The organism is Nodosilinea nodulosa PCC 7104 (genome assembly GCF_000309385.1).
Lineage (GTDB): Bacteria > Cyanobacteriota > Cyanobacteriia > Phormidesmidales > Phormidesmidaceae > Nodosilinea > Nodosilinea nodulosa.
On record NZ_JH976537.1, the window covers coordinates 1735408 to 1903928 of the forward strand.

Annotated in this window: 157 protein-coding genes, 1 tRNA gene and 1 riboswitch (1 of these 159 running past the window's edge); of the genes, 79 read left to right on the top strand and 79 right to left on the bottom strand. The window is 59.2% G+C overall.

From position 1 onward, the window contains the following. Positions 1–582: the 5' portion of an NAD(P)-dependent alcohol dehydrogenase gene (locus tag LEPTO7104_RS0107805; RefSeq protein WP_017297999.1), read on the bottom strand. Its footprint begins 414 nt before the window's first position; only the first 582 of its 996 coding nucleotides appear in the window; it begins with the start codon at positions 580–582; its stop codon lies off the left edge, out of view. A 135-nt stretch (positions 583–717) separates the two neighbouring features. Between LEPTO7104_RS0107805 and LEPTO7104_RS0107810 the strand changes: the two genes are divergently transcribed. From LEPTO7104_RS0107810 to LEPTO7104_RS0107835, 6 genes are all read left to right on the top strand, one after another. Further along, positions 718–1380 carry a TetR/AcrR family transcriptional regulator gene (locus LEPTO7104_RS0107810; RefSeq protein WP_026072476.1) on the top strand — a complete coding sequence of 221 codons (663 nt, stop codon included), beginning with the start codon at positions 718–720 and terminating at the stop codon, positions 1378–1380. Between the two features lie 196 nt (positions 1381–1576). After that, a complete protein-coding gene (locus LEPTO7104_RS0107815) occupies positions 1577–2416 on the top strand; it encodes a hypothetical protein (protein ID WP_155523554.1) in 840 nt (279 codons plus the stop codon). Positions 2417–2642: 226 nt separating this feature from the next. Next, a complete protein-coding gene (locus tag LEPTO7104_RS0107820) occupies positions 2643–3707 on the top strand; it encodes a hypothetical protein (RefSeq protein WP_155523555.1) in 1065 nt (354 codons plus the stop codon). A 359-nt stretch (positions 3708–4066) separates the two neighbouring features. Next, positions 4067–4558: a hypothetical protein gene (locus tag LEPTO7104_RS0107825; protein WP_155523556.1), complete on the top strand. Its 492-nt coding sequence runs from the start codon at positions 4067–4069 to the stop codon at positions 4556–4558. Between the two features lie 190 nt (positions 4559–4748). Then, a complete protein-coding gene (rpiA, locus tag LEPTO7104_RS0107830) occupies positions 4749–5456 on the top strand; it encodes a ribose-5-phosphate isomerase RpiA (RefSeq protein ID WP_017298004.1) in 708 nt (235 codons plus the stop codon). A 337-nt stretch (positions 5457–5793) separates the two neighbouring features. Then, on the top strand, positions 5794–7425 hold the full coding sequence (locus tag LEPTO7104_RS0107835) for an MFS transporter (protein WP_017298005.1): 1632 nt from the start codon (positions 5794–5796) through the stop codon (positions 7423–7425). Between the two features lie 231 nt (positions 7426–7656). On the opposite strand, the gene LEPTO7104_RS0107845 is transcribed toward LEPTO7104_RS0107835, so the two are convergent. After that, on the bottom strand, positions 7657–8535 hold the full coding sequence (locus LEPTO7104_RS0107845) for a hypothetical protein (RefSeq protein WP_155523557.1): 879 nt from the start codon (positions 8533–8535) through the stop codon (positions 7657–7659). 155 nt (positions 8536–8690) lie between these two features. Then, complete coding sequence (gene acsF / locus LEPTO7104_RS0107850; protein ID WP_017298008.1) at positions 8691–9767, bottom strand: magnesium-protoporphyrin IX monomethyl ester (oxidative) cyclase; 1077 nt, start codon at positions 9765–9767, stop codon at positions 8691–8693. 214 nt (positions 9768–9981) lie between these two features. Between acsF and LEPTO7104_RS0107855 the strand changes: the two genes are divergently transcribed. The 3 genes from LEPTO7104_RS0107855 (at position 9982) to LEPTO7104_RS0107865 (ending at position 14343) form a co-directional block, all read left to right on the top strand. Beyond that, on the top strand, positions 9982–10902 hold the full coding sequence (locus LEPTO7104_RS0107855) for an E3 ubiquitin ligase family protein (protein ID WP_155523558.1): 921 nt from the start codon (positions 9982–9984) through the stop codon (positions 10900–10902). A gap of 81 nt (positions 10903–10983) precedes the next feature. Further along, positions 10984–12624 carry a mechanosensitive ion channel family protein gene (locus LEPTO7104_RS0107860; protein WP_155523559.1) on the top strand — a complete coding sequence of 547 codons (1641 nt, stop codon included), beginning with the start codon at positions 10984–10986 and terminating at the stop codon, positions 12622–12624. Positions 12625–13131: 507 nt separating this feature from the next. Beyond that, the gene (locus LEPTO7104_RS0107865) at positions 13132–14343 is read left to right on the top strand and encodes a hypothetical protein (protein WP_017298011.1); all 1212 of its coding nucleotides are present in this window, start codon (positions 13132–13134) and stop codon (positions 14341–14343) included. A gap of 158 nt (positions 14344–14501) precedes the next feature. Here LEPTO7104_RS0107865 and thyX read toward each other — a convergent pair whose 3' ends face one another. The 4 genes from thyX to LEPTO7104_RS0107885 all read right to left on the bottom strand — a co-directional run bounded on the left by thyX (position 14502) and on the right by LEPTO7104_RS0107885 (position 18314). Then, positions 14502–15224 carry an FAD-dependent thymidylate synthase gene (gene thyX, locus LEPTO7104_RS0107870; RefSeq protein WP_017298012.1) on the bottom strand — a complete coding sequence of 241 codons (723 nt, stop codon included), beginning with the start codon at positions 15222–15224 and terminating at the stop codon, positions 14502–14504. 22 nt (positions 15225–15246) lie between these two features. After that, a complete protein-coding gene (locus LEPTO7104_RS39940; protein ID WP_155523560.1) occupies positions 15247–16311 on the bottom strand; it encodes a hypothetical protein in 1065 nt (354 codons plus the stop codon). A gap of 155 nt (positions 16312–16466) precedes the next feature. Continuing rightward, positions 16467–17528, bottom strand: a complete 1062-nt coding sequence (locus LEPTO7104_RS0107880; RefSeq protein WP_017298014.1) for a DUF6765 family protein — start codon at positions 17526–17528, stop codon at positions 16467–16469. Positions 17529–17705: 177 nt separating this feature from the next. Then, positions 17706–18314: a hypothetical protein gene (locus tag LEPTO7104_RS0107885; RefSeq protein ID WP_017298015.1), complete on the bottom strand. Its 609-nt coding sequence runs from the start codon at positions 18312–18314 to the stop codon at positions 17706–17708. A 137-nt stretch (positions 18315–18451) separates the two neighbouring features. On the opposite strand from LEPTO7104_RS0107885, the gene rsmI reads away from it, so the two are divergent. Then, on the top strand, positions 18452–19333 hold the full coding sequence (rsmI, locus tag LEPTO7104_RS0107890) for a 16S rRNA (cytidine(1402)-2'-O)-methyltransferase (protein ID WP_017298016.1): 882 nt from the start codon (positions 18452–18454) through the stop codon (positions 19331–19333). Between the two features lie 133 nt (positions 19334–19466). Here the strand turns inward: rsmI and LEPTO7104_RS0107895 are convergent, their stop codons facing one another. Further along, on the bottom strand, positions 19467–19808 hold the full coding sequence (locus LEPTO7104_RS0107895; protein WP_017298017.1) for a hypothetical protein: 342 nt from the start codon (positions 19806–19808) through the stop codon (positions 19467–19469). Positions 19809–20008: 200 nt separating this feature from the next. After that, entirely contained in the window at positions 20009–21130 is a 1122-nt protein-coding gene (locus tag LEPTO7104_RS0107900) for a hypothetical protein (RefSeq protein WP_017298018.1), read from the bottom strand. Positions 21131–21387: 257 nt separating this feature from the next. On the opposite strand from LEPTO7104_RS0107900, the gene LEPTO7104_RS0107905 reads away from it, so the two are divergent. Genes LEPTO7104_RS0107905 through LEPTO7104_RS0107915 form a run of 3 tightly spaced genes read left to right on the top strand, consistent with a single transcriptional unit; the run spans position 21388 to position 23495 of the window. Beyond that, positions 21388–21822, top strand: a complete 435-nt coding sequence (locus LEPTO7104_RS0107905) for an RrF2 family transcriptional regulator (RefSeq protein ID WP_017298019.1) — start codon at positions 21388–21390, stop codon at positions 21820–21822. Between the two features lie 23 nt (positions 21823–21845). Further along, complete coding sequence (cysK, locus tag LEPTO7104_RS0107910; protein WP_017298020.1) at positions 21846–22808, top strand: cysteine synthase A; 963 nt, start codon at positions 21846–21848, stop codon at positions 22806–22808. A 21-nt stretch (positions 22809–22829) separates the two neighbouring features. After that, positions 22830–23495: an endonuclease III domain-containing protein gene (locus LEPTO7104_RS0107915; RefSeq protein WP_017298021.1), complete on the top strand. Its 666-nt coding sequence runs from the start codon at positions 22830–22832 to the stop codon at positions 23493–23495. Positions 23496–23849: 354 nt separating this feature from the next. Here the strand turns inward: LEPTO7104_RS0107915 and LEPTO7104_RS0107920 are convergent, their stop codons facing one another. The 4 genes from LEPTO7104_RS0107920 to LEPTO7104_RS0107935 all read right to left on the bottom strand — a co-directional run bounded on the left by LEPTO7104_RS0107920 (position 23850) and on the right by LEPTO7104_RS0107935 (position 27012). After that, positions 23850–24275, bottom strand: coding sequence for a hypothetical protein (locus LEPTO7104_RS0107920; protein WP_017298022.1), 426 nt, complete (start codon positions 24273–24275; stop codon positions 23850–23852). 7 nt (positions 24276–24282) lie between these two features. Then, positions 24283–25308, bottom strand: a complete 1026-nt coding sequence (locus LEPTO7104_RS0107925; protein ID WP_026072479.1) for an MBL fold metallo-hydrolase — start codon at positions 25306–25308, stop codon at positions 24283–24285. A 114-nt stretch (positions 25309–25422) separates the two neighbouring features. Next, entirely contained in the window at positions 25423–25872 is a 450-nt protein-coding gene (locus LEPTO7104_RS0107930; protein ID WP_017298024.1) for a DUF29 domain-containing protein, read from the bottom strand. Positions 25873–26019: 147 nt separating this feature from the next. Beyond that, a complete protein-coding gene (locus LEPTO7104_RS0107935) occupies positions 26020–27012 on the bottom strand; it encodes an endonuclease/exonuclease/phosphatase family protein (RefSeq protein WP_017298025.1) in 993 nt (330 codons plus the stop codon). A 12-nt stretch (positions 27013–27024) separates the two neighbouring features. Here LEPTO7104_RS0107935 and LEPTO7104_RS0107940 point away from each other — a divergent pair, with 12 nt between their 5' ends. Both LEPTO7104_RS0107940 and LEPTO7104_RS0107945 read left to right on the top strand, forming a co-directional pair. After that, complete coding sequence (locus tag LEPTO7104_RS0107940; RefSeq protein ID WP_017298026.1) at positions 27025–28239, top strand: MFS transporter; 1215 nt, start codon at positions 27025–27027, stop codon at positions 28237–28239. Between the two features lie 747 nt (positions 28240–28986). Continuing rightward, positions 28987–29388 carry a fasciclin domain-containing protein gene (locus LEPTO7104_RS0107945; RefSeq protein ID WP_017298027.1) on the top strand — a complete coding sequence of 134 codons (402 nt, stop codon included), beginning with the start codon at positions 28987–28989 and terminating at the stop codon, positions 29386–29388. Between the two features lie 85 nt (positions 29389–29473). Here the strand turns inward: LEPTO7104_RS0107945 and LEPTO7104_RS0107950 are convergent, their stop codons facing one another. From LEPTO7104_RS0107950 to LEPTO7104_RS0107965, 4 genes are all read right to left on the bottom strand, one after another. Continuing rightward, positions 29474–32749 (bottom strand): glycoside hydrolase family 15 protein, encoded by a 3276-nt coding sequence (locus tag LEPTO7104_RS0107950; RefSeq protein WP_017298028.1) that lies wholly within the window; start codon positions 32747–32749, stop codon positions 29474–29476. Positions 32750–33002: 253 nt separating this feature from the next. Beyond that, positions 33003–33215 (bottom strand): hypothetical protein, encoded by a 213-nt coding sequence (locus LEPTO7104_RS0107955; RefSeq protein ID WP_017298029.1) that lies wholly within the window; start codon positions 33213–33215, stop codon positions 33003–33005. A 76-nt stretch (positions 33216–33291) separates the two neighbouring features. Then, positions 33292–34221 carry an alpha/beta fold hydrolase gene (locus LEPTO7104_RS0107960; protein ID WP_017298030.1) on the bottom strand — a complete coding sequence of 310 codons (930 nt, stop codon included), beginning with the start codon at positions 34219–34221 and terminating at the stop codon, positions 33292–33294. Positions 34222–34481: 260 nt separating this feature from the next. After that, positions 34482–35795, bottom strand: a complete 1314-nt coding sequence (locus tag LEPTO7104_RS0107965) for a mechanosensitive ion channel family protein (protein ID WP_017298031.1) — start codon at positions 35793–35795, stop codon at positions 34482–34484. A 160-nt stretch (positions 35796–35955) separates the two neighbouring features. Here LEPTO7104_RS0107965 and LEPTO7104_RS0107970 point away from each other — a divergent pair, with 160 nt between their 5' ends. The 4 genes from LEPTO7104_RS0107970 (at position 35956) to LEPTO7104_RS0107985 (ending at position 42583) form a co-directional block, all read left to right on the top strand. Beyond that, on the top strand, positions 35956–36870 hold the full coding sequence (locus LEPTO7104_RS0107970; protein WP_017298032.1) for an SDR family oxidoreductase: 915 nt from the start codon (positions 35956–35958) through the stop codon (positions 36868–36870). Between the two features lie 61 nt (positions 36871–36931). Beyond that, the gene (locus LEPTO7104_RS0107975) at positions 36932–38203 is read left to right on the top strand and encodes an efflux RND transporter periplasmic adaptor subunit (RefSeq protein ID WP_026072480.1); all 1272 of its coding nucleotides are present in this window, start codon (positions 36932–36934) and stop codon (positions 38201–38203) included. Between the two features lie 185 nt (positions 38204–38388). Continuing rightward, positions 38389–41625: an efflux RND transporter permease subunit gene (locus tag LEPTO7104_RS0107980; protein WP_017298034.1), complete on the top strand. Its 3237-nt coding sequence runs from the start codon at positions 38389–38391 to the stop codon at positions 41623–41625. Between the two features lie 181 nt (positions 41626–41806). Then, complete coding sequence (locus LEPTO7104_RS0107985) at positions 41807–42583, top strand: DUF4058 family protein (RefSeq protein WP_026072481.1); 777 nt, start codon at positions 41807–41809, stop codon at positions 42581–42583. A 42-nt stretch (positions 42584–42625) separates the two neighbouring features. Here the strand turns inward: LEPTO7104_RS0107985 and LEPTO7104_RS0107990 are convergent, their stop codons facing one another. Together LEPTO7104_RS0107990 and LEPTO7104_RS0107995 are read right to left on the bottom strand one after the other, a co-directional pair. Then, entirely contained in the window at positions 42626–43825 is a 1200-nt protein-coding gene (locus tag LEPTO7104_RS0107990) for a DHH family phosphoesterase (protein ID WP_017298036.1), read from the bottom strand. A 227-nt stretch (positions 43826–44052) separates the two neighbouring features. Further along, positions 44053–44553 carry an HNH endonuclease gene (locus LEPTO7104_RS0107995; RefSeq protein ID WP_017298037.1) on the bottom strand — a complete coding sequence of 167 codons (501 nt, stop codon included), beginning with the start codon at positions 44551–44553 and terminating at the stop codon, positions 44053–44055. 207 nt (positions 44554–44760) lie between these two features. Between LEPTO7104_RS0107995 and alr the strand changes: the two genes are divergently transcribed. Further along, positions 44761–45963: an alanine racemase gene (gene alr, locus LEPTO7104_RS0108000; protein WP_017298038.1), complete on the top strand. Its 1203-nt coding sequence runs from the start codon at positions 44761–44763 to the stop codon at positions 45961–45963. A 179-nt stretch (positions 45964–46142) separates the two neighbouring features. On the opposite strand, the gene LEPTO7104_RS0108005 is transcribed toward alr, so the two are convergent. The 7 genes from LEPTO7104_RS0108005 to rnhA form a co-directional block, all read right to left on the bottom strand. After that, positions 46143–46676 carry a peroxiredoxin family protein gene (locus LEPTO7104_RS0108005; protein ID WP_017298039.1) on the bottom strand — a complete coding sequence of 178 codons (534 nt, stop codon included), beginning with the start codon at positions 46674–46676 and terminating at the stop codon, positions 46143–46145. 52 nt (positions 46677–46728) lie between these two features. Then, the gene (locus LEPTO7104_RS0108010; RefSeq protein WP_017298040.1) at positions 46729–47334 is read right to left on the bottom strand and encodes a peroxiredoxin; all 606 of its coding nucleotides are present in this window, start codon (positions 47332–47334) and stop codon (positions 46729–46731) included. A 40-nt stretch (positions 47335–47374) separates the two neighbouring features. Then, positions 47375–47446: transfer RNA gene (locus LEPTO7104_RS0108015), tRNA-Met, on the bottom strand. Positions 47447–47760: 314 nt separating this feature from the next. Continuing rightward, on the bottom strand, positions 47761–49872 hold the full coding sequence (locus LEPTO7104_RS39315) for a peptidoglycan DD-metalloendopeptidase family protein (protein WP_155523562.1): 2112 nt from the start codon (positions 49870–49872) through the stop codon (positions 47761–47763). Between the two features lie 959 nt (positions 49873–50831). Further along, a complete protein-coding gene (locus tag LEPTO7104_RS0108025) occupies positions 50832–51296 on the bottom strand; it encodes a tRNA (cytidine(34)-2'-O)-methyltransferase (protein ID WP_017298042.1) in 465 nt (154 codons plus the stop codon). Positions 51297–51514: 218 nt separating this feature from the next. Next, complete coding sequence (gene gshA / locus LEPTO7104_RS0108030) at positions 51515–52666, bottom strand: glutamate--cysteine ligase (RefSeq protein ID WP_017298043.1); 1152 nt, start codon at positions 52664–52666, stop codon at positions 51515–51517. A 128-nt stretch (positions 52667–52794) separates the two neighbouring features. Then, positions 52795–53289 carry a ribonuclease HI gene (gene rnhA, locus LEPTO7104_RS0108035; RefSeq protein WP_017298044.1) on the bottom strand — a complete coding sequence of 165 codons (495 nt, stop codon included), beginning with the start codon at positions 53287–53289 and terminating at the stop codon, positions 52795–52797. 184 nt (positions 53290–53473) lie between these two features. Between rnhA and LEPTO7104_RS0108040 the strand changes: the two genes are divergently transcribed. Both LEPTO7104_RS0108040 and LEPTO7104_RS0108045 read left to right on the top strand, forming a co-directional pair. Then, positions 53474–53926 (top strand): hypothetical protein, encoded by a 453-nt coding sequence (locus LEPTO7104_RS0108040; RefSeq protein WP_017298045.1) that lies wholly within the window; start codon positions 53474–53476, stop codon positions 53924–53926. A gap of 54 nt (positions 53927–53980) precedes the next feature. Continuing rightward, positions 53981–56029, top strand: a complete 2049-nt coding sequence (locus LEPTO7104_RS0108045) for a DNA polymerase III subunit gamma/tau (RefSeq protein ID WP_017298046.1) — start codon at positions 53981–53983, stop codon at positions 56027–56029. A 139-nt stretch (positions 56030–56168) separates the two neighbouring features. Here LEPTO7104_RS0108045 and LEPTO7104_RS0108050 read toward each other — a convergent pair whose 3' ends face one another. The 4 genes from LEPTO7104_RS0108050 to LEPTO7104_RS0108070 form a co-directional block, all read right to left on the bottom strand. Continuing rightward, complete coding sequence (locus LEPTO7104_RS0108050; RefSeq protein ID WP_017298047.1) at positions 56169–56522, bottom strand: phenylpyruvate tautomerase MIF-related protein; 354 nt, start codon at positions 56520–56522, stop codon at positions 56169–56171. Between the two features lie 253 nt (positions 56523–56775). Further along, positions 56776–57258: a flavin reductase family protein gene (locus LEPTO7104_RS0108055; protein ID WP_017298048.1), complete on the bottom strand. Its 483-nt coding sequence runs from the start codon at positions 57256–57258 to the stop codon at positions 56776–56778. A gap of 123 nt (positions 57259–57381) precedes the next feature. Then, positions 57382–58017, bottom strand: a complete 636-nt coding sequence (locus LEPTO7104_RS0108060; protein WP_017298049.1) for a peroxiredoxin — start codon at positions 58015–58017, stop codon at positions 57382–57384. 307 nt (positions 58018–58324) lie between these two features. Further along, a complete protein-coding gene (locus tag LEPTO7104_RS0108070; protein ID WP_017298051.1) occupies positions 58325–58639 on the bottom strand; it encodes a DUF6464 family protein in 315 nt (104 codons plus the stop codon). Between the two features lie 722 nt (positions 58640–59361). On the opposite strand from LEPTO7104_RS0108070, the gene LEPTO7104_RS0108075 reads away from it, so the two are divergent. Further along, positions 59362–59973, top strand: a complete 612-nt coding sequence (locus tag LEPTO7104_RS0108075) for a DUF2127 domain-containing protein (protein ID WP_155523563.1) — start codon at positions 59362–59364, stop codon at positions 59971–59973. Positions 59974–60008: 35 nt separating this feature from the next. Here LEPTO7104_RS0108075 and LEPTO7104_RS0108080 read toward each other — a convergent pair whose 3' ends face one another. Together LEPTO7104_RS0108080 and LEPTO7104_RS0108085 are read right to left on the bottom strand one after the other, a co-directional pair. Further along, positions 60009–60539: a DUF3122 domain-containing protein gene (locus LEPTO7104_RS0108080; RefSeq protein ID WP_017298053.1), complete on the bottom strand. Its 531-nt coding sequence runs from the start codon at positions 60537–60539 to the stop codon at positions 60009–60011. 122 nt (positions 60540–60661) lie between these two features. Beyond that, complete coding sequence (locus LEPTO7104_RS0108085) at positions 60662–62158, bottom strand: tetratricopeptide repeat protein (RefSeq protein ID WP_017298054.1); 1497 nt, start codon at positions 62156–62158, stop codon at positions 60662–60664. Between the two features lie 225 nt (positions 62159–62383). Here LEPTO7104_RS0108085 and LEPTO7104_RS0108090 point away from each other — a divergent pair, with 225 nt between their 5' ends. From LEPTO7104_RS0108090 to LEPTO7104_RS0108125, 6 genes are all read left to right on the top strand, one after another. Further along, positions 62384–62743, top strand: a complete 360-nt coding sequence (locus tag LEPTO7104_RS0108090; protein ID WP_017298055.1) for a hypothetical protein — start codon at positions 62384–62386, stop codon at positions 62741–62743. A 133-nt stretch (positions 62744–62876) separates the two neighbouring features. Continuing rightward, positions 62877–64670 (top strand): sodium:solute symporter family protein, encoded by a 1794-nt coding sequence (locus LEPTO7104_RS0108095; RefSeq protein ID WP_017298056.1) that lies wholly within the window; start codon positions 62877–62879, stop codon positions 64668–64670. 262 nt (positions 64671–64932) lie between these two features. After that, positions 64933–65163: a hypothetical protein gene (locus LEPTO7104_RS33175; protein ID WP_017298058.1), complete on the top strand. Its 231-nt coding sequence runs from the start codon at positions 64933–64935 to the stop codon at positions 65161–65163. An 851-nt stretch (positions 65164–66014) separates the two neighbouring features. Beyond that, positions 66015–66602 (top strand): 3-isopropylmalate dehydratase small subunit, encoded by a 588-nt coding sequence (leuD, locus tag LEPTO7104_RS0108110; protein ID WP_017298059.1) that lies wholly within the window; start codon positions 66015–66017, stop codon positions 66600–66602. Positions 66603–66702: 100 nt separating this feature from the next. Beyond that, positions 66703–68343, top strand: coding sequence for a hypothetical protein (locus tag LEPTO7104_RS0108115; RefSeq protein WP_155523564.1), 1641 nt, complete (start codon positions 66703–66705; stop codon positions 68341–68343). Between the two features lie 287 nt (positions 68344–68630). Beyond that, entirely contained in the window at positions 68631–69323 is a 693-nt protein-coding gene (locus LEPTO7104_RS0108125) for a GvpL/GvpF family gas vesicle protein (RefSeq protein ID WP_196358094.1), read from the top strand. Positions 69324–69382: 59 nt separating this feature from the next. On the opposite strand, the gene LEPTO7104_RS0108130 is transcribed toward LEPTO7104_RS0108125, so the two are convergent. After that, a complete protein-coding gene (locus LEPTO7104_RS0108130; RefSeq protein WP_017298063.1) occupies positions 69383–70831 on the bottom strand; it encodes an ammonium transporter in 1449 nt (482 codons plus the stop codon). A gap of 97 nt (positions 70832–70928) precedes the next feature. Beyond that, positions 70929–72719 (bottom strand): aspartate--tRNA ligase, encoded by a 1791-nt coding sequence (gene aspS / locus LEPTO7104_RS0108135; protein WP_017298064.1) that lies wholly within the window; start codon positions 72717–72719, stop codon positions 70929–70931. 154 nt (positions 72720–72873) lie between these two features. On the opposite strand from aspS, the gene LEPTO7104_RS0108140 reads away from it, so the two are divergent. Together LEPTO7104_RS0108140 and LEPTO7104_RS33180 are read left to right on the top strand one after the other, a co-directional pair. Continuing rightward, on the top strand, positions 72874–73623 hold the full coding sequence (locus LEPTO7104_RS0108140) for an HAD family hydrolase (RefSeq protein ID WP_017298065.1): 750 nt from the start codon (positions 72874–72876) through the stop codon (positions 73621–73623). Positions 73624–73674: 51 nt separating this feature from the next. Next, the gene (locus LEPTO7104_RS33180; RefSeq protein WP_017298066.1) at positions 73675–74250 is read left to right on the top strand and encodes a DUF1802 family protein; all 576 of its coding nucleotides are present in this window, start codon (positions 73675–73677) and stop codon (positions 74248–74250) included. Between the two features lie 267 nt (positions 74251–74517). Here the strand turns inward: LEPTO7104_RS33180 and LEPTO7104_RS33185 are convergent, their stop codons facing one another. The 3 genes from LEPTO7104_RS33185 to LEPTO7104_RS0108160 all read right to left on the bottom strand — a co-directional run bounded on the left by LEPTO7104_RS33185 (position 74518) and on the right by LEPTO7104_RS0108160 (position 79087). Then, positions 74518–76245 (bottom strand): tetratricopeptide repeat protein, encoded by a 1728-nt coding sequence (locus LEPTO7104_RS33185; RefSeq protein WP_017298067.1) that lies wholly within the window; start codon positions 76243–76245, stop codon positions 74518–74520. 110 nt (positions 76246–76355) lie between these two features. Then, the gene (locus LEPTO7104_RS0108155; RefSeq protein ID WP_017298068.1) at positions 76356–77636 is read right to left on the bottom strand and encodes an ATP-binding protein; all 1281 of its coding nucleotides are present in this window, start codon (positions 77634–77636) and stop codon (positions 76356–76358) included. Positions 77637–77665: 29 nt separating this feature from the next. Then, the gene (locus LEPTO7104_RS0108160) at positions 77666–79087 is read right to left on the bottom strand and encodes a 1-acyl-sn-glycerol-3-phosphate acyltransferase (protein WP_026072484.1); all 1422 of its coding nucleotides are present in this window, start codon (positions 79085–79087) and stop codon (positions 77666–77668) included. A gap of 552 nt (positions 79088–79639) precedes the next feature. Here LEPTO7104_RS0108160 and LEPTO7104_RS41170 point away from each other — a divergent pair. Further along, positions 79640–80119: an FHA domain-containing protein gene (locus tag LEPTO7104_RS41170; RefSeq protein WP_196358095.1), complete on the top strand. Its 480-nt coding sequence runs from the start codon at positions 79640–79642 to the stop codon at positions 80117–80119. Here the strand turns inward: LEPTO7104_RS41170 and dprA are convergent. The 5 genes from dprA to LEPTO7104_RS0108190 form a co-directional block, all read right to left on the bottom strand. Then, a complete protein-coding gene (gene dprA / locus LEPTO7104_RS0108170) occupies positions 80116–81261 on the bottom strand; it encodes a DNA-processing protein DprA (RefSeq protein ID WP_017298071.1) in 1146 nt (381 codons plus the stop codon). The two genes, LEPTO7104_RS41170 and dprA, sit on opposite strands and share 4 nt — an antisense overlap. Before the next feature lie 53 nt (positions 81262–81314). Then, complete coding sequence (locus LEPTO7104_RS0108175) at positions 81315–81593, bottom strand: hypothetical protein (protein ID WP_017298072.1); 279 nt, start codon at positions 81591–81593, stop codon at positions 81315–81317. A 55-nt stretch (positions 81594–81648) separates the two neighbouring features. Continuing rightward, complete coding sequence (locus LEPTO7104_RS0108180; protein ID WP_017298073.1) at positions 81649–83184, bottom strand: bifunctional aminoglycoside phosphotransferase/ATP-binding protein; 1536 nt, start codon at positions 83182–83184, stop codon at positions 81649–81651. A 129-nt stretch (positions 83185–83313) separates the two neighbouring features. Further along, positions 83314–83919, bottom strand: a complete 606-nt coding sequence (locus tag LEPTO7104_RS0108185) for a 50S ribosomal protein L25/general stress protein Ctc (RefSeq protein WP_017298074.1) — start codon at positions 83917–83919, stop codon at positions 83314–83316. A 56-nt stretch (positions 83920–83975) separates the two neighbouring features. Beyond that, positions 83976–85310, bottom strand: a complete 1335-nt coding sequence (locus tag LEPTO7104_RS0108190) for an adenylosuccinate synthase (RefSeq protein ID WP_026072485.1) — start codon at positions 85308–85310, stop codon at positions 83976–83978. A gap of 311 nt (positions 85311–85621) precedes the next feature. Between LEPTO7104_RS0108190 and LEPTO7104_RS33190 the strand changes: the two genes are divergently transcribed. Next, positions 85622–86683 carry an adenosine deaminase gene (locus LEPTO7104_RS33190; protein ID WP_051158484.1) on the top strand — a complete coding sequence of 354 codons (1062 nt, stop codon included), beginning with the start codon at positions 85622–85624 and terminating at the stop codon, positions 86681–86683. A gap of 130 nt (positions 86684–86813) precedes the next feature. On the opposite strand, the gene LEPTO7104_RS0108200 is transcribed toward LEPTO7104_RS33190, so the two are convergent. Next, positions 86814–87137 (bottom strand): RNA recognition motif domain-containing protein, encoded by a 324-nt coding sequence (locus LEPTO7104_RS0108200; RefSeq protein WP_017298077.1) that lies wholly within the window; start codon positions 87135–87137, stop codon positions 86814–86816. 312 nt (positions 87138–87449) lie between these two features. Here LEPTO7104_RS0108200 and LEPTO7104_RS0108205 point away from each other — a divergent pair, with 312 nt between their 5' ends. From LEPTO7104_RS0108205 to LEPTO7104_RS0108230, 6 genes are all read left to right on the top strand, one after another. Further along, positions 87450–87773, top strand: a complete 324-nt coding sequence (locus LEPTO7104_RS0108205) for a thioredoxin family protein (protein WP_017298078.1) — start codon at positions 87450–87452, stop codon at positions 87771–87773. Between the two features lie 527 nt (positions 87774–88300). Continuing rightward, on the top strand, positions 88301–89779 hold the full coding sequence (glgA, locus tag LEPTO7104_RS0108210) for a glycogen synthase GlgA (protein ID WP_017298079.1): 1479 nt from the start codon (positions 88301–88303) through the stop codon (positions 89777–89779). A 145-nt stretch (positions 89780–89924) separates the two neighbouring features. Beyond that, positions 89925–91250 (top strand): GTP cyclohydrolase II, encoded by a 1326-nt coding sequence (locus LEPTO7104_RS0108215; RefSeq protein ID WP_017298080.1) that lies wholly within the window; start codon positions 89925–89927, stop codon positions 91248–91250. Between the two features lie 2 nt (positions 91251–91252). Further along, positions 91253–92518 (top strand): URC4/urg3 family protein, encoded by a 1266-nt coding sequence (locus tag LEPTO7104_RS0108220; RefSeq protein WP_017298081.1) that lies wholly within the window; start codon positions 91253–91255, stop codon positions 92516–92518. Between the two features lie 119 nt (positions 92519–92637). Then, on the top strand, positions 92638–93270 hold the full coding sequence (gene upp, locus LEPTO7104_RS0108225; RefSeq protein ID WP_017298082.1) for a uracil phosphoribosyltransferase: 633 nt from the start codon (positions 92638–92640) through the stop codon (positions 93268–93270). 876 nt (positions 93271–94146) lie between these two features. Beyond that, positions 94147–96675, top strand: a complete 2529-nt coding sequence (locus tag LEPTO7104_RS0108230) for a glycogen/starch/alpha-glucan phosphorylase (protein WP_017298083.1) — start codon at positions 94147–94149, stop codon at positions 96673–96675. Positions 96676–96749: 74 nt separating this feature from the next. Here LEPTO7104_RS0108230 and lspA read toward each other — a convergent pair whose 3' ends face one another. From lspA to LEPTO7104_RS0108250, 4 genes are all read right to left on the bottom strand, one after another. Further along, positions 96750–97220 (bottom strand): signal peptidase II, encoded by a 471-nt coding sequence (gene lspA / locus LEPTO7104_RS0108235; RefSeq protein ID WP_017298084.1) that lies wholly within the window; start codon positions 97218–97220, stop codon positions 96750–96752. A 4-nt stretch (positions 97221–97224) separates the two neighbouring features. Continuing rightward, entirely contained in the window at positions 97225–97785 is a 561-nt protein-coding gene (locus LEPTO7104_RS0108240; RefSeq protein WP_017298085.1) for a biotin transporter BioY, read from the bottom strand. A 203-nt stretch (positions 97786–97988) separates the two neighbouring features. Then, entirely contained in the window at positions 97989–98252 is a 264-nt protein-coding gene (locus tag LEPTO7104_RS33195; protein WP_017298086.1) for a hypothetical protein, read from the bottom strand. Positions 98253–98290: 38 nt separating this feature from the next. Next, positions 98291–98641, bottom strand: a complete 351-nt coding sequence (locus LEPTO7104_RS0108250; protein ID WP_017298087.1) for a hypothetical protein — start codon at positions 98639–98641, stop codon at positions 98291–98293. A gap of 194 nt (positions 98642–98835) precedes the next feature. On the opposite strand from LEPTO7104_RS0108250, the gene LEPTO7104_RS0108255 reads away from it, so the two are divergent. After that, positions 98836–99624: an SAM hydrolase/SAM-dependent halogenase family protein gene (locus LEPTO7104_RS0108255; protein WP_017298088.1), complete on the top strand. Its 789-nt coding sequence runs from the start codon at positions 98836–98838 to the stop codon at positions 99622–99624. A 39-nt stretch (positions 99625–99663) separates the two neighbouring features. On the opposite strand, the gene LEPTO7104_RS0108260 is transcribed toward LEPTO7104_RS0108255, so the two are convergent. Continuing rightward, positions 99664–100251 carry a DUF1997 domain-containing protein gene (locus LEPTO7104_RS0108260; protein ID WP_017298089.1) on the bottom strand — a complete coding sequence of 196 codons (588 nt, stop codon included), beginning with the start codon at positions 100249–100251 and terminating at the stop codon, positions 99664–99666. Between the two features lie 253 nt (positions 100252–100504). Between LEPTO7104_RS0108260 and LEPTO7104_RS0108265 the strand changes: the two genes are divergently transcribed. The 4 genes from LEPTO7104_RS0108265 (at position 100505) to LEPTO7104_RS43210 (ending at position 102168) form a co-directional block, all read left to right on the top strand. Next, positions 100505–100750 (top strand): hypothetical protein, encoded by a 246-nt coding sequence (locus tag LEPTO7104_RS0108265; RefSeq protein ID WP_017298090.1) that lies wholly within the window; start codon positions 100505–100507, stop codon positions 100748–100750. Positions 100751–101021: 271 nt separating this feature from the next. Beyond that, positions 101022–101444: a DUF4112 domain-containing protein gene (locus tag LEPTO7104_RS0108270; RefSeq protein ID WP_017298091.1), complete on the top strand. Its 423-nt coding sequence runs from the start codon at positions 101022–101024 to the stop codon at positions 101442–101444. A 148-nt stretch (positions 101445–101592) separates the two neighbouring features. Further along, complete coding sequence (locus tag LEPTO7104_RS43205) at positions 101593–101847, top strand: DsbA family protein (RefSeq protein WP_196358096.1); 255 nt, start codon at positions 101593–101595, stop codon at positions 101845–101847. A 168-nt stretch (positions 101848–102015) separates the two neighbouring features. Further along, positions 102016–102168 carry a DsbA family protein gene (locus tag LEPTO7104_RS43210; RefSeq protein WP_155523567.1) on the top strand — a complete coding sequence of 51 codons (153 nt, stop codon included), beginning with the start codon at positions 102016–102018 and terminating at the stop codon, positions 102166–102168. A 7-nt stretch (positions 102169–102175) separates the two neighbouring features. Here LEPTO7104_RS43210 and pyrC read toward each other — a convergent pair whose 3' ends face one another. Together pyrC and murG are read right to left on the bottom strand one after the other, a co-directional pair. Next, positions 102176–103204 carry a dihydroorotase gene (gene pyrC, locus LEPTO7104_RS0108280; RefSeq protein WP_017298093.1) on the bottom strand — a complete coding sequence of 343 codons (1029 nt, stop codon included), beginning with the start codon at positions 103202–103204 and terminating at the stop codon, positions 102176–102178. 212 nt (positions 103205–103416) lie between these two features. Next, positions 103417–104529, bottom strand: coding sequence for an undecaprenyldiphospho-muramoylpentapeptide beta-N-acetylglucosaminyltransferase (murG, locus tag LEPTO7104_RS0108285; protein ID WP_225886946.1), 1113 nt, complete (start codon positions 104527–104529; stop codon positions 103417–103419). A gap of 97 nt (positions 104530–104626) precedes the next feature. Between murG and LEPTO7104_RS0108290 the strand changes: the two genes are divergently transcribed. The 3 genes from LEPTO7104_RS0108290 (at position 104627) to LEPTO7104_RS0108300 (ending at position 107736) form a co-directional block, all read left to right on the top strand. Further along, a complete protein-coding gene (locus LEPTO7104_RS0108290) occupies positions 104627–105439 on the top strand; it encodes a nuclear transport factor 2 family protein (RefSeq protein ID WP_026072489.1) in 813 nt (270 codons plus the stop codon). Positions 105440–106005: 566 nt separating this feature from the next. Further along, complete coding sequence (locus LEPTO7104_RS41175; RefSeq protein ID WP_017298096.1) at positions 106006–107016, top strand: hypothetical protein; 1011 nt, start codon at positions 106006–106008, stop codon at positions 107014–107016. A 201-nt stretch (positions 107017–107217) separates the two neighbouring features. Then, positions 107218–107736: a hypothetical protein gene (locus tag LEPTO7104_RS0108300; RefSeq protein WP_017298097.1), complete on the top strand. Its 519-nt coding sequence runs from the start codon at positions 107218–107220 to the stop codon at positions 107734–107736. Positions 107737–107905: 169 nt separating this feature from the next. On the opposite strand, the gene LEPTO7104_RS0108305 is transcribed toward LEPTO7104_RS0108300, so the two are convergent. The 6 genes from LEPTO7104_RS0108305 to aroF form a co-directional block, all read right to left on the bottom strand. Continuing rightward, positions 107906–108247 (bottom strand): hypothetical protein, encoded by a 342-nt coding sequence (locus tag LEPTO7104_RS0108305; RefSeq protein WP_017298098.1) that lies wholly within the window; start codon positions 108245–108247, stop codon positions 107906–107908. Positions 108248–108287: 40 nt separating this feature from the next. Next, positions 108288–108887 (bottom strand): hypothetical protein, encoded by a 600-nt coding sequence (locus tag LEPTO7104_RS0108310; RefSeq protein WP_017298099.1) that lies wholly within the window; start codon positions 108885–108887, stop codon positions 108288–108290. Between the two features lie 174 nt (positions 108888–109061). After that, positions 109062–110336, bottom strand: coding sequence for a BaiN/RdsA family NAD(P)/FAD-dependent oxidoreductase (locus LEPTO7104_RS0108315; protein WP_017298100.1), 1275 nt, complete (start codon positions 110334–110336; stop codon positions 109062–109064). Then, positions 110333–110992 carry a MotA/TolQ/ExbB proton channel family protein gene (locus LEPTO7104_RS0108320; RefSeq protein WP_017298101.1) on the bottom strand — a complete coding sequence of 220 codons (660 nt, stop codon included), beginning with the start codon at positions 110990–110992 and terminating at the stop codon, positions 110333–110335. Before LEPTO7104_RS0108320 ends, LEPTO7104_RS0108315 begins: the two co-directional genes overlap by 4 nt. Before the next feature lie 184 nt (positions 110993–111176). Beyond that, entirely contained in the window at positions 111177–111971 is a 795-nt protein-coding gene (locus tag LEPTO7104_RS0108325; protein WP_017298102.1) for an LmeA family phospholipid-binding protein, read from the bottom strand. A gap of 103 nt (positions 111972–112074) precedes the next feature. Beyond that, a complete protein-coding gene (aroF, locus tag LEPTO7104_RS0108330; RefSeq protein ID WP_017298103.1) occupies positions 112075–112971 on the bottom strand; it encodes a 3-deoxy-7-phosphoheptulonate synthase in 897 nt (298 codons plus the stop codon). A gap of 576 nt (positions 112972–113547) precedes the next feature. On the opposite strand from aroF, the gene LEPTO7104_RS39960 reads away from it, so the two are divergent. After that, a complete protein-coding gene (locus LEPTO7104_RS39960; protein WP_155523568.1) occupies positions 113548–113706 on the top strand; it encodes a family 2 glycosyl transferase in 159 nt (52 codons plus the stop codon). A gap of 64 nt (positions 113707–113770) precedes the next feature. Here LEPTO7104_RS39960 and frr read toward each other — a convergent pair whose 3' ends face one another. Both frr and pyrH read right to left on the bottom strand, forming a co-directional pair. Next, on the bottom strand, positions 113771–114331 hold the full coding sequence (gene frr / locus LEPTO7104_RS0108340) for a ribosome recycling factor (protein WP_017298105.1): 561 nt from the start codon (positions 114329–114331) through the stop codon (positions 113771–113773). Beyond that, complete coding sequence (gene pyrH / locus LEPTO7104_RS0108345) at positions 114321–115049, bottom strand: UMP kinase (protein ID WP_017298106.1); 729 nt, start codon at positions 115047–115049, stop codon at positions 114321–114323. The genes frr and pyrH overlap by 11 nt, the downstream gene beginning before the upstream one ends. Before the next feature lie 73 nt (positions 115050–115122). Here pyrH and LEPTO7104_RS0108350 point away from each other — a divergent pair, with 73 nt between their 5' ends. Further along, the gene (locus LEPTO7104_RS0108350) at positions 115123–115800 is read left to right on the top strand and encodes a diacylglycerol/polyprenol kinase family protein (RefSeq protein ID WP_017298107.1); all 678 of its coding nucleotides are present in this window, start codon (positions 115123–115125) and stop codon (positions 115798–115800) included. 334 nt (positions 115801–116134) lie between these two features. On the opposite strand, the gene LEPTO7104_RS33200 is transcribed toward LEPTO7104_RS0108350, so the two are convergent. Then, entirely contained in the window at positions 116135–117235 is a 1101-nt protein-coding gene (locus LEPTO7104_RS33200; RefSeq protein ID WP_017298108.1) for a CHAD domain-containing protein, read from the bottom strand. Between the two features lie 221 nt (positions 117236–117456). On the opposite strand from LEPTO7104_RS33200, the gene LEPTO7104_RS0108360 reads away from it, so the two are divergent. Continuing rightward, complete coding sequence (locus LEPTO7104_RS0108360) at positions 117457–117939, top strand: hypothetical protein (protein ID WP_225886948.1); 483 nt, start codon at positions 117457–117459, stop codon at positions 117937–117939. Between the two features lie 46 nt (positions 117940–117985). On the opposite strand, the gene pip is transcribed toward LEPTO7104_RS0108360, so the two are convergent. Then, the gene (gene pip / locus LEPTO7104_RS0108365; RefSeq protein ID WP_017298110.1) at positions 117986–118933 is read right to left on the bottom strand and encodes a prolyl aminopeptidase; all 948 of its coding nucleotides are present in this window, start codon (positions 118931–118933) and stop codon (positions 117986–117988) included. Positions 118934–119508: 575 nt separating this feature from the next. On the opposite strand from pip, the gene LEPTO7104_RS36820 reads away from it, so the two are divergent. The 4 genes from LEPTO7104_RS36820 to LEPTO7104_RS0108385 all read left to right on the top strand — a co-directional run bounded on the left by LEPTO7104_RS36820 (position 119509) and on the right by LEPTO7104_RS0108385 (position 123201). Continuing rightward, complete coding sequence (locus tag LEPTO7104_RS36820) at positions 119509–120489, top strand: hypothetical protein (RefSeq protein WP_155523569.1); 981 nt, start codon at positions 119509–119511, stop codon at positions 120487–120489. Positions 120490–120604: 115 nt separating this feature from the next. Beyond that, positions 120605–122209 carry a bifunctional ADP-dependent NAD(P)H-hydrate dehydratase/NAD(P)H-hydrate epimerase gene (locus LEPTO7104_RS0108375; RefSeq protein ID WP_017298112.1) on the top strand — a complete coding sequence of 535 codons (1605 nt, stop codon included), beginning with the start codon at positions 120605–120607 and terminating at the stop codon, positions 122207–122209. Positions 122210–122233: 24 nt separating this feature from the next. Beyond that, positions 122234–122854, top strand: a complete 621-nt coding sequence (locus LEPTO7104_RS0108380) for a rhomboid family intramembrane serine protease (RefSeq protein ID WP_017298113.1) — start codon at positions 122234–122236, stop codon at positions 122852–122854. 143 nt (positions 122855–122997) lie between these two features. After that, complete coding sequence (locus LEPTO7104_RS0108385; protein ID WP_017298114.1) at positions 122998–123201, top strand: hypothetical protein; 204 nt, start codon at positions 122998–123000, stop codon at positions 123199–123201. 91 nt (positions 123202–123292) lie between these two features. On the opposite strand, the gene trpD is transcribed toward LEPTO7104_RS0108385, so the two are convergent. Further along, positions 123293–124351 (bottom strand): anthranilate phosphoribosyltransferase, encoded by a 1059-nt coding sequence (gene trpD / locus LEPTO7104_RS0108390; RefSeq protein WP_017298115.1) that lies wholly within the window; start codon positions 124349–124351, stop codon positions 123293–123295. 448 nt (positions 124352–124799) lie between these two features. Here trpD and LEPTO7104_RS0108400 point away from each other — a divergent pair, with 448 nt between their 5' ends. Beyond that, positions 124800–125237 (top strand): YybH family protein, encoded by a 438-nt coding sequence (locus LEPTO7104_RS0108400; protein WP_196358097.1) that lies wholly within the window; start codon positions 124800–124802, stop codon positions 125235–125237. 180 nt (positions 125238–125417) lie between these two features. Here the strand turns inward: LEPTO7104_RS0108400 and LEPTO7104_RS0108405 are convergent, their stop codons facing one another. From LEPTO7104_RS0108405 to LEPTO7104_RS0108425, 5 genes are all read right to left on the bottom strand, one after another. Further along, positions 125418–125864: a hypothetical protein gene (locus LEPTO7104_RS0108405; RefSeq protein WP_017298118.1), complete on the bottom strand. Its 447-nt coding sequence runs from the start codon at positions 125862–125864 to the stop codon at positions 125418–125420. 490 nt (positions 125865–126354) lie between these two features. Then, positions 126355–127692, bottom strand: coding sequence for an SLC13 family permease (locus tag LEPTO7104_RS0108410; RefSeq protein WP_017298119.1), 1338 nt, complete (start codon positions 127690–127692; stop codon positions 126355–126357). 112 nt (positions 127693–127804) lie between these two features. Further along, positions 127805–127958, bottom strand: a riboswitch (cyclic di-AMP (ydaO/yuaA leader). Positions 127959–128228: 270 nt separating this feature from the next. Beyond that, entirely contained in the window at positions 128229–129893 is a 1665-nt protein-coding gene (locus LEPTO7104_RS0108415; RefSeq protein ID WP_017298120.1) for a glycoside hydrolase family 3 N-terminal domain-containing protein, read from the bottom strand. Next, complete coding sequence (gene rbfA, locus LEPTO7104_RS0108420) at positions 129890–130351, bottom strand: 30S ribosome-binding factor RbfA (RefSeq protein ID WP_017298121.1); 462 nt, start codon at positions 130349–130351, stop codon at positions 129890–129892. Before rbfA ends, LEPTO7104_RS0108415 begins: the two co-directional genes overlap by 4 nt. Positions 130352–130378: 27 nt before the next feature. Beyond that, entirely contained in the window at positions 130379–130576 is a 198-nt protein-coding gene (locus tag LEPTO7104_RS0108425) for a DUF751 family protein (RefSeq protein ID WP_026072494.1), read from the bottom strand. A gap of 245 nt (positions 130577–130821) precedes the next feature. Here LEPTO7104_RS0108425 and LEPTO7104_RS0108430 point away from each other — a divergent pair, with 245 nt between their 5' ends. Both LEPTO7104_RS0108430 and LEPTO7104_RS33210 read left to right on the top strand, forming a co-directional pair. Then, positions 130822–131661, top strand: coding sequence for a DNA adenine methylase (locus LEPTO7104_RS0108430; protein ID WP_017298123.1), 840 nt, complete (start codon positions 130822–130824; stop codon positions 131659–131661). Between the two features lie 81 nt (positions 131662–131742). Continuing rightward, positions 131743–132474 carry an EcsC family protein gene (locus LEPTO7104_RS33210; RefSeq protein WP_196358098.1) on the top strand — a complete coding sequence of 244 codons (732 nt, stop codon included), beginning with the start codon at positions 131743–131745 and terminating at the stop codon, positions 132472–132474. Here the strand turns inward: LEPTO7104_RS33210 and LEPTO7104_RS0108440 are convergent. Then, the gene (locus LEPTO7104_RS0108440; RefSeq protein ID WP_017298125.1) at positions 132464–132943 is read right to left on the bottom strand and encodes a CRR6 family NdhI maturation factor; all 480 of its coding nucleotides are present in this window, start codon (positions 132941–132943) and stop codon (positions 132464–132466) included. The two genes, LEPTO7104_RS33210 and LEPTO7104_RS0108440, sit on opposite strands and share 11 nt — an antisense overlap. 528 nt (positions 132944–133471) lie before the next feature. Between LEPTO7104_RS0108440 and LEPTO7104_RS0108445 the strand changes: the two genes are divergently transcribed. Together LEPTO7104_RS0108445 and LEPTO7104_RS0108450 are read left to right on the top strand one after the other, a co-directional pair. Continuing rightward, complete coding sequence (locus tag LEPTO7104_RS0108445; protein ID WP_017298126.1) at positions 133472–134755, top strand: RNA polymerase sigma factor; 1284 nt, start codon at positions 133472–133474, stop codon at positions 134753–134755. Positions 134756–135228: 473 nt separating this feature from the next. After that, positions 135229–136104: an MBL fold metallo-hydrolase gene (locus LEPTO7104_RS0108450; protein ID WP_040696311.1), complete on the top strand. Its 876-nt coding sequence runs from the start codon at positions 135229–135231 to the stop codon at positions 136102–136104. Positions 136105–136306: 202 nt separating this feature from the next. Here the strand turns inward: LEPTO7104_RS0108450 and LEPTO7104_RS0108455 are convergent, their stop codons facing one another. The 5 genes from LEPTO7104_RS0108455 to LEPTO7104_RS33215 form a co-directional block, all read right to left on the bottom strand. After that, entirely contained in the window at positions 136307–136984 is a 678-nt protein-coding gene (locus LEPTO7104_RS0108455; protein ID WP_017298128.1) for an SH3 domain-containing protein, read from the bottom strand. 109 nt (positions 136985–137093) lie between these two features. Further along, positions 137094–138251, bottom strand: coding sequence for an ABC transporter ATP-binding protein (locus LEPTO7104_RS0108460; RefSeq protein WP_017298129.1), 1158 nt, complete (start codon positions 138249–138251; stop codon positions 137094–137096). Between the two features lie 361 nt (positions 138252–138612). After that, complete coding sequence (locus LEPTO7104_RS0108465) at positions 138613–139215, bottom strand: hypothetical protein (protein ID WP_017298130.1); 603 nt, start codon at positions 139213–139215, stop codon at positions 138613–138615. A 59-nt stretch (positions 139216–139274) separates the two neighbouring features. Continuing rightward, a complete protein-coding gene (locus LEPTO7104_RS0108470; protein WP_026072497.1) occupies positions 139275–139712 on the bottom strand; it encodes a DUF4079 domain-containing protein in 438 nt (145 codons plus the stop codon). A 129-nt stretch (positions 139713–139841) separates the two neighbouring features. Next, on the bottom strand, positions 139842–140207 hold the full coding sequence (locus LEPTO7104_RS33215) for a DUF1830 domain-containing protein (protein WP_017298132.1): 366 nt from the start codon (positions 140205–140207) through the stop codon (positions 139842–139844). 431 nt (positions 140208–140638) lie between these two features. Here LEPTO7104_RS33215 and LEPTO7104_RS0108480 point away from each other — a divergent pair, with 431 nt between their 5' ends. The 4 genes from LEPTO7104_RS0108480 (at position 140639) to LEPTO7104_RS0108500 (ending at position 145028) form a co-directional block, all read left to right on the top strand. Next, positions 140639–142234: a photosystem II high light acclimation radical SAM protein gene (locus LEPTO7104_RS0108480; protein ID WP_017298133.1), complete on the top strand. Its 1596-nt coding sequence runs from the start codon at positions 140639–140641 to the stop codon at positions 142232–142234. Between the two features lie 40 nt (positions 142235–142274). Further along, positions 142275–143666, top strand: coding sequence for a DICT sensory domain-containing protein (locus LEPTO7104_RS0108485; RefSeq protein ID WP_017298134.1), 1392 nt, complete (start codon positions 142275–142277; stop codon positions 143664–143666). 27 nt (positions 143667–143693) lie between these two features. Then, positions 143694–144350, top strand: a complete 657-nt coding sequence (locus LEPTO7104_RS0108490) for a pentapeptide repeat-containing protein (RefSeq protein ID WP_017298135.1) — start codon at positions 143694–143696, stop codon at positions 144348–144350. A 324-nt stretch (positions 144351–144674) separates the two neighbouring features. Beyond that, positions 144675–145028: a hypothetical protein gene (locus tag LEPTO7104_RS0108500; RefSeq protein WP_196358099.1), complete on the top strand. Its 354-nt coding sequence runs from the start codon at positions 144675–144677 to the stop codon at positions 145026–145028. A gap of 6 nt (positions 145029–145034) precedes the next feature. Here the strand turns inward: LEPTO7104_RS0108500 and LEPTO7104_RS0108505 are convergent, their stop codons facing one another. Further along, the gene (locus LEPTO7104_RS0108505; RefSeq protein WP_017298137.1) at positions 145035–145700 is read right to left on the bottom strand and encodes a Pr6Pr family membrane protein; all 666 of its coding nucleotides are present in this window, start codon (positions 145698–145700) and stop codon (positions 145035–145037) included. A 342-nt stretch (positions 145701–146042) separates the two neighbouring features. Here LEPTO7104_RS0108505 and LEPTO7104_RS0108510 point away from each other — a divergent pair, with 342 nt between their 5' ends. The 3 genes from LEPTO7104_RS0108510 (at position 146043) to LEPTO7104_RS0108520 (ending at position 149335) form a co-directional block, all read left to right on the top strand. Beyond that, positions 146043–147752, top strand: a complete 1710-nt coding sequence (locus LEPTO7104_RS0108510) for a DUF3352 domain-containing protein (RefSeq protein WP_017298138.1) — start codon at positions 146043–146045, stop codon at positions 147750–147752. A gap of 5 nt (positions 147753–147757) precedes the next feature. Next, entirely contained in the window at positions 147758–148873 is a 1116-nt protein-coding gene (locus LEPTO7104_RS0108515) for a glycerate kinase (RefSeq protein WP_225886950.1), read from the top strand. 135 nt (positions 148874–149008) lie between these two features. Continuing rightward, positions 149009–149335 (top strand): STAS domain-containing protein, encoded by a 327-nt coding sequence (locus LEPTO7104_RS0108520; RefSeq protein WP_017298140.1) that lies wholly within the window; start codon positions 149009–149011, stop codon positions 149333–149335. A 69-nt stretch (positions 149336–149404) separates the two neighbouring features. Here LEPTO7104_RS0108520 and LEPTO7104_RS0108525 read toward each other — a convergent pair whose 3' ends face one another. Continuing rightward, a complete protein-coding gene (locus LEPTO7104_RS0108525) occupies positions 149405–150538 on the bottom strand; it encodes a SpoIIE family protein phosphatase (RefSeq protein ID WP_017298141.1) in 1134 nt (377 codons plus the stop codon). A 418-nt stretch (positions 150539–150956) separates the two neighbouring features. On the opposite strand from LEPTO7104_RS0108525, the gene LEPTO7104_RS0108530 reads away from it, so the two are divergent. Next, positions 150957–151451, top strand: coding sequence for a cupin domain-containing protein (locus LEPTO7104_RS0108530; protein WP_264307994.1), 495 nt, complete (start codon positions 150957–150959; stop codon positions 151449–151451). Positions 151452–151534: 83 nt separating this feature from the next. Beyond that, positions 151535–153346 (top strand): CocE/NonD family hydrolase, encoded by a 1812-nt coding sequence (locus LEPTO7104_RS0108535; RefSeq protein WP_017298143.1) that lies wholly within the window; start codon positions 151535–151537, stop codon positions 153344–153346. A gap of 387 nt (positions 153347–153733) precedes the next feature. Here LEPTO7104_RS0108535 and LEPTO7104_RS0108540 read toward each other — a convergent pair whose 3' ends face one another. After that, positions 153734–155491, bottom strand: a complete 1758-nt coding sequence (locus tag LEPTO7104_RS0108540) for an Rqc2 family fibronectin-binding protein (RefSeq protein ID WP_040696324.1) — start codon at positions 155489–155491, stop codon at positions 153734–153736. A 340-nt stretch (positions 155492–155831) separates the two neighbouring features. On the opposite strand from LEPTO7104_RS0108540, the gene remA reads away from it, so the two are divergent. From remA to metK, 4 genes are all read left to right on the top strand, one after another. Further along, positions 155832–156095: an extracellular matrix/biofilm regulator RemA gene (gene remA / locus LEPTO7104_RS0108545; protein ID WP_017298145.1), complete on the top strand. Its 264-nt coding sequence runs from the start codon at positions 155832–155834 to the stop codon at positions 156093–156095. A gap of 36 nt (positions 156096–156131) precedes the next feature. Beyond that, positions 156132–156740, top strand: coding sequence for a Uma2 family endonuclease (locus LEPTO7104_RS0108550; protein ID WP_026072499.1), 609 nt, complete (start codon positions 156132–156134; stop codon positions 156738–156740). 99 nt (positions 156741–156839) lie between these two features. After that, a complete protein-coding gene (locus LEPTO7104_RS0108555; RefSeq protein WP_017298147.1) occupies positions 156840–157280 on the top strand; it encodes a SufE family protein in 441 nt (146 codons plus the stop codon). A gap of 141 nt (positions 157281–157421) precedes the next feature. Further along, complete coding sequence (gene metK, locus LEPTO7104_RS0108560) at positions 157422–158576, top strand: methionine adenosyltransferase (RefSeq protein WP_017298148.1); 1155 nt, start codon at positions 157422–157424, stop codon at positions 158574–158576. A gap of 75 nt (positions 158577–158651) precedes the next feature. Here the strand turns inward: metK and LEPTO7104_RS0108565 are convergent, their stop codons facing one another. Further along, entirely contained in the window at positions 158652–159101 is a 450-nt protein-coding gene (locus LEPTO7104_RS0108565; protein ID WP_017298149.1) for an FHA domain-containing protein, read from the bottom strand. A gap of 173 nt (positions 159102–159274) precedes the next feature. Beyond that, positions 159275–160030, bottom strand: coding sequence for a 6-phosphogluconolactonase (gene pgl, locus LEPTO7104_RS0108570; RefSeq protein WP_040696327.1), 756 nt, complete (start codon positions 160028–160030; stop codon positions 159275–159277). A 246-nt stretch (positions 160031–160276) separates the two neighbouring features. On the opposite strand from pgl, the gene ureA reads away from it, so the two are divergent. From ureA to LEPTO7104_RS0108600, 6 genes are all read left to right on the top strand, one after another. Continuing rightward, positions 160277–160579, top strand: a complete 303-nt coding sequence (ureA, locus tag LEPTO7104_RS0108575) for an urease subunit gamma (protein WP_017298151.1) — start codon at positions 160277–160279, stop codon at positions 160577–160579. An 8-nt stretch (positions 160580–160587) separates the two neighbouring features. After that, a complete protein-coding gene (locus tag LEPTO7104_RS0108580; protein WP_017298152.1) occupies positions 160588–161646 on the top strand; it encodes a S41 family peptidase in 1059 nt (352 codons plus the stop codon). After that, a complete protein-coding gene (locus tag LEPTO7104_RS0108585) occupies positions 161643–161948 on the top strand; it encodes an urease subunit beta (RefSeq protein ID WP_017298153.1) in 306 nt (101 codons plus the stop codon). The genes LEPTO7104_RS0108580 and LEPTO7104_RS0108585 overlap by 4 nt, the downstream gene beginning before the upstream one ends. A gap of 93 nt (positions 161949–162041) precedes the next feature. Next, entirely contained in the window at positions 162042–162341 is a 300-nt protein-coding gene (locus tag LEPTO7104_RS38055) for a DUF2281 domain-containing protein (protein ID WP_017298154.1), read from the top strand. Further along, on the top strand, positions 162328–162681 hold the full coding sequence (locus tag LEPTO7104_RS0108595) for a type II toxin-antitoxin system PemK/MazF family toxin (protein WP_017298155.1): 354 nt from the start codon (positions 162328–162330) through the stop codon (positions 162679–162681). Before LEPTO7104_RS38055 ends, LEPTO7104_RS0108595 begins: the two co-directional genes overlap by 14 nt. Before the next feature lie 74 nt (positions 162682–162755). Beyond that, a complete protein-coding gene (locus LEPTO7104_RS0108600; protein WP_017298156.1) occupies positions 162756–164144 on the top strand; it encodes an alkaline phosphatase family protein in 1389 nt (462 codons plus the stop codon). A 145-nt stretch (positions 164145–164289) separates the two neighbouring features. Here the strand turns inward: LEPTO7104_RS0108600 and LEPTO7104_RS0108605 are convergent, their stop codons facing one another. Then, positions 164290–165651, bottom strand: coding sequence for a HEPN domain-containing protein (locus LEPTO7104_RS0108605; protein WP_017298157.1), 1362 nt, complete (start codon positions 165649–165651; stop codon positions 164290–164292). Positions 165652–165799: 148 nt separating this feature from the next. On the opposite strand from LEPTO7104_RS0108605, the gene LEPTO7104_RS0108610 reads away from it, so the two are divergent. Then, positions 165800–166912, top strand: a complete 1113-nt coding sequence (locus LEPTO7104_RS0108610) for an IS630 family transposase (protein ID WP_017297916.1) — start codon at positions 165800–165802, stop codon at positions 166910–166912. A gap of 251 nt (positions 166913–167163) precedes the next feature. Here LEPTO7104_RS0108610 and LEPTO7104_RS33220 read toward each other — a convergent pair. Beyond that, the coding region (locus LEPTO7104_RS33220; RefSeq protein WP_017298158.1) for a cation-translocating P-type ATPase at positions 167164–168521 on the bottom strand (1358 nt) is incomplete at its 5' end.

Below are 168521 nucleotides of genomic sequence, written 5' to 3' on the forward strand. Positions count from 1 at the left end.
GCCGAGCGCCTTGATTCGATCTACTTTTGCGCGGCTGCATACAGCGGTCACCTTAGCGCCGAAAGCCTTCGCAATCTGCACGGCAAACGAGCCCACACCCCCCGAAGCGCCGTTGATAAGCACCCGCTGACCGGGCTGAACCCTGCCAATATCGCGGAGAGCCTGTAGGGCCGTCATCGCCGCACCCGGCACCGCTGCCGCCGCTGCAAAGGTGAGATTGTTGGGCTTTAGAGCTAGGGCCTCTTCTGTGGCGCTGGCATATTCAGCAAACGCCCCAAACCCACATTCCGACAGGTCGCCAAAGACCTCGTCGCCAATCTGAAAGCGAGTGACTTGGTTGCCGACAGCCTCAACCGTCCCCGCCACGTCGAATCCAAGGGTCTTAATCTTTGGCTTCAAAAGTCCTCCAAACATCAGCCGAACAAGATACGGACTGCCCCGCATTAAATGCCAGTCGCCTGCATTGACAGAGGCTGCCTGAACCCGCACCAGCACGGTGTCGGCTTGAACCCCTGGTTGCTCTACCTCCGCCAGCGTCAGCACGTCTGGCGAACCATATTCGCTCTGGGCGATCGCTTTCATGGCATAAATTTCCTACCAAACTTACGGCGTAAGCCTAGCACAGACTTACAGTGTATGTAAAAATGGAGCTGCGAGTAACAAAACGTTGTACTTGGGCTTATTCTTTGAATATCCCGGTCACCTCCAAACGCAAGGATGGCTAAGAAAACCAGCTCCAAAAAGCCAGAACGTCTTCCCCTGAGCAGAGAACGGATATTGCAGACTGCGCTCCGTTTAGCAGATGAAGGCGGGCTTGAGGCGCTCTCTATGCGAAAGCTAGCTGAGGCGCTCGGCGTTAAGGCCATGTCGCTGTACAACCACATTGCAAATAGAGATGATTTGATCGATGGCATTGTCGATGGCGTGGTGAGTGAAATAGATTTGCCCAAACTCGATGCCGATTGGAAGACCGCCATGCGGCGGCGGGCAATTTCTGCCCATGCGGTGCTGCTGCGGCATCCCTGGGCTACGATGCCGCTGGTGTCGCGGGTAAATGTGGGACCGGCGATGCTGCGCTACGTAGATTCAACCCTAGGATGCCTAAAAGAGGCGGGCTTTTCATTTGAAATGGCCGATCACGCGTGGAATGCCATCGATAGTCATGTCTATGGATTTACGCTTCAGGAGCTGAACTTTCCGGTCGAGGCATCAGACTACTCGGAGACAGCCGCCGACTACCTGCCGCAAATTCCTGCCGAGCAATATCCCTACATGAATCAGCTCGCGCAACGCGTCATACAAGGCGATTATGATGGCCTTCACGCTTTTGAGTTTGGGCTTGATCTCATTCTCGATGGACTAGACAGACTGCTGAAATAGCACAATCGAATTACTCTCCTTTCTTAATAGGTCCCATAGGGCAACCTGTGAAAAAAAAAGATTGCCATGGGATAGGTGACGATCGCTATCTACCATGCAATAACTCAACTTTCCGGAATATTGGCTTAAATTGGGGAAGATTAGTCAAGGTGCAATGGCAGCCTCAAAATTTAACGGCACGTTGGCTTTGATTTCTATGATGAGAATTTGGTCGCTTGGCCTGGTGTTGCCCGCGCTGACCCTAACAGCCCCGGCAGTACTGGCTCAATCCCCCACCCTGGTTAGCTTAGCGGTATCGTCAACCCCCGATGAGCAAGGCGTTTATAGCTTTGACGTTGAACCCGGAGATGTCGTCTCCACTACAGTCCAAACCAGCCCCGATGACCCGAGTCCATCCTGTTTTCCCGAGTTTATCGGCGGCCCGAGCCCCGATCTGACCATCGTTGGCTACATTACCCAAACTCCTTACAGCGACAGCGCCGTGATGCAGTTCACTGCGCAAAATGCCGGGCACTATCGCTACCAGGTGGTGCCAACGCGTCGGTTAGAGAGCGTATTTGGTGAAGAAGAGCCTGAGCCGGTGCTGCCCTCTGACGACCCAGCAGAGGGCCACTGGTGCCGGGTTACGGTGCAGCCTGCATCGTCTGCGGAGCAGCTTTGGGCGATCGCCAACCGTCTTTACGACCAGCGCGAAGATCTGGAGCAAGCCCTCGATCTGTACCGCCAGGTAATCGCCACCGAGCCGGGCTATCCCGAACCCTACGAGCGCTATTTTCATCTGCTAATCGGGTTGAATATCGGCGATCTATCGGCGACTTCAGCCGATGACCCTGCCGTGGCCGCATGGTTTATGGACCTACCCGATTCGGTGCAGCAGGCCATTCTAGAGACCTCAGAGCAATTGGCTCAGCTCTATGAAGCCAACCCCACCTGGCAGCTTAAACCCGAAGATGATCCCGACTTTTGGCGCGGCTACGCCACCTACCTCCAAACTGGGGTCGCCCCTGAGGTCGTCAGCGATGTGCTGTTTCCTTAGGTATTTGGGGCGCGATCGCCCATCCAACCCGCTTTTGACTCCACCTATAGCTAGCGCCAAACAGGTTAGGACACTGCACAGGTAGCTCCCGTGCGATAGCTACACGCCAATGCGCTGTCCCTGTCTCCGCATCGCCGACCCCCACTCTCCTAGGCGCATTGGCAACAGCTATACATCCACCGCCGTTGCCCTTAACCAGCACCGCCCATTCAACGAGATTTCGACCATGAAAAGACCTTTTAGATCGCTACCTACTCGCGTTTCAGCCGCTGCGCTGCTCGGGTTTGTTGGGTTCGTGGCGGGCTGTACCAACGCCACGGGTACCAGTAGTCAGGCCAACGCTGCCGCGCCTGTGTCTCAGACCGCGCCTGCTCAAGCTAGCTCAAAGGAGACCGCTCAGTCTTCAGACCAGCTTGGGCTTGAGGAAAACATGCCCTACGAAGACGCCCGTAACCGTTTACTTCACCAGGGCTGGGAACCGCGCACCGACGGCGATGCGCCCAACCTCAACGATTCCACTGTTAGGGAACTGGTTGATTTGGGCTACCCAGAAGTCAAAGACTGCGCGGGAACCGGGCTAGGTCCTTGTCTGTTTGAATTTGTAAATCAGGCCGGAGAAGTACTTGATGTATCGACCATTCAAAATGGCTCAGGCACCAATCGAGAACGCTTCGTTTGGCACTGGTCTTTTGAGGATGGTGCAGGTACTGGCCAGGCCCAAGCCGCCGCGAGTACAGGTGCAGCACTCCCATTTTTTGGCGAACGTTTTTTTAACTTCTACGGCGGCAACGGCACCGGGGAATCGATCATCATTGAGCTAGATGGCGCTACTACAGTTAGCGCTCACGGCACCGAAAGCAGTTCTGTTATCTATCGCGGACAGTTCTCTAATCCCATTGTTACTAGCGAAGGTGAACGATTACAAATAGAGGGCGACAGGATATCGATGGTGTCGGCAAATGGCCAGGTAATCCGAGGCTGTAGCGGCGAAAATAAACCCTGCGAGTCGGGTCTTTACGAAGCCACAACCTCTGCTTCTATCCCCGATGGGTACTATGTTCTGGGTGGCACCGATCAGGGGCTAGAAGTATCGGGTGATCGGTATCGCTACTACGACGAAATGGGCAGCTATGACTGGTATCCTCTTTCCAATCTAACCCTCATCCAAGACAACGTAGTCTTTGATGGGGAAAATTACTGGTGCATTCCTCCCAAAGGTGAAGCGGGCGTCTGCACCGAAAACGGCTGGCGATCGGTTCAAGAAAGCCTGTCTGAGCAGGGCAAGTCATAACCTACTAGATCTGAGCCAATACGCTGATTGACTGACAAAAGTTCTGATATAGGTTGGTGTTGAGATTTAGCGTAACCCACCTGAGGCAGCATAAGGGTTTCAAGGTTTTTTTCAGTCAACCGGGTCACTATATTGTTTTTTCAGCAATTCTCATAAAGGCCTGCCCAATAATGTGGAAGAATCGACTTTTTTCTAATCCTACCTGGATCGGACTTTTTGTTTTGGGTTTATCTGGATCACTCACGGTTGGCTGCACAAGTTCTACCGCATCCAGTGGCCAATCAATTCCTGCAGGTCAGCTCAGCCCAGCTAGCAGCACCTTTCCCCAAGCATCAACCAATTCACCCCAGGTAGAGCCAGTGGCCGCCTCAGAAAACATCACTACTCCATCCCAACAATCTGCTTCAACCAGCCCCGCTGTAGCCCAGCAAACGTCATCGCCCCGATCGCAACAATCGCTAGATTTACCTGAGCGGGAGCTCATGCTGGGAGGTCTTTCGCTCAATGAGGAGGGCAGAACGGTCATCCGTGAATTTGGCCAGCCGACTCAGACCAGCAGCGGCTACTATTCCTCCCTCGAATACCCCGGTTTCACCGTTTGGCTGGATGAAGGGGTGGTAACCGGCATGACCAGCACCAGTGACCAGTACTGCACTCCGGCGGGGGTGTGCCCAGGCATGGCCTTTGCCCAGGTGCGCGAGCTGTATGGATTGCCGGTGGTGAGCGATCGCGAGGATGGTCAGTTTATGGAGTACTACACCGCCGAGACCTCATGCTGGCTAAAAATTGCCCTGAATGGCCCCATGGGTCACGAACTTGTCGAGTCAGTCAGTGTCGTATGTCAGCCCTAAAGGCACAGGCAGTATTTGAGGCGTTGAAGCCACCTTTCCACAGGGAAATCGCCCCACCGCCCCACGATAGTTGCCGCTGCTCTGCTGATTGGTTAACCGCACCGCCCTATGCAGCCGTGCCGGTTTAGGTCATGCTAGATACCGAAAACCCAGTACGTTAACCGAAACACGTTGCAGAGGAATTAGAGCCATGGCTGAAATGGATCCTGTTAAGTTGATGAAGCAGGAAGTGGGTCGCCAGGCGGCGGCGCGGGTGCAGTCTAACACCGTGATTGGGTTGGGCACCGGGTCAACCACAGCCTTTGCCATTCAGTTCATTGGTGAGCGGCTGGCCAGCGGCGAAATCAGCAACATCAAAGGCGTGCCCACTTCCTTTCAGGCCTCGGTGCTGGCCAAGCAGTACGGCATTCCCCTCACCACCCTGGACGAAGGCGACGAGATCGCCCTGGCCATTGACGGAGCCGACGAAGTTGACCCTCAAATGAACCTGGTGAAGGGGGGCGGTGCCGCCCACACTCGCGAGAAAATTGTGGATTCTCTCGCCAAAGAATTTATTGTCGTGGTCGATAGCTCGAAGCTGGTCGATAAGCTGGGCACCACCTTTGCCCTGCCGGTGGAAGTCATGCCCCTGGCCGTTACTCCCGTCACTAAGGCTCTGGAAGCTCTGGGCGGCAAGCCTGACCTGCGCATGGGCATCAAAAAAGACGGCCCGGTGATTACCGACCAGGGCAACATGATTTTGGATGTGAAATTCGATGCGATCGACGACCCCGCCGGGCTAGAGAAAACCATCAACAACATCCCCGGCGTGCTCGACAATGGCCTGTTTGTGGGCGTTGCCACCGAAGTGCTGGTGGGCGAAGTGAAAGACGGCCAGGCCAGCGTTCGCAAGCTGTAGCCTCGTTAATCTGCGGATGTGGACAACGGGTAGTGGGCGATCGCCACAACCATTTCTCGCTCGCACTCGTCCGCAGGGGGGCATACCTACCACATCAACAGTGGCGCCTACCTTTAATGGGGAAACGCGTCATGGGGAAATGCGTCGTTGACTAATGCCGGGGCGGCAAAGGGAAACCCCATAGTGTCTTGCCAAAGTACCGGCCCATGGCCTGCTCCTCGGGGCCATAGGCGTCCACCGCAATTCTCATGGTGATGCGCTCTTCTCCCTCGGCGTCTCGCTCTAGGTTGGCCGTGGCAGAATTCTAATTGCGGCTTGGGATAGTCCAGAGTAAACCATGGCTGAGCAAGAGACCTGGGGGGAGACGTGGGGGCAGCCTTTGGGGCTGTGCCTGATTCTATTTATGCTGTCGTACACGATTGGGGTGGTGCAGCCGATTATGCCGCCCATGGTGCGGGAGTTTGATTCCAGCGTGGGCTTTGTGCAGTCGGCCCTGGTGCTGATGTCGCTGGTGACCGCTTCGTTTACCCCCACTGCCGAAAACTTGAGTCGGCGGCTGGGGCGGCGTCGAGTGCTGGCAACTGCCCTGGGAATATTTGCCCTGGGGATTGTTGTCGTTGTCGTTAGCCCCGGTATTGGCCTCTTTACCCTGGGGCTGGCGGGGATATTGGGCGTGGCGGGGGCGGTGCTGGTGAGCACTCCAGTGGCCCTAATAGAAGCCATGTACCCCGATGCTATGGGGCAAAAATATGCGCTGGTCGCCCTGGCGATCGCGGGCGTAGTTGGTTCTCTGATCGGTTCGCTAACCGGCGGCCTGATGGCCTTTGACTTTAGCTGGCGGTGGGCCTTTGCCTTTGAGCTGGGGTTAATTCCCATCATTTGGCTGCTGGTGCGCCCCATTGAAATGTCAACCCCCAGCGCTACGCAGCCGATTGACTGGCTGGGGGGGCTGCTGTCGGTGGCGGGGTTTGGGCTCAGCCTGGTGGGGCTGAGCCTGACCTCTGAGGTGGGCTGGTGGCAGCCCAAGGGCGAACCCCAGGCCCTGAATTTTTTGCTGGCACCCTTCGGCATTTCGGTTGCCCCAGTATTGATAGGGGCAGGGCTAATTTGCCTGGGGCTGCTGGTCTTTTGGGAACGAGAGCGATCGCGCCAGGGCCAGCCCTCACTGCTGCGGCTGGGGGTGTTTAACCGCCGCATTTACACCCTGGGGCTAACCATTGGCACCCTGCACACCATGATCACGGTCGGGGTGCAGTTCAATCTGTTTCAGTTTATTCCGGCGGTAATCGGGCTCAACTCGGTGCAAACTTCCATCGCGGTGAGCCCCTTCACCATTGCCCAGCTGGCGGTGCTGCTGCTGCTGGTCAAGCGGCGGCCCCAGTTTCCGCCCCGCTATTTGTTGCAGGCGGGGCTAGTGGTCAAAGCCGTCGGTATTGCCATGCTGGCAGCCGTCATCAATCCGCCGATCACCGCCCTGGGGCTGCTGCCCGCCCTGGTGGTCATGGGCAGCGGCACCGGAATTTTCGCGACCTACATCACCTCGCTGACCTTTGCCGATACCCACAAAAACCAAAAAGTCGAAGCGCGGGGAGTGTATCGTCCGTTTCAAAACCTGGGGGCCTCGCTGGGCCGAGGGATTTTAGGCACGCTGTTGATCGCTCTAGCCTCGATTCAGATCGTCGATGGCATTGTGGCTGAGCTGGGGAAATCTATCGACCCAGAGGTGCGGTGCGACGCAATTCGATCGCTCCAGGTGGCCATTCAAACCCTGCGGCGCAGCGATCGCCAGACGCTGTTTGACCAACTGCCCGACTCCATTCAGCCCGCCCTCAACGGCATTTTGCAAGCGGCGGCGGTAAACGCGATGCAGAGTACGCTGCTGATCAGTTTGGCCCTGTGCCTGCTGTGCCTGGGGCTGTCGTTTTTGCTGCCCAAGACGGTCAAGACTCTAGAAGCCCCCATCGAGTAAGGGCGAGGTAGTGGCAGCAGGCTCGCCAGCTCAGCCGACAAAAATGTGATTTACGATATGAGCGAGTTTCGGCGGCTGCCCTGCCATGCCACTGGAAGATTGCTTTGAGTTTCTCTCCAACGATGACATTTGCATTAAAGGGCATAGGCTGGGCATTGATACAGTGCTAGAACCTTTTTTGAATGGATATGCCCCTGAAAAAGAATGGCAGGATTCCTTTGGGTAGCCCCACTACAACAGCAGTTCCAGCGAAAGCCCAAAGCGGCTGTCTTGGCCAAAGCGGGAGTTTTGCAGCTGAAAATCGGTGCCCAGGCGCAGCTGTCGGGTTACGGCGTAGCCGATCTCAAGGCTGGTAATGCCCACTTCACGATCACTCCCCGGTGCCACCCAGCGCTGGCTCAGGGCCAGATCGCCGCCGCCGCCGCGCGAGGGCACCAGCAGCAGGCGCAGGCCTACATCCAGTCCATCGGTTTGGTAAGCGGGCGTGCTGAGGGCACGATAGCCCACCGTAGGGGCAATATTCACGTAGCCGCCCACGGGCAGCAGGTAGTAACGCAGCTCGCCCCCGTAGTCTTCGCGCTGACCATTGCTGCTGCGGCTATAGTCGACGCTGGCGGTAAGGCCCGTACCCGGCGCCAAAAACACATCTTCTAGCGCTGCCCCAAAGCCACTGATCTGCCCCGATGAGGGAAACTGGACATAGCCCGCCCGCAGCCGAGTGCGAAAGCTGGGCTGATAGCGAATTTCATCGGCCACGTCGGGCACCTTCTCTAGCCACCGCTGGAGAGTGGGGCTGCCTTCGATAACAGCGGGGTCGAGGTCGAGGGTGGGAGCCACCGTCTCAGGATCCAGGGCCAGGGCCTCTGGCAGGGCAGCCACCGGGGAAAGGCTTTGGGTTGGCAGGGTTTCTGCAAAGGAAACCCCGCAGGATTCGGCGGCGGCGGCCGCCGCCGGAGGACAGGGCGTGAGGTCAGCCGCTGTGGCATCGAAGGGAGGCTGAGCGCCAGCCGGAGACCAGGCTTCAAACGCCAGCGCGTTTGGCGCTAAGCCCAGACCGATCGCCCCCAGGCAGCCGCCAATGCGCAACCATTGGATCGTCGATGACACCACTCAGCGGCCCCCAGCTCACGCGATAATCCTATGCATCTTACCGCCTATACCCGATCGCGCTCCTTGGGGTAGGCCATCAAAAAAAGCGGCCCTACTCAAACAGTAAAGCCGCTGGGGGAAACGAGGATAGCGTTTCGGTAAATGGCTAAGGTCTCCTAGCGCACCTGGCCCCGCTCAACCGTGGTGTCGATGGGCTTGAGGAAGTAGAGCTGCACGAGCTGCCAGCCAATAGTGGCAATGTGGGGCAGCTTTTGCAGCAGCTGAAGGGGCTTGGGCTGGTTCGATTCAGCAACCTTGCTCAGCTTGGCATTGGCCGCTGCGGCAATATCCAGCCGCTTAAAGAAGCTGGGGTGATCGACATTGAGCGTGAGGGGAAACACGCGCCCGGCGGTTTCGTTGGTTTTCTCAATGACCTCGATGTCGTACTCCCGTGCATCTAGCCCCAGAGAAGCGTAGAAACCGCTGCGCTGGAGGTCGTTCAGATACATGGTGGCAAACACCGACAGCAGGAAGAAACGGCACCACAGCCGCGCCTTCCAGTCGTTGAGAATTTCGGGCTGGGCCTTCATCAGGGCCGAGAAGAAGTCGCCGTGGCGGTTTTCGTCCTGGCACCAGTTCTCGAAGAACCGGAAGATGGGGTAGATCTCGTTCTCGGGGTGGGCTTCGAGATGGCGGAAGATGGTGATATAGCGCCAGTAGCCAATCTTCTCGGACAGATAGGTGGCGTAGAAGATGAACTTGGGCTTAAAGAAGGTGTAGTCTTTGCTCTTGGTCAAAAAGCCCAGGTCTAACTGGAGGTTGAAGTCAGACATGGCCTTATTGAGAAAGCCCGCGTGGCGCGCTTCGTCGCGCGACATGAGGTTGAAGCACTCGGCCAGCACCGGGTTTTTGCCCTTGAGGCGACGGCCCAGCTCTTTGTAGAGCAAAAAGCCCGAAAACTCAGCTGTGCAGGAGCGCTCTAGAAACTCCACGAACAGCTGCCGGGTTTCGCCGCTAATGGAATCCCAAGACTGATCAAACGTGTCGTTGCGCACGAAGTGGTGGCGGTTGTAGTCAACCCGAAACTCTTCGAGAATGGCGAGCAGTTCGTCTTCGTTGACCGAGATGTCCATGGCGGCCATCTCGTCGAAGTCGGTAGTGTAAAACCGAGGGGTGAGAATGGTGTCCTTGGCCGGAGCCTTTACCCCTGGGCGAATTTCTTGCAATTCAGGCTTTTTAAGGGAATCTACCATGAGTCCTTGGATGGCGCGGTGAACGTGGGTCGGGCTGTCTCCCGGTAAAGCAATGGATAGAAGAGGCATCCCTCAGGTCTCGGACCAATTCATACCCTGAGCACAGGCGGAATGCAGCTCTCCAACCAAATCGCTAAATGTCAGTGTATCAGGGCTTTTGGGACAGTCGGCGGCGCTTTAAGTTTTGCAACAAAACCTGTCGATAGATAACGCTGTGGCCAGGGAAGCGTTCAAATTTCATGAAGTACCGAGCTTTCCTGGGGCCTGCCTGGGCACGCTGAGAGCCAGCACTGGCCAGGATTGGCAGGAGAAAAGCATGGCGATCGCAGGAATTGTGTTTATAGTCGCTGGGGCCGTGCTCTGGTGGGTTAAAACCCGACAGCAGCGGCGCTGCAACCAGCTTAAACTGGCGCGCCAGGCCCAGGCCGCTGACCTGGAAGCCACCGCTGCCGCCGTCGCTGGCGAAATTGGCGGCGGCGACTGGCGCGACTACGTGTGGCTGCGGGGCACCCCCAAAACTCCGGTCCCGCTCACCTCAGAACTCAAGCAGGTGTCCTGCGTCAGCTACACCACTACCGTCGTGCGCGAGTACGAAGAGACCGTGCACGAAAAAGACAGCAATGGCAATGTCACGACCCGCACCCAGCGGGGTTCCGAGACCGTCAGCGAGCACCATCAGCGAACTCCCTTTGACCTGGTAGACGCCTCTGGACAGGTGCGAGTGGATCCTGTAGAGGCCAATATAGAGCAGGTAGAGGTGCTCAACGACTTCCGCCCCGGTAGCCCTACCGGCGGCATGCTCTCCTATGGGTCATTCTCCCTGGTGCTGGGGGAAGGGGGCGGGGGACAGCGCCGCACCCTGGGCTACCGCTACCAGGAGTCGGTTCTGCCGCTCGATCGCCCGGTGCTGGTGGTGGGCACCGCCAGCGACAGCCAGAGGGCAGCCCTAGGGGGCGATCGAGCCGGCACGGTCACCATCGAAAAGCCCACCCAGCCCGACCAGCCCTATATCATTACGCTGAAGACCCACGAGGCGGTGACCAAAAGCGTGGACCAGAGCGCCCAGATGGCCTTTTGGTCGATGGTCGGCTGCTTTGGCCTGGGGGTGCTGCTGCTGCTGCTGGCTATCCTGTAGCGCCAAGACCTACCCTAGCTGAGCGTCTCTCCCACCCTTGCCAAGCGCTATGCTGGTTTCGATGTCTAGGCACAGAGGCCAATGCCCCCAGGATTGTCTCCCTATCGCTGGCTCGTCCGCATGGTCTGCGGGCTGGCCCTGGCGCTGGTGCTCCAGGGCCTGGGGGGAGGGCTAGCGCTGGCCCAGGCGGCCGAGACTGCCCCTGTGTCCGTCGACGGGTTGTTTTTGTTTGAGGTCCCCGCCGCCGGAGATCTGAAGGCGGCCGAACGGGCCTTGGCGATTGAGACCAACCTAGGACCGCTGATTGGCAACCGGGAGCCGGTGGCGGTGCGGGCCGAGGTGCGCAGCACAGAAACCAGCGGTGGGTCCTCCCAGAGCGGCAATCCGGTCATTTTTGCGGGCGATCGCTACATCATGACCGTCACCAACGCCGATGTGCAGGTCGGCGGGGCCAGTACCCTTCAGGCCCAGGCCGATCAGTGGGTCCACAGCATTTCCGACGCCCTCTCCCAGTCTCGCATCGAGCGCCAGAAGGGCTTTTTGGTCAAGGCTTTGGTCAAGGCCCTGGCGGCTCTGGCGGCGGCTCTGGCGGTGCACTGGCTGGCCGGGCGACTGTGGCACCGCTGGCTCAGACCCTTTCTAGATCGATTTGCCTTCTCCCCCATCGACCCCGACAACCACGAGCACGAGGCCACCGGGCTAAACCTGCTCTTTCGTTTGACTCTTTTTCTGGTGCGGGGCGGGGTGTGGTTTGCGGCCCTGGCCTACATCGCCAACCTCTTTCCGGTCACCCGCCGGATCAGCTACCGGGTGGCCCTGAGCCTGCAAGAGGGGTTGTTTGCCCGCAGTCTGCTGTTGGGCAGTCGGTCGTATTCGCTGCTGGGCCTGCTGACGCTGGTAGCTGTGCTGCTGGCCATGATTGTCGTGGCCAGCGCCGTCACTAACCTGATGCGATCGCGGGTGCTGCGGGCCACGGGCATTAGCCTGGCCGCCCAGGAGGCGATCGCGGTGCTCTCCAAGTACACCCTGATCTTGCTGGGCACCGTAGTCATTCTCCAGCTGTGGGGCATCGACCTCAGCTCCATTGCCCTCATCGCCAGCGGTCTGGGCATTGGGGTTGGCCTGGGCCTCCAGGGCCTGGTCAAAGATTTTGTCAGCGGTCTGGTGCTGGTCTTCGAGCGCCCGGTACAGGTGGGAGACTTTGTGGATTTCGGCGAGGTCAAGGGCACCGTCGCTCGCATTGGCTCCCGCAGCACCGAGATTCGCACCCTCGATCAGGTGGCGATCATCGTGCCCAACTCCCGCTTTTTAGAATCCGAGGTGATCAACTGGAGCCACGGCAACCCCGTATCGCGCATTCGTCTGCCCGTGGGCGTGTCCTACAGCGCTGATCCCCAGGCGGTCAAAGTTGCGCTGCTCGAAGCCTGCCACAAGAACCAGGAGATCCTCTCAGCCCCGTCCCCCCAGGTATTTTTCCTGGGTTTTGGCGACAGCGCGCTCAACTTTGAGCTGCTGGTGTGGATTGCCCAGCCCAGCCGCCAGCTGGTCATCAAAAGCGATCTGTACTTTGCCATCGAGGCCAGCCTGCGCCACTACAACATTGAGGTGCCTTTTCCCCAGCGCGATCTGCACATTCGCTCTGGGCACCTGCCCGTCAACCTTTCAGCCGAGGCCCAGCAGCTACTGCGGCGGCTGGATGGGGAGTCCGACGAACAGCAATAATTTCAGTCTTTTCAGGTCAGTCTTTTCGGGCTTGGTTTTGCGCTGGCCCATGCGGAACCCTCCCCGGCTGCCACCGATTGGGCTGGGCAAACGGTGTCTGCCCCTACGCCAGCCACCTGTCTCATGCGGTTTAGGTTTGGCTGTGGCCAGTCTGGTTCAGACCTGCCTCCTATGAATGTTCAAACGTTTGAATGTTCATATCAAGTCCGGCTAATGAACCCAAGAATTGTAGGCCACTAACCCTTGCTTCTTCTAAGGCCATAGTGCGGTCGATTAAGCGGACTTGATATCATAGGGTGTCTGGATGCCCTGACCAACGTGACTATGGCTATATCTGGGGCTGGCTCGGGCAAAACTTGACCAACTCTAAAAAAAAAGAGCGCTTCAGGGAAAATTAGCTAAAATTACAGCCGTATTTGCAGAGAAACCGGGCTTCTATGCCCGCAGACGTGCCCAGTTGGTGGCCTGACGGGTTTCTCGAGTGAGGAGTATAGGGAGCTAATTTCCATGAAACCAGTCTGGCCCACAATCCCCCTTAGCCGCTGGTCGAAGCGGCTGTTTAAGTCGCTTGCGCTGTTTATTACCTCGGTTTTTCTGGTCACTGGCCTAGCGGTGCCCGGCTACAGTGCGGCTCAGCCCCCAGCGCTGACGCCCAATACCGCTGCCGAGGTCGGATTGGATATGTTGATGGCCCAGGAACCCAACACCGCGGGCAACGCCACCCTTTACTTTGAAACCGCTACCTTTACCGTTAGCGTTCATCCTAGGAATGGTCAGTTCCTCAGTATGAATGTCTACAACAGAGACACTCGGCGGTCTGAACAACTCAATGCTCCCGTTACCCGCCGCGACGGAATTATCAGTAGCGACTGGATAAGCTATGACAGCTTCGGCTCGCGTGCAGGCCGCAGCGTCGTCTACCGGGCTAGTGGCAACCTAACTAACAACCAGGCCCGCCTCGAAATCGTTGATGCCTCCACCAGTTCCATATTGCTGAGTCAAAACAGCACCAGCGTTCGAGACTTTTTCCTTCCCGGAGCCAACCCCGGCCCTAACCCTGGACAGGGCGACCTGCTCAACCGCACATTTGTGGGCTTTGATACCCAAAACCACTCGGTTCGGGTGTTTAACGACGGCGGCATCACCAAGATGAATGTTTACAACAGAGTCACTAGTCAAACGCTGGTCAATGGTCTGACTGCCACCGCAGAAGCCACTAATGTCGCCCCCTACCGATGCTGGGTCAACTACTTTGGCGGGCAAAGTTTTGGCGGTGCTCCGGCCCGCTACTTCGTTCGAGTCAGCGGTGATGGACAGGCACTGCTGGAGGTGATTGCCGCCAACGGCGGAGTGCTACTGTCAGAACCTAGAATCAACTCTGCGCCTCTGGTGACTAATATTCCCCAGGCCGATCGCCCCGATTGTTTTGGCAGCGGTGGCACCGTGCCCGATGGGGCTGGCCTAGCGCCTTATGTGGCCGCCGTCTTTGGTGGTGACAATGAACTCCAGCAGGTGCGCCAGGTGCTACCCAGTGGCAGCAGCCAGGGTGTAGGGGGTTTGACCTGCGTCATCAACCCTCGCTTCGAGAATGCTCCCCAGGGTAGGTTTATCAATGCGGCTGAATGTACCGATCGCAACGATGCCAGCGCAGTGGTCAACTTCCTGCGGGCGCGCGGGCTCAACGCTCGCCTGGTCTACCGCAACTTTAGGTACCGCTAGGGCTAGAAACCGGGTTTCTGGGCCAGTCTGTCCCTAAGTCAGATGACCGATTCAGAAACCTGGGTGCTCATCCGGGGGATGAGCATTCCATCGCTCAAATTCCATAGGAAAAGGGGAGACAGAACTGTCTCCCCTTTTCTGCGTCTGCGGTCGTGACCCTACGGGGCCAAACGGGCTTTTTTGAGCCGGTTTTCTTCGTACCAGGCGGCGATCGCCGGTACCCAGGCAACAAAATGGGGCCAGATTTCCTCGCACATTTTTTGGGCTTCGAGCTGGGCATCGGCCTTCCAGCGCAGGTCGAGCAGGTGCATGAGCGATCGCACGTTGGCCGACATCACCCAGTGCTGGCGAATATCGAAGGGAATCAGCCCCCGCGCGTGCTCTTCGGCAAAGCCCTGGTCGATGCGTTCCTTGTAACGCTGGCTAGCCGACCGGCACCAGTCGAGGTCCTGCTGGCGGGCCTCGACGGTGTACTCGTACTTCTTGCCTTGGCGATCGGTGTAGTCGCCCAGGGGTCTCAGATAAAAGACCTCTTCCACGTCGCGCTTGCCGTCCACCACATCGAGAATGCGCTGACCTGTATAGCGAAATGACTGCACATCGAATGAAACGCCGACGCGATGAGTCCGAATCTGCTGCATGGTGCTGTGGGGAAACCAGCCCACGTTAAGCACAATCTGGGGATGTTCCAGGGGGCCGTAGTGGCCGCGCCCGCCCTTCAGCAGGCTGGTGACTAAGATTTCGCCGCAGCGCTCTTCGCTGGGCCAGGTGCTGCGATCGTGCGCCACAAAGCCCTCGGCGTAATCCTGGTGCATGGCGGCGTACATGGTCTGTTGAGGGTTTGGGGTCTGGGAAATGACCTCAACGGTGAAGCGATCCATAGCTCAGATTTTCTAGGGTTGATTAAATGTCCAGGTACTCGACGTACTCGACCGTGCGCCGCCCCCTGGGTATGGGTTCAGACGCGCGCGCCGGGGCTGTCGGTGTAGATACCTCTGTAGTAGATGTCTCTGAGGTAAACGTCTCTGGGGTAGATGTCTCTGGCGTTTCGTCTAGGGCAATCCCTGACGTCTGCCCCAGGGAGGCCTGTGCTAGAGGCGCTTCAACGCCGCTCAAAACCAAGTTTTTTGAGGCATCGGCAACGTCTTGGGCCGCGACAAATTGAGTTTCTGCGGGTGAATTGCTCACCTCAGTCGCACCAAATGCCGAGCCTGCAGTAAATGGCTGGGCCGAGCTGGGTGCTAACGGCCGGGTCGGGCGGAGCAGGTTTTGCCCATCTTCTAGGGCCGATCGCACGATCGCATCGCTTTCCTGGCTCAGCCGCAGCTGAAAGCAGTCGCTCAGGTGCGATCGCATCGACACCCCCGCCGAATAGTCGCCGTCCACCGCACCCTGCTCGATCAGCCGCACCAGCCGCCGCGCCGCCACCAGTCGTTTCAGCGGGTCGGGATGGCTCAGCAAACCCAGATTGTGCTCCATCTGAGCAACGGGCGCAGCAGCCCACAGGTCGTCGCTGCGCTCTGCCGAGTGAGACGATCGCACCAGCGCCCCCACCGCAAACAGCGCCAGCGCCCCCTGCCCCGTCAGCAGCAGCGCCATCAGCAGCGAGTGGGTGCTGTGCCACAGGGCCGTAAAGGTGTAGGTGCTCACCCCCGTCACCCCCGCCAACACCAGGGCCTGCTGCTGATATGACGTGGGCAGGGGCAAGCCCTGCTGAATACGCTGCACTAAGCCCTTGCGCTGGCGCGGGGAAAGCTGTAGAAGCTGCTGATAGGCGACCAACCCCACCCCAGCAGAGATGACTAAGCCACCGTTCAGCAGGCCCAGAGCCAGGCTACCCAGGCCCAGGCCCCACATCTGCGGATGCTGAAGGCGGGGCAGCGATCGCCGCCACCGCAGAATTGGCGACACAGAACGCGGCGGCGGTGAAATATCTAGAGCAGGACGGGGAACAACGGGAGAAACCACGGGAAATTGTTGCAGATGGGCAGAGTGAACCAAGGCCTAGCATAGCCCGCCACCCTGTCTTAGGCTCTCTTTTGCAGAAAAACTTTGGCAGAAAACCTTCGGGCTACCCACAGGAAACAAAAGCCCCACCCACTCACCCCCTCTATCCCCTCCCCCTACGCCACGCAAATCCCATACTCCGGCAGCAGGTCATGGATGACGTAAAAGTGATGAGCCCGCAGCGCGTCGTGAAAGCGCTTCCAGTTGCTGGTCAGAAACTTGGGTGAGTAGGCCAGGCCCGACTCCTTGCGCTCCCCTTCCCAGGCCACCCCCAGCGCCTTCTGTTTCCACGAGCCGTAGCCTTGGGCAATGTAGCTAACTTCGGCAGGGCCAAAGCTAAAACTGCCCTGGGCAATGTGGGCTACCCACTGGCGGTGGCGGCCTTCGGCTTCCCCTAGGGTAGTTTCCAGCAGCGCGGCGATCTTGCGCCGATCGGCCTCCGGCAGGCCGGGGACCGGGGCGTCGGGGTCGCCCAACCGATACCGCTGCATGGCTTTGCACATTTCGTCGGCGGCCTCTAAGTAGTCGCGGGGGTTGTCGCGGCTAATTTTTTCGCCCCGGCCATTGGTGTAGCCCCAGCGCAGGTAGGGTCTGTCGGGGTTGCTGAGCACTGTGCCGTGGCCCAGGGGTAGCGCCCCGCCAATAAAAAATCCCTTCAGCCGGTTCATCAGACTTTGGTCGGGTTTGTTGTCGCCATCAACCAGGTCGCGGGCGCTGTTGATTTCGTGGCTAACCCCCGCAAAGCCCTGATGAGCCCAGGTATCGGCAAACACGTGCAGGGTAATGCCCAAACGGTGCAGGCCGTAGCTGCGGTAGCGCTGCTCAATGCATTCGCGCACCATGGTCTGGGCCACTGGGCTATTGGGGCGGCAGATTAGCTTTTCGATAAAGGTGCCCGGCGGGTCTTGTCCGGCGGGCAGACCGCCGTTGCCCGGCAAAAAGTGAAACGGAATCCACACCTTGCAGTTGGCCAACTCCTTGAAGTTGCGGTAGTCGAGCATTTTGTGGGCCGAGCTAATGCGATCGAACATTGCCCCATTGTCAAAGCGAATTAGCCCTGCCTGGGTTGAGTCGTCGACGTACTGGGCACTGTGGGCCACGATGCTGGCATCCAAATGCTCAAACCCTGCCAGGCGAGCGCACACGTAGGTGACCCCGTGGTGAAAATCAATTTGCATGGAACGGTCTGACTAGCAGCACGGGGAGCCTCCCGACAGGGCGCAACCCTAGATTAGGGTAAGGGTTAGAATGCCCTATGCAGTGTTAAGCATTGTGATCTGCGCCTCAGGATCTAGAACCTAAGACCGACAACGCCCGCCGGTATCGATCGCCCCAGGGCTTGCCCCAGCTATCGATCAGTTTCCCGCTGGCGGCGCACCGTCTGGCCCGCCATCAGCGGATGCGGCAGTTTCGGTTCGCGCAAACGACTGATGAATCGCCATCAGCACCGGGTCGATGGCCGCAGTGGTGTCACCGTAGTAGCTGGTAATGGTGGCGGTGGCGGTGGGATAGCCGACGTAGGTGATAAAGGCGTTAGGCAGGTCGCCAGGAATTTCGCTCAGCCACAGACGAACGGCCGTAACCCCGTCGATGGTAACGGCATCGTAGCGGGTCACGGTATAGCCCTGCGATCGAATCTTCTCCAGGGACTCGCCCACCACGGCCTGGGGCGGCGCATCCTGCCAGGTGATTTCGGTGCGCATAGCGGGCAGGCTGTCTGTGGCCCCGGCGCTGTTGGCGACCACCTGGGGGGCGTTGGCCTGGGCGTTGACCTGCCACCCCACCGGCAGGTCAATGGAAAACAGATCTTCGTAGCTGGTGGTTTCTAGCGCTGGAATCGCTGGCGCGGCGGGGGCTGCTTCGGCGGCCACCAGGCGGTCTGGGGCCTGAGCCTGGGCGGCAGGAGCACCAGCGGTGAGCACCGCTGCCCCTAGCACTAATCCCCACATCGTTAGCTGTTTCATCATGGTTCTCCTTTGCGCTGACTCAACCACTGCTGTTTAGTATCGCCTACCCAAAGCCCAGGGCGTTTGCCGTGCGACCTTCGAAATGGGCGATCGGTACGCTAGCCTTTGAGAGACTACACCTTGGCCGATCGCCCATGCTCCCCGCCCCCGATGCTGACCCCAAACCCGGCCATCTCTACGTGGTGGGCACCCCCCTGGGCAACCTTGAAGATATGACCTTTCGCGCGGTGCGAATGTTGCAGGCCGTCGATCTAATTGCCGCTGAAGACACCCGCCACACCGGCAAGCTGCTGGCCCATTTTCAAATCACTACGCCTCAAATTAGCTACCACGAGCACAACCGCCAGAGCCGCACTGGCGAGGTGCTGCACCACCTGCAAGCCCGCCAGCACGCGGTGGCGCTGGTCAGCGATGCGGGCATGCCGGGCATCTCAGATCCGGGCTATGAGCTGATTGCCGCCTGCATTGAGGCCGAGATTCCGGTGATTCCCATTCCGGGGCCAACAGCAGCGATCACGGCGCTGTGCGTGGCGGGGTTGCCCAGCGATCGCTTTATCTTTGAAGGCTTTCTGCCCCTCAAGGGCAAAGAGCGGACCGTCCGCCTAGAGGCGATCGCCCAGGCAGATTGCACCGTGGTTCTCTACGAAGCCCCCCACAAGCTGGTGAAAACCCTGGAGGACCTGGTTGGCGTGCTGGGGCGCGATCGCCCCCTCTGCCTGGGCCGCGAGCTTACCAAGCGATTTGAAGAATTTTGGCGCGGCACCCTGGGCGATGCTTTAGAGCACTACCAGGCCACAGCCCCCAAGGGAGAATTTACCATTGTCATCCAGGGGGCGACCCGCGAACATCCGGTGCTGTCTGAGCAGGCCATCAAAGCTGAGCTAGAGCACCTCTTGCACCAGGGAATTTCCCGCACCGATGCCAGCCGCCAGTTGGCCAAAGCCACCGGCCAGCCCAAAAAGTTGATCTACCAGCTTTCCCTCAGCATCGATATCGATACGGACGAAGGAGCCTAGTTGGGATCTGCCACTGCCCTCTCTGTACCGCGAGTCTTACGGTTCAGCCAGTTCGCCCCACTTTGGCTTCTAGCTCCCCTGCTCTCCGACTTACAGAAATAGCCCCTAACCTTCCGCCTCAGAGTACTAGGCGTTAAAACCAAGCTTCATTGTCTAACCAGAGCATGACTTCATCTTGGGATGCGAGCCATTTTTGCTGGTGGGTCCGTGGATCGTAGACCTGCCACCAGGTATTGCCCGAGCGATCGGTGATCGGCGTGATTCTCGGCTCCAGGCGATGGGCGTACCAAGCGCTGATTTTCTGCCTCAGTTTGCTAAACCGACCACCGCCCGGGTCTGCCGGCTGATCGCCAGCCGAGCTATCTGAAGGAACTCCAGAGGATGAGAAGGTAGGGAAACTAGAGCCGAGCTGATAACGAATGGTGTGCGGCTGAGGCTGGCGATCGCGCTGCGCTGCGCGGTGGTTAAATTTCATGGGGGAGTACTCCTGAGGGGGCCTCTCACGGATACGCGAAAGGGAGTACTTTCACTATCCCTAACTAACGGAGAAGTGTGCTTACCATCAAACAAAAATTATTATTGTTCACAGCAAACTTTTTGCTTTCCCCGCCCTCGGCTTGATTGGGCATAGGGCCAGAAATGCCTGCGATCAAAATCCTATCTAGACTTACTTTCCTATTTAATAAAGGTCTGCAAAAGCCGAATCACGGCTGAAACCGAGGCCAGCGACGCCGTTTCGGTCGCCGTGTGGTACTCGGTGGTGGGAATTTGCAGGGTGGTGCCGGTGACAGAGCCGTCGGTGGCAGCGGTGAGGCGGCCCATCTCGGTGCGGCCCAGGGAGTAGGGTTTGGGCCGGGTCAGGTTTTGGGCGGCGATGTAGTCGTCTTTGTAGCTGTAGGAAATAGCCAGCTCGGTGCAGCGATCGGCCAATTCCTGGGTAATGCCGGGGGCAAAGTCGGCGCTGGCGTCTTTGCGGCGCAGGGTGACAAGCTGCTCGTCGGCAGCTTCGCGGCTGTGGTAGGGGCTGGTGTCGAGGGCCACCAGGCGCTGGGTGGAGATGCGCTGGCGCTGAAACCACGACAGGGCGTAGCGCCAGCTGCGGCCCGACTCTTCCTGGGCGGTGAACAGAGCGGTGCCCTCAAAGCCGCAGCGGAACAAAAAGATGATGATGGCGGCGCTGATGACGTTGTCGAGCTGGGCTGAGATATAGCCGTTGTTGAATTGCAGTCGGTCTAAAAAGGAAACGGGCGTGCCCGGTTGGAGATACTCCAGCCCTTCGACTTCAAAAATCAGGTTGTGGCGCTCGGGGCAGATGTAGGAGTTGGTGATGATTCCCTGGCCGATATAGGTGCCGGTGTAGGGCAGATGGGCCTGCACCCGCTGGCCCTGGAACCGGTTTTCGATGGTGTTGAGCATTTGCTCTGAGACCGAGTCACCGGTCAGCTCGCTCTGGTTGCCGGCAATAAAGGCGGCGTACTGAAACTCGTTGGGGCCAGTGCAGAGCAGTCCGTGGCGATCGATGTGGGCCGACAGCATCAGCTCGTGGGGACGGCGGCCCTGGGCGACGAGCACGCCGTGGTAGTGGGTAACTACGGCCCCGACTTCTTCTAGCTCGCGCCGCAGCACCCGAAAGAAGGAGTCTTCGCTGCCCACCACCGAGGGTTCGCGAATCAAAAATTGTAGAATCTCAAGGAAGTCTCCCAGTCCCTCCAGGGCGATGGGATCGGTGGCTACGGTGGACCGAGGCGCGGCTTCGGGAGCAATCAGTTGATCGACAACCAGGTTCAGTGGGCTCATGGGGTAGGGCCTGCCAGAGGTTTGCCTGCGGTGCTAAAAATATGCCGGGAAGGAGCAGCGATCGCGATCGCTATATCTATGTATCCCAGAACACTATTCGCACCCCAGAACAGTACCCCGAAGCCCTGTGACGTTTAGTGAACCCCAATACAAATTGCCCCTACAGATCGATAGTTTTTTGCTATCGCGCAATCCTGCAAACCCCAGTGGAGAACCGGAGTATACTGATAGGTATCGCTCTTTACCTCGCCTGCCCTGTGGATTTGTCTGCTAAAAGTGAATACGCCCTGCTGGCCCTGCTGGAGCTAAGCCCCCACTACCCCAGCGGCGAACCGCTGCAAATTCGCCAGATTGCCAGCCAGCAAAACATTCCCGATCGCTACCTAGAGCAGCTGCTGGCGACCCTGCGCCGGGGCGGGCTAGTCAAAAGCCAGCGGGGGGCGCGGGGGGGCTATCTGCTGGCCCGTGATCCGTGGAAGATTACCCTCTATGATGTGGTGAGCTGCATTGAAGGATTTGAGCCTCAGGCCGACCCGACCCAGGTGTCTGATACCCCCGAGGCGCAGGTGATTCAGGGCATGTGGGGGGAGGTGCGCCAGGCCGCCGAAGGGGTGCTGCAAAAGTACACTCTGCAAGACCTGGTTGAAAAGCGCAACGCCCAGCAGCAGGTTGACATTATGTATTACATCTAGGCCCATTACTACATTCAGGCCCCATGCGAATTGCCGAAAACGTAACCCAGCTGATTGGCCGCACCCCGCTGGTGCAGCTCAACCGCATTCCCCAAGAGGCGGGCTGCCTGGCCCGGCTAGTGGTCAAACTTGAGGGCATGAACCCCTCGGCCTCCGTCAAAGACCGCATCGGCATCAACATGATTGAGGCCGCTGAGGCCGAGGGGCTGATCACCCCCGGCAAAACTATCCTGGTCGAGCCGACGTCGGGGAACACCGGCATTGCCCTGGCCATGGCCGCTGCGGCCAAGGGCTACCGCCTGATTCTCACCATGCCCGAGACCATGAGTTCGGAGCGGCGGGCCATGCTGCGGGCCTACGGGGCCGAGCTGGAGCTTACCCCTGGGGTGGCGGGCATGTCGGGCTGCATTCAGCGGGCCCAGGAGATTCTCGACATGCTGCCCGATGCCTATATGCTCCAGCAGTTTCGCAACCCGGCCAACCCCGACATTCACCGCCGCACCACCGCCGAAGAAATCTGGGCCGACACCGATGGCCAGGTGGATATGGTGGTGGCTGGGGTGGGTACCGGCGGCACCATTACCGGCGTGGCCGACGTGCTGAAGCAGCGCAAGCCAGGGTTTAAGGCGATCGCGGTCGAACCCGTCAACAGCCCGGTGCTCTCGGGCGGCAGGCCCGGCTCCCACAAAATCCAGGGCATTGGCGCAGGGTTTATTCCTGAGGTGCTGAACGTCAGCCTGATTGACGAAGTGGTGCAGGTATCCGATGAGGACGCGATCGCCTACGGTCGTCGCCTGGCCCGCGAAGAAGGGCTGCTCTCGGGCATTTCCACCGGGGCTGCCGTCAAAGCTGCGATCGACGTGGGTCGTCGGCCCGAAAACGAGGGCAAGCTGATTGTGATCATTCAGCCCAGCTTTGGCGAGCGCTACCTGAGCACGCCGCTGTTCCAAGACCCCGAGCTAATGGCCCCGCTGGTGATGAGCTAGGTTCTGCAACCCTGTAGCACAGTGACTGCCAAGGACTTTGATATCGATCGGGCGATCGCGCTACTGCGTGAGGCGGTGGCCCCATTTCCTAAAGCCGCCATGTTTCAGCTGGCGGAGGAGGGCTTCGACTCGCTCTATGAGCAGCTGATTGCCTGCATCATCTCGATTCGCACCTACGACGAGGTGAGCGTGCCGGTGTCGCAGCGGTTGTTTGCTCGGGCGCGATCGCCTGAGCAAATGGTAGAGCTAGAGGTCAAAGACATTCTGACCCTGATTCAGGGAACTACCTTTGCAGAGAACAAAGCACCCCAGATCCGCCAGATTTCTGAGCAAATTTTGGATGAGTTTGGCGGCGACCTCCCAGCCGACCCCGAGGTGCTAATGCAGTTCAAAGGAGTGGGGCCAAAGTGCGCCCATCTAGCGCTGGGGGTGGCGCTGGGCTACCCCTGCATCAGCGTCGATGTGCATGTGCATCGAGTCACCAACCGCTGGGGCTATGTGCAAACCAAGTCTCCCGAAAAGACCATGACCGCCCTGGAAGCCAAACTGCCGCAGCCCTACTGGGTTGAGATCAATCGGCTGCTGGTGCCCTTTGGTAAGCACATCTGCACGGGCAATCGACCTAAGTGCAGGCGCTGCCCTCTGGCCGATATGTGCGATCGGGTTGGCGTAGTGAAGGCTACCTAACGAGCACATTCGGCGACAATCAACAGCTTCGTATCCGAAAGATCACTTGTGAATCGCCGCTGCGATAATTTTTTACGTTCCTTGGCTTAGCTGTTGATCAGCTCTAGTGTATCGTCCAAATTTCGCCTCGGTCTCAAGAACTGCTTGGAAAGCTTTGGTAAACTCCCTTCTACAAGAAGGGTCGGCACTGTTTCCGTCTTCTAACAAACTCATATCGCTCAGCTCATCGGCTATTGACCGTTCGGGCATATGCTTCCATCTACGCAGCAAGTACTCATATGCTGCCAGATAGGCGTGGTTAACCGCGCTTCCGTCAGAGTATTCAGTCATTTACCTTCAAGAATTTTTGACTTGTTACACATCATTCTTGCCGCGTTGCTCCCAGTCATCCCAATACTTTTTGCGCACCTCAGACAGAGTGGCGAAAGTAACCGGGACACCGTTGTCCAATTCACAAGTAGCATCTACGTAGCTTAGGCGCAGTATGCCCTCAGTGCAGCAGATTGAAATATGGCTGTCCTCGCCTTTTGCGCTCAAGATTTCGAGTTCACCATTACCCAAGGATTTGAAATCTACGACTAGGTTAGAATTCTCAAATGGGGTATACGCTACGTCGGTACAGCCAAGAAGGTGAACCCAGAGAAACTTAGACCCGGTTGCCAGCGCTTCACATAGATACCTTATTTCGACCTTAACAGAGAGGTTGCCAGGATGCTCACCCCTGAAGGCGACAATACTGCCATCATGTAAAACATTCCAGATCTCAACACAAAAACTCATCGTCGCCTCACAGCGCCTTCACTGCCCTAGGCTGTGTCGCCAGGTACTGCTGAATTGAGGCTGCATCGTCTTGCCCCAGGGTGATCTGGTTGTAGGCCACCTCCAGATTGCTAGGAAACAGCGCCTGGAACATAAAAGGCTGGTACGGGTCGGGCACGGGCGTGGCAAGGGCCTCCTCTTTGCTGGTGCCTGCTGTCTGCCAACCCAGGGCCAAGCCTTCTAGCGTATCCAGATAGCTCTTGAATATGGTTAAACCTTCGGTATCGGTCACAGGGCCATGTCCGGGTAGCACCGTGGTCAGGGGATAGTCAGCCATGAGCTGGATGAGGGTGGCTTGCAGCGTGCGAATATTGCCGTCTGCTAGGTAGGGAATGCGCTGATTAAACAGCAAATCGCCCGTGATCAGCACATCGGCGTCGGGGATATAGGCAATGAGATCAGTACCGCCGCTGTGGCCATCGAACTCGCGAATTTGCACCTGACGTTGGCCTTGGGCCAGTCCTGGACTATCGCCCAGCCACAGATTCCAGGTGCCGTTGATGATCACCTCGGGTGGGGTGACGTTGGGGTCGGTCTCGGTGTTGCGGGTGAGCATAAATTCGCGAATGGGACCGCGCCCCAGGATCGGCAGATTGCGGCTGGCGGCGGCGGGGTTCCCCCCCGTATGGTCGAAGTGGTAGTGGGTATTGACCACGTACTTCACCGGCTGGTCGGTCAGGGTGGCAACGGTGTCGAATAGCAGGTCGCCCAGGGCCTCGGTCTGGAACGGATCGACCACCAGTACGCCGTCGCTACCGATGACGATGCCGCCATTACAGATGGCCAAATTAGGATCGGTGGGCGGAAAGTCAACGCTGGCAACCAGGCCGTAAACGCCATTTGCCAGTTCTTCCAGGGTGAGCCCGGCAGAGTCTAACGTAGCCGGAGGTGCGCTCTCCTTGGCCTGCACTGCAAGACGGGGCTGAAGGGCAATTAGCCCCACCGCAGTTAACGCCACTAATAACCCCAGTACCCATCGCCGTAGCTGTCTCATTGCGATCGCTCCAGAAGTGCTTAAATGCTGGCAAGTCTGTGGTGACAGAGCATTGCCAATGCTTCTGATTATCTCACTATAAAAGGATGGCTCCCAGACCAAAATCAGATTCAATCAGGCATTGCTCATACCAGCAGGAAAGTCAGGATCGAAAATTTGCTGGGCCGTGTAAGGACAATCCGTTGGTAAATCGGGATAGTCTAGGGGCGTTTCGCGTACCACCAGATCTAACGCTGACTCGTAGGCAACGGCGATCGCCTCAGCTAGGTAGGGCTTGATGCTGGGGTTTTGCTGAAGCAGCCTTTGAGCGGTGCGCCGCTGTTCACGAATGGTTGCTCTCCAGCTTTTGCTGCGGTGACTGGGTTGAAAGTCCCATTTAAGTAGATAGCCCAGCAGAACAGCTAAGCGATTCTCTAGCTCCTGTCGCTGCTGCTTGCCCAAAGATGCGATTTCTTCTACCAAGTTAACTAAATCTAAATGCCTGAAATCACCTTCTTTTAAGAGCTTGCTCTGCTCTAAGGTCCAGGCGTAGAAGTCAGTTTCATAGAGGCTGGCATGGGTCATTAAACCGTCTCTCCAAGTGCCAATCAATTTGGACTAAATTACTCCTGGAGACATCCTTGCTCTCGTCGGAGTCGCCATATTCTGAATATTCTGATCACTATATTAGGCGGAATTACGGGGATCCTGGAGATAACGTCAGGACAGGTCTTAACGGAGGGTTACCCGGGCCTGTATAGGCAGATGATCTGAGGCCTGGGCGGCCTCGGCTACAACATCGGTGGCTACCACCTCCAGGGTGGCGGGGGTGTAGAAGATATAGTCGAGCAGGTACTGGGGCTGGTCGGACGGGAACGTAAACGACGATGGGGCCGTGGGCAGCGCCGAGGCCAGCACTGGGGAGTCAAGCAGAATGCCGATCGATCGCGGACCGTCGCCCTCGTCGCGATTGAGGCTGCTGTTGAAGTCGCCCAGCAGCAGCACGGGGTAGTCTTTGGCGTAGCCTTCCGCTAGCTCGCGCACCGCCTGGGTTTGGCGGCTGCGGGTGGGGGCATCAAAGGCTTCGAGGTGAACGTTGATGACGATCAGGGGTTGGCCCGAAACGTCGATTTCAGTCACCTGGGCAACGCGATCGAGGTACAGAGCGTTGTAGTAGAAGGGATTGGTGGGCACTTTCTCCAGCACCAGCCGTTCGTTGCGGCGAATGGGGTAGCGGCTGAGCACCGCCTGCCCTGAGACCACCTTTTTGTAGTGGGCCGCAGGCGGCCAGTAGGGAAAGGGCACGTAGCGTTTGTCCCAGTTGACGGCGATCGCGCCAAAGGCCATCTCCAGCGCTGCCGAAACCGCATACTGCTGGTTGCGGTTGAACGATCGGTAGGCGTCAAAGTCGATTTCTTGCAGGGCCAGAATGTCGGGTTTGACGGCTTCCAGAGCAGCGATCGCGGTAGCCTGATTCGCGTCAAACAGGGTTTTGTCGCGCTCGACGGCCTGCTGGTTGGTCAGCCCCGACAGGTAGCCAATGTTGTAGCTGACTACGTTAAGCTGCTCAGGGTTGGTTGTTCCAGGCGGATATTCTTCGTAGGTGACCAGGTTGTCGTAGTCGGCGGCTTGACCGTTAGGCGAGCTGATATAGACAAAGGTTCCTACCAGCGCTGCTGCCGGTATCCCCAGGGCGATCGCCGCCGCCAAAATAATGTTTTTCATGGATTCAATTCTATGGCCTCAGCTGACCCCTCGCGCCTGCCCCTGCGGTTTTGGATTGCCGCTCTGGTGGCGTTTATCAATGCGGTGGGGTTCACGCTAATTATTCCGCTGATTTACCCCTACGCAGTGGAGTTTGGCCTCAGCGACTTTCAGGCCAGCCTGCTGACGACGGCCTACGCGGCGGCGCAGTTTATCGCTACCCCTATTCTGGGACGACTGTCCGATCGCATAGGCCGCAAGCCTCTGCTCATTGTCAGCTTGCTGGGTACCGTGGCGGCAAATTTGATGGCGGGGCTGGCCCCAGCCGCCTGGATGCTGTTTGTCGCCCGCATTCTCGACGGGATCACGGGCGGCAATACGTCGATCGCCCAGGCGATCGTGGGTGACATCACTACCCCCGATCAGCGAGCGCGAGCCTACGGCATTTTTGGGGCGGTGTTTCGGCTGGGATTTGTGGTGGGGCCACCCCTGAGCTACGTGGCCCAGCTGGTGCCGCCCCTGCCGGGGTTTACCAGCCTGGGCATGGGGTTCTTGTTTTCGGCGGCGATCGCCTCATTCGCCACCCTACTGTGCCTGGTGCTGCTGCCCGAAACCCTGGAGAACTACGGCGACAGCTTTCGCATCTCCTGGCGCGATTTTGGCTTTGGACGGCTGGCGCGATCGGCCACCGACAGTCGGTTTGGCCGCATTTTCTGGCTGACGTTTTTTAGCGGCTTTACCTTTACAATCTTTACCTTTGCGTTTCAGCCCTTCTTTCTCAAGGTGCTGGGGCAGGATGCCCGCAACCTGGCGATCATGTTCGCGGCGGTGGGGATCATCGGCTTTGTCACCCAGGTGTTTGCCCTGGAGCCGCTGCGGCGACGGTTTCGGCTGGTGCAGATTTTGGCCGGGGCGCTGGCGGCGCGGGGCATTTTGTTTTTGCTGATGCCTGCGTTCCCCAACATTGTGGCGTTTGTGGCGATCGCAGTGGTCTTCAGCGCCGTCAACTCCTTCCCCATGCCGCTGATCGATGCGCTGCTGTCGCTCAATAGCGGCCCCCGCGAGCAGGGCGAGGTGATGGGCCTAAATGCGTCGTACCTGAGCATTTCCAATGCGATCGGCCCGGCCACGGCAGGGCTGCTGGTCAGCGTCAGCTATTCTTTCCCCTTTTGGATTGCCGGTGGGCTAACGTTGCTAACGGCCTGGTTTGCCCTGTCGCTCTCCGGGCGCGGAACCGCTAAAGTGTGACGGCATCTTGGCAGGTTGGTGGCACTGAACGGTCAATCGCTTCGGGTGAACCCTAGACACATTGAAATTGGGCCCTGCAAATGAGCGCAGGGTGTTTAATCCTGCCTAGTCAACCCCGATCCCTTTTGATAAATGGCATATGCTGCGAGCATAGTTGCGTCAGCGTCCCTACAGGCTGGCTTTTACGAAATCAAGGGTATGCGCTTCGGATCTGGTACAGCTGAGCTCTTAAAATTCCTGCTGAGCTTTGAGCTAACTGTTGAAAGAGGGGTTTCGCCACTTTAAAGCCGTGCTGTGCAGATAAAAAACTCGACCAATACCTATCTCTTTAAGTATACAAGCTCCAACTTGCGATCTGCGGATTTTCTATGGCATGAATCCCTCTTTAGGCTTAAATTTGATGACACAAAACACTAATTATTTTTGAGAATAAATTGAGCAAGCTTTATTGGAATCAATATAACGGATTCCACGACTCTGAAATCCGATTAAATCCCTGAAGGCCTTACTTGCAAAGGGATTGCTTGTTCCCTAGAGCATAAATAATGACTGCTTGCAGCATTAAATCGGGCCTTTGCCCCAAAGCTTAATTAAAGTGTGTTACGGCTTTCTTGTTTTATTTTCTAAGGAAGCTAGGCCGGAAGAGATGGGCGGCAGGTAACCGAATAGCCTGTTATACTTCAGGGGTTAGCCGCTCATTTGTGACAGATGACCTTAGTTAACTAGTAACAAATCTAGGTAAAATTCATGGCTAACATTGTAGATACTGCCGTAAGCGCAGGTTCATTTAATACTTTAGTGGCTGCTGTTAAAGCTGCTGGTTTAGTCGATACTCTCAAGGGCACAGGCCCATTCACCGTTTTTGCGCCCACAGATGACGCTTTTGCTAAGCTTCCAACAGGCACCGTGGACGCGCTTCTAAAGGATGTACCCAAACTCAAGAAAATCCTCACCTACCACGTTGTCTCCGGTAAGGTTATGGCGGCGGATGTGACCAAGATGACTTCGGCCACTACCGTCGAAGGTTCTGATGTCAAAATTGACGCCTCTGAAGGTGTTAAAATCAACGATTCCACGGTAACTACAGCTGATGTGGCTGCCGACAATGGCGTCATTCACATCATTGACACTGTGCTTATGCCTGCGTAGTAGGTGATTGGCTTAAGTTTAGGGGGGCGATCGCCCCCCTTATAACTCAGCTTTAGGGTATGACCCTGGGAGATGTGGCAGACATTTAAGCCACGTCTCCCAGGGTTTTTCTAAAAGAATCTCCCCCGGACTCGGCTTCACCCAGCACCGTGAGGAACTGAAGCGCCATGGCGATGTAGGTGGCGCACTGGGTGGGCGGCAGCTGGTAGAACGACTGCCAGGCGATCGCTTTATCAGACTCGTAGGCGGCGAGGCGATCGGGCTGCTGATCGAGCCAGCCCAGGCGCACGGCGTGGCCGATTAGCACGTCGAGATAGATGTAATCTTCAAAGTAGAGGTCGGGGTTGACCTTAAAGATTTCGCCCATTTCCCGCAGGGCTTCGAGGTTGACGTGGCGATACTCCGGAGCCTGGATTTTGTTCAGCAGGTGGGTGATGCGGCGCTCGAAATTTTGCTCGCCGGGGGTCATTTCGGAGAGAATGCGATCGCTATCGATCCGGTTTTTGCGATCGAACTTGTTGCCGATCACGATGCCCTTGGAATGCTTCAGCACCTCCCACACCTGGGTATAGAACCCCTCGGAGATGCGGGCGATTTCACCGTCAATAATCCGCTTGCGGAGCCAGTCTTGGCTCGGCTGCTCGGCTGCTTCAGAGGACACTGCTTCTTCAATATCGACGGGCACCACCTGCCAGTTAATCGGATTGTGGGGCTTAACGTGCAGCGACTCGCGCCGGAAGATCGCCTGATTGAGCCCGTCGAACCCGGCCAGCACCTGGCGCAGGCGAGTCTTGATTTCAAAGGGGCTGAGATCAATCAGCTGTCCGTAGGCTTCGTCCTGAGTGATGTCGCGCTCGCGGGCCAGCTCGCTGGTAATCAGCAGCAGCAGGTAGCCCACCCGCAGGGTCATCAGCCCCTTAAACAGGGTCGGTTCCGCTTTGATCAGAACGCTCAGGTCGATCAGAATTTCCTGGGTGAGCACGTGGTCGCGCACGTCGTCACCTCCAAAGCTGCGAATTTTCTCAACGATCTCGCTATGGCCCATGGGCTCAGTAATCAGCGACGCCTCGCTGTAGGATTTGCCGACCGAGATCTGCTTTTGGCGCACCAGCAGCTCGGTCACCGCATCCGACAGGGTGATGTCAGCCTTGCCCAGCAGACCGGCGGCGCGGCGCAAAATACCCCACTGCTCTAGCTGGCTAGCCTTGGCGTAGACCTCATCCAGCAGGTCTTCGACCGTAACGGCGTGGTTAGGGCCGCCAAAGCCCGTATTAAAGTCGTTGCCGTGCAGGTGTTTGAGGGTGGCCAGGAGCTCGATCTGCTCGTAGGTGTTGTTCGACTCGCGCAGCTGGGTCAGCAGGCGATCGAGATCGGTTTCATTCTCCAGGTCGAACTCTTCGAGCAGCGACAGGGGACCGTCGTGGCCCGGCTCAAAGCCCAGGTAGGCTGTCCACAAAGGAGTATAGCCCACGGAGGTGCTGCCCAGCTGATAGCTGTTGAGATTGTCAACTCGCTCCAGGCTGGTGGTCATCATCAGCTGGTGCAGGGGGCCTAGCTTAACTGGCACATGATCGCAGCGATCGCCCTGGAGTTCCCGCATCAGCGCCATCAGCGGCGACTCGTAAATGGGTTTGCGCCCCAGCTGAAACATGGCGTGGGTCAGCAGCAGCGTCACGGTGGGGCGGCCCGGCTCGCGCCAGTGGTCGTAGATGTAGGCCAGCTCGCTGCGCATCTGGGCCACCAAAAAGTGGTAGTCGAGGGTGAGGTAGAACCGCTGCTGGTCTAAAAACGACGGCAAAAACACCACCGACTCGCCCTTGATCCGAAACATGCGGGAGGTGGTCAGGCTGCGCAGTCGCCGCACCGGGCGACCGCTGAGGCCCAGCTTGTCGTTTTTGCCGATCTCAGCGTAGATCGACGACAGCTCATGGGCCGGGAATACCCGCACCGGGGCAATGTCTTCGAGGGTTTGGGTGGGCAGGCCATAGGTGGCCAACTCCTTTTGCAGCGCCCTATCTTCGGCCAGCAGCGACACCTGCACCACCGGGTAGCGGTGGTCACCCAGGGCGCGGTAGCGGCCCAGGGGGTCGATGTCGCTGGGCTTGAGCAGCCCATCTTGAATCAGCTGCCCCAGCAGGTACAGGCTCTGCGCCCACACCAGGGGCAGGTTGTCGTTGGGCAGGCGGGTCTGGCTGCCAGGCTTTTTGCGCTCCGCCTCCAGGCTGTCGGCGGGCACGTAGTACAGCTCGGGCAAGAGATTGAGGCCGTCGCGATCGACCGTCAGCGCCGCCAGCCGCTCCTCGTAGAAAAGAATCTGGTCGCGATCGCCCGTAAACAAGCTGTCTAACCACAGGTAGGTAAAGAACAGCGGCCACTCACACTCAATGTGCTCGAACTGCCTGAGCTCCTCCGGCTCGTAGTGCAGCCGGGTGGTGTCTTCAATCACCGTCTGGTGGCCGTCGCGCAAAAACCGCTTGCAGCCGTAGGAGCCCTGGAGCTTGTCGAGAATTTTTTGCCGCGTTTTGTGGGCCAGCTGTTCGTCATCAATGGCAAAGCCGGGATAGCCCACCACGCTCAGCAGAGCCGCATCCACTTCTTTAGAGCCCGACTCCCTGGGCAGCAGCGACTCCAGGGTGATGCGGGCGCGGGCGATCTCGTCGGTCAGCACGTGGATGGTCGAGGCCTGCCCGCCCCGCATGCCAAACAGGTTGAAGCCCCGCAAGGCCTCCAGAGCAGCCTTGGCCATGCCCACGGAGCTGGCGTTGAGTTCTGGCTTGCCGTGGTTAATTTTGTTGCCCCGTTCCCAAAGACCGTAGTCGGGGGTGCGGTAGGCCCGGCCAATGTAGTAGACCAGGTTTTGCACAAAGTTAACTTCATCCTGGGTAAAGACGATCTGCAACCCCGAGGCGGTCATCTGGGCCAGCATGAGCAAAAACACCGAGGTAGCGTCAATTTGCAGATGGCCCCACTCGTCGTCGCCCACCACCGGCAGCCCGGTGCCCGTGTCGTACTTGGCGTGCAGCGCCTGGAGCGGGTCCTGCCGCTCTTTGAACTGCTCGACCTTGCCCGCCTGGCGCAGCATCGCGGTCATCAGACCCCGCATCAGTTTGACAACGCTCTGCTCTAGCTCCACCGTGCGGCCCTGGTCGTCATCCAGATGGCGGTAGGCAATGGCCACCCCCCACACCGCCAGAATGCTATACACGTTGTCGCGCACCCAGGCGTCGGTGTAATTACCGTGCACATTCACCGCCGTACTGGCCGGCAATAGACCGCTAACGGGGTGCTGCCGCGACAAAATCACGGCCTTGACCTGTTGATAGTAGCGATCGAGCTGCTCCTGAAGGGAGGCTGAAGACATAGGTGATGGCGGTAAGAACGACGTCGAGTGATGGTTAACCGGGTTTTAACTCACTGTAGGGGGAATTGACCAGACAATGACCATGGAAATCACGGAATTCTGACGGTCTGGCTGGGCCTGGGCATGTCATCAATTCTCGCTGCAATCCTTACCCTATAGGCATTGCCACGCCCAACCCAAAAACCAGGCTAGGGTCTGTAACCGCTGGTTCTTAGGCCATTGGCGATTAACTGATGACAGCCCCTAGTGTTGCCTAGAGCGCATCCTGAATTGGTTCATCCTGGTCACTTCCCGACTGAGGAGGGGGAGCCTCTCCCTCAGTGTCTTCCCCAGGGGTGGGCAAATCAGCCAGTGTTAGCTCAAATTGGGCCAGTTCGGCTGGTTCTGAAACTGAGTCAAACAATTGATCGATTTCTCGCAGGGCTGCTTCAAACTCCTCAGCAGCCTTAACTGGGCGTGAGTGCATGGCTCAACCTCTATCTAGGAACACCAAGACCCTAGGATTCCCGCCGAACCATCTCTAGGCAGCGGCCAGTGGAGCGCTAGTTTTCACCTAAACTGTCTAGACTGTCTAGCCAGCCCACCAGCAGGGGATTGACCAGCTCAGGCCGCTCATCGTGGGGGCAGTGGCCAGTATTGGCAATGCTGTGGAAGGTGACTAGACCGGGGCGAGCCACATCTGCCGCCAGTTTTTGATACACCTCAGCTCCTTTAATCGGTGTCCAGGGGTCGTTTTCGCCCCAGAGCACCAGCAGCGGCTGGGCAATATTAGGCAGCAAATCCTCGGGCTTTGGCCCCGGCGGCGCGGTGACAATGGAGGCAAAAACCTTTTGGGCCGTAGGCTTGCAGGCCGGAGCGTAGATCATTTCGATCAGCTCGTCGGTGATGGCCGCTGGGTTGCGGTAAACCTGCTTCAGGGAGCTGCGAATGCGGCCCTTGCGGCGCACCTGATTAAATACCAGCGGCCCCACCGTGGGCGAGCTGACCAGCCAGGTAAAGGCTCCCATCACCCAGTTGAGGGGCGGGCGCAGTTCTTCGGGGCGGTGGTTGAGGCCCCCGGCGCAGTTGAGTACAGCCCCGGCCCGCGCTTTGTCGGGGTGGTTGGCGAGCATCATTAGAGTCAGCAGCCCGCCGATGGAGTTCCCCACATAGATCGTGGGGGCGTTGATGAATTCAGCCCAAAAGGCGGCCAGCTGGTCTTGCCAGAGCTCGAGGGTATAGGGAAGGTTGGGCTGATCGGAATCGCCGAAGCCGAGCAGATCGATCGCGTAGACCCGATGCCCCGCCGCCGCCAGGGCCGGGATATTCTTGCGCCAGTGACCCATAGAGGCCCCAAAGCCGTGGATAAGCACGATGGGGGCGCCTTCTCCAGTGACCTCCTCGGTAACGGTGTAGGCCATGGTGTGCCCCCGCCAAACCCAGGTGTGCTTTTCGATCGACGCTAGCGACAGGGAAACCAGTTCAGCAACCATAGTCAGAGATGTAACAAAGTGTGACTATAGTCCATGATACAGGGTTAGCCTGGGTCGATTGATCTACGCCGCAGCCCAAGGGGCGGCGCTCTTGCTGGTGGGGCTCCATGAACGTTCAAGCGTTTGAACGTTCATAGGAGACATGTCTTAACCAGACTGACTACAGCTGTAGCTTTTCGGTAAGCCGCGTCAGGGGATGGGTTCGTTGGCCGCTGGGCTCAGCAATGGCAAAGAACTCAATGCCCTAGGTCTTGGAAGTCTCAGCTCGACAGCTCCTGACTCTCTTCATCAGGGCTGGGCTCGCTGGGGGCAGGTTCGTTGGGGATGGGTTCTGTCGCCATGTCCTCTGGGGCGTTGGGTTCGGCAAACTGGGCCGCTTGCAGGGTGAGCTTAATCGCCGCCAGCACCTGGGAAGTGACCTGCAAAAATGATTGTTTTCGGGAGTTGACCCAAAACTGCGCCTCCAAATTCACCGTAGAGGGCGTCAGCTCGCGCACCAGCACAATTGGCTCGGGGTCCTGCTCAACTCCGTCGATTTGCTTCATCTGCTGCTGAATGCGGCCAAACAGGTCGGGCAGGTCGGCGTTGTGATCAATGCCAACGGTGACGCTGCTGAGGCGCACGGGCGAAGCGGTGTTGTTGGTAATGCTGCTCTGAAACACCTCCTGGTTTGGGATATACACTAGGCGGCCGTCGTAGGTTTGTACGGTAGTAGCCCGCAGCTGAATCTGGGTAACGGTGCCCTCGTAGCTGTTGATGACCACCTGATCGCCAATGCGAAAGGGCCGGGTGGCGAGCAAAATGACGCCGGAGATATAGTTGCTGAGCACGTCGCGCAGGCTAAAACCAATGGCCACGCTGGTCAGACCCAAAGTGCCCAGCAGAGCGGCAAAATTCAGACCCATGACCCCCAGGGCAACTACAGAGCCCAGGGTCCAGACGCCGCCGTAGCAGAGGCGGCTAATCAGCTCTTCGGTGGTGCGATCGCCCTCGGTCTTCTCGGCCCACACCAGCACGGCATGGCGCACCGCTGCCGCCAGCAGCCAAGTCAGCACTAGCGTCACCAGCGCCCCCACCAGGGCCGGCAGATTGTCGATGGTCTGATGCAGCATCTGCTGGGCCGTACCCCGAATCCGGTAGGTCACCGCTGCCGCCAGGTTGGTGCGGGCCATAGCCCGGTTGAGCAAATCGGCCCAGCGCTGGGCCAGGGTGGCGATGTCGGTGTCAAAGTCGAGGGCATCCTGGGCGGTGACGGTCATAATCAACCGCTGGTTGACCTGTAAATTGGCCAGGTTGCGATTGCGATCGATATTGACAACAACCGTCGCTGAGTCAGTATCCTGGTTGAGCAGGGCGGCAATGCGACGGTTGATTTGCCCCGCCCGATCAACTGCGCTAGCATCGGGCAGGCCCCCCACCTGAAACACTGGCTGCCCCCGCACCAAAACGTCAGCAAAAAAGACCTCCTCCCCGGCCGCTGTTGTCTGTGCAAAAGCCGCTCCGCCCCATTGGAGAACCGGGCTAACTGACCCCAGACTCAGGGCCAGCACAACTCCCAGAGCCAGCAGCCCCAAGTACGATTTCGGCCTCAATGCCCGCCCCCAACCGCTTCTCCAAAATTGACTGAACTGCCGGGGCCATCTACTCCGCTCAATTCCCCCAGACCACCTCAGATACCGGGTCATTCCATTTCAGCCAGTTAGAACGTCTCCATTCAAGCCCATATTTCGCTCCATGGAAAACCAACCCCGTGATGCTACGGCTGCTGTCCCCGCCAAACGACGGTTGCTGGTGACTGGTGCTAGCGGCTTTTTGGGCTGGCACCTGTGCCGCGCTGCCCAGGCCACCTGGCGGGTCGAGGGCACTTACCACCAAAACACCCCGCCTTTGCCAGGGGTCACGCTGCACACCGTCGATTTTACCGATCTCGATGCCCTGAAGCCCTGGCTGGAAGAGCTCGCTCCCGATGCCATCATTCACACCGCCGCCCTGTCTCAGCCCAACCGCTGCGAACAAGATCCCCACCTTTCCTACCAGCTAAATGTCGAGGCCACCCGATTGCTGGCCCAGTTCTGCGGCAGTCGCCACCTTCCCTTTGCCTTTACCTCCACCGATCAGGTGTTTGACGGCCAGGCGGCCCCCTACAGCGAAGACTCTGTCCCCAGTCCAATCAGCGTCTACGGTCGTCACAAGGTGGAGGCCGAGGCCCTGGTTCAAGCGCTGCACCCCGCCGCCGTCATCTGCCGTCTGCCGCTGCTCTACGGCCCTCCCAGCCCAACCGCCGAATGCTTCTTGCAGGGGTTTGTGCGCACCCTCAAGGCGGGGCAGCCCCTGCACCTGTTCACCGACGAGTTTCGCACCCCTGCCTACGTCGAAGATGTCGCCGCTGGCCTGCTGTTTGCCCTCGAAAATACCGCTGGCCTGCTGCACCTGGGCGGCCCCGATCGCCTCAGCCGCTACGATTTTGGCCTGCGCATGGCGGCGACCTTTGGCCTCGACCAAAACCTCATTCTGCCGGGTAAACAGGCCGATGTTGCCATGCCCGCTCCCCGCCCGGCGGATGTGTCGTCGAATAGCCAGCGGGCCTTTGGGCTGGGCTACCGACCCCGTAGCGTTTTAGCGGGGCTGTCGGCATCTGCTGAAAGGTAGAAGCCTAAAAACTGGCGTGTAAAGTAAAGTAAATCCTACCGACTTCAAGGAATTAGCTGAGATGGTCTTCGGTCGATTGTCGGGGGTGGGAACGGGGTCTGGCATGCTGCCCGGACTGCTGATAGCTGGCAGTATTGCGATCGCAGCCGGGGCCTGTAGCAAACCAGCAGAACCCACGGCCCAGGCCGAGCGGCCCCAGGATGGGCCTGCGGTAGTCGATGTGGCCGTGGCCGCCGCCGCCGCCGAAGATTTGGGCCGCGTTTACACTGGCACGACCCGCCCGGTGCGGCAGGTATCGCTGCGATCGCAGGCCGAAGGTCGCCTGCTTTCGCTCAGCCGCGACGTAGGCGACACCGTACAGCAGGGCCAAACGGTCGGCAGCCTCGATGACGCACTGCTGCAAACCGCCGTCGGCGAGGCCCAGGCCGAACTGGCCGCCCGCCAGTTTGAAGTCACCCAGGCCCAGGCCGAACTGGCCGATATTCGCACCTCCATTGAGGAGGCCCGGGTCAGGCTACAGCAGGCCGGCAACGATGCCCAGCGGCTTCAGACCCTGGCCAGCCAGGGGGCTATTTCCACCCAGGAATCTGAGCAGGCCCAGACTACTCTGGTCGCCGCCCAGCAAGCGCTGGCCTCATCCCAGGAGCAGGTGCGGACCCGGCAGCAGGCGGTTGCTGCCGCCCAGCAGCGGGTTAAGGCCCAGCAGTCGATTGTGCAAGAGGCCCAAAAGCGGCTTTCCTTCGCCAACCTGACGGCCACTCTCTCGGGAGTTGTGCTGGAACGGGTGGCCGAGCCCGGCGATCTGGTGCTACCCGGCGAAGCGGTGCTCACCTTGGGCGACCTGTCCCAGGTGCTGGTGGTGATCGAGGTGGCTGACAGCAACCTGAGCAACTTTAGTCTGGGGCAATCGATCGGCCTCACCATCGACGCCTTCCCCGGCGAAACCTTCTCCGGCAGGGTAACGCGGATCTCGCCCGTGGCCGACAGCACCTCGCGGCTGTTGCCCATCGAAATTACCGTCGATAACCCTGGCAGCCGCATTGGCAGCGGGCTGCTAGCCCGCGCCACGGGCACCGGCGGCCAGTCGAAGGCCGTGGTGGTGCCCGAAAGCGCCCTGGAAAATGCCGAGAACAGCGACAATCAGATTTTTGTCGTCACCAGGGCCAACGGTGCCCTAACCGTCGAAGCCCGCCCGGTACAAGTGGGCGATCGCGCCGATGGTCAAGTCACCCTCACCAGCGGCCTCGCCGCCGGGGAGCAGTACGTGGTGCGCAGCAGTCAGCCGTTGAAATCTGGGCAGACGGTAGAGCAGAGTCTGACCTCCCCAGGGTGATGGGGTGAGCAAGTGATGGGGTAATCGGGTGATGGAGGACAGCGCTATTGCTGCCCCAGAGTTGCCCCAGGGTTGCTCCAGCCCTCGGGCCTGACCAGGCTAAAATCCGCAATTTTCTATTCCCTCCCCATCTCCCCCACTCTCCCCATCTCCCTCACCCTCCCCATCCCCTCGCTCCTCCCGCCATGACTCCCTCCTCCTTTCCCAAAAATCGCTTTAGCGTCAGCGGTCTGGCCATTCGGCGGCACATCGGCACCCTGATGCTGACCCTGACTGTCTTTGTGATGGGGTTCTTCATCACCACAAAGCTGCCTGTAGATCTGCTGCCTTCGATTACCTACCCCCGCATTGGTCTGCGGGGCGATGCCCCTGGCCTGTCGCCGGAGGTGGCCATAGATCAAGTTACTCGCCCCCTGGAGGAAGCCCTGTCCGCCACTGAGGGAGTGGTGCAGGTGTTTTCGCAAACTCGGGAAGGGCGGATTAGCATCGACCTGTTCTTTGAGCCGGGGGGCGACATTGACCAGGCCCTCAACGATGCCACCGCCACCCTCAACCGCGCCCGCAGCACCCTGCCCGACACCGTCGAAACGCCCCGGCTGTTTAAGTTTGACCCGTCCCAACTGCCCGTCTACGAGATGGCGCTCACCTCCGATCGCCTCAGTCCCCAGGAGCTGCGCATCTTTGCCGACGAAGAGCTGGGGCGCGAGCTGCAGCAGGTGCCGGGGGTGGCCAGTACCGATGTCTCCGGCGGCGTCAACGAGCAGGTGCAGGTGAATGTTGACCTGCGCCGCCTCCAGGCGGCGGGCATCGATGTCGCCGACATCATCGACGCCCTGCAAAACCGCAACCAGGACATCTCTGGCGGACGCCTGCGCGGTGGCAGTCAGGAGACTCTGACCCGACTGGTGGGTCGGTTTGCCTCAGCAGATGAGATACGCAACCTGCCGATTACGATGTCCGACACCGACCCGCCCCAGCAGGTGTACCTGCGGGATGTGGCCACGGTAATTGACGGCACCGAGGAACAGCGCGTCTTTGTCAACCTCAACGGCCAGCCTGCGGTCAAGGTGAGCGTGCAGAAGCAGCCCGCCGCCAACACCATTGAGGTGGTAGAGGGGGTCAAGACCAAGCTGGAGGACATGCGCCAGGTGGGTCAGATCCCCGAGGGCATGGAGATGATCGCCACCCTCGACGAGTCGCGGTTTATTCGCAGCTCTATTCGCAATGTGGCCACGTCGGGGTTGATTGGGGCGACCCTGGCGGGGCTGGTGGTGCTGCTGTTTTTGGGCTCCCTGCGGCAGACCTTTATCATTGTGCTGGCGATTCCCCTGGCCACCCTGGTGGCGATGGTGCTGATGGGGCTGTTTGGCCTCTCGCTCAACGTGTTTAGCCTCGGGGGGCTGGCCCTGGGAGTGGGCATTGTGGTGGATAACTCCATTGTGATGCTGGAGAATATGGCCAACCGGGCCGAAGAAATGGAGCGATCGCGCCAGACCGGCGGACAGTACAGCCGCAGCGAAGCGATGTTTCAGGCCGAGGCCAGCAGTGCGGAGCTAGAGAGCGCGCTGCTGGCCTCGACCACCACCAACCTGGTGGCGGTGCTGCCCTTTTTGCTGATCGGCGGCTTTATTTCCCTGATCTTCAACGAACTGATTTTGACCATCAGCTTTTCGGTGGCGGCGTCGCTGGTGGTGGCGCTGACCGTGGTGCCCGCCCTGTCGGCGCGGATGCTGATGGGTCGCAGCACGCGATCGCTGCAAAACTGGGGCCTGTTTCGCTGGGTCAACGATCGCCTGGAAGGGGTGACCATGGCCTACGGTCGATTGCTCGGCGGGGTGCTGCGGCGACGGCTGCTGATCATTGCCCTGGCGCTGCTGGTATTTGGCGGCAGCAGCTACTGGATGCTGGGCCAGATTCCCCAGGAAATTTTGCCCCGCATCAGCACCGGCCAGGCCAGCGTCAGCGCCCGCTTCCCGGCGGGGACTACCGTGGAGGCCAACCGGCGGGTGATGGGGGCGATCGATCAGCTCCTGCTGAGCCAGCCCGAGGTGGAGTATGCGTTTACCACCGCCGGGGGCTCGCTGTTTGGCTCTAGCACCAGCGAAAACACCCTGAGCGGCAGCAGCACCGTCACCCTCAAGCCGGGCACCGACACCGCTGGCTTTGTGGAACGCATGAACGGCGTCCTGAAGCAGCTGCCCCTGGTTGACACCATGGTCAGCATTCGGCCCGAGTCAGTGCGGGGGCTGATTTTAAGCAATTCTCCGGTGCGATCGGATCTCGACATTGGCCTCCAGGGCGAAGACAGCGACGCGCTGATGAAGGCCGGGGGGCAGCTGCTAGCCGCCCTGGGTAAGCAGGCCACCCTGGCCCGCTACCGTCCCGACGGCGCAGAACCCCAAGAGGAGGTGCGTATTTTCCCCGACTGGGCCAGGGCCACGGATCTGGGGCTGTCTGCCGCCGACATTGGCGCTACGGTGCAAACCGCCCTCAATGGTTCAGTGCCCACCCAGCTCCAGCGCGGCAACCGCCTAGTCGACGTGAAGGTACAGCTCCAGCCGGGCAGCGTGCAGCAGTCGGCCCAACTGCTAGATATTCCGCTGTTTACGGACGGTGGCCAGCTGGTGCAGCTCGGCGATGTGGCCACTGTGGGGCGCGGGCCAGCCCCAGGCGAAATTCAGCGCATTAACCGGCGGCAGGTGTTTTTAATTGCCGGTGACCTGGCCGAGGGGGCCAGCCTGGGCAATGCCCTGGCCGAGGCTCAGGCGATCGTCGCCAAGCTGGAGCTGCCTAGCGGGGTGACGCTGATGCCTAGCTCCGCCGCCGCAACCAACCGTGAGTTGCAGGGGTCACTGGCGGTGCTGGGGGCGCTGGCGGCTTTCCTGGTGTTTGTGGTGATGGCGGTGCAGTACAACTCGCTGATCGACCCGCTGGTGATCATGCTGACGGTGCCCCTGGCGCTGGCGGGCGGCATTTTGGGCCTGTACGTGACCCAGACGGCGATCGGGGCCACGGTGGTGGTGGGTGCGGTGCTGCTGGTGGGGATCGTGGTCAACAACGCCATCATCATGGTGGAGCTGGCCAACCAGATCTACGAGGCCACCGGCTGCTCCCGCCAGGAGGCTATCCTGCGCGCCGCCCCCCGCCGCCTGCGGCCCATTTTGATGACCACCTCTACCACAGTGCTGGGCCTGTTTCCCTTGGCCCTGGGCATTGGCCAAGGGTCAGAGTTTTTGCAGCCCCTGGGGGTGGTAGTGTTCTCGGGGCTGTCGCTGGCGACGGTGCTGACGCTGTTTATCATCCCGTGTTTTTATACCCTGCTGCACGGCGGGCTGGGGCCAGGGGATCGGCAGCCTGCGATCGCCGCAGACGACAACGTTACGCCACCAGCGGACGCCTCAGAGATGCTTCAGCGGCCTTAGCCCCAGGGTTTTCTTTGCAGCCGCTACGTCAAATTAGAGGTCTGGCCAGAGATTGGGTCTCTCGATATTTTTTCGGCTGAATGCACTAGACCTGTAGTAGCCCTCAAGGAGGGAACCGATCGCATTTCTGGTTCCAGCCGCGCCCCTTACTATTGAATAAGCCACACTCAGCCTGTTGCTTATGCCATCGCCTTTTCCAGGGATGAACCCCTACCTTGAACACCCCGATCGCTGGTCTACGGTTCACAATCGATTGATCGTGGCCATAGCCGACGCGCTAGCACCTCAACTGTTGCCGAAGTACCAGGTTGACATCGAAAAGCGCGTTTACAACGTCGTGGGCTTCAATTCGCTACTGGTGGGTAGACCCGACGTCAGTGTTCAGCGACCCCGTCAGACCGACAGCACAGCTCAAGTCGTCGTAGCCGATATACCCAATCAGCCGATTCAGGTGTCTGTCCCTGTTACTGAAGAAGTGCGCGAGGCTTACTTGGAGATTAAAGAGGCCGCTACTCAGATTGTAGTTACGGCTATTGAGATTTTATCGCCCACCAATAAACGCGGAGAGGGCCGCCAAAAGTATGAGCAGAAACGTCAGCAAGTACTAAACAGCGCAACCCATCTGGTCGAAATCGATCTGCTGCGAGATGGGTCCCCGCTGCCGACGATTGGGCAGCAAGAGCAGAGCGACTACCGCCTTTTAGTGAGCCGTTCAGATACCCGACCCTTGGCCGATCTCTACCCCTTCAATTTGCCCGAACCAATTCCTAGCTTTCCTGTTCCCCTCCAGGCGGAGGATCAAGAACCAGTGTTGAAGCTGCAGGCTTTGCTCACGGATATTTACGATCGCGCTGGTTACGACTATTTCATCGACTACCATGCCGATCCCCTGCCGCCCCTTTCGGCAGAGATGAAAGATTGGGTCAATCAGGTGTTGGTGGATCAGCATCGGCGGTAAAGCCCCCCCGCAGAAAAGGCTCAGAAAAGGCACAGAAAAGACTCAGTCGGTGTTGATCATGCCCTCTTCAGGGTTGACCAGCCGCCAGAGCTTTTGCTTGATCTGGGTGTCAAACACCTCCCACTTGAGGCGGTTGTACTCTGAGTTTTCGTAGAAGCCCGACAAAAAGCCCACCGGAATTTCAAACCCGCCGGCCATCGATCGCCCGCCGCCAAAGAAGCGGCCCTCGCTGTCCTGGCCAAAGGCCTCTTTGATAAACTCGTCGGGGTCGAGGGTAATTTTGCTGGTGCGCAGGGAGCCAATCACCACTTCGCGCTCCTCATCTTCGTCGTGGACAATGCCGTAGACCACGGCGGTGTGCACGTTGTCTTCGGTGACCAGAAAGTCCGCCGCCTGGGGAATGGCGTCGCGATCGTCGTAGCGCAGGTAGCCCACCCCCGCGATCGACACGTTGTTTTGGGCCTTGCGGTTGCGCAGCGATCGCTCGATCACATCCATCACCCGCTTCGACCGGGAGGCCTGGAGCACCGCGCTCAGCAATTGGCCATCGTAAAACTGGCTCAGGTAGGCCGCCGCCATAAAGTCGCTGGCCCCAGCGTGCATGAGCTGGTTGGTGTCGGCCCGCAGCCCGTGCATGAGGGCGGTGGCGCACTTGGTGTGCTTGCTGTTGTTGCGATCGAGGTTGAGCAGCCCCCGCTGCAGATACTCGGTCAAGATCGTAGCCGTGGCTCGAATATGGGGCCGCAGGTCAATATACTCGGCGTCAAGCTTCGACTGGGGCGCATGGTGGTCGATCACCAGCACCAGGGGCAGCCCCGCCTCCCGCAAATGCTCGTAAAGCTGACTGGTGGTGCCCTGGTTGTCGACCAGCACCAGCCCCTGGTAGTCGGCCAGGTGGGCGTCGTCGGCGTTCAACCAGCGGCGGGCGGGCAGCCCCGTCAGGCGCACCAGGGCAATGTTTTCCTGGTGGCTGAGGGTGCCCGCATAGACAATGTCGCACTCAATTTTGTAGTTGGCCGCAATCAGCTTGTAGGCCCAGGCCGCCGACAGCGCGTCGGGGTCGGGAAAATCTTGCAGCAGCACCAAGTGTCGGTCATTGCGGTGGCCTTCCAGCAGCCGACGCACCGCCTGCACCGGATCTTCAGAGTCACTGTCGGGTTCGGGACGAGGGACCACAGAAATGGCGCTGTTGCCGTTGGGAAAAGCCGCCTCTGGAGCCTCGGAGTCTGAGTTAAACGTCATCATAGAGATCCCCTTCTGTGCCAGTGCACCTGTTATTCAACTAATCTAAGTCCTCCACCCTAGAGCCCACCGGCTACCGTGACGACTGGGGTGAACTGTCCGGCAGCGGCAATCCCTGGCTCGTCAACCGTGCTGTAGCTCTATGCTTATTATTACAAATTGCCACAGAACCGCCAGCAAAGCCCCATCCAGCCCTGACATTCAGCCCTAGGGTATAGCCTGAAACCCTAGGTAATGCCGATAACGTACTTTTTCCACTCCTGATGCACCCCGCTGTGGATCTGCCGGGTGACCTCAAAGTAGAGGCTGCTGTGGGGCTTGCGGGGCTGGCTAAAGAGCAGCATATTGGCCTCCCGAGGGGTGCGATTGCCCTTTTTGACATTGCACCGTACGCAGGCCGTCACCATGTTTTCCCAGCTGTCGCCGCCGCCGCGCGATCGCGGCATGACGTGGTCGAGGGTTAACCCATCGCCGCTATAGCCGCAGTACTGGCAGGTATGATTATCTCGCTGGAGCAGGTTGCGCCGGGTGAGGGGAATATCCTTGTAGGGCACCCGCACGTAGTGGCGCAGACGAATCACCGTCGGCAGCGGAAAATCGGCATAAATAAACTTGCCGTTGTGCTCAACCCGCTCAGCCTTACCCTTGATCATCAGAACAACAGCCCGGCGCCAGCTCGTTATGTTGAGCGGTTCATAGGAGGCATTTAGCACCAGAACCTTACTCATTCTTTTGCGTGATCAGTTGGCTAAAGAATATAAGCTCGATGGTAGCACAGAAGCTAAATTGAGGTGTTTAGCCCTGATAAGCTGCCCTGGACGGGCGACTGGGTTGGCAGTGCCGGATCTGACGCCATGGTCAAGGGTTATTATGGGGCGCTAGGCGCTAGCAAGCCTAGCGCGACCCACCAAGCCTACGGTGCAGGAGGAGTAACAATGCTGAGTTGGGATCAAACCCCAAGCCTGGCCCCCAGCCTGGAACCCATGCGCTGCTGCCGCGCCTGGGTCGAGATTAATCTGGCGGCGCTGCGGCACAATGTGCGCCAGTTTAGGGGCATACTGCCCACCGCCACCCAGCTAATGGCGGTGGTCAAAGCCGATGCCTACGGCCACGGGGCTGTGACCGTAGCTCAAACAGCGCTTCAGGCCGGGGCCGCCTGGCTGGGGGTGGCAACAGTGCCCGAAGGAATTGAACTGCGGGCGGCGGGCATTCAGGCCCCGGTCTTAGTCATGGGGGCCGTCAACAGTCCCGAAGAAATGCAGGCGATCGCCCACTGGCGGCTTCAGCCTACCCTGGTCAACCCCAAGCAGGCCCTCGTGTTTTCCGATACCCTGGGCGGCTTGGCGGCGGCCCGGCCGGTGGGAGTACACCTGAAAATCGACACCGGCATGACTCGGCTCGGGTTTCCCTGGGCCGAGGCTGTAGACTTCGCGCGGTTTGTGAGGCAGCTGCCCCACCTGAACATCGACAGCCTTTATTCTCACCTGGCCACCGCCGACGACCCCAACCCTGCCATTATGGAGCGGCAGCGCCAGCGGTTTAGGGCCGCCCTATGCCAGCTTCGGCAGCAGCATCTGCTTCCCCCCAGGCTGCATCTGGCCAATACAGCCGCCACCCTGGCCAATCCTGCCCTGCACTACGATCTGGTGCGCGTGGGGCTGGGCCTCTACGGTCTCTACCCGGCCCCCCATTTACAGGCCCTGGTCGATCTCCAGCCGGTAATGCAGGTCAAAGCCCGCATCACCCACCTGAAGGATGTCCCCGCCGGCACCGGCATTAGCTACGGCCACCAGTACGTATGCGATCGCCCCATGCGTTTGGCCGTGGTGGGCATTGGCTACGCCGATGGCGTGCCCCGCATACTCTCTAACCAGCTTCAGGTCATGGTCAGGGGCCAGCTGGTGCAGCAGGTGGGTGCGATCACCATGGATCAGCTCATGCTAGATGTCAGCCAGGTGCCCAACCTGCAAGAGGGCGACGTGGTTACCCTCCTGGGCCACGACGGCAGCCACGCCATCGGCCCTGACGATTGGGCCGCCCTGGCCAACACCATCAGCTGGGAAATACTCTGCGGCTTCAAGCACCGTCTGCCCCGCATTGCGGTCGAACAGCCCCTCCCCGCCGCCGTCCAAAGCTAGGCGCAGGGCCGACAACAAAAACTTTCTAAAAACCCCATGGCTCGGGCCAAAAAACTCACCGCCGGAAAACTATGACAATGGTCACTGCACCAATGTCCTGCCGATCGGGCGATGGCAATCGCTCCGTGCTCGGCTCGTCGGCAACCAGCAAAGCCTGGGTAGAGTGCTAAAACCCAGTGCTATAGCTGCTCTAGGGTCGCTAGCAGAGTCTCGGGCGCGGCGGCCTGGTGCAGTAGCGAAAACAAGTGACAATAGCGCAGCCGCCCCTGGGCATCGAGCATAAACTGAGCTGGCAGCGGTGCCCCCCAGGCCTGCCCCGTGTGATAAGCCTGAAAAACCGTCCCGGTGGGATCGCTCAGCAGCGGCAGGCTGAGGCCAAGGTCCTCTACCACTGCCTGAGTTTGGCGCTGGGGCTGAGAACTAATGGCCAGCACCTCTGCCCCGGCATTGCGAAATTGAGCATAGGCTTTATCCATGGCCATCAGATGGTCATGGGTCTGGGCACCGTAGGCGATCGCGGCTGTAATCCGGCAAAACACAAGCACTACGGGCTGCTTGCCCCGCCAGTTGGCCAGGCGCACGGTGCGTTGGTGGGTGACATCCCACAGGGCAAAGTCGGGGGGAATCTGCCCAAAAGGAAGCCCGAGCAGCGGTGGCAAAGGCACCCAATAGCGCCACCAGGCTGGCGTAGCCGCAGGTAGAGTAGTCAGCATATTTGGCCCCAGAAACCGCGCTGTAACCTTCTGGGGGGCAGCTTAGCCAAGTCTAGACCTCAGCAAAAAACTCTCGCGCCTTGACGGGGTCGGGGTTCATGGTTTTCCCGCCGGGCTGCCAGTCGACCGGGCAGACTTCATCGGGATTGGCCTGAACGTGCTGAATGGCCTGTAAAACGCGCAGCGTCTCGTCTATCTTGCGCCCAAAGGCCAGGTTGTTAATGGTGGCGTGCTGCAATACCCCATCGCGATCAACGACAAACAGACCTCGCAGGGCTACGCCGCTATCAGAATCAAGGACGTTATAGGCGGCGCTGATTTCCTTCTTGATGTCGGATACCAAAGGATAGTTCAGGTCGCCTACTCCACCTAGCTTACGCTCGGTCTGTATCCAGGCTAAGTGAGCAAATTCACTGTCCACCGAGATACCCAAAATTTCGGTATTGAGAGCCTTAAACTCGCTGTAGCGATCGCTAAAAGCAGCAATTTCGGTCGGACACACAAAGGTAAAGTCGAGGGGGTAAAAAAACAACACAACGTACTTTCCCCGATAGTCAGACAGCCTGACCAGCTTGAAACTTTGGTCAACTACAGCAGTGGCACTAAAGTCAGGCGCTACTTGGCCGACCCGCAAACAGCCGTCACTCGTATCGCTCATCGACTTACCCTCTCAAGGACTCTCAGGGAGTGCATAAAAATGGCTCAGGCGTGATTTGAACACGCGACCAAGGGCTTATGAGTCCCCTGCTCTACCACTGAGCTACTGAGCCGTGGCATAGAATCTTACTAACCAGAGCAGTGCTCTATTGGTCAGCCAACAGTTAATGAATCTACCACAGAATAGCCCACTTACCAAGTCACCAGCGGCAATTTTGATCGTGTCCGATCTGACCCCGCAGCCGTCGCCAGATCGGCATCGCCATTTGTGCCTTGAGCGACTGGCCAGCGCTGCGCCGGAGGTCGGCCCTGGGAAAAAATCCTCCTGAGTTTCTTAGAAGTACAGTGGCCGCAGCTGGGTTTGTCCCAATAAAAAGCGAGCCGAAACGCTGATCGGCTCGCCAAGGTATCACTTAACCATCACTATCTAGCGATCGGGCAGATAAGCCATGGGATTGACAGCGCCGCTATTCGGTGGGTGGATTTCAAAGTGGAGGTGAGGACCAGTACTATATCCGGTGCTTCCCATCTCAGAAATCTGCTGTCCCTGCCTGACCTGCTCACCCTGATGCACTAACAGACGGCTGTTGTGGGCATAGCGAGTCAAACTCCCGTCGGCGTGCTGGATATCCACCATATTGCCGTAGCCACCGGAGTTCCAGCCCGCCTGAACCACAACCCCAGGGGCAGCGGCCACAACAGGTGTACCAACCGGACCAGCAATGTCGATACCGCGGTGCATGCGGCCCCAGCGCCAGCCATAGCCGGAGGTAAGTGTGCCGTGGGTAGGCCAAATAAATCCGTTAGACAGCCGAGGTGCCTCAGGCAAAAACTCGTTAGCCCCCGGCATCATCGGCATACTTGGGGATACCGTCTGTCCCACCGGCAAGTTGGACTCAATCCGGTAGGCATCGGCGCCCAGGGGGGCTGCCGCCAGCAGTTGACTCGGCACAGGTTCGGTGGCGGACTGTGGGACATCCCCCAGCCCAGGCTGGACAGAGACTTCAGCGGCAGGTTCCGCAACGGAGCTAAGCGCCACAGCCTGCGGCTCATCCTTCGCAGCATCGGTTACCGTCCACTGTGCATCAGAGGGCTGAGCGCCTTCTCTGGCCGCTAGGGCCGTAGCGCTGGCAGGCTCAACGCCGCCACCCACTGCAACCGGGGTGGCCACAGCTTGGGAAGCATGATATTCCAGGGATACGGGAGCCTGAGAGGCCTCGCCAGTGCGGCTGCGCTCCAGCTCTTGGCGAGCTTCGCGGATACGAGCATTCAGCTCATCGCGATCGACCAGAGCACTGTTGGATTCACGAATGCGCGCCAGGTGGTCGCGAATCACTTGCTCACGGGTTCTTGGAGTAGGCGCAAGGGCGTTGGCCGATAACTCAGCGGATTGGCCAGCATCAGACTCCTCGACAGCGGCTGATGCCACCGGAATACTGATATTTTCACCTACTAGCAGAGCTTCGGAACTCTCTACACTGCGGTTGTGGCTGAGCAGGGCATCCAGCGTAATGCCGTTGCGGGAGGCAATCGACCACAGGGTATCCCCAGGCTTAACCTGGTAGGAGCGCAGGGCCGTGGAGTCAGCGGATGGACTCGCACCGGATGGGCGCAAAGGCAGTGCAGCAAAAGCCAAGTCTTTCTTGCTGTCCACGGCTTGCGCGCCACTTTGCTCTTGCGAGGGCTGGACAGGTTGACCGCCGACTGCGGGCACCTCTTCCTCAGTGTGGAGGGGAAGGCTAGCCTGAAGTGGAGCGGTTTGAGCGGCTTCGGCAGTTGGTTGGGACGCAACGGTTTGGGCAGCAGGAGCTGGCGGAGAGACCGCTGCATCGGACTCAGCAACTCGCTGGCCAGCGGGAACTGAGCCTTGGGCATCGGCTACTAGCTGGGAATCGTCAGCTTCAGAGGTAGTAGCTTTAGCGGCGGCCATAGCAACCGATTCGTTGGACTCGGGCTGCGCTGCGCTGGTGCTGCCGTCCAACGCCGACTGCTCGAGTTCTGAATCCGCTAGAGAATCTTCGGAAATCTTGTCCTCATCGTCCAGCGAGAGGGTGTTATCAAGCTGCCAAGCCTTCTCTAGCTCATCTACGGAAGGAATATTACTGTTGGGCAAGCCGTCAACCGCAGCCAGGTCGCCCCCTACGCCCCCAGCGACCTTTGATTTCAGCACTAGGCCGGGAGTATCGACAGTGGCAGTCAAATTATCTATGCCTACAGCTGGCACCCGAATAACTTGACCAACTCGCAAAACATCGTCGGTGGCAATGCCGTTGGCTGCTTTAATCGCCCGAACATCGGCCTTGTGCTCGGCCGCAATCTGCCAAAGACTTTCGCCAGGTTCAACCGTGTGGTAAGCAGCGGCTTCAAGGCCCGTCTCAGCTGCCGCCAGCTTAGGCGATTGGTCTCTGTCGCGATCGGCAGAGGGCAGCACGGTCAGATGAGATCCATCTGCGGCCAAGGCCAGCTCGGGTTCGGTGAGCAGCGGAGCGGATGCTCCAAAGGACAGGGCCAGGCCCAGCATGGCTGCTGAGGTTTGCACTCGACGACAACCTCCTGAAGTCTCCGATTGAGCGCCACTCAAACTAGAGGGTAGACAATCAACTTTAGACTCTTTGGGAACTACGCGTTTCAAGGAACGACCTCCTGTAAACCAGCGCTTAACAGCCCTTTAGAACCTCGATCAGTCAGCTGACGTGGATTGGCCTAAGAGGCGAAAATCCTGTTCCAGCAAGAACTGTAAGGCAAGCTGTTAGCAGAAGAACAACAACGGATCGACAGATTTACGCCTTGGCTAGGTAACAATACCCCGCTTTGGCAGCCTAAGCAAGTTTACATGACTTAACACGAAAATCAATACCCAGACCTTCTCTGTCACTTCCCTGAACCTGAGGCTCGTGACCGGGAACTTCACGTGCACAACATAAACGTTTAACCCCAAAAAAAAGTATTTGGCAAGCGTACTGCTATAACCCTGACCAAGAAAACATGGTGGGCACTAAAGCCCCTTGGCGGGAGAATAAATCCCTGTCAAATTGGTAGGACCAGAACCCAGATGTCTTGTGAATAGGCTCGATCGAGGTCATAGGGAAGGGCTTTGAGGCAGCTCTAAAACCAGGGGTAGCCCTCCAGGTGGGAGCAATTGAGGCAGGTTATATAAATTTCTTATCTGGACTACCCCAATTTTGTATCCTCAGCAACCGCTTATTTTTTGTGCAGTTTTTTGGGACAGGTTATGGCTGCTGAAGCCTAATTCTGAGGAGGAAAAGCCCTGAAGGGCAAGGGTTAAACCCAAAGTTAGATAAGGTCAGCAGGCGTGGCGAGTGCCTGTCTCTCCATTACTTTATGGCTATTGACCATTGCGACTCTAAGGCGGAGCGTTGGCTAGTATTTTGCCGCTGCGATCGCCCCAGGCAGCGGCCTGTGGGACAGGTGGCGATCGCCGCCTATAAATGCCGTAAATTCAGATGCTGGCCAATGGCGCCCTGGGCAGAGAGAAACCTAGGATTGGCTGGCTTGGAGCTGCCGCAGGGCCTCAAACAGACCAACAGCGGCACTAACCGACAGATTGAGGCTCCGGACGATGCTGCGATCCATGGGAATGTAGGCGGTTTCGTCGCAGCTCGCCAACACCTCTGGCGATAGTCCCTGGGTTTCGCTGCCAAACAGTAGCCAGTCACTAGGGCGATAGGCCAAATCTGTATAGCTACATCGCCCGGAGGTACTAAAGCCAATGGTTCTCCCGCCCTGTAGACGCTGCTGGGCGGAAAAAGTTTCCCAGTTAGGGTGCAGAGTGAGGTCGACCTGAGGCCAGTAATCGAGACCAGCTCGCTTGAGGGCGCGATCGCTGAGGTCAAATCCGAGGGGGCCAACCAGGTGCAGGGGCGTGGTTGTAGCGGCACAGGTGCGGGCTATATTGCCCGTGTTTGGCGGGATTTGAGGGTTGACTAGAACAATGACAGGCATAGAAACCAGCGCTAGGGCAGGGGACTTGACCGGGGAGGAGCAGGGCTAATCCATGGCAAGGGGGAAAATGTCCAGGGGATATAGATTTTATTAATACTTCCTTCGGTAGTTTTACCCTTTCTGAAAACTGATCGAAAGCAGGGGGATCGGAGTTTACCTAAAAAGTTTTCCTTATTTCACCTATAAGTAAACATTTACCCTTGGATAACAAGGCTCCCTCAGGCAGCACAGGGCTCACAGAGCTCCTGGGCCAACATGGCCTCGGTGGCGGCCACCTCTGCGATCGCCCCCTGCACCACCTGAGACACCGACTGACCGGCCCCATGCTGACGCAGCCAGCGCTGGGCTTCGTTGCCCTCCCGCAAAATTTTCTTCACCGGACTTAGGAAACAGCTAATGCCGTTGGCTTTGGCAACGGGCCACACCTCGTCGTAGAGCTGCTGCACCCAATGCCGAGCCAAAATGGGGCGGCCATTTTGCCAGTGACGCAGTTCGGCCTCTAGGCTGTGCCTGGCCACGGCGGCTTCGTTGGCGTCGGTGAGGGCGACGAGGTCACCATTGCGGCTGGTTTCAGGCAGCTCGCTCAGGGTCAGCGGATCCAGCTCAGGATTTTGGATGAGCTGAATCAGCCGGGCCTCGAGCAGGGCCGCAACGGCCAGCAGCGCGATCGGGTCGCTAATCAGATCGCAGATCCGCAGCTCAAGCCGGTTGAGATTGTAGGGACGGCGATCGCCGTTGGGCCGCACCGCCGACCACAGGTGGCGCACGTTTTGCATGGTGCCTGCGGCCAGCTGCGCCTCCATCCACTGGATGTGGTGGGCGTGGCTGGTGAACAGCGGCACCAGGGGCGGGGTTTTGGGGAACACCTGCCAGCGGCTGGAGTGGGAGCCCGTGGCCTGACCGCCCAGAAACGGGGATGAGGCGGTCAGGGCCAGATACAGGGGCGCTTCGACCCGCACCAGGCGGCAGGCACGCATGAGCATCTCTGGATCCGAGATGCCAATGTTAATGTGAACACTGGCGGTGACCACGGTGGTGCCGTAGGTCTGCTCGATATAGCTGTGGTAGGGGTTGCTGGGATCGGATCGATAAAAGCGATCGGTTGGCCCCAAAGCGAGGGTGCTGCCGGGTATCAGAGTGTAGTTGCCCAACCCCTTGAGATAGCGGCGCAGCTCGTGGCGAGGGCGGACTAGCTCGCACAGCAGTTTTTCGTACTGACACAGCGGGGGAGTCGTGTATTCGACGTTGCGGCTGTCGGGCTCGCGCACGAAACCATTGAGATCGGCCACGATGCGATCGGAAAGACCGACGATTTCTCCGGCGGGGGTGCCGGTGTACATCTCAATTTCAAACCCTTTAGACAGCAGCACGGCATTCCTCGCTGGAGACAGCACACTATATATAGATTCAATTGTCGAGTTTTACCTCATCCTATGGGCAGCCTGTAGCCCTTCATGGCAAATTGCTCAGGACCACAGGCTGCTAGGGCCACAGGCTGCTAGGGCAACGATGCCGTAGCCAGGGCGATCGCGCGGTTGGCCGCAAAGGCCCGGGCAATGGTGTCGCAGCGCTCGTTGCCCACATCGCCCGAATGGCCGCGCACGTAGACCCACTGGAGGGGGCGATCGAGGGTTTGATTGACCTCGGTGGTCAAGGCATCCAAAACCTCCCACAGGTCGCGGTTGAGGACCGGCTTTTTGGCCGAGTTCACCCAGCCCCGCCGCTTCCAGCCGGCAATCCACTGGGTGATGCCCTTGAGCACGTACTCGCTATCGGTATGCAGGGTGACAGGCTGGGTCTGGCCGCTATCGCGCAGCAGGGTCAGACCTGCGATCGCAGCCTGCATTTCCATCCGGTTGTTGGTGGTTTGGGCCTCGCCGCCGCCCAGCTCATGCACGCCGCCCTCGGCCAGGTACAGCACGGTTCCCCAGCCGCCGGGGCCAGGATTGCCGGAGCAGGCTCCGTCTGTATAGATTCGCTCAATAATTGCCATTTGAATTATAAAATCCTCAAAAATTGCGGATTAGCCCGTGACGGATTCTTTGACCGGGGGGGCATGCTAACCCTAAGACCAGATTTTCCCGCCTAGACACCATATATCCTAAACGCCATATATCCGGTCATGGGCAGGGTGCACCTACCTTCGTCACGGCTATCCTACCGGTGAAGTTGACCCCATGATGCTACGCGAACTTGAAGCCTTTGAAGCCTGCTGGCTAGATCTTAAAGATGTTTACCCCACCAGCGGTCAGGACAATATGCTGATTGCCCACGCCATGGGGCAACTGGTGGATTTAACGGCCAAACCGGCCCAGGTGGAGCAGGATCTGCCCGATCACCTGAAAATTTTGTTTCGGCGGCTGGCTCTGGCCTACTTTCAGGGCTACATTTCTATCCCTGGGAGACAGCTGGCCGCCAAACTAGGGCGCTTGCCTGGGGTTCCGCCCACGCCCCACGGCGAGCTTCGGCAGCGGCAGGATATTTCCACTGCCGTGGACCAGATCAAAGCCCTGGCCCGCAAAAAACAGGCTCGCCTCTGCCAGAAGCGGGGGTTGACCGCCTCTTGCGCCCTTTCTGAGCTAGAAACTCTGGTGATTGAGTTTCCAGAGCACTGGCAGCCAGCGACCTAGGGCGACTGGCCTGGCCCTGGCCCGGCGGGGCGGCGATCGAGGTATCGTAGTGCTATGGCCTACGAACCCTTGCACCACAAGTACCGCCCCCAGACCTTTGGCGCTCTGGTGGGGCAAGATGCGATCGCCACCACCCTGGCCAACGCCCTGCGTCAGCGGCGCATTGCCCCGGCCTATCTATTCTGTGGCCCGCGGGGCACGGGCAAAACCTCCAGCGCCCGCATTTTGGCAAAGTCGCTCAACTGCATCGCCCAGGATCACCCCACCCCAGAGCCCTGCGGCCTCTGTGAAACCTGCCGCTCTATCACCAACGGCTCGGCCCTCGACTTTATTGAGATCGACGCCGCCAGCAATACCGGCGTCGACAACATTCGCGAACTGATTGAGCGCGCCCAGTTTGCCCCGGTGCAGTGCCGCTACAAGGTCTACGTGATTGACGAGTGTCACATGCTCAGCACGGCGGCCTTTAATGCCCTGCTCAAAACCCTGGAAGAGCCGCCCAGCAGTGTGGTTTTCATCCTGGCCACGACGGATCCTCAGCGGGTGCTGCCCACCATCATTTCGCGCTGCCAGCGGTTTGACTATCGGCGCATACCCCTGGAGCCCATGATTGGCCACCTGCGCAAAATCGCCGACCTAGAAGATATCGCCATTGACGATGAAGCGCTGCGCCTGGTGGGCCAGGTTTCCCAGGGGGGCCTGCGCGATGCCCAAAGTCTGCTCGACCAGCTCAGTCTCCTAGAGCCGCCCATCGGTGCCGATGCGGTGTGGGATCTGGTTGGGGCCGTGCCCGAGCGCGATCTGCTGGCCCTGGTGCAGGCTATTCTCAGCGATGACGGCAGCGCCGTCCTCGACGGTGCCCGCAAGCTGATGGATAGAGGCCGAGAACCGCTGATTGTGCTGCAAAACCTGGCCGGGTTCTACCGCGATTTGCTGATTGCCAAAACGGCGGGCGATCGCCACGATCTGGTGGCAATCACCCCCCCCACCTGGGCCGATATGCAGGGGCTGGTGGAAACCCTAGATCCAGCGCTTTTTTTGCTGGGACAGCAGCATCTGCGCACCGCCGAAGTGCAGGTTAAAAACACCACCCAGCCTCGCCTCTGGCTAGAAGTGACGCTGCTGGGGCTGCTGCCGTCAGCAGTTGAGTCACAGCTATTGACCACGACAACAAAGAATACGACCAAGAAGAATTTCGGGGAAGATCAGAAAAATAATAAACCTTCCTTACTTATACCAACACGTGTTAATGCTCAAAACAGCAACTCACCTCAAGAATTGAGCACAGAGATTGAAAAGCAAGGCAACGAAACAAATTCTCAAAAAATTCAATCCAAAAATGATTCGAAGCATCTTCAGGCATCTAAAGAAGGCATAAAAGACCTGTCAAAAAATAATATTTTATGGGATCCTAATGACCTTGATCTTCAAAACCTATGGGCAAAGGTCCTAGATGCTATCGAATTCTATGGTGCCAAGACCTTGTTCTCGCAATACGGCTGCCTTTTAGGATTTGATGGGGAAACTGCTCGCGTAGGAATTCTTTCACAATGGTATCCAACCACGAAAGAACAAAGACTTAAGTTTATTGAAGAGGCCTTCAAAAAGGTTAATGAAAAAAGCATTAGAATTAGTTTAGAGGCTATTTCTGAACAACAGAGGCAGCTTTCTTCTCACCAAAATCAACTTAATAACGATCTGGAAAAGCCCTCTAATAGTCAAACAGGTCAGATTTCAGCTTTAAGAGAGCAAGCCCTTGACTCCTTAAATAATACTGCTGACACCCCTAGAACGTTAGGCAGTCTTAGAAAAGAAGATATAGCCAGTTCTGAAGCTGTAAAAAAGGGGCTTGAAGATGTAATAGAGTTAAACCCTCAGGGGCAGCCAGAGTCTTCTATCGGATCTCGCCCGCCATATTCTAATTCCTTACCTGAAATTGATGGTGAAATAGATCGGGTTGTCAAAAACTTTGCTCAGTTCTTCAACGGCCAAGTGGTTAATCTTGGCGATGATTTGAGTGCTGACCCAAACAAATCAACAATTCAGCTCTCCGATGCTGCTGCTAAGCAACCCTCTCACCCCGATGATGATGTACCTTTTTAGCTACTCGATAAACTAAAGAATGGGATCCGCAGGAAATCGAGCAAGCTAGTTAAGTCAGTAGACCTAGTAATCAGTACACCGATCATGGCGTAACAGGCTTTCCAGCAATTCAGGACTACGTTTAGTTCGGCTCACCTACTTAACCAAAGGTGCCGCCGTTCCAGCCCCACATGGCACCGGGGGCGTCGGCAAACTCAATATAGGTGCGGTTTTTGGGTACACCGAGGGCGGTTTCGAGCTGGGCACAAAACTCCTGACTCATGGCGCGGGTTTTGGCTCCGCCCATGGGGCCCACGCTTTTAATTTCGACATAGCACACCGGATCGGTGGTGCCGCCGAAGGTCATTGGCACTCCGGCCTCAAAGGCCGTCATGACGTAGGACTCGGGCTTGCCCAGGTGGGTGGCCAAACTGGCGGAAAGCTGCTTCAGTAGCCCTTCGACCTCGGCGCGATCGGGAGAAGCGATCGAGGTCTGAACTTTGATCAGAGGCATAGTACCGGAATGGGTAAAGGAATGTAGAAACAGCGGGGAGTTTCGTAGAGCAGCATTGGCGGTGTGCTATAGCTGTGGCCAGTCTGGTTAAGACAAGTCGCCTATGAACGTCTAAACGTTTGAACGTTCATAGGGTTTCTGGATGTCCTAACCAACGTGACTGTGGCTATAAAAGAGGGCAGCCCTGGGAGGGGATTGGCAAGCTTCAAATCCAAAACAAAACGGTTCATTCACCCATCTACCCCCCACGCATTTAGCCGCCGTAGTTCCAGCCGGTGCTCTCTAGCAGCAGGGGTTCGCCTTCGCGGTGGATGGCAGCACCCACGACCTCGCCAACGAATACGGTGTGGTCGCCGTGCTCTACCGTGCCAACCACCCGGCATTCCACATAGCCCAGGGTGTCTTTGATAATGGGGCAGCCGGTTTCGGGACCGGGGTAAAACTCGATGTCTTCAAACTTGTTGCCCATCCGGCGCAGGGGCTTGAAGAAATTTTGGGCCAGCTCTTTCTGACCTGCCTCTAGAAAGCTGAGGGCAAATACGCCGCTGGCTTTGACCATGGCGTGGGACGTGGAGTCGTTTTTGACGCAGTTCACGACCAGGGGAGGCTGAAAGGACGCCTGCATTACCCAGCTAGCGGTGAAGCCATTGAGATCGTCGCCATCCTTGACACCGCAGATGTAGAGACCGTGGGGAATCTTGCGCAAAAGCGTTTTCTTAGCTTGTTCGTCTAGCACACCATACCTGTAGAACGCATCGCTAGGGTAAGTGTAGTACAGCGATCGCCCCCTACCTCTACCCAATTAGATATAGAAAAGGCGCACCGCAGTGCGCCCTGGACTAATGCGATGCGCTTAGCGCTACTTGTTGGGCTGGGGGGTCATGCGCAGGTAGGGCTTGATTTCGGTGACGCCCTTGGGGAATCGCTGCTTGGCTTCTTCAGTGGGAATGGTGGGGGACACTACCACATCTTCACCATCTTTCCAGTCGACGGGGGTGGCGACGCTGTAGTTGTCGGTGAGCTGTAGCGAGTCCAGCACTCGCAGAATTTCGGCAAAGTTGCGTCCGGTGCTGGGCGGATAGGTGATGGTTAACCGCAGCTTTTTGCTGGGATCAATCACGAACACGCTGCGCACGGTCACCTTAGCGTTGGCATTGGGGTGAATCATGCCGTAGAGGTCAGAGACCTTTTTGTCGTCGTCGGCGATGATGGGATAGTTGACGGTCACACCCTGGGTTTCGTTAATGTCGCCAATCCAGCCCTGGTGGGAATCGGCGCTGTCTACGCTGAGGGCAATGACCTTAGCGCCACGCTTGTCAAACTCGGGCTTAAGCTTGGCTACGCTGCCCAGCTCGGTGGTGCAGACGGGGGTGTAGTCGGCGGGGTGAGAAAACAGCACCACCCAGCTATCGCCAGCCCAGCTGTAAAAATCAATTTCGCCCTCGCTCGTTTGCTGGGTGAAGTTAGGTACCTGATCGCCAAGTTGAAGCGCCATCTCAAATCTCCGTTTAATCTCGACAGGTTGAATAATTATTGCTCAGCGTTCACCTTGCTATTCTCCCATAAACCCCGGTATTCCGGTCGGAGTTTAGAGGATTATCTTAAGGATTGTATCGTATGTCTTCCTTGGCGGAACTCATCCACTAAGGGCCCTACAGATTCAGCATCTGCGGCCCAGAAAACCCCAAAAAGAAGACACCCAGAAAACCCAGGTGCCCGATTAAGCCCGATTTAAGGTGGCCGTCTAACATCGCTAAAGACAATCGCTGCCCGGCCCCTAGCCGGACGCTTACACCTGACGATTAAATCTGGCGGTCAAAGACTTTTGGCGCATAGCCACTGCACCCATCGCAAGGGCCCATTGGGTTGATGGCACAGCGCAGGTAGGGCGATCGCGCGTTGAGGTCGCAGGTAATGTCGCCAATCATATAGCCCATGCCGTCGACATAGTGCAGGTCGGCATTGCCATCGAGCAGTTTGAACATGCTCTGGCCTAATGCCGTTGGCGTGACCGCAGCGCTGCTGCATTTTTCGTCTTGGTCTGCCCGAATGCTCATCCACGCAGAGACGATGGCGGGGGTAAGACCAATGACAAAGATCAAAACGATAACGAGCATGAACCTGACGCAAGAAACTAGCAAAGTCATCTTAACCTGGCGGCCTGGCAGCACCGGCCCAGACCACAGAGGATTGGTACGTACCGTTGCGTTACTTAGTCTTTCGCAATATTGGCAATTCCGCTGCGCCACCACAGGAGTAGACTGCGGCACAAGTGTGATGACTATTGTCAATCGCGGGAAAGCAGGGGAGCTAGGGAGTCAAGCGAGCTGGAATAGTCGGCATAGTTCAGCCTTCGAGGACTAGCTGAACCAGATTGCTGAACCAGGGGTAGTGAGGCTAAATATTCTGACGATATTGACGAAAACATCTCGTTGACGAAACAGCAGTTAGAAAGTTCCCAGGCCTGGCGTCTTTTTGATAAATTTGCGGTTGAACCCCAAAAAAGAGCGGACTTTGGCCCAGTTCTCGACCAGAAGAGGGGTGTTTATTCATGACCTGAACAAGGTCCTGAACTTTTCAGAACTTTCATGTATTGGCGGAATCGGTTCTATGACCGATTATCAAAACATCCTGTAGACTCGCGTGTGCTCCAAAGCTAAGACCGGGTAGGGCCACAGGACATTGTGGAGGTTCGCTCCTCAGTGATAGCGCCTTACCCGGCTTTTTATTTTTAAACGCCCAGAGCTATCGACCGCACCCAGACCCGCTAATGCTCGAAGGCTGAACTATACCCGCCATTTCAGAGCGCTTGGCTCCCTAGCTTCCCTGCCCCCGGCTTTTGGAAACAGTACCTAAACTTCCGCCTCAGAGCATTAGTCCTAGCCCTGGAGCCAGTTGCGACCGTAGATCCTCATCAACTACCTGTATTCTGAAGCTGTCAGAGTTATCAGAATGGGTTGCAATGACTGCCAAGACTGCTAAGTCACCCTCTTTGCTCATTAAGCTGCTAGCGCTGAAAAAAATGCTGTTTGGCGGGCTGATGCTGCTCGTTTCAGTCATAACCAGTCTTGGCTGGGGCTACCACGATCAGATTGTCGCCTTTGCCAACGATTACCTGCTCAATGCCGAGTATGGTCTGGTGCGTTGGGTGATTGAACACTTAGCCCATGCGTCTCCCCAGGTGCTAGGTAAAATTGCTGCTCTTACAGGGGTTTATGGCCTGCTGATTGAGAGTGCAGCCATAGGACTATGGCTGGGGATGACCTGGGCAGAGCCCTTGTTTATTGCACTGGTAGCGGCACTGCTGCCGCTGGAGGGGTATGAGATTCTACATCACCTTTCCCTTAGCAAACTGCTGCTTTTTGTGATCAATCTGGCCATTGTGCTGGTTTTGATCAATCACTGGCTAGGGGGCAAAAGGCGCGATCGCCAGCAACTCTCAACCCCATAACCCTGCGCTACGCTCTTATCGTCGCCGCGACGCTCTCATACAGCGTCAGGCTCGGCCGCTAGGGCATAAATTTGCAGCCACTCCTCCACGACGTAGGGGGCCACGACTAGCGTAGCCGTGGTCTGCCTAGCCAGGGGCACGACCAGGGTGAGGGGGCCTGGTCGCTGAATGCGACTCAAAATTACGCCGACATCGTACTGCGCTACGTTTTCCGGCAGTTCCTGAGTCTGTGGATCCATCGACGGCGGCGCTGTCCACTGGGTGGCCGTGCCGGTCAGCACCAATAAATTGCCCTGGCGATCGACCAGTCCCTGGCCCGGAAACCCCACAAGCCGTAGATATACGCCCTGCAAATGCCCTTGCACATAGCGCTTGAAGACCGTTGCCTGCCAGGCGGTGTCGTTTTGGTCGCGCAGACTCTGGCGCGAGCGATGGGTGGTCTGCCCCGGCTGCTCGTGGTAGGTGTGCACCGAGGCGATCGCTGGCTCAGCCAGGGCCAGCAGCAGCAGACAGCCCAAAATTAGGGCCAAGATCGTGAGCCGCAGGGGGCGCCAGAGGTGAGACATGGGCAGGGCAAGGAGATGGAGAACTCGGGAGGGGATGGGGCAGGGGAGAACAGCCGGATTTGCCGATGGCTTCCTTAACCCCTGATCTCAATTATCCCGCGATCGCCCGATCTCTTCATCGTCTACAGCTGGCTCATCTGGTCCAGCGTCTGCCGGTATCCAGCGGCCTCTCCCTGCTGGAGGAAGAGCTGGGCTGCTTGCTCAAAGTCGCGGCGAGCGCCGGCATCGTCCCCCAGGCGAGCGCGCACGACGCCCCGGTTATAGAACATCTCCGGATCGGCGCTGTTGGGAGCACTGACAATGGCCTGGGTAAGGTCCTGGTAGGCATTTTGGGACTGGTTGACCTGGAGGTAGGCCGCCCCTCGGGCCGAGTAGGCCTCTAAGTAGTTGGGCTGCACCGCCAGGGCCTGGGTGTAGTCGTCGATCGCGCCAAAGACATCGCCCGTGGCCAGGCGAGCGTCGCCCCGAGCCTTAAAGGCGGTGGCATAGGCCGGATCGAGGAGCAGGGCCTCGCTGTAGTCGGCGATCGCAGCGGTCGCATCCCCCGATTGCAGCAGCGCATCAGCCCTTTGCTTGTAGGCCACTGAGGAGTCGGGGTTGAGCTGAAGCACGCGGGCAAAGTCTTGCTCGGCCCCAGGCAGGTTATCCTGGGCGGCGCGAATGGTGCCCCGGCTCATGTAGGCCTCTGTCAGGCTGGGGTCTAGCTCAATGGCGCGATCGAGGTCTTGCAGAGCCCGGCCCGGCCGCCCCTGGCGATAGAACACGTAGCTGCGGTTGAGGTAGGCCTTGGCCATGTCGGGAGCCAGTCGCACAGCCTGGTTGAGGTCGTCAAGGGCGGCGTCGTAGAGACCCAGGTGGTAGTAGGACACCCCGCGCCCCATGTGGGCCTTGGGCAGGTCGCCCTGGAGATCAAGGGCGTGGCTAAAGTCGGCCACCGCATCGCTGTAGTTTTTCACCTGGTCGAGGGAGAAGCCCCTCAGCACGTAGGCCGAAGGATTGTTGGGGTCTAGCTCAATGGCGGTGGAAAAGTCTTCTAGAGCCAGATCGTGGCGCCCCTGCTGGGCATCGATCAGACCTCGATAGAGGTAGGCGTTGACCGCGTCGGGGTTAGCTTCTAGCGTCGCATTAAAATCGTTCTCCGCCTCGCTGGGGTTGCCCTGGCGGTAGTAAACGCTGCCTCGGGCAAAGAGCATGCTGGCATTGCCTGGGTCCAACGTCAGCGCCTGGTTGAGGTCGGCCAGGGCCTGGTCGTAGTTATCCTGGTCGGCGTAGATCAGGCCCCGGTACAGGTAGGCATCGGCCAGGTCAGGATTTTTCTCCAGGGCCATGTTAAAGGCTTCGAGGGCCGCTTCGTAGTCGCCGCTGTTGTAGCGCTCAACCCCCAGGTTGTAGGAGGCGGTGGCCGTTGGGCCGGGGTCCGCTGCTGCCGCCGGGTCTGTGGCCGAGTCGGGGGTAGCCTCTGGCTCGGCGATCGCAGGCTCCATCGCATCTTCCCCGGCACCCTCTGCGGCGGGCATGGTCATGTCGGTCTCGGTGCTAGGGGTCTGGGCGTAGCCCCCCGGCGTCACTCCGGCTACCAATCCCAGGCCCAGCAGCACAGCTAAATAACGCAATTTCATGACTTCCCCTCCACCGACGATGTTTGCAGATTGAGTAGATTGGTGCCGCCCCTCGGCAGGGGCTACTGTCAGAATACCCACCTACGTTTCTAGCGCTAATGCCCTGGCGCTAATGATAGGTCAGCTTATTTAGGTTGGAAGACGGGTTTAGAGAGTTTTTTTTAGAATCGTAAGATACCCCGTTTGAGTCTGACCTTTAAACCTGACCACAGGAAGCCTGACCACATGAGAGGAGAGGAAATGGCGATCGCGCGCTGGGCGACTGGTATTCTGCTGGGGCTGCTGCTCTGGCTCGGGCTGGGACACTATGCCTCGGCCCAGAGCGAAGCCCGGCTAGAGTCGCGTTTGAACCGCGTAGAATCGGAGCTTAGCCGATTGAGAACTCAGTTTAGACAGGTAGAATCTCAGCTGGCCATACCCGATCGCCCCGCCCCAGACCCGCCTGCGATCGCCCCATCCCTGGGGGAGCCTTCCCTAGACGAGCAATTCGACAACCTGGCGACCCTGGCGATCGAACTCAAGCAGCGGGTCAGACAGCTCGAAACTCGGGTGACGCAGCTGGAGAGCGCGGCTGCCCAACCGTGAATCTGGCTCAATTGGCCGACTTGCGGCGATCGCGTCAGGGCTCCTGACGCGTCCTGATCATCTTGGCGATGGCGATCGCTGTCTGTCCAGATGATTGTGGCAAGATAGCATCGGTGTTTGACGGTACCCCGCTGTGATTTGGATTGACTGGGCGATTGTGGTCGCCTACATGGCATTTAGCCTGGGTTTGGGCCTGTATCTTTCCCGCCGGGCGACGGGCGGGCTGGTAGATTTTTTTGTCTCGGGGCGATCGCTGCCCTGGTGGCTGGCGGGTACCAGCATGGCCGCCACGACCTTTTCTATCGATACGCCGCTGTACATCGCTGGCGTGGTCGGCACCCGAGGCATTGCTGGCAACTGGGAATGGTGGAGCTTTGGCATCGCCCACGTGGTGATGATCTACGTTTTTGCGCGGCTGTGGCGGCGCGCTGAAATCATCACCGATGCCGAGCTTACAGAACTGCGCTACGGCGGCGCTACGGCGGCCTGGCTGCGGGGGAGTAAGGCCTTTTTGTTTGCGGTGCCGATCAACTGCATCGGCATTGGCTACGCCATGCTAGCCATGGTCAAAGTCATCGATGCCCTGCAAATTTGGCAGTCGGTGGGTATCGAGCCGGGGGAAAGCCTGAAGCTGCTCAGCGTGATTGGCGTCAGCGTTCTGGTCCTCCTCTACGCCGGGTTCTCGGGGCTGTGGGGAGTGGTGGCGACGGACTTTTTCCAGTTCTTTTTGGCGCTGCTGGGGGCAATCATTGTCGCGGTGGTGGCGGTGATTAACCTGGGCGGCATGGCCAGCCTGATTGACCAGGTAAGGGCCACAGGCGGCACCGACCTACTGGCGTTTGTGCCCCTAGAGCGGGGACCGGGCGGCTGGTACCGCTGGAGCGAAACCGCGGGCATCAGCGTCAGCACCTTTTTGGCCTACGTGACCCTACAGTGGTGGGCCTTTCGCCGCAGCGACGGCGGCGGCGAGTTCATTCAGCGCCTGGCCGCCTCCAAGGACGAGGCCGAGGCCGAAAAGGCGGCCTGGTTTTTCAACATTTTGCACTACGTGGTACGCACCTGGCCCTGGGTGATTGTGGCCCTGGCGGCGGTGGTCATTTACCCCACTCTGGAAGATCGGGAGCTGGGCTACCCGATGCTGATGCTCGATTTTTTGCCGCCGGTGCTGCTGGGGCTGGTGGTAGCCTCGCTGATTGCCGCGTTTATGAGCACGGTTTCAACGCTGATTAACTGGGGCGCGTCGTACCTCACCAATGACCTGTACGCCCGGTTTATGCGGCCTGAGGCGTCCCAGGCGGAGCTGTTGCTGGCGGGGCGACTGGCCTCGGTGGTGGTAACCGGCATGGGCGCGATCGCCGCCTTTTACTCCCAGGATGTAGCTACGGTGTTTCGGCTGGTCATTGCGATCGGCACTGGGCCAGGTCTGGTGCTAATTTTGCGCTGGTTTTGGTGGCGCATCAATGCTGCCGCCGAGCTGGCCTCCATGCTGGCGGGCTTTTTGGTTGGGCTGGTCACCAGCGTCGTCCCCATTCTCAAGATTGACGACTTTGGCCTGCGGCTGCTGACGACCACTGCTATTACCACCGCGATTTGGGTCACGACCATGCTGCTCACCGCCCCCGAAAGCGACGCCACGCTGGATGCCTTCTACAGTAAAGTGCGTCCCGGCGGCCCCGGCTGGGAACGACAGCGACAGCGCACCGGCCTCTGGCCTGCCCAGTCCCTGGGCCGCGACCTGCTCAGAGCAGGCTTTGCCCTGCTGCTGCTGCTGGGGGCCATGCTCGGAGTCGGTGGATTTTTGCTCTACCAACCGCTGACCGGATGGTTTTGGCTAGTGGTCGCAGTGGTGGGCTGGGCTGGCCTCCGCCGCATGGGCAAAACCGTGCTGCCTGCGCCGCGACCGGGGCTGGAGGATCCGCCGGGGTAGGGGGAGTGGGGGAGATGGGGGAGTGGGAGAGTGGGGGAGATGAGGAGTGGGGGAGATGAGGAGTGGGGTAAGGCCCTTAGTTTCTCGTTATTCGCAAAGCCGAGATTTACATAAAATTCTGACTACTCCCTATAGTTGGCTTCCCCACATTCTCCATCCTCCCCACCTTCCTCACCCTCCCCATCCTCACCACCTTCTCCACCCACACGCACTCCGTGTAAGATGAGAGCATTGGTTACATCCCTTTACACGCGATCGCCCTATGTCGTTTTTTCGGTCTTACATTGCGCCCCTGCTGATTGTGCTGATCTTCGCGGTGGCAATGCTGGCGGTGAGTGCCCGCATTTTTTTGCCCAGCGACATGATGGCCCCCGCGCCGATTGAAGAACCGATATCGTCGCTGCGTTCTCTGCCCACAGCCCACAGTGATGGGGTGATGCCAGAACTGTCGGAACTCATCCATGGACCCGAGGGCGATCGCGTTTCGGGATAGCCCGGCGGGGTCAGGATTTAAGCCAGTACTCTGAGGCGGAAGTTTAGGGACTATTTTTGCGAGCCAGGGAGCAGGGGGGCTAGGGAGCCAAGCGCGTCAAAGCGGTGGATATATTTTATCCTTCGATTATTTATTCAATCAATGCTCAAGCACCTACGGCAGAGCCCCTGAAAGAGCTTTCTTTCAGGGGTTCAAAATGTAACCTCAATTCAACTTTTTGCCTGTAACTCGACAAATTGCCAGAGGTAAATACAGTAGTAGGGCAAGATGTCTTTAAATCGATTCGGACACAGCAGCACTTTGACTGATTAACTTGAGATTTTTCCTCAAGAAAGTTCCGATGAAATAGAGATGTTTAAATGCCGTCGTAAAGAAACCATCGCGTGGGGTTTATAGCGTCTCTGGGCATTTCTTGCAGAGCTCTCTATCAGTTATAGCGAGGAAATATCAACAACCGAGTAAAGTGCTGCTGGTATTTGACGAAATAGATTCAGACGTTAAATCGATAACGTACCTCCCATTAAAAGGACTGAACTATTCGATCTGTCAGGGAGAAAATCACGGTTTTGTCTCAGGTGATTCACTTCCTTATCTATTAAGATACTCCTCTAGGTTTGGGATGGCTAGGGATGATAACAAAGTTTATGGTTTGGTTAATCATTGCTCTCCCAGCGGTGGAAAATTAGCTAAAAACCTGGGGTTTAGCCTGATCTGAATCGGCCAAAACGCCTGGAGCTAGGGCCGTGACGACGATATTACAGGGCCGCTCAGGCGCTACTATTGATAGGCGGCTGTCGCACCGGTGATGGCCCATCGATTTAAGACAGCGGCAAGGATAAGGAGCGATCGCAGTGGCGCAGATAAAACAGATCACAGGAGCCGGCATTTCCCTCAGCGGCAATGACATCGATACCGATCGCATTATTCCGGCTCGCTTTCTCAAGTGCGTAACCTTCGACGGGCTGGGTGAGCAGGTGTTTGCCGACGACCGGGCGGCCCTGAAAGGCCGCCATCCCTTCGATCAGCCCCAGTACCAGGGGGCGACGGTTTTGGTGGTAAACCGCAACTTTGGCTGCGGTTCGTCGCGGGAGCACGCCCCCCAGGCGATCGCCCGCTGGGGCATTCAGGCGGTCTTGGGCGAAAGCTTTGCGGAAATTTTCTTTGGCAACTGCGTCGCGATCGGCATTCCCTGCCTGACGGCCACCTCTGACGTTATTGCTCAGGTGCAGGGGCTGCTGGAGGCCGATCCATCTATTTCAATAACGCTCGATCTGACGACTCAGACAGTGGCGTTTGGGGGCCAAACCGCCGCCGTGTCGATGCCCGAAGGGGTGCGTCAGGCGTTTTTAGCGGGTACCTGGGATGCCTGCGGCCAGCTGGTGGCCAACGCTGAGGCCATTCGCGCCACGGCAGCAGCCCTCCCCTATGTGGCCTGGTAGGGCACAGCATTACCCCATAGATTTGCAACACCCTGTGGATTTTGCCGCAAAATTAGGCACTCTCTAGGGAGATCCCTCACTCCCAGCCTGGGCTGCTGCTATGGTTTCATCCGCTGTGCGATCGCTTACTCCCTGGTTGCAGTCAGACCTGGCTTCGCTGCCGGGCGCAACGGCGTCTACCCTGGGCAATACAGTGTGTCGCATGGCTCCCCTCGCCATTGAGCGACCGGCGCTGGGTCGAGTTCCCGTCGTGGCGGCGGCGCTGGAGCAGCTGGTGGTGCAGACTATGGCGCTGCGATCGCCCACCGGGGGCTGGCCCGCCGACCTACCCCAAACCCCAGAAAATCTCGCCCCCTACCTCAGCGAAGAGGCGTGGGAATTGCTGGATACACTAGAGACAGCCAGGGGGACCCTGCCCTCGCCCCCTTCACCAGCACTCGCGCCGATTGCAGCGCTGGTACCGCATCTGCTGTGGATGCTGGCCAGCGGCGGCTACGAAATCATGCGGCTGATCGAAGGAGTACAGGCCCGAGTCTCCGCCCCCAGAAACCAGGGGGACGTCCACATTGTGCGCCTGGTGCCGCTCCTTGTGCTCGTCGTAGACGACGTCAGCTATGCCCTCGACCTGGTCACCCAGGCCGACCCAGTCCCGCCGCTTTACCTGCCCGAAGCCACCGAAATTTGCCTCCTAGAGAATGATTTAGATGCACGGCCCTGGCGCTGCGGCGATCTGCTGGAAAAAGTGGCCAATTTGATTACCTACACCCAGCCCGGACTTGCCGAGCTGCTAGGCGCTGGCTGTGCGATCGAGGCGCTGCGACCGTTTCAACCCTGGCAGCCTGCCACCCTGCACCTGCACCTGCACTTGGCCGAAATGGAGACCCAGGTCTATCCCCAGCCGCCCTACGGCAGCAAAGGCAGCGCCAGCGCCGAGATGTTGTATTTGTCGCCCAAAGGGGAGAATGGTTCTGGGGTAGCCCCCTCTGGTTTCACCCTCGATGATTTTGCCAGCACCCTGGCCGAAAACCCCGGCGATGCCACTGCCGGGGTGTTAGGAGACTGGCTTACGTTTACCGACGAAAGCTGGATTCAGAGTTTGCTGAGTACCTACGCCCAGCAGGTAATCGCCCAAAATCTTCCAGCTTTGGCCGTTGGCAGCGGAGAGAGTAACCCACCCCCAGGAGGGCCGAACCAGGGCGAGGCGTTCTGTAGCCTTGTCACCTGCGCCGCCACCGATTTGGTCCAGGGCATCAACGGTCTGTTTAAGCACACCTTTGTGCACGAGCCAGTGCTGGTAGCCGATGCTTGGCCCCGGCTGCGGTGGTACCTCGCCCAAAGCTCAGAGCGAGTCATGCAGCTGATGGGCGGGGTTTCAGTCCAGGTGCTGCCCCCCGGCCTGAGCTGGCAACAGGGCAGCCTTTACCTGCGCCCGCTGATGCAGATCACCACCGCCCACCGCAGCTGGATTATTGATCTCAGCCGAGGACGCCTCTTGCCCACCAGCCCCCAGGCCCTGCCCGCTGATGCCGCCGTAGACATAGCCGACAATCCCTGGCGCACCCCGCTCACGGTAGCTGAGCTGACCGCCCTGATCGATCGCGACCTCAGTACCTATACTCCAGCCATGGCCAGTCTGCGCCAGGGCACCCCTATTAACCTGCACCGACTGGATGGCGAAGCAGGCTGTCAGCCGGGGCAGCTCACCCTGGACTGGTGCTTTACCCTCCAAACTACGCTGTAGAAAATCTCAGGCAGAACATCTATAGCCTTCGTCACGTTAGTTAGGACATTGAGAGACGTTGGAGACATCGAGAACGCTCAAACGCTCGAACGCTGGCTCTGAGAAATGTCCTAACCTACCCATCGGCTGCCATAGATAGGCAAGGCCGGGATAAGCACAGCCCTGTAGCGCTTGCGGCTTTTGGGGGCGTAAGTTTTGTGGCATTTTCTGGAAGGAAAGCGCCGCGTCCAGGGCCAGATCGCCTAGAGTGAGATCGACCATGGCGCATCCAAAAGGCGTTTGATACCGTGTCTCCAGAGTTGATTCCAGGGCCTATCTACCTGTACAGCATTTGCCCTCGCCCCCAGCAACCCCTGACATTACCCCTAGGGCTAGCGGAGCCTACCCAGCTGATTGCCGTAGACGACATTGCCGCCGTCGTTGAAACCAGCGTCGATCTAGAGTCTCTGCAAACCGATGAGCCTCGACTGCTGAATGCAGTGCTCAGCCACGATCGCGTCATCTGCGAGTTGTTTCAGCACACGCCATTGCTGCCGCTGCGGTTTGGCACCCAGATTGCCTCCCTCGACCATCTCAAGACTCACCTGGCTAACCAGGGGGCCGACTATGCCGCCAAGCTCAAGATCTTGGCCCCCAAAGCCGAGTACCAGCTTAAGCTAATCGCCAACGAGGTTGGGCTGCCCCCCCTGGCAGAAGGGCTTACCGGGCGCGACTATTTTTTGGCCAAAAAGCAGCGTTTACAGGACCAGGCCGCCGCCCAGGAACAGCAGCAGCAGGAACTTAACCGGGTGCTGGACCATCTCTATAGCGCCTATGGCGACTGCATTGAGGCCGATAGCCCCGATGGAGAGGCGCGGGTCTATATCCTGGTCGATCGCGAAGAGGAGCGTTTGCCCCAGCGGCTGGAGGAGTGGCGATCGCAGGCTCCCCACTGGACCCTCATCCTCAGCGAGGCGCTGCCCCCCTATCACTTTGTCTAGCGATTTTGGATTTTAGATTGGAGGTTTCCCTAGCCCCCCCAATCCAAAATCCAAAATCGTCAAGGCCCGATCTTGAACTCAGGGTAGGCCTCCATCGCGTGCTCGCCCAGATCCAGGCCCTGAATTTCTTCGGCTTCAGAAACCCGGATACCTATCGTAGCCCGCAGCAACAGCCAGCACAGCAGGCTGAAGGTTACTGTAAAGGCGCCTACGGCAGCAACGCCCAAAAGCTGTATCAGCAGTTGCTGAATGCCGCCTCCCATCAGGAGTCCTGCCCCAGGCCCGGCCCCCTGACCGTACCAGGAGAAAACGCCAGGGGTAACGCTAAACAGCCCCAGGGCGAGGGTGCCCCACACGCCACACACCAGGTGCACCGAAACCGCCCCCACCGGGTCATCAATTTTGAACGCATCGAGCAGGGTGACCGAGAAGACCACAATGACCCCGGCCACCAGACCAATCAGCGCGGCGCTGCCCAGATTGACAAACGCGCAGGGGGCCGTAATCGCCACCAGCCCGGCCAGCACGCCGTTGATAATCATCGACAGGTCGGGTTTGCTGAGATAGATCCAGGAGGTGACCGTGGCGGCCAGGCCCCCGAGGGCGGCGGCAGTATTGGTTGTCACCACAATGTGGCTGATGGCAAAGGGGTCAGCCGCCATGGTCGAACCGGGATTAAAGCCAAACCAGCCCAGCCATAGAATCAGACAGCCCAAAGCTGAGATGCTCAGGTTGTGCCCCGGCATGGCCACCGGGCGCGACTGAAAGCGCCCCCGCCGTGGACCCAGTAAAATAGCCCCAATAAGGGCGGCCCAGCCCCCGACGGAATGCACGACCGTAGACCCGGCAAAGTCGTAAAAGCCCAGGCTAGAGAGCATGCCGCCGCCCCAAATCCAGTGGCCGGTAATGGGATACGAAATCCCCACCAGCAGCAGGCTGAAGACAAAAAAGGCCAAAAACTTAATTCGCTCGGCCACGGCCCCAGAGACAATGGTGGCCGCCGTACCCGCAAAAGCCAGCTGAAAGAAAAACTTAGCGTTGAGCGGTATTCCCGTCCAGGCCAGGGCGCTAAAGGTGCCCCGATAGGCCTCGTTGGTGGCAGGGCTGTTGTCGGCCCCTTGCAGCAAAAACCCAGAGAAGCCGAACAGAAGGTTGCCGTCGCCAAACATGATGCCAAAGCCCACCACCCAAAAGGCCAGAGTTGACAGGCCAAACACAATCAGGTTTTTGGCCAGCAGGTTGACGGCATTTTTGCTGCGGCAAAACCCGGTTTCGAGCATGCAGAAGCCAGCGTTCATAAAGAAGACTAGAAACGCAGTCACCAGCACCCAGACCGTATCAATGGCCACCTTGAGATCGGCAGTGCTGGTTGCTTGGGCCAGGGCGGCAGGGCAGAGAATCAGCAAAATTCCCAGGGAAAGCCAGGGCACGTAGCGCCATTGTCCCGCCGACTTGCGAAGGGAATGGACAGGCTGCTTTGAGACCATTTCCTGCGGCTGCAACATCATTTTGGCGTGTCTCCCAACTAGCTTTCTCTTATAAGCCCATAGGTTGCCACGAATTACTGTTAATGGTGCAAGTTTTTATACCACCAAAAGATTAGGATTAGTCTTCCTCAGGCTCGTAGGTGGAGGCGATGGAGAGTTCCTCCAGCTGGGCTGCGTCGACCGGCGATGGGGCCTGGGTGAGCAGGCAGCGGGCCTGCTGGGTTTTGGGGAAGGCGATCGCATCTCGAATCGACTCCTCGCCCGCCATCAGCATGACGATGCGGTCGAGCCCGTAGGCGATGCCGCCGTGGGGCGGGGTGCCGTACTCAAACGCCTCCAGCAAAAAGCCAAACTTGTCGCGGGCCTCCTGCTCCGATAGACCAATGGTTTCAAACACCTGGCTCTGCACCTCGGGCTGGTAGATGCGGAGGCTGCCGCCGCCAATTTCGTAGCCGTTGAGCACGATGTCGTAGGCGATCGCGCGGGCAGTCTTGAGGTCGTCGATGTCGTCAGGATTGGGCGCAGTGAAGGGATGGTGCAGGGCTTCGAGGCGCTGCTGGTCGGCGTTCCACTCGAACATAGGGAAGTCGGTCACCCACAGCAGGTTGAGCGCGTCTGCGGGGATCAGGTCCATTTCGCGGGCGATCGCCTGGCGCAAGCGATCCAGCGTGGCATTCACCATGGCAGTTGGCCCCGCCCCAAACAGCAACAGCGTGCCGTCGGTAGCCCCAGTGCGGCGCAGCAGTTCCGCCATTTGCTCGGCATTCAGGTTGTCTTTGATTGCGCCAATGGTGTCTACCGCACCGTCGGCCCGTACCCGCACGTAGGCCAGGCCCTTGGCCCCAGCATCGGCAGCAATCTTAAACAGGTCGCCGCCGGGCTTAATCCGCACGTTGGAGATCTGGTCGTTACCGCTGGGAATCGGCAGCACCTTGACGATGCCGCCATCGGCTACCGCGCCGGAAAACACCTTAAAGCCGCAGTCGCGTACCAGGTCAGACACATCCACCAGCTCCAGGCCGTAGCGGGTGTCGGGCTTGTCGCAGCCGTAGCGATCCATCGCCTCGGCGTAGGTCAGGCGGGGGAAGGGGCGAGGGATATCAACGCCCTTGACTTCCTTAAAGATGTGGGCCACCAGGGCTTCATTTAGCGCCAGGATCTCGTCCTGGGTCATGAAGCTCATTTCCATGTCGAGCTGGGTGAACTCGGGCTGGCGATCGGCCCGCAAATCTTCGTCGCGGAAGCAGCGGGCAATTTGGTAGTAGCGATCGACCCCCGACACCATCAGCAGCTGCTTGAAAAGCTGGGGCGACTGGGGCAGGGCGTAAAATTCGCCAGGGTTGACCCGCGAGGGCACCAGATAGTCCCGCGCGCCCTCGGGAGTCGAGCGGGTAAGAATGGGAGTTTCGACTTCAAAGAAGCCCTCTTGATCTTCTAAAAAGCGACGAATGGCCTTGGTGACTTCGTGGCGAATGCGCAGGTTCTGGGCCATCCGCTCCCGCCGCAGGTCTAAATATCGATAGCGCAGGCGCAAGTCTTCGCGCACGGTTTCTGAGTCGGCGGTGGAGACCTGGAAGGGCAGCGGCTTGCGCACTGCGTTCAATAGCTCAATGGTGTCGGCGTAGATCTCAATCTCGCCGGTAGGCAGCTTGGGGTTCACAGAACCCTCCTGGCGCTGGCTGACCCGGCCCTCGATTTTGACCACGTACTCGTTGCGCAGCGGGTCGGCCTGGGGATAGGAGGCCGGAGTGCGTTCGGGATCGCTGACAATTTGCACGACGCCAGTGCGATCGCGCAGATCAATAAAAATAACGCCCCCATGGTCGCGGCGGCGGTCTACCCAGCCGAACAGAGTAACGGTGCTGCCAATGTCGCTGGCCCGCAGAGTGCCGCAGTAGTGGGTGCGCATAGTGAACTTAGCTTATTTTTCAAAACCTTCCCATTATCTAGGATAGTGGGTGAGCTTGAAAGCTATTTTTTTGAGCGAATTTCTAACCATATTTCCCGCTCGGCTCAGGCAGCCGAGCGAGCGGGAGAGCAACGGGATGAGGAGGCGTGAAACCATGGTTTGGGTGCGGTGCGGGCAGCAGTGGATTGCAGATATAGACGCGATCGTTTTCGACAAAGACGGCACCCTGGCCGATTCCCATCAGCTGTTGCAGCGCACGGCGCTGGCACGGGCCGAGGCCTGTGCAGCGGCGGCTGAAGCTGGAGATGCCATCGTTCAAGCTCTGTTGACCTGCTTTGGGGTTTCCTTCGACGGCATTGACCCCGACGGGCTGATGGCAGCAGGCACCCGCGAGGCCAATCGACAGGGCGCGATCGCGGTGCTGGTGAACGCAGGCTATCCCCTAGAAAAGGCTACAGCTTGGGTGGTTGACGGCTTTGCCGCCGTGAATGCCGCGCGCAGCGGTAAGGCCGCCTATACCCCTCCCTTTGACAGCACGGCGGCGATGCTTGAGCGGCTACACCACAGTCCGTTGAAAATGGGGGTGCTGTCGTCGGATAGCACGGCCTATGTGGAAGAGTTTTTGAGCCACTATGGTCTGCTGGACTGGGTCGATCAGTGGCGGGGCACAGAGCCAACCGATCCGCCTAAACCTGACCCAACCTTGCTGAGGGACATGTGCGATCGCCTCGGTGTTCCAGTTGCTCGCACTCTCGTTGTCGGGGATAGCTGGGCTGACCAGGCGTTGGCGGAGCAGGCCGAGGCCGCAGGCTTTGTCTCGGTGTCCAAATTCTGGGGGCGATCGCCCGTACCCGGCGCTACCCTGGTACTTAGCAACTGGGATGACCTGGAGGTCCAGGCCTGATCCCCCGTTGGGTGGTGCAGGACGGCTCCCACAACTACGGAGACTACAGCAATGGTGTCGTGGGTTCTGAAGGAATGGCAGGCGGCGATCGCGGCGCTGCTGCGGGGCGACACTATCCTGTTGCTGCGCAAGGGCGGCATTCGCGAGGCCAAGGGGCAGTTTGCGCTGGCGGCCCGCGAGGTCTTGCTGCTGCCCACCCTGGAGCACCAAAAGCTGGATCTATTGAAGGATGACTTTCGGTCTTTGGCCCATTTGGAATTGCCTGATCCGTCTGACCAGGTGCGATTTGAGGGATGGGCGACCATTACCCATGCTTTTCTGCTCCAGGCGGAAGCGGAGGTGGCCCCGCTGCTGCCCTACCTGGTGTGGAACGAGCAGTTTGTGGCGGAACGGTTGAGCTGGCAGCCCGATCGCCCCCTCTACGCGCTGCTGCTGCGGGCCTATCGGTTCGAGTCACCGCTGCTGCTGCCCCGCCACAAAGGCTACAGCGGCTGCCGATCGTGGGTTGAAATTGGTGAGGATGTTTCGGTGGAACGTAGCCTGCCTGCCTTGACGGATGGGGCCTACACCCGCCAGGTAAATGCCGTTTTGGCCTCGGTTCCCTCGGTTGCCGCGATCGTGCCGTAGGGTGCATTCGCGGCCTGCATAGGCTTAGGTACAGGCACACAACCTGCGCTGGGCCGCAAGGCACCGGCTAAAGAATAGGGAGTTTTGCAATGGGTGGGCCAGGCCGCGAGACCGAGAAACCGGGTTTCTGAGCCAAATGCCGGGATCTGAGCACCGCACAGCAGAAACCCGGTTTCTGGATGCCGGGATGTTTGCGATGGGTGGGCGGTGCATTGCGGCGCAAGGATTGGCGGGCTGGAGGCGTGAGTTTAGGGCCGCGAATGCACCCTACCGCAGGAGCCACCAAGCAAGGGCGGCAATACCGAGACCCACCAAAAACCACATGGCTACGGGCACCCGCTGGGAGCGCGTCGGTGAAGGGCTGGGGGTGGAGGTGGGCAGCGACTTGGCCAGCCAATCGGGTTCTGAGGGTTTGGGTTCGCCAATGGTGGGGGCTGCTTTTGGCTCTACCACAACCATTTGACTGAGGTTGTAGAGGGCTTGGTCGCAGTCTTCTACATCTTTGGTAAGCCCCATATCTTTATACAGCGCCTTTGCAGCTTCATAGGCCGAGCGAGCCTCCCATTTTTGGTCTACTCTGGCGAGCGCATTGCCAAGATTCAAGAGGGAAGCCGCCTCGCCACGGCGCTCGCCGATCTCCCGCGCGATCGCTAACGACTGCTGGTGGTACTCAATCGCCTGTTGGTATTGGCCCAGCGAATCGTACGCATTGCCCAAATTGCCGAGGGAATAGGCTTCGCCACGGCGATCGCCGATCTCCCGCTTGATAACTAGCGATTGCTGGTGGTACTCAATCGCCTGTTGGTATTGGCCCAGCGAATGGTACGCATTGCCCAAATTGCCGAGGGAATAGGCTTCCCCTTGGCGACTTTCCTGCGGAAACGCTTCGCGAACGCCGATCTCCCGCGTGATCGCTAAGTCCTGCTGATGGTACTCAATGGCCTGTTGGTATTGGCCCAGTGAATCGTACGCAAGACCCAAATTACCGAGCGAAGCCGCCTCGTCTCGGCGATCGCCGATCTCCCGCGCGATCGCTAACCACTGCTGGTAGTACTCAATGGCCTGTTGGTATTGGCCCAGTGAATAGTACGCAATGCCCAAACCGCCCAGGGAACTGGCTTCCCCTTGGCGATCGCCGATCTCCCGCGCGATCGCTAACGACTGCTCGTAATAGTCCAGCGCTTGAAACGGTCGCCCGCAGTAGTACAGCGCATCCCCCAAGTTTCGTAGCGATCTGGCCTGCCCGGCAGTGTCGGTTTTGGCCAGGGCCAGGGCTTTTTCGTAAAGTTCTAGCGCCTGCTTGTAGTCGTACTTGCCCGCGTAAGCTTCGCCCAGGTTGTTGTAGAGCGTAATCAGCAGCGGCGACTCTGGGGCAGTTTGCTCTAATTGGGCGATCTGCTGTTGCAAATCTTCAATGGCGACCGTGCTACTGGGTTCTTCTATTGCTCCAGTGCGGCTGGGCACCGGCACCAGCCTACTCTGCTCCGGCACCCGCACCTCGGCCACAAACTCAAACACGCCGCCGCGCCAGCTCCAAAAGTCGGGGGCCTGCTGGGCCAGGCGGGTCGCCACCGCATCCGGCAGCCACAGCACGATGGGGAAGGCAAAATTTCGCAGCGCTTCCCGCGTCCACTGCAACGAAAAGAAAAATTTCTCCTGCTCAGATTTTTCGTCGCTCAGGCGCACCCCCAGCAGTTCGCCCGCGTTCAGAACCGTCACCACGGCAGGTTCCCCATTTTGCAGGGCCGGGGTTTGGGTCACCAGGTCTTCCAGGGTGGCCCGCAGACTGGGGCGCTTGGGGTCAAGACGGGCGCGCAGGGGGGCAATGCCCTGGGCTTTCAGGTCGGCTTCGTAGGCGGTAATCAGCTGGTCTTGCAGGTTGCGATCGTCCGTAATGGCCACCAGCAAATCGAGCTGCTGGCTATTGAGGGTCAGCGTCAGCAGCAGCTTGCGGTACTCGCGATCGTTCAGGGGTGAGAGGTCAGCAGGGGGCATTGCCAAACCAGGGTTGTGGTTATCCCCTCCTGGGAGGGGCAGGGGTGGGTTAGCCCAGTCCCCGCAGCCCACCCCGCCCTGCGGGCACCCCTCCTAGGAGGGGAGGAGGGCTAGATCAGATCTTTGCGCTTCAGCAGGTCGGTCACCAGGGGGTGCAGGTCATACCAAAGGTCGTCATTCTCATATTCCAGCACATATAGCCCGTGGAGGAGTTCTAGAAACTTAGGGTCGCTTGTATCAGGCGGCGTAAACGACTCGTAGGTTTGCCGCAGCAGTTCGTAGAGGTTATTGCCCAGGGGACGGGCGTACTGCTTGCGCAACTCCCTCACAGCAGCGGTTAAAATCTCACCGTCAATTTTCACATCGCGGACTTCAGGCTCCAGCTCAAACCGCAGCATACATTCGCGGCAGCATTCTTGCCCCAGCCGCACCAGCTCTCGCAGCACACCGCCGCTGAGCAACACCATCTGCCGCAGCACATCAGGTTCGATCAGGTCGGCATCAATGCGCCGTTCGAGAATGCTTTGTAACCGAGCGACGTTGGCCTCTATGGGCTGGGCATCGGGCTGGTGAGAGGCCTCACGGGTAAAAAACTTGGTCACCGAGAGCAGTAGAATCGAGCTTTGGGTCTCTAGAATTTCGACCAACTCTGGCTCTCGCACTACCGCAATGGGAATGGTAAACAGAATCCGAATTTGAGGGGAAAAGAGGGCATTGATATTGTCGCGGAAGATGGGCTCCACCACCCCTAGATCGAGCTTGTCGAGGTCGTCGATGATTACCAGCACCTCTTTGCCCGTGGCGTTTTGAATAGCGGCAGCAATCTGATCAATGCGATCAGTCAAATCCGAGACCCGCCGCTCATAAGTCTCCCGAATCTCTTCCCGAAAGGAGTCTTCCTTTTGGAGCTTAGCAGTGAACACCTCGAAGAAATTGCCTCCTGCGCCCATTTCCTGCTTGAGCTGCTCGGTGTAGACGCTCGTCTTGGTCCGGGTAAACCAGCTCTTCAGCTCCTCCTGAAGGCTGGGAGAAATGGGTGCATCATTTTTGATCGCCCGTTCCAAAAGCCGTAACGCGATCGCGTAGAGAATGTTGATGTGGTTCACGTCCGACATCTCCACCATATTGGCGATGGAGAAAAATTCGACGAACAGCCCTCGCTTACGCACCTCTAGGGCCAGTTCGTTGAGTAGGGTGGTTTTGCCGCAGCCCCGGTGGCCCGTAAAGATCAGCTTGCCGTTGGCCTCGCTGGCGACGATAGCGCTACGCAGCCGGGCCAGGGTCTCTGGGCTGTGGGTAATGCGAAACCGCTCAATGTCCTCTGATTTGAGCAGCGGAAACAGATTGAGTTTGCGGTAGGTGTCGATATACCGCTGATAGAGGTCGTTCACCGCCCCAGCCTCGTAGAGAACCTAGCCCATCATACCGAAGGCGGCGGTGGAATCATGGCTTCCAGGGCCGCCTGCAGGTCGGCGGTGAGCTGGGCGACGGCCTGTTTGCGGTTGGCTTTGTAGTCGGGCCAGCGATCGCTGACCGAAATCGGCTCCCCCACCGTCAGCACCGCTCGCTGCGGCCCCAGCTTGGGCCGGGGAAAAGGACTTTTGCCCTGAATTAAACACACCGTGTCGCGCAAAATCATTACGGTTTCGGCAAAGCGTTCGGCTGAGGGGCGCTGGCGCACGTACTGCCCGGTGACGGCCACAAAGCTCTCGACCAGCCGCATGTGCCACATGCGCAGGCTGGCCTCTTCGGCCTCGCGATCGGCCAGCCCTCGCGCTACGTCAGACAGGGGCTGATCTGCGGCGAGGTCTTGGCGAAAGATGCGATCCCACCCGGCCTGCTCAATGCGACGACAGCGATCGATGGCGCTGCCCTTAGCGGGTAGCTGAAAGTAGGTTTCGGCTACTTGAAGGGCGGCATTCATCAAGGCTTCGAGGCGACTTGCGAAGCGATCTGTGCCGCCGTCGCTCAGGGTCTGGGCTGGCCGAGCAGCATCGGCAACGGCCAAGCCAGCGCCGTAGACCCGGTTGTAATAGCCTTCCATCAGGGTTAAGAGGTGTTCGCCCAGGGTGTAGAGACGGTGGTAGCGGTACTCCACAGCCGCTTCCGACGTGTTTCCTAAAGGGTAAATGGCATCGGAAGAAGTCAGTCCATTCTCTTGCTCTAGGCGATGGAGCCAGCGATCGAGTTCGGCCCAGGGCGGGGTGAGGTAGCGGTAGGAAATGCCCAGGGGTGCGATCGCCACCCGTTCAGCCCGACCCTGACTCTGCATATCTTCCACACACCAAAACCCCATCTGCGCCACCCCGGGCTCCAGGGGGCTGACAATTTCGGTGTGCCCGTTATTACCGCCTTCTGGGGCGGCGGCGAGGGGCAGCTGGCCGTTGGCAAATAAATCGCGGGCCGAGCGCAGCCCCTGGCGATCGACCTTGCCCCGCTGAATTGGGGTGCCCCCCAGGCGGCTGTAGACCCACCCGACCGAGGACCCGGCCCACAGGGGAATACCGCGATCGTAGATGAAGTGGCTGTGAACCGGGCGCTTGAGATCGATACCCAGTTCTCTCGCCCGTTGGGGCACCGCGTACCACATCAAATGGGCCAAACAAAAGGAGTCCAGCGGGCTGGGATGGCGGAAGGCCAGCAAAAAACGGGTCTCTCCGGCGTTAAAGGCCTTCAGCAAATGTACTAGCCCGTCGGCATTGACCACATCCACTTCCTGAATCTGCTCGCGCCAGCGCATCCAGTAGGGCAGCACCAGACGCACCAGGGCCAGTACCCAAGGGTTTAGGGCAGGGGGGACAAAGCTTAGGGGCGGCTGGGCGCGGGTGGAGGGGTTAACCACAGATTGATCCCAGGGGCAAAACGTTGAGAACACCCCGATGATATAGCAGAGCAGGGGCAAACTCCTTCGGCTGCGCCAGTCAGTTAAAGCCCCTCAGTACATTTGCGGATAAATCATAAAGCTTTTATAAGCGACTCTAGCCCTAGGATTGTGTAACCCGTACAAAGCCAGTTTAATGGCAGGAGCCAAACCCGACCGGGCCAGGCACCTGAGGAAAATCGTCGCGGGCAAGTTGCCCATTCCCTTTTCAAGTCCCTAAGGAGTTTCTAAACCGCTTCAGGCCACTGGCCTATGGCGTGGGTGCACGAGACCAGGTCCACCAGAACCACGACTCCCACGGGGAGGGCTTCGGCCCAAGCTGCTGCGGTGAGTGGGTGGCCCCTTCTAGAGACACAGTTAGTGGTAGATCGACGGTTCACTATGGTTTCCTCACAGTTTTTTTCTGCAGATGCGGGGCAGCGATTCGTGCAGCATTCGGGATCCGAATCGGAACGGGTATCCGTACAGGAATCGCCCGGCACTGTTCCAAAAAGCCCCGATAGCAGAAGCCCAGTGGCTTCTCCTCCCTGGATTTTAGACACTCTCTTTCGCAACCTGAGCTACGACCTAGAGCAAGTAGCCGATATTATTGACCCGATTCTGACGGCCCAAAACCACTGCTACCGCACCAGCTGGTACGTGCAGGGCATTGTGGCCGAAGATCGGGCTTTTCTCAGCACCAACATCAATCCCGATCGCGCCATTCAGGTGACGCTGTGCGGCACTCGCTGGCTGCTGGGCCAGAGCAGTCGCTGCACCGTCGCCATCGCTCAACCCGGCATTGCCGACTGCCATGCCGCCCTTACCTTCGACCCCCTGCGGGGTTTCTTTGTGGTAGATCTGGGTACCGACGGCGGCACCTGGGTCAATGGTCGTCGACTGGCCCCGGCCCAGCGCCACTACCTGCAAGATGGGGATTTGGTCAAGCTGGGCAGCCTGCGGTTTGAGTTTTTGCAGCAGCGCTGCGACCAACCCGTGTGGAACGACGACTAGCAGCGCTGGTAGCGCATGCCCGGCAGCTGCGTAACCAGACCCATAAGCTCTAGCTGGACCAGGGTAGCCAGGACCTCGCCGGTCGGCTGAGCGATCGCCTGAACCAGGTTGTCGAGAGAGGTGGGTTCGTCGGTAATGCTGGCCAGCACCTGGGCCATGGCCGGGGAGAGCGGCGGTGGCGTGGGGCTGGCGGTCGAGCAATCGCCGCTCTGATCGCCGCTCGCTTCCCGCTCTAGCCGCCCAGCGGGGTTAAGCTGGGGCAGCTGCCCCAGGGCTACAATCAGCGTCATGTCATTTAAGATCATCTGGGCTCCCTGATTAATTAGCTCCAGGCAGCCGTAGCTATTGAGATTATCGAGGGATCCAGGTACCGCAAACACATCGCGGCCATAGTCGTTGGCCAGCTGGGCTGTAATTAGCGCCCCCGATCGCGCCGGGGCCTCGGTTACGACCACGGCCCGGCTGAGTCCGGCAATAATGCGGTTGCGGCGCGGAAAGTGTGCCCGGTCGGGGGGAGTGCCGTTGGGGTGCTCGCTCAGCAACAGCCCGTGGCGGGCAATGCGATCGTGCAGGTCGCCGTTGATCGAGGGGTACACCTGGTCCACCCCCGTCCCCAGCACCGCAATGGTGAGGCCTTGACTATCGAGGGTTTGCTGGTGGGCGTAGCGATCGACGCCCTTGGCCAGGCCCGAGACCACAATCACATCGTGGGCCACCAGCTGCTGAGCGAGGCGGCGGGTCCAGCGCTGACCGTAGGCTGAAGGAGCGCGCGTACCGACTACGCCTACCGAGGGCATCAGCTGGAGGGCGCCAGCTAGCTCTAGCCGCCCTCGGTAGAAGAGAATGGGCGGCGGGTCAGCAATTTCGTAGAGCAGCGCGGGATACTCGGCATCGGCGGGAGTCCAAAAGTTGGGATGCTCCTGCTCATACTGGGCCAGCAAATCTAGCGGAGCAACCCTCTGCCGATACTGCACCAGGCTGCTTCCTAGCCCTAGCCCAATGCCTTCGACTTCTAGCAAATCGGCCCCGTCGGCGTGCCAGGCGCTAGCCAGGGTGCCAAAGTGGGCGCACAGACGCTTCAACAAAACTGGACCCAATCCCTTCGCCTGGGACCAGGCCAGCCAATACGCTCGTTCTGCCATGGCAGGCGGTAAAAAGACTGCCCTCAGTATGCCCGTTTCAGGTTTGCGTACGGCTATCGGCGCGGTCGCGGCACCCGCGGGCTACCACCGCGCCTCAGCAGGTTGCCCAGGGGCAGTCGCCTCGGGTTGAGCTGGCGGAGAGAAGCAGGCAGCTCCAGGGTTGTCGTGGGTTCACCGCCGGGGGTCATCCACCAGGCCTGAATCGTGCCGCCCGCAAACCCGGCCACAGCTCCCAGCAAAATGCTGGGCACCACCCCGTAGCCCAGCAGCAAAAACAAAAATAGAAAGACCAGCCAAATTTTAAACGCTGGTGGAATGATCTTATCGGCCACCGGTACGTCCCCTCTGGAGCGCTAGCGGGGCCGGGCAACAGGCCTAGCCCCCCAGTTATGCCCCTACTATAGCGGCTAATTGCGGCGGCACGGCCTGGGTGGTGTCGATCGCCTGTACCAGGGGCAGCTCTGCCGGGGTAAACGGCTCCATCTGCTGGCGCTGAAGCACCGCCACGGTGGCGTCGGCAATGTCTCCGGCGCGATCGCGCACCCGCTGCTCCAGCACCGCCACCGGAGCCTTACAGTGCAGAATAGTCAGGGGCAGTTTAGCGTTTTGGATCCGCTCAATCGCATTCTGGCGCAGGGCCTGGCGATCGTACTTGGCATCGAGAATCACCGGGTATCCAGCCTGGGCCAGGGCAATGCCCAGGGTGAGCAGGCGATCGTAGGTTTTCTCAGTCATCGCTGGGGTATAGAGGCTGTCGTCGCCCCGCTGTTCTAGCGGCACCCCGGCCAAATGCTTGCGCACGGCATCGCTGCGCAGGTGAATAGCATTGACCTGCGCAGCCAGAAGTCGGGCTGTTGTGGACTTGCCAGAACCCGACAGCCCGGCCATCATATAAACCGCACCGCTTCGGGGTTGGCATACCGACCAGGCCAGGCGGTAGTAGCCTGCCGCCGTCTCGGCGGCCCTGCGCCTGGTGCCCTCATCCACCGATGGATCGTCGAGCAGAAAGGAGGTCACTTTGGCCCGCACGTAGGCCTGACGACTAATGTACAGAGGCAACAGCTGCACGCCTTCCCAGTCGCCGGTACGCTCTACGTAGTGGTTCAAAAACACCGTGGCCAGGTCGGCACAGCCCTTCGACAGCAAATCCATCACCACAAAGCCCACGTCGTACATCACATCGACGTAGCGAAAGGGCTCATTGAACTCGATGCAGTCGAACAGGTAGAGCCGATCTTGCCAGCGGCACAGGTTGTTCAGGTGCAGGTCCCCGTGGCAGGCGCGAATCCAGCGTTGCTCCACCCGCCGCTCAAACAACTCTGGATGGGCCGCAAAGAAGGTGTCGCTGTAGGCCTTGGTCTCGTCAAACTGAGCCTGGGTCTGGGGTCCCCCAATGTAGCCTTCGGTTTGGGCATAGTTTTCGTCAAAGGCCTGGCGAATCTGGTCTACCGCGCCAAAGGTGCGAATGTAGTCGCTGGTTTCGGCCCCCAGGTGAAAGTCGGCCACGGCTATCGCCAGTTCCTCCATCAGCGCTGGGATGAGTTCGCCGCGATCGTACAGGGCGCTGAGCAGGGCCGACTGCGGAAACTGCACCATTTTGACGGCGTACTCCACCGTCGTGCCGTCGTTGATATGGTAGGTATCGCCGGTTTGGCCAAGGGCCACCACATCCAGGTACAAGTCTCCCGCCCCTCGCTGGTTCAGGCGCAGTTCTTCCTCGCAAAAGTGGTGCCGCTTCTCCAGGGTGGAATAGTCTAGGAAGCCAAAGTTCACCGGCTTTTTCACCTTGTAGGCGTAGTCGCCGGTCAGCAGCACGTAGGACACATGGGTTTGCAGGAGCTGAATTGGCTCCGCTACCGGATGGGGATAAAACCCCGGCTGACACATCTGCTGAATTAAAGCAGGGAGATTGGACTCGGCCATAGCTGCCTATGAAAGATTTGCTTAACAGGATGGTCTTTGGCCCTAAAAAGGGGTTAGGGAAACAATCCCCAACCCCACCAGTTAAACCGTCGGGCGACAATGAAGCACCGTTGAGAGGCTTTGGATCGCCTATTCTGCCGCTCCTGCTGCAGCTGTTACCGTCGATTCACCGTCGGGGGTGCGGCCCTGCAGCACCGTGGCAATGGTCTGGGTCTGGTCTCCAGCCACCACGGCTCCCTCCGGCAGCACCAGATCGGCTACGGTCAATGAATCGCCGATGCCCAGTTCAGAGACGTCGACATCGATCGTTTCAGGAATGTCAATGGCCTTGCACTTGACGGTGACTTCGTTAATTTCGGTGTTGAGCACGCCGCCGTCGTTTTTAACGCCGGTAGGCTCGCCGACGAAGTTGAGCGCAACGCCCACCTCCACAGCATCCTGAGCCTTGACCGCAAAAAAGCTGAGGTGATAGACCAGGCTTTTCCAGGGGTGGGCCTGCACTTCCCGCAGCAGCGCCTTGCCGTTCCAGGGCATGTCGGGAATTTGCAGGTCAATCATGGTGTTGTTGACCGCAGCCTTGCGGAGCAGCATATCGGCCGCATGGCGATCCACCGTTAGCGATACGGACTCGGTACCGTTGTGGCCGTACAGCACAACAGGCAGCAGCCCCTGGCGACGTAAAGCGTTGGGCTTAGCTTTAGGATCGCGCGATTTACATTCAATAGTCAGTTCCATGGAAAATCCCCCCGTTGATAACTCATTCAAAAGACAAACTTGACAACTCCTCAGCCCTAGGCCACCTGAGGCTCACCATTCTCGTAGAGCAGCGCCCGCTTCGGCCCATGGATGGGGTCTTCTACGATAATGGTCTGATCGCGGCTGGCCCCCAGCGACACAATCGCGATCGGCACCTCCATCAGCTCGGCCAAAAACTTGAGGTAGTCGAGGGCAGCCTTGGGCAGGTCGCTCAGGGAGCGACAGTGGTCGGTGGGCTGCTTCCAGCCGGGCATGGTCTTGTAGATCGGCTGGCAGCGGCTGAAGGCCTCGGCGCTAGCCGGTAGCTCTTCGCAGCGCTCCCCGTCGAGTTCGTAGGCCACGCACACCTCGATCTCATCGACATCGTCGAGCACATCTAGCTTGGTGATGGCCAGACAGTCGAGGCCGTTAATGCGCACGGCATAGCGGCCAATTACGGCGTCAAACCAGCCGCAGCGGCGGCGGCGGCCTGTGGTAGTGCCGAACTCAGCGCCGCGATCGCAGAGCAGCTCGCCCACGCCGTCGGTCAGCTCGGTGGGGAAGGGGCCTTCGCCCACCCGAGTGGTGTAGGCCTTGGCCACGCCGATGACGCGATCGATCACGGTCGGGCCTATGCCGGTGCCGATGCAGGCCCCGCCCGCCACCGGGTTAGAGGAGGTGACGTAGGGATAGGTGCCGTGGTCAAGGTCGAGCAAGGTGCCCTGGGCACCCTCAAACAGCACGTTTTTCCGCTGCCGAATCGCCTGGTAGACGTGTAGGGAGCTGTCGATGATGTGGGGCCGCAGCCGCTCGGCATACTCAATATATTCATCAATCACCGCAGCGGGGTCGAGGGGCTCTAGCTCGTAGAGCTTCTCGAGGATGCCGTTTTTGTACTGAATGGTCCACTCCAGCTGCTTGCGCAGGCGGGCGTAGTCCATTAAGTCGATAATGCGAATGCCGATGCGCTCAGACTTATCGGCGTAGGTGGGGCCAATACCGCGCTTGGTGGTGCCAATTTTGTGGTTACCCCGCCGCTCCTCCGCCGCCTGATCAATCAGGCGATGATAGGGCATGGTGACGTGGGCAGCGTTGGAAATAAATAGGTTCTTAGTGGAAATCCCTAGCTCGTCGAGCTTGTCGAGTTCGCCAATCAGCGCCTTGGGATCGATGACCGTGCCGCTGCCAATCACGCACTCGGTATCGGGGTAGAGAATGCCGGAGGGAATCAGGTGCAGCTTAAAGGTCTGATCCTTGACAACAACGGTGTGACCCGCATTCACACCCCCCTGGTAGCGCACAACTACGTCTGCTGAACGACTCAGCAAATCGGTAATTTTACCCTTACCTTCATCGCCCCACTGGGCCCCAATCACTACAACGTTTGCCAAGGGAATTCAGGCTCTAAAGTTCACACAAATTCCCATTATCACTAAGCAATTGTAATTGTGTCAACTCAAATATCGAGGTTCGAGCCGGGGTTAATTCTCCATGAAGCCCAAACCCGTAGCAAATTAAATGTATTTAACCTTATACCCAATTAGTGAAATATGCGATAGAACAGATGAATACTTAGTTTACATTTCTTTAGATTCTCTACAGATTTGCGATCGCTCACTCCATTCAAATCGGCCCAGTTGGCCCTAAACGGCCATTGCCGGCCCAAGCACACCCATAAACCCTAACCACGGCGGAGGTTACTGTGAGTCTATATGCTGAGCTACACCGCCACCTAGGCGGTTCGGTGGTCCCCAGAGTGCTGTGGCGCTACTTTGAACGCAACCGCCCCGATCTCTCCAGCCAGTTTGCCGATTACCCGGCCTTTGAGCAGTTTTATACTCGCCCCCGCAACACCCTGGTGGAGTACCTGGAGCTGCACACCCTGGTCGAGGGCGTACAAACCCACGAGGCGCTGCCCTACTTCATCTATCGTCTGATTCGCGGCGCCTATATTTTTGAAAATTTGGCCTACCTGGAGCTGCGCTACACCCCCTACTTGCGCACCCCCGAGCACCTGCCCCAGGAGCAGCGCATTGAGGCCATGGCCGAAATTGTTGAGATTGTAGGGCGGGCCAGCCAGCAGCCAGAGTATCCCATCGTCACCAAGCAGATTCTCTGCATGCACTCGCGGCTGCCCTACGCGGTGAACCAGGCGATTGTGGAGCTGGCGGGTCAATATCCCGAATACGTTTGCGCGGTGGATGTGGCGGGCGGTGATGCCAAGTACGGCGATCGCATCGACGAGTTTACCCAGCTTTACCAGCGAGCCCAGAACCTGGGCCTCAAGACCACCGGACACCTCTACGAAACCGTCGATGGCGACCACCCCAAGCTGCTCCCCTACCTGATGCGGATCGGCCACGGCATTCAAATTCCCCTGCGGCACCCCGAGCTGTTGCCCGAGGTGGCGGCGCGCGGCCAGTGCCTGGAGGTCTGTCCCACCACCTATCTCAAAACCGGCACCCTCGACGAAATCCATCAGCTCAAGGTGGTCTTCGATCGCTGCTTTGAGGCCGGGGTCGATATCGCCATCTGCACCGACAACGCCGGACTGCACAACGTGCGCCTGCCCTTCGAGTACGAAAACCTGCTCACCCACGACGTGATTGGCTTTGAGCAATTGCAGGCTTGCCAGGAAGCGGCCTTTCGCCACGCCTTTGCCTGGCCCCACAGTCTGCCGCCCACGGCCCTGCTGACGGACATGCTGCAGCTGCCCACCAAGGCGCACCCCGTCGATAGCGAAGGAGTGCTGGCGCTCTCCTAGCCCGTCGCCCTTGCCCCGAGCTAAAGCAATCAGAAGCAGCGCGTAAAAAAAGGGGGTTCAGACCAGCTGGTCTGAACCCCCTTTCACATCTAGCTAGGGCTGAGCCTCAGAGGCCCAGCGGAGCGGGAGCTTAGTAGCCGCCGCGGGAGAAGCTGTCGCCGCCGCCGCGACGACCGCCGCCACCGAAGTTGCCGCCGCCGCCGCCGCGATCTTCGCGGGGCTTGGCTTTGTTGACTTTGAGGTCGCGACCCATCCACTCAGCACCGTCTAGGGCTTCAATGGCGGCAGCTTCTTCAGCATCGGCCGCCATCTCTACAAATGCGAAACCGCGCATACGACCGGTTTCGCGATCGGTGGGTAGCTGGACCCGCTTGACAGACCCGTACTCGGCAAATACAGCCGTTAGGTCTTCGCTGGTAGCGTCATAGGACAGGTTGCCTACGTAGATTGACATGGTTGGTCTCCAAAAATTAAAGGACTTGTAGAGCAAAATTTTGGAGAGAAGTCTGTCAATGGAAAAACGGAAAAACGCGTTAGTACTAAAAACAAATACTGCTAACCAATCTCTATATCTCTTGGGACACCGTAGCATGTTTGAAAAGAGGATGGCGCACTGGAATGTGAAATATCTCAAAAAACTGGCCAAAGGCTATCTATACAGCCACGGCCATGGCGGGATTTCTTCGTAAAGATTTATGTTTTGGTTGGGGCCAGGGTCTTGGGGCGCTGCCGTGGGAGAATGGACATTTAGCTGAGATCTAAATTTATGCCCGCCGCCTATATTGAAAATGAAACCGAGTTTGATGCGCTACTGGGCGCAGAACCCCTCTTTGTGGTCGACTGTACGGCGGCCTGGTGCGGCCCCTGCAAGCTGGTTGCGCCTTTGATGGATCAGCTGGCTGACGAGTACGGCGATCGCGTCAAAGTTCTGAAGCTCGACCTTGACGCAAACCAGTCTGTGGCCAAGCGATACGGCATTCGCAGCATTCCTGCCGTCATGTTTTTCCAGCAGGGTGAGGTGGCCGAAACCCTAGTGGGCGCCAAAAAGTATGACGAGTACAGCGAAACCCTGGGTAAGTATCTGGGCTAGGGTGCTGCCCAAATCTAGCTACTGACTGGGCCTGGAAAAACAGCCGTTAGCCTGGCACTCCGCCAGCCTGGTGTAGAGCGGCTGGCGGCGATCGCGCTTCGAGCGCAGTTCAATTACAAAGTTGTGTTACGTCAGGCTGCTCTGCCCCGTTCGGTATGCAAAAGACCGCCGATGAGTCAAACACAACCCCCAGCTTGCTGCGGCGATTCCGAAGGGTAGTATCCGTGGTCAGGTCGCTGTGACGGCGGCCTGTGTTTCCCCCGGTAGGGGCATCAGCACCAGTTCTCCAGCAGCGGTCAGCTCTAGGCGCAGGTCGCGGTTAGTCCAGAGTCAATGGCTCAAACTACTGCTCAAACTGCCTGTGGGCGAGGCAAACAACCGGGCTGCGATCGAGCGTAAGGGCAGTCATGGGGAGGGCTGAGCGACTACTTCACTATGGGGTATCGCAATGGCTCAAGGATCTAGGCAGAACGCCCACACCCCCGTAGACTGAGGACAGCCGATTGATCCAACAGCAGGCGGGCGATATGGAAATTCTATTTGTGGCAGCGGAGGCAGCGCCCCTGGCCAAGGTTGGCGGCATGGGCGATGTGGTGGGTTCACTGCCCAAGGTGCTGCGCAAGATGGGGCACGACGTGCGCATCTTTATGCCCTACTACGGCTTTATGCCCGACAAGGTAGACATCCCGGAAGAGCCGGTGTGGAAGGGCACCGCCATGTTTAACGACTTTGCGGTCTATGAAACCACCCTGCCCGAGTCTGACGTGCCGGTGTACCTGTTTGGCCACCCCGCCTTTGACCCCCGCAAGGTCTACGGCGGCGATGACGAGGCCTGGCGATTTACCTTCTTCGCCAACGGCGCAGCAGAGTTTGCCTGGAACTACTGGAAGCCCCAAATCATTCACTGCCACGACTGGCACACGGGCATGATTCCGGTGTGGATGCAGCAGTCGCCCGACATTGGCACCGTATTTACGATCCACAACCTGGCCTACCAGGGGCCGTGGCGCTGGGAGCTAGAGCGCATTACCTGGTGCCCGTGGTACATGCAGGGGCACAACACCATGGCGGCGGCGGTGCAGTCTGCCGATCGCGTCAACACCGTGTCGCCCACCTATGCCCAGCAGATTCAAACCCCCGACTACGGCGAAGAGCTGGAGGGGCTGCTGTCGTTTATTAGCGGTAAGCTCAGCGGCATTCTCAACGGTATTGATGTGGAGTCCTACGACCCCGCCACCGATCGCTACATTGGCAAAACCTTTACCCCCGACAGCCTGCAAAATCGCCGCACCAACAAGGTGGCGATTCAGGAAGAGCTGGGGCTAGAGGTGAACTCCAAGGCTTTTTTGGTGGGCCTGGTGGGCCGTCTGGTGGAGCAGAAGGGGCTAGATCTAATTCTGCAAATTTTGGATCGCTTTTTGTCATACACCGACGCGCAGTTTATTTTGCTGGGCACGGGCGATCGCTACTACGAAACCCAGCTGTGGCAGATGGCCAGCCGCTACCGGGGCCGCATGGCCACCTACCTGCTCTACAGCGAGGGGCTGGGCCGCCGCATCTACGCCGGAGCCGATGCCTTTTTGATGCCGTCGCGGTTTGAGCCCTGCGGCATCAGCCAGATGATCGCCATGCGCTACGGCTGCATTCCAGTGGTGCGGCGCACGGGCGGCCTGGTGGATACGGTGCAGCACCACGACCCCGAGCACCAGGCGGGCACCGGCTACACCTTTGACCGCTACGAGCCGCTAGATCTGTTTACCTGCCTGATTCGCGCCTGGGAGGGCTACCGCTTTAAAGATGCCTGGCGGGCTCTGCAGCAGCGGGCCATGGCCCAAGACTTTAGCTGGGACAAATCGGCGGTCGATTACGTCAAGCTCTACAGCGACATGCTGGGGCTTGATTTTAAGGATCAGCTTTCCCCGCCGGAGCTAGCTCCGGTGATAGCAGCTCCAGATCCGGCCCCTCCGGCAGCGGCAGCAATAGATGCCCCATTGCCCAAGTCCTAGATACCCCAACAGGCCGAGGCAGCCCAGCTTGAGATCAAATAACTCGAACGGCCAATGGATGGAGAGCGCCGCTGTCTGTCACTTGTGAGCGGTTTGCGGAACGAAAAGTGTGGCAGATTAGTAGTTCCTGTTACACGAGGCACCTATGAGCGAGGGTAACGGTTCGGCAGCGGGAAATGTGGCTCCCTTGGGGGCTCCCTCGGACAAACCCCTGGACAGTGCAGGCACTCCCAAGCGTCGCCACATTGTGCTGACGTCTCACCCCAGTCGGTCGGGCCTGAAAGGGGCCCCGATTCGGTGGGGTAATGGCGATCCTCTCCAGCGCGGGGCGATCGTGGCCACGGTTACCGACCCCAACCACCGCAACGCCATTGGCACCCACTCGGGCTCTTACGCGGTGTATCGTGCCCTGGCGGTAGCCAGCGGTGTGCTCCAGGCCGACCACCGGCCCGACTTTACCAATACCTCCCCCGCGATCGCGATCGGGCCTCACCCCAGCTGGGCTGACCCAGAGAAAATTGTTTCTCTGGATCCGTTTGGGGCACTGGTAGGGGATGTGTACGAGTCTCTGCTGGCTAAAGGCATCGATATTCGCCCTACGATCGCCGTCACCCGCGCCCATATTCAAATGCCAGAGCTGTTGGAGGCCGTGCGACAGGGGCAGATCAAAGAAGACGGTGCGATCGTGAAGCCGGGCGGCGACCTGGTGGTGACCAAGGCCGCCGTAGAGCCGGTGTGGTACTTGCCGGGGGTGGCCCAGCGCCTGGGGGTAAGCGAAGAGGACCTGCGCTACGCCCTGTTTGAGCAGACTGGCGGCATGTTTCCGGAACTGGTAACGCGGTTTGATGTGAAGGTGTTTTTGCCCCCGATTGGCGGTATCACGGTGTATATTGTGGGCGACCCAGACGCGATCACCGATCCGGCCCGGCCCCTGGCGGTACGCGTCCACGACGAGTGCAACGGCTCTGATGTATTTGGATCCGACATTTGCACCTGTCGCCCGTATCTCGTACATGGCTTAGAGGAATGTATCGCTACAGCTCAGCAGGGTGGCGCGGGCATTATCGTCTACTTTCGTAAGGAGGGACGGGCCCTGGGTGAGGTGACTAAGTTTTTGGTGTACAACGCCCGCAAGCGGCAGGAGGGGGGCGATCGCGCCGATGCCTACTTTGCCCGCACCGAATGCGTTGCCGGGGTGCAGGACGTGCGCTTTCAGGAGCTGATGCCCGACGTGCTGCACTGGCTGGGTGTTACCCGCATTGATCGCTTTGTGTCGATGAGCGACATGAAGTACAACGCCATTGTGCGATCGGGGATTGAGATTGTGGAGCGGGTGCCGATCCCCGACGAGTTGGTGCCGCCCGATGCGAGGGTGGAGATCGAGGCGAAGAAGGCGGCGGGCTACTACAGCGATAAGGTCGCGCCGACAGAGGAAGATTTGGCTCAGATTAAGGGGCGGGGGTTGGAGTAGGGATGGTGTCTTTAGGCAGAGATGGAGTGGTGGGCAGTGCCCGCCCTACGGCGGAGGTGGCTTACCTGCAAAGTCCGCAGGCGGTTCGCGATCGCAGCCGTGTCCTCTTTACCCTGGCCGAGGCCGATCAGCTCCAGCACTTTCGCTACCATCCCGAAGCTATGCCTGCGACGGCCGCCTACGTCCTCGACGTGATGGGGCAGCAGTACCCCGACGGCAACGTGCCCTTTCACTCCCGCTGGCGGCATTTTGAGGTGGAGGGGCGATCGCGCCTCGATCTCCTGGAGCCAGAGTTATTATCACTGGAGCCGCTGGAGCAGGCCAGGCTCAAGGTGGATTTGGCGATCGCCAGCGTGCTTTTAGATGCGGGGGCCGGCAGCCAGTGGCGGTACGTGGAACCTCATACAGGGCTGGAGTTTCAGCGATCGGAGGGGCTGGCGATCGCCAGCTTCCACAGCTTTGCATCCGGTCTCTTCTCCAGCCAGTCCGAGCGTCCCTGGCAAGCAGACGCTCACGGACTTACGCAGCTCACCGCCAAACGCCTCGCCCACGCCTTCCAGGTCCAAAGCGACAACCCGCTGCTAGGACTCGAAGGGCGGGTGGCGCTGCTGCAAAAGCTCGGCCACACCCTGCACCAGCAGCCAAAATGCTTCGGCACAGAATGTCCCCGCCCAGGGCACCTGGTCGATTACTGGCTCTCTCAGGCGACAGATAACCGCCTCTCAGCCACCACCATTTTGCAAACAATCCTCCGAGGCCTGGGGCCAATCTGGCCCGGACGGGTAGAGCTGGTAGGCGTGAACCTGGGCGACGTATGGCCCCACCCTCAACTACCTGATGCTGACCCCGGTAGCAATCTGATCCCCTTCCACAAGCTCTCCCAGTGGCTTACCTACTCGCTGCTTGAACCGCTGCAAGACCTGGGCCTGACCATTATCGATTTAGATCAGCTCACCGGCCTGGCCGAATACCGCAACGGCGGCTTATTCCTCGATCTTGGCGTCCTCAGCCTGAAAGATCCAGCTGTTGCTGACATTGCCCACCCCCCCGGCTCCCCTCTAATCGTCGAATGGCGCGCCCTCACCCTGTGCCTATTAGATGATCTGGCGACTCACCTGCGCCAAACCCTCAACCTAGACACCGCATCTCTGCCGCTGGTCAAGATTCTCCAGGGCGGCACCTGGACAGCGGGGCGTCAAATTGCGGCGGAGAAGCGCCCCGGCGGTGGCCCACCGATTCAGCTAGCCAGCGATGGCACGGTGTTTTAAAGTTCAAAATTCAAAATGGAGAATTCAAAATTTTGAACGTTGCCTTTTGAATTCTCCCCCACCTCCCCCATCCCATCCACCCATCCACTCCTCTACCCTCCCACTCCTCCACCCTCCCCATGCCTGATCTCCACCTCATCGACCATCCCCTGATTCAGCACAAGCTCACCCTGATGCGGCGGGCCGAAACCAGCACGGCCAAATTTCGCACCCTGCTGCGGGAAATTAGCCTGCTGATGGCCTACGAGGTGACGCGGGATCTGCCGCTGAAGCTAGAGACTATTCAAACCCCGATGGCCACCATGGAGGCCCCAATTCTGGCGCCGGAGAAAAAGCTGGTGGTGGTCTCGATTATGCGGGCGGGGCAGGGCATTCTTGACGGCATTCTGGAGCTAATACCCTCGGCGCGGGTGGGGCACATTGGCCTTTACCGCGATCCCCAGACGTTGCGGGTAATTGAGTACTTCTTTAAGGTGCCAGAAGATTTGAGCGATCGCGACGTCCTGGTCGTTGACCCCATGATCGCCACGGGCAATACGGCGGTGGCGGCGCTGTACCCCCTCAAGCAGGCCCAGCCGCGATCGCTGCGGTTTCTCTGCCTGCTGGCCGCCCCCGAAGGCATCGCCTACTTTCACAGCGAGCACCCCGATGTGCCCCTCTACGCCGCCGCCGTAGATGAAAAGTTGGATGAGCGCGGCTATATTTTGCCGGGTCTGGGGGATGCGGGCGATCGCCTGTTTGGTACCAAGTAGGCCAGAGTTCCCACCGACGCTAGGCTGCTACCGACAGCCAGTTAAAAGCTTGGTTACCAGTGCATACTTCCGGCCTATAAAAAAGGGCTTTTTGCCGTAATTTTTAAACAGCCATTATCTTAAATTAATCCGCAGATGTTATTTAAGGCCGTCGTTCCAAGCCGCCAGAGTTTCTTAAACCTTAGAATCAACTTGACAATAAATTGTTTAAGATAGACAGAATGTGAAGCCCAGGGGCAAAGCGCCCAGATTGAGCAACGACGGCCGGTTTATGTAAAGCTCTTCTTAACCATATTGAGAATTCTTCACAAAGTTTTCGTTACATCTCAAACGCATTACTTTCAGTGGTTTCGAGAATTTGCCTCAACAAAACCTATTCTCTGACGCACTAATTCACGCAACTTAACAGTTCTAAATCACTCGATCATAATACTTCTCTTAACATTTTTTTAAGCCTTGCCAAGGCTCTGTGCAGCAACGATTTAGGCAATGGTGGAACTTTTTCTGGGCTATCCTTAGCAATCTTTTAAGGGTTTTCGGAGGTCGATTTGAGGCGGTTTCTACGGTGCGGTACTTCCTCGTGTTGTTTTGGTAACAGTGTTTTATTCGCGGCCAGTTAAAATGGGTCCATCGCACCAAGCGCTGCGCTCAGCGTTCTTGATACAGTCTTGTTCTGACACAATCTTGTCTGACACAGCTTTGGTCGATAAACAATCCGTGTTGGGGTTTGTTGGTGTAAAGGTCTTGAGTAATTGAGATCGCATTGTCAAAGTAAATGACCCAAGTTTGCCCCTAGCCGGGCGCTTGCGGCCTCTGCTTCGAGCCTACGGGCTGCCAGCGAATTCTTGTGTGACCATTAGAGTATTAAGGGTTCTTATGGCTAAGCAATCTGTTCATCTGCCCGAGTCCAGTTCGGCCACGGCGGTACCCCTATCCCTAGCCCAAACGGGAGATGCCGTCCTCGATTCTGAGACGCAGGTGAGTCAAATCCAGCAGGCACTGGTCAATAACCTGCGCTGGGTGCAGGGCAAGGACGAGCAATTTGCCACCGCCCACGACTACTACACGGCGCTGGCCCACAGCGTGCGCAACCAGCTGCTGCAAAAGCGCATTCGCACCGCCAAAACCTACGCCGACAAGCGCGCCAAAACCGTCTACTACCTGTCGGCGGAGTTTTTGATGGGGCGACAGCTGGGCAACGGGCTGATCAACCTGGGCCTCTACGACACCATGCGCCACGCCCTGGCCGACTGCGGCCTCGACCTCGACGAACTGCTGGAGCGCGAGGCCGAGCCGGGCCTGGGCAACGGCGGGTTGGGTCGCCTGGCCGCCTGCTTCATGGACTCGCTCACTACCCTCAATCTGCCAGCGGTGGGCTACGGCATTCGCTACGAGTTTGGTATTTTTACCCAGCTGATTCGCCAGGGGCACCAGGTAGAGGCCCCCGACAAATGGCTCAGCTACGGCAATCCCTGGGAAATTGCCCGCCCCGACTACCGGGTCGAAATTAAATTTGGCGGCCACACCGAAGTCTACAAAGACGGCGACGACGACTACCAGGTGCGGTGGATTCCGGGCCAGACGGTGATTGGTATCCCCCACGATGTGATGGTGCCCGGCTATGGCACCGAGAATGTCAATATTCTGCGGTTGTGGAAGGCTGAGGCGGGGGAGGCCTTTGACCTGGGAGCCTTTAACGCCGGAGATTACTTTGGGGCGGTGGCCAGCAAAATGATCTCGGAAAACATTACCAAGGTGCTTTACCCCAACGATGAAACCCGTCAGGGCAAAGAGCTACGTCTTCAGCAGCAGTACTTTTTTGTGGCCTGTTCCCTGCAAGACATTATTCGCCTCCACCTGCGCGACCACGGCGATCTGACCAAGCTGGCCGACTCCTCGGCCATTCAGCTCAACGACACCCACCCGGCGATTGGGGTGGCTGAGCTGATGCGCCTGCTGCTCGACGAGCACCACATGGAGTGGGAAACCGCCTGGCAAATTACCCAGCGCACCTTTGGCTACACCAACCACACGCTGATGCCTGAGGCGCTGGAGCGCTGGTCGGTCGATCTGTTCAGCAAGCTGCTGCCCCGCCACCTGGAGCTAATTTACGAAATCAATCAGCGCTTCTTAGACCAGGTAAAACTGCGCTACCCCAAAGATCCCGATCGCCTGGAGCGCCTGTCGCTGATTGAGGAAGGCCCCGAGCGCCGGGTGCGGATGGCCAATCTGGCCTGCGTGGGGAGCCACGCCATCAACGGCGTCGCCGCCCTGCACACCGAGCTGCTGAAGCAGGAGGTGCTGCAAGACTTCTATGAGCTATGGCCCGATAAGTTTACCAATAAAACCAACGGCATTACCCCCCGCCGCTGGCTGTTGCAGTGCAACCCCCGCCTGGCCCAGCTGATTTCTGAGACAATTGGCGATCGCTGGATTACCAACCTGGACCACCTCAAGGATTTGGAGGCCCACGTTGACAATGCCGAGTTTCGCCATGCCTGGCAGGCGATCAAGCAGGAAAACAAGTGGAGTCTGGCCCACTACATCCGCGAAACCCTCGGCCTTGAGATCAATCCCGACTCCATGTTTGACGTCCAGATCAAGCGCATCCACGAGTACAAGCGCCAGCTGATGAACGTGCTGCACGTGGTGACTCTGTACAACCGCATGGTGCAAAATCCTGGGGATCACGTCGTGCCTCGCACGGTGATCTTTGGCGGCAAGGCGGCCCCCGGCTACGCCATGGCCAAACTGGTGGTGAAGCTGATCAACGCCGTCGCCGATGTGGTCAACAATGACCCCGTTGTGGCCGGGCGGCTGAAGGTGGTGTTTTTGCCCAACTACAATGTGTCCCAGGCCCAGCGGCTGTTTCCGGCCTCTGATCTGTCTGAGCAAATTTCCACCGCCGGGATGGAGGCCTCGGGCACCGGCAACATGAAGTTTGCCCTCAACGGTGCGCTCACCATTGGTACCCTCGACGGCGCCAACGTGGAAATTCGCGAAGAGGTCGGGGCCGACAACTTCTTCCTGTTTGGCCTCACCACCGAGCAGGTGGCGGCCTGCAAGGCCGTGGGCCACAATCCCTGGTACTACTACGACACCAATCCCGAGCTAAAGCGGGTGCTGGATGTGATTGCCTCGGGGCTGTTTTCGCCTGAGAACCCCGACCTGTTCCTGCCGATTCTTGACTCGCTGCTGGTCGACGACCCCTACATGGTGATGGCCGACTACGCTGCCTACGTGCAGTGCCAGGAGCACGTTAGCCGCACCTATGAAGACCGCGATCGCTGGACCCGCATGGCCATTCTCAATACGGCCCGCATCGGCAAATTCTCCGCCGATCGCACCATCGCCGAATATGCCCGCGATATTTGGAAGGTGAAGGCAGTTACTGTCGGGGAGTAGGTGCGTGGATGCGTAGGCGCGTAGTGCATAGGTAATCTCTACGCACTACGCACCTGCGCATTACGCATCCCTCCCTATTTAGGTGGAGGGGTTTTGAGCGCCGCAATCAGCAGGCAGGCGATGCCAATGTTGATGCACACATCGGCCAGATTAAAGATAGGAAAGCGAATCAGCCGAAAATCTAGGAAGTCGATGACTTCTCCGGCCAGCAGGCGATCGATACCGTTGCCCAGCGCTCCGCTGAGAATAAACCCGTAGCCCACCTGCTCCCAGCGGTTGGGCAATCGCGCCGTCAGCCCCAGGGCAATCAGCCCCAGGCTAACGGCCATTGACAACCACTTGAGCCACTCGCCGTTGCTGCTAAACAGGCTAAAGGCAGCCCCGCTGTTGGTCACGTAGGTGACATAAAACACCCCCGACCAGATTGGCAAAGAGTCGGGGGGGTTGGTGAGCTCAAAGGTTTGAGCTACCCAGGCCTTAGTCAGCTGATCGAGAGCAAGCCCCACCCCAGCGGCTATCCAAAACCATCGATTGCGCACTCTCATGGGCCTAATAAAATAACAGCTGCCGCAGCACCAGCGACAGCACCGCCACAGCACACACTACCACCAGCTGCCCCGGTAGAGGTAACACAGAGTAGCTCAGCAGCAGCCCCCAGTAGGAGGTCGATACGGTCTGCAACCAGCCTAGCAGGGAGGCGAGAGTCAGGTAAACAATGCCGAGTCCGTGAATAATGCCCAGCCCGCTCAGACAGCTGAGGGCAAGGGTTTCGAGTTTGGGCGGATTTCGAAAGGCCAGGTAGCCGCACACCCAACCCGCCGGTACAAAGCCAATCAGATAGCCAAAACCCGGCTCGCGCACGTAGCTCAGCCCGCCCCCCTGGGTAAATACCGGAAACTCAAATACTCGAAATAGCGCTAGCCCCAGCACCAGATAGGCAATCTGCGACAGGGCGGCCGCATTTTTGCCGCCGACGCAGCCAGTCAGCAGCACGGCCCCCACTTGGAAACTCACCCCCAGCGACACAATGGCCATGCCAGACTGCCCCCAGGTCCAGGGGGCGTTGAGAATAAAAGCCTCCATCCAGGTGGCCACAATGGTAAGAACCAACCCGATTAAGGCCCACAGTAGTTCAAATGGTGCTAGCACCGACGATGTCTTCACCCAGTAGCGGCAGCGGAGAATTAGACATTCACATTAGCAGGGTTTGTCAGAGTGGGAACGGGTTGGCCAAAAGATTTTCGCTCCATTGCAAAGGGGATTTTTCAAAGGCTTCTAGGGCTTCTGGGTGCTGCAATGCGGCCAGAAAGCGGCTACTCACCGCGATCGCCCCAGATATCCCGCTTCATCCAAAGCCAGAGGTAGATTAGGCCGAGTACCAGGCTCAGCAGCAGCAAGGTTAAGGCCCAGGAAACCTCCCCTGGCCACAGCCGCTCCAGCAGCAGCCCGAGCAGGTAGCCGCCGAGGGGCAATGCCCCAATCGACAGCGCTATGCGGCCTAAAAACGTGCTCAGGTCACTGTTTCTGGCCTTGGCCGACAGGTTAGAAAGCTCAGGTTCGTCGGTTGAATGGTTCATGGATCGTTGGATGGTTCGTAGATCAAACAGTTGTAGACCTAGTTCCAGGTGCGCTCGCCCGATTCGTCAACGCGCGCCTGACGGATGACGTCGGAAATTTCTTCGGCGTCTTTGACGTGGTGCAGAGCCTTTTGGCCTTCTTCCGGGTCATCGACCACGAAATAGGTGGGCACCACAATGCGATCGCCCGTAATATCTCCGGTATCAACGGCCACCTGCTTGGACTTCTCCTCCAGGGACTTTTCTTCTTCTACCCGATCGCCCGGATTGAGCGCGGGGCTGCCCTCTTCCATAGCTTTTTTGTGGGCGGCCTTCTGCTCGGGAGACACTTCCTCGGGGGTGAGCGGCTGGCTAATGGGCTGCCGCTGTTCAGAATTTTGAGTACTCATAGGTCGTTCCAGGTTTACAACTGGCCTTACCTTAGCGATCGCGCCGGGGCGGCAACATCGCTCTAAGGTGACAAACCCTTCTGCCGGGAGCGGATCTCCTCCCAGGTCTGCCTGCCGCCCAAGCGCCTGGCAAAATCTGCCGCAATTCCGCCAAAATAGGGATTGCCAACGGTTCTCTGCCAGGCTGCGATTTCATGCTCATTGCCCTGATCACCGATTTTGGCCTCCAGGACAGCTACGCGGGCGTGATGAAGGGGGTGATCGCTACCCTGTGCCCCAGGGCACAGCTGATCGACCTCACCCACGACCTGCCGCCGCAGGACCTCTATGCGGCTCGCTTTACGCTGCTGAGCGCCTACCCCTACCTGCCACCGGGCACGGTTTATCTGGTCGTGGTCGATCCGGGGGTGGGCACCGGCCGCCGAGCGATCGCGGTGCAGACCGCCATGGGATACCTGGTGGGGCCAGACAACGGCGTGCTCAGCGGCCTTTACGACCGCGAACCCGTGGTTGCCGCCGTAGAATTGCTCAATGCTGACTACTGGCGAGTTCCCCAGCCCAGCGCCACCTTCCACGGACGCGACATTTTTGCCCCGGCGGCGGCCCATCTGGCCAACGGGGTGCCCATCACTCGCCTGGGGCCAGCGATCGCTCCCGAGTCTCTCTCAAAGCTGCCGCTGATGCCTGCCGTTGCCACCGCAACCGGCTGGGAGGGCGCAGTGCAGTACATCGATCGCTTCGGCAATGCCGCCACCACCATTCCCGCCAGCGCGGCGGAATGTGCCCGCTGGACCCTAACTGTCGGCAAAACAACCATGCCAGGCGGCAAAACCTACGGCGCAGTCTCCCCCGGCGACGGCTTGGCCCTGGCGGGCAGCCACGGGTTTATCGAAGTTGCGATCAACCAGGGCAGCGCCCAGCAGCGGTTTGGGCTAGCGGTAGGCGATCGCGTCATCGTCACCCCATCCCCGCATCAACCGTGATGGAGACAAGTGGCCTACCCCATCCACTCATCCACCCATCTACCCTTCCACAACCCGCCCGCGCAGCGCCCCACTGGTGCGAGGCTGCGCGTGGGTTGCCGCCACCCAGGCCCGGTAGTCCTCGACTAGCTGGCGCTCAATGCGGTGCTTAATGGTGCTCAAAATGCCGCTCAGGAAGGTTTTACCGGCGCGATCGAGCATCGGAGCTGGCATAAAGCTGATCGGCGGCGGCAGCTCGATGTGAATTTGCAGATCGGCCCGGCCCTGGAGTTCGGTGTAGTGATCCTGGCGCAGGGGAGTGAGGGTGCCCTGGAGGGTCATGCCAAAGGAATCGTTGACAAAACTGAGGTAGTCAGGCCCTTTGACCTGGCAGTCTATCGACTCCAGGTGCAGGGTGCCGTCGGGCTGCGATCGCACCCGCAGATCGGCCCTCGGTTCAATGCTAATGCCCAAAAATTGCAGCGGCCTCAGGCTCAGGCGATACACTCCATCGCCCAGCACCTCAATGCGGCGCGGGTCGGTAATCGCCTGCACCAGGCGCTGGGGCTGCCGCAGGTAGTGCTCGATAGGTATAGCCTCATTGGGCACCCGCAGGCGCAAATTTTGGCTGGCGAAAAATTCTTGCATAGAAAAACGCTACCTGAAAACGGCGTACGACCCTGGGTAGATGAAGTTTTGTAACCCGTGTTTAACAATTTAGTACGCTTTTCAGAGTTCGTGGGGTTCGCCAGGCACCGTTGGGCACCCGAATCAGCCCTGCGGTCTCAGAGATAGGGAGATCCTCCCCACGCAGATTCGGCTCCTACGATTTCAGCTTTTTCTGAGAAGCCGTTACATAGAGTTACTGCTTACTAAGGGGCTTGCACCCCAGGAGACTGCAATGACGTTTACCCCTACCCATGTATTAATTTCTCGCACCAAAGAAACCCCGGTGCAGCTGGTGGCTGGGCCAAAGGGCTACTGGCTCTACACCGAAACCGAGGCGCAGAAAGGCAATACCCCCGCCTTTGAAGTGCGCCCCAAACTGGGCTTCTACTGCCGAGGCCAGCAGGTGGTGGGCTTCAGTCTACAGCCGCTGACGGCTCAAACCACGGCCCCTGCCGAAGCCACCCAGCTAGCCAAATAGCTCCCTGCCGAGGTCTCTACGCCAAGCCTGATCCAGACCAGCCTTAGCCATCGGCTGGTCTTCACCTGCCGAAAAAGCCTCAGGCCAGTAATCGAAGGCTGAAACATGCCCGCTCCCCCGCTCCCCCGCAGACAATAGTCGCCACGCTTTGTGTCGCGGTCTACTAGGGCAGGGGCTGAGTCCTTAGACTGAGCTCAAACAAGCATCCACTGGGCTTTTTTCCCTCCTTCGAGGTAAGACAATGGCTAGCCATAGCTGGCACTATTGGCCTATGAATACCGCCAACACCGCTGCCCAACTCAGAAACCTAGACCGCATCCGTCGCATCAGCCGATTGATGGACACGGCCTTCAAAATCCCCGTTTTGGGGCTAAAGATCGGTTGGGACCCGGTGCTGGGGCTAGTGCCCGGACTGGGCGATTTGATCGCTACCGCTGTGTCGGCGTACGTCATCGTGCTAGCGGCCCGATTTCGTCTGCCCAGGGGCATCTTGGCGCAGATGGTCTTCAATATTGGCCTGGAGGCCGTGGTGGGGACCGTGCCGCTGCTGGGGGATGTGTTTGACGCCTTCTACAAGTCGAACGTGCGGAACCTGAAGCTGTTAGAAGCCCACCTGCAGTGCAAGTCAACTGCGCTTGAAGAGGCAGATGGCCTCAACCTGAACAGCGTTCAGAACGGCGAAGTCTACACGTGATTTTAAAAACGTAATTTGGAAGGGCGATCACAAGTTCACATCCGATCGCCCTTCGTTTTGTCTATCAATCTGCCCCGGGGAGGTAACAGCGCCCGTCATCCTTTCATAGACTGCTGTCAGACGCTGTTAAAACCGATGAATTATGTCAATGCCTATTCCGTCTCGCCCCAGCGGGTTTCGTTTGGGGTCCGGCGATGCCCCTGTGCAGATAGAGGTCTTTGTCGATCTGGAATGCCCTTTCTCTAAAAAAGCCTGGCCCACGGTGCTGGCGATCGCGAACCACTACGAAGGCAACGGCGTTGGCATAACCGCTCACCCCATTGTGCTCTGCGATCATCGCCAGAGCTGGGATTTGACTAAGGCCGTAGTGGCGATCGCCGCAGACGATCCCCTGCGGGCCTAGACGTTTATTGGCCTTCTGTACCAGCATCAGGCCGACTACGCCCAAGCCGCCTTCGACGACAAAACCCGTCACGACCTGCGCCAGCTGATCGCAGATCTGGCTGCCAAATTTGACCCGGCCCTGTCCAACGGCGATCTGGCCCCGCAACTCAGCGATGAGGAGAGTTCGGTGGCGAGTCGAGCTAAAGCCTCTGTGCGCTACGCGATCGCGCGCGGGGTCTGGTCCACGCCGACGGTTTTCATCAACGGCAGCCCGGTGCCAAAGCTGGAGTCAGGCTCTACAATCGGCGATTGGCAGGCGGTTATCGATCCATTGCTGTAGGGACGCGCTAGGTCATTTGCCAACTCATGTCTTCCCCGGCTCGCAACGGCACCAAGCCAGACTCGCCAAAGGGCAGTTCGTCGGGAATGCGCCAGGTAGTTTTGGTCAGCGTAACCTGCGTCGTGTTGCGGGGGAGTCGATAAAAATCAGGCCCGTGGAAGCTGGCAAAGGCTTCCAGTTTGTCCAGCGCGCCCGCGCTTTCAAAGGCTTCCGCATACAGCTCCAGGGCGTGCAGGGCCGAGAAGCAGCCCGCGCAGCCGCAGTCCGTTTCTTTGCCGCTGCGGGGGTGGGGCGCACTGTCGGTGCCCAAAAAGAATTTCGGGTTCCCGGAGGTGGCGGCCTGCAAAAGAGCCTGGCGGTGGGTTTCCCGCTTCAAAATGGGCAGGCAGTAGTAGTGGGGACGCAGCCCCCCTTGAAATAGAATATTTCGGCTAAACAGGAGATGCTGCGGCGTGATGGTAGCGGCGATGTTGTCGGTTGACTGCACAAAAGCCACCGCATCCAAGGTGGTAACGTGCTCCAGAACCATCCGCAGTTGGGGAAAGCGCCGCCTCAGCGGCATCAGGTGTTTTTCGATAAACACTTTTTCGCGGTCGAACATATCGACGTCGCCGTCGGTCACTTCGCCGTGCAGCAGAAGCGGCATATCGACCTGCTCCATAGCCGCAAAGACGCGATCGCACTGGCGAATATCGGTGACCCCCGAATCTGAGTTGGTGGTGGCCCCGGCGGGGTAATACTTGACGGCTTTGACAAACTCAGCCGCCTTGGCCGCCGCAATCTCGTCGGGGCTGGTGTTGTCGGTGAGGTAGAGGGTCATCAATGGCTCGAACCGCTGACCAGTCGGCACTGCGGCCAGAATGCGATCGCGGTAGGCCGCCGCATCGGCCACCGTGCGCACGGGAGGCTTCAGGTTTGGCATGACGATGGCGCGGGCAAACTGGCGCACCGTATGGGGCAAGACAGCCCTTAGCGCGGCGCCATCCCGCAGGTGCAGGTGCCAGTCGTCGGGTCGAGTGATGGTCAGCGTGTTCATAACGTTTGCCGCCCAAGACTACGGCGTTTTTAGAAGAGAATTCCAGGGAAGAAAAACCAGCAGAGCCGCAGGGTCTATGCCCCGGGAAAGTACTCATACGATAGAGAGGGCTTTGTTTCGAGCGATCGCCTTAAGTCGCCAATGATTTCTGGGTTTGCTTTAACCAACGGATCGCTTTTCCTGTGGGAGCCTATCGCCGCAGTGGGAACAGCCTAACGGTTCAGCACAACCTGCTGAATCAAATCGGCTAGTTTTGTGGCGCTGTCGGCGGTGGCCAGACTCCCCGCAGCGGCGGCCATCGCCTCTAAGCGCTGGGGTTCTGCCAGCAGCTCAAGCACCAGGGCCTGAAATTCTGAGGCAGCGATTTGGCTTTGGTTCAGCATCAGAGCGGCATGGGCATCCTCAAAGGCTCTGGCATTCACCGTCTGGTGATCTTCTGCCGCAAACGGATAGGGAATCAGAATTGAGGGGGTGCGCGAGATGGCCAGCTCCGTCAGGGTGCCCGCTCCGGAGCGACCGATGGCCAAAGTCGCCCGGTGCATCAACGCCGCCATGGAGCCAAAGAAGGGGCGGTGAATATAGTGGGGATGGCTGAAGCTATCGGCGTCGGGGTCGCTGCTGCCGGTTTGGTGAACGATCCAGGCTCCGGCTTCGATCCAGGCTGGGGCGGCGGCACGCACCATTTGGTTGACGGCTACCGCGCCCTGGCTGCCGCCCACGACCACGATCAGCGGCACTCCGTCGGGAATGGCGGGATCGGTTAAAACGGGTGGTTCTGGGGTCAAAAACTCGTCGCGAACCGGGGTGCCGACTACGACGGTGTTGGCCTTGGGCAAATACTGACGGGCGGCCTCAAACCCCAGCGCCACGACGGTGCAGCGGGGGCTGAGCCAGCGAGTAACTTTGCCCGGCAGGGCGTTTGACTCGTGCAGCACAGCGGGCAGACCCAGCGATCGCGCCGCCAGAATTGCCGGAGCCGCAATGTAGCCCCCGGTGGTAAACACGCCGTCAAAATTCCCCTGTTTGAGCAGTCGCCGCGCCTGCACCGTAGCCTGACCAAACTTCGCCAGGGTTTTGACTGTCCCCAGCCCTGGTCGGCCCTGGAACCCGGCCATGCGCACGGTATGCAGCGGAAAATGCTCGGGCACCAGGGTGGTTTCGAGGCGATCGGGCACCCCCAGCCACTCAATGGCGTAGCCGTCTGCCCGCAGCGCTTCGGCAGTGGCGATCGCCGGAAAGAGGTGTCCACCCGTACCGCTGGCGGCCACCAGCAGCCGGGGCGCTGTCGCCTGGGAATTGGCCACGGGGGTAGATGCTTGGGACAAGGGAACACCCTCGACGCTAAAAACGCCTCTAACTATACCAACTCCCTGCCAGTTGATATAAGGTAGACGGAGTATTCCTGGCATAGAGGCGGTTAGCGTGGCTAAATTTTCGGCAAGGCAGTGGGGTCTGGGGTTGATGTCGATGGCGGCCCTGGGGTTTGGCGCTGGAGCGATCGCACCCCCCGCCCGCTCCAGCCCGCCCGTGCTGGCCCAGGCTGCCCCCGCCGAGGTGCAGCAGATGCTGACCAGTCTGGAGGCGGCCGCCAGCGCCCACGACCTGGATGCCGTGATGGCCTTTTACAGCGAGTCCTTTTCGAGTGACACCGGCTTCGACTATGGCAAACTGCGCCAAACCCTCGAAACCCTGTGGCAGAAGTATCCCGACATCGCTTACAAAATCGAGCTGCTGAGCTGGCAGGCCGATGGCCCAGGCCGCTACACCCTTGAAACCCGCACTACCGTCACCGGTCAGCAGACCCTCCCCGATCGCGTGCTGGCCCTCAACGCCGACGTCACCTCGCGCCAGCAGCTGGAAGATGGCAAAATTGCCCACCAGGAAACCCTCACCGAAACCAGCCGATTGGCCTCGGGCAGCAACCCGCCCACGCTGCAAGTGCAGCTTCCCGAAACCCTCACCCCAGGACAGTCCTACAGCTTTGACACGATTGTTGTAGAGCCCCTAGATGGGCGATCGCTGATGGGAGCCGCCGTAGATGAAGGCGTTACCGCCGAAGACTTCTTTGAACCCCGCCCGGTCGTGTTTGACCTCCTGAGCTCTGGGGGGCTGTTCAAGGTGGGCACCGCCCCCACCGAGCCCGACAGCCGCTGGGTATCTAGCGTGGTCATTCGGGAAGACGGCATGGTCGTCGAAACTCGCCGGGTACGGGTGAGCAGTGATAGCCAACCATAGCTGGCTAATTACCGACGACGGCAGACACCGCCACCATGGCACCTGGGGTATTGTGGCCCTGGTGACGGCCAGGAGCCCAACCGCCTCTGGCAGCGCTTTCCCCCGCCCCCCAGCCCGGCCATCGGGAGTTGGTAGAGGATATTTCTCAACCCCGGTGACCCGGTGGCGCTAGCCGCCAACGCCATCCACAGCCTAGAGGCCCTGGGCAACGAGCCGACAGTATCGTTTAATCTTTACGGCCTATTGATCTGGACGCCCAAACCGCTCAGCTGTTCTAATCCCAGGTTGAGCGACATCAAACCGATCCCACCATCGCTCCAGAATGCGGAATTGGCCCACCCTGAGCAGGATTACCCGCACAGAATTCATTGATGGCATAGAAAATTGTTGGGGTTTTGGGCCTGAGAGATGAAAGATTCGGCAACTTGGGGTAAACTTCAGCAGACCATTGGGGAAATGCTCTTCAGAGGCCTATTCAGCCCTGAGCTAGCTTTGCTTTAGCGCGTTCTACAGGGCCACTCAGGCCAGCTTAAAATCTCCCTTTGCCAACGCCAGGATAATTACCCATGAGCCAGGAAGAAGCCTACAGCACCGCCACCTTGACGCCCGAGGAGCCTACCCCGGTCGATCCAGACGCTCTGGTTACCACCTACGCCGACAGCTTAATCACTGAGCTATTTGACGACGTAGACAAAATTTTAGACGGTGACGAAGCTGCCCTGGCGGCGGTAGAAGCCTCGCCTGAACCCGCATCCACGGCGATCGCACCGATTGTCGATATTCCGGCTGAAGCGGCGGCACCTGTGGCGCCCCCTGAACCCCTGGCCCCCCTGGGCAGCGCCCTTGACTTCTTCCACGACGGCGACAACAAGGGTGCCCCCGCTCCAGCTAAAACCCGGATGGGTAAGCTGCTTGACCGCATGCTGCTGGCTATTACGGCCCTATCGCTGCTGGGGATGGGCGGTCTGCTGTGGTTTAGCCAGCAGAGCAATCGTTTTCCCCTGGGGCGATCGCCCGTAACAGACGCGGCCGCACACCAGTCAGATCAAGAGTTTTTGGCCTATCTTCAGCGCTCCCTAGAGGTAATTTCCGGCAAGGTTGAACGCGGCGAGCTGGGCAGCAACGCAGCCACAAGCCAGACCACCGCCGGAGCCGCCGTGGCGGCCATGCCGATGCTGCCTCCCCTGGCAACGGGGGGGCCGCCGGGGGGCCTGGGGTCTGGCCCCGTCAACGTCATTGAGCGGGTTTACATTCCTTACCAAACGGCGGCGCAGCAACCTGCAGCGGGTGCCCCGGCCCTGGTGCCACAGCCCGCAGCCGGTGCTCCCTCGCCGGTAGCCCCCGCCACCCCACCCCAGAGCACCGCCGCCGCCGCTCCTATGCATTCCCTGGTCGGAATCCTGGAGCTGGGCGATCGCTCGGCCGCCCTGTTTGAAATTAGCGGCGTTTCCCAGCGGGTCTACATCGGTGAGCAGATTGGCAGCAGCGGTTGGAGCCTGGTTTCAGTCTCCAACGAAGAAGCCGTCATCCGCCGCAACGGGGAAGTGCGATCGATCTTCATTGGCCAGCGGTTTTAGGCCCCATAGCCTGGCTGAGCTGCCTCTGCCAAACCATATTTCCCCTGCCGCCAAAGCTTTACGGAGGGATCGTTGGCGCTGGGTCCCGGTGCATCTGTTGTGCTAGCCGCGATCGCGCTGTTGGTGAGGAGGAGTCAACCGATGTCGCCTACTTTACGCTCAACTAGATTTTTCCGCCCTCCCCTGCAACGGAGGGCAACCGTGACGCTGGCTTTTTTGCTGACGGCTGCCCTGGTCGCCTGTACGTCAGGAATCGATCAGCCTGCGCCGGAGGCGTCCAGCCCCTCGTCAGATGCGGGCGATTCGGCCCCTGCCGCCCCGCCCGAAGAACTCAGCGTTGAGACCTTTACCAGTGACGACCTGTTTGCCCAGGGCGGCGGCGGTTGCGGCATGACCCTCTGGGAGCAGGAGAATAGCCAGCGATCGCAGGGATATTTGTTTTTTAACGGTCTGCCTGAGTCTCCAGACCCAGGCTTCGCCCTGATGAAACTCAACGGTGAGTTTGTTCGCTTTCGTCGCACGGCGGCAGCGGGCGAAGAGTTCTATGGGCAGCGAACCTCCCAGACCTTTATCAGCCAGGACGAGGCGACTCAGCTCCAGGTCAACACCAGCCTCGGTCAGCCGGGAGAAATTGAATCAGTGGCCGTCGAAGGCACCCTGCAACTACAGCGCAGCGGAAATACGCTGAAGATTCCTGTGCAGGGCGACGCTGGCTGCTAGGTCAGCATCATGCTCAAAAATTTGGGTTCTTATATCTTTAGCCCTAGGGCGTGCCATCAATGCTGGCTAAAATCCTGATTCCACCAGCATTGCCACGCCCCATCCAACAAACAGACTGGGGCTGTCACCGTTGATTCTTGCGCCATCAGCCGCTAATTGATGACAGCCGCTAGTAAAAAGAACGGCCCCTGGCCGTCAGCATTTTGTAGCCAAATCCCATGGCCGTCAGTGAAACGAAGAACTGCCACAGGCTGGTGGGGTTCAAAATAGCGCGGCTGCTAGCAAACACGCAGACAATGCCGAAGGCTACCGCCACCCAGCCCACAGGCTTCATTGGGGCAGGCAAAAATACCAGGGAAAAGACGCCAATGCAGAGCGAAATAACCGACAGATCCGCCGCAATGCCCCGCCACCAAGGGTAGGCATGGGTGGTAAACACAATGTTCTTGCCCAAAAAATAGATCCCCAGCAAAATTAGCGCGATACCAAAGATATGAGAGAAAAATCGCATGATGCCTCGCAATGTTGATAGCTGTAGCTTTGCAGCCTGATTAACGGTCGGAAGAGTGAATCTGCCCGGCGGGGCGCATACTCCAGGCGATGAGCAACGGAACACCAAGGCCCAGGCCCAGGTTGACGAACAACCAGAGATAAGAGGCCCCTCCACTAAATCCTTTGATGTAGAATCCCCGTCGAGTCGAGGAGAGCAGCGCATCCCAAATTAGGTGAGCGCTGACGCCAACCGATAGCCCCATGGCCCCATCGCGCACCCAGCCCGCCAGGTCTTTTTGCCAAGCAGCCAGACGAGGGTGTTGCATAAACCACAGCCAGCCAGCCAGCGCCGCCATGGGCATGAGCACCGAGTGAAACAGCCAGCTGCGATGGAGTAAGAGCCTCAGCCCCGTCCCTTGGTAGAGAGGAATATCCCAGTCGGGAAAGGCCATGTAGAAAAATGTGTTGCTCAGGAGGGGAACATCTAGCTGGCGAAAGAAAAATAACCCGCTTGCGCCCCAAATCAGCATGATGAGGAAGCAAATCGGATTGATGGTTCTGGCCGCATCGCGGGTGTAGCGCTCTAGCACCCACCAGAAGGCCATGCCGACGGCGAGGCCAACGCCAAAGTGAAGCAGCTTGTCCCAAAGAGCAGGCATGACAAAAGGGGGCTGACGAAGGAATCCATTAACCGTTATACAAACCTCTGCCTAAAGATTCCCGAATGTCTCTCCTCTCTTGGCATAGATTTCACCAACGCCTAACCTTGCAAAAAATCGCTTCGCGTCTGCATCACCTGAGCGAAACTAACCTTCTTATCTAGAGCAATTCTTTCACGGCCTCAGGGCGGCGGCGATCGCGTTTCCGGCCAGCCAGCCCGTCGTCCAGGCATTTTGAAAGTTAAACCCGCCCGTCACCCCGTCGATATTGAGAATTTCGCCTGCCAGGTGCAGCCCTGGGCAGCGGCGGCTCTCCATCGTTTTGAAGTTGACCTCGGGCAGTGGAATGCCGCCGCAGGTGACAAATTCGTCCTTGAAGACGCCCTTGCCTGCGATCGCGTATTCCCCCCGCGTCAGCGCCGTCACCAGCGCTTGCAGCTGCGCCTTAGACAGGTCGGCCCAGTTCACCTTATTGCCCAACCCGGCCCGGTGCTGAGCCAGGTACTGCCAAAGCCGCCGCGACAGTTCTGGAAACGGCGAAAATGCTGCCACCTGTCGCCTGCCCTGGTCTTGCTTAAGGGCCAGCAGCTTTTGCCGCATGGAATCCTGGGATCGCTCCGGTAGCCAGTTCACCGTCAGCGTCGCCCGGTAGCGCTGGCGGTGCAGCCCCACCGCCCCGTAGGCCGAGAGCTTGAGCACCGCCGGGCCGCTCATGCCCCAGTGGGTAATTAGCAGCGGGCCGCGCTGGGTTAGCTCAGGCGCATGCTCCAGGGCGAGGTGCAGCTGAACGGTTTCGACCGAAACCCCCGCCAGCTCGCGCAGGGCCGGATCGGGGATATTGAAGGTGAATAGCGAGGGCACTGGCGGCACCAGGTCGTGGCCCAGCTTGAGGGCCATGCGATAGCCACCGGGGCTGCTGCCCGTGGCCAGCAGCAGGCGATCGCAGCGCCAATCAACTCCGGCGCGGGTGGTGAGCCAAAAGCCATTGTCGTCGGGCTGAACTTGGGCGATTGCCTGACTGGTGTGGATCTGAATGCCCAGCCGCCGGGCCTCCCCCAGCAGGCAGTCAACGATGGTGCCCGAGTCGTCGGTGGTGGGAAACATGCGGCCATCGGCCTCGGTTTTGAGCGGCACCCCCCGCTGCTCGAACCAGTTCACCGTGTCCTGGGGCTGAAAGCGACTGAAGGGGCCGCGCAGGGCATTGCTGCCGCGCGGGTAGTGGGTCACCAGCACGGCCGGGTCAAAGCAGTGGTGGGTAACGTTGCAGCGGCCGCCGCCGGAGATTCTCACCTTGGCCAGGGCCTCGCGCCCGGCCTCGAAGATGTGGATAGAAGCCTCGGGATTGGCTTCGGCGCAGGCGATCGCCCCAAACAGCCCCGCCGCCCCGGCCCCGGCGACAATCACCGAGGCGCGGTTGGGTAAGCCCTGACCTGGAGATCCATCCCTCACGAAATTTGCCCCGGCAAGAAGACCGAAGAGCTGATCGTGCCCTGACGTTGGGCGCGGCGGTAAAGAATCTCTAGCTTGCCCCCCGCCGCTAGAATGAAAGCCCGCTGGCGGCGATAAAGGCCCTGAAATAGGTTGGCCAGCAGCAGGGCCGCCAGCGCTACTACCAGCCCCGCCGCCGTGGAGATCAGCGCTTCGCTCACCCCCGCTGTAACCCCTGTGGCGGCGGGGCCACCCGTATCGCCCAGGCGCAGGGTCGAAAACGTCTGCATCAGCCCCAGCACAGTGCCCAACAGCCCCAGCAGCGGGGCGATCCCCACCACAGTTTCAAACAGGGTTTGGAACCGCTTGAGCACGGGTAGCTCGGCCTGGGCAGCGCTTTCCAGGGCCAGACGAAATTCTTCGGGGGTGGCGTCGCCCAGGGTGAGGGCAGCCAGAAAAATACGGGCAATGGGCAGCTCCTGGTACTGCTTGAGCTTTGCGATCGCCCGCTGGGGATTTTGGCTAAAGGTATTTAGCACCTGGGGCACTAGCCCCTGCTGCTGGCGGCCAATCTGTAGCCAGAACCAGCCTCGCTCCACGGCCAGGGTCAGGGTCATCAGCGAACACAGCAGCAGGGGCCACATGACAACGCCCCCCGCCGCAAACCAGTTACCCATAGCGCAGATGCCTAACCCAAGGACCCAATTATGATACTTGCCCAGCCCTAGGGCGCGTCATCAAGTTTCGCTGCAATCCTTATTCCATAGGAGTTGCCGCGCCCAACCCAAAACCCAGGCAAGGGGCTATAATCACTAACTCTTGGGCCATTGACGATTAATTGGCGACCGCCCCTAGAGCCGCTCACATGGTGCCGGGGAAATGCTCAATCTGAGCGTAGCCGCTAAATACCAGCTGGTTGCCCTTGGTTTCGAGGCGGTTGACCCGCAGCAGAACGCCGTCTAGGTTAAAGCGCTCTAAATCGACCATGCGATTGAGCACTTCGGCAAACCCCTTAGTCAGCGTGGCCGAGATCGATAACACATCATCGGGAATGCCCTCGGGCAGAAATTCGGCGTCAGCAAAAATAATCCGCCGCCGCTTCTCGACCGACACCCTGGCCGACAGCTGGATGGGCACATCTTCGCGATTGGGCAAGTCGGTTTTAGCCGAAATTTTTACCTTCTGGTCGGGCATCAGGGTGATGTGGATATCGCGAAAGGTGACCGGATCGCCCCCCGACAGGGTGGTGACCGCTTCATCGGTTACCCCCTCCAGGTGCTGACGCACTAGCTCGGCCTCGAAGGCGCGATTAATGGCGTCTTCGTTCAGGGTCACCTGGGCCACCGCCTGGGTGGGCTGGCGCAGACGAATTTTGCCGCTGATGGCTGAGCCGACGTCGATAGACACCGCATCGGTCTCAAACATCATCTCGGCGGCCTCGAACTCTTTGCGAATTACGAGGCCGCGTCCTTCCATCCGAAAACTGTCAATAGTGCCCTGAAGGAGCTTGCTGGAGGGAGAGCAGCGAACCGCTACTTCCACAGCATCGCTGCTGCTGAACAGGTGCCGCAGCGACTGGGTAGCTACAGAGTTGATCATCCGTTCACCAAAGTCATTGGACCCTTTGGATTGAAACCCGGTAAAGCCACCGAACATAGAGGTTAGTACCAAGCTAATTCCCCCTATGTTGTAACAAAATATGAAGCCCAATGACAGCGGACATGGCTAATGCCTCCCATTGGATATGCTGATGAGACTGTCAGGCAGCCAGGGCGATCGCCCCTAAAACCCTCTCTGGCTCTGGCCTATAGCCTTCACCGCTGGCCTCCGACCGGCCCAGGCGCCGCCCCAGTGCCGCCGCGATGGGATCGAGGCTGCGGGCCAAATTAGCCATCTCCTCCAGGGTAAGGGCCTGGCGCGCATCTGACACAGACTGCTCGGGAACGGGGTGACATTCGACCATTATCCCATCGGCCCCGGCGGCGATCGCGGCCCGAGCCAGGGCCGGTACCAGTTCGCGCTTGCCAGCGGCATGGCTGGGGTCCACCATCACCGGCAGGTGGGTAATTTGCTTCAGCGCCACCACCGCCCCCAGGTCGAGGACGTTGCGGGTGTAGGTATCAAAGCTGCGAATGCCTCGCTCGCAGAGAATCACGCTGGGGTTGCCGTGGCTGAGAATGTATTCCGCCGCCATCACAAACTCTTCGATGGTGGCGGCCAGCCCGCGCTTCAGCAGCACCGGCTTGTCGATGCGGCCCAGGGCCTTGAGCAGGTCGAAATTCTGCATGTTGCGGCTGCCCACCTGCAACACGTCCACATAGTCGGCCATCAGCTCAATCTGGTCAATGGCCATCACCTCAGAGATGACCGGCATCTGAAACCGCTGGCGCAGGTCGTCGAGGATGCGCAGTCCGGCCTCTCCCATGCCCTGGAAGGCGTAGGGGGATGTGCGGGGCTTGAACACCCCGCCCCGCAGCGCCTGAACGGGCGCCTGGAGCAGTTGGTGGCCCACCTGCTCCATTTGCTCGGCACTTTCCACGGCGCAGGGGCCGCCCACAACTAGCAGGGTGTCGCCGCCCACGGCGACGGCATCGGTGAGGGCAACCACCGAGCGGTGGGAGGGATCAGATTTACGGGTCAACGTAGCGTCTTTCATGGGTTGAGAACTCAGAGTAAAGAATGGTGGACAGGTAAGCCGGGGGCGATCGCGCCCAAAAACAACCAAAAACTAAAAAACCCGAAGCTGGTGGCTCCGGGTCAGGTAAGGGGCATAGGAAGACCTATCACCAAGCGCCTGACCCGGTGGGGTAAAAAAAGTCGTAGTACCAGTTAGACAAAGGGCAGGGGATGAAAAATTGCATGGCTAGACGCAGGGAAAGGGGTTTAAAGAAACAAAACCGCAGAGGGTAAGCTCTGCGGTTCACAAGGGTTTCAGCACAAAAGATGCTCACGACCTGTGAACCGACGGCTGCCACCAAAAATAAAATGCTTGGACTGATGCGATCATGGGTGCAAAATCGAAACAAAACGTATCTGCAATCTAGCAGGGCTTTTGGGGAGCGTCAACCGCGCCCGGACAAAGCACCCCCAAGAATCTACGGAAGGTCCAAGTTCATGGATTTCTCGGAGTACATCCCCGGCGGTTAAACCTAGGATGAAAGCATCTGGTCGGCCATAAAGCAGCCATGAAGTTAGGCCCTCCGTGTTTCGGGTGCAGCCCTAGGAGATCGCGATGGTTTGGGAACTTTGCGTGCGCTACGCCAACGGGACAGAGACCGTTTTAGATGTATTCCACAGCCTGGAAATGGCCCAAAATCGGGTGGACAAACTCTACGCCGAGGGCTACCCCATGCATTTCGCCTATTTTGTCAGGCCTGGGTGTGCGGCGTAGGGAGGAGGCTGCGAGCCAGCTTCTGGCCCCAAAGCCGCGATCGCCGCTGCTTTCCGGCGGGAGATCAGACGGTCATAATGTCCTTCTCTTTGGCGGCTAGAGCTTCGTCAAGCCTGGCGATGTATTTGTCGGTCAGCTTCTGAATCTCGTCCTGGGCATCCCGCGACTCGTCCTCGGAGATGTCGCTGGCTTTCTCTAGCTTTTTCACGGCATCAATGCCGTTGCGGCGCTGGTTGCGAATCGAAACGCGCCCTTCCTCAGCCACTTTGCCCGCCGTTTTAACGAACTCTTTGCGGCGCTCGCTGGTCAAAGGCGGAATATTGAGGCGAATCACGCGGCCATCGTTGTTGGGGGTGAGGCCCACATCTGACATCGAAATAGCCTTTTCAATGGTGGTCAGGCTGCTGGCATCGTAGGGCTGAATCATCAGCGTGGTGGAGTCGGGAATAGAGATGTTGGCCATCTGCTTGAGGGGTGTCTGGGCACCGTAGTAGTCGATCTCGATGCGATCGAGCAGAGAGGAATTGGCCCGCCCGGTGCGAATGGTGTTGAAGTTGCGCTGGGTGGCCTCAATGGACTTCTGCATCTGGTCTTCGGTTTCGAGCAAAATATCGTCAACTGACATCACAATCCTCTCCTACAATTGTGCCGATAGATTCACCCATCAGCGCCCGCTTGATGTTTCCAGGTACCGATAGGTCAAATACCATGATAGGGATCTTGTTGTCCTTACAGAGGGCGATCGCGGTACTGTCCATCACCTTTAAGTCGTTCTGAAGCACGTGGGTGTAGCTCAACGTGCGAAAGCGCCGGGCATTAGGATTGATTTTAGGATCAGAGTCGTAGACGCCGTCAACCTTAGTAGCCTTAAACACCACTTCGGCATTGATCTCAGCGGCCCGCAGGGCGGCGGTGGTATCGGTGGTAAAAAACGGATTGCCGGAGCCAGCCCCAAAAATAACCACCCGGTTTTTTTCCAGGTGGCGAATGGCGCGGCGGCGAATGTAGGGCTCGGCGACCTCCTGCATGGCGATCGCGGTTTGGACCCGGGTCGGCACCCCCATGCGCTCGAGGGAGTCTTGCAGGGTCATGGCGTTCATTACGGTGGCAATCATGCCGATGTAGTCGGCGGTGGCCCGATCCATGCCGGAGGCCGAGCCTTTAATGCCCCGAAAGATGTTCCCGGCACCGACCACAATCGCGATCTCAATCCCTTCCTTCAGCACCTCAGCGATCTCCGTAGTAATTGCTTCTACTACGTTTTGATCGATACCGTAGTCCATGTCGCCCATCAGGGCTTCACCGCTGAGTTTTAGCAATACTCGCTTATAAGGTTTATCCATATAGGGCGTATCCATAGGAGGCTGGTGTAGTAAGGTCTAAAAGTCCCACCCCACTATACTTGCTTCCCCCGCCATGATGGCCACTGCGCTTGTGCAAATTGGACTGGTTGCCGCCTGGCTGGCGGTGGTGGGGGGAGTGGCCGAGGGGCTGCGGCGCACCACCCCCATTGATAATGAAATTACCCGCAAAATCGTCCACATTGGGGCAGGACAGGTAATTTTGCTGGCCTGGTGGCTCCAGACCCCGGCCTGGATGGGGATTGCGGCGGCGATCGCGTTTAGCGGCGTGGCTCTGCTGTCCTATCGGCTGCCCATTCTGCCGGGGATTAACGGAGTTGGGCGACACAGTCTAGGTACCTTTTTTTACGCTGTAAGTATTGGCGTACTGACGGCGGCGTTTTGGCCCCCAGGGCTGCCCGAGTATGCCGTTTTAGGGATTTTGGTGATGACCTGGGGCGACGGCATGGCGGCCCTGATTGGGCAAAATTTTGGCCGCCACCCCTACAAAATTTTGGGCAACCAGAAAAGCTGGGAGGGCAGCTTAACCATGGCCCTGGCCAGCTTTTTAGTGTGCCTGCTGGTGCTGGTGCTAACGGTGGGGTTCACCACAGCGGTTTGGGGCACGGCGCTGGTAGTGGCGATCGCGGCCACCCTGCTGGAGACCCTATCGTTCTACGGCCTCGACAACCTGACCGTGCCGCTGGGCAGTGCGGTGCTGGCCTATGGGTTGATGGGGGTTGTGGGAGGGTGAGGGATGGGGGGGATGGGGGAGATGGGGGGGTGAGGAAATGAGGGGATGGGGAAGATGAGGGGAGGGGGAGAGGGGGATGCCCGTAGGGTGGGTTAGGCCCAAATTCACGTCCTAGGTTGGCACTAAATTTCGGGCTGGCCGTAACCCACCGCCCGAGCATGCTTGAAACAAGTGCTTAGGACAAGTCTGGTGGCAAAACACCCAAGAGTTTTGGTTCTTCTCCAGGGGAGAACGCCATAGGCGGCGAGCATGGCCGCGATAGCCTTCTGACAGATTGGCCTTTGTAGCCTGGGAAATCCGCGTTCGGATTTTGTGTGGCCGTTGCGGCAAATCGCTAACCTGCTTCGGGCGTTTCTGACGCTGGCTTGGCCTTCTGTGAGGTTTTGGATCTGGCAGGCTTCGCCTGGGTAGTGCTGCGACGCTGCGACTTGGGTGCTGCGGTTGCCGTTGTCGTTGTCGTATCCTCGACCTCTATTTGACCAGGATTGAGCAGCGCCAGGCGCAGCCGTTGCCGCTGGGCGTTGTCTAAATAATGCTGCTGCTGGCCCTGCCATTGCTTCCAGGCGCGGTGGCGGCGATCGGTTAGCAGGGCGAACAGAGTGGGCATTTGGGCCTTGGCATCGGGTAACACGTCACCAATAGAGGCTTCTAATACCGTGCTGTCCTGCAGGTCGCCCAGAATCTCTTGCAGGGTGCTGAGTCGCTGAATATCGTCATCTAGGGTGTCAGGGTACAGGTCGGCCACCAGTCGCAGCTGGTAGCGCACCCGCTTCACCTGTTTGCGCAGGCTGTGAAGGGTAGTTCCCTGCTCCAAAATCAATTCGGTGGCGGCGGACTGACTCAGCCGTGAGTTGACCGTCAGCCCGCTGCGGTTGACTTTGGTGCCCACCAGCCAGCCAGGGTGCAGCCACAGCTGGCTGATTAGAGGCATGACCAGATCGGGCATCACCTGCTGAGCGGGCAGGTCGGCCAGGGCATTGCAGGTCGGGTTAGCGACCCAGTCCGATAGGGATTGCTTGAGCTGCCGGTAAGGCTTGCCCTTGAGCAGTTTTTTGACTTGCTTAAAGCTTTTGTGGCGCTGGTTAGCTAGCTGAAGCAGCACCTGGTCTAAACCCTGCTGCTCACTGTCGGGCAGGTCTGGGGCATAGCGATCGCGCAGCGTGGCCCCCACCACATCGAGGTCGCGCAGCTGACCCAGTTTTTTGCCCAGGCGAGCGATCTTGGCTTCGCGTCCGGCCTTGGGCAGCTCCAGACCCGCGTCAAAGACCTGGACGGCGGTGCGCAGCCGCCGCAGCCCGACCCGCATTTGGTGCAGATTTTCGGGGTCGGTGTCGGCCAGCACGAGCGATTTGTAAGCGGTGGCGTGCTTGAGGTATTTTGCGATCGCTGCGTGGGCCAGCTTGCCTAAAGTTGCGTTTTGCTGTGCCGTTGCCATAGCCATCCTCAGCTAGCGTAGGGTGTGACGCAGGGTCTTACAGCCCATTCCTGAATCAAATTTTAATGAAGCAGCGGTAAAGACAGGGGTTGTCTTAGCCTCTGCTTAATCCGTATCACAATTCCTTGGGGATGCGTTGGGCGTTGGTTTTTCGTAATATCAGATAGTACAAAAATTCTGATTGCCCGGTGGACCAGGCTAACCCAGGAGCTGCTAAAGCTGTGAACATCCCCTCCTCCTCCCTTGAACTCACCGACCGCGTGCTGACCATGGCTAAAACTGGGGTTTACCGCCAGTCGGTGTTTGAAGCCCTGGGGCCGATCGCCACCCGGCGGCAAATTCGCGACGCGATCGCCCAGGCCAAGCAGTTTGGCCTCTACACCGTTTCGGCCCTGCGCGACGAAAACTTGGGCACCTACTACCAGGTCGAAGCTCCCAGCTACGAGTCGTTTCAGGCGGCGGCCAAAGCTCTGGCCGCCGTTTCACCGTCGGAGGATTTGGCCGTTCAAATCGTCGCCACCCACGCGGCCCTGCGCACTATGCTGACCACCGTCGCGGGCAGCACAATGGGGCTGGGCATTCTTGGCGGCTGGTGCCTGCTCGATGGTCAAACCCAGCTGGGAAGAGGGCTGTGGCTGGGGGCAACGGTGGCCGGTGGGCTGTGGGGAGTGCAGCGGTGGATTGCCCGGCGGGTGTTGGGGTAAGGGGGAGCGGGGGAGGGGCACCATTCTCCGGTCATCTGACCACCGTCTACAGCCCGACAAACTTATCAGTGGCCTCAATCAGCGCGTGGGTAATGCCGGGTTCCATGGCCGAATGACCGGCCTCCTGCACCATGACAAACTCGGCTTCGGGCCAGGCGCGATGCAGTTCCCAGGCGGTAGTGGCGGGGCACACCACGTCGTAGCGACCCTGGACAATCACGCCGGGAATGTGGCGCATGCGATCCACCTGGCGCAGCAGCTGATCGTCGGTGTCAAAGAAGCCGCGATGGGTGAAGTAGTGGCACTCAATGCGGGCAAAGGCCACCGCAAACTCGTCAGTGCTGAAGTGGTGCAGCAGACTGGGATCCTGCACCAGTTTGCTGGTGCTGGCCTCCCACACGGCCCAGGCCCGCGCCGCAACCAGGCGCTCTTCGGTATTGTCGCTGGTGAGGCGGCGGTAGTAGGCGGCGACTAAATCGTCCCGCTCGGCAACGGGAATAGGTGCCAGATAGTGCTCCCAGGCATCGGGGTAGAGATAGCTGGCCCCCTCCTGATAAAACCAGCGAATTTCGCGCTGGCGAAGCGTAAAAACGCCGCGCAAAATTAGGCCCCGGCAGCGATCGGGATGGGTTTGAGCGTAGGCCAGCGCCAGGGTGCTGCCCCAGCTGCCGCCAAACACCGTCCACTGCTCAATGCCCAGGTGAGCGCGAATTTTTTCGATGTCGCTGACCAGAGCCCAGGTGGTGTTGTCCTCTAGCTCGGCGTGGGGCAAGCTCTTGCCGCAGCCGCGCTGGTCAAACAGCACAATGCGCCAGCGCTGAGGATCAAAAAACTGGCGATAGTTAGGATTGAGGCCGCCCCCCGGACCACCGTGCAAAAACACCACGGGCCGCCCGTCGGGGTTGCCCGCCTGCTCTACATAGAGCTTATGCCGGTCTGAGACGGCTAGATATTCGCTGTGGAAGGGTTCAACGGGCGGATACAGTTGGCGCATGTCAGTAGTGTAATGCGTCCAGCCCTGGGCAGTGGGCCACACTATAGCCCACTTGGCTTGGCCCTAATATGACTCCCTCAGGGGCAGCCGATCTGCCCTCAACTCTTCCCTTAGCGGCAGTGGCGATCGCCCTGCCGTTCCGTGACCATCGGGGCACAATTCCTTAGATGTGGCATCCCCAGGAATTATCGCCGACTCCTGGGGAGAGTCTTTACCACCTGCCACTCCCCCGTATGCGGATCGCGCTGGGTGGTAAACGGGTTGCTTTTGAGGGGTTTGCTGCAGGGGTTAGCCATAGCACTTACTGTTGCAGAGCTGACCCTATGGTAAGAAATGACACATTATCTACGGGTGACTTACAGGTGGCTTTCCGGTGATGTCACAGGACGTAACCAGTGATTTAGATCACGAAGGTATCCGATGCCCCGGCCAGCCCTCAAGTTTTGGCCAGAACGATGCGGTTTTTGAAATCTGCGCTAATATCCTCAAGACATATAGAGAGGACGGGCAAATAAGGCGTTAATGCTTGACCGTCTGCCGGTTCACCCTACTAGACGTAATGGGCAGGAGTCGTGATGGCAATGCAGGATAATGCACCAGGATTGGGGCGATTAGAGCTTGGTCAAGGCATCAAAAGGCGCACCGCTGGGCCGCGCACCGTGCGAAGGCTATCGTCTGCCGCACTGCGCAAGGCGATTCCAGTGGGAATTGCGGCGGTTGTAGCGGTTGTAGCGATCGCGCCCCAGGGGTTAACTCAGGGCTACGAGGTGGTGCCACCCCTGCCCGCTGGAGCGGTGCCCGTGCCGGGGGCTATGCTGCCCCAGGTGCCCAGCAGCAGCGGTCAGCAGTATTTGATCTACGTGACCGACACCAGCGAGGCCACCCTGAGTCAGGTGCGCTTAGTGGAGCCAACGGCCTTTCGCACTACCTTTCAGGGGCAATCGGTGATTCAGGCCGGGCGATTTAATATGACCGGCAACGCCCAACAGCGGGTCACCGATTTGGGTGCCCTGGGAGTGAGGGCGGAGATGGCCCAGGTGGCGGCGGCAGTGCCCTACTACTCGCAAACGGCGGCCCTACCCAACAATGTCTATGCCTCCAATGGGACTTTGCCACCGCTGCCCGATGCGGCCCTGCCCCCAGTCTCAGGAGGGGCTGAAATGCCGGTACCTGTTCTGCCCCCCACGGTAGGTCAGGCACCACCCACCGCCGGGAACGTGGAGTTTGGCCAGGAGCTAAACTACGGTACACCTCCGGCCCCCAGCGGCGGCGTCTCTATCCCCCCGCCGAATGCGGCCCCGCCGTCGAATCAGCCGACCACGGTGTCCAACGCGCCTTACTATGTGGTGATTCCCACCGATGCCAGTAATTTGGGCAATCTGAGCAATCAGGTGATTCAGCTGGGTACACCGCCCGATCGCGTGCAGCAGCGCACCGCCCCCCGTGGCCCCCACGTAGCCGTCGGTCCCTTTGCCGACCGGGGCCTGGCCAACCGCTGGAATGACTTTTACCGGGAGGCGGGCATAGGCAACAGCCGGGTGTTCTACCAGCGATAGCGGGGCTGCGCTCAGAACATTTTGCCTGCGTGATAGGCCATCGGCCTGAGGGCTGTGGTTTCCCGCAGGCAGTGCTCTAGGTTTAGACTTGGAGTTGGTTTATTGGGCCAGACCTATGCAACCGGATAATTGGTCCGCCGCCCCTGCTGACAGAGCCTCTGGCGAGGGTTTTGAGCGCTTTCTCGATCGGGTGGTTACGGCTGAGCAGATGCGGGCCATTGAAGGGAGCCTGTTTGAGGCCGGTATGCCCGTGGCGGCGCTGATGGAAAAAGTGGCAGGACGCATTGCCGCCTGGGTGGTCGATCGGTTTCCCCGGCAGCACTACCCGCGGGTGGCCGTGGTGGGGGGGCCGGGGCACAACGGCGGCGACGGCCTGGTAGTCGCGCGTGAGCTGTTTGCCCTGGGCTATAGCGTGCAGGTGTGCAGCCCGGCCAGCCGCCCCAAGCCGTTGACCGCTGACCACCTGCGGTATGGCGAATACCTGGGCATTCAGACGTTTCAGCGGATTGGCGATCTTGCCCCCTGCGACCTGCTCATCGACGGGCTGTTTGGCTTTGGCCTGGAGCGCCCCGTGGAGGGGGCCATGGCCGATGTCGTAGCGGCGATCAATGCCCTGGATTGCCCGGTTGTCAGCATTGACCTGCCGTCGGGCCTGCACACCGATACGGGAGCGGCGCTGGGGGCGGCGGTGCGGGCGGCCCACACCCTCTGTTTGGGCCTGTGGAAGCAGGCTTTTTGTCAGGATGAAGCGCTGACCTACAGCGGACAATCCCATCTGATTGGCTTCGACATTCCGGCTCAGGCCGTGGCGGCGGTGCTGGAGTCTGCGCCTGCGGTGCGGCGGACCACCCCAGCGACGGTTCGAGCGAAGCTTCCCCTACCCCGGCAGCCCGATACCCACAAGTATCGAGTGGGGCAGCTGCTGCTGGTAGCCGGATCGCGGCCCTACGCCGGGGCAACTCTGCTGTCGGCGCTGGGAGCCAGAGCCAGCGGGGTCGGAATGCTGACTCTGGCGGTGCCTGAATCCCTGCGGTTAATGGTGCTGGCCCAGATGCCGGAGGCGCTGGTGGTGGGTTGCCCGGAGACAGACCAAGGCGCGATCGCCCGCTTTCCCGACGATCTAGACCTGGGCCGCTATGGCGCGATCGCCTGCGGACCGGGCCTCAGCCGCCACGCCATGGCCCCGGTTCAGGCCGTCCTGGACAGCTCTGCGCCCCTCCTGCTCGATGCCGATGGCCTCAACCTGCTGGCGGAGCTGGGCTGCGGCGATACGCTGCCCTCCAGAGCCGCGCCCACCGTTCTCACTCCCCATCGGGGTGAGTTTGAGCGCCTGTTTCCCGGTCAGCTAGCCGCGCAGGGCACCGCCGGGGCGGCGGCCCAGGCGGCGGCGGGGCAGACTGGTGCCGTAGTGCTGCTAAAGGGGGCCTGTACGGCGATCGCCCACCCCCAGGGCCATCTGTGGTACGTACCCGAAAGCACCCCGGCCCTGGCTCGCGGCGGCAGCGGCGATGTGCTCACCGGCCTGATTGGCGGCCTGCTGGCCCAAAAGATCGCAGGGGCAGAAAATCCTCTAGCCATGGCTCTAGACGCGGCTTTGGTTGGGGCTTGGTGGCACGGCCAGGCCGCCCGCGCCGCCGCCGCCGATCGCACCGAACTGGGGGTAGACGGTTTCCATCTGGCCCAGTACCTCAACCCGGTGCTGGCTCAGGTGCTAGCCTGAGGGGCGTAATTCTGCGTAGTTCTCGTGCTGTCCCTAGCCTTATTTTCCGCTGACCAAATTACGCTGCCCCCAGGCTTTCGCCAGGGCGTTGTGCTGCTAGCCTACCTGCTGGCGGTAATGTGGGCGCTCGCCATCGTCGATTTCATGACCGGCAGGCGGTTGCTCAACCAGCTCAGCATTCGGCCTCGCAGTCTGGCGGGGCTGCCGGGCATCGCGGTTGCGCCCCTACTGCACGGCGGGTTTGGGCATCTGGCCGCCAACTCCGGCCCGCTGGCCATTTTAGGCACCGTAATTTTGCTCCAGGGGCTAGAGGTGCTGGCTCTGGTGACGGTGTTTTGCTGGCTGTTTAGCGGCGTCGGCATTTGGCTCCTGGGCCGCCCCGGTACCCGCCACCTGGGCGCTAGCGGTGTGGTGTTTGGCTACCTGGGCTACATTTTGCTGCGGGGCTATTTTGAGCGGAGTCCGGCCGCGATCGCCGCTGCGGTTGTTGTAGGTCTGCTCTACGGCAGCGCCCTGTGGGGTCTGCTACCTCTTCAGCAGGGCAAGTCGTGGGTCGGCCACGGTATGGGGTTTGCGGGCGGCGTGATTGTAGCCCGCAAGCTGCCGATTATGCTGGAGTGGGTGAGGAATAATTCTGGCTGGTAAGTCTTTGGGAGTCCGGCGTTAGTTCCGCCGTTAAGGATAATTTTTGCCAGCGTTCCCGCGGTTGGGCCGCTCCTCTGAAGGCGCAGGTCTGCCCTGCCAAATCGCTCATCCAAAATCGCCTATCCAAAAGCCAAAATTGCCCTATGGCCGACCCTCCCTCCCACTTCACCCCCGAAGAGCTAGAGCGCTGGCGCTTCGGCCTGGCCCAGGCCAACCTGAACAACATTCTCTGCCACTGCCGCGACTGCGACGCCACCTGGATGGCCTCTGACGACGAAAATATTGCCTGCGCCTGCGGCAGCCGCCGGGTGGAGCATGTGGCCTGCTGGCAGTTTCCCGACGGGTGATGGGTTCTGCTGACAAGTCCATCACTGGCTGCGCCGCCGCCCAGTTTCTGTGAATCGGGGTTTCCCAAATCGGATTTCGTATCGGCCCCTTTTAGGCGAGAAATGCCACCAGGGCCTGAAGCTTCTGCCAGGCGGCCCCGCTGGCGAGAATATCTCTGGCTAAGGCAACCCCTTCAACCATGGCGCTTTCCAGCGATGCGCCCTGCACTCGTTCCCCCACCTTGAGGGCTAGGGCCGCATTGAGCGCCACCACATCCCGCTGGGCCTGGGTGCCCTTGCCCTGGAGTACGGCGGTCAAAATGGCGGTGTTTTCATGGACCTCGCCACCGCGCAGGGCGCTTAGGGGCGCCGCCGCCAGGCCTAGAGCCTGGGGATCGATGACGGCGCTGCTGACCTGGCCATTCTCGACTACCGACAGGTCGGTTTTGTCGCCCAGGCCCGCTTCATCAAGCCGCTCGCGCCCGTGCAGCACGATCGCCTGGGGAATGCCCAACTGATTCAGCGCCTCAGCCATGGCTGGCACAACTGCCCCATCGTAAACGCCAATCACCTGACCTGTGGGTTGCAGCGGATTGACCAATGGCCCCAGCAGGTTAAATACCGTACGCACTTTAAGGGCGCTGCGCAGGGGGGCTACCGCTTTCATGGCCGGGTGCCAGCCCCGGGCGAACAGGAAGGTGATACCCACGCCATCTAGCGCCGCTTTGACCTGCTCGGGGTCAGCCCCCAGGTTAACGCCCAAAGCTTCTAGGACATCGGCGGACCCGACTTTGCTGGAAGCCGAGCGGTTGCCGTGCTTGGCTACCCGCACCCCTGCCGCCGCTGCCACAAAGGCTACGGCAGTGGAAATATTAAAGGTGTGTGCCCCATCGCCGCCCGTGCCGCAGGTGTCGATGCAGGGGGTGGGGTGGTGAATTTTACCCTCGCCGCCCAGCGACTGGCCCTGGAGCACCCGCGCCATGCCTGCCAGCTCATCGGCGGAAACGCCCTTGGCCTGTAGTGCCGCCAGCAGCCCGCCCGAAACCACCTCGGGGATGTCTTCGCTGAGCCAGCCGCGCATTAGGGTTTCGGCCTGCTCCTGGCTGAGCGATTCCCCCAGAATGAGACGCTGCAAAAGGGCTGACCAGTCTTGGTCGAGGGCAGCAGGCATAGCTTGAGTCACAGCTTAGGCTCCTAGGTAAAGGGACAGATCGGGCAGAAACTTTCCTATTTTCCCGCAGAATGTCTCCCGGAGTGCGCCCGACCTGGGAAGCGCGATCGCCCCCCAGACACACGCCTGTGGCCCTGCCCTAAGGTTTGCTGTAGCCCTTTTTGCTGGTAGCCCTGGCCCCTTCCCCTGTGCGCACTAGAGAAAGGCCTGATCTGGTGAGCTGGGAATGGCAGCGGGGCAGAGAGTTGGCAATACGCTACGCCAAACTGCTCTGGATTAAAGGGCTAACGCGATATCAACCCGCTGCCAAAATCGGCGTTTGGGTGGATGACTTTTTCGACTATCTGCCGCTGGGCGGGAACCTGGTTTTTGTTTGTCCTGTCAAAGGGTAGAAGCTTTGACTGGGTTCACTCCGTATCTTTAAACTATCCACCTTGGGAGAATGATCATGCCTACACGTATGGCTGACGCAACCCTTGACCTGGCTGCAATTTCCGCCGCCGTCGATCGCTATTTCGCCAATTTTAACGGCGAAGACTACCGTGCCGTGGCGGCCCTGTTTGAGGACGATGGAGCGCTGCTAGCCCCCTTCGAGGAGCCGATTGTCGGGCCTGAGGCGATCTATGTTTACTTGCAGGCCGAGGCGATAAACATGCGCGCCACCCCGCTGGAGGTGGAGGTGAGCCCCGACTCCAGGGCATCTCTTCTGGCCTCTTCTGCGGAGCATTTCCACCGGCAGGTGGTGGTCAAGGGCTACGTTAAAACCCTGTTGTTTACCGTCAACGTGCGGTGGACCTTTGAGCTAACGACGGACGACACGATTCAGGCCGCCGAGATCAAGCTGCTGGCCTCGCTCCAAGATCTCATGCAGTTTGAGCGAAATTAACCCCTGCCGTGGCCGACGGCGGCGATCGCCAGGCATTGTCAGGGGGGCGGCCACGCTGGCAATGCCTTCACTAGCAGTCCTCACCAAAGGTAGCGGAGGGGCAGAGGCTAGCCGCGCTGAAACGGAGGTATTTGCGCGGCTGAGCAGTACTGCTACCAGCAAATACTGGGAACTGCGGCTCTAGGCGGCTTGGGGGGTGGGGGTCTTGCCCCAGGCGGCGGTCAGCAGCGATCGCCCCAGATTGAGGTGCTCGGGGGCACACCGCCAGCTGGGGTGGGCGGTCAGCAGCAGCGATTCTAGGGATTCGGCATCGAATAAATGCCAGACTTCGGGGCCAGTGGAGCGATCGGCGATCGCGTAGCAGCCCTTGGCCACACAGTACAGCGTCAGGCGATCGCTCATACCGGCAGAAAGCGTTAGCTCCTGGCCAATGGCAAGGCTTCTAAAGCTCGCCATGGCCTGCTCAAAGGCCTCCAGGCTGGGGGCCGCCAGCCCCGGCAGCACCCGCATGGCGCGCTGATCGCCGTTGACGCAAATCCAGTAGCGGCGCAGGGGATCGATGCCCTTTAGCCAGGGAGATACGTCATCGAGGCGGTAGCGGGGTGCCAGGCACAGTTCAGAGAACATGGCTTTACCGAAGTATCGTAAGCGACACTTCTAGCATCGTGTAACCACCCAGATTTCCTCAACGTGGTGAAATAAAAGTATAGGGAAACTGACAAAAGACTTTAACTTCTGTATCAAAAGCTTCAGTAAATTTGTACCGAATTCCGTTTGGCTAAGCCCGGTTTGTCAGGATCATCGCACCGCAATGCCGTTAGGAGCTCCCTGCTCAGCACAAGGATTTCCTAGCGACGGATCTCGTAACAGAAGACTCTTATACCAATCGCCCATGCCGCTGGCGCGGCACCCCCAACGATAAAAATCTATTTTTTAAGCAAATCCGAGTCCCATAACCCCGATTCAAAACCGATACCTCGTAGGGAGCATTGCACTGCAATGCCCCTACAAACCAGGGGTATACAGATAGGATTTGGTATTACAGGTCTTCAGCCCAGTTCACGTTGATCCCAATAGAACCGCCAAAATTCCCAGGTTCGGTACGTCTTTGGCCGTTCTAGAGCAAAAACCGGACCCCGACGTAGACGCTGATCACCACCAGCTGGAGCGCCATCAGCGGCAGCCCGTAGTTCAAAAACAGCCGAAAGGAAATCGGTTTGCCGTGCTGCTCGGCGATGCCCGCCGCCACAATATTCGACGATGCCCCCATCAGGGTGCCGTTGCCGCCCAGGGTAGCGCCAAACATCATGGCCGCAAACAGAGGCAAAATTTCCGGTGGCACCTGGCCCGCAAAGTCGGGGGACAGCAGCTCCGGCCCCACCAGGTTCACATTCACCAGATATTCCTTTAGCAGGGGCACCATGGCCACCACCAGGGGAATGTTGGGAATCAGGCTGGAGAGAATGCCGGTCACAAACAGCAGCAGCATCGATCCCAGGGCAATATTTTGGCCGATGACCACCCCGAGCAGCCCCGCGGTCTGGCTAATCACCCCGGTTTCTTGCAGCCCACCAATCAGGACAAACACGCTCATAAAAAAGACCAGAGTGCTCCAGTCCACGTCGCGCAGAATGTTTTGCACCGTGTCGATGCCGCTGTGGTGGGTGAGCAGCAGGCAGAGGGCCGCCCCGAGCAGGGCGATCGCCGCCGGGGAGATGGGCACTGGCAGGCTGTCACCGACCACAAATAACCCCAGCACCAGCACCACAATTACGCCGCCCAGGGCCAGCATGCGCGGATGGTTGACCTGGGGGCGGGGCAGATGGGCCAGATCGTCGAGTTTCTTGTGCCAGGTGTTGGGAAAGAGAATGGGCAGCATGACGACAATGGTGGCGATCGCGATCGCGCCCCCCAGGCTCAGCTTCAGCAGGTAGTCTAAAAAGCTCATGTTGATCGAGCTGCCAACAATAAAGGTGGCCGGGTCGCCCACCAGGGTCAGCAGCCCCGCACTGTTGGCCACAAACACCATCAAGATCAGCAGCGGCACAAAGTTGATATTGAGTTCTGCAGCCATGGGCGGAATCAGCGGGGCCAGCAGCATAACCGTCGTGGCGTTGGGCAGCATGGCGCAGATCGGAGTCGTAATCGCCACAATGCCCAGCAGCAGACGCTTGCCCTCACCCCGAGCCATAATCACCATCTGGGTGGCCAGATATTCAAAAATCTTGGTGGGCTCAAAGGCCCGCACCATCACCATCACCCCAAAAAAGAGGGACAGAGTGGCATAGCTTTTGCCGATGTAGCCAATGGCTTGATCGAGGGTCAGCACATGCAGAAAAATCAGCAGCATGGCGCCCAAAAAGGCCGCAATCATCAAATGCAGACGCTCGGTAGCGATCAGGGCCAAAACCCCTAAAAAGACCACCGACGCGGTGATCCCAGACCAGGTTTCCATCGCCTGTCTCCTTAAATGATGGTGCTATACAAAAACCCGACGACGAGGGGACCTCATCGCAGGGGTGACAAACGTAGGAGAACTACGGATAGCGCTAGAAAAAGCTTCCAGTACGTTCTCTCCCAAGGCCGACGGAGTTAGCTGACGGGCGAGGGGTGAGAGATCCCCTTCTCTGGCGATGCGTTTCGCCCTGAGATAAGCCCCAAAAGGTGGTTCCTCCGTTTCAGTCCGCTCTTGACGGAAGCTGAATTAGGCAAGCGTAACTATTTGATTAAACGGAAATTTAGCATATCCGCACAGGATCAACAATCGTTGTCCGGTAAAAGCGGGGCCAATCCCTAGGTTTTATAGACATCGCCAGATCGGTTAGGCCATTCTTCCTCACCGCTTCGGCGCGTTGGCCGTGCCATCTCCGTTGTCGCCAGTAGCCGTGACCAATGTCCCAAGCCCGTTGCCACTGCAAGATACCGATTTCGCGGCGGGGGTTGGGAATGAGATGCGGCCTTGACAAATCAGCGGAGCTTTTGCCTTCCTGGTCAATCGGTAAACTCGCGGCTAGCCGCTACCGACCAAGAACCAGGCAGCAGGGCGGTCAGGATCAGACCCTGGGCCAGGGGCATTTGCCCGTAGGTAAACCCCTGCGGTACCTGCTCCACCCAGAGCTGGAGCTGCTCTAAGGCGTAGGGGCTGCCGTAGACCACCACCCCGCGCAGCAAATCGGCCTGGCGCAGAGCTTCCAGCCAGCTGGCGGCCAGACGCATGAGGTCGGCTGACCCGCGAAAGGGGTTGCCCCGCACAAAGAGCTGCACCAGGCTGGGGCGCAGGTGATGCGCTAGGGGCTGCTGATCGCAGCCCCGGGTGTCCAGCAGCTTGAGTCGGTAGTGGTGACGGTGGGGAAAGGTCAGGGCTGCCGCTGAGCGCTGCAAAAAACCGCAGTCTACGGCATCGTCAACGATCACGATGTTGTCGCCGGGGGCCGCAGTGGTGCAGGGGGCGATCTGGCCCTGGACGGTCATCGAGGCGGTGAGAATATCGGCGGCCAGCTGGCGGGTGGCGGGCTGAGCCAAAGCCCCCAGCTGCACCGGGGGCGGCGGCAGATGCTCCCAGGCGTGGCCCGCCCCGTCGGGCAGCAGGGCCGGGGCGGCCTTTTGCTTGGCCCGCCAGAGGCGCTCGACGCTGGCCAAAATTCGCTCTGGGGCCAGGCGGCCCCGGTGGACGGCCTCTACCACGGCGCCGATCGCCCCCTCCGGGTCACCGGGCATGAGCAGCACATCGGCCCCGGCTTCCACCGCCAGCACCGCCGCCTCGTAGGGACCGTAGGCGGTGTCGATCGCCCCCATCACCAGGGCGTCAGTAACAATTAGCCCGTCAAACCCCATCTGCTGGCGCAGCAGCCCCGTCAGGGTAGGTCCAGACAGGGTGGCGGGATGCCGCTCATCCAGGGCGGGAATGCGCAGGTGGGCAGTCATCACCGCGTCTGTCCCGGCGGCGATCGCGGCTCTAAAGGGCACTAGCTCAACGGCGTCCAGGCGATCGCGATCGTGGCTCAGCATTGGCAGCGCCAGGTGCGAATCCACCGCCGTATCGCCGTGGCCGGGAAAATGCTTGGCGGCGGTGAGCACCGGCTGGGTCTGGGCACCGCGCAGAAAGGCCTGGGTCAGGGCGCAGACCCGCTCTGCGCGATCGCCAAAGGCCCGCACGTTGATCACCGGATTTTGCGGATTGTTGTTGATATCGACCACGGGGGCCAGCACCCAGTTCAGGCCGATGGCCAGGGCTTCGGCCGCCGTGGCGGCCCCAAAGGCTGCGGCGTAGCCCAGGGCGGTAGGGAGGTCGCGATCGGCCACCGCCGCCAGCGCCATCGGCGGCGGAAACCAGGTCGCCCCGCTGAACCGCTGACCCACCCCCTCTTCCACATCGGCGGCAATTAGCAGCGGAATGCGGGCCTGGGTCTGGAGCGCCTGGGTCTTGAGGCCCACCTCAGCGGCGCTGCCCCCCAGCAAAATTACGCCGCCGACCCCAAGCTCCTCAACGTAGCGGGTCAGGGTGGCCTGGTCTGCTTCCCAGGCCGGATAGCGAATTTCGTGGTCGAACAGGTGGCCCGAGGCGCGTACCACCACCATCTGGGCCACCTGCTCCGCCAGGGAAAGGCTTTCGGGAGCGGGCAGCCGGGCTGTGGCGATCGCCTTAGTGTGGCTCACACCTCATCCTCAAGCGCCACCGCCTCGGTCTCGGTCGGGCCGCCGCCCTCTAGGTCTGCTTCAGTTTCGGTTTCACCGAACTCGTCGGACAGCCCCTTTTCGGCCCGCTCCTGGCTGAGCTGGTTGATCAGCGACAGCACCCGCGTGCCCCGCTCCATGCCCAGATCTTCCCGAAAAATGATTTCGGGGGTGCGCCGCAGCCGCAGCCGCTGGCCCAGCTCGCTGCGCACAAAGCCCGTGGCCGCCTTCAGGCCTTCCATGGTTTCGGCCCTGGCCTCGTCGGTGCCGTAGATGCTGACAAACACCTTGGCGTGCTGGAGGTCGCCCGAAACATCCACATCGGTAACGCTGACCATACCGGCCCCCACCCGGTCGTCTTTGATGTCTAACATCACCATTTGGCTGATTTCTCGCTTGATTAGCGAAGCCACTCGCTCAACGCGGCGATTGTTGGCCATAGGTCTATTCTCCTGAACGTAATGGCATTAACCCAGGCCCAGCATCGCTCGCAGGGTAAAGGTAAGAAACAGGAACCCGGCCACCACAGCCCCCACCAGCGCGACCGCCGTGGTCGGCCGCTGCACCAGAGGGGTCAAGGGTTGCACAACGCTATACAAAATGCCCAGGGTAAACGAAATGAAGTAGCGGGGATAGCGAGAGACGTTGGTAAAAAACTCTTTCATGGCGACAGACCGGGGGTAGGGACCAGGGCGCATGAGGCCCTAACGCGCTGATCCTAGGTTGCATGTGTTTTCCATCCTAACCCACGATAAAACCCTAACCCCCGATTGCCCCCAAGGGAGAAACGCCTGTCTGGCAAGTCTGGGGAAAGGAGCGCCCAGAAGGCGTTCCCGCTGGGCTGAGCTTTGCTATAGTTGGGGCATTCTTCAAAGAGTACATTTGATCTTAGATAGTTTGGGGCAGTTTTGTGACAGCGGCACTCTCGGTTTCCACCTCGCTCTACCCCCGGCCCTTTCTCAAGTGGGCGGGGGGCAAGGGGCGTTTGCTCAAGCAGTACGAGCCGTTTTTGCCCTCGACCATTGACACCTACTACGAGCCGTTTCTGGGCGGCGGGGCCATGTTTTTTCACCTGGCGGGGCGGGCCAAACGGGCGGTACTGGGAGACATCAACCCAGAGCTGGTCAATGTCTACTGCTGCGTGCGCGACCAGGTTGAAACGCTGATTCGCCATCTATGGGATCACCAGCGTCGCCACAGCGCCGACTATTACTATGTCGTCCGCCAGCGTCAGGCCCTGCGATCGCCCGTCGAGCGCGCCGCCCGGCTCATTTACCTCAACAAAACCTGCTACAACGGCCTCTATAGGGAAAACGCCCAGGGCCATTTCAACGTGCCGGTGGGCAAATACAAAAACCCGGTCATCTGCGATCCATCCCTGCTGCGAGCGGCCTCGGCGGCGCTGCAAATCGCCGAGATCCAGACCTTTCCCTTTGAAAGGCTGAAGTCGCGATCGCTGGCCCCCCGCGACTTTGTCTATTTTGACCCGCCCTACCACCCAATTAGCGCCACCAGCAGCTTTACGGGCTACAGCCGCTACGGCTTTACCAAGGCCGACCAGGAGCGCCTGGCGGCGGTGTTTCGCGCCCTGGCCACCGAGGGGCGGCGGGTGGCGCTGTCCAACTCCGACTGCGAGTTCATCCGCGAGCTGTACCAGGGGTTGACGCTGCACCCAATTTTGGCGGCGCGGGCGATCAACTCCCGGGCCGGTTGCCGGGGCAAAATCGGCGAACTTTTGATTATCCCCTGACCTGACCTGGGGACGGATGCCCTGGGGCTGAGAATCGGGTATGACATGAATACCAACCCCCGCCACCTAGAGGCTAACGCTGTGACCACGACCCCGCCCCCCCAGCCAGACCCGACTGACCGCGCCCGCCATACCTTTGAGGCGGTCACCCAGGTAATGCAGGCCGTGGTGGCGGTGCTCGACAACGCCACCGCCACCACGGGCAACGCCGTCTTGTCCAGGTTTCAGCCCTTTTTGGAGCCGATCACGGCCACCGTTGGCAGCGTGGTTGGCCCGATCGCCAACCTGCCCTTTATTCAGTACGCCACGGCGCTGCCGGGGATGCGGGTGCTGCTGGCGGCCCTGGGGCAGGTGAATGTAGAGTCTGTGCGATCGCAGGTGGATGAGCTGCGATCGCAGTACCCCCAGGACGACAAGCGCGCGCTGGCCCAGCGAGTGATGGCCGAAACCGCCCTCAAGGCCGCTACGGTGGGTCTGGCCACCAACTTTGTGCCCCCGGTGGCCTTTATGCTCACCCTGGTGGATATCGGCGCGATCGCCGCCCTCCAGGCCAACATGATCTACCGCATCGCCACCATCTACGGCTATTCCCCCACCGACCACGATCGCCGAGGCGAAGTTCTGGCCATCTGGCTGCTGTCGTCCACCACGGCCGGTATGGTCAAGTCGGGGCTGAGCATTGCGGAACTCATTCCGGGGCTGGGCGCGGTGCTGGGCGTCGCCACCGATGCGTCGCTGATCTACAGCGTCGGCTACTTTGCCTGCCGGTATTACGAAACCAAGCGATCGGCCCCCACCGAAATTATGGTGTGAGCAGGTCAAACAGGCCGTCGTCAATTTCGTAACCCAACATCTGGGTCATAAACTTGAGCCGGGTGTACTGGGTAATGCCCTGGCTCTGCAACCAGGCAGCAATCACAAAAATCTTGGCCATCATAAAAATTTCCAGCGCCTCTGGGTTATAGCGAATGCCCTCGGTGGGACTGAACTGGTGGGGCACCAGCATGGCAGCGTAGCGGCCCAGTTCGCCCGCTTCCCAGTCCAGCACCAGGGGAAGCCAGGGGTAGCAGGTGTCGAGGCGAATAAACCACAGCCGCACCTCCGGCAGTTCTGAGAGTTCCCTGGGGTCGGTGGGGTCGCGGCTAATGTCTACCACAAAGCGCAGGCCGATCTCCCCGTGGGGCAGCTTGCCTTCGGCCAGCAGCGGCTCAATCACCGCCTGGGCTGGGGCCAGATCTAGGGTTTGCAAATGCGACTCGTGCAGGGTAATGGTGTGGGCCATGGGGCAATAACGTTCGATAACAGGCGCTATTGCCTATTGTCGCAGAGGGTGGCCTTGGGCTCATCGAATTCCTGCTGCCAGACTTTTTGCCTCCCGCCGAGCGGGCGCACCGAGGCCGCTGTATTGCCCAACTCGACATCCGATTTTGGCAACCCCGATTCAGCCTCAGGCACCTCGCCGGGGCGCAGCCTGCTATGCCCCTACCAACCGGGGTCATGCAGCCAGGATTGTGTTACAAGGCCCCCAGGGCTGGCATGTCATAAAAATTTGACACCAGGGCGGCAGATCCGATCGGATCGCCAAGGGAGGGGAAATTGCGTCAGTCGTGGAGATGCCATGAACCGCAGGCCCTCAGCCCGTTTGCGCTGACAATTAGCGGCCCTTAGCTAGGGGCCAAATTTTTGCGCTGTGACGAGCATCACAGGCCAGGTTTGGCAAAATCACGGGATTGCGTTAGAAAATCTCACACTTCACAAAAACTTGATACAGCTACATTAGAACTTAACCGCTGGTCATCTATCCAGAGATATGCCCTCTCACCCCCCGTCAGAAACGCAGGAGTTCAATCGCGATGTACAGTTTTTGCTCAAACCCAACAACCCCCACGCGCGATCGCTGCTGGCGTTTATTACGCGCACAATTCACCAGTTTGGGCTTCAGGTCTACATTACCGAAATCGATATTTTTGTCGAAGCCTACCTGCGGGGGGTGAAGTACACCCAGCAAAACCAGGAGCCCATTCGTCAGCCCAAGGCGTGGATGCGGCGCACCGCCTACAACATCATTCGGGAGTGCAAGCGCGATCGCCTGCGCTACTCGGCGGTCGCCTTTGACGAACTGATGGAGCAGCCGTCTGAGGAGTCCGCTGGCACCGCCCTGGAGGCGATCGATGACGGCGCCATTGCCAACTCCATCAATGCCGTGATGCAGGCCCTCGATGCCCTTTCGCCGGGCGATCGCAACCTGATTCAGTGGAAGGTGGTAGAAGGTCTCACCTGGCAGCAGGTGCAGGCTCGATGCGTAACCGAGGGGGAAGAGCGGGTTTCCCAGGCCACCCTGCGCAAGCGGGGCCAGCGCGCCCTGGAGCGTCTGCGGCGCGCCTATCACATTTTCAGCGGCGAACCTGGCGCCCCTGAACTGGACGATATTTTATCCGACCATCCCGACAGCGAGGTGTCTGAGCGCGATCGCGCGATCGCCGCCCCAGCGGTCCCATGGCTGGCCGGGGGCGAAGACAGCCCCTTCAGGGAGCGTCTGTCGTGGACCATTACCCTGGAGGGAGATCTCACCAGCACCTCGACCGACAGAGATCTCATCGCCGCCATCGTAGCCGAACTCAAACAGCATTCGGGGGATGGCTCTTTGATCCCCATCCGGGTTGAGTCGGGCAGCATTGTGATCGAACTCTACGGCACCGCCGAAGGCTACAGCGTTATCGAGGCCCTGATAAATTCCGGCCAGCTGACCAGCATTCTGGGGCTGCCAGTGAAATCGGTGAACCTGGTCAGCCAACCGCCCCAGGCCCTGCCCCCCGCTGCGGTGCCCCAGGACTGTGGTGAAACCTCCCCCCCTGGCCCCGGCATCGAGGTGCCCCCCGAACGTGCCGCCCTCTACAACTTGTTGATTAACCTCCCCGCCGCTCAGCTAAGGGCTGTGGTAGTTGAAGTCAACCTTCCCCGGGGCAACCTACCGCCCTTAGATGCCTCTGCCTGGGAACAGGTGGACTGCCTGTTTGATTGGGCAGAATGCTCTGTCGGCCCAGGGTTAGCATTTCTCAGAACCTGCGTTGCCAACGTCCTCAATCGCCTGTAGAGTTTCCTGCCTGCGGCGGGCGGCGGGCTTTGCCCCAGCGGTATAAGACAGTTCTGCGCCTGGGCGATCGCGCTTCTACCGCCGGACACTATAGCCCTAGTCAATCGGGTTAAGACACTCAAAAGTCTGAGGAACGTTAGAACGTTCTTAAAAAAACTGTCCTCACCCGACTGGCTACAGCTATAACTCGCCCGCCCACCCAAGGCCCCACCCCCGGCAATGGCCTGGCCTGCTGTTCTAACCCCCCAGTCGACGGCTCCAATTCTCCAGGTGGGCATACTAAACCAGCTATGGAAGGTAAACTTGACTGAGGCCCTAGGATGGATCCTCCATAGCCCGGATCGCTGATAACGTTTGAGTTTGGCCGCAGGGGTGCCCACGGCAAGTAACCGCCGTCTAAACACCGTCTAAACTTGGTGAAACGCTGAACTTTCATGGCCAATACCGCTAGCTCTTCTGATGCCCTATTTCCGATGCGCGCTGAGGACGTCGCCCAGCCCCAGCAAAGCACCCCAGGGCAAGCTTTTACGCTGACCTTCTGGGGAGTGCGCGGCAATATTCCGGCACCGGGGGCAGACACGGTGCGCTACGGCGGCAATACCGCCTGCGTGGAGGTGCTGGTGGGCGGTCAGCACCTCATTTTTGATGGGGGCACGGGGCTATGGATGCTGGGCCGTCATCTGGTGGCCCAGGGGCAGCCCGTCAATGCCCATCTGTTTTTTACCCATACCCACTGGGATCGCATTCAGGGCTTTCCGTTCTTTGCCCCCGCCTTTGCCCCCGCTACCCAGCTCAATATTTACGGGGCTCCCGCCCTCAACGGAGCTTCCATCAAGCAGCGCCTGACCGATCAAATGCTGCGGCCCAATTTTTTTAAGCCCCTGCAAACCATGGCCGCCACCATGGCCTTTCACAATATCGCCGCTGGGGAGACCCTCACCCTGGGTGAGGTCACGGTAGAGCCCTGGAGCCTCAACCGCCACACCAGCGCCCTCGGCTACCGGGTGATCTGGCGAGACCACGTGCTAGTCTACGCCACCGACACCGACCCAACCCAAACCAGCCTCGACCCCAATCTGCTGATGCTGGCCAGTGGAGCCGATGTGCTGATCTTTGACGGCACCTACGCCGATGCCGCCTACTCAGACCCCAACGGCTGTGGGCTAAAGCCTTGGCACCTGGGCATTGAGGTGGCCCAGGCTAGCCAGGTTAAGCAGCTGGTGCTGTTTCACCACAACCCCTGCCATAGTGACGATCACCTCGATCAGCTAGAACGCCAGGTCCGGGCCAGCTTTGCCAATGCCAGCCTGGCCCGCGAAGGCATGACCCTTGACCTGGCTAAGGGCTAGGCTGGTCGAAGATGTGTCTTGCTCGCGCGGTCCTAATCGGTACAGCCAGATTGAGGTGGCGGTTGCCACAACCTTGAACAGAAAAGCGGCACGCGATGGCGGAAACAGATCTACCGTTCTGTCCCCTTGCTCCCGATCTCCCCTGCTCCCGATTTCCCCTGCCCTCTAGCTAAAACCAGTAGGATCCCAACTCGCGCCGCAGCTAGGTGGGCTGGAGCAGATCGCCTCGCACCCAGCCGGTGGTGCCCCGGTAGGTGACCTGATACCAGATAAAGCCGTCCTTTGGGTTGCCCACCCGGTCTAGCACCTCCACGACGGCGCGGCGGGGGGCGCTGCCCACAATGGTGCTGCCCAGTCGTGGGGCCGATCGCAGCCGGGCGGCTTCGGCTGACAGCACCAGAGCCGGGGTGCCGGGGGCAAAATTGTTGCCGCGAAAGTCGCTGGCGCCAGAGGCTACCCCCACCACGGCGTTAGAGCCGGGTTCCTGGAGCACAACGCGGCCATTGGCGACAATTTTTAGCTCAGTTTCACCCTGAACCGTAATACTGGCCGAGCGCTCGGCCTCTCCCCGAGTAGTGACATAGACGGTTCGATCGCGGCTGCTAGCTGCCAGCTGAGCCGGGGCGCCGCGCACCTCTACCGCATTGGTGGCCCTGTTGTAGAGGTTCATAAATAAATCGCTACCGCTGCGATAAACCCGCACCGCCATCGAGCTGGTTTCAAAGTAGAGCACGGTTTCAACAATGCCTTCCTGGGCCAGCAGCGGAACTTGCTCCGGTGCGTTGGGCGCTGGGGCAAGGGAAACTGCGGCTAGAGCAGGGGCGACCAGCACGCTGAGGCCGGCAAGGGATAGGCAAACGCTTTGGTAAACCCGGTTCATAGTACAGCGACCTGAAATAACGAAGGGAAAAGGGGTGGGGGCAGAATCGCCATCTCAGCGCCCCACCGCAACCTTACTGCAAAACGCCAGACCTAAATCGGTCAAAGGGCTAACGCACCAGGGGCGCCGTTGGGTCAGCCGCCGCAGAGCCGGAGGTGTGTTTGCCTGGGGCCGGGTACAGGCGCACTCGCTGGGAGGGCACTGTGATGGCGACTCGACTGCCCACAGCGATCGCCTTGCCTACGGGCTGTCGGGCGTAGATGAGGGGGCCAGCGGGCGTTTGAAGGCAGTACCTGTATTCCCGGCCCAGGAACTGGCGATCGCGCACCACCGCTATCCCCGCTTCGTCTTCGCTGAGCGCAAGGTCTTCCTGTCGTATCATCAGATCCGCCTGGGATGGGCGAACTGCCTCGAACTGGCGATCGGCCCCAGGGGCAAAGCAGCCGACGTCGGTTTGCCATCCCTGGGGGCCAAGTCGGGCCGGTAAAAAGTTGGCCTGGGTGACAAACTCGGCCACAAAACGCGACGCAGGTCGGTCGTAAACCGCCTCGGGGGTGTCAATCTGCTCCAGGTGGCCCTGGTGCATAACGGCGACGCGATCGGCCAGGGCCAGGGCTTCCTCCTGGTCGTGGGTGACAAATACCGCCGACGTGCCCACCTGCCGCAAAATGTCGCGCACCTCCTGGCGCAGGTAGAGCCGCACCTGCACATCCAGGTTGCTGAAGGGCTCGTCCAGCAGAATAATGGCGGGACGCGGGGCCAGGGCGCGGGCCAGGGCCACCCGCTGCTGCTGCCCCCCAGACAGCTCGTGGGGGAAACGGTGCTTCAGCCCCTCTAGCCCCACCAGCGCGATCGCCGCTGCCGTTAGCTTCTCAACCTCAGGCCCGGTCGGCCTTTCCCGCTGCATTCCCTGCCGCCGCCTGGGCTTTGCCCCACGCCCCTGGAGACCAAAGGCCACATTCTTCTCCACGCTCAGGTGCGGAAACAGCGCGTAGTCCTGAAACACAATGCCCACATCGCGGTGCTCGGGAGGAAGCCAGGTGGCCCCGCTCACCGGCTGATGGCCCAAATAAACAGTGCCGCCATCGGGGCGCTCAAACCCAGCAATGAGCCGCAGCAGCGTCGTTTTGCCACATCCTGACGGTCCCAACAGCCCCAAAATTTCGCCCTGCCCCAGGCTCAGGCTCACCTGGTCTACCGCCGGGGGCAGCTGGGGGCTGTAGCGCTTGCTAACCGCATCTAGGCGAAGAATATCCGTTGGGGGCATAGTCTGACAAACAAAGGGGCGGCAGGGCAGCTGTAGCTATAGTCACGGCGGTTAGAACACCCAGAAACCTTTGGCCGTTCAAACGCTTGAACGGCCAAAGGAGGCATGTCTTAATCAGACTGACTACAGCTATAGCTGAAAGGGCAAAGCGCACAGGCAAGTGCGCAAGAAGAGATCGTTAATGAAAATTTTATTCATTAACTATACCCTCTGTTGCGCAGTTTTCCCGCCATAGATACCAGGGTCCGGGGCGATAAGGCCCCCAAAGAGCTGCAACCCTTTGGCCTCAACCCCCTCTGCCGCCTATCTAAGCTGACGTCTCTATTGATAGCAGCTCTCAACCGTCGCTGGCCAAGCCCGCCTAGGTCAGCTGCAATGCGGTGGCAATCGTCCAGGCGTCGACCAGCAGCAGCAGCAGGGTAAAGCCCAGCAGAATAAAGTACATCCAGGGCTGGGCCAGGGGCCTTATATCCTGGGTGTCGATGCCGGTGTAGGTTTCAACCAGCCCCACCAGCCGCGCAAACCCCGACACCCGCATGGGCAGCAAATAGGCCCGCTGGTCGGCTCCGACGAAGTAGTATACGAGGCCCCCCTGGCCCGTGGAGCGAGGCTTTAGCGCCTGAACATCCTCCCACCGCAGGCACCAGCCACTCCGAAACAACCAGCGAATCCAGCCTGGGTAAAGCACCTGAATGCCCTGGCTGTCGACTTCAACCCGCTGCCCCAGGGCGCCGTAGAGGCCAAGCCCGCCCAGCCCAATACCCACCGCCAGCAGTGCCGGAGAAACCGCTGCCTGGGTAGCCCTAGCCAGAAAGGGCAGTGGGCCCATCAGCGCCAGGTACAGCAGCAGCAGCGTTAGCCGTATCAAAGCAGCGATATGAAACACCTGAGGCCCCGGCGGCGGGTCACATGGCCCGCCGGGGATCGAGGTAGCCTGGGTCAGCGGTGAAGGCTCGGCCATCATACTTTCAGGGGTAGTCGTAAGCTAAAAAAGCAAGGGCACTCTAGCCGGAAGCGCCCCCTTTAAGGTAAATACTTTTGCACCACCTGCCAACCCGAGAGCCCCACCGCCGTGAGCGTTAGACCCAGCACACCGTTGAGGCTGAGGTGCAGCGATCGCGCCCAGGGCCGCTCTGGAGCAATGCGGCTAGCACTCCAGGCCGATGCCAGCGCCACCGATACCACCGCCAGGCCAAACACCAGATGGACGGAGTGGCCCAGGGTGCCGTACTCGCCCAGGGTCCCCACTATGCCAATGGCCAGCAGCCCCAGCACCAGGGTCACCATTGTCGCACCTAGGGCAATGTGCAGGGGCCGCAGCCAGGCCGACTGCTCCTGCCCCTTAGACCGGGTGTAAAACAACACGCTACCCGTTACAGCCAGCAGCCCGTAGCCCGTGAGCGTCAGCCCCATAGACCAGGCCGCAATGCGCCAAAGCCACAAAAACGAAGGTAGGTCCACAATTTTCCCCAAACGCCGCCACTAGCACTGTTCCAGTAGCTCAAGGGGTACGGGAGACCAACCCTCAATCCGCTTGCGTACCGGCAGGCGCATCCAAGGCAACAGAAGCTAGATCCCCAATGTAGCAGGCTAGCTAGCTGGAGACACAGCCACCGCCGCTGACGGACCCTGAACTGGCTCCCCCAGGCGACTCGCCTGAGGTTCAGCCCCCACGTCTGAGGGAAAAACCGTCGGTTCTGGATCGTCTACGGCCAGGCGATCGCAGGGGATGCTGTCGGACAAAATGGCGCTGGCCATCATGCCGGTGTGAATTTCTAAAATTGCCCTGGGAACAGTCTCAAACAGCAATCGCTGGCCGGGAAAAACAACGCGCTCAAAGTACCAATCAGACACATTTGTGATGCGGGCAACCTGAATTTTACTGGTTGCGTTGATGTAGCAGCAGAGAATCTGGCTCTGGCCATCGGAGGGAAGGGGATCAAGGATTTGTGCCATTGATGCTTTACGGCAATACTGCAAGAATCACTGCGCAAAGCCTAACACTTCGCGATCCCAGACTGTTGTAAAGGCGACTACCAACCCCTACAGCCCCGTCATCATTCAGAATATTTGGACACAATCCTTAAAGCTTTGCAATGCCCTAAAGCTGAGAACAGGGGCTGGCTGCCCCGCGATCCCCGGCCTTACCGCTCCGCTGAAATGGCCGTGCTCACCTCGAGAAAAAGACGAAAAGCTTAACAATATTTTTATACCATGGCTTTACTCTCCCGAGGCCATTCGTCTGCGGTGCTTTTGGGGCCAGGGGGAGGCGTCTACGCAAGACTTTTCGGCGCAGCCAATAGGCCCTTCGGGAGGGATTTTTGGGTTCCCCCTGCGGAGAGGAATGGACGGTGTTATCGTGAAGATATGTATCAAGTCTGATCAGCATGCCCTTTCCTACCACTGGCCATGCCCGTGTTCTCTATGTGCGGCTGCCCTGCAATCCCATCTTTCCGATCGGGGTGGTCTACCTGGCTGACCACGTGCACAAGCTGTTGCCCTCGGTAGAACAGCGCATTTTCGATCTGGGTGCCGTACCGCCCCTCGACTACGGCGCTGCCCTCGATCGCTGCATCGATAACTTTCAGCCCACTCTGCTGGTCTTCTCCTGGCGGGATATTCAAATTTTTGCGCCCGTGGGCGGTCGCGGCGGCAACCCGCTGCAAAACGCCTTTGAGTTTTTCTACGCCCGCAACCTCTGGCTCAAGGCGCGGGGCGCCTTCGGCGGGCTGCGCATGGCCACCACCTACCTGGCGGAGCTGTGGCGCAATCAGGGATTGATCAAGCGAGGCATCAGGCGAGCCCGGCGCTACTGCCAAGACGTCACCACTGTAGTGGGCGGCGGTGCGGTGAGCGTCTTCTACGAGCAGCTTCACAACCGCCTGCCCAAGGGGACGATCATCTCGGTTGGCGAGGGGGAAATGCTGCTGGAGCGGCTGCTGCGGGGCGAAGATTTTACCGACCAGCGCTGCTATATCGCGGGAGAGACTGCGCCGCGCGATCGCCTCATCCACGAAGAGCCCGCCCCCCTCGAAAAAACCGCCTGCAACTACGACTATATCGAGGCGATTTGGCCCGAGTTTGACTATTACTTGCAAGACCAGGATTTCTACATTGGCGTGCAGACCAAGCGGGGCTGCCCCCACAACTGCTGCTACTGCATTTACACCGTGGTCGAGGGCAAGCAGGTGCGCATCAACCCCGCCGAGGAGGTGGTGGCCGAAATGCAGCAGCTGTACAGGCGAGGCGTGCGCAACTTCTGGTTTACCGATGCCCAGTTCATTCCGGCCCGCCGCTTCATGGACGATGCCGAGGAGCTGCTGCAAAAAATCCTCGACGCCGGGATGACCGACATCCACTGGGCCGCCTACATTCGCGCCGACAATCTCACCCCCAAGCTCTGCCAGCTGATGGCCAAGACGGGCATGAACTATTTTGAGATCGGCATCACCAGCGGCTCTCAGGAGCTGGTCCGCAAGATGCGGATGGGCTACAACCTGCGCACGGTGCTGCAAAACTGCAAAGACCTCAAGGCCGCCGGATTCAACGACCTGGTATCGGTGAACTACTCCTTCAACGTGATCGATGAACGCCCCGAAACCATTCGCCAGACCCTGGCCTACCACCGGGCGCTGGAGGAGGTGTTTGGCCGCGACAAGGTGGAGCCCGCCATTTTCTTCATTGGCCTGCAGCCCCACACTCACCTGGAAGAGTACGCCTTCGACAAAAATATTCTCAGGCGCGACTACAACCCGCTGGATATTCACCTGCCCTGGGTGTCGAAGAAGCTGCTGTGGAACCCGGAGCCGCTGGGGTCATTCTTGGGCGACGTGTGTTTGGAGGCCTGGCAGCGCAACCCCGATGACTTCGGTCGCGAGGTGATGGATATTCTGGAAGAGCGTCTGGGGCGCGCGCCTTTGGAAGAAGCTTTGAGCGCCCCCATCCAGGCTGACCGCCGCCCTCTGGCTGCGTTATCATCCTGATTACAAGGGTTACAGTCAATTGAAACTATAGGGGATCGCAATGCTGGAGGGGTCGTTATTAAAGCAGCTGGTGGATGGTCGCGCTGAACCTGACACCACGCCGCTCAACTATGGTGTGTACTACAAAAACACCCTGGTTGCCCTCTGCCACGCCCTGGAAGACTGCATTTTGACCTCTGGCTCGGCGCCCCTGGTGATTACGGCCTTTCAGCGGGGCAAATGGTATTTAGAAGAGGCCGATCGCTACAGCGCGATCGCCGACAAGGCCCAGCAGATTGTGATCATGGCGGCCTCCGAAGCTGGCTTCCACGACCACCCCACCAGCCAGCGTCAGAATGTGGCCCTGGTGGATCTGGCCCCCAGCGATCCGGTGGCCGAGGAGTGGCACCTGATGATTCTCTCGCCCGACTACACGGCCATGGTGCTGTGTCAGGAGTTGTCGGTAGCCGACTACGGCCCAGGGGGCGTGCCCGAGCACGACCTGGAGCGCAAGTTCTACGGGTTTTGGACCTTTGACTCGGCCCTGGTGAGCCAAACCGTAGAACTGGCGATCGCCCACGTGGGCCGCTACAACTCCGACCTCCAAGCCCAGCTGGCCGATCAGCTGACTACCCTAAAGCAGGAAAACCCCGCGCTGCAGAGCGATGCCCCTGCCACCGTCAGCAACACCGTGACCCAGGTGGTACACTACCTGCAAAACAGCCGCAACGACCTCAGGGGCAACCTCGCCTTCAGCCTGGTAGAAGACCTGGAGCAGAACCTGGTGTCCAACGAGCTTCAGGCTTTTTTGCGCATGGCCCAGCTGGTCGACTTTAGCGACCCAATCAATCCCCTGGCGGCCAGCGAAGTGGTGTCTCTGCTGGAGATGATGGGCCAGCTGCTCGACCTGCCCGCCTGGCAGCTCCAGCGGCTGCGGCTGGCCGGTATGCTGCACCGGATTGCCCCGGCCCCCGATCTGGCCACCCTGGCCAACGACGGTCCCAGCTGTCCGCTGATTCCCGAGGTGCAGGCCCTGCGCCTGATGCCCCGCCTGCGGGCGGTGGCCGCCATTATTGCCCACCAGGGCGAGCGCTGGGATGGCAGCGGCTATCCGGCCGGGCTAACGGGCGACGCGGTACCGCTGGAGTCGCGCATGCTCAGCCTGGTGGCCGAATTTCAGCGGCGGGTAGCTGAAGCCCGCCATGGTCAGGATGTCGCCGATGGCAATATGGCCGTGCTGGGAGAGGTCTTGGGCACCTGCCAGGCTGAAGCCGGGGAGCAGTGGGATCCAAAACTGGTTGAAATCTTGGGGCTGATGGTGATGGGCCTCCAGCAGGGTATGAGCTTGCCCACAATACCCACTAAAATTACCCTGGGTTCGGGGCTGCTGAACCCCGATGTCGCCGATCAAACCTCGGTTTTTCCCGCTGCCTCTGAAATGCTGCCTCGATAGTTTTTTCGCCAAGTTTTTTTCGTAACCGTGACCCCTGTGCCCAGCGACTCTATAGATATTGCCGCCCTGCGATCGGGCAAGCTCCGCCACCTGTCCGGGGCCAATTTAGAAGACGAAGACCTCTCTGGTACCGATTTATCGGGGGTTTACCTGGCTGGGGCCAGCCTGGTAGGAGCCGATCTAAGCCGCGCCACTCTGGCTAAGGCCCACCTCGAAGGTGCCAACTTAATGGGGGCGCACCTGGTGGGTACCGACCTGCGGGCCAATCTGTGGGGGGCCAACCTGATGCAGTGCGACCTGACCGGGGCTGACCTGCGCGGCGCCAACCTGCGCGGCGCCAATCTGATGGGGGCGCGTCTGGCCGGGGTTAGCCTGGCTGGAGCGTTCCTGAACGGCTGCAACCTGATGGGGGTCAATCTGCAAGGGGTAGACCTGCGCGGGGCCGACCTGCGCGGGGCCAACCTCAGCGACACCAACTTGAAAGGGGCCGACCTCTCGCAGACTGACTTACAGGGGGGCCGCCTGGACAATGCCAACCTGGAAGAAGCCGACCTGCGGCAGGCCAACCTGTCGGGGGCATCCCTGGGGGGGGCCAACTTGCTCTGTGCCGACCTGACCGGCACCCAGCTCGACGGGGCCAGCCTGACCGGAGCCTGCCTGATTGGCACCCGTCTGGATCGCTGAGAGCGAGTGTTTGGGCCATTCTGTACCGTCAAGCCTGGCCGATTCGCCCCCTTGGGCATATCTATGGAAGGGCGAGCGGCTGGGCTGGCGGTCCCTGTTTGATCTGGGCCGCCAGCAGCATGGGCTGGCGGCGCGATAGAGTAGGCTCATGGTCCAGCGGCGCTGGACCATGAGCCTATCAGAACGCTATAGGCCTTTAGGGCGGCTCACTGCTCTACCAACGCCTTCCCTGGAACCTGCCTGAATACCTCCTCGAACGGCACGCCTATGCCCCTCGCTATCTGCATGCGGCGCGCGCTTACCCTTCCCCTAGGGGCAATGGTGATGGCCTGTTCTCTGGCCTGCCAAGCAATTCCCCCAGCGGATAACTCAAGCGCCCGAGATAAAATCGCCTTTGACCTGAGCCTGCTGGACGAGAACGGCCTCTACGGCCCCCCGGACGGAAAGCGATCGCTCGACTACGAGTTTTGCATCCCCACTGGCGATGCCTACGCCCAGGCGGTGGGGGCGATCGATCCTTCAGCGCAGTTTTTTCCTCAGAGCCAGGGGCGGATCGGCTGCGGTGAGGGGCAGGTGCTGGCGATCGGCAATACCCACCAGGCCGACCACGAGGATATTTTGATTGAGCTGGCCAACCTCGACTACATCGATCGCATCCAGCCGGTGGACTGGGAGTAGATTGCCCTAGCCGAAGCGAGAGAATTGGCGCTGGCGCCGGTCCAGTCGCCCCAGCTGAATCAAACCCAGGCAGAGGAGCGCAAAGACCGCCAAAATGCCTGCCGCATTGAGCAACACTCGGGGGTAGCCCAGGGCAGTTACATCGATAAACGGGTAGGGGTAGCGGCCCCGAATTGCCCCCAGCACCAGGGCGTAGACGGCGTAGCCCAGGGGATAGAGCATCCAGCGCAGGATGGCGGCGGGGCGCAGCCTGCCTTTGGGGACACCCCACCACCAGTAGATCCCAAAGAGCGGCGGCATCACGTAGTGCAGCAGCACATCGGCCAGCTTTTGCAGCCCCTGGGGTTCCCAGATATGGCGCAAGATCAGAAAGTAAACGCTGCCCACCACCAGGATGCTGGCCGTAATCGCCGTGATCACTCCCGGCCTGCGAAAGAACGCCAGCAAAGCCGGGGAGGTGCGATCGGGCAGGGCGGCAGCGGTGAGGGCGATCGCCGCTAGCCCGTTCGTCAAAATTGTGAAATAGCTGAAGTAGGCCACCACGCCGCCCAGGACGCCAGTGCCATTGGCAACCCCCAGCTGCACCGAGAGGTAAAACTGCGCGGCCAGGGCAAACCAGCCCACCAGGGCCGAGAGGGCAGCAAACCCTCTGAGGCCAGAGGAAAGTAGCATAGCTGCGTCGCAAGCGAGATGAAATACGGCCAGAGCAGACTATATCGCCCAAGGCGAGGTCCCAAGCCGCCAAACGGGTAAATCCCCAGAGCTAACTATAGCATTCGGCCCGGCGCCGCAGGGACAGGTAATGGCTTACGCTGGCCCGCAGAGCTGATTGGATCGGGTCACCGGGGCAAAATCCACCTTTTCCCTAGTCGTGGAAAAACCTACATTGTTTAATTTCTAAACAGCCCGCTGCCCTCGGAGATGTTACGGGTCGCGCGGAGCCATACACTGGGGGAGAACTGTTGGCGCAGGCCATCGCGCTGCGGGTGCTGTGGGGTTTTACATGTGAGGTCAATGAAGTTTCGCTCCTTTATTCGTCCCCTCGCCATTGCCGCCGGGCTAGTGCTGGTGCTGGGCCTGGGTCTGCTCGGCCGCCTGACCCTCAACACGCCGCTGTATCTGATTGAGCGGGGTGGTCAGGCGCAGCCGCTGGCGCTTCAGTTTGTGCCCAAGCAGTCCACCGCCGTGGCTTCGGTGCTGGTGCGCCCCGATCGCCTCGCCGACCTGTGGGAATATTTGGCGGCCCCCCGCCTGCGCCAGGACGCCCGCCGCGATCAGGAACTGATTGAACAAGCGCTGCTGGCCAATACCGGCCTCAGCTACAGCCGCGATATTCAGCCCTGGCTGGGGGAAGAGGTAACCGCCGCCCTCGTTACCTCCGACCTCGACCAGGACCCAACCAATGGCGCAACGCCTGGCTACCTGGTGGCCCTGGCCTGTAACGACAGTGCGGCGGCTCAGGCGGCCCTGGAGCTGTACTGGCAAAATCGGGCGATCGCGGGCGATGCCCTCACCTTTGAAGAGTTTTCCGGCAATCGTCTGATCTACGCCCGCCGTCCGGCCCAGCGCTTTGGCGGTGACGATTCGGCTCAGCTGGCAACGGCTCTGGTCGCCAACCGCTACCTGCTGGCGGCCAACCACCCCGACGTGCTGCGCCAGGCCCTGACCGCCGCCCAGTCAAACGACCTCAACCTGTGGGCCGATCGCCGCTACAAAACTGCCCTGCGAGAGCTGCCCAGCCAGCGGGTAGGGCTGCTGGCCCTGAATCTGCCAGCCGTGGGCCAGTGGCTCGACCCCGACCGCCGCCAGCCCCTGAACCTGAGCCAGCTGGGCGCCACCGACGATGCGGTGGGCTGGGGGCTGATGTCGTGGCAGCTCACCCGCCAGGGGCTGGTGGGCCACACCGCCCTGCTGGCGGCCCAGGGCCACCGGCTGCATCCCCAGCGACCTGGGGCGGAGGATTGGGGGGCGATCGCCCCCTACCTACCCCCGGCTTTGGCGGTGACGGCTGTGGGCACCGACCTGGCCGCCCTGAGCCAGCATCTACAGCCGCTGCTGACCCTGGCGGATCCGGCAGGTGATAAATTTGCTTCTCTGACCAGCCTCATCGACCGGGCGCTGGGATCGGGAGCGGCCCAACTGTTACAGAGCGGGGTGGATCGCGCCTATGGTGCGGGCCTGGCGGCCTTTGGGTCCAGTGCTCCCGACTGGCTGGTGGTTGCGCCCCAGAGCCAAACCCTCACCGAAACCCTTGAGGCGCTGGGCCAGCTGGCCCGAGCGCAGGGCTTGGGCGTTGGGGCTTTAGATGTGAGGGGTACGCCAGCGATCGCGTGGACCCGCCTGGCGCTGCCCCAACGTCCGAGCGCCCAGCCCTTACGGGTGGTGGCAGAGGTGGCTGGCCTGCACGCCCAGGTCGATCGGTACGACGTGCTGGCCACCTCTGCTGCTACCCTAGATGCCGTGTTGCACCCCAGCGGCGAACCCCGACCCCAGCCCGCCTGGTGGCCGTCCGCGGCCCAGCTGGCTGGCCCGAGCACTGGCTACATCCACATTGACTGGCCGCAGGTGCAGGCCGGTTTGGCGGCCCAACTGCCCCAGTGGCGGCTGTGGGCGGCGGCGGCCCAGCCCGCGCTCAGGCATCTCCAAGAGATTACGCTGATCAGCGGCGATCGCACTGAGGCCATGCAGACTGGCAGTATTTTGGTTAAGCTCAGCAATCAATGACGGCTATGGCAGACCCAGCAATGGATTTCGCGCCCGGCAGCTTTGAGATCGCGCCCCTGCTGGCGGCCCACCTGGCCGGCACGCCCCTCGACGACGCCCAGCTTCGGCAGCTGCTGGCGTGGGAGTTGGCCGACCCCCAGCGGGCGACCGCCTGGGGCATTACTGCCGACAGCGGCGCTGCCCAACTGCAAGAGCGCCTGGACTGGCTCCAGGCCCTGAGGCCCCACCACGCGGCTCTGCCCCTGCCACCCGCGCCGATGGAGCAATACCTGGAGCTGTACTGGCGGCTGTGGCTGCCCCTGGCCCTCTCAATTCGGCAGGCCCGAGCCCAGCTCAATGCCCCGCTAATTCAGGGGGTGTTGGGGGGGCAGGGCACAGGCAAAACTACCCTGACCCTGATTCTGCGCCACCTGCTGGCGGTGATGGGCTACAAGGCCGTGGGCCTCTCCATCGACGACCTCTACAAGACCTACCGCGATCGCCAGCGGCTGGTTCAAACCGATCCGCGCCTCCGGTGGCGCGGGCCGCCGGGCACCCACGACATTGACCTGGGGCTGGCCACGATCGCCAAAATTCGTTCAGCGGCGGCGGGGGAAGCCGTTGCTCTGCCCCGGTTCGACAAATCACTGCACGGCGGCGAAGGCGATCGCACCGACCCCGAATGGGTGCAGGATGTCGATATTTTGCTGTTTGAAGGCTGGTTTTTGGGGGCGCGGCCCATCGATGCGGGCTGCTTTGAGCAGGCTCCCCACCCCACCGCCGCCGAAATCGCCACCGAGGCTGACTGCCAGTTTGCCCGCGACATGAACGCCCAGCTGGCCACCTACCTGCCCCTGTGGGACTGCCTCGATCGCCTGATGGTGCTCTGCCCCGCCGACTACCGCATCAGCAAGCAGTGGCGCAAAGATGCCGAGCACCAGATGAAGGCCCAGGGCAAAGACGGCATGAGCGACGCCACCATCGATGAGTTTGTGGAATACTTCTGGTGTGCCCTGCACCCGGAGCTATTTATCGCTCCCCTCAAGCAGGACGGCGAACACGTTAACCTAGTGGTGGAAATTGACCGCGATCGCGTTCCCAGGGCCATTTACTCTCCGGCTTTGGCCATTGTTGAGCCGTAGTTAGTATCGTAAGGCTATACCCAATCCATCCAGGCGGCGGGAGATTTTCCGCCAGCAGAACTCTGCTGCTGAACTTGGGTAAAGTCTATATACCAAACGAGCCGTTAATTTGATGCGAGGATAGCGATTTTTACTATGGATTCTAACGTTCAAGTCGTCGAGCCTGCTGGTATTTTAGACAGCACTAAAGCCGAAGAGTTCCGCCAGTCAGTAGATGAGCTGTTGGAGAACGGAGCCGAAATTATTTTGGTCGATCTTAAAGATATTACCTTCATTGATAGCTCTGGCCTTGGCACCCTGGTGGTACTGCTCAAAAAAATTCGGGGCCTAAACCGCACATTCTGCCTCTGCTCCATCAACGACCAGGTGCGCATGCTGTTCGAACTCACCAGCATGGATCGCGTCTTTGAAATTTATGAAAACCGTCAGGCCTTTGAGGCAGCTAAGGTCAAAGTGTCCTAACGCCCACCGAGCCGCCGCCGATCGGCCATTGGCCCCGTTCTGCCGCATGCCCTACGCCACCGGCTAGAGCTAGTCCAGGCTCACCATCATCAGCGACATGTCGTCGCTGGCTACCTCGCCCGCCTGCCGCTGAATAATCGAATTTAAAATGTGGTCAACGCTTTTTTCGCGCTTGGCCACGGCCAGCAGATCGACAAAGGCGTCCAAACCGATGTACTGCTGGTTGTTTTGCAGCACCTCGTAGAGGCCGTCGCTAAATAGGTAAAGGCTGCTGTTGGGGGGCAGCTGACAGCGCTGCCACTGATATTTGGCGTCGGGCAGCATGCCCACGGGCATGCCGGGAGTGCGCAGCCGGGTGGTTGTTACCTGCTGGTCGGCGTCGATCGACACCAGCACCGCCGGGGGGTGACCGGCACTGGCGTAGAGCAGCTGGCGGTTGGCGCAGTTGAGCACGCCGTACCAGATGGTGAAATATTTTTGATTTTGGTCGCTCATCTGAAAGGTTTCGTTGAGCGCCCGCAGCACCTTCTCGGGGCGGTAGAAGCTGACGTCGGGCAGCGACTGCGATCGCAGCACGTTCAGCACCGAGGTGGACAGCAGCGCCGACCCCAGCCCGTGGCCCGATACGTCCAGCAGGTACATGACCAGGTAGTCGGGGTCGAGCCAGTAGTAGTCGTAGCAGTCGCCGCCCAGCTGTTGGGAGGGCAAAAACCGAGACTGAATCGGCACCCGACCCTGTTGATCCCCAGGCAGGAGCGATCGCACGTAGCCCTCGGCCTCGGCCATTTCGGCCTCCATGCGCTGCTTTTGCTGGCGCAGATCCTGGGTGAGCTGGTAGATGCGCAGTCCCGCCCGCACCCGCGCGTTGAGCTCGTTGATATCGACGGGTTTAGAGAGCAGGTCGTCGGCCCCCATCTCCAGCCCCTTGACCCGGTCGGCGGTGCTGTAGCGGGCGGTCAGCAGCAGCAGCGATGTAATTGACAGGACGGGATGGTGCTTCAGGGCCTGACAGATAGCCAGTCCGCCAATATCTCCCGGAATGTTCCAGTCGCAAATAATCACCCCCGGCAGCAGTTTCTCAGCCAGGGCCAGCCCTTCGGCCCCGCTGCGGGCAGTGGTTACGCCATAGCCCTGCTGCTTGAGGGCGCTGACCAAAAACTGCTCCGTAGCGGCATCGTGCTCAATGATGAGGATGTCAATCATGCTGCACTTGGCATCAAAGGATTACTGGTAAGGGGCAATAGTCAGGCCGTCGGAGGTTAGGCCATCGGCGCAAGCGGGACAGATGGCCAGAACCGGAACGATCGCGGCACCCTGTCGCTCAACCCGGCTACTGCTAATCAGCCGCCTACACTGGTTTAGCGTAACCCTAAACCAGATCGTCAAGGGGCTTCATGAAGAACCTACGCGATTGTTCTGAGGGGTTGGAGTTTCCCCTCAGGTGACCCGAGAGGATCGCCAGGGCAATAGGGGGCTAAAAACTAGAATGCCCCGCCGCCGCTCGAAAAAGCTAGGCAACTTTTTATGAAAGGTGCAGTGAGCTACTGTGATCTGCGTGGCAGTCTGTTTAGCATAGTGACGCCCATATAAATAGGTCGGCCCGGCTATGGACCCTCTGACTATGGATGCTCCGGTTATGGATACGGCGGCCTGCCCGTTGCCCACCAGCTGCGTGATGCCGGTGTACAAGTCGCCCAAAGACTACCAGGCCTACCGCATTAGCCCCGGCGACAGCAACCGCTTGGCGATCGTATTCGATCCGACCATTGCCGATATGTCGCTGACCTACTGCGTCGAAATTTTTGACGTGGGCGGCAAAACGCCCCCCAACCGTCACCAGGTCGCCGTCGAAATGTTTTTTGTGCTCAAGGGGGAGGGCCGCGCCACCTGCGACGGCAAAACGGTCGCCATCTGCGCCGGAGACAGTATTTTGGTGCCCCCCAATGGGGTTCACGTAGTGGAAAACACCGGCCCCTCTCGGCTCTATACCCTCTGCATTATGGTGCCCAACGAAGACTTTGCCGAGCTGATTCGCAGCGGTACCCCCGTCGAGCTGGACGCCGAAGATCTGGCGGTCCTGGGGCGCCACGATGCTCTCCATCCTGTCAGCTTGTAATCCTCTTGTAATCCTACAAATATTCCCTAGGGCAATGCCCACCGTTTCGTCTAGTCTTTTCCCCAACGCTACTGCACAGTTCCTTGCCTACGCCTTTTTCCCTCGGTTCCTACGCCGTTGCACCGAAGCAGACGCAGACGCTGGAGGTCCCTGCCTCAGGCTTTCCGGCCAGCCGCGAGGCTGAGGAGTTTCCCCCAGCCGCCGTAGCCCTTGATGCCGACCTGTATTATCCGGTGGGCGAGGGGCCATTTCCGGTGCTGCTGATGCGGCAGCCCTACGGACGCGCGATCGCCTCTACCGTGGTCTACGCCCACCCCACCTGGTACGCCAGCCACGGCTACATCGTGGTGATTCAGGACGTGCGGGGGCGGGGCTCCTCCGGGGGCGAGTTTGAGCTATTTCGCCACGAAGCCGACGACGGTGCTGCCACGGTGCAGTGGGCCGCCGCCCTGCCCCAGAGCAGCGGGGCGGTGGGCATGTACGGCTTTTCCTACCAGGGCATGACCCAGCTCTACGCGGCGGCGAAAAAACCGCCCGCGCTGAGGGCGATCGCCCCCGCCATGGTGGGCTACGACCTCTACGCCGACTGGGCCTACGAAAACGGTGCCCTGCCCCTGCAAATTGGCCTGGGCTGGGCGCTCCAGCTGGCCGCCGAAACGGCCCGCCTGAAGCGGGATAGCGCGGCCTACCAGGCCCTCCGCCAGGCGGCCCAGGCCCTACCGCTGGGCGATCCGGTGCCGGCCCGACCCCAGGTGCTGCGAACCCATGCCCCCGATTCGTTCTTTCATCAGTGGCTCGACCACCCCCTGCCCGACGATTACTGGCGAGAACTCCAGCCCGATCTAACCCAGGTCACGCTGCCCATGCTGCACATTGGCGGCTGGTATGACCCCTACCTCCGCGGCGATCTGCGCCTGTATCAGCAAATGGTGGCCCAGAGCGACGCCCCCCAAGCGCTGTGGATTGGTCCCTGGGGCCACCTGCCCTGGGGGCGCTGGGTGGGGGCCACAGACTTTGGCCCCGAGGCCGATAGCCCCATCGATCGCCTCCAGCTGCGCTGGTTCGATCGGGTTCTGAAAGGGCAACCTGCCGAGCCTTCCCTAGAGCCGCCGATTCAGCTGTTTGTAATGGGGGATAACCGGTGGCAGGGGCGCGATCGCTGGCCCGATGGCCCCGGCCAACCCTTCTACCTCAGCAGCACCGGCCTGGCGGGCATGCGCTGGGACGACGGCCTGCTCAGCCCTCAGCTGGCGTCCCCAATGCCTCTAGATGCGGCCGATTCTGGCTCAGAACCTGAGGCTGCACCCGCCTCTGAGGATGTGCCCGCCTCTGAGGATGTGATTGTCCATGACCCCTGGCGGCCGGTGCCATCCCTGGGCGGCCACTGCGGCCTGCCCTCTGGCCCCTTCAATCGGGCCTACCTCGACAGTCGCACCGACGTCCTCACCTACACTACCGGGGTTTTGGCGGTGGGATTGCGGCTGGTGGGCACTCCCACCGCCACCCTGTACTGCCGCGCCGATGCCCCCAGTTTTGACCTCAGCGTGGTGCTGTCTGAGGTCTATACCGACGGTCGGGTCATCAACCTGACCCAGGGCCACTGCCGAGTAGACTCCTACGACTTATCTGTTTCCCAGGCGCAGGCGGTTACGCTGCCGCTCCAGCCCACCGCCTGCGCCCTAGCCCCCGGCCATCGGCTGCGGCTAAGCGTAGCGGCGGCTTGCTTTCCGGCCTACGCGGTCAACAGCGGCAGCGGGGCTGGGCCGGGAGATTGCCCGCAGATTGACCACCGGGTGATTACCCTGGCGATCGCCCACGGGCCAGGGCATCCATCCTGCGTGAACCTGCCTGGGGCCTCACCAGGGGCGATTGCCAGCACAAAACGTAAAGAATAAAAAAAATCGGCCCCCTAGGGAAGCCGACTCAGGTGATACTGAATATCTAACGTTGTTCTCTCAATTTGGAAGAAACCACCAAAAAACCCGCGCCTTTGGCAGCGCTTGGGATTGGATAATTTTTCCGGTGGAGGGCTCTCATCTCCTCCGTTTCTCATTGTAACAACAAGTACAGATTTTCTTTAACACAATCTCTGCTAATTGTGTGTTGATTTCATAACTTAAACTGATGAGCAAATGTACTCAGCTGTTTTGCGGCAGCGCGCGTGGGTGCTATCGTCGGTCCTAAAGTTCTGTTGAACCCGCGCAGAATGGGCTGGGCGGGCACGCGTATCCGCTCTGCGGTACTGCGCCTGCGCGGGCAGCGTCATGCTACGGACCCTGCCCCTAGGCCATCTCCAAAGATGGCTGGGCGGTTTTTGCCTGCTCTATGCGGCGGGGCTGTCCCCAGAGCACCGTTTCTTGCTTGTAAATAACCATGCCGGGGCGCGCGCCCTTGGGTTTGTAGACATGCCGGGGCTGGGTGTAGACCACGGGCACCTGGTCGGCCTGGCGGGCGCGGCTAAAGTAGGCGGCCAGGTCGGCCACGTAGTGCAGATCGCGATCGCTGGGCACCTGCCCCGCTTCCAGGCGCAGCAGCACGTGGCTGCCCGGAATCTCCTGGGTGTGAAACCAGAGGTCGTAGTCGGTGGCAACGGTCGAAATCAGCAGGTCGTTTTGGCGGTTGTTGCGGCCCACCAGCACGGGCAGGCCGTCGGGGGTGTGCCAGTGCCGAAAGGCTTCGGTTTTGGCTGGTCTGGAGTCGCCGGGTCGATAGTCGGGCGAGGCCATGTAGCCCTGCTGAACCAGCTCGTTGCGAATGTCGATCAGCGCCTCCAGATCGGCGGGTTCATCGTAGGTGGGAATTTGGGTCAGCGCCGCCTCTACCTGCTCCAGGTAGGCCAGCTCTGCCTGGGCCGCCGCCAGCAGGGGGGCCACAGCATGCTTGGCTCGCTTCAGCTTTTGGTGCTGCTTGTAGAGGCGCTGAGCCTGCTGGATGGCGGTTTTGTCGGGGTCGATGGCCAGGGTAATCGGCTCGCCGGTCTCAAAGCTTTCCACGGTGATCTGGGTGAGGCCGGGCTGCCACCGATGGCTGTAGGCCATCAGCAGATCGGCCTGCTGGCGGTACTGGTCGGCCTGGGCCGACTGATCGAGGCGCTGGGAAAAGGTACTGGCCTTTTGCCGCAGTTTGTCGAGCACGCCCCTGAGCTTTTGCTGAATCTGGTTTTTGATGCGATCGAACTGCTGCAAGTTCAGCTCGCGGCCGTAGTACTGGTTCAGCAGGGCGTGAACATCGGCGGCGGGGGCCCCCCCATCCCAGTCGAGTACGGTGTAGCCCGGCTCGGCCCAGCCGGGGTAAAACTGGCCTTGGTCTAGAGCCGTGAGCCAGCGCTGCCACACCTCAAACAAACGATCCCAGTCGGCCTGAGTGAGGGTTTCGGCGGGCTGGTCAGGGGTGAGATGGGCGGCGGCCAGCAGCGATCGCACCAGCGACGAACTCAGCCCGCCGTAGCTCTGCATCAGCATTTTTTTGAGCGTGCTGGGCACCAGCGTTACCCGCTCCTGCCAGGCCGCTTGGGATTCTTGCAAACTCGGCAGCGTATTCAGGATGGCCGGGGGCAGCACGTAGGGGTCGCCGGTTTGAATGGGCCGCACCCGCGACTGCTGGTCGCTCACCTGGTGGGCAGCGGTGACGATCTGGTTTTGGGCATTGGCCAGAATCACGTTGCTGTATTTCCCCATCACCTCAACGTACAGGTGCCACTGGGGCGGGTCGCCGGGGCGGGGGCCAAATTGCAAATCGATCGCGCGCTCCCAGGGGGCCACGGGCGCGATCGCCACCAGGGCCAGCTGGTTGAGCTGGTGCTTGAGCTGCTGGCTAAAGGTAAATGTGTCTTGTCCCTTGGGGGGCGCATCTCCCAGGTGCAGCCTCGCCGCCTGGGGATGCCACGAAATCGTCAGCCAGCCGCGCCGTTCAAGGGTTCTGAGGCCCAGGGCCAGGGTGGTCGTGTCTATCTGCACCACGCTCTCGCAGCGGGCGGGCACCCAGTCGGCCTGGAGACTGTGGCACAGAGCCATCAAAGTAGTAAAGTCAACGGGCTGCACAGCGATATTCTCCAGGCGAGACAAATTAGGCAGGCAGACACCACAATCTCCGCCTGCGGACGTAGGTAGCTTGGGGGTTTAAGGCGATAAGAACTTCTGATCTAGGGTTTCTAGGGCCGAAAGATGTAGCCCAGGGAACGAAAACGCCGAAAATCTGAAATTTTGCCTGAAATTAACCCTCAGCGCTAGATGGATTCGTTAGTATGGCAGATAATACGACTTGGGCCTGATCTGGGTTCAAATGTAGAGCCTTCTGCCAAAAAAGCCTTAGTTTTTCTGGCCAGTCGGGGATAGTCCTCGCATCAATACCGGAATCTCCCGTTATCGCTCCTCTTATATTATGGACATCAAGCTCATCAATATTGGCTTTGGCAATATCGTATCGGCCAATCGGGTGATTGCCATTGTAAGCCCCGAGTCTGCGCCGATTAAGCGCATCATTTCCGATGCCCGCGAGCGCGGCCAGCTGGTCGATGCTACCTACGGTCGTCGCACCCGCGCCGTGATTATCACCGACTCAGGCCACACTATTCTGTCGGCTATTCAGCCCGAAACCGTCGCCCACCGCTTTGTCAGCGGCAAAGACAGCGACGGTAAGGCGTAGAGGCAGTAGAGAAGGTGAGGGGATGAGGAGGGTGAGGTGATTGCCGTACTGGATAAAGCCCCTATAACGTTTGACGAATTCATGGAGTGGTATCCAGAGAATTCGGAGTATCGCTACGAACTGCGGCGGGGGGTAGTGCTCGAGATGCCCAAACCAAGGGGAAAGCACTCCAAGCTGGCAGGCGATCTAGCCTTTGAACTGGGTGCGGCCATTCGCGGCGCTAACCGGCCCTATTTCATTCCTAAAGAATGTGTCATCAAGCTCTCGAACGACATGGGCTACGAGCCAGATATTGTCGTTTTAGATGAAGCGGCGATCGCCGACGAACCCCGATGGGAGCGAGAGTCGGTGATTACCAGAGGTCGGTCGATCAAACTGGTCGTGGAGGTTGTGTCTACTAACTGGCGAGACGACTATCTACTTAAGCTGGCCGACTACGAAGCCTTTGGCATTCAGGAATACTGGATTGTCGATTACCTGGGGTTGGGCGGACGGCGCTACATTGGCTCACCCAAGCAACCCACCTTTACCCTTTGCCACCTGGTGGATGGGGAGTTTGAGCTACAGCAGTTTCGCGGCAGCCAACTCATCGTTTCTCCCACGTTTCCGGAGCTGTCGCTAACCGTAGAGCAAGTATTCGGCTAGCGCTGCTGGGGATAATTGAGAACACCTCCCCATCCCCTCATCTCCCGTTCCCCTCGCCCAGGTTGATAGACTACTAGGAAATAACCCTTCTAGCTGCCCATGCCCGCCGATCGCCCCGAGTCTATCGAGAAAATTGTCGCCCGCTTTCAAAAGGCCGCCGACCCTAAGCGCCGCTACGAGCAGCTGCTGTGGTTTGCCAAAAAGCTCGACCCCCTGCCCGAGGAGTGCAAAACCCCTGAAAACAAGGTGCCGGGCTGCGTATCCCAGGTGTTTGTGGTGGCTGATCTGATAGATGGCAAGGTGGTCTACCAAGCCGACTCTGACGCCCAAATTACCAAGGGGCTGGTGGCGCTGCTGATCAAAGCTCTCAATGGCCTCAGCCCCGACGAAATCGTCACCCTCAGCCCCGACTTCATTCAAGACACCCAGCTCGATGTCAGCCTCACCCCGTCGCGGGCCAACGGGTTCTACAACATTTTTAAGACCATGCAGCAAAAGGCCCAGGCCCTGCTCGACAGCGCGGCGGAGGCCCGAGCTTAGCCTGGGTGGTTGAGGGCTACAGGGCTGCGATCGCGTTACCCCCTGACCAATTCCGGTGCTCTCGCTAAATTTTGATAAACTTTGGAATGCGAATCAGCCCCGGCTGGCTCCATTCCTATTGCTACTGGTTGGGCCTATTTCATGAGCGAGTACAGCATTTTCACATCTGAGTCGGTGTCTGAGGGCCATCCCGACAAAATGGCCGACCAGATCTCCGACGCCGTATTGGACGCCATTCTTAAAGAAGATCTGCACGCCCGAGTGGCGGTGGAAACCCTAGTCAAAACCGGCATGGCCGTGATTGCCGGAGAAGTGCGCACCAATACCTATGTCGATCTAGAGGATATTGTCCGCAACGTCATTTTGGGGATTGGCTACGACAGCTCCGATGTGGGGTTTGACGGCGCCTCCTGCGCGGTGCTCAATGCGATCGGGAAGCAGTCGTCAGATATTGCCATTGGCGTCGATGTCGCCGTCGACAAAGACCTGGGCGCGGGCGATCAGGGGCTGATGTTTGGCTACGCCACCAGCGAAACCGAGACCCTGATGCCCGCCCCCATCTACTACGCCCACCGGCTTGTAGAGCGGCAGGCCCACCTGCGCAAGCACGGCGTACTGCCCTGGCTGCGCCCCGATGCCAAAAGCCAGGTGACCCTGCGCTACGAGCACCTAAAGCCCGTAGCGGTGGAAGCGGTGGTGCTCTCAACCCAGCACGACCCCGACATTTCCCAGGCCGATATTCGCGAAGCGGTGATGGAGGAAATTATCAAGCCGGTGCTGCCCAGCGGGTGGCTGCACGCCAATACCCAGTACCACATCAACCCCACCGGGCAGTTTATTATTGGCGGCCCCGTGGGCGACTGCGGGCTGACGGGGCGCAAAATCATTGTCGATACCTACGGCGGTATGGCCCGCCACGGCGGCGGGGCGTTTTCGGGCAAAGACCCCACCAAGGTCGATCGTTCGGCGGCCTACGCCGGGCGCTACGTGGCCAAAAATATTGTGGCGGCGGGTCTGGCCGATCGCTGCGAAATTCAGGTGTCCTACGCGATCGGGGTGGCCAAGCCAACCTCGATTTCAATCAACACCTTTGGCACGGGCAAGATTGCCGATGGCGCGATCGCAGACCTGGTCAGCAAACACTTTGACCTGCGGCCCCAGGGGCTGATCGACATGCTCGATCTGCGGCGGCCCATCTACCAGCAGACCGCCGCCTACGGCCACTTTGGCCGCGAGCTGCCCGATTTCACCTGGGAGAACACCGACAAAGCCGATCTGCTCAAGGGTGCCCTCTAGACTGAGCCCAGGTCCCAGGCACCGCGATCGCAGGGCTGGGGACCTGGCCCTAGCGCCGGTATAGCCCTGCGACAATCACTCGTCGTCGGGATTGATGATGGTGGTTTGGTGCGGCAAGGCTTCTAGGTCATCGTGGGCTTCGCTCTGGGTGCCGTGGTCGGCCTCCTTCGCCTCCTCGGTGCGACGACGACTCATCAGCAGTTCCTGGAGCGGGTCGCGTTTTTCTTCGGACACGTGAATTTGAATATTCGGCCCCGATCGCGCCAGGCGAATGACAATGCCGTCTTCTACAGGCACCTCGGTGATCCGCCGACCGTCTAGGTAGGTGCCGTTGGTGCCAAGGCTCTTGACGGCCCAGCCACCGTTGATGCGGTGAATTTCGACGTGGTGGCGGGAGACAACGGCGCTGTAGAGAACCACATTGTTATCGGTTGAGCGGCCAATGCAAATCACAGGCTCTTGATCAAAGGACCAGCTTTGAACCGGGGTTTTGTGGAGAGGGTGCAATAGCGAAAGGGTAATCACATTACTCAATCAATAACGATCCCTGTAGGTTTTAATCATAGAAGAGTCTGGTAGACCCAGCCCTAATTTTTGGCCCCGACCACAGCGGTGACCGAGCAGGGAAATCTACTGCCTAGATAATAGTCTAGGTTGAGAGTATTTCAGAGGGGAGTACAGCCCCCTGTTGGCCGGGCTCAGGGCAGCGACGATTGCCCCAGATCTAGATTGCCCACGGCCTGGCGATCGATCAGCCAGCGCAGTTCTCCCTGGGGCCGTATCAGACGAGAGGGATAGGCGTGGTCGTCACCCTCGGGGGCAAAGACGTGGCCCAGGGCGGTTTGCTTGTCGGCCCCGGCGACCAAAAACAAAACCTGGCGACTGCGATTGATCAGCGGCGCAGTAAAGGTAATGCGGGGATCACGGCCTCTGTTGCCTACGGTAATCAGGCGGTCGGTCACCGTCAGGGCTGCGGTGTGGGGAAACAGCGATGCGGTGTGGCCATCGTCACCCATGCCCAGCAAAATCAGATCGAACTGGGGTACCTCAGCCGTTGAGATCCCCTGGAGGCCGCCAAACACGGCTCTCACCATAGCGTTGTATTGGTTGGCCGACGCCGCCGGGTCGCCCTCCAGGGTGGGGGGGACCAGAATGTGGTCGGGCGGAATGGGCACGCGATCGAGCCAGGCGGCCTTGGCCATGCCAGCATTGCTGTCGGGGTGGTCGATGGGCACGTAGCGCTCGTCACCCCAAAAAATGTAGAGCTTCTCCCAGGGCAGATCTTGCTCGGCTAGGCCGCTGTAGAGGGGTTTTGGGGTGCTTCCCCCAGCCAGGGCCAGGGCGCAGTAGTCGTGGTCGGCGACGGCGCTGCGAATGGCCTCTACCACCAGGGTTAAGGCCCGTTGTACCAGGGCAGGCTTGTCGGGGACAATCTCAATCAGGGGCGCAGACATGGGCAGATTCCACCGGCTAATGGCCCCAGGGGGCTGGGTATAGATCACAGGACTGGTTCTACAGCAGACTAACTTAGTTCTGGCTTTTACATCGGCGGCTTAAGCTTTACTTTCAAAGCTTGGGCACAGCTTGGGCAAGGCTTGGGCCAAAGCCGGGGGCAGACTGTTCAGGCTCTGGTTGACAAGCCGCCCAAAACCTTGAAAGCTTACGGTTAGCCCCGTAGCCTCCGCTGGTGTTTTGGCCCCATGCAACTGACTCCTCAGGAAAAAGACAAGCTGCTGATTTTTACCGCTGCTCTAGTGGCCGAACGCCGCAAAGACCGAGGCCTGAAGCTCAACCACCCCGAAGCGGTGGCCTACATTTCAGCGGCCATCCTGGAAGGAGCGCGGGACGGACGCACCGTAGCCGAGCTAATGAGCTACGGCACCACCCTATTGAGCCGGACCGATGTCATGGATGGGGTCGCCGAGATGATTCACGATGTGCAGGTGGAGGCAACCTTTCCCGATGGCACTAAGCTGGTGACTGTTCATGAACCGATTCGGTAGGGCAACCCATGGCTGTTTCTGCCTCTGACCCAGGGGATATTTCGCTGGCGGCGGCCGACCGGGAGGTCGTGCTGGAAGCGCTGGTGGCTCAGCTGGATGCCTACGTGTTTCCAGAGGTGGCCGAAAAGATTCAGGACGATATTGAGCAGCGCCTGGATGCCGGGGGCTACGGCGACATCACCAGCGGGCAGCAGCTGGCGGATACGCTGACGGCCCAGCTTCAAAAGCTGAGCGGCGATCGCAACCTGCGTCTGCACTTTAGCCCGATGCCCCTGCCCCACCTCGACCCTGACGCTGCCCCCGCTGCCGAGGATCTAGAGCGCCAGTACCAGGCCAGCCGCCGCCGCAACTTTGACCTCAACAAGGTGGAGCGTCTGGCGGGCAACGTGGGCTATATCCAGCTGTTCAGCTTTGAGCCGCCGGAGTTCGCCGGGGATGCCCTGGCCGCCTCCATGACCCTGGTGGCCCACACCGACGCGCTGATCTTTGACCTGCGCCACAATCAGGGTGGTTCGCCAGCGACAGTGGCCCTGCTGTGCAGCTACCTGTTTCCGGCCCACCCGCCCATTCACCTCAACGACCTGTACTGGAGCGAAACCGACGAGACCCATCAGTGGTGGACGGTGCCCTACGTGCCGGGGACGCGCTACCTGGATAAGCCCGTGTTTGTGCTCACCAGCCCCGAGACCTTTTCGGCGGCGGAGGAGTTTGCCTACAACCTGCAGGTCTTGAAGCGCGGGGCAGTGGTGGGTGAAACAACGCGCGGAGGGGCCAATCCGGGGCGGGGCTTTCGCCTGCACGACCATTTTTGGGTGTTTATGCCCACCGGCCAGGCCATTAACCCGGTGACCGGCAAAAACTGGGATGGCACCGGGGTTGTGCCCAACGTCAAGGTGCCGACAGAAACCGCCCTCGATACGGCTCACCTGATGGCGCTCAATCACCTGCTGGAGGCCGGGGCCGAGGGCATCGCCCGGCGGGAGCTGGAGGAAGCTTTGCCGAGGGTGGAGCGATCGCTCCAGCGGGCGCGCCAAGATCTCATTGCCAACCTAGGAGGCCCTAAATGATCCCTGGAGAACTGCTGCCCGCCGAGGGCGACATTGAGCTAAACGCAGGCAAGCCAACGGTGACGCTGGCGGTAGCCAATACGGGCGATCGCCCCATTCAGGTGGGTTCCCACTTCCACTTTTTTGAGGTCAACGCGGCCCTCAGCTTCGATCGCGACTCAGCTCGCGGCATGCGGCTCGATATCCCCGCCGGTACTGCCGTGCGCTTTGAGCCCGGCGACGAGCGCGACGTGACCCTGGTGCCCCTGGCCGGGGAGCGACGGGTGTACGGGTTCAACGCCAAAGTCGAAGGGGCGCTGTAGGCAATCAACCACCTGGGGCACCTTTTTCAACGCCATCACCGCCCAGGGTGAACTTGCATTTAAGCTAAAGACACCCCTGTCGAGATACCTACGATGCAAAGCATAGCCAGCCTCGAGCAAACCCTCCTCGACCACCTGCGGCAGCTCCCCCCCGACAAGCAGCAGGAAGTCCTCGACTTCGCAGAATTTCTGCGGCAAAAAAAAATCTTGCCATCAACCCCGTCAGCGCAGCCATCCCTCCAGGAACTAGCTAGCCTGCCCCTATCTCAACGCCACCGGATATTGGCCCCTTTGATCGCCGATACTGCCGCAGACTTTACAACCGATCCTGCACTCTCCGAGTTTTCAGCGCTAGATAGCGAAGACTGGGAGTTTCCCGATGACGCACCCTAGTCGTGGGGAGATCTGGCTGGTAGACCTTGACCCCACCCGTGGTCAGGAAATTCAAAAAAACCGCCCTGTCCTGGTGATCAGCACCAATCTCTTTGCCCCCATACCCCTTCGCATTGTCATCCCCATTACCACCTGGCAAGACAAATTTGACAGCCGCCCGTTTATGGTAAAACTCAGGGCCACCACCGCCAATGGACTAGCCCGAGACTCTGCCGCCAATGTTTTGCAAATCCGCAGCCTCTCTACCCAGCGCTTTGCTAAATATCTCGGTAGGCTAGGACCAACTCTGATTGCTGAAATCCTGGCTGGATTAGTCATCTGTGTCGATTACGAGTCTTGACCCAGAGGCGTTAGGCTTTGTGAACCATAGGCCAGGAGCGGACAATAACGTTAGCCAATTGCTTGAGCCTTCCCATGCCTACCCCTCGCCTGCTGATCATTGGCCTCGACTGTATGGCCCCCGACCTGGTGTTTGACCAGTGGCGGCAAGATTTACCCAACCTCAGCCGACTGATGGAGGGCGGCAGCTACGGCAGGCTGGAGAGCAGCATTCCCGCCATTACGGTGCCCGCCTGGAGCTGCATGATGACCGGGCGCGACCCCGGTGAGCTGGGCATCTACGGGTTTCGCAATCGGCGCGATCGCGACTATCACTCCATGGCCATCTCCGACGGGCGCGCGGTCAAATTTCCCCGCCTGTGGGATATTCTCGGTGAGGCGGGCTGGACGGTGGCGGCCCTGAGCGTGCCCGGCACCTCGCCCCCCTACCCAGTCAACGGCTCGCTGGTGTCCTGCTTTCTCACCCCCAGTACCGAGGTGCCCTTCACCCATCCCCCCGAACTGGGGGAGGACATCAAAGCCTGGATGCCCAATTTCATGATGGATGTGCCCAACTTTCGCTCCGACGAAAAGGCCCGCATTCTGGAGAACCTGTATGCCCTCTGCGATCAGCGCTTTACCCTGGCCGAAAAGCTGATTGTGCGCGACGGCCCCGACTTTCTCATGCTGGTGGACATGGGCGTAGACCGCATTCACCACTCCTTCTGGAAGCCCATGGACCCGCGCCATCCCCAGTACGAGGCGGGTTCCCCCTTTGCCAACGCCATCCACGACTACTACGTGCATGTGGACCAGCGGGTGGGCGAGCTGCTGGCAGTCTGCGACCCCGATACCGCCGTGCTAGTGGTGTCTGATCACGGCGCGCAGCCGCTGATGGGCGGCATCTGCATCAACGAGTGGCTGATCGCCAACGGCTATCTCACGCTCAAGGAATCCCCCGCCGAGGTCTTACCCCTGGACAAGGTCGAGGTCGATTGGACCCAAACCCAGGTGTGGGGAGCCGGGGGTTACTACGCCCGCATATTTCTCAATGTGAAGGGGCGGGAGCCGGAGGGTACCGTAGCGATGGCCGACTACGAAGCTCTGCGCGATGAACTGGCGGCGAAGCTTTCCCAACTTACCGATCCGGACGGCAACCCGCTGCCGGTAAAGGCGTTTAAGCCCCAGGAGATTTACCAAAAGGTGCGCGGTCGAGCGCCAGACCTAATCGTGTATTTTGACGATCTGGCCTGGCGATCGGTCGGCAGCGTGGGCATCAACGGCCTCTACACCGTCGAAAACGACACCGGCCCCGACGACGCCAACCATGCGCCTTTTGGACTCATGATTTTTCACGATCCAACTTCACCACGTGGTGGGCAGATGATGGATGGTGCACAGCTCTATGACATTTTGCCAACCTTATTACACCGCTATGGCATTGAGCCCATTACGGGGATTCGAGGCAAAGTGCTTCCGGCATAACACAAAGTTGGCAATCTAGCAGTAACAACGAGATTGTATGCTGGTGCCATTCTTTTGTTTCACATATAGATTGTACGTTTGTCACAGCACAATTCTGGGATAGTCTTTATAAATAAAATCAAGAATACGTATTGCGGCTTATTCCTTAAGAATTTTCTCCGGATCCTGCATCCTCTCCGTCTATTTCATCCTTGTCTTCAAAATCTTCGGACTCTCTACCATTAGTCGAAAGCAACTGCTCATGTTTATTTATTTCGCGCAGCACTGAATGCAGATACTCCACAAGTAAATGGGTAAAAAACCGAATTTCATCTTCAGTATATGTGACAGCTTGGCTATGCACTAATTCATTTCTCACACGGTTTAGTTCTCTTCCAGTTTGGTATTGCTCTTTAGTAATAATTTGCTTATTGGCAAGAAAGTCTAGCATTTGCCGAAACGTCATAAAACGCCTTGCATCTTCATCTACCAAAGTTGCTAAGTGACGCACTCTATCCCGCAAACTATTTTCTAGTTTTTTCCAATTTATAATAAAACTTCCATATAACTCATTGATATTGCTTGCCAAGCTTTCAGCAACAACCTCCTGTTCTTCTTCGGGTATATGAATTTGGTACAAGTTTTCTGTAGCTTGTTTTAATACACCTCTCAGCTTATCAACTAAATTAAATATTTCATCAAAATCTTTTTTGGCAACAGTTCTATTATGAGCTACCTGACAACGCAACTGGTATAGTCTATCCCATTGCTTCGTCAGCTTTTCGGCAGGATAGCTGACAATTGCACCGTCAAAATACCTATCCCAATTTGACCTTGGAACAAATGCCTTCAAATCGTTCAGATTTAAACTCTCAATTTTATCTGCTTGGGCAATTTTGTCTCGGAGTTGCTCAATATTTGAATTTTGAGGATAAGGGTCAAATAGCATGTTTTTTAGCTTTATGAAATCCACTCCATATAAAGCATTTATGTATCCCTCAGCTGCTTTTGCCGAGCTTCTTTTGTCATTCTTATTCAGATCTTCCTTCACAGCTTGAGGCAAGGATTCCTTTGTCCAATTTGTGCCTATTTTGGTAATCATAAAATTCGTAATAAGCTTTCGCATAAGGTTTTCAATCTCATGGATGAGAGGATAAGCTTTTTGCGAGTAGTATAAAGAAATATCATCCCAAATAGCTTCTATCGACTCCTGTTTAGCTGCAATCAAGCTTACAACACTTTTTACTGCTCTCAACAGCTTTGTATAATCCTCTATGTTTTTATCAAGCTCTGATTCCTCATACTGAAAAGTCAAAGTTAAATGGAAATATCTTTGCCTTTTGCCTGCTATCTCATTTGTTGTAATTTTATAGGCAGCTTTAATTGTTTCCTGATAAACGATAATATCGTTGTTGATATCGAGATCATCATTGCTCTTGATCAAGTTATTGAAGGTATCAGGGCTATTACAAATAGCACCTTTTTCCTCTACAACTATTAAATATTCGATTCTAAGCTCTGAATCCATAAAACGATCCGCACAAATGCAGCTTTCAATAGTCAATTACTACTGATAATAGTACTAATTGCCATATTAAGAGCCAGATCTGCTAAATGGAACTAAGCTGTTAAGCATCTAAACTACATATTAGGGAGTGTATTTTGGTGAGTTATACATGCCAATCAAGAATTACCTAACGGCCGAAGAGAAACAGGAATTGCAGAAGCAGCTTAAATTTCATGAGCATCCCGACGTTCGTGAGCGTATTCTAATTCTGCTATTGCGAAATGATGGCAGAAAACAGCAAGAGATTGCAGACTTTCTAGGTTGCTCCTTAAGGAAAGTAGCCTATTGGTGTGCCCACGGAAATCCAAGTGACTTAGCCAGTTTAACCGATGAACGAATGCATGGGAATTATCATAAGGCCACCGATCAATATGTCAACTTATTATTGGATGTCATTGAGAAAGAGCCTCAAGAATTGGGGTACGAATTTGGTCGATGGACGGCGGCTCGGCTCGCCACATATTTAGAACAAGAAACCGGGATTCAGCTAAGTGGGAGTCAAGTGAGGAGGATTCTCAAGTCAAAAAAGTACGTTTACCTCTGGGCCAAATATAGCTTAGAGGAGAAGCAAGATCCAGAGAAGCGAAAACTCTTCAAGGCAAAACTGGAGGAGTATTTAAGAATTACTAAAGAATCCCCAGAGAAGCTCCAGGTCTGGTTTTGGGATGAATGTGGCTTTAGTTTGAGAGTGACACGTCGAAAGGATTGGGTCAAGAAAGGGACGCGCAAGAAGGTTTCTGGAATTCGACGGAAAGGACGTATCAATGTGATGGGAGGAATCCGCTATTCGGACAAGAAGCGGTTGGTGGACTTTCTCCCCAAAGGAACCGGTGAAAATTTTTATAAGGTTCTCAAGAACTTTTACGAGGAGGTTATTTATGACTGGGCTGGCGAGGATAGGAGCGTGAGCGAATTTGAGAAAGACGGGCCTAAGGTTGTGATTATTTTAGACAATGCGAGTATTCACAAAAAGGAGGAATTTACAGAGAAGATAAAGTTAGAGATGCCAAATTTAGTTTTGGAGTTTTTACCTGAGTATAGCCCGGACTACAATCTGGTCGAATTGGTTTGGCATTCAGCAAAAGAGTTCATCTCAAATCGTTTATTTAAGTCTATTGAAGATCTCGAGGCTCTTATCAATAAGCTTCTCAATGAAGGAGAACTGGCCATAAATTGGCATCGGAAGGTGAAAAACAAGGGAAGTGCTATTGATGCAATTTAGATGCGCAACAGCTTACAGTCGCTTTAAATATGCAGTAAAATTTATCAAAGGAAGCTTCTTCTTTACAAAAAAGACCTGGCTAGTTGTGAAACTATGTCGCTAAGGCTACTATTCACCCAAAAACAAAAATTCCAGGTTTACTACAATGAAGAAGTTAATCGGAAGATTAGTGAATGCTATGGCCGCGATTCGTAGCATTGCTCAGTTTGAGCAATGCCTTGGGTATTGATAGATAGATAAGCAGATGGATTTTAATCCCTCACAACCTTGCCTCGGATGCGGCGGTAGACCTTCTCCAGCTCGACCCAGACAAATAGCAGGGTGCTGAAGCCGAAGCAGATCAGCAGTTCGTAGGGGCTGAGCAGGTGGGTGCCGAAGAAGTTTCGCAGGGGCTCAACGTAGATCAGCATGAGCTGAAGCAGGCAGGTGACAGTTACGGCCACCAGCACAAACGGGTTTGAGAAGGGCGACATTTCTACGGTTAGGCGGGTGTTGGAGCGCACGGCGATCGCGTGGCCCATTTGAGCCAGACAAAGCGTGGTAAACACCATCGTCTTCCAGCGATCGGGGTCGCCCTCTTGCTGCGACCAGTGATAGGCCCACACCATCATCGTCACCGAAATAATCGTAAACACAATGCCAATACGCAGCATGTATGCCCCCAGCCCCCGCGCAAAAATGCTCTCCTGGGGGTCGTGGGGGGGGCGCTCCATCACGTCGGGTTCTGCCGGTTCCACCGCCAAAGCCAGGGCCGGAAAGCCGTCGGTGACCAGATTCATCCACAAAATTTGCAGGGGCGACAGGGGCACATCCAAAATGGGCAGCAGCAGCGGCGACAGGGCGATGGTGAGCAGCTCACCGATGTTGCTGCCCAGAATGTACTTCACGAAGCGGCGAATGTTGGTGTAGACCACCCGCCCCTCTTCGGTGGCCGCAACGATGGTGGCAAAGTTGTCGTCCAGCAGCACCATATCGCTGGCCTCTTTGCTGACATCGGTGCCGGTAATGCCCATGGCAATGCCAATTTCGGCCTGCTTGAGGGCGGGGGCATCGTTGACGCCGTCGCCGGTCATAGCCACGATCTGGTGGTCTTTTTGCAGGGCTTTAACAATTCTCAGCTTGTGCTCGGGAGACACTCGGGCGTAGATGCTGACCTTTTTGACGGCGGCCTCTAGCTCGGCCTGGTCCATGGCCTCCAGGTCAGCGCCGCTGAGGGACCGGGATTGGCTGTCGGCAATGCCCAGGGATTGGGCGATCGCCATGGCGGTGAGCTGGTGGTCGCCGGTAATCATCATCGGGCGAATGCCTGCGCCCCGGCAGCGCTCCACCGCCACCCGCACCTCCGGGCGCAGGGCGTCGATCATGCCCACCAGGCCCAGCCACACCAGGCCTTGCTCGGCGGCGTCGGCATCGCCCTCGATGGGTACGGTCGCCATGGGCCGATAGGCGAAGCCCAGCACCCGCAGCCCCTGGCCCGCCATGGCGGCGTTGTCGGAAAGGACCTGCGATCGCCCCTCGGCAGTTAGCGGAAACTGCTCTAACCCCTTTATCCCGCTGGTGCAGCAGTCGAGCAGCATCTCCGGCGACCCCTTGGCCAGCATCAGGTAAG

Excerpts from the sequence above, each read along its gene's own strand:
- LEPTO7104_RS0107810 (WP_026072476.1), top strand. The coding sequence starts at position 718 with ATGGCTAAGAAAACCAGCTCCAAAAAGCCAGAACGTCTTCCCCTGAGC.
- LEPTO7104_RS0107815 (WP_155523554.1), top strand. The coding sequence starts at position 1,577 with ATGATGAGAATTTGGTCGCTTGGCCTGGTGTTGCCCGCGCTGACCCTA.
- LEPTO7104_RS0107820 (WP_155523555.1), top strand. The coding sequence starts at position 2,643 with ATGAAAAGACCTTTTAGATCGCTACCTACTCGCGTTTCAGCCGCTGCG.
- rpiA (WP_017298004.1), top strand. The coding sequence starts at position 4,749 with ATGGCTGAAATGGATCCTGTTAAGTTGATGAAGCAGGAAGTGGGTCGC.
- LEPTO7104_RS0107835 (WP_017298005.1), top strand. The coding sequence starts at position 5,794 with ATGGCTGAGCAAGAGACCTGGGGGGAGACGTGGGGGCAGCCTTTGGGG.
- acsF (WP_017298008.1), bottom strand. The coding sequence starts at position 9,767 with ATGGTAGATTCCCTTAAAAAGCCTGAATTGCAAGAAATTCGCCCAGGG.
- LEPTO7104_RS0107860 (WP_155523559.1), top strand. The coding sequence starts at position 10,984 with ATGCCCCCAGGATTGTCTCCCTATCGCTGGCTCGTCCGCATGGTCTGC.
- LEPTO7104_RS0107865 (WP_017298011.1), top strand. The coding sequence starts at position 13,132 with ATGAAACCAGTCTGGCCCACAATCCCCCTTAGCCGCTGGTCGAAGCGG.
- thyX (WP_017298012.1), bottom strand. The coding sequence starts at position 15,224 with ATGGATCGCTTCACCGTTGAGGTCATTTCCCAGACCCCAAACCCTCAA.
- LEPTO7104_RS0107880 (WP_017298014.1), bottom strand. The coding sequence starts at position 17,528 with ATGCAAATTGATTTTCACCACGGGGTCACCTACGTGTGCGCTCGCCTG.
- LEPTO7104_RS0107885 (WP_017298015.1), bottom strand. The coding sequence starts at position 18,314 with ATGAAACAGCTAACGATGTGGGGATTAGTGCTAGGGGCAGCGGTGCTC.
- rsmI (WP_017298016.1), top strand. The coding sequence starts at position 18,452 with ATGCTCCCCGCCCCCGATGCTGACCCCAAACCCGGCCATCTCTACGTG.
- LEPTO7104_RS0107895 (WP_017298017.1), bottom strand. The coding sequence starts at position 19,808 with ATGAAATTTAACCACCGCGCAGCGCAGCGCGATCGCCAGCCTCAGCCG.
- LEPTO7104_RS0107900 (WP_017298018.1), bottom strand. The coding sequence starts at position 21,130 with ATGAGCCCACTGAACCTGGTTGTCGATCAACTGATTGCTCCCGAAGCC.
- cysK (WP_017298020.1), top strand. The coding sequence starts at position 21,846 with ATGCGAATTGCCGAAAACGTAACCCAGCTGATTGGCCGCACCCCGCTG.
- LEPTO7104_RS0107920 (WP_017298022.1), bottom strand. The coding sequence starts at position 24,275 with ATGAGTTTTTGTGTTGAGATCTGGAATGTTTTACATGATGGCAGTATT.
- LEPTO7104_RS0107925 (WP_026072479.1), bottom strand. The coding sequence starts at position 25,308 with ATGAGACAGCTACGGCGATGGGTACTGGGGTTATTAGTGGCGTTAACT.
- LEPTO7104_RS0107930 (WP_017298024.1), bottom strand. The coding sequence starts at position 25,872 with ATGACCCATGCCAGCCTCTATGAAACTGACTTCTACGCCTGGACCTTA.
- LEPTO7104_RS0107935 (WP_017298025.1), bottom strand. The coding sequence starts at position 27,012 with ATGAAAAACATTATTTTGGCGGCGGCGATCGCCCTGGGGATACCGGCA.
- LEPTO7104_RS0107940 (WP_017298026.1), top strand. The coding sequence starts at position 27,025 with ATGGCCTCAGCTGACCCCTCGCGCCTGCCCCTGCGGTTTTGGATTGCC.
- LEPTO7104_RS0107945 (WP_017298027.1), top strand. The coding sequence starts at position 28,987 with ATGGCTAACATTGTAGATACTGCCGTAAGCGCAGGTTCATTTAATACT.
- LEPTO7104_RS0107950 (WP_017298028.1), bottom strand. The coding sequence starts at position 32,749 with ATGTCTTCAGCCTCCCTTCAGGAGCAGCTCGATCGCTACTATCAACAG.
- LEPTO7104_RS0107955 (WP_017298029.1), bottom strand. The coding sequence starts at position 33,215 with ATGCACTCACGCCCAGTTAAGGCTGCTGAGGAGTTTGAAGCAGCCCTG.
- LEPTO7104_RS0107960 (WP_017298030.1), bottom strand. The coding sequence starts at position 34,221 with ATGGTTGCTGAACTGGTTTCCCTGTCGCTAGCGTCGATCGAAAAGCAC.
- LEPTO7104_RS0107970 (WP_017298032.1), top strand. The coding sequence starts at position 35,956 with ATGGAAAACCAACCCCGTGATGCTACGGCTGCTGTCCCCGCCAAACGA.
- LEPTO7104_RS0107975 (WP_026072480.1), top strand. The coding sequence starts at position 36,932 with ATGGTCTTCGGTCGATTGTCGGGGGTGGGAACGGGGTCTGGCATGCTG.
- LEPTO7104_RS0107980 (WP_017298034.1), top strand. The coding sequence starts at position 38,389 with ATGACTCCCTCCTCCTTTCCCAAAAATCGCTTTAGCGTCAGCGGTCTG.
- LEPTO7104_RS0107985 (WP_026072481.1), top strand. The coding sequence starts at position 41,807 with ATGCCATCGCCTTTTCCAGGGATGAACCCCTACCTTGAACACCCCGAT.
- LEPTO7104_RS0107990 (WP_017298036.1), bottom strand. The coding sequence starts at position 43,825 with ATGACGTTTAACTCAGACTCCGAGGCTCCAGAGGCGGCTTTTCCCAAC.
- LEPTO7104_RS0107995 (WP_017298037.1), bottom strand. The coding sequence starts at position 44,553 with ATGAGTAAGGTTCTGGTGCTAAATGCCTCCTATGAACCGCTCAACATA.
- alr (WP_017298038.1), top strand. The coding sequence starts at position 44,761 with ATGCTGAGTTGGGATCAAACCCCAAGCCTGGCCCCCAGCCTGGAACCC.
- LEPTO7104_RS0108005 (WP_017298039.1), bottom strand. The coding sequence starts at position 46,676 with ATGCTGACTACTCTACCTGCGGCTACGCCAGCCTGGTGGCGCTATTGG.
- LEPTO7104_RS0108010 (WP_017298040.1), bottom strand. The coding sequence starts at position 47,334 with ATGAGCGATACGAGTGACGGCTGTTTGCGGGTCGGCCAAGTAGCGCCT.
- LEPTO7104_RS0108025 (WP_017298042.1), bottom strand. The coding sequence starts at position 51,296 with ATGCCTGTCATTGTTCTAGTCAACCCTCAAATCCCGCCAAACACGGGC.
- rnhA (WP_017298044.1), bottom strand. The coding sequence starts at position 53,289 with ATGGCAATTATTGAGCGAATCTATACAGACGGAGCCTGCTCCGGCAAT.
- LEPTO7104_RS0108040 (WP_017298045.1), top strand. The coding sequence starts at position 53,474 with ATGATGCTACGCGAACTTGAAGCCTTTGAAGCCTGCTGGCTAGATCTT.
- LEPTO7104_RS0108045 (WP_017298046.1), top strand. The coding sequence starts at position 53,981 with ATGGCCTACGAACCCTTGCACCACAAGTACCGCCCCCAGACCTTTGGC.
- LEPTO7104_RS0108050 (WP_017298047.1), bottom strand. The coding sequence starts at position 56,522 with ATGCCTCTGATCAAAGTTCAGACCTCGATCGCTTCTCCCGATCGCGCC.
- LEPTO7104_RS0108060 (WP_017298049.1), bottom strand. The coding sequence starts at position 58,017 with ATGGCGCTTCAACTTGGCGATCAGGTACCTAACTTCACCCAGCAAACG.
- LEPTO7104_RS0108070 (WP_017298051.1), bottom strand. The coding sequence starts at position 58,639 with ATGCTCGTTATCGTTTTGATCTTTGTCATTGGTCTTACCCCCGCCATC.
- LEPTO7104_RS0108080 (WP_017298053.1), bottom strand. The coding sequence starts at position 60,539 with ATGTCTCACCTCTGGCGCCCCCTGCGGCTCACGATCTTGGCCCTAATT.
- LEPTO7104_RS0108085 (WP_017298054.1), bottom strand. The coding sequence starts at position 62,158 with ATGAAATTGCGTTATTTAGCTGTGCTGCTGGGCCTGGGATTGGTAGCC.
- LEPTO7104_RS0108090 (WP_017298055.1), top strand. The coding sequence starts at position 62,384 with ATGAGAGGAGAGGAAATGGCGATCGCGCGCTGGGCGACTGGTATTCTG.
- LEPTO7104_RS33175 (WP_017298058.1), top strand. The coding sequence starts at position 64,933 with ATGTCGTTTTTTCGGTCTTACATTGCGCCCCTGCTGATTGTGCTGATC.
- LEPTO7104_RS0108115 (WP_155523564.1), top strand. The coding sequence starts at position 66,703 with ATGGTTTCATCCGCTGTGCGATCGCTTACTCCCTGGTTGCAGTCAGAC.
- LEPTO7104_RS0108130 (WP_017298063.1), bottom strand. The coding sequence starts at position 70,831 with ATGATGTTGCAGCCGCAGGAAATGGTCTCAAAGCAGCCTGTCCATTCC.
- aspS (WP_017298064.1), bottom strand. The coding sequence starts at position 72,719 with ATGCGCACCCACTACTGCGGCACTCTGCGGGCCAGCGACATTGGCAGC.
- LEPTO7104_RS0108140 (WP_017298065.1), top strand. The coding sequence starts at position 72,874 with ATGGTTTGGGTGCGGTGCGGGCAGCAGTGGATTGCAGATATAGACGCG.
- LEPTO7104_RS33180 (WP_017298066.1), top strand. The coding sequence starts at position 73,675 with ATGGTGTCGTGGGTTCTGAAGGAATGGCAGGCGGCGATCGCGGCGCTG.
- LEPTO7104_RS33185 (WP_017298067.1), bottom strand. The coding sequence starts at position 76,245 with ATGCCCCCTGCTGACCTCTCACCCCTGAACGATCGCGAGTACCGCAAG.
- dprA (WP_017298071.1), bottom strand. The coding sequence starts at position 81,261 with ATGGCAGAACGAGCGTATTGGCTGGCCTGGTCCCAGGCGAAGGGATTG.
- LEPTO7104_RS0108180 (WP_017298073.1), bottom strand. The coding sequence starts at position 83,184 with ATGGCCGAGTCCAATCTCCCTGCTTTAATTCAGCAGATGTGTCAGCCG.
- LEPTO7104_RS0108185 (WP_017298074.1), bottom strand. The coding sequence starts at position 83,919 with ATGGAACTGACTATTGAATGTAAATCGCGCGATCCTAAAGCTAAGCCC.
- LEPTO7104_RS0108200 (WP_017298077.1), bottom strand. The coding sequence starts at position 87,137 with ATGTCAATCTACGTAGGCAACCTGTCCTATGACGCTACCAGCGAAGAC.
- LEPTO7104_RS0108205 (WP_017298078.1), top strand. The coding sequence starts at position 87,450 with ATGCCCGCCGCCTATATTGAAAATGAAACCGAGTTTGATGCGCTACTG.
- glgA (WP_017298079.1), top strand. The coding sequence starts at position 88,301 with ATGGAAATTCTATTTGTGGCAGCGGAGGCAGCGCCCCTGGCCAAGGTT.
- LEPTO7104_RS0108215 (WP_017298080.1), top strand. The coding sequence starts at position 89,925 with ATGAGCGAGGGTAACGGTTCGGCAGCGGGAAATGTGGCTCCCTTGGGG.
- LEPTO7104_RS0108220 (WP_017298081.1), top strand. The coding sequence starts at position 91,253 with ATGGTGTCTTTAGGCAGAGATGGAGTGGTGGGCAGTGCCCGCCCTACG.
- upp (WP_017298082.1), top strand. The coding sequence starts at position 92,638 with ATGCCTGATCTCCACCTCATCGACCATCCCCTGATTCAGCACAAGCTC.
- LEPTO7104_RS0108230 (WP_017298083.1), top strand. The coding sequence starts at position 94,147 with ATGGCTAAGCAATCTGTTCATCTGCCCGAGTCCAGTTCGGCCACGGCG.
- lspA (WP_017298084.1), bottom strand. The coding sequence starts at position 97,220 with ATGAGAGTGCGCAATCGATGGTTTTGGATAGCCGCTGGGGTGGGGCTT.
- LEPTO7104_RS33195 (WP_017298086.1), bottom strand. The coding sequence starts at position 98,252 with ATGAACCATTCAACCGACGAACCTGAGCTTTCTAACCTGTCGGCCAAG.
- LEPTO7104_RS0108250 (WP_017298087.1), bottom strand. The coding sequence starts at position 98,641 with ATGAGTACTCAAAATTCTGAACAGCGGCAGCCCATTAGCCAGCCGCTC.
- LEPTO7104_RS0108255 (WP_017298088.1), top strand. The coding sequence starts at position 98,836 with ATGCTCATTGCCCTGATCACCGATTTTGGCCTCCAGGACAGCTACGCG.
- LEPTO7104_RS0108260 (WP_017298089.1), bottom strand. The coding sequence starts at position 100,251 with ATGCAAGAATTTTTCGCCAGCCAAAATTTGCGCCTGCGGGTGCCCAAT.
- LEPTO7104_RS0108265 (WP_017298090.1), top strand. The coding sequence starts at position 100,505 with ATGACGTTTACCCCTACCCATGTATTAATTTCTCGCACCAAAGAAACC.
- LEPTO7104_RS0108270 (WP_017298091.1), top strand. The coding sequence starts at position 101,022 with ATGAATACCGCCAACACCGCTGCCCAACTCAGAAACCTAGACCGCATC.
- LEPTO7104_RS43205 (WP_196358096.1), top strand. The coding sequence starts at position 101,593 with ATGCCTATTCCGTCTCGCCCCAGCGGGTTTCGTTTGGGGTCCGGCGAT.
- pyrC (WP_017298093.1), bottom strand. The coding sequence starts at position 103,204 with ATGAACACGCTGACCATCACTCGACCCGACGACTGGCACCTGCACCTG.
- LEPTO7104_RS41175 (WP_017298096.1), top strand. The coding sequence starts at position 106,006 with ATGAGCCAGGAAGAAGCCTACAGCACCGCCACCTTGACGCCCGAGGAG.
- LEPTO7104_RS0108305 (WP_017298098.1), bottom strand. The coding sequence starts at position 108,247 with ATGCGATTTTTCTCTCATATCTTTGGTATCGCGCTAATTTTGCTGGGG.
- LEPTO7104_RS0108310 (WP_017298099.1), bottom strand. The coding sequence starts at position 108,887 with ATGCCTGCTCTTTGGGACAAGCTGCTTCACTTTGGCGTTGGCCTCGCC.
- LEPTO7104_RS0108320 (WP_017298101.1), bottom strand. The coding sequence starts at position 110,992 with ATGGGTAACTGGTTTGCGGCGGGGGGCGTTGTCATGTGGCCCCTGCTG.
- LEPTO7104_RS0108325 (WP_017298102.1), bottom strand. The coding sequence starts at position 111,971 with ATGTTCGGTGGCTTTACCGGGTTTCAATCCAAAGGGTCCAATGACTTT.
- aroF (WP_017298103.1), bottom strand. The coding sequence starts at position 112,971 with ATGAAAGACGCTACGTTGACCCGTAAATCTGATCCCTCCCACCGCTCG.
- LEPTO7104_RS39960 (WP_155523568.1), top strand. The coding sequence starts at position 113,548 with ATGGTTTGGGAACTTTGCGTGCGCTACGCCAACGGGACAGAGACCGTT.
- frr (WP_017298105.1), bottom strand. The coding sequence starts at position 114,331 with ATGTCAGTTGACGATATTTTGCTCGAAACCGAAGACCAGATGCAGAAG.
- pyrH (WP_017298106.1), bottom strand. The coding sequence starts at position 115,049 with ATGGATAAACCTTATAAGCGAGTATTGCTAAAACTCAGCGGTGAAGCC.
- LEPTO7104_RS0108350 (WP_017298107.1), top strand. The coding sequence starts at position 115,123 with ATGATGGCCACTGCGCTTGTGCAAATTGGACTGGTTGCCGCCTGGCTG.
- LEPTO7104_RS33200 (WP_017298108.1), bottom strand. The coding sequence starts at position 117,235 with ATGGCAACGGCACAGCAAAACGCAACTTTAGGCAAGCTGGCCCACGCA.
- pip (WP_017298110.1), bottom strand. The coding sequence starts at position 118,933 with ATGCGCCAACTGTATCCGCCCGTTGAACCCTTCCACAGCGAATATCTA.
- LEPTO7104_RS36820 (WP_155523569.1), top strand. The coding sequence starts at position 119,509 with ATGGCAATGCAGGATAATGCACCAGGATTGGGGCGATTAGAGCTTGGT.
- LEPTO7104_RS0108375 (WP_017298112.1), top strand. The coding sequence starts at position 120,605 with ATGCAACCGGATAATTGGTCCGCCGCCCCTGCTGACAGAGCCTCTGGC.
- LEPTO7104_RS0108385 (WP_017298114.1), top strand. The coding sequence starts at position 122,998 with ATGGCCGACCCTCCCTCCCACTTCACCCCCGAAGAGCTAGAGCGCTGG.
- trpD (WP_017298115.1), bottom strand. The coding sequence starts at position 124,351 with ATGCCTGCTGCCCTCGACCAAGACTGGTCAGCCCTTTTGCAGCGTCTC.
- LEPTO7104_RS0108400 (WP_196358097.1), top strand. The coding sequence starts at position 124,800 with ATGCCTACACGTATGGCTGACGCAACCCTTGACCTGGCTGCAATTTCC.
- LEPTO7104_RS0108405 (WP_017298118.1), bottom strand. The coding sequence starts at position 125,864 with ATGTTCTCTGAACTGTGCCTGGCACCCCGCTACCGCCTCGATGACGTA.
- LEPTO7104_RS0108410 (WP_017298119.1), bottom strand. The coding sequence starts at position 127,692 with ATGGAAACCTGGTCTGGGATCACCGCGTCGGTGGTCTTTTTAGGGGTT.
- rbfA (WP_017298121.1), bottom strand. The coding sequence starts at position 130,351 with ATGGCCAACAATCGCCGCGTTGAGCGAGTGGCTTCGCTAATCAAGCGA.
- LEPTO7104_RS0108425 (WP_026072494.1), bottom strand. The coding sequence starts at position 130,576 with ATGAAAGAGTTTTTTACCAACGTCTCTCGCTATCCCCGCTACTTCATT.
- LEPTO7104_RS0108440 (WP_017298125.1), bottom strand. The coding sequence starts at position 132,943 with ATGGCCCACACCATTACCCTGCACGAGTCGCATTTGCAAACCCTAGAT.
- LEPTO7104_RS0108445 (WP_017298126.1), top strand. The coding sequence starts at position 133,472 with ATGCCCTCTCACCCCCCGTCAGAAACGCAGGAGTTCAATCGCGATGTA.
- LEPTO7104_RS0108450 (WP_040696311.1), top strand. The coding sequence starts at position 135,229 with ATGCGCGCTGAGGACGTCGCCCAGCCCCAGCAAAGCACCCCAGGGCAA.
- LEPTO7104_RS0108455 (WP_017298128.1), bottom strand. The coding sequence starts at position 136,984 with ATGAACCGGGTTTACCAAAGCGTTTGCCTATCCCTTGCCGGCCTCAGC.
- LEPTO7104_RS0108460 (WP_017298129.1), bottom strand. The coding sequence starts at position 138,251 with ATGCCCCCAACGGATATTCTTCGCCTAGATGCGGTTAGCAAGCGCTAC.
- LEPTO7104_RS0108465 (WP_017298130.1), bottom strand. The coding sequence starts at position 139,215 with ATGATGGCCGAGCCTTCACCGCTGACCCAGGCTACCTCGATCCCCGGC.
- LEPTO7104_RS33215 (WP_017298132.1), bottom strand. The coding sequence starts at position 140,207 with ATGGCACAAATCCTTGATCCCCTTCCCTCCGATGGCCAGAGCCAGATT.
- LEPTO7104_RS0108480 (WP_017298133.1), top strand. The coding sequence starts at position 140,639 with ATGCCCTTTCCTACCACTGGCCATGCCCGTGTTCTCTATGTGCGGCTG.
- LEPTO7104_RS0108485 (WP_017298134.1), top strand. The coding sequence starts at position 142,275 with ATGCTGGAGGGGTCGTTATTAAAGCAGCTGGTGGATGGTCGCGCTGAA.
- LEPTO7104_RS0108500 (WP_196358099.1), top strand. The coding sequence starts at position 144,675 with ATGGCCTGTTCTCTGGCCTGCCAAGCAATTCCCCCAGCGGATAACTCA.
- LEPTO7104_RS0108505 (WP_017298137.1), bottom strand. The coding sequence starts at position 145,700 with ATGCTACTTTCCTCTGGCCTCAGAGGGTTTGCTGCCCTCTCGGCCCTG.
- LEPTO7104_RS0108510 (WP_017298138.1), top strand. The coding sequence starts at position 146,043 with ATGAAGTTTCGCTCCTTTATTCGTCCCCTCGCCATTGCCGCCGGGCTA.
- LEPTO7104_RS0108515 (WP_225886950.1), top strand. The coding sequence starts at position 147,758 with ATGGCAGACCCAGCAATGGATTTCGCGCCCGGCAGCTTTGAGATCGCG.
- LEPTO7104_RS0108520 (WP_017298140.1), top strand. The coding sequence starts at position 149,009 with ATGGATTCTAACGTTCAAGTCGTCGAGCCTGCTGGTATTTTAGACAGC.
- LEPTO7104_RS0108525 (WP_017298141.1), bottom strand. The coding sequence starts at position 150,538 with ATGATTGACATCCTCATCATTGAGCACGATGCCGCTACGGAGCAGTTT.
- LEPTO7104_RS0108530 (WP_264307994.1), top strand. The coding sequence starts at position 150,957 with ATGGATGCTCCGGTTATGGATACGGCGGCCTGCCCGTTGCCCACCAGC.
- remA (WP_017298145.1), top strand. The coding sequence starts at position 155,832 with ATGGACATCAAGCTCATCAATATTGGCTTTGGCAATATCGTATCGGCC.
- LEPTO7104_RS0108555 (WP_017298147.1), top strand. The coding sequence starts at position 156,840 with ATGCCCGCCGATCGCCCCGAGTCTATCGAGAAAATTGTCGCCCGCTTT.
- metK (WP_017298148.1), top strand. The coding sequence starts at position 157,422 with ATGAGCGAGTACAGCATTTTCACATCTGAGTCGGTGTCTGAGGGCCAT.
- pgl (WP_040696327.1), bottom strand. The coding sequence starts at position 160,030 with ATGTCTGCGCCCCTGATTGAGATTGTCCCCGACAAGCCTGCCCTGGTA.
- ureA (WP_017298151.1), top strand. The coding sequence starts at position 160,277 with ATGCAACTGACTCCTCAGGAAAAAGACAAGCTGCTGATTTTTACCGCT.
- LEPTO7104_RS0108580 (WP_017298152.1), top strand. The coding sequence starts at position 160,588 with ATGGCTGTTTCTGCCTCTGACCCAGGGGATATTTCGCTGGCGGCGGCC.
- LEPTO7104_RS0108585 (WP_017298153.1), top strand. The coding sequence starts at position 161,643 with ATGATCCCTGGAGAACTGCTGCCCGCCGAGGGCGACATTGAGCTAAAC.
- LEPTO7104_RS38055 (WP_017298154.1), top strand. The coding sequence starts at position 162,042 with ATGCAAAGCATAGCCAGCCTCGAGCAAACCCTCCTCGACCACCTGCGG.
- LEPTO7104_RS0108595 (WP_017298155.1), top strand. The coding sequence starts at position 162,328 with ATGACGCACCCTAGTCGTGGGGAGATCTGGCTGGTAGACCTTGACCCC.
- LEPTO7104_RS0108600 (WP_017298156.1), top strand. The coding sequence starts at position 162,756 with ATGCCTACCCCTCGCCTGCTGATCATTGGCCTCGACTGTATGGCCCCC.
- LEPTO7104_RS0108605 (WP_017298157.1), bottom strand. The coding sequence starts at position 165,651 with ATGGATTCAGAGCTTAGAATCGAATATTTAATAGTTGTAGAGGAAAAA.
- LEPTO7104_RS0108610 (WP_017297916.1), top strand. The coding sequence starts at position 165,800 with ATGCCAATCAAGAATTACCTAACGGCCGAAGAGAAACAGGAATTGCAG.